Here is a 230,686-nt window from a genome sequence, read left to right as displayed (position 1 = left end):
GCTTACGCATAGTTCTTGTAATTGCACTTTGTTATTGCCATCCGAAATGCTAACTTCTGCATCATGGACAAAAATATCAGTTAAAATATCACTGCCAATCGTTGAGGAATATTCAATGCTTTTGGTTAGAATGACATAAGGCGGTAATGCTCCTGGACCTACACTAATATAACCTTCTACAACAAGCTCTGGACCGTCATAGGTAGTTTCAGGGATGAATTCTTTTTCGCAAGCCGTTGATAAAATGAATAGCAAAAAAAGACTAAGAATAGGTATGATTTTCATGAATGCTGTTTGGTGATACTCTGTAAAAAAAACTTGTATTAAAATTAATACTTTTAAACCAACATTGTTCACACTAAACTGTTAATTAATCGTTTTTATTAGCAGCTAGCAAAGTACTAGAACGTGAAATAAAATATAAGGGCATACAAAATCCAATGTAGAAATAGCAAACTGTAATATAGCTTTCTATTAGAATGTTGAAAATAATACGCAATAATTAAACACAGAGTGCCATACCAACCCAGCAATGTCCCTAACCTTATGAAAATATTTAGGTTAATAGGAATACTTTGGTACGTGTCGTACATGAAAGTGCCACCTATGATGATTACCCAACATAAAATAGGAATAAGTACGGCTTTTGAAATGGATTGGTGAAATAGTTCGTACAAACGTCCCTGCAAATAGTAATTGGAAAAAATAACCAAGCCTTCTAGGACAAAAAGTAATAGGACAGGTCTGATTGGAAATTTTATTGTATCTTGAAATTGGTTTAATAGGCTAAATAAACCAAACGTTTCAAATATTGTCGTATAGATAACAATACTGAAAATTAAGAGTATAAAATAAATGAAAAAAGTAATTCCTAGTTGCCTAAAACTAGGAGGTGTGTTGAGATTCGTAGAGCTTAGATGTTCGTCGAGTTGTTCCATTGTTTTGGTCGATTTCTTAGATGAGATGCAAAGGACAATTGTATCTTTATTGAAATATGAAAGAGTGGTTGATTATCATATCTATGTTATAGTAGTTCGTTGATTTTTTACTTTTTTACCAAAAAGATAAAAAAGCACATTTATATTAGTTTGATAATCAAAATTTTAACACAAAACGCAACAAAGACACAACTTGCTGATTATCAAACTAATAAAGTTTTTCAACGAACTATTGATGTTAAGAACAGAACGATTATTACTTTTTATTGTTAATAATAATGTTTTAAGGGGTATTATTATACCTATGCAATAATACGAATAAAACCTATAAGCATAACATGTAATTTCAAACTTTGAACAACTAGAAAACGGTCAATAATGAAAAAAATAAATAAGACAGAAGCAGAATGGAAAAATCAACTTTCTGACTTAGAGTATAACGTATTGAGACAAGCTGGCACTGAACGAGCTTTTACAGGGGCGTATTACAATCATGAAGAAGAAGGGACGTATTTGTGTAATGCTTGCAAAACACCTTTGTTTGATTCTACCAATAAGTATCATTCAGGATGTGGCTGGCCTTCTTTTTGGGGAGAGTTAGAAACGGCGAACATTACGCAACGAGCAGATAATAGCCATGGTATGCGACGAGTGGAATTGGTTTGTTCTACTTGTGAAAGCCATTTGGGGCATATTTTCAACGATGGTCCTCCACCAACAGGCGTGCGTTATTGTATCAATTCTGTATCTTTGGATTTTGTGCCTAAAAAATAATACCATGCAACGAGTCATAGACATTCAAAATGTCAAAAAAAGTTACCAAATGGGGGAGCAAGTTGTGCATGCGCTTCGAGGGGTAACATTGAATATTAAACGCAACGAATATGTAGCTTTGATGGGACCATCAGGATCAGGTAAATCAACCTTGATGAATATGTTAGGTTGTTTAGACACTCCTTCTGCGGGTACTTATTTGTTGAACAATCAAAATGTATCTACTTTGGTAGATGATGAATTAGCAGAGATTCGAAACAAAGAGATTGGTTTTGTCTTTCAGACCTTTAATTTAATCCCAAGATTGTCTTCTTTAGAAAATGTAGCTTTGCCTTTGGTTTACTCTGGTATGAAAAAATCAGATCGTTTGGCGAAAGCTCAAGCGGTATTAGAATCGGTAGGACTAGGAGATCGAGTGCATCACAAACCTAATGAATTGTCTGGTGGACAGCGACAACGAGTGGCAGTAGCTAGAGCTTTGGTCAATAATCCATCAATTATTCTAGCAGATGAGCCAACAGGAAATTTAGACTCAAAAACCTCTATTGAAATAATGGCTTTGTTTGAAGAAATTCATAACAATGGAAATACCGTTATTTTGGTAACACACGAACCTGATATTGCCGAACATGCTCATCGGATTATTCGTTTGAAAGATGGTGAAATTGAAAGTGATATTTTAAACCAAGAAATTATTAGTGCTATTAAAAAGTAGCTATATTGTTTTAGCCAAACTTCTAAAACCTTTATATACAATTAACAAACATCCATGAATAGCTTATTTTTGCAATTGAGTAACGAGCCTGCTTTGCACGAAGCACCGTTAACCTATCTAATATTGGCCATTACAATTTATACCTCTTATCGGTATATGGAAGACTCCGACGAAAAACGTCGCATGTTGTTTAATGCGTATGCTATTGATAAATACAATCAGTGGTATCGTTTTTTTAGTCATGGACTCATTCACAAGGATTGGGTGCATCTAGGACTCAATAGTTTTGTACTGTATATGTTTGGAGGACAATTGGAAATGGATTTGAAGAGTACAAGATATTTTGGTCCATTGATGGGACCAATTTTATACCTTACACTATATCTCACGGGATTAGCCATGTCGTCTGTCTATTCATTTTACAAACATAGATATAGTTCTTCTTATAACGCTCTAGGAGCTTCAGGAGCCGTTTCTAGTGTTGTGTTTGCTACTATTTTATTGAGTCCATTAGGAGGGATTGGAATCATTTTTATACCAATAAGAATTCCTGCTTTTATATTTGGTGGCTTGTATTTGGCTTATTCGGCTTACAAAAGTAAACAAGGTAACGACAACATTGGGCATGATGCGCACTATTGGGGATCGGTATGGGGATTTGTTTTTTTATTGATATTTCAACCCAAATTGTTATTGGATTTTATAGATCAAATAAAACTTTATCTTAGTACGATATTTTAATCAAAAAATACCTCTTGAGCCATTTTAAAAGTATTGCAATGGGCATCGACAATATGTGCTAATTTGGGAGAATAGCCACCTCCCATACTAACGGCGACAGGAATGTTGGCTGCTTTGCAATATTCAAAAACGAGCTGATCTCGTATTTTACACCCTTCAATGCTCAAGCCCAAACGACCTAATTTGTCAGAAGCTAAGACATCAACACCAGACAAATAAAACACCAAATCAGGTTGAACTTCTTCTAATAACCGAGGAATGTAAGCACGAACCAAGTCTAGGTAAGGCTCGTCTTTCAGACCATCTTCGAGTGGAATATCTAAGTCTGAGTTTTCTTTTTGGAGCGGATAATTTTTAGCACCATGCATAGAAAAAGTAAATACTCTTGGCTCTTGTTCAAAAATCTTGGCAGTACCATTACCTTGGTGAACATCTAGATCAATAATCAAAATTTGTTGTGCCAATTGATTGTCTAGGAGATAATTAGAAGCAATCGCAAAGTCGTTTAATACACAGAAACCTTCGCCTCTATCACGAAAAGAGTGGTGCGTGCCTCCCGCAACATTCATCGCAACACCATATTGTTTTGCATACAACGCACAGTCGATGGTTCCTTGCGCAATCACTCGACCTCGATCAATCAAACTTTTGCGAACAGGAAAACCAATTTTTCGGGCAGCTTTAGGGCTAATACTGAGTTCCTTTAAGCTTTGCCAATAGGCTTTGTCGTGCGTGCGCAAAATCCAAGTTTCTTCTAAGGGTTGGGGCTCAAAAAAATGCTCTTGCTCTATAATGCCTTGATGTAATAATTGGGCTGGAATGAGTTCGTATTTAGACATAGGAAAACGATGTCCTTCGGGAAGAGTGTATTTATAAATAGAAGAAAAGGCAATTTTAAGCATTGATTTTGAAGGATTTTTACAGAGAAAAAACGGATAAATAGTTTTTTTGTTCTTATCTTTTTAGGATTATTTTCTTTTTATGGAAATAAAATTTCTAAAAATTGCATAACTCTAGTAAATAGAAAAACATGACAAAATGTATATTGTTCATCATTTGTCTCTTTTTTTGGGGAAATAATATTTGTGCGCAAAGTGAATTGGATGATGAACCAGTTTGGGAGCTGGAAAAGCTTCCTGAAGATAGAGTTTTTAAGAATGGTTTTTGGGTAGATTTGGGGGTAGGAATGTCTTTGGTTTATGAAGAACGTTCCATTGCTTTTAAGTCTCACTCTATAAAAACAGAACCAGCTAGTTGGAAGAGTGCTCATGCTTTTAGTGGACGATTTGGAAATAAATGGTATTATACTGGACATACACGTTATCAATTAGGATTTCAAGCAACATGGTTGGGCGCAGGAGTTGATGTTGCCAATGGTGGTTGGTACGTCGATATTGGAGCAGCTGGATTTTGTAGTTTATTTAGAACGGGAGAGAAAAGCGGTGTAGAAGTGAATCTGAATCTTGGTCCAAGTATTTATACCACTGATCTATCTTATTGGGGAGCACAAGCCAATATGGAATTAAAGTATCGTGTAGGTTATCTTTCTTTGGGAACAATGTTTCGATATTTTACGGGGGGACATGAAGGAAGAACACAGCCATCTATTGTTAATTTTTTACTGCTATTGGGAGTGAAATTTTAATAAAAATAGGCTTCTAACTTAGCTAAATTTTAGCAAAGAATGCTACCTAACCCTCCAAATAATCGAAACAAATGCCAAATACTCGTTTAGTAATTCTTAGATTACATTCCTTTTCTATTTCTCTTTTAAATATCTTACCTTAGACGCATTCTTAGTTTTAGACGATTGTAGCAGCATGAGGAAATTATTGCATTTACTGTTATTGCTCTTGATAACGTTTGGTGTTTATGGACAAAAATCAGATACCTTATATCATTTTTTTAAAGGTTCTGTAAACAAAGAATATTCCATTACTATGGAATTAAAACAGTCGGGTGTGAACGTGACAGGAGCTTATTTTTATGATAAATACCGCAAGAGTGTAGCTATAGAGGGGGAGTTGAGAGAGGGAAATACAATCGTATTGAGAGAAGTAGATCGAATCGACAATCAAAATCCTTCTATTTTTGTCGGAACTTATAGTGCCGATTGGCAAACGATAGATGGAACTTGGGAAAATATCCTCAAAAATCGTCGTTATACCTTTGATCTAACAGCAATTGAGGCACCTATCGGACAATTAATTCCTTATCGTTTTGACAACATTCGACGCTTTCAAGAGTTTTTGAATTATTTTGATTTGGAACCAGCCTTGCCTTTTGTGGTACACGAAGGAATTCAACAGAAAGGATTTCGTTGGAAGAACGGAACTAAAAAATCTGCTAAAGAGGATTATAAAAAAATAATTCCTTATCGTTTGGCAAAGCGTTACATTATGAATCCTATCCAACTAAAACCAGAAGGGAGTTTTAATTATTTGGCTATAAAACCACAAAATTATAAGCCCCACGAGATGCACTATACGGCTTTATGTTGTGTTTACAGAATGTCTACCTATGTTGGGCTTTTAGTCAATTTTGAAGAAGATACAGGATGGGATCATTACGATGTTACCTTTCTATTGACATATGATTATGCAGGACATTTGTTGGATGCTTGTAAGGTTGGAAAAAATCTTGATTTGGAATACAATGGACAGCAGTGGCGAGAAAAAATGACCAGTCATTTTTTGGTTGATTCTACGATAGAAATGCGTTCAAGTCGTTCTGTAATTGAATATGGAACGGATCTTACAGAACAAGAGTATTACAAAAAAGGAAATGAGAAACAACGAATTTACTATATTTTACAGCCTAGTGGACGATTTATTCGGCAAGAGGTAGCGCTTAAGAAAGGAAAGTAAACACTGAAAATAGCTTGTTGAGAGATGGAAGATGAATTACTGGATAACGGGATTGCAGAGGTCAAACCAAAATTCAACTATCCTTTTTATTTGTTTGTAGTTGGCTTTTTAAATATTGCATTGACTATTGTTTTGTATACTAGTACTACTTCACTAGTAAGCAGTAGAAATGACCTTATGCGTGTTTTAACTTCAGAGAGTTATATTGCTTTTATACAAGCAGGTACTTGGGTGTTGTTGCTATTAATACTAGATAGCGCACAAGCTTTTCTTAAGGTTAAAACGAAAGCGGAATGGATACAGTGGGTTGGTAATATCGTCGTATGGTGGCTATCAAGTTTTGTGGTAATTTTTTTTGTTACTCTATTAATACTTATTCCTCGAATTATTTTTTTAGGCGCAGTATTTTTAATAGGCAGCTTATTAATTACTAATTTTGAAATCGAAGGAATCGCATTAAGCGCTCTTTATTTATTGTTTACTATAGTTGTAACGACAGGTTGGCTGTGTTATTATAGCAAAAATCAGCGAACAGAATCTTAATCAATGAACTATCTTTTTTGTATAATTTTATTACTAGGAACTCAGTGGAGTGTTGGGCAATCTTCTTCTCTAATCAAGGAGCTTAAAGAACAGGCCTTGAATAAGGAGGTAGATCGAGTGAAGCGGATTGCTGCTTATAATCAGTTGACCACTATTTATTATAATAGAGATGTTAAACGTGCCAAGCGCTATTGCGAAGAAGCCTACCAGTTGGCACAAAAGGATTCCCTTTCAATAGGGATGGGAAATGTACTGAACGATCAAGGTTTGTTGAGTTTTGGTTTTGGTCAATATGAGCTGGCGATCAAGAAGGTAACGGAAGCCATTCAAATCGCTGATTATTTGAATCGTCCAATTTTGAAGGCAATGGCTTACGCAAGGTTGAGTTTAATTTACAGCGTTAAAGGTTATGCTTACAAAGCCATTGAGTATAGCATTAAGTCCATTAATATAGCAAAACAAGTAAGCAATAAAAAAAGCTTGGCATTGGGCTATTACCATATCGGTAAGTCCTATGCCAACTTGCAAGATACCAACAAAGCCGTACTCTATTATAACAAGGCTTCTACTTATCTGGGAAAAGAAAAAGATAAAAATTTAGCTGCTTTGATTTATACAGAGCAAGGGCTAATTTATATGCAAAAGGATGCTTGGACACAAGCCAATGACTTGATGAAGGCAGGGTTGGAACTAAGCAAGAAGATGTCGAATACTAGAGGTGTTGCTTATGGAAATTATGCTTTAGGCTTATTGTCCAATTCTGAACAATTCAACGATCAAGCCATTGCTTATTTCAAAAAAGCAGAGGAAGGCTATACAGAACTGAATGATGTTATTGGTATTGCGCAAGTATTGCAAGGAATGGCAAAAGTAGAATTGGATCGGGGGCAATACAAAAAGGCAGAAGGGTATTTGTTAAAAGCAATGCCAATTGCTCGAAATGCAAGGGCAATGGTATTGACCAAAGATGTTTATCAAAGCTTGTCAGATGTTTATAGAGGTAGTGGACGACACAAAGAAGCCATGGATTACTATAGAAAATATCATGTTGTAAAAGATTCTATTTTTAATCAAGACAAGAACAGAGAAATAGCAGAAATTCAAATCAAACATAAGACGAGGGAGTTGGAACGAGAAAATGCAGAGTTGGAAGAAAAGAATGAATTGATTGTCAAGTTAAATGAAGAGAGTCGTCGAAATCAAGAGTTAGAGAACACGCAAAATCGTTATATCATTGTAGCATTGATTAGTGGTTTGCTACTTATTATAACCATTGGTTTGTTGGTGTTTCGACAAGACAAATTAAAAACACAGATACGAGAAACAGAATTAGAACAACGGGCATTGCGTTCGCAAATGAACCCTCACTTTATGTTCAATTCTTTGAACTCTATCCAAAGTTTGATTGCAACAGACAACAATGCAGAAGCGAGTATTTATTTGGCTAAATTTTCTCGCTTGATGCGCCGCATTTTGCAAAACTCTAGACAGGCTTATATCCCATTGCGTCAGGAAATTGAATTTCTAGACAACTATATTGAGTTGGAACAACGTCGTTTTAAAGAAGCCTTCGATTATGAGCTAGATGAGGAAGGAATTGAAGATGCTCATTTTGTGATGATTCCACCATTGGTCATTCAGCCTTTTATTGAGAATGCAATTATCCATGGCTTATTGCGTAAGTCCGAAAAAGGAACTTTGTTGATTAAGTTTGAAGATTATAATAATACTATGATCAAATGCACCATCAAAGACAATGGCATCGGCAGAGTGGCTGCTGCGGCTTTTAAAACGGAAGAAGGGCAGGAGTCTTTGGGGATTAAGATTACAGAACAACGCTTGCGTTATTTAACGATAAAAGAAAAAATAACAGGTCCTTTTATAAAAGTACTTGATTTAAAAGATGCAGAAGGAAACGCAACAGGAACACAGGTTGAGTTGTTGTTGCCGATCAAATTTAAAGCTTAATAAAACAACATGATTGACACGGTAATTATAGATGATGAGCAAGCAGCTCAAATAACGCTGATGAAATTTTTGCAAATGCATTGCCCTGACGTTAATGTAGTAGGGACAGCAGACGGCGTAGAAGAGGGACTAAAATTAATTGCTAGCAAAAAGGTAGATTTGGTGTTTTTAGACATCAAAATGAACGATGGAACAGGTTTTGACTTGCTCAAACGTTTGCCAAAAATTAATTTTAATTTGGTGTTTACAACAGCTTATGATGAATATGCCCTCAAGGCTTTTAAATATTCTGCTATTGACTATTTGCTGAAACCAATTGATCCTTTGGAGTTAATTGATGCCGTAGGCAAGGTGCAACAGTCGAGTAATGAAAATTCTGCACAGAGCGTCGATAGTATGTTTGAATTGTATAAGGAAAACAAGTTTGATAAAATTGCGATTCCTTCTGTAGATGAATTTCATTTTGTGCGCATTTCTGAAATTATTCGTTGTGAGGCAAGTAGTAATTATACCATTATTTATCTAGCTACTGGCAAAAAAATTGTCGCTCCCAAAACTTTGAAAGAGTTTGAGGAACTATTGGCTTCCGAAGGTTTTTTTAGAGTACACCAATCGCACTTAATTAATCTTAGTCATATTCAACAGTTTATGAAAACGAAGAATAAAATTAGAATGGGGGATGGCTCAGAAGTAGAAGTGTCTAGGCGTAAAAAAACGTTGTTTATGGAGTTAATTAATATGCGGAAGCTATAAGTCAGGAAGCAGAATTTGTTTAAATTATATTTTGCATTGGATTTTGATTGAGCTAAACTCAAAAGACAGACAAAATGTTTACGAATCATTTTGAGTGCTTGCTTAAACAGTTGTTTTCGTCGTTGCTTTTAAGTCGTAAGTCGTATATCTCTTTGTTTATAGAAGATGAATATGAGTTACGACTTATTTTTTTAACAAAAAAAATTATCTTAGGATTATATTGATCTAGTAGTTTTATTAGAACAACGCCGACTGCTTAGGTCATTTTGTTGAGTATTAAAATATTAATAAATAGTATGAAATATAATTTAATTTTTACATTGTTGATTGCTCTTTGGAGTAATGCTATTCAGGCTCAATCGAAGGGAGAAATTAGAAAAGTAATAGATAATTTTTTTGTTGCCATGGAGGCTAAAGACACGATAGCATTAGATCAATTGATGCACGATCAATGCGTACTTTTTACAACACTAACTCAAAACGGCACTCCCAAAATTCAAGCGGTGCCTAAAGCTTCTTTTTTGACATTTATGAAGCGTGTAATTGCCAAAAAATACGTTTATGATGAGCGTTTATGGAACTATGATATTAGTCAAGATGATAATTTGGCAATTGTATGGACTGAATATACGATGTTTACAGGGGCAACGAATCAGTTGAGTCATTGTGGAGTCAATGTATTTACCTTAGGGAAATCTGAAAAAGGAACTTGGCTAATTACAAACATCACAGATACGCGTCGAAAAGAAAATTGTATCACAGAAGAAACGGTTGTGGAGAATAAGGGGATGGTTGAGAACGTCTTGAACCATTGGCACGAAGCTTCAGCGACAGCGGATGCCGATGCTTTCTTTGGAGCAATGACAGAAGATGGCATTTACTTAGGGACAGATGCCTCGGAACGTTGGTTGAGAGACGAATTGAGAGAGTGGTCGAAGTTTGCCTTTGAGCGCGATACTGCTTGGGCATTTACTGCTTCTAAGCGTGAAATTTATTTTAGTAACAATCAAAAAACAGCTTGGTTTGAGGAAATGCTCGATACTCAAATGGGAACTTGTCGTGGATCGGGGGTTTTGGTAAAAAAAGATGGTGTTTGGAAGATTAAACATTATGATTTAGCTATCATGGTGCCCAATGACTTGGTAAAAGATTTCAAAAAGTTAGTTGCTATGGGAGGTTTACCAAAATCTAAAAAAGAACAACGTGCGGCTCGAAGAAAAAAGAAAAAATAAACAGGTCTTAGAGGGTATCCTATCTTATAGTGCTATTCTTTTAAAAAAGCTATTAATTACTCCGTGGAACCACGCAGTAGCACCGCAGGTAACTAAGCTTGCCGAGTAGGCTTGTGCTAATAGCACAAAAGCCGAAGGTCATGAGCGAACCGAGCATAGCGAGCTCACGACCGAAGGGAGTAACAAAGCAAACTAATTAACGGAGGATTAATATCTTAATAGAATTGAAAAAACAGGTAAGAAAACATTTATGGTATTCCTTTTGTATAATAAGAATTAAAGCAATAAGATCTGAAACTATTCGTGAATTAGAGCGTTGCTTAGATGGAAAAGCATAATCACCTACTTACTAATCTTTTAAAAATACAATACAATGAAATCAGTATTAAAACTTTTTACATTTAGCCTCTTATTGGTCGCTATATCAGCACCAACATTTGCACAGAAAAAGAAATCGAAAACAGTTGATGAGGCACATGTAAAATATACAATTACTGCCGAAGGTGGAATGGCAGCAGCATTAACTGGATCTACTATAGATCTGTTTTTTACTCCTAATAATGCCAAAGTTGTTGGAGATGTAATGAGCGGAATGATAAAAATAGATGGTCGTTTTGACAATAAGGATAAAAAAGGTTTGTTGTTGATGGATATGATGGGACAAAAGAAGTTTATGGAAATGAACAACGAGTCTATGGAAAAAACGGCTGAAGAATCTAAAAACGTCAACCAAAAGCCACCACAGGTAGAGTATACCAAAACGTATAAAAAAATTGCAGGGTATAAATGCCAAGAGGCTAAAATGACCGTAGAAGGTTCACCCAATCCTGTTATTGTGTATATCACAGAAAAAATTAAACCAGGCAATCTGGGGGATATGGATATGATGAAATTTTCTGGCTTGAAAGGTTTTCCTTTGGCATGGGAAGTGGAAGCAGAAGGAATGAAGTTTAAGATTGAAGCAGTTAATATTTCCTTGGATAAATTATCTAAAAAAATCTTCAATACGAAGGTTCCTGAAGGTTACACTAAAATGACAGAAGAAGATCTCAAAAATATGGGTGGAACGTTAGGTCTGTAAGATGGGGCATTCTTAGTAGCACTAATTTTTGGTGTTTTGTTATCAAATTTAATGGTTGGTTGTTTGCAATGACAGTACTATTGTAAATGACTGATGATAATGTTCTTAAATAAATTCCTAATTATTAATCCGCTTCTTTTAGTAATCAATAGTTCGTTTAAACCACACAGTAGCAGCGAAGCTAAACTTTATTAGTTTATTGCATGAGTGCTTCGCAGTTGATGATCAGTAAGTTGCGCATTCATTGCGTTTTGTGTTAAAATTCTGATTATCAAGTTAATATAAATGTACTTTTTTGTCTTTTTGGTAAAAAAGTAAAAAACTAAGCTTGCGCCCTCATGAGCGTAGCGAACTAATCAACGAACTACTAAGTAATAGTAAAATTAGTTAACACAAGGTACTTTTAATGTTTTGCTGGCAACTAAAAAGAAGTGGACTATTTATCTAATAAAAAATTTATGCGTCTTTTAGTATTGACATTTACAATTATGGTATTGGCTGTTTCTGCACAGGCTCAATCTGCACTTACGGATGGTTATATTAGTTACTCTATTAGTGTTGATAGTGATGAACCTGCCGCAGCATTTTTAACGATGGGTTCTTCGTTGCAAGTAGCTTTCAAAGGTCAGAAAACCAAGGCAGTTGCAAAAGTAGCAGGAGGAACCAACACCGTTAGTTTAGTAGTAGATCATAAGGCAGAAAAAGGATTGTCTTTAATGGATGTCTTAGGGCAAAAAAAGGCACTTCAACTAGAAAAAAATAAGTTGGCAGAAGCTAAAGCGGATATGGAAAAGGCGGCTAAAAACCCTATGCGTCATACAGAAGACACTAAAACGATTGCAGGTTATACTTGTCAGAAAGTCTTGATGAAGGATAAAGAATCTGGTGCCAACATTATTCTGTATATTACCGATAAGATTACACCTAAAGGAGACCCTTTTGCAACTTATCTAGTAGATGAAATAAAAGGATTTCCACTTGGGATTATTGTGCGTCATGAAGGTACAACAGTTCGTGTTATGGCTGATAAAGTTAGTTCTAGAACGCCAAGTGATGGGGCTTTTTCTTTAAGTATACCAGAGGGCTATGAGTTGACAACAGTAGATGGTTTGGAAAAAGCTGCTAAGCAAGAAATAGAAAAGAATCGTTAAGAAATTAATAAAATAGCTTACTTTTCTAACTTTTTGTGCTTCGATGCAGTATATTATAGTAATGCCCCTAACAATAAATTTTTGCCTACTAAACAAAACAGATACATATGAAACAAAGAATGAACTTCCTATTAGCACTGATTATTGGTTTGGGGATTATTACATCTGCAAGTGCACAAAAGAAGAAGCCTGCCAATTTTGATGAAGGTATTATCAAATACAAAATTGAGGTAGAGGGTATGCCCGAAGCGGCTCAATTTGCCAATAGTTCTCTTATTAATTTATACCTAAAAGGAAAAGACTCTAAAATGGATATTTCCATTATGGGAGGAATGGCAAGTTTTCAATTGATTAATAATATGACAGAAAATCTGTTTACCTTGTTGATGGATGTCCCTACTTTTTATGAAAAAACGGCTGTATCTATTGATGAAGACAGTGATTTTCTAAAAGAATTGAAAGAAGCTGGCGGTAGAAATCAAGCACCAACAAAAGATGTAGAGGTAAAGTACTTTAAAAACAAAAAACAAAAGATAGCAAAGTACCCTTGTTACAAGGCAGAGTTAGAGATGGGGGATGGAAGCAGTGACAAACTGATTGTTTATTTAACTGAAAAGTTACGCCCTACCGCCCTTTCACAAGTAGAAAAAACATTGGGAGTGATGCAAGGATTCCCTTTAGGGTTTGAGATGCGAGTAGAGGGAATGCTCATTAAGATTACCGCTATTGATGTTATCAAAGAAAATTTAGACGAGGATGCTTTTATTGTTCCTGAGTCATATAGTAAAAAGACAATGGATGAATTTAAGGAGGAGATAGAGCAGAAAATGGGAACAGGAAATGGTGGAATAGGATTGTAATCAAAAATGAATATTTCTTAATAGTAGAAGGAGGACATTTCAAGTGTGAGGTGTCCTCCTTCGATTTTTAGCATTACTTCGTATTAAAATCGTAGGTACCTACCAAGCGCCCTTTGTTATACAACTCAATTCTATAGGTTCCTGCTCGAAACGGCGTATTGGGATAAGCGTACCATTCTATACAAAGATTTTTGACAGAAGGATTGTACTCAAATATTTTGCTGGTAGTGTAACTAATGGTTGCCGTTTCTTCAAATAAGGTAAGCTTGCCCGAACCTCTATTGGGGTCACTAACAACAGCACCAGAGGGATCAATTAAGCGCAAATAAAAGCGGTTGGCTCCAGGTTCGCAGACTTCGTTTTTGACAATATCAAAACAAACCTCTATAAACTCCGTACGTTTGGCAGAATTGATGCCACGTCGGTCACCATTATTTTTTAAGCGCAAGCCCTTGGCATGTACATTGTTGGTTTGTAGAACAGAAGCCGTATTTATTTTTTTGTTGAGTTCTTCGTTGGTATCTTGTAGGTTTTTTCCTTCTTCGGCGAGTCGTTTGCGTTCTTCCAACTCTTTAGCGTATTGTTTGTCTAACAATTCTTTTTCTTTTTTGAGACGGCGATTTTCAGCTCGTAATTCATTCAAATCGAGGGTCTGTTCATCGACATAAACACGCATATTTTCGAGTTCTAAATCTAGATTTTTTAATTTTAATTGAATTTTTCGGCGAGCAGCTTTATCTTTTTGAGCTTGTTCTATCAAGCGCTTTATTTTGGAATACTGACTTTCTAGCTCCGCCTCTTTTCGAGCAATTTGAGCATACAATTCTTCATTTTCTTGTTTGTATCTAGCCAGTTCAACTTTTAATTCATTGTATAAACTATCCGATTGATGTGCAGCTTGTTCTAGCGTAATAATTTTTTCTTCTGCTACATTTTTGGTAGACACAAAGTAATACCCCACTGCAAAAACGACCAATAAAAGCAGGGTGACAATAATTATAATCTGATTATTTTTTTTCTTAGGGAGTGTCTCTTTGGGGGTAGAATCGTTTACCTCTAAAGGATTGTTATTGGCATCAGTCATTGTGGATGGATTATGATTAGATTGTTATGAGTCGTAAAACATTACTGCGTGGTATCAACGGAGTATTAAGTAAATAGACTACTAGAATAATAGAAAACTAAATTTAAGCAATCTGCCCAAACAAGCACAAGAAAATAAATGATTTTATTGGAATGAACATAAGTTTTAAAAAATATTAGCGTATTTTTATAAGTACTGAAACAAAAAAAACGAATACCACCATATTCAATGTAGTATGCTCTTAAGTTGCATAACAAAGGGAACCATCCTTAAAATAAAAAATTATGAACCATTTAAAGAAAATTTTATTGGTATGCCTTTTTCTAAATATTATGGCGAATGTGCATGCACAAGTAGAACTTATTTTTGGAGATACTTTGGTCAATGAAAAAGCAATTGCAACCTATCCAATGGCAGATGGTTCTTTTTGGGTAGTTGGGTTTACCAATACTGGAACGAATGGTGGGGCAGATGTTACCTTGATAAGGGTTGATTCTTTGGGAAATACGATGGTTCCAATTCGCTATTTTGGAGGATCTGAAAATGATTACCCTAATAATATGATTTATAAGGGAGGTAAGTTAATTATTGCAGGAGAAACGCATAATATCTTGACGAGTGATATAGATGGTTTTATATTAATTGTGGATACTCTAGGCATCTTTGAATCTTTTGAGACCTATGGACAAACAGGACAAACCGAACAGTTTTTTGATATCAAGGCTACGCAGGATGGAGGTTTTGTTGTTTCTGGTTTTGCGTCTCTGCCCAATCGAATTGGCAATGATTTTTTGATTTCAAAGTTTGATAATAAAAACTATTTTGATTGGATGCAGGTGCACGACTTGGGAGGAAATGATATTGGAATGGTTGCGATAGAAAAACCTCAAGGGGGATACCTCTTGGTCGGCGATCAATTGCAACCTGCTGGTAATTATAATGTGGCTATTGTTGGTTGTGATGCATCGGGGAATATGCTCTGGGATACAGTGGTAGCCAATCCTTACAATGGCGGTTGCAAGCAAGCTCTAATTTATGATAACCAGTTAATTATAGTAGGAGAAATGGGGACGGCAACTTCGACCGCTTTTGATCCTTATTTGATTCGTGCAGATTTGCAAGGGAATGTCCTTTGGCAAGGAACGATACCCAAAACAAATAATGGAGATGCTATTTTTGATTTAGTAGTAAAATCTCTTAATGAAATTTTTGTAACAGGATATATGTACAACAACGCTATACAAGGCACCGATTTATTTGTTATGGAAATTGATTCAATCGGAGGAATTAAAAACGAACGCTATTATGGCGGGACTTCTTTTGATATGGGAATTGATATTCAAGTAAGGAACGATGGACGATTTATTATATCTGGTTTTACGAATCGACAAGCAAGTGATCAGTATTATATTATTTACGATTCATTCAGCCCTAATACAGCCATTTCAACATTACCGTTGTTACAGAATGAACTATTAGTATACCCCAACCCTTCTAATGATTATATTTATCTATCCTCTACAATTCATTTTCAACAAGTTGAGATTGTAGATAAATTAGGGCGAGTTTCACGACCTGTTATCAAACAGAATACAATAGATATTCGTCATCTAGAAACAGGACAATATTGGATTGTACTCAAAGATAAGGAAGGAAAGATTATTGATATGAAGTCGATTGCAAAGCAGTAAAAGGCAGAGTTATAGAGTGACCTGTACATTAAAAAACATGGAAGAAATCAAACCGTTGTCCATGAAAAACAACGTCCTTTCCTTGAATATAATGCCCTATTGTTTCTAAAACAGGTGTTTTCCATTCTGTTTCTTTGGTTTCATAATAACGACTTTTGTCACCTCTTCCAATGGTAAACACTTGTACCGTTTGTCCACCAACAGTATAACGGCGGATGGTTTGTGGACTCCAGAGTCGGAAAAAATCCACTTGAAATTCTTTTTCGACATTATCAAAATCAGTAAACTTAATCTTAGTCTGATTTTCTACTTTTAACAATGTTTTTTCAGCAAAAGGCACAAGACAGGATTTGTCTTCGTAGCCTTCCTCATTAGAAGAAGCATAAAACTTGACCTGTTGAGTGTCAATGCGCAGCTCCATAAAAGTACAACTTCTATCATGGTGACAATAGCCTACATTTTCCAAGACAGCTGCTTCAAACATAGGCAAAACACGGGCGGCTTCATAAGCTTTCTGAAAATAGGGAAGTAAGGCTTCTTCATAATCTGAATCTAAAATATCTATAACGCCTAGATCTGTATTCAAAACCATTTCGCCCATTTGATAGGTAAAAACTTTTAGCGTTCCCTTCCAACGAACTTCAATAGCTGGGGTATTCTCAAAAGGGCGTCCTCCACCCATTTGCATCATTTGATTGCTTGGATTGGATAAATAGCGATCCAATTCTACTTCTAATAAAATAAGTTGTCCTGCTGTACTCCCTAAGGGAAACAAACTATATTGATAAGCGGCACTACAGGCAATGACATAAGGTGCCAGAACAAAAATAAACAGGATACTGTAAATATATTTCATAAATTTTATACTTTCTTAGAGTTGCTCCTTGGTAGGGAAGCAATTGGTGTTGCTGTTGCTTCAATTCAAGAACAAAAGTACAGGATAGTTGGCAAAAAATAGGTGCTTCTGCAATTTTAGTGCATCTTTTAAGGTAAAAATACAAGGTATTTAACCAAAAAAGTAGATATTTGAAAAGCCAAAAAATCAAGTACAAAACTACTTTACCTAAAAATAAAAAACTACTACTAGTAATGAGTGCAGATAAAATTTTGGTAATCGGCTCAGAAGGGCAGATTGGCACCGTGTTAAGTCATGCTCTAAGAGATACTTATGGAATTGCAAATGTAATCACATCAGACATCAACCCACCAAGAACAAGTGTTATTGGTCATTTTGAAAAGTTGAATATTTTGGATGGAGAACGTTTGTTAGCCATTGTAAAAAAACATAAGATTACCCAAATATACCATCTTGCTGCATTGCTCTCAGCCAAAGGAGAGCAAAATCCTCGCCAGACTTGGGATGTGAACATGAATGGTTTGTTTAATGTGCTGGAAGTTGCCCGTCAAGAAAATTTAGACAAAGTCTATTTTCCTAGCTCTATTGCTGTTTTTGGAGGACAAACGCCTAAAAAGGCAACGCCACAGTTTACGGTGTTGCAACCAGAAACAATGTATGGAATCACCAAAGAAGTAGGGGAGCACTTAGCGCAGTATTATTTCAAGAAATTTAATTTAGATGTTCGCTCGTTACGTTATCCAGGGTTGATTAGTTATCAGTCATTGCCTGGCGGAGGAACAACAGATTATGCCGTTGATATTTTTCACAAAGCCGTAGCTGGTGAACCCTACGAGTGTTTTTTGGAGCGGGATACTTATCTTCCAATGATGTATATGCCTGATGCCATTCGTGCAACAATAGAGTTGATGAATGCTCCGTTAGAGAAAATCTCAATGCATTATGGTTATAATGTACGTGCTATGAGCTTTTCGGCAGAAGAACTAGCCGCGGAAATAACAAAGCATATTCCTGATTTCAAGATTACGTACAAACCTGATTTCCGTCAGCAAATTGCGGAGTCCTGGGTCGAAAATATGGATGATACCTATGCTCGCAACGATTGGGGATGGCAAGAACAATATGATTTGCCTGCGATGGTGGAAGATATGATTGTTAATCTAAAGCGAATCAAAGCGCAAGGTTCTTCTGAGTACGATGAGAGAATGTTTTTGTAGCATTGGTTGGCAACAGAAAACAGGAGATTTTAATCTAATAGCTCGTTTAATGAGCAATTGTTTGTTGCTTGTTTGGTGATAATGTCTATTGCTAACAAGAAGCTATTTAAATTATCAAAAAAATACACACTATGTTTAAGAATGTTCAAGATGCTCTAGCAGCAGAAATACAAGATATAAAAGACGCTGGACTTTACAAGGAGGAACGTGTCATTACAACACCTCAAGCCGCAGATATTAAAACGAACACAGGAGCAGAAGTAATTAACTTTTGTGCCAACAATTATTTGGGCTTGTCTTCTCATCCTGCTGTCATTGAAGCTGCCAAAGAAGCTATTGATACGCATGGGTATGGTATGTCTTCGGTGCGTTTTATTTGTGGAACGCAAGATATTCACAAAGAGTTGGAGCAAAAAATTGCTGACTTTTTGGGTATGGAGGATTCTATTCTTTATGCCGCTGCTTTTGATGCCAACGGAGGTGTCTTCGAACCGATTCTGAATAAAGAAGATGCTATTATTTCAGATGAGTTAAACCATGCTTCTATTATTGATGGAATTCGCTTGTGTAAAGCAGCTCGTTATCGCTACAAACACAATAATATGGATGACTTAGAGGAGCAGTTGAAAGCCGCACAAGGCGCACGCCGTCGTCTTATTGTTACGGATGGTTCGTTTTCTATGGATGGTACGATTGCACAGTTGGACAAAATTTGTGATTTGGCAGATCAGTACGATGCTATGGTTATGATTGACGAATGTCATTCTACTGGCTTTTTGGGAAAGACAGGGCGTGGGGTTCACGAGTATAGAGATGTTATGGGACGAGTAGATATTATTACAGGCACCTTAGGAAAGGCTTTAGGAGGCGCATCGGGTGGATTTACGGCCGCTCGAAAGGAAATTGTAGAAATGTTACGCCAACGTTCTCGCCCATATTTATTCTCTAATACGGTAGCACCTTCTATTGTGGGGGCTTCAATCAAGGTATTGGATATTCTGACAGAAAGCACAGCGTTGAGGGATAAACTAGAAGAGAACACGGCTTATTTCCGTCAGGAAATGACAGCTGCTGGTTTTGATATCATTCCTGGTGATCATCCAATTGTTCCAATTATGTTGTATGATGCTGTTTTGTCACAGCAAATGGCTGATAAATTATTGGAGGAAGGAATTTATGTTATTGGATTTTATTATCCTGTCGTACCTAAAGGAAAGGCAAGAATTCGAGTGCAGATTTCAGCAGGACACGATCGCCATCATTTAGAAAAAGCAGTGGCGGCATTCACGAAAGTAGGTAAAGAATTGGGCGTGATTAAATAACGCTTATTGATTCCGATGAAATATATTAAGGTGGTTAAAAGCTTCTAGCTTTTAGCCACTTTTGGTATATGGATGTTATATTGATGACAACATTATGTATCCCTCTTTTTCTGTAGCAAAAGCAGGCAATAGTTATGCATCGAAAAATTTTCATAACTATTGAAGGCATTTTCTAAGTAAACACGGTATTCAGCTTGACTCATCGTCGCCACTTGATGAATAAAGTCTACAAAATCACTCGGTTGATCTGCTATAAAACCATTGTATCCATGTTTGACGTATCTGCTATTTTCTCCTACATTACTTGCAATAGTAAGCACTCCACAAGAAAGATATTGTTTGGCTTTAAAAGCAGATTTGGCAATATTAAAAGGATGCTTCACAAGCGGAGAAAGACCAATGTCAAATTGACAAATTTTAGGATACAACCAAGCATCATCTTCCCAGTTTAAATTTAATGGAATGTCTAGCTCAATATTCTTAGATTGCTCAAAAAATCTAACTATTTGGGGAACATCACTAGCTTTTTTAACTCCAATAATAGATAATTTTAAAGGGTGTTTTATTTGTAGAATTTGTGGAAAAAGAATGTGAAAAAGACTGGTCTTGTGAGAGAAATTTTGAGATATGTTATTGCCATCTCCTACATCTCCAACCCAGCCAATGTGTATTTTTTTATTTTTCGAAACTTTTTTGGAGGTATGTCTGTAGACAGGGGAAGTCGCTATATAAACATTTGGATTGAATTGGAGGCAGTAGTTTTTTAGAGCAAGGCTTCCAACTTGAATTTTTTCACAATGTTGGAGAAAAAAGTGAAGTGATTTAGTGTCTTGACGTAAATATTCAGCATCGTCTAAGTCGTAGAGTGTCTGCTTATTTTTAAGCAAAACAAGCAATTTTAATGCATTGGCATAAAGACGATTGGAGCAAATCTTTTGTATGACAATGAGTGCATTTTTTTTACGAAAGAATAAAATTTTAAAATAAATTTTAGCAAAGGCATACAACCCTTTGAGAGACCGACTAGGTGTGACAAAATCAAAGGTTATGTTATGCTTTTCTTGGGCGTATTCAAGTGGCATCTTGCCTCTATATCTAGTACTTGGACAAGTTAAATTATAAGGAGCAAACCAATAGACATGGGTGATTTTTGACATAAAATTTTAGGGTGTTAAGGTTTGGTAACTAAGGGTGTATCGTGCGTTTGAATTGAAGGTTGAGAAAAAAAAACGTTATCAATAGATTTACTTAATCATCAATTCAATTTCCTCAATCAAAGAAATTAAATCTCTATCTGGCTCTTGGTTGACAAACTCATTGGCAGCTTCAAATGGATCAACAGGGTAGGCTTTTTGAGAGTTGGTAGGAGAGATAGCAAAGACGACATAATGACCATATTGGGGAGAATTTTCATTCAAATTAACGCCCCAATGCCCTTCGTATTTTTGAATCAAATACTCTCCAATTAAGTACCCAATTCGCACAGAAATCCATACCCTTGTTTCTGCATCAACAGGTTCTGATTGCATAAATTCGGCTACCGTACCAACAAAAAGCGTCATGGCTTCTGAGTTAAGTAAGATAGAAGAAGGATCATGGTGTTCTAAACGCTCTGCAAAATCAATGATAACAGGGTAGCTTTCTTTAGCAAATTGTTCTAAATTATCTCTTCGTTCTTGAATGATGTCTTTATTCATTACTTATAGTTTCTTACTGAAGTTATTCTTTCCGATACATTATGTCACTTCTAAGGACATATTTAGCATGGCTCAAGATGGGCATGCCCTCATGTTTTTGTTCGTGCATAAAACAAAGAGCAGAACCTATTTGAGGTTGGACGCTAATATCATCAAATTTTGTTGCTCCGCCAAGAAAGTCATCGTTTAAGTAAACCATAAATGTAATCCGACTTTCTTCCCATTCATTTCGTTGAAAACGCCCATCAATATGTCGTTTAAAGCGTTGTCCTTTTTCGTAGCGATAGAAGCGAAAACGCTCATTTAGTCCGACAGCATTCCAACCATCTATCTGATGAGGACAAAAAGGAGCCAACTTTTCCCAAAGCTCTTTTGCCAACTGTTGATCTTCATAAATCAAGCGATAATTATTGCGTATCCCCTTCATCATTTTAGAACCTGAAGATAGGCTAACTTCTGCCTCTTCAAAGCCTCTAGTTTCACTAAAAAAAATTAAATCTTCACAAGCCTTAGGGGACAAAAAGCGATCTATAATCCATATCTTGTCACTCAATTGTTTGTAGTTCATTGTAGCAAAATTTTAATTGTAAACTCCTTTCGCTTTAATCGCCTGTTCTATATGCGCCAAATGATGGTCACAGTGCCAAGCATAAATACCAATATTTTCTTTTAAAGAAAAACGTCGATCATGTTCAGGATGAATGAATTCTCGTTCTAAATCTTGAGTAGATAATGCTTTTAGAAGAAAAACCCATTTTTGATGCAAACCTTTTAGTAACAATAGAGCAGAGGAGAGGTCATTGTCCAAAGAATCAGGTAACTCTGCCCATCTATTTTCCCAATAAGGGCGAATGTTAGGGTTTGTTTCCGTCAATGCTAATTTGAAACGAATGATGCTATTCATGTGGCTATCAGCACAATGATGTACGACCTGTTTGATACTCCAACCTTCGGGACGATATTTCCAATTTCGTTGCTCAATACTTAAATTTTTGACCAATACTTCAAGCCGATTTGGAAAGGCTTCTATACTCGTAATCCAGTGTGTTATGGTAGTGGCGTCTATTTGAATAGGAGGGGAGAATTCACCAATAGGAAATTTAAGTTTTTCTAAATTCTGCATTTTTTGAATGTTTGCTTTTTTTAGTTTGGTTTAGATTTTTTTTATGGGTTTCTCAGTTACATAAGGTTGTTTTTTAAGTGCATCCCATGCTTCTTTAGAGATTATTTTTTCTAACTGATAATGGAGTTGAAGACCATTGTCCATCTCGCGCTGATAATCAACCAATCCAATCCCTTTGCAGTACAAGGACAGTTGATGAAAATCAGAAGTGCGGACACTTTTATTGGCTTTTATGCTATGTCGATAAGAATCTTTGAACAAAATACTTGGATAGGTTTTTTTTTGAAAAATATAATCAGCACCAGTACCAACATATTCGCGCATTTTTCGGATACTTTCTTCTCCAAAAGGGCTGCTGTATCGAGCCGACCATTTTATTTTTTCCTTATTCGTTTGTTGCCAACGAAAAATATCTTTGTGTATAGGACGAGTTGGCGTAAGAATACCCGTGATATAAATCGTATAGCGACTTAATTCGGTGCCCTGTGCTGTGATTTTTTCTTCACCAGCATCTACCTCATAAAAAGCTTGGTCAAATGTATTGGTAATAACTAGTGTATCTCCGTCTACTATTTTTGTTTCCATTAGGCAGTAAAAAATATCATTAGGATTGTCTAAATTGACATATTTGTAGACAATGGGCTCAAAAAAATTCTGATAAGGAAAGTAGTATGCTTTGAGATTGATTGTTGTTTGTGCCGATAAGGAAAAGGTTACTAAACTACTAAAAAAGGATATAAGAAAATAAAATTTTAATTTCATAGTAGACGGTATGATAGGAGTTAAATATCTTATAATCTAAGATGACAATAGTTTGTTGAAAGAAAAAACTTTATTGGCTTGATAGTTAATGAGTTGTGATTTTAGTGTGTTTTGTGTTATGGCTTTGATTATCAATACGATATGAATGTACTTTTTTGTCTTTTTGGTGAAAAAGTAAACAACTAAGCAATATCGATCTCATGACCGCAGGGAACTAGCCTTGCGCTCTCATGAGCGTAGCGAATAATAATCAACGACCACGAAGTAGCAGCGTAGCTAATTACTAAGATAAGGTATTCTTATTATAAAGTCATGATTTGAATGGAAAAACAAATGAACAGCAGGTGTAGGGGGAACTAATCTTACTGTTAAAATTTATACCCAGAGCAATTAAATTCGTATTTTTAAGTGTTTTTACGACTGTGCAGTAGCAGCGTAGCACTACCGCAAGATCGTATATTTTGTAATTGCTTATCTTATTTAGGACACATCCATGTAAATTAAAAACACATGACGATATTAAGAACTATACTGTGGACGATCTGCTTAATGGGGAGTGTTGTCGTCTGCACAAATGCTCAAGACACATTGACATATGCATTTTTTGGACATCCTTATCAAGGAGATCCTGATGGGAAAAAAGTAGATTTTCGCTTGGAGGCTATGGACATGAGCCAGTTCGATGGTATCTGGTTGGGGGGAGATGTAGGGTCTGAAGCAGCCTTGAAGTATACTAACTTGCAATATTTAGATAGCCTGTTTGACTTAGATAATCCGATGACACATTGGGCATTGGGAAATCATGATACACGAAATGGGAATCTAGAATGGATTGAAGAATTTACAGAACGCCCAAGTTTTTATGCTTATAGTTCGAATGGCTTAACGGTTGTTGTTTTAGATGGAAATATCACACCTTTGGATTGTGAAAAATTAAATGCTCAATATAATTTGGTGAAATCTGTTTGTGACACAATACAGTCAGGTCATTTGGTGTTTTTGATACATCACGGTATTGCTATAGATGTACCAGGAGTATCGAATCCTATTACTTATGCTCATAATGAGGCTCAAAACTGGATGGCACATTGTTATCATGATTCGTCTAGTTATACCAAATCTATCTATCCTTTAATGGTTAATGCCAAACAAAGAGGAGTGAATGTTTTTCACATCATGGGAGACACGGGGTCTTGGTACAAATCATTCCACGAAACTTCGGTTGATGGAGTTGAATACTTAGCCGCAGGATTGGGAAATGGATATAGATTACAAACTGGTCAAACGATTTATGCAGCCGATGTTGCTATTATTTTTAAGCATGTTTTGGCAAACAATCAATTAACTTGGTCTTTTGTTGAAATAAATGATTTATAAAAATTAGTTAATAATAATCTTGCCCTGATAGCCTTTGTCGTTCACTTCAATCCTATAGACATAAACTCCTTGAGCCAAGCGATTGTTAAAATAAATGGTTTGAGAATTGCCTTGGAACATTTCTTCTTGAATCAGCCTTCCTGAAATATCGTAGAGTTTGAATTTGATGGTTGTATTTTGATTTTTTGTTTTGGTATCAATATTAATATATGTTTGAGTTGGATTAGGGAACAGGATAGGGGCAATATTTTCGATGGTGTTATCTTGATTGAGTGCTTTGAGGATACGACCATCAGTGGTCGATATATTCACAAAATATAAATCCTCATCTTGATTAGAATGGCTTTTGGAAGTGCCTAAAATACCAATGGAATTATCTGCCAAATATGCTCCCGCATTTCCGTAGTCACTATTTTCTCCGCCTAAAGTTGTTGACCAGATTTCTTGACCATTCGCATTTAATTTTAAGACAAAAATATCTGGCTTTTCATCTACTGAAAAACTACTACTCGTTCCTGTAACCAGTAATTCTCCATTGGCATTAATATCAATATCATTGCCATATTCGTAGCCATCTCCACCAAAGTTTTTCCGCCAAATCAAATCGCCGTTACTATCTATTTTATAAATAATGACATCAAAACTCCCATTGGTTTGTTCTATGCTAGAACCTACAATATAAAAATGACCCGTACCATCTGAAATAATTTTTCTAGCAAAGTCATGTTTAACACCGCCAAAAGGTTTTCTCCAAATTTCGTTGCCTAAAGCATCTGTTTTAATGACTAAAATATTAGACGCTGAAGAACCAAAATATTCAGAAGAGTTGGCTATTTTTCCAATAAAAGAACTCGTTGTGGCTAAAATAAGAAGAGAACCATCATTAGCTTCGACAACATCCATACCTATATCTTTAGCAGAGTCCCTTGTTACTGTGTCATAAAATTTTTGCCAAAGCAAAATACCGTTTTGATCCGTTTTAGCTAAGAAAATAGCCCCTAAATCGCCTTGTGCTCTATTAATACCTGTCATTAAATACCCTCCATCTTGTGTTTCTTTGACACTGTATACATAATCGTTGTGATAGTCACCAAAATAAGCAATCCAAATTAATTGACTGGAAGTATTGTATTTAGCCAAAACGACCGTACTACGTCCTCCAGGAGCGTCCCATGAATGCCCTGTTACAAGATAATGTCCGTCAGAAGTTGCCGTAATGTCCCCTGCTACATCAAAGTGAATATCTCCCCATTCAGAGTGGTAACTATCTTCCCATGCTTCGTTAACTTTTACAACAAAAATATCGTCACTTCCCATTCCAAAGCTTCGAGTTGTACCAGCAAGAAAAAATTGTTGATCAATTTGACAAAAAGCAACCCCTTTGTCATTTTTAGAACCACCATAATATTGGGCACTTATTGATGTTAAAGTACAAGAGAAGATGCAAAGGAAAATTAGTAATTTTGGCATAAAGAGAAATGGGTTTAAGTTAATTGTAAATCAATGAAATAATTGTTGGTCGTAAATGAGAATAAAGGCTGTTGAAAATCCAAAAATATTCAATAAAAATGGTTCCTCCCAAAATATTGAGAAGAACCATCGTTTTTTAACAACCTGTACAACATTCCATTAGAGATTCATGGGAACTTCCATGACCAAAACTTTGGCATCTGAACTAGCTTCTAGGTTGAATTTTTCTATATCCCAAATCCCATAGCCATCACGACGTTCTAATTGTTGACCATCGACTTTAACATTGCCTTCCAGAACAAAGATATAGACACCATTTCCTTCTTTTTTGATCGAATAGCTATCTTTTTTGCCTTTTTCAAATTTTCCCATATGAAACCAAGCATCTTGGTATATCCAAACACCTTGATCGTCTTTGTTGGGGGACAATACTTGGTAGAACTTGTTTTTTTCTTCGATTGCCCGAATAGAAATTTGATCATACCGAGGCTCAACATTCTTAACTTTTGGAAAGACCCATATTTGCAAAAATTTGACTTCTTTATCTTTATTTTTATTCATTTCACTATGAAAAATTCCAGTTCCTGCACTCATTACTTGTACATCGCCTTCTCTAATGACAGAAACTGTTCCAATACTGTCCTGATGTTCCAAGTCGCCTTCTAATGGAATAGAGATAATTTCCATATTGTCATGTGGGTGCTTTCCAAAACCTCTATTGGCTGCTACTCGATCGTCGTTTAGGACTCTCAAAACACCAAAATTCATTCGATTGGGGTTGTAATAATTCGCAAAACTAAAGCTGTGGTAACTATTCAACCATCCATGATCAGCTTTTCCTCTACTATCGGCTTTATGCAATACTGTGTTCATCGTTTTATCTTGTTTATTGGGTAAATGATTAAATCCAACTTGATTCAGTAACCTATCATAAGTGGATTTTTTGTTTGATTCAGCTTTGATACTAGTAGGCGAAAAAATGGTTGCCCAACTGGTTAACAAAGCCCCTTTTATAAAGTTTTTTCGATTCATATTCGTTTGTTTTTGTAACTACAAATATCGAGTAAAACAGTCAATTAGGGAATATGAAAAAACGGATAAAACTTATGAAAAAGCGATGAACAATTATTGCTCAATACTGTTGTTATTAGTAGTAGGATAATCTATTAGATTATAACAAAAAGCCATTTTGGGGTTGTAGTGGCGCAGGAATATTCGTATCGTCAAGCATCTCTCTCAAATCAATCTCAATTCCTCTAGCAATAGAAGTAATCGGAACATCGTTGTACGTTCCTTCAAAAGGGTTTTCGGAATAATCGCCAATCTTTTCCATCAGAAAATAAACCCAAATAAGTAAAGCTGAAATTAGCGGACAAAAGAAAATTGTCCAACCTGCTGGTTCCATAAAAATATCCAACATAGCAAAGGGCAACAAGGCACAAAAGACCATGGTTAGCCATAGTGCCGTAGAGGCATATTGTCTAGGAAAGGGAAAGTTTTTGATGCGCTCAGATTTTCCTTGATCATCGTATAGTTTTGTAATCAACTCATGAAACTCCACATGTCTAAAATCATTAAAATAGCCTAAATCCTTTAGTTCTTGTAGTCGTTTGGATTGTCGTATCAATATTTGAGTAGCAATATTGGATTTTGTTTTGTAATAATCCACTTCGTCTTGTTGAATGTATTGCAACAACTCTGTGTCTAATTGTTGGTAATAATTTTCGCAGACAGTAGGATTATAAAGTCCTTTGATACGTTCTTGTGTATGCTCCCATTCCTTGCTTAAACGAAGTTGATAACGAAGTGCTGTCATCCAAGCAATATGCCGATAAAGTAGTTCTTTTTGGATTGTTTCGCGACCATCTCCTTGAACAAATGCCATTGTAGCAGCGCCAAAAGAGCGACTGTGATTGACAATAGCACCCCATATTTTTCGAGCTTCCCAAGTGCGATCATAAGAACTGTTATTTTTGAACCCCAAATAAAAAGCCACTGCAATACCAATAACACTGACAGGTTGCCAAGGCAAAGAAAATTTAATTTTTAATACAATGGGAATGGCACAGATTGCGGTCGCATAGACTAATCCATATAAAAAAGGTTTTTTGGACCAATTGGCGGTCATTTTAAAACTATAATTTCGTTTGGCGTACATAGTGTTATATTGTTTTAGTTATGGATAAAATGAGTTGTTGATAGCATCACGACTTTTTGAATTGAGAGGGAGATAAGCCCGTGTTTTTTTTGAAAAAAGCACTAAAATTAGCAGGCTCAGAAAACCCTAATTGGTAAGCGATCTCTTTGGAACTCAAATCAGAAAAGTACAACAATCGTTTGGCAGCAATGGTTATCCTAGCTTGGATATAATTTTTAGCAGTTTTTCCAATCAAGGATTTAATGGTTCTATTGAGGTGATCTGGTGTAATGTTTAAAGCACGGGCATAGTCAGAAGTAGAATGCCATGTCAAATAATTACTTTCGACCAACTGCTTGAATTTTTTTAAGATAGAATTACTGGCTTCCAATTGTTGAGGGTTGTCAGTAGGCAAGGTGCAAATTTGATTGCAGGTAATTAAAAATAGTTTCAACAAAGCCCCTGTTGCTGCTGTTTTGTATTTGTGGGTACTGTCTTGGCAAGCGATCATTTCGTTGCAATAATAAGCTAATTTGTCAAATTGCTGTATATTTAAATCTAAAGGTGGATTTTGGTTATAATTATTAAAAAGATTAAGATCATCAATAAAAGAAAGAGGAATGTTGTTTTGTATCAAAAACTCTACGGAAAAGACCATCGAATACCCTATAGAAACTTGTTCTTCTATGAGTTGATGTACTTGCCCTGGCGTGATGAAGTAAACTTGTAAATCACTGAGTGGATAGGATTCAAAATCAATGAAATGCTTTCCTTGTGCCTGTTTTATGAGCAAGGCTGTATAGTAATTATGTCGATGTGGGGCATCTGGTTTCCCTTTTCTTTGCGTGTAAATGGCTTCCATTCTAGAAATACCAAAACTTAGCTTGGCATTGGCGGCATTGATATGCTGATAGGTTTTTATATTGTCCATTTGTAAGAAATTTGCGGTTAAGTGTACCAATATAACAAATTTGGAAAGCAAACAAGAGACTCCTAATTTTTGGTAATGTCTAATAAATTTACGCTTGTTTTTACTTTTATTCTGTTAATGTAATTACATTAGTTGCACCACTTCGTCAAATAATTATCTTGCTTTTTGTGGAGTGATCTTTTAGTGAAAAAAATATTGGAGTAAGTACGATCTGTTACTGGCAATTTTTAATGAAGTATTGCTAGTATTAGTAGTTAGCTACGCTGCTACTTCGTGGTCGTTGATTACTTCGTGAGCGCTGCGCTTTTAGTTAGTTCGCTAGGTTCATGACCTTGGGCCTTTGTGCTAGTAGTGTAGCAAGTAACAAAGCGAACGACCACGAAGTAGCATTACTAAGTAACTACTATTAAAAATAATAAATAAATAATAAAATGACCATAAAAGAACGTTTGAAAGCACTGCGTGTTGCTATGAAATCAGAAGGTGTTGATGCCTTAATTATCCCTGCTAATGATCCTCATCAAAGCGAATATGTGGCAGAACATTGGAAAGTACGAACTTATTTTTCAGGATTTACAGGGTCAGCAGGACTGTTAGTTGTTTTGGCGGACTATGCTGCTTTATGGACCGATTCCAGATACTTTTTGCAAGCAGAATCAGAACTGGAAGGGACAGGAATTACCTTGCACAAACAAAAAGTACAGCATGCACCAGAACACGTTGAATGGCTGTGTAATACATTGCCTGAAAGGGCAACAATAGGGGTAGAAGCAAGTTTGTTTTCTGTACAACAAATTGCTTATTTAAAATCTCATTGTAGTCTTAAAGATATTGTCATTAAAGATGTCGAACGGATTAGTAGTAAAGTTTGGGAAAACCGTCCCCCTCTGCCTGACACAATTGCATACGATTATGATGTTTTCTACAATGGTAAGCCTAGAGAAGAAAAGTTGTCGCAAGTTCGTGCGGAGATGAAAAAAAGAAAAGTAGAGCATTATTTTATTAGTGGTTTGGATGAAATCGCTTGGTTGTTGAACATTCGAGCATGGGATATTGATCATACTCCTGTCGTACTCTCTTATTTGTTGGTGAGTGAAGAAAAGGCAACCTTGTTTATTAGAGATTATAAAGTGCCTGAAGAGTTAAAACGTAAATTAAAAGCATCAGGAGTATCCCTAAAGGATTACCATGCTGTAGGCACTGCTTTGAGTGTATTACCAGCAAAAGATACCATTTTTGTAGACAAAAATAACTTTAGCTGGTCTTTTGAGCCTTCTCTCAAAGCGGATTTGATAAAGGGGACTTCGATTATTATGCCGATAATGGCGATTAAGAATGAGACAGAAATAACTCATTTTAGATCGGTAATGGTTAAAGACGGAATTGCTTTAACTCATTTTTTCAACTGGTTAGAAAAAACAGTTGAAAATCGAGATTTAAAAGAAACAGAAGTAGCGGATAAGCTAATTTACTTCAGAAGCCAACAAGATTTATACAAAGGCGAGAGCTTTCCGCCAATTGTAGGGTATCAATCCAATGGAGCTATTGTGCATTATCGTGCCGAAGAAAAAACTTGCGCTACCATCAAAAATGAAGGGATGCTCTTGATTGATAGTGGTGGGCAATATTTGGATGGAACAACAGATATTACAAGAACCATCTGTTTTGGAACACCGACTGCGCAACAAAAAACACACTATACCTTAGTTTTGAAAGGTAATATTGCCTTGCAAACGGCTCATTTTCCTAAAGGTACAACTGGGGTTCAACTGGATGTACTGGCTAGAATGAATCTTTGGAATGCAGGTCTGAACTATGGACATGGAACGGGGCATGGAGTTGGTTTCTTTTTGAGAGTCCATGAGCCCCCTCAAGGGTTTGCAGAAAGTACGACAACCTTGAGAGGTTCCTCTCCTTTAAAAGCGGGAACTGTATCTTCTAATGAGCCAGGTTTTTACAAAACAGGTGCATATGGTATTCGAATTGAAAACTTAATGCTTTGTATACCTTCTCCAATTAATAAAGATTTCTTGGCATTTGATGCCATTACCTTGTTTCCAATCGAAACGGAATTGATTGATTTATCTTTGATGTCAAAAGAAGAAATTGCATGGTTGAATCAGTATCATCAACGTGTGTATGCAGCTTTGTCGCCTTCGTTGGAAGGAGAGGAGAAAGCTTGGTTGTGGAATAAATGCCAAGCTGTTGGTGTAGAGTAAAAGGAAGATAACCAAAAGTTTAGTTGAAGATTTAAACTATGGGTATTCATATTCATAGTTTAAATCTTCAACTGAATCTAAAAAGTGCGAAGCGCATCTGATTCAAAAATTTGAAACCCTACTTTATTAGAATTCATAATTGCGATCATAGCTTTGGCAACTTGCTTGCCCTCAATACCCTTGTATTTGTTTGGTACAGCAAAAGCAAATGCTGTCATAAATAGTTTACCTACCAATTCTCCCATTCTCAACTCGTCGCGAGCCCCCATTAACAAAGATGGTCGCAAGATATAACACGCTTCATAACTTAATTTTTGAAGGGCTGCCTCTGTTTCGCCTTTTATTCTATTGTAAAAAATACTAGAATCTTTATCTGCTCCCATAGAAGAAACAACTGCTATTTTTTTAGCGCCATTAGCTAGGGCAATTTTAGCAGTTTCTACGATATAATCATAATCTACTTTTCTGAAAGCAGCTTGAGAGCCCGCTTTTTTGATTGTCGTTCCCAAGCAGCAAAATAACTCATCTCCGATGGCCAAGTCCGCATTAGGCCAGTTAAAATCATAGCGAGTTTGAGTTAGCTTTTCATGCTTTATTTCCAATGGTGTTCGAACCAATGCCGTGATCTTTTCGTAGCGTTCGTCTTGTAATAATTGTTGAACCAAGCGTTTTCCGACCAAGCCAGAAGCGCCAATAATTAAAGCTGTTTTTTTTGTCATTGATTAGTATTATTGTATTAGTACTTCGTGGATTTTTTATTTTTTGCAAAAAAATAAAAAAGCATCTTTACATTAGTTTTGATTATTAGCTCTTTAAGGAAGTAAGCGGTACTAGTGCAACCTATTTGTAATCAAACTGATACGGTTTTTCCAAGAAGTAATGATAGTATGTTTATTCTAATTAAATAGGAGCGATAAAAAACATTTGTTGAAGGTGTTTCCAAAGGTCGATTTCTTGATATTTTTGAGCTTGTTCTTTGGTGCGTTGATACCTAGAACGACTATCTTTTAAGCGACTGTATTCTTCTTTTAGGCGTTCCAAACCAATGGTATATTTAGCTCGATTTTTTTGATAAGCAGCAATACGCTTAAAATCAGCGGTATTAGCTTGATAGATAGTTTGAATAGCCTCCTTACTTCTATTAGCTCTAGTTTGAGCTTCCTCTAACAAAGCATCAAACCGAGTTTGGTATCGTTCATGAATTTCGGTTTCTTCTATTTTTCTAGCCTCAAAAAGTTGCTCCAAAAAAGCTTTTTGTTGCGCATATTTTTCTTTTAATACGGCAATCTGAGGAGTGTTTTTTTCTCGTAATTTTTTAAGCACAACCGAAGCTTCTTTTTGTATCGATTGTTTGCGTTTGGCAGTTTCTTGTTGCACTTTTTTGAGTTCATCCATAAGTTTTTTCTTGTACCCCTGAAATTTATCTTCGTAATGTTGATGAATCTGCTCTTTTAGTGTTTTACTCAATTCAACTTCTCCCAATTTGACCGCCATCCACCATTCCAGTAGTTCGTGGATTTGATAATATTTGAGTGGAGCAATCGAGACTTTTTTATCATCTTCTAGGGTAACAATCCCTGGAGCTTGTATGTTTTTGATTTGATGGATATCTTGAATGTTGTGCTGATTTAAAAAATGTTTGATTTCATCTTTAAACAAGCTAATTTTGGTGGCAATATTATTGGGAACGTTGGCAAAATCTTTCTGAATTTGACGTTTCATTTTAATCAAAGTCTTCTTTTCTTCTTGTTTTTTAGCTTGCAAGCTTGTTTTTCGATATTGTCCAATTTTTTGTTGTACAGAACGTTCCAAATTTCGAAGTCTACGTTGATCTTTTTCAACAACTTGGTCGTATTCGAGTTGCGTTGCCTTTAATTCCTTGCCCAACATTTTTTGCAAATCTTCCATACTTTCTTGCAATGCAAAATCAATCGCTGATAATTCTGCATCTAAGGATGTTGCTGCGGCAAACTCAGAATTGGTATGTAGAGCACGATTGTATTTCTTTTTTAGGGCAGTGTATTCAAAAGTCTCGGATTGAATTAAGTCTTTAGCCAATTTATCTTGTCGTTCCAAATCTTCTTGTAGTTGCTTAAATTCATGAGCGATAGATTGTTGAATGGAATAATGTTGGTTTTGAGATGCATTGGGGAAAAATTTAGAATGCTCTTGATTCAACCGCTTCCAAAATTGTTCTAAATGTTCTTTGATCCCTTCAAATATTTGTTGCTGTTTTTGAGCAAATTTTAGAGTTTCTGATAAAGATATCTTTAGCAAGTAGGCTTCTCGATTGTTTTGACGACTAAAAAAACTAAACCAAAGGATTGTCATCGAACTAACAACTGTAATTAGTACCACCAAATAACCAACAGGCAAGTTGTTATTAAAAAAAATATTCGAAAGACCATAGGTCAGTCCTAATGCTAAAATGGCAGCGTTGATTCGCCGAAGAGGAAGCATAAAGGTTGCATCAGATTTCTTTGTGGGAAATGAAGTTATCAGCGAATTGTTTGTAGGCATCTTTAATTCCTGAATAAAAGCATCAGGTGAAATACTAGCTTGGTATACCGCCTCTAATAACGTTTGGTTTTCTGGTAATTGAATTAATTTTGATGGTAGAACTCTGAAACGCTGAATGTCCAAGTGTTGCATAATTGCAGAACACCAAGCATGTGCTGTTGGTCGCAATTCTGGTTGTTTACTACCTATTACAAAAGCTTGTAGAAACAAATCTTGGAATTCTTGACTCAAGTGATAAAAGGATTCATGCGGAGGCGGAATACTTTTTTTATAAGAACTGATCTCAGGATTAAAAACAAAAAGATGGTGTTCTATCTTTTTGGCTAGGGTCGTAGCATTATCATAAGGAGACCGAAAAGAACCAGCAAAGGGATGGATGCCCATGAGTAGTTTGTAAAAAATGACCGCCATACTAAAACGATCCCAAGCTTGTTGTTGTGTTGGGTCGTGCGCATTGTTTTTGTTGTAATATTCGGGTGGAGTATATTCGGGCGTAGCCACTGGAGCATCAAACAACTTCTGACCATTTTCAACAACCTCTACCGAATCCAAATCAACCAAAGAAATTAAACCATCTAAGGTAATGATAATATTATCTGGTTTTAAGTCTACTAAAATATAGCGTTTGGAAGCATGAATTTGATGAATTGCTGTAGCGAGATTATAACAAACTTTTAATCTCAATTCTAGTGCATTGTCTGCTTTGTTATGAAACCGATACCAAGTATTGGCTAATTTTTTAGGCAAGTTAGAGGTACATAAAATTTCTAATTTTTCTCCTTCAACCAAAGGCATGACAAAACCAAGAAAGTTGCCAGCAGCATCTCTGATACTATCTTGTACCCAAACAATAGCATTTTGTCCTTTATCTTGGGGAGGGTATTCCAATAAGTAATCAATTTTAGCTTCTCTTGTAGGGCTAAGTTTATTGGGATGGTAAATTTTAACAACAGAATTGGAAAAGGAGCGAGGAGCAATAATGCGATATAGATGCCCTTCTCCTCCACTAGCAAATGGCTTGTGAGAAAGCATCAGTTTTTCTTTACTCTTCTTGGTATAAACACTAAGACTCATTGAGGTATATTGGGTATTGACAAATTTAAGAGTTTTACCATACGGACAAATTGCAGGATAGCAAAACTCTAGACAACTAATTTAACGAATAAATTGCAGTTTGCCCAATCATTAGTACCATAAATCTCTTTGTTAGAATACTTATTGGGGTAAGTAAAAATGCTCTTGTTCTAAATAATTGGCTTTGGGTTTTTGGGCATCTTCAGGAGATGATTGTTTCTTTTTGGGTTGAATACCTAATTCCTCCATATTAGACAAGCTAATGCCTTGCGAGTTGGGCTTGTCTCTAATTTGCTCCTGAATTCTATAAACAGCAACATTGACATTCTTTTCTTTGCGTACCAAATCGTATTGAATGTGCAAGTCGTAGTGTCGTGCCAAAAAATTAGCATACCAATTTAAGAATGAGGCATTATAACGGTGAATTAGATAAATATTGGTATCCAATGGCGCTTCTGTATGAATGTTTTTAATGCCAAAGGCTTCCAATTGCTTGTAGTGATTGGGGGAGTTTGCAAAATGTCCCAAATCAAGCATATTAAAATTTAAAAATAGCGAATCATTGGTTGCTTGATAAGGAGTCATTGTAGATTGCATATAGTAATCGCCACCTCCAATATAAAGTTGATCCGCTTGAGCATTTAAACTATCCAATGCCGCTGACCAATACATCTTGTTAAAAGCTGTTTTACTACTCTCTAGTGTGACCATTTTTAGATTTGATAAAACCATGAAACTGATAAAAATCAAACTAAACAACTTGGTTTTTCGCTGCAATTCTTTGTCGTAGGTAATGAACAAACCTGATAAGGCAATCAAATAGAATGCCATTGGGTAGCTGACTCTAGAGGGTAGATGTTTGAATAAAAACAGCGCGCACAATAAAGCAAAAATCATTAGAATACTGGTGCCTAACGATAGATAAATCCAACGATTGCCCTTGATGAATAACAAACAAAGTCCTGCCAATAGAAAACCATAAAAAACATAGTCTTGAATGGGAGATCCTATAAAAAATTGCCACAGTCGGTCTTCTAAGTGTTCTTGAGGATACGGACAGTTTTGAAAGGTTTCTTGAAGTGCTTTAAACTGCTGAACGCCGTAAACAGTTGAGTCAGCAAAGAACCAATGTTTAAAAAGCATTAAATCCTCGTATTCCCAACCTACTTTATAGAAATAATCGTCTGCTGTAGAAGGACTCCATTCGTATTGAGGTTTGTGATAATCTAAAATATCGTGAGCAGATAAGGAGTGTTTGTATTCATTATAAGCCTCCCAAGCAGGATCTTGATTTTGAATCCAATAATGTCCCTGTTCGACTACCCAAGCTCCAACAAGCATTAATGTGCAAATAAGTAGGTTGGCGACGCGCTTTTCTTTTTGTTGAAAAATAGCATACAACAATAGGGGAAGGCTTAGAACTACAATCAGTTGAAATGAGTTCCAACGAATCATTTCTACCAATAAGAGCATCCCAAAACTCAAAGAAAACCACAGCTTTTGCCGTTTATCTTTGGGGTTTGAAATGGCTGTAAATAACAAAAATACAGCACCTGTCCCTAAGACTAGGGCAGAAGAGGTGAATTGGAGTTCTTGCAATAAGGCTGTTTCGCCTAGTAAAAAGCAAGCTACAAAAATAGCTACTCTATAATAACTTGGTTTTAGTATTAAGATACTATATAGTATAGCAGACATTCCTAGTAAATGGGCAACAGTTAGGTAGAGACCGTACCACGGTAAGCTAGGAAAGTAAATATATAGGTTAGAAAGTAAGTGCCCCAAAAAAATATGAGACCAACGCAGATTAGCCGATGATTCTTGTATAATCCCAGTTCCTGCCAAAACCATTTGCATCTCGACATCATCGGTTGTTCCAAATCGAGTATAGAAAATACTTAGGAAAACGACAAAAAGCACCAAGTTGATGAATAAACTACTTAAGAAAGGCTGTTTTTTTATAAGTTGGCGCATAAAATAGAATGAGACTTGCTATTAATTCCTTGATGTATATTACTTTACTTCGTGGATTTTTTTACTTTTTGCAAAAAACGAAAAAACTACGAAGTATAATATTAAAGTCAGTAAAGTTACTAGACTACAAATATAGAAATTTATTTGAATAGGACTAATGGCAAGTTCGAATCGTCTAATAGAAACTAATTTTTAGGAGATAGGTCGCACAAAATCTGCACCTCTACTCGTCTATTTTTTGCATTCCCCTTAGGAAATAAAGGTTGAGTGCCTCCTAATGCATGTGTTTTTATTCTGGAAGTAGAAATACTTCGTTGAATAAACCAATCTTTTAATTTATCAACACGCTGTTGAGATAGATCTAGATTTCGTTGAGGAGTACCAAAAATATCTGTATGACCATACAGTTCAATTTGGCTATTGGGATACGCTAGGAGATAGGTGCGCAAGATTGACAACGTTCTTTCAGCTTTGATAATATTTTGAAATTTGATAGAATTGTCTTGGAATACAATCTCACTAAGTTCTAACTTTTTGTTGCACTTTATATCGTTCATTGAAACTAAGGCAGAAGGTAAAACGGGGTGATCTTGAGGAGGATTATCAGAGGTCAACTTAAAGTCATTGCTAACATCAGAAGTTTCCTTTTTTTCCTGCATAGAAGGAGCGGTTTTTTCGGGAGCAACAGGGAAAAGTTGAATATCAAAAAAATTCCAGTGTCCTTTCGAATATTTGCTATTAGGACCTTCTAGTAGATCGACTATTTTTAATTCGTTTGGAAGTCTAGGAAAGTGTACTTGGCAAGTAAATACTTCTTTCGGTCTACCTTCTAAGGGCAACTCAATTTGCACTTTATCTTTAGGAGACTTAATGCGTTCCTTGATTTCTACGCCATTCCGTTTAACCGCACTAATTTCTAACAGGTCAAATATTTGACCACTTTCAGGGTCTTTGAGGCACCATGAATTAACCGTATTAGGAGGCATAAAAATAACAGACTTAGTCCATTCTTTGGTGCCTCTTTCGAAGACAAACTTCAAATCTAATACCGTACGTCTCTCAAAGAAGCTAATTTTTGAGATAAAGTAATTTTTTTGCCATTTGGTATAGGTTGGCTGAGATTCAACACGAATTGGATGATTGGATTTCTGAGGTTGAGCCCAAAGACTACAAGAAAGGCTTAAAAATGTTAGTGATAGAAAAAGCTTCATAAACTGTTTTTTAGTGATTAGTCAACTGTTTATTCACCACAAATAATACACCAATTCAATGAGATTTTTGAGGTATGTTTATGCTGCGCCAAGCCCCAATTCTTGCAAGAGTGTTTCACCAATCGATTTTAACCAAGGCTGATCAATAGTTTCTGTTCCCGCTTTTTCTACTTCTGCAATCCATGCAGTAATTTCTTTTTTTGCAATTTCCTTGTTGAAATTAAATGTGATACGCTTGGTAAGATAAGTGTATAGCTTTCTTAAGAATTTGATAAAATTGAAGTTACGAAGTTTTTTCTCGTCCGAATACGTATTTCTTCTTTGTATAAAACGATAGTGTTTTTCTAAATAGCCTAAGATATCACGAATTTCAATTTTATCGTGAACAAATGCTTCAAATAAGGCTTTTATCTCAATATTGTTGCGTTGTACAATAAAGTGCAAACGATGTTCTTTGTTGGGAAGTTCTTGATTTGAAAATGATTTTAGAACCGCTTCCCATTGCTTATGTAAGAAGAAATTATAAGCTTTGGATAGCATAGAAATAAAAGAATCGTATCCTTCATGGATGTATTGGGTATAATCAGAACCAATAGATTCTAACAAACTAGAATCTTTGTAGTAAAAGGCTAAGTAGAGCATATTGATAAAATCTTCAAAATACATCAAGCCATCATCTTGAACCAACCACAAATTGGTAAAGCCCATTTTGTAAACCTTATAGACTTCGTAAACTGTCAGATTTGTTTTTGTTTCTTCGTGTACTCTGTAATAGTCTATAATACCCATCAAGAATGTGAAAATACGTTCTTTGTCTTCTTTTGGCAAATTAAAAGAATACTTATCAATGATCGTCAATACGTGTTCTAGGTCTTCTTTTTGGAAAGGAGCCAAGGCAAACTTGTACACTCGAGCATAGATACTCAATATGTGATTATCATTATTATGATTGTATTGAGTAAGATCAGGTAGTTCTTTTAATTCTTGAAGCAAGAATCGTTCGTGTGCCAATGCAATCCCCCTGTTGGCTTTTTCTATCAGCAATCTTAATTTACTAATCCAATAAGAGGTGTCTAAGTTGTTCTCGCTAAAACTCAAATAAATGGAAGCAGATTCTTTGCTTGTATTGGTGTGTGGATGAGAATATAGGTTTTTGTAGAACTGAGCATATTGATGATAAACTTCAGGAGGAAGAGGTTTGTCTGCATTTTCACTAATTCGTTCTCGAATTTCTTCGTGTAAAATTTTAATATATTCTACTTCTTCTCTGTTACATAACGCTTTTTGCAATAAGAGTTCTTGTACTAGTTCATCTTTTTTTAATTCTGAAGTAATTAAGTGGTTTTTGATGTCAGAAATCAGCTCGCCATACAAAGGAGTCAACTTTTTAGAGCTAGACAACTTCAGCATTTTTACAAGTTTGGTTGAATTGATTTCATCAGTAGATTGAAGGCTCTCCAAGTAGGCAAATAACTTCTCATGTCGCTCTGCACTTTTCGTCGTTTTTCCGCACTTTATTTTCTTAATAAAAGTCCCCCTATCATTGTCTGATAAAGCTTTTATTAAAAAAAAAGCAACTTTTTTCTTTTCCATTTTTGGGGACGTTTTAAAAGGTTAAAAATGGTTATAAAAAATTGATTTGTAATGAGTTGTGTCAATTAAGGGCGAGCCCCAGTTTTTTTAAAAAGGGGGAAATGAGCCATTTTTTGTCCTAGTTATTGGACAAAAGGCACTCTATATTTGTGTCAACAACCAAGCAAATAAGGGGACTTATTTAAAGTTGGTTAATAAGGACAAAAGGTTCTAAAGCATACATAACAAAAGGGACAATATGTTCTAATTCTTTAGGACCAAATCTTGTTAAACTAAGCAGTTTTGAGTCGTCTATTACTCATGCGCTAGCCTTTTATCAAGTGGAAATATATTTCTTATTGATATAATAGCCATAAATCTACGACTATAAATTGTAAAAAGCAAATTAACACTTCATTTTTTTAGATATAAAAATATAAAACTTACAGGGAACATGAATATTTCAAAATTTTTTATCGCCGTACTTACTTCTATTACTTTTTCATTCAACGCAGCTGCTACTTTGCCTACAATTATTGATAACGATATAACTGTAGAAGCCAAGAAAGTAGAAGGCGGACCAAGAACTGTAATCCAAGCAATGACCGAGGTTGTAGTTTTGCAACCAACAGCTAACAATTTATACATCACTATCCTTAACTCAGATGGACAACTTATGGCTAAAGCGACTACTAGTGCACAAGAAGTTACTTTTTCTACAGAAGAGTGGAATGCAGGAACTTACAAGATCGAAACTACTGACGACTCTCAAGAATATCAAGAGTTTTACATAAATGTTGAGTAATCAAATATATACACAACACCAATCAATCAATCAATCAATCAATCAATTTTTAATAAACACACAACTAAATACAGACAGACATGAACTTATTCAAAATATATATCGCGCTACTTTTTACTATTTCTTTCTCTTTTAATGCCAATTCAACGACAAATGTTTTCCCTGATTATACGATGGCAAAAGTAGAAGGTGGACCAAGAACCGTAATTCAAGCAATGACTGGAGCAGAAGAAAATGTTACAGTATTGCAGCCAACAGCAACCAATTTATACGTCACTATCAAAGACTCAAATGGAGATACAGCGATAGAAGCAGAAACGCAAGAAGAAAATACAATGATTTCGATACAAAGCTTAGAGCCAGGTGACTATGTAGTAGAGACAGTAGACGACTATGGTGACTATCAAGAGTTTTCGATTGCTGTAGAATAATCGCTTTGTACCAACTAGAACCACTGCACAAATCAATCATTTATTAACAACAACAAATACCTATATCATATGAAGACGTTAATGTTTCTTATCGCCATATTCGTTTGTACTACTTTTTCTTTGAATGCATCTAGTACAACAACAATAGAACCTGTAGTTAACCTTTTGGTTGTTACCCCCAAAGTAGATGGAGGTCCAAGAACTGTAATTCAAGCAATGACTGATATTACGGTAACACAACCAACAAGTACCAATCTATATATTACCATCAAAAATTCTAGTGGCGATGCCGTCATAGAAGCAGAGACTCAAAGTGAACAGACTGTGATTTCAATAGAGGAATTAGAATCTGGCAGCTATACTGTAGAGACAGTAGATGATTATAATGATTATCAAGAATTCTCTATAACAATTAATTAATAGCTAAACTCTGAAACCCACCCCATACCCCTATTTACTTCACAGACTGACAGATTATTATTATGAATATGCCAAAGTTTTTTATCACGATATTAATTTTTATTACATTTACATTAGGCGTCGTTGCTGAAGCTTCGAAGACAACAACAACTTTCTTAGTCGAAGTGGCTAAGGTAGAGGGTGGACCGAGAACTGTAATTCAAGCAATGACAGATATTGTCGTTCATCAGCCAACAGCTACTAACTTATATATAACTATAGTAGATTCAAACGGAAATGTTGTTATAAAAACTGCAACCCAAGAAAAAAAGACCGTAATCTCGGCAGCGGGACTTAGTAAAGGAACGTATATAGTAGAGACTGTGGATGATCATGGAGATTATCAAGAGTTCCCCATAACTATTGATTGATAAAACTTACCCTGTGACTTGTTTATTATATTAGAACCCCCCAATCTATTTTCTAAATAATAAAGAACAATTGAAACATGAATTTATCAAATTTTTTTGTTGCTACATCAGCAGCTGTTATGCTGCTGCTAAATATTACGGGAATTGTTGATGTGCGTCACGCATCTATTAAGGTTCCTAATACGGTTGTAATTCCAAAAGTAGATGGAGGACCAAGAACTGTAATTCAAGCAATGACCGAAATTGTGGTCAACCAACCAACAGCTACTAATTTGTCTATTAAAGTGATAGATTCGACGGGTGTTGTTGTAATAGAAGAGACAACACAAAGTTTACAAACTAGAATCTCAACGACTGGATTAAAACCAGGAACATATACTGTAGAGACAATTGATGACTATGACGACCTTCAAGTGTTTACCATAGTTATATAAAGATAAGTGCCTGATTTAAACAATAAATATCTTTAAGAGTTCAGGCATTGACTTAAGTAAGTTGTTCTCAGTAAGTAACAACAAACTCATGTATTAATTTTATACTAGTGTGTTACTTATTATTGCTTACTTATCTAAAAATGAAGTGTTAAGGCAAGGGAGATAGTAACTAGATGAAGCTATATTCTTTGCCTTTTTTGTTAATTATGAATACAATGAGGAGTGAGTAAGTGGAGCAAGAAAAATAGATTTTTTAGAGGAAGAGCTTTGGGGAAGATAAAGACTGTACAATCAAAATTAAATCGCTAAGAATCCAACTGAGTTTTTGGAATTTCTTCAAATTCGTTTTGCTTAAAAGTGCCAAAATGCTTTGGTTAGACTTTCAAATAAAGCGTAATCGAGACTTTTATTGTAAAATGTTATTTTAAAATAGAGGCAAATTCTAAGATTCGCTATTATGAATGTCTCTTTTTTGTCTTTTGAGAAAAAAAAGTAAGTTTTTTTTGAGAAAAAAAATGGGTATTTTTTGGGGAAATTTTATTTCGTGTAAAGTGTTGTTTTGTAGTTGGTTATGGAGGTTTTTGTGTTTAAAAATGGCGAAAAAAACGGGAAAAGTTTACACTTCTGTTTTGGCATACTATAAAAATGTGGTCTATATTTGTATTAACAACTAAAGCAAATAAGGGGATTTGATAAAGTTGTATAATAAGATACAAACTATCCATACAGTTTAAGGGACGAAACTAGGATAGAAAAAATCTTGTTAAGCTAGCAGTTGGAAACTATCGTCTAGGTTTTTACTGCTAGCCTTTTTTCTTTATATATATAATAACAGAATGTAACTATAAAGTTATAATATTATTATAAATAATAATAAAATAATGCAGCTTTTTTGTTAAAAAGCTAACAGAAAATCTTTGTGCAATTGTCTAAAGGCTGTTGTATAATGATGATTACCTTTCTCTGCTGTTCGGATAATTAAAGACTTTTTCTCTGTAAGAGTATCGTAAAGAACAAGTTCGAGCAAAAGACGATTACTCATTTTTCCTTCTCTAGGGATGACTTCAGTACATCTCTTTATGTAAAATTTTTTTTGCAGTGCTAACTGCATAAATTCCTTTCCTTCGTCAATAGGCAAAATAACGGAAAAATTTCCCTTAGGATGTAAAAGGGAAAAAACACTGTCTAACAAAGTATCGAATGTTAGAGTATCTGTACTTCTTGCTTGTCGTCTAGCGGCATCTTTGATCAAAGTACCCGATTCTATTTTAAAATAAGGTGGATTAGATATAATGCTCTCAAAAAGTGGTATCAAAGGTTTTTGACTATAATCCTGTATAGATTGATGTAAAATCCTAAGTCGATTTTTCCAAGGACTATTTTCAATATTAGAACTAGCTTGTTCAAATGCAGCTCGATCTATTTCTAAAGCATGAATAAGAGCTTTTGCATTTCTTTGTGCCGACATCAGCGCTAGTACACCCGTTCCTGTTCCTATGTCTAAAATAGAAGATGCTTGAAGCGTATCCGCCCAAGCACCTAATAGTACGCCATCTGTGCCAATTTTCATGGCACACTTATCTTGTTGTACAGTAAATTGTTTAAATCGAAATGTTGACATCTATTATTCCTTACTCCTTAAAAACCCAAATCTAAATCATCATCATCATCCAAATCAAGATCTAAGCTGTCATCGTCGTCTAAATCCAAGTCATCGTCTAAGTCAAGATCTAAGCTGTCGTCATCGTCTAAATCTAAGTCATCGTCTAAGTCAAGATTTAGACTGTCATCTTCCTCTTCTGAATCACTTTCGTCTAAGTCTAAGTTATCGTTCTCATCCAAATCCAAATCTAAGTCGTCCCCTAGGTCAAAGTCTAAGTCGTCACTAGCAGGAGCTTCCGCTGCTTTCTCTTCCTCGGTATCGTCCTCTAAATCCAGATCTAAATCATCGTCTAAATCCAAATCATCTAAGTCTAAGTCATCTAAATCATCTCCAAAGTTGATATTCAAATCGTCAAAATCGTCTCCATCATCATCTAGATCCAAATCATCTAAATCCAGATCATCGTCTAGATCTAAGTCTAAGTCTAAATCATCGTCCTCATCCAAATCAAGGTCTAAATCATCCAAGTCCAAGTCATCCAAATCTAGATCGTCGTCTAAGTCCAAGTCTAAATCCAAATCATCATCATCTAGATCAAGGTCTAAATCAAGATCCAGATCTAAGTCATCGTCTAAATCAAGATCATCTAAATCCAAATCCAAATCGTCTAAGTCAAGGTCTAAATCATCAATATCTAGATCTAAATCGCCTAAGTCCTCGTCATCAGCACCGATGCCAGCTGCACCAGCGGCTTTGTATACCAAGACATCCAATTCGTTTGCTTTAAAGACGCCATAATGCAGGATACTACCTTCAAACCACATACAAGTCGGATCGCCCATTCCAAAACCTTTGGTTTGCATACGACGATCAATAGATTCAAAAGCTGCATTTTCCTCATCTCCAATTAACCGCATAACGGTCATTTCTACTTTAGACACCTTATGTCGGACTAAATCTCCAATTTCCATATTTTAATTGAGTTATTCTTTTGTTGATTAGAGTAGGTTATCCAATTATATTGAATGAACCATCATTAGGTAAGTAATTTAGATATTCTTAGCTCACTGGTCGACCATCTAAGTAAACGACCGTAGCAGCTTTAAAAGATTCTTTTTTTGTTCGAATATTTTCTTCATTAATTACTTGTTGCCATTCACAAGCAATATCACCAGGTCCAAAACCTTTCATGAGTGCAAGTTTTTCACGAGAGCCTTCATTTTCTTGGTAAACATAAGTGATAACCATGTCGGGACCACCTGATTTTAGACGAACTACTTCTCCTATTTCTGGCATAATATAAAACTGTATTAAAGTGAATATATTGTTGGGGTATCAACTCCCAACTTATTTTAGAACCAAATTTTTTGGAACCCTACAATATATAAAAATATGTTGTAGATGTATAGCTTCTTTAAGAGATTTTTAGTGAACTATTTTTGTGAGTAATGAGGTTTCTCTAGCTTTGCAATAATTCCTTGGTAGAGAAGTTTAGATGATCAAAAGATGAAAGCCACCCCTAACGACTAGAGATGGCTTTCATGATATAGACATTACTTATAAAAAAGGCACCACACATCAAAAAAGGAGCACCTTATAATAATAAGCTTGTTTATTGAACGCTTGCTGTATTTTTAGGTGCAGCAGCCATGATTTCTTCATTAGCTTGTGCTTTGTATTGCTCAAAGTTTTGAACAAAACCAAGTGCTAATTCTTGAGCTTTAGCGTCATAAGCTTCTTTATCTTCCCATGTGTTTCTTGGATTAAGTACTTCATCAGGAACATTAGGACAAGTCATTGGCATGCTCAACCCAAATACAGGCAATGTAGAAAATTCAACATTATCTAAATCTCCATTTAGTGCTGCTGCGATCATAGCACGAGTATACTTTAGTTGCATACGGCTACCAACGCCATAAGAACCACCAGACCATCCCGTGTTAACTAGCCACACATTAACATTGTGTTCTTTCATTTTCTTACCTAACATTTCAGCGTATTGTGTAGGGTGTAACGGTAAGAATGGAGCTCCAAAACAAGCAGAAAATACAGTCACAGGTTCTGTAATTCCAGCTTCTGTTCCTGCAACTTTAGCTGTGTAACCAGAGATAAAGTGGTACATAGCTTGACCAGGAGTTAATTTAGAAAGCGGAGGCAATACACCGAAGGCATCGCAAGTCAAAAAGAAAATATTTTTAGGAATACCTCCACGAGATGGCTCTAAAGCATTATCGATGTGATAAATAGGGTAGGATACACGCGTATTTTGTGTAATCTCCGTATTTTCATAATCTGGTGTTCTTGTTCCTTCGTGGAATTTGATGTTTTCCAAGATTGCACCAAATTTGATAGCATTGAAAATTTCAGGCTCTTTTTCTGCTGAAAGATCTATTGTTTTGGCATAACAACCACCCTCGAAGTTGAAGACACCTGTATCCGACCAACCATGTTCATCATCGCCAATAAGATTGCGTTTAGGATCAGCAGATAGCGTTGTTTTTCCTGTACCAGACAACCCAAAGAAAACTGCTGTATCTCCATTTTTTCCTACATTAGAAGAACAGTGCATTGATAATACATTTCTGTTGTGAGGTAGAACATAATTCAAAACAGAGAAAATACCTTTCTTGATTTCTCCTGTATAACCAGTTCCCCCAATCAAAATTACCTTGCGTGAGAAATTAACAATTGCAAAGTTGTGTTGGCGAGTGCCATCTTCCTCAGCAACAGCCATAAATTCAGGAGCACACAAAATTGTCCATTCTGGAGCTGCATTTTTAATTTCCTCTTCTGTTGGACGCATAAACATGTTGCAAGCAAACATGGCAGACCATGGTTTTTGAGCAACCAAACGAAGCGTCAAGCGATAGTTTTCATCTGCACAAACGTAAGCATCACGTACATAAACCTCTTTGTTTTCTAAGTAAGCGGTTACTTTATTATATAAAGCATCGAATTTATCAGAATCGAAAGGCATGTTGATATCATTCCAATCAACTGTATTTTCGGTGACAGCGTCTTTTACAATGAAGCGATCTTTGGGTGAACGCCCAGTAAACTCTCCTGTTTTGATCACAAGTGCACCAGAATCGGCCAAGACACCTTCCCCCATAGCGATGGTGCGTTCTACTAGATTAGGAACAGGTAAGTTCCAGTAAGCGGTTACATTCTTCAGACCAAGCGTAGTTAAATCTGCGTTGGGATTTTTAAGACCTACGTTCTTCATTAGTCGTGTTTTTTTTTGTGATAGACCTTGTAGTTATTATGATTAAGATAATAAAAGACTCTTTTGAAATTGGCAATTTATTTGCTTAAGCATAATTTCGTAAAGCTACAAAGTAATCTAAATTTAAAAATAAAGTTTTTCTTTTTTCTGAAGCTTTTAAGAGTATGGTCTGTTGTTTCTAAATAGCATCCTCTTAAAAAAAACTTCTCTGTATATTAATTATGCTCAATGACTAATACACAAAATTTTAGTTAGGTGTTCTTTATAAAATAATACGCTGATTTTAAGTGCTATTTGTATTTTTAAAGCGGCTTAAAAGCAGCATTATCTGTAAATTTACAAAAGTTTAAAGACTAGAAGTGAATTAATACCTAAAAAACTTCACTATCTTAACGAATGAATCTCTTAAATGAAGTATATGAGTAGCCAAACATTTTAATTTTTATTAAAAAAGCCAAGCATAAAATCAAGGCATTCCCAAAAGTTGCTTGTTGTTGCTACTGCACCAATAAACGATAGTACTGCATGTTGTTTGACGTTATACGAATACGTTATTATCGTTTTAGAAACAAAAAAGCAGCACACGTGGCTACGTATCCTGCTCTTGTAAAAATCATTTTTAGTTGACGTCCAATTCGATTTTATTGGTCTCCAAACGTCCTGGATATGCCTTCAAAGCTGCTTCCAAACAATCCATTGCCGTGTTCAAATCGTCAGAATTTAATACATAAGCGATGCGAGCTTCTTGTACACCCAATCCATCTGTATTGTAAAAACCTGCTCCAGGAGCCATCATAATTGTTTTGCCATTGTGTTCAAACTCTTCTAAAAGCCATTGGCAGAATTTATCACAATTATCGACAGGGAATTTAACAAAAGCATAAAACGCACCTTTAGGATTAGGACAAACAACACCCTCCATTGCTTGTAAGCGATTGATGACGGTTTGTCGACGGTGGTCGTATTCTTTGGTTAGATCTCCAAAATAACTTTGAGGGGTATCTATCAAGCCTTCTGCTAGAATTTGAGCCAAAGTAGAAGGGCTCAAGCGCGCTTGCGCTAATTTCATAGCTTCTACCATAAACGACTCATTTTTTGAAAGAACAACACCCATTCGAGCACCACAAGCACTATAACGTTTCGATATTGAGTCGATAACAATAGCATGGTTTTCCATGTTTTCTAATGCCAAAATAGAAGTATGCTTTTGTCCTTCGTAGCAAAAATCGCGATACACTTCATCTGCAATCAAAAACAAATCGTGTTTTTTTACGATGGTTCTTAGTTTTTCCAATTCTTCAACAGAATACAAATAACCTGTAGGATTGCTAGGGTTACAAATTAAAATGGCTTTGGTTTTTGGACTAATTTTCTTTTCAAAATCCTCCATTGCTGGCAATGCAAAACCATCCTTGATGTGTGCGGTAATTGGAACAATAGTGATATCTAAACTTTTTGCAAAACCATTGTAATTCGCATAAAAAGGTTCAGGAACAATAACTTCGTCTCCTGCATCTGCACAAGCAAGCATAGCAAATAACAATGCTTCAGACCCACCGTTGGTTACAATCATTTGTTCTGTATCAACAGTAACTCCGTATCGACTATAAAACTCAACAAGCTTTTCTCTATAAGAGATAAGACCAGCTGAATGTGAATAGGCAATGACTCCCAAGTCAGCTTCTTGTAGAGCATTCACGCCCGTTTGAGGAGTTATAATATCTGGTTGACCAATGTTAAGATGAAATACCTCTACGCCTCTTTTTTTTGCCGCTTCGGCATATGGAACCAATCGGCGAATAGGAGAAGAAGGAGTATTCGCTACTCTGTTTGATGTTGTTGGCATAATCCAAAAAACTTTTTTATGTAGAATAGTTTATTTTCTAATTAAAATACAAATGTACAAAAGGGTTTTTATTATTGTGAATTAAAAAAGAGAATTATCAATAAAACTGTACGTTTCACTTTAAGAGGTGTCTAAAATAACCGCTAAAGTACTCTCAGTAATGCCTTGTTCTAAATGCTTAACTCGTTTGTGTTCATATACTATGGTGGAACTCATTTGCAATACTTTTGAATAATCTATTAGGGAGAATAGGCAGATTATAATTAATAAAGACCTAAAAAAGAATACTTTGAAAAAAAGTTGACTTTTTGATATTGAAGCAAAGAGCTATTATTTTTTGCCAACAAATATATTTTAAAACTTGCTTTGAGTTGATTTTTAAAAGTTTATTTTATTATTGGAAATGCTAGTTGAAATTTATTATATTTATAATAAATCTATATTATTAAAAACGCATACAGACGACTATCTCTAAATGCTTTGTTCTTGAAGATTATTTTTTATTTTGAGTTTTTGTGATTTTTGGTCACTACTTTTTTATGGGTAGTTTGTCTTGTTGTGGCAATGGTGATTGTTCTGAGATTAATTTTGGTTGGATAAACTACGGTATAGATATTATGTATTCGGTAACCCCTTTAGAAATTAGAAGGAAGTTGTTTCTTTAGGTTTGTATGAGAAATGTATGTTATGATAGAATTGAACTCTATTCTAAAGTCTTTAGATGATATCGTGTTTTTGATCGATTCAAAATTAATATTTAAAAAATATTGGGTTGCAGATGAGCGTTCGCTGTGGATTCCTCCAGATGAATTTTTAGGTAGAGCAATTGATGAGATTTTTCCAGATGGTCTAAAAATAGATGTTGTTGCTAAAATAAAAGCTGTTTTTGAAACCAAAGAAAACAATCAAATTATATACAGTTCGCCAGACCAAAACAGCAAGCGATGGTATCGAGTTCGCCTGAATCTAATAGATGATAAAGACAAATATGGGGGGCAATATATGCTTTTGATTGTAGGAGACTGTACGCAAGAGGTAGAGCTAAAGTCTCAAAAGCGTGTTTTTGAAGGAATTGTTTCTCAGAACTGGGATTCCATCAAGTTTTTAGATTTGGATGGTGTCATACAATATATCAATCCAGCAACCAATCGTTTGTATGGTTATGATGAAAATGAATTGATTGGTCGACATGTTTCTATTTTGAACAATCAAGAAATACACCAAACCGATGCAATTAGTAAAATTGTGCAAGCAACAGGTTTTTGGTCGGGCGAATTGGTCAAAGTCAAAAAAGACAAAAGCTTGTTTAATGCTTTCTTGTCTGTACAGTTGATTCGGGATAGTATGGGGGTGCCAACTGGATATGTATCACATAGTAAGGACATTTCAAAGGAAAAAGAAACCAAAGAAAAGCTAAAGCAAATTATTGGTGAGAAAGAGGTATTGCTCAAAGATTTGAGTGTCTTTGAAAACATTGTTTCTCAAAATTGGGATGCCATTACATTTGCTAATTTAGAAGGAATTGTACAGTATATAAACCCTGCTGCCAATCGATTGTATGGTTATGAAGGAGATGAATTGATTGGGAAAAGTGTGGATGTATTTAATAGCCAAGAAAGCCATACAACAGAAGCCGTTATTCAAGCCATTCTTGATACAGGAATGTGGGCAGGAGAAATTCGTCAATTGCGGAAAGATGGAACTACCTTTGAAGCCTTTTTGTCTGTACAGTTAATTAAGGATAATGCAGGAACACCAATTGGTTATGCTTCACACAGCAAGGATATTACCAATGAAAAAGAAACAGCTCAAAAACTTAAAACAATTATCAAGGAACGTGAGACGCTTCTAAAAGAAATTCATCACAGAGTTAAGAACAACTTACAAGTTATTACGAGTCTTCTGAGTTTGCAAGCCAATACCATCAATGAAGAGGCAACCAAAGTGCTTTTTCAGCAGAGTCAATATCGGATCAATACGATGGCTATGATTCATGAAACCTTGTATCAGTCTGAAGATTTTCTTACCATAGGTTATGCTCAATACATGGAAGCTTTGATGCACTATTTGATTTTGTCAATGAAAGGTGCGAATCATAGTATTGAGTGGACTATAGAAGCCAACAACATAAAGCTAAATATTGATACAGCTATACCTCTTGGGTTGTTGATTAATGAAATTATTACCAATGCACTCAAGTATGGTTTAAAAGGAGATCAAAAAGGGGCTATTTATATTCGTCTAGAAGCCTTAGAACGCCCCAATTATGTGCTGTATATAGGCGATAATGGAAAGGGGTTTTCTAGAGATGTAAATTTCAAAACAACCAACTCTTTAGGGCTTAAATTAATCCATAATTTAGCCAAACAGCTTAGAGGCGAAATTAAACGAAATTTGACTCAAAAAGGGACACATTATGAAATGAGTTTTCAAGAAATTAACTAGGGTTATTACTTAATAGTTAGACCATTAGGTTAACATGGTTTTTAGATTTTTTTTGGCTTATTGTTGGTCAAATTATTGATAAAAAACCTTCATAATAGGGGGCGTGATGCAGCAAAAATTAAGATTTAAAATTGCTTTTTTTATTTTAAAAAAAAGGTATTTATTTTACTTGTGTACCTCCAGACTTAGAAAACCTTTTTGAAAGCTAAGAATAAGTTTGGGTATCCCCACTTAAATTTATAGGGATAAGTTGTAGAATGCGATATTTTTTATTTATATTTAAAATGATTGAGCTTGTATATGTAGTTATTATTTGATAAACATATATTTTATATATTTAGTCCTACTTAAATTAATAACTAAAACATTTTTATTGTACAAAATACAAGGCAATTATATTCCCACTTAATTAAATGTAGAGCACTAGTCAATTAAAGACTTTTTATAATTCATTGTGATATTATAAAGTCTTTCTTTGTGTATTTAAATAATATATTATATATTTGTATGTAATAGTGCGACTGGTATAGTCTATTCTAAAAGAACGGGGGTTCTCTTTTACATGGTGAAACTTAGGACATTTCATCATATTGAATAGATTTACCAGTTGCTTTTCTTCTATCATAACTATGGAAAACACACTATTAGAGGAAATTGGAGGAAAATCGGTATTAGTAGAGGTTGTTGATCGTTGGTATGAACGTATCCTGAACGACACCGAATTACTTCCGTTTTTTGAGGCAATAAATATTGATTGGCTAAAAGAAAAAATTGTCAATTTTTTAGAAGTTTTGTTGGTAGAAGAGACTTATAAAATGGGGGAGCAAATCCAGCGAGCCCATGCTCACCTAGAAATTCAAGTTTCTCACTTTAACGCTTTTATAGGTCATTTGGATATGGCACTGGATGCATCTAATATAGATAGTAATCTAGTTGAAAATATTATAGATTTGGTATTAGAAGCCAAAGAGGATGTCCTATCTTCACATAAAATAGATAACATTAATCAAGTCGATGAAAATCAAATCCAAAATATGATGTCTGGAAACGAAAATAATTACACAACTTTACTACAACAAACGATTGATAGTTCTTTTGGGAGAGTCGAGTTTGACAGAGATGGAACAATATTAGATGTCAATACTAATTTTGCCTCTATAATGAGGTATGATGATCCTAGCGAGATAGTAGGTAGACATCATTCAGTTTTTGTTGAAACAGAATATAAATCGTCTGATGAATACGAACAGTTTTGGATGGATTTGGCAAATGGAATTGCACAACACGGTGTTTTTCAGCGAAAAACAAAAGATGGTGATGTTGTTTGGGTGCAAGCTTCTTATACGCCATTATTAAGTAGAGATGGTTCTGTTATTCGGATTATCAAAATTGCAACCGATATCACAGAGGAACGTGAAGAAGCCTTAAAAGCTGCGAATCTAAAAACAGCTATAGATGGTTCTTTTGCTCGAATTGAGTTTGATCCTTATGGAAAAATATTAGATATCAATGCTAATTTCTTACATCTCTTTGGGTATGATGATAGTGATAATTTGATAGGAGAGCATCATCAAGTGTTTTTGGAACAGCGCTATGCTGATTCTGAAAATTACAAGCGTTTTTGGGAAGATTTAAGAGCAGGAGAAAGTCAAAGTGCTGATTTTAAGAGGTTTAAAAAGAGTGGAGAACCCTTGTGGATTCAAGCAATCTATGCTCCTGTTAAAAATAAAAGAGGGGAGGTTGAAAAAGTAGTTAAAATAGCTACTGATATAACTCCTCAGAAGCAATTTTTGTATGAAATTAATAAGGTTATTGTATCAGCGGGAGAAGAAGGAAAATTAGATGCTCGACTGGATGCAAGTAAAGCAACTGGTGACTGGAAAGAACTGGCAAGTTCTGTTAACTTATTGTTAGAGTCGGTGGCTATGCCTATTATGGAAATTAGTGATATTGTAGGTGCACTTGCCAAAGGAGATTTGACAGAACGTTTCGATTCTTTTATAGAAGGTGATATCAAAAATTTAGGAGATGAACTAAACGTTGCGATTGATAGTATCAATGTTTTGATGGGGCAAATTTCTCAAATAGGAAACCTAGTAGCTGCTTCCGCTGAGGAAATGTTAGTGAAAGGGGAGGAAATGAAGAATACGACTCAAGAAGTAGCTTCCGCCACTCAACAAATGGCAGAAGGAGCCCAACAGCAGGCACAACAAACAGACGAAGCAAGCAAAATGATGGACAATGTGCTAAAATCTGTTGATACTATGGCTAAGAAAGCTGGATTAATTAACAAATCTGCTTTAGAAGGACAGAAAAACTCTTCGGAAGGTTTGTCTACGATTAAGCTAGTGGCTAATAGTATGAACGAAATTCAAGACTCTGCGGTCAGTACGTCTGATTCTATCGAAATATTGTCTGAACGTTCAGAAGAAATCGCTAGTGCTTTGAGTGTTATCACCGATATCGCTGCTCAAACGAACTTATTGGCATTAAATGCAGCCATCGAAGCGGCTCGTGCTGGTGATGCTGGACGTGGTTTTGCCGTGGTAGCGGAAGAAATTAGAAAATTGGCAGAAGGTTCGAAAAAATCAGCTGTGGATATTGAAAAAGTGATTCGCGAAATTCAAAAAGATATTAGTGTTGCTTCGAAAGCAATCGATAGCATGGAGCTAAATGTAAAGAGTGGAATGCAAGCTTCGAAAGAAGCCCAATCAGTATTTGAAAGTATAGAAAAAGCAAGTCACGAAACATTGGACTTGTCCAAAGAAATTGTGGAAGCTACCGAAGGTCAAAAAGATTCTATTCATGCTACCGCTAAAAATATAGAAAAAATTGTTGTTGTAGCAGAAGAAACAGCTTCTGGAACAGAGCAGGTTGCTAGCTCTAGTAAAGTACTAAGTCAAGGTATGAATGAAGTAACTGCTACTAGCGAAGACTTAGCTAATGTAGCAAATCAACTTCAAGAAAGCATTTCTAAGTTTAAATTGCAATAATCTTTTTTCCTCTTGGATTAAAAATAGAATAGATGTCTGACAAAACAGAATATACTATAGATGATGTGAAGCGGGAGGCAGAAAATCATCAAAAAGCCAAAGAACAGTCGGAGTTAATGCAGTTGATTATTTTTAAATTGGCTGGAGAAGAATATGGGCTTCCGATAGACCAAATTAAAGAGGTAGTTTTGACTCCTCGTGTGGCTAAAATGCCTCAAACACCTCCTTATATCAAGGGCGTTGCCAATATTCGGGGCAATATCATCGCCATTATGGATTTGGAGCAAAAATTTGGCTTGGGAGATGGCTTGGAGGCTAAGGAAGCTCAAAATTATACGTTGGTCGTCGAGAACGAGGCTTTCAAAGTGGGAATTCTAGTCAAGGAAGTGCCCAATACGTTGACGATTGAAGTTGATGATATTGATAAAGCTTCTACTTTGATTCAGTATTCTTCTTTAGATGCAAGTTGTTTGGTCGGTGTTGTTAATGTAGGAGATCGAATGATTATTTTGATTGATATGGTTAAGTTGATCGAATCAGAAGGTGTTAAAACTTCTTATTCATAGTGGTAGAAGTACCCAAAAAGGTCAAATTTTTAGATTTTAAAAGTGATAAATTTAGTATAAATAAAAAACAAAATGGGTAAACGAGTTTTAATTGTAGACGACTCCCTGTATATGCGGACGATGATTAATTCTGCTTTGACAGCAGCTGGGTACGAAGTTGTGGGACAGGCTGCCAATGGAGAATCGGCAATTGATATGGCTTTGGATTTACTTCCAGATTTAATCACTTTGGATAATATCTTGCCAGATATGATTGGTACAGATATTTTGAGAGTATTAAAAGAAGATGAAAATATTCCATCTAAAGTCATTATGATTAGTGCTGTGGGGCAAGATTCTGTAATACAAGAGGGGATGAGTTTGGGTGCTGCTGCTTATATCGTTAAGCCTTTTACGACAGAGAGTTTGCTAGAGGTTATTGATAAAGAAATGCAAGAATAAATTCAGGCATCGTGAACGAGAAAAAACAGATTAGGGTGCTGGTGGCAGATGATTCTGCTCTAATGCGTATCCTAATCAACGATATTATTAATACTGATCCTGACATTCATGTTATTGGACAAGCTAATAACGGCAAAACAGCTTATTTGTTGACGCAAAAATTAAAGCCTGATGTGGTTTTAATGGACGTCAATATGGGAGAGTACGATGGTATTTATGGTGTTGTTGAAATTATGGAGCATTGTCCTACACCTATTATTATTTTATCTTCTATTGGTAATGTTGATATGAATCCTATTCTGCAAGGTCTAGAATTAGGAGCTATTGATTACCTAAATAAACCCGCTAAGAATCGGGTTAATATGGATGAAGTAAAACAGGATTTAATAGAGAAAATAAAGGTGGCGAGTACGGTTGATTTGGAAGAGGTGCGGGACGAGCCTACACCTGTAAACATTCACGAGCATTCGTTCGATAGCAAAGCTTCTTATGACTGTATTGTTTTAGGCGCTTCGACTGGAGGACCTCGATCTTTAGAAAAAATACTGACGCAACTGCCTAAGAATTTGACAATTCCAGTTGTTATTGCACAGCATATGCCTGCTAATTTTGTTCCAGCATTTGCAGATCGTTTGAATCAATTGACGCCTTTAAATGTTCGAGTGGCAGAGCAAAAAGAAGTGTTGGAGGCTGGAAATGTTTATCTGGCACCAGGAGATGTAAATTTGACCGTAGAACGAAGAGGAAAAAAGTACGTTTTTGGAAAAACAGAGCAAGAATTTTTGGCTTATAACAATCCGTCTGTTGATGGTTTGATGCTTTCTGTAGCAAAAGCTTATCAAGAAAGAGCAATAGGGGTAGTATTGACAGGGATGGGAAAAGATGGCGCGATTGGCTTGAAAGCAATGAAAGATGCTGGAAGTTATACAATTGCGCAGAGTGAGGCATCATGTATTGTTTATGGAATGCCCAAAGCTGCGGTTCAAAATCAAGCTGTAAAGCAAGTGGTGCACTTGGATGAAATTGCTGCCTTTTTGGTCAGTTGCTTGGCATAAAATAATAACATATCGTTTCGAAAGAATCGTGTTGCTCTCAAAGAGAGACTTTTAGTGTATCAAAAAACAAATGATTAGTTAATTATTAACAATGGCAAAAGAAGAGGAATATAAGGAAATGTTTCTGGCAGAAGCCGAGGAGAGTTATGAAGAACTCAATCGACTATTTACGGAATTGGAAAAAAATAACCAAAACCGATCTGCTATTGACGCCATTTTTAGAATAACACATACGCTCAAAGGCAATGCCATGGGGATGGGGTTTGATGCGATTGCTGAGTTGAGCCATGTAATGGAGGATATTTTTAATGAGGTGAAGTTGGGACGCATGAGCTTAGATTCTATGTTGTTTCAATCTTTGTTTAGAGCCAACGATGTCTTGGGTGAATTAATTCAAGCTGTAAAAACAGGTGCTACTGTTCGTTATAAAGGAATTCGTACCAAATTACAGGTTGCCCTGCGAAAGGCAAAGGCGTATTACGAGACTCAAAATGAATCCACAACCGTTCAAACGACAGAAAATAAAGAAGAGAGTAATACAGAAGAGCAGACAAATACAGAGAATAGTACGGCAGTAATAGGAGCAACAGAAGAGGGAGAAGGTGATGATGAGGATGAATCCGATGAGTTGGAACAGACAGGACATAAAATCATCCTATCGGATATGGTCCAGGTGCCTGTTCGAAAATTGGATGAGTTGCTAAATATTGTCGGGGAGTTGATTATTGAGAAGGATACTTTAATTGCTCAACGGCTGGAGGAAAAAGGGATTAATAGTGATTTGGCACGCTTACACCGCTTGACATCTGATTTGCAATATAGTGTCATGGATGTTCGCTTGGTGCAAGTTGGGTTCTTGTTTAATAAGTTTCATCGAGTATTGAGGGATGCAGCGGTTATTGAAAACAAAAAAGCAGATTTGGTGCTGGAAGGGACAGAGAGTGAGATTGACCGTAATGTGTTAAAAACAATGAGCGATTCCTTGGTGCATTTGGTTCGAAATTCTGTTGGACATGGTATAGAACCACCAGAGGAGCGACTCAAATTGGGAAAACCTGAACGAGGTGTGGTGACATTGAGGGCTAGAAATGAAAAGGATACAGTTTATATTGAAATTAGTGACGATGGGTACGGGATTGATGTAGATAAAATTAAACAGAAGGCGATAAAAAAAGGCTTGATTCCAAAAGAATACGCTCCAATTATTTCCAAAGAGGAAATTTTACTGTGCTTATTTGAGCCTGGGTTTTCAAATGCCGAAGTAGTTACGGAAATCTCTGGACGTGGGGTAGGATTGGATGTGGTTAGAATGGCAGTAGAATCTATAGGTGGAAAAATTTCGATTGAAACGGAATTGGGCAAAGGGACTACGTTTATACTCGGTTTGCCTTCTTCTATGGCTGTAAAGGCAGCGTTGTTGTTTCAGTTGAACCAACAAGAATTTGCGATTGCTTTGGCTTATACAGAAGCAGTTATTTCGATGCCTAAAAACGAAATACATAAGATTAATACAGGTTTGATTTCTACTTATTTGGGCAAGACAATATCGATTGTCTTTTTGCAAGATTTGTTTGAAATGGAAACCATGAAGGAAATAGAAGAGAAAGGAAGTTTGTACAAACGCTTTGATGAAATAGAGGGAAATCCAAACTTGGATATCGTCATTGTTAGCTACAATCATCGAATGGTTGGGCTAGTGGTAGATAAGTTGATGCAACAGAAAGAAATTGTAGAGAAAAAATTGCCTCCACCTATTGACAAAGTTGCTCTATTTAGTGGAGTGACAATACTAGGAACAGGGAGAATGTGTTTGGTACTAGATATTGTTAGTATTCTTTCACATTTATTTAGAGAAAAACGAATTGGTACCAACATCGCAGCATTAGGATAAAAAGACAAGACAACAAAATAATATGGAAGTTTTTAACAACGCAGAAATGCAAACTGCTGAAGCTATTATTAACCAAGGATTGAGTAGTGCCGCAGAGACACTTTCTTTCTTTATGAAAGAACCCATCGTCGTTGAGCAGATTGGAGTGAACAACTTAGGAATTGCAGATAAAACGCCTTTAAAATTAAGGTGTACTGGAAATGCTTATTTGTTGACAACAGAGGTGGTTGGAGAATTAGAGGGATTTTGTTGTTTGGTATTTACAGAAGAGGAAGCAGAGATGTTACAAAAGGCTGCTTTGCCTCCTGAAGTAATTAAAGATCCCGTGCTATTTGAATCTATGAAAGATGCTATCTTGTTAGAGGTTGATAATATCATTGCAGCAGCGGTTATTACTCAGTTTGCTAATTTACTGAAACGAAAAATGCACGGTTCGGTACCTCAATTGAGTCATATTGATCCAAGTACTTTTGAAGTATTTATACAGAGACGCTTGAACAACCAATCTCATGTGATCAATTTTAAAACCAATTTTTCGGCTAAAGGTAAGTCGTTTAGTCCTATGTTTTTATGGTTTATGAATGAGCCTTTTATCAATGATATCAAACAACTTAGTGCTCAAGGACAATAGATTTATTTCGGGAGTGCTGCGCAGTTGATAATCAACAAGTTGTGGATTTGTTGCGTTTTGTGTTAAAATTTTGATTATCAAATTAATATAAATGTGCTTTTTTGTCTTTTTGGGTGAAAAAGTAAACAACTAAGCGATAGCGATCTCACGACCGCAGGGAGCTACCACGAAGTAGCACCGTAGGTAATCAACGAACTACTAGAATTAAATACAATAGAATTATAAGAGAATTGCAGATTTGATATGGCAGAACACCCTAAACGACTACAGATAACCGATGAGGAATTAAATGCTTTTACAACAGCAGTAAAAACTCGTTTTGGATTAGACTTTACGAGTTACGAGCAAAAGTCACTAAAAAGAGGACTTGTTCGATTAATTGCTAAAAAAGACTTAGATTCTATGTTGGGTTTATGGGGGCAAATGCTAAGAGACAAGTCCTTAATAGTAAGTTATATAGATGAGTTGCTGGTTAATTTGACAGAGTTTTTTAGAAACTACGATTTGTGGCAAAAATTGAAAACAGATGTCCTCAAAAAAATTGGTTATCAAGATGAACTAACTATCTGGCATGCGGGTTGTTCGACAGGAGAGGAGATTTATACTATGGCGATTGTTTTAAAAGAGCACTTTATGTTGCACAAGTCAAAAGTACTGGCAACAGATTTGAGTGCTAAAGCACTTGCCCAAGCAATAGAAGGCAGCTATAGCAATATCATTTGGAACAAATGTGCCAAATCTTATGCTTTATACAATCCAAAAGGGGATGTAGAACGTTATTTTTCTAAAGAGGAGCGTAGTTTTCGAGTTGTGAATCAACTAAAAAAACATATTAGATTTCAGCGGCACAACCTAGTACAGGACGAAATGCAAGAAACTTTTAAAATTATTTTTTGTAGAAATGTAATGCTATATTTTGATAGTGTTTTAAAAATGAAGGTGTTAAAGCTTTTTTATGATGCATTAGATGATGATGGGTTTTTTATAATAGGTTATTATGACATGCTTCCATATCAATCTAAAGAAATGTTTACCTTATATTGTGCAGCAACTAGAATTTATAGGAAGAATTTGAATTATAAAAATAATACTTAATACTTAAGAAATGGATATTGTAAGTACAACGAAAGACGATATGTTGATTTTAGATTTTATCGGTCAACTAGATACAGGAACAGCCCCCAAAGCAGAGATAGAAGTAAACAAGTATTTGGAAAATAATCAAAAAATTATTTTTAATCTTGAACAAACGGCTTTTGTGAGTAGTGCAGGCTTGCGTGTTTTTTTGGGTACAGCCAAAAAGTTAAAAGCATCGGGTGGGTTGTTTAGAATTTGTAATGCGAATAACGTTGTCCAAGAAATTTTGGACATTTCAGGGTTTAGTCAAATTTTGGATGTAAAGAAAACGTTGGACGAAGCCGTGACTAATTTTAACTAAAACGGTGTTTTGGTAAATCATTATAACAATCAAGTCCTGACAATATAAATTGAATGATGGGAAAAGAAGCAAATAAATCTGATGAGGTAAACAATATCTTGGCTCAAAAGGAGCAGGAAATTGTACTACTGAAGGAAGAAAAGGTTCGAATGGAAGCGGAACTAAATCTAGCCAAAGACATTCAACTGAATATGGTGCCAATGAGCCACCCTGATTTTGGAGGACGAAAAGATTTTGAACTGTATGCAAAACTAATCTCGGCAAGAGAGGTTGGTGGCGATTTTTATGACTATTATTTGTTAGATGATACTCATTTAGGAATTGTAGTAGGAGATGTGTCAGGAAAAGGAGTAGCTGCTGGGTTTATGATGGCTGTTGGCAAGGCTTTGTTAAAGTCTAGAGCAGCAACAGATTTTTCTACTGCAAGTATTATGAGTCATGTGAACCAAGAAATGGCGACCAATAACCCTAATTACATGTTTACGACTGTTTTTATGGGAATTATTGACTTAGCAAAAAAAGAAATGGTGTATACAAATGCAGGGCACAACCCTACTTTTATTCGCCAAAAAGAAGGCAACTTGATAAAGTTGTCCACCTTGCATGGTCCTGTAGTGGCTGCAATGGAAGATATAACGTATGGAGAATCAACCATCTCCTTGTCGGTGGGAGATGTGATTTTTGCGTATACCGATGGAATTACCGAAGCACATAACAGTGCTTTAGAATTGTTTTCAGAAACTCGGTTGTGCCAATCCTTAGAGCGACCTTTCAAAAATGTAAAGGATACAGTAGAGCGATTGGTCATGGATATATTACTATTCGAACGAGGAGAAGAACAATTTGACGATATAACCGCTTTGTGTGTTGAAATAAAAGAATAAACAATGGGGGAGATACATTCAAAAAAAATTATTATTAAAAACACCATAGAGGAAGTGCAACGTGCAATTAGTGCGTTTGAAACTTTTGCGATACAGTATGATATTCCTGAAACAATTATGGTAAAGGTAAATATTGTGTTAGACGAACTGTTATCCAATATAGTTAAGTACAGCTTTCCCGATGATGACGAACACGAGATTGATATTTCAATAGAGCTGTTCACAACTGGAAAATTAATTATTCAATTGACCGATGCAGGAATACCTTTTAATCCTTTTGATACACCTGAACCAGATCTATCTATCCCCCTAGAAGATCGTGAAGTAGGTGGCTTGGGTATTCTTTTGGTGAAGAAATTGATGGATGAATACAGTTATAAGAGACAGGTGAATTTAAACATCACCTCAATGATTAAAAACAATTGTTAGAAAATAAATAAGGATGCTCAACAATAGAAAAAGTTCCCGTTCTATTGGTTGTAGTGTACAAAAGACTAGGCTATTTAAATAGCAAAGGATAAAATAAATGACAAAGAAGTTAGGAACAATACAACAATATTTTAAAGAAGATGTCACTGCGGCCTTTGGTTTAGCATTGGTCGTTCTACCTATTGCGCTCGGCATTGCTGTCGCATCTGGAGTGCCACCAATGGCAGGCGTTCTATCTGCTGTTGTAGGGGGCATTGTTGCAACTTTCTTCCGTGGGAGCCATATTACAATTAATGGACCTTCGGCGGGATTAATTGCAGTGATGTTGTCTGGCGGAATAGCACTAGGCGATGGGGAATCTTTGATTGGATTTCAATCTCTATTAGGGGCAACTATTGTTGCAGGTATAGGGCAATTGTTGTTCGGAATGCTTCGATTAGGTGAGCGAGGAGATATTATTCCAACCGCAGCAATTAACGGAATGCTGGCGGCTGTAGGATTTACAATTATTGTTACTCAGGTTCATTTGGTATTTGGTGTCTCGCTAGAAAGTGAGAGTGCTTATGAGAGCTTTTCTATGATCAAAGAGAGTTTTTGGAAGTTGAATCCAATTATCTTAATCATTAGCCTTGTTGCAGCCATTACACTATTTGTGCACAAGCAGATGAGTATAAAAATGATGCAAAGGGTACCAACACCGATTTGGATCGTTTTATTTACAATTCCAATTGTTTACTATTTTAACTTTTTTGAGACGCATTATGTACCGTTTTTTAACACGGCTTACCCTGTAGGGCCAACGTATTTGGTCGATATTCCATTAGATATAAAACAGTACCTCGTCTTTCCTAGTTTTGCAAAAATTGACCAATGGGAGTTTTGGTCGGTTGCTTTGAGTATTTTAGCTGTTTCAGCTATTGAAACTTTGGCAAGTGCCAGAGCAGTCGATAAATTAGATCCTTTGGAACGCAACACGAATTTGAATAAAGAGTTGATTGCAACAGGATTAAGTTCTATTGCTGCTGGATGTATCGGTGGTTTGCCCGTTATTACAGCAATTCCTGTTTATAATGGAGCAAAGACAAAATGGTCCAATCTTTACTATGGAATTATACTAGCACTGTTTGTTCTAATTTGTGCTCCAATTATTCGTTGGATTCCTTTAGCAGCATTGGCGGTATTATTGATTTATACAGGATACAAATTGGCAACACCCAAACTTTGGGTGGATACTTATAGAAAAGGAGACGATCAATTTTTGATTTTCTTTACTACTTTTTTTGCCACCTTAGTCTATGGATTATTGGCAGGTTTGTTTATCGGAATTGTGACAACAGTATTTAATCACTATGCCAAGTCAAACTTAAAACTTAAGAAATTTATAGATTACCTAACGCAACCTTCTATTCAAACAACACGTACTGAAAATACACACGAACTTTATGTTAAACTAGAGGGAATTGTGAATTTTGTCAATATTCCCAAATTGAAAAAAGTATTGAAGGTCAGTGCCAAAACGGAAAAGCATATCATTGTAGATATGTCTCATGCTCGTCTGATAGATTATACTGTGTTAGAGTATTTGCACGATGATGCCCCCCGCTATGATTTGCCTGATAATATTAATTTCGAATTGGTTGGTCTAGGAGCACACGATGCTTATTCCCGTCATCCTAATGCAACTAGAATACTACCTAGTGATAAAAAACCACAGTTAAACCAACGTCAAATAGCCTTAAAGACATTGTCAGAAGAAAATAATGGAGAATTTTGGCCTGAGGTTCGTTGGGATTTTCAACAATTAAAAGACTTTGAATTTTTTAAAAGCAGAACTATAGAATATACCTTTAATACAGCGAAAGGAAACTATAAGATGTTTTTTGAATGGCAGACTTGTGATATTACCTTTGAGGAAGGAGGCGTTTTCTCTAACCAAGAACGTTATACAAGTGTGTCTATTTTACACCTCCCATTTAATGCTCCCAAGTTTGTATTGCAACGAGAAGCACTTTTAGATAAAATTGGCGTGAAATTAGCCTTAAGAGAAGAGGATATTAATATGGAAGAGTATCCTGATTTCTCAGAAAAGTTTTTGCTAGAAGGTGCAGACCCCGCAGCCATACGCAAATTTTTTAACCAACCATTGGTTGAATATTTGAATAGCAACCCATATTATCATATGGAATGCAATGGTACTATGTTGTTGATTTTTAAGGAAATGCGTTTTGCTACTCCTTCAGCAATGACTCGGATGCATACATTTAGTAACGAATTGGCAGAGATATTGCTAGAAAGTTGGAAAGCACAGCCATTAGATTTAGAAGCAATGCTGTAATCCATTGCTGAGTCTTTTGAGTGCTTGGGACTTGAGCAAGACAAAATACCTACTTTTTCTTAGTAGGATGATTTTTGAGCTGCTTGAGTAGTAATATCTTGAACAATAACATCTCTTGCCCCTGAGAGAGATATATTTATTTATGAATAAAAAATAGCATTATGAATCATTATCGACTAAGTCAAAAAAACAGTTTTTCTAATCGTTATCAATTAGGGAAAGTACAATTTTGGGTTTTGGGTTTAGTTGCGCTCTTTTGCTTAGGAGCAACAACAACTTCTTATGGGCAAAAAAGAAAACGAAACAAAAAGCATATTTTGCCTTATTTAAAAGACATTAAATCCGCCGAAGAAATTTCGGAAATTTATAACAAATTTGATCGTTTAAAATACCAAGTTATTGGACATTTTAGCAATAGAGACCAAGTAGCAGCAGGTACAACAACAGAACCGCAACAAGAGTTTATTGTGATGCCTATTCTGAAAGATCGACCAGGAGAATTTTGGGTATATTTGGAGTTTTTCTCTCCAAAATTAATAGATGCTCCAATGGATCAACGGGTAGAGCAGTATGTTCAAGTAACACGAGATTCCTTTAGAATGGAGGTATACTATCTCAAAAACCCTAAGAAATATGTCAATGCATGGAAACACGCCAAGTTCCCTGACTTGAATATCAAAAAAGATTTGGTTAGAGGAGATGGCTGTGATTTGATCATTGCACACCAAGAAGACAAGCCTGGTACATTTAAGACCGTACCACCAAAAGAAATTAATTGTGAGATGTTGACAGCTGAAGGTCCTGCACGTTATGTTGATCTAGAATTTGAATTAAGCGATTCTAAATACCTCATGTGGTTCCACTTCTATAACTCTAGCAAAGAGCATTTGAAAAAAAGTGCTAAAAATGGCTTAGAATTTAAACGTTTGAAAGAAGATGAAATGGGGCATCTGTTAACAGAAAACTAAGAGTTTATCTTTGCCTAAAATGCTCCATCAATATTACTTTGATGGAGCATTTTTAATTGGGGTAGGTAAAGGAAGTTTATAATAGTCTAGCTAAATACTTTCCTATTTTTTTGCCAGCTTCTTTGTAAGCCTGACCTACTCTAATTTTAGAGAAAATTTCATCATAACTATAAATAAACCGAGGGCTTTGTGCTGCTACTTTTAAGACAGCAACTTCCTTATTAGTAGCCGTTTCAACAATTTTAATGGTAGTATGAATTTGTGCTCTTTTTCTTATAATTAGAGCATTAAATCCTAAATCTACATAATCGGTATTAACGACCATGGTGTACTTTGTCTCATCGGTATTGTCCAAGAATTGAAGTTGAGTTTTTGCGGTACGTTTGGTAAGCCAATGCAAAAATTCTGGTTGAAAATGACAGAACCTGTCATTAATCCATGCTTTGTGCCAAATTTTTCCCCTGCCCAATTTCATATTGTCGTATCGATTTACTTTTTGTAATACGTAGTTCTCTTCAGAGCCAAATTTTCCAACAGACATATTGTTATACGTAAAACGAACACCAATGGTGCTTTGGTCACTCAATAAAGCTTTTAGATCTCCCTTTTTTACATAAACTTGCGCTTTGGCATTGTGAAAAGAAAATAAACTTATAGATAGGAGCATTAAAAATATTGCGTTTTTCATTTTTTGTAGTTTAAATTTTTTGGTGATAGAAACTATTGGTTGTCAAAAAAATTAATAGTTTGCTAGTTTGTACAATGCGCATTTTAAAACAAGCTCTTGGTAATTTGATTTAGAAAACGGGATGATTTTAAAATAGGATGGGAAAGAAATTGTTAAGAAAAATCTAAATAAAAAACCTCATCAACTTTATAGCTGATGAGGCAAGTATCTATATCTGTTTGTAATTAGAGCCTAAATTTTAAACAGGCTCTTAAACTTACTCCACAGGTTTTTCTTCTGTTTTAGGAGCTTCTTCTTCCTCTTCATCATCTGAAGAAAAAATGCCATAGGCAATAAGTCCTCCAATTACAACGATAAAAAGTAATTTACCTCCGATAGAGTGCCAAAAAGATAGGGATGGCGATTCTGGTAAGGTAATATCAGCCTCCTTTGCAAGAACGTCCAATTCTTCTTTTGTCATCATCACATAACTATCGTCCTCACCTGTATAGCCACACCAACGAATGTCATAATTCCAAACAGGAATAAAGAGAATAGTCACTTGTTTGTAAATACAACCTGCATCAACATAAGTACCATCGTCCATCTGAAATTGTTCTGTGTCAGGAAAGTCTTGGACTTTAGCCATTGCTTCTCCTCCAAAGCTAAAGAATCCACCCCCTCTACGGGCTTCTGCGGATTGAGAGTTTAAAAGAGAAAATGCTAAAATTAGTAAAGTGATTGAAAATAGTTTAGACATAATTAAAGTGTTTAGAGTTTAAAAAGTGAATTAATTAGGTAAACATTAAACTGATACGATTTACTTCGTGAGCTTGGTTCGCTGCTACTGTGTGGTTTCAACAGAATAATGTTAAATGGTTGTACTATTTATCGTAATGATTGGCACAAAAAAGTATGGAATTATACGGATTGTTGATTTGATATAGTTTAAAAATAGGGTGTTGTATTATAGCACTTAGCTGCGCTACTACTTCGTGGTTTGTTGATAATCAAGTTGATATAATTTTTTTTACGAAGTAATGGTATTAAGAGGTTAGGTTTTATTATATTTTTAATAAACTATAAACCACAACAATATACTCTTTATAAAAGAAAATGTTTCAAATAGTCTGAATAGTTCTGATTTTTTTTGATTTTAGAGGCGAAATAAGACCAATCTGCTTGCAATTCATTGAGTTGAGGTCAAAAAATGCTAAAACGTTAAGAAAAAAACTAGATGAAGGAACTTGTATTGATGGATCATGATGGTGGTATAGATGATTTATTGTCTGTCTTACTCTTACTAACAATGCCTAATATTGAACTAATTGGGATTACTGTAACTCCAGCAGATTGCTTTTTGGAGCCGGCCATAGAGTCTACCTACAAGTTGTTGCAAATGACTCAAAAAGAACACATCCCTATTGGTAGAGGAACGTTTAATGGAGTCAATGCTTTTCCTAGTGAATGGAGGGCTAGACCAGAGATTGTTAATTCATTGCCTATGCTAATCAATTTACCTCCCTCACCAGATCCTTATAGTTTACCAACGGCAGTTGATTTGATGATTGCGAGTTTAGAGGCAGCAGAAGCACCTGTTAAAATTATTATGACAGGTCCTTGTTCCAATCTTGTTTTGGCAATAGAGCAAAAACCTAGCATAGCAACAAAAATTAAAGAAGTTATTTGGATGGGGGGAGCGTTTAGAACGCCTGGAAATGTTCAAACCTACCAACACAATGGCACTGCCGAGTGGAATGTTTATTGGGATCCCATTCACGCACAAAAGCTTTTTGAATTAGAATTACCATTGATTTTAATTCCGCTGGATGTTACCAATCATGTTCCTGTTGACAAGGCTTTTTTATCCAAGTTGGCGAAACAAGCTAAGTATGAACTTTCCAACTTGGCGGCACAATTTTGGGCCTTGACAGTCGATAATATCCCAAGTTATCACTATATTTATTATATGTGGGATATTCTAGCAACAAGTTATGTTGCCTTAGAGCATTATTTTGTAGTAGAAGACGTTCAAGCAGAAGTTGTGGTTCGCCCTCCTAATGCAGGGCAGACATTGTTGAGCAATTCTCCCAATAGTAGACGAGTGAAAATTGCTGTAGATGTTGATAAAGAAGTGTTTTATAAATACCTTTTTACTCAATTTAAAGCAGACTTCTTGGCAATTCCCTAAACTAGATTTTAGTGTTTTTTAGTCCAAAGGCAGGAACAAAGTGATGGGGTAACGATGAATTATAAGAGATAGAAAAGCACTTAGTAAAGTAACCTGAGTACTCAGACATCAAGAAATTAAAAAAATAAAGATGAATCCTAAAATAAAAAAAGGTAGTGCCGATACAGCCAAAGTCATCTACAATTGGAATGGGAAAAAGCTAATTATTGGAAACGCTCCGTATGGAGAAGTAGCGTATAATTTTGACGGTGCTGCCATTCGAGAAGGGAATTCGCAGTTCAATAAAGTATTGTACAATTGGGATGGAACAAATCTGCGTGTTGGCAACCAGAAATCGGGCGATATTATTTACAACTTTCACAACAATAAATTAGTAGAAGGTAGTTCGCCCTCTAATAATGTCATTTGCAACTGGCCCAATGGTTTGTTGAGGATGGGCGAGGAAGTAGAAGGCGATATTTTGTACAATTGGGATGGCGATATTCCTGCCCCTATTTTGATGATTGTTTTGATGGAGGAAGGTATTATTGATCGCCATTTATAAGTGATCAATACTTGTCTTTAGCTTCCTCAAAAAATAGTAGTACAACGCATTGACACAACGTAGCAATTTTTAATCTTTTAGAGCATCCACAGCTTCTCCAATCCCACGAATGGTCAGAGGAAACATTTTTTGCTCAGTGAATTCTTGAAGCATTTGAATAGAGCGAGTCCATTGCCATTCGTTTTGAGGCAACGGATTTAACCAGACCAAGTTTTTGAATTTTTGTTTAAAACGATCGAGCCATACAATTCCTGCTTCTTCATTATAATGTTCTACACTGCCATGCTTCATCATAATTTCATAAGGAGACATAGCCGCATCACCTACAAAAATGACTTTGTAGTCACTATTATATTTGTTGAGAACATCATAGGTAGAAATGTATTCTCCCCAACGCCGAGTACTATCTTTCCATAGCATTTCGTAAACACAATTATGAAAATAATAGAATTCTAGATTTTTGAATTCATATTTAGCCGCCGAAAAAAGCTGCGAACAAAGTTCAATATGGTCATCCATAGAACCTCCAATATCTAATAACAGCAAAACTTTAACCGTATTTTTCTTTTTGGGCAACATTTTTAGCTCCAGCATTCCCGCATTTTCAGAAGTTTTTTTGATGGTTTGTTGCAGGTCTAATTCTTCCTCTGTTCCCTCACGGGTAATTTTGCGCAAGCGTTTTAATGCCAGTTTCATATTTCGAGTCTCTAACTCTACATCGTCTTTGAGATTTTCAAAATTGCGTTTGTCCCAAACCTTGACCGCACGACGATGCCTAGATTCGTGTTGACCAATACGAATGCCTTCTGGGTTATAACCATAAGCCCCAAAAGGAGAAGTACCACCAGTACCTATCCATTTGTTTCCTCCTTGGTGTCGTTCGTTTTGTTCTTTGAAAAGCTCTTGGATGCGCTCAAGCAATTTTTGGAGTCCACCCATGGCTTTGATTTTGTCCATTTCTTCTTGGGAGAACAATCGTTCTCCGTTTTGCGTAAGCCAGTTTTCAGGGATTTCGAATAACGCTTCATCTGTAATTGTTTCAATACCTTTAAAATATAATCCAAATAGTCGATCAAAATCGTCTAAATGCTTTTCATTTTTAACAAGAGAAATGCGGCACAAGTAATAAAACTCGTCAACACTTTTTTTTATAACACCTTTATTGAGGGCTTCTAATAAGGACAAGTACTCCACCAAACTAACAGGAATGCCTTGATGTTTTAGGAGTAAGAAAAAATCTAAAAACATCTTAATTTTTTTGCAAATGTTTTAACAATGCCAAGTCTTGTTCATTTTTAATGATAGCCCCAACCAATGGAATACGACCTTGTTGTTGTGCTTCTTTTAAACCATCTGCATTAATGTTGCCAACCATTAACAACTTAATCCAATCCAATAACTCACTCGTAGACGGTTTCTTTTTTAAACCTCGGATGTTTCGGATGGCATAGAATTGCTCCATTGCTTCGTGAACCAAACGCTGTTCCAAATTGGGATAGTGTACCTCAATGATTTGACTCAAAGTAGCTCGATCAGGAAAGGAGATATAATGGAAAAAACAACGTCTTAAAAAAGCATCTGGCAGTTCTTTTTCGTTATTCGATGAGATAATAACAATTGGGCGATGCTTGGCTTTAATGGTCTTGTTGAGTTCATAGCAGAAGAACTCCATTTTATCCAACTCTAGTAGTAAGTCGTTGGGGAACTCAATATCCGCCTTGTCGATTTCGTCAATTAATAAAACAACTCGCTCGTCTGCTTCAAAAGCCTCCCATAGTTTTCCTTTGATAATGTAGTTGGAAATGTCATGTACTTTTTCGTCTCCCAATTGAGAATCCCTCAACCTAGACACGGCATCATAGTCGTACAAACCTTGTTGTGCTTTGGTAGTCGATTTGATGTGCCAAGTAAAGAGTTGTTTATTCAATCCTTTAGCAATTTCGTGTGCCAATAATGTTTTTCCTGTTCCTGGTTCTCCTTTAATTAATAACGGTTTCTCCATAGCAATGGAAGCATTAACGGCTAATTGCAAATCTTTGGAGGCTATATAATGGTCAGTTCCTGTAAATTTCATGTGAATGGATGACTAGTTGTTAAATATAAAACACGAAGATAGTATTTTAGTTTTAAAAGGAGTCTTGATAAGGACTAATCTTGTTCTACATTACCTTCCATTTGTATCCATAATTGAGGGTAGTTTTTAGCATTACTATGAATCATGACACTAGAATTGAATTCGCTATCATCAATAGGACGCCACTTGAGGCAGATTTTAGTTTGTTCATTAGGTTTGAGTACCTTTTTTTTGATTTTAATTGTCGTACAATGGCAGCCCTCTTCCAATTTAGAAATTACCAAATCTTGATCGCCTGTGTTTATTAAAATCAAGGTTCTTTTAGTGATTTTTTTCGCTTTGAGAATACCAAAATCTAGCAGGGTGTATCCCTCGTCATTAATATCCATTTCAGCCAACTCTATATTTTGAGCAAGCGTGTACTGGAAGGAAAAGAGCAAAAAACAAAGTAAAAGTAATTTCATTGATTCAATAATTCGTTGAAGCGATGTAGTAGCAATTATGATTGATCGGCTAAAAATAATCAAGATTTAGGAGTTTGTTTGAGTGGTCTTGTGCGTAGGCAAGCAACCATGTACTAATTGTTCGTCAAAACGTTCTGGAAATTCCTCTACACCTGGAAAACCTAAGCGAATGTCACGACCTGAATAGGGGATATGATTGGTGCCAAAGATATAATCCCAACAACTCAATGTCAATCCAAAATTGACCCCATAGGGCTTATCTGCTGGCAAGTCGTAAGCGTGGTGCCAAATGTGCATTTCGGGACTGTTAAAAATATATTTGATAACAGGACTAAGGATAAATCCAAGACCTGCCGAAATACCTACAATTAGAAGAATGCCCAAGCCTGTTGCTTCAAAAGCAAAAAAAGCAGCAAAGAGTCCTATAAGGGTGCCAAAACCAATGCCTTTGACCCATTCAGGAAACTTAGCATTAGCGTGGTTGTAATGTCCTACAATGAGTGTGAAAATATGAATGATAAAAAAATCATTTAAGCCAATACCTATCAAAGCTAAGGGAAGATATTCTAGTGTTTTGTAAACAACATTTTCCATCCAGTGATAGCGCAAGTGGGCGGCAAAACCCATTTGTTCCACTGAATGATGAACTTTGTGAAACTCCCATAAAAAAGAACTTCTATGCAAAAGTCGATGGACCCACCATTGAACAAAATCACGGACAAAAAAGCCTAAGACCAAATGAGCCCAAATAGGCATGGCTTGGACTTCTATTGCTACTAAATTATTAATACCAATAGCTGCCAATGCATCGGTAAATAAATTAACGACAACATCAGATGCTGCATGAAAAATAATTAAAGAAAAAATAAAGAAGTTGAAAAACATATAGAAGGCATCTAACCAAAAATCCTTTCTGAATTTAGGCTGATTTTTGCGCCAAGGTGTCAGCAATTCTAACCCAAAAAAAACGAGCGATATTAGAATTAAAAGATAAAAGTAGTTTTGCCACAAAGGTTTATAGTCATAACTTAGTGTTATTTCACTGACTAAAAAATGGTAGTAACTAGCATAGGCTTCTTTAAGTATTTGTAAATAGTCACTCATGGTATTGGTGTTAATATGATCAAACACATCATTAGACAAAAAATGATGCTTAAAAGTAACGAAAATAAGTTAAAGAATTTGTCATTTTTCAATCATAGTAAGTAAGAGGTCAGAAAAAATAAGAACAAACAATGGGATTATTTTTTTGAACGATTACTTACTTCTTCTAATTGAAATTAATAAGGCTCTACTATCGACATATAAAAAACTCATACCTCTTTTGCGATCGGTAATGTTTGGTCATAACTCCATTCTATCCAAGAGCCATCATAGTTAGCAACATTAGGAAAGCCTAACAGTTTGTATAATACAAAAGTAGTATGTGCCGACCGAACGCCAGATTGGCAGTAAACGATAATTTTTTTATGCTTTGAGATATGTTTAAACAGTTTTGCTAAGTCTTTGTTGCTTTTAAAGCAATATTTGTTTTCGTAAGCAATCGTATGGGTATAATTGAGGTGTATGGCTTGAGGAATATGCCCTGCTCGAAAAGCATTTTTCTTTATTATTTTGCCAATAAATTCTTCTGTAGTACGACAGTCAAGGATGAGCGTATTGGTATCCGTTAAAGCATGAAGAAGATCTTGCTTAGTTGCTTTTAAGTGGGGTTGTTCGCTAGACGAAAAATGGAATACCTGAGGAATAAGAGAGGTTGAAGCTTGGGAGACAAACATTTTGGAAGCATTTTGAATGCCTCCATTTAACAAATAACTATTGAGGTGACCATAAGTGGTCAATATCCACCACAAACGAGCAGCATCTACATTGCCATTATCATCATAAAGAACGATTTTACTATCTGCTGTCGCTCCCAATGTCCCCATAAGTGCCTCTACATCTTCTTTTTCTAGCATCATTCCTTTGTACGGGTAATGAACACTTTCAATATCGGGTCTCCAGAGTTGCACGGCACCTTTAATGTGTCCTTTTTGATATAAACTATCTGGTCGTACATCTATAATAACAACAGATGTCGTTGTATCTTTTTGCCATGTAGCAAGTTGTTGATAGTTGATGATATTTTGATTTAGGGAATAAGTTGTTTCTACTACTGTTGTACTATCTGTGATAGGGATGGGCAGCTCTGTTGCTGTCTTTTTTTCGGCAGGAGAAGTACAAGAGAACAGAACAGCAACCCATGCCACCACCAAACAACATTTACAATTAAATTTGGTCATTGGTATTAATTTTAGTAGTTCGTTGATTAGTTCGCTACGCTCATGAGGGCGCAAGCTTAGTTTTTTACTTTTTTAGCTCGCTGCGCTCGTGAGATCGCAAGCTTAGTTACCAAAAAGATAAAAAAGCACATTTATATTAGTTTAGCTTCGCTGCTACTTCGTGGTACTTCATGAGTGCTGCGCAGTTGATAATCAAAATTTTAATATAAAACGCAACAAAGGTGCAATTTGCTGATTATTAAGCTAATAAAGTTTAGCTGCGCTGCTACTGCGTGGTTTCAACGAACTATTGTAATTTGTGTGTGATCAAAATTTGTACTTCGTGAAATGAATTAGTATGCTTTTCACGAAGCATTGCAAAATATTACTTCATCAGAAAACTAACTAACAAGGAAATGCATAGAGGGGCAAGACCTTGAAGCTAGAGCAGGTAATATTAATTCATTAGACAATCAACTCTGTATGAGTTCACTTGAATCGGGGGAGCATGGATCGAGAAGTTGAGCCGTTATTAAAATCTTTTTAATAACGTCATTCTCCGTTACTTTTTCAACGAAGTATTAACATTATCAAGATAGGATAATATATTTGGATAAAATACAATAAGAATAACTTTAAGTATATCGTAACATATTTTTTATAATTATTCGAAATAGCCTAATTTGTGAATTTCAAATAAACGAAAGGATGATTTTCAAAAAGCTCTGGGAAGAATGTGTTAAAGCGGCATATATTCGTATTAAAATTTAAACAAGAAGCCGCTCCTATTTTGATTCCTTATTGAATATTGTATATTTGTTAAGAGCCAAAATTTTTGTTGGTTTTAAGGAACTTTTTAGATAGTATTGCTATTGTATATGATAATAATACTATTAAGTGAAAGTTTTGAAAAAAATCCAATCAGTTTCTAATCAGAAGTTGATCCAATCTATACAAGAAAATTAAATAAGAATGAGTTACTTTCAAGGAGAAACCCCTGACAATTACGAGCAAAAATGTCTGTGTACTTTAGTTCTAGATACTTCTGGATCTATGAGTGGTGCAGCGATTCGAGAGCTAAATCGAGGCTTACAAGAATTTTATGCAGCGATAGAAGAAGATCTGATTGCCGCCAATCGTTTAGAGGTTGGAATTATTACATTTGGTAGTAGTATTAAAACAATCCAAGATCCTGCGTTGATTGATAATTTTGATATGCCAACGCTAACAGTAGCAGGGACTACTCGTTTGGTAGATGCTGTTCGGGAAGCGATGCGTAAAACAGAACAACGCAAGCAGTGGTATAAAGAAACAGGGCAGCCATATTATCGACCGATTATTGTTTTGATTACGGATGGTGAACCAGACAGAGATCAGGATGTAAAAGGTTTGTCTAGTGAAATTCAAAGTGCTGTAGATTCCAAAAAGTTTACTTTTTGGGGACTAGGGGTAAAAGGATTTAATCAACATGTATTGAATGAGATTTGTCCGAATTCTGCCCCAGCAATTCCATTAGCTGGATATAAATTTGCAGAATTCTTCAAGTGGTTGAGTAATAGTATTGGAATTATTACCAAATCCAAAGAAGGAGATAGCATTGAGTTGCCACCAGTAAGTGACTGGGCTCAAATGAAATTCTAGGGAACGCCTAAAAAAATAGAAACAATTGGATAGTGAAGCCCTGTCGCATCATTATCCTTTTGGTTTTTGCATTAGTTTGTTCTTGATAAGTAGTTAGCAACGCTGCCAACTACTACTTGATACTGATTGAAAACAAACTGTTAACAACAAAAAAATGTCTAGCAATAATAAGAATACAAATTGGGTTGTCGCTTATGCTTCTGTAATTGGAAATGGGCATGTTTTGATGAATTTGCCCTGTCAAGACAGTTGTGCCCATCAACGAATCAACGAAACGTGGGGAGTAGCTGTCGTTGCAGATGGTGCAGGATCTGCTAAGCATTCAGATATAGGATCGGATTTTGTAGCCCGAAATATGGCGCATTGTCTGGAAGAAATTGTTCAAAGAAATGGTTGGGATAGCGCAGAGAAAATGCCTTCTGAAGAAGTTTGGAGAGTAGAAGCATTAAAAGGATTGCAAATCGTTCGACAACGTTTGGAACAATTTGCTACTGCCAAGGCTTATAAAATACCAGATTTGGCATGTACTGTATTGGCTGTTTTGTATGCTCCTTTTGGCATTTTAACCACGCATATTGGAGATGGTCGAGCTGCTTATTCGGTCGAGCCAGGCAAATGGGAAGCATTGATAGAGCCGTTTAGGGGAAGCGAGGTAAATGAGACTGTTTTTATCACCTCTAATATCTGGACAACAGACGGTGTGGATTTATACATCGAAACGGGAGTTATTAAGAACGATATTCGAGCCTTTGCGTTGTTGAGCGATGGTTGTGAAAATGGCTCTTTTGAAGTCAATGTCTGGGACGAAGAAAAACAGAAGTACCATGACCCCAACCGTCCATACAATAAGTTTTTTGAACCGAACTTAAATGGAATGTTACAGCTTAAAAAAGAGCGAAAATCACAGGAAGAAATTAATGCTATTTGGGGGGGCTTTCTAAAAGATGGCAGCAAGCAATTTAAGCACGAAACAGATGATAAAACAATGATTTTAGGTGTTTATGCGCCTATAGTCGAAAAAAACATTCAACCCAAAAAAGAAGAAAATCTCTAGCATTGAGCGACTAATTTCCCATTAAAACTTATCAACTCCTAACGTGCCAAAACAACTGTACATAAAATCCATCAATCAAGCGGTTATCATAGAAGATAATCCATTTGCTTCAGGAGGAGAGGGAGAGTTGTTTAAAATCTTGCAACCGTTGGAGTTGAGCAATTGTGTAGCCAAAGTTTTTCATTTGAATAAACGAGATGCACAAAAAGAAGCGAAAATTGAGTACTTATTAGAGAATCCTCCCTTTTTTGAAGGTGCTTTAAACGAACAGCCGATTGTTTGGGTCAAGCACATGTTGTATGATGCCCAAGGCGATTTTGCAGGGTTTGTTATGCCGAAGGCAACAGGAGAGAAGTTGGAAATTTTGACATCTCCTAAATTACCCAAACATTTAGGGAAAGAATGGAAACGCTTTAAGTTAGGAGGTGATGAAGCCTTACGTTTGCGCTTAAAAGTTTGTTATAATTTGGCGGTAGCGTTAAGGATGGTGCATGCAACGGGAAAATATGTTTTGGTGGATTTAAAGCCAGACAATATTTTGATTAAAAGCAACGGAGTTGTTTCTATTGTAGACACTGATTCTATAGAAGTAGTGGAAAATGGTATGACTCTTTTCCCTGCTACTGTTGCGACCCCAGAATACACCCCTAATGAATATTACACAGGAACAAAGCCAGGAAAAGTTTTGATAGATCCTTCTTGGGATAATTTTAGTTTGGCTGTAATTTATTACCGCTTGTTGTTTGGGGTGCATCCTTATGCGGCAACCTCCAAAGCCCCTTATGATAATGTAAATGCTTTGGGTGATAAAATTAAGCATGGGTTGTTTGTGCATGATCCTAAATTGTCACAACAATTTACCGTTGTGCCGCCGCCTCATCGACGATTTGCCAAGATTGATCGGGATTTAAGAAAACTATTTATGGGCGCTTTTGTCAGTGGTTATGAAAATCCCAAATTGCGACCAACTGCCGAGGAATGGGGGCGAACTTTAGCCAATAATCCTTTGTTACTTACCAATCGACCACTACCTTCTAAAACATTGGAATTAAATAAAATCAATGAAAATAATTGGTTCGTAATGGCTTTAGAAAAGGCTCTAAAGGAGCAAAATTTATTAGCTCCATCCCAAAAGCAATCCACAGTTGCAGCACCTCAAATGACCTATTCTTTTGAAGCCGTTTGGAAAGAGGCGATGGAGAATTATAAGAAGGTAGGTCGAGTAATTGGACAGGTTTTTAAATATACCTTTCAGGTTTTGGCAGTAGTATTTGCTTTGTTTCTGATTGTTACCGTCTTAACAGGTGGCCCTTTGAGTGATATTGGATATGCAATTATGTCGGTTGGTAGTATTTTTGGCTTTATTTTAGGGTTAATTTTGGATATAGGTGGGTCGGGCTTGTTATTTTTGTTGTTGTTACTCCCATTTTTAGTAGCCAGTTTTCCAAAATTTTCGTCTGTTTTAAAAGATAGAACACAACAAACTCGAAAAAATCTAATTGGCAAGTTATCGTTTACAGAGGGGCAAAAACAGAGAAGCTTAGAAGAATTGCAATATACGTTGTACAATCAGCGTTCAAAAATTAAGCAACGTTTAAGAGAAATTCGCAACGAATTAATTGTTTGGTCGAAGGTTAAAGTAGACAAAGAAAAAGACTTTTTTCGAAAAAACACGGCAACTATTCTTGCTTCTAATCGGGATATTTCTTCTCAACTGAACGAAGAAAAAAAGGCTATTCAAGCACAAGACAAAAAAGCCAAATTATTGATGGAGGAAGAAGCTGCTGCCTTGAAACAGGCTCGACTAGATTATACCAAAATCTTAGAAAAACATCCTGTTTATGCTACATTGCAAGGCAAATCAGCTGCTCAAAAAATAGCTTTCCTAAACCAGCAATTAAATGCTCAACAACTCCTCAATGGTCCCAATCAACTGAATGCCCCTAAGGATTCTCTCGACATCCCTACAACGATTCAAGAGTTGAAGGCATTAGAGATAGAATTGAATGAAAAATTGAAAGAGATCAAAACAACCTTTGATAAGAAACACGCTGATTTATTGGGCAATGCGAACGAATACAAAATTCGAATAGAGGACTTGGTAAAAGAGTCGGTTGACACCATGCGTGAACGAACTAAGATAGATGCTAACTTAATGGATACTAGCTTTAGAAAACTCCTCAAAAGTATTCAAAAACTAGAAATTGAAATTCAGGATAAAGAAGATGAGTTGACGGAAATTAACCAAGAGATTAAAGTCTTAAAACAGGAACTTAAAACATATAAATGATATACCCATTTTGTAGGGGGTATATGGAACACACTAACTACATCTAATCATTTCCCTCATATACGCTACCTTTTCATCATGTAATCCTCTAAAAAAAGGGGGGGGCGTTGAAAATTATTAAAAAATCAACGGAGTATTAACAATTTAAACACAAAACCAAAGACTTGTATATTGTCATTTATTGATAAATTGTAATTCAAGATATAGGGAACTTCCTAAAAAAATGCTATCTTAAAGTTTACTTCAAAGTGTGCTTAGTGTTGTCTTTTAAAGATGAAACGGATAGATACACACAATCCAAATTTTCCCTTTGTTGTTGATGAATAGAAAATACTTCCATATCGTTTTTGTCTATTTATTTCTTTTGAATTGCTTATCGTCTAAAGTTTTGGCAACACATATGGTCGGTGGAGAAATAAATTATCGTTGCCTAGGAAATGATCAATATGAAATTATGGTTACCGTATTTCGAGATTGTGATACAGGGGTTCCATGGTTTGATAATCCTGCTTCGATAGGTGTATTTGACATCAACGACTCTTTAATTTATGATTTACGATTACAGTTAAGAAACAATGATACTTTGGATTTGAATTTAACAGATCCCTGTTTGGTAGCCCCACCCAATGTTTGCATTCACACGACAACATATTTAGACACGATTACCCTACCTTTTCGAGTTGGTGGTTATCAAATTGTTTACCAGCGTTGTTGCCGAAATCAAGATATTGTCAATATTGTAGCACCAACGTCGACAGGAGCCACCTATTCCTCTTATGTATCAGAAGAAGCCTTGTTAACGTGTAATAGTAGCGCTCGATTCATAGAATGGCCTCCAGTGTATATTTGTGCAGGAGTACCAATTGTGTATAACCATTCTGCTTTTGACCCCGATGGAGATTCTATTGTATATGAACTGTGTACCCCTTTTACAGGAGCTACGCCAAGTCAGTCAATGCCACAGCCTCCCAATAATCCACCGTATAATCCAGTTATTTGGCAGCCTCCTTACAGTGTCAACAATATGTTGGGAGGACCAGATTCTTTAAAAATAGACCCTTCGACAGGATTATTGACTGGAACACCAGATGTATTGGGCGTTTTTGTGGTTGGTGTTTGTGCCAGCGAATATAGAAATGGTGTTTTAATATCTACTACTCGGCGTGACTTTCAATATGTCGTAGGTGTATGTGGACGTTTGGTATCCTCAGCATTTTTTGCACCAGATATTCAATGTGATAATTCTTTGGTTGTTAATTTTCAAAACAACAGTGCTTCTTTAGGGACAGGCTTTGTTTGGTCGTTTGGGGACAACAATGCAACTTCTACTTTTTCTAATCCCGCTTATATTTATCCAGATACTGGACGATATACGGTTACTTTGATTGCTGATCCTGGAACTTTGTGTGCCGATACCTCTACCCAAGAAATTTATTTGCAATACGAATCTATTGATGCCGATTTTGATATAACAACAGCTAATTGTACAGATTCCTTCTTTTTGGATATTACTGATCTAACAATTGATAGCATCAGCAGTATTGTGCAATGGGATTGGGATTTTGGAAATGGCGATACCGACACCATTCCTTATCCTTCGACCGTTTATGATACGTCAGGGACCTATATTATTAACTTGAATGTTTTGGCTGCCAATGGCTGTACAGCGAGCTATGCAGATACCATAACGCTTGATTTGCCAGTTGTTTTTAGTGCCGATACGGTAGGAATTTGTGATGGGAATAGTTCTGTTGTTTTAAATCCAGGGGGCAATCCCAATCACGTCTATCAATGGTCACCAGCAGCAGGCTTGAGTAGTACAACCGTAGCGAGTCCTATTGCTAGTCCATCGGGACCAACGACTTATTTTGTTACCGTTGCAGTACCCAATGGCATAGATACCTGTGTCTTGGAACGTAGCATTACGGTTGTCTTACCTCCTCCGATTACACTAGATGTGATTCGAGATACGATTACCTGCCAAGATTCTATTTCAATTGTGGCAGTTAGTAATAATGCTCAAATAATTGAATGGACGACAGACCCTGCATTTAATACGATTTTATTTACAGGAGATAGTATTCGAATTCCTGTTACAACGGTGACACGGATTTTAGTACGTGCCACTGATTTTGCAGGCTGTTCTATTATTGATACGGTTGATATTATCAAAAGGAATACCCCGATTACAGTAGATTGGGCATATAGTTTGTTAACTTGCGATTCTACTTTTACCGTACAATTTGTTGATCAAACAACAGATTTGTCAGGAGGGAGTCTTGCCAGTTGGTCGTGGGATTTTGGAGATTCTAATGGGAGTGCCCAGCAAAACCCTGTACATAACTATCAACAGTCAGGAAGTTATATTGTTGCATTAGATGTTGTGACAATAGATGGTTGTATTGGACGTTTTGAGGATGTTGTTAATGTAACAATTCCTCAGTTAACCAATGGCGATACGGTTGGGATTTGTCAAGGCAATAGTTCTGTGCAACTGAACCCCAATGGAGATGCTAGTTTGCAGTATCTATGGTCACCAGCGGCAACACTGAGTAGTGCCACAGCTGTTAGTCCTATTGCAACACCCGTTATCCCAACAACTTATACCGTAACTATTACAGCCATAAATGGCAGCGATACCTGTGTCAATATAGAACAAGTACATGTTAACTTTCCGCCCCCTGTAACCGTAACCGTTCCACCGTTGACCGTATATTGTGGAAATACAGTTGATTTAGTAGCTTCTAGTCCTACAGCAATTTTTTATGAATGGGCAGGTGACCCTAGTTTTGGTACAATTATAGGTACAGGAAATCCTTATACGGCAACGCCAACGACATTTCCTTATGCAGGATACTATGTTCGAGCAACAGATCCTTATGGATGTACAGCAACAGCATTTGCTCTAGTAGAACAAAATCAAGTTCCTGTCAATGTGAATTTTGCTTATCAATCCTTGGGCTGTTCAGATACCATTGCCTTGCAATTTACAGACCTGACAGCAGACACAATCGTGAGTCCGATTGTGAGTTGGTTATGGACAACTTCAGATGGTCAGAGCTCTACGCAACAACATCCAACATTTGTCTTTACACAAAGTCAATTGACAACTGTTCGTCTTGAGGTTACCTTAGCAAATGGTTGTAGTGGAAGCTTGGAAGATACATTGACCTTAAATATTGCTTCTTTGACAACCGACTCTACGGTCGTTTTGTGCAATGGCGATTCTACCTTAGTTCTTAATCCGGGAGGCAATCCTAACTTAGATTACCAATGGTCGCCTGCGGCATTCTTGTCCAGTACGAGCGACGCTTCGCCAATAGCAAGTGTTCCTAGTACCCCTTTTACCTATACGGTAAGTGTCACAGGCTATAGTTCAATAGATACCTGTTTTGCAATTCATGATGTGACCGTCATTCAAGCGCCACCAATTAACATAGCGGTTCCAAAAGATACCGTAGTTTGTGGAAGTGTGTTTAATGTGATGGCGACAATTGATAATGCTACTCAGGTAGATTGGTCTTTTTCGCCTACCTTTAATCCGATAGCACTTTCAAACACCACCAATTTTTTTGTGGGCTTGCCCAATCCACCATTTAACTTATTGATCTATGTTCGAGCTACGGATCAATATGGGTGCACTGCAGAAGATACCGCTAAAATATATCGGCGAAACATACCAATTCCAACAAGTTTTATAACACAAATAAATGATTGTGACGATACCTTAGACGTTTCGTTTATTAATACAACTACTTTTCCTGCAGGAACTCAATTGCAAGGTTATGTTTGGAATTTTGGAAATGGATCAACAGCCTATACAACGAATGGCTTGGCTCAGTATCCTTCTAGTGGAACGCACATTGTTCGTTTAACGGCAACAGCAACCAACGGTTGTACAGGAACGTTTGTTGATACCTTAAATTATAATTTGCCTATTATCAACTCCAGCGATAGTATTGGTTTGTGTAATGTAGATTCCGTACAGTTGAATATTGGAGGAAATCCGAATTTGATTTATCAATGGGCTCCCGCAACAAGTTTGAATAATCCTACCATACCGAGTCCGATTGCTCGCCCCACAACGACAACTGCCTATACAGTAACGGTAACAGGAATTAACGATTTAGATACTTGTGTGTTGACTCATACTGTTGTTGTTGGTGTCGATAGTTTTATTTTTGATGTAATGGGAGATACTGTTTTGTGTTTGAATCAGGTGGAATTGAGTGTCAATGCTCCTAGTGCTACTGTTGTTGAATGGGCGTTGGATCGAAATTTTAATGCAATTATAGGAGTAGGAGCGACATTGGTGACAAATATAAATGATGCTAGGTGGTTCTATGTGCGAGGAGAAAATGGTTTTGGTTGTGAGGCGTTCGACTCTGTCTTTGTTAATTATAGAGGAAATGATATTCCCATTGACTTTAGCATGACGCCTGTAAATTGTGGCGATTCATTGGTTGTTCAATTTCAAGACATATCTGGAGACACACTTATTACTAATTGGAATTGGAATTTAGGGAATGGGCAAACATCTACGGTGCAAAATCCTATCGCAACTTATTTTATAGATTCTACTTATAACATTGATTTACAAATTCAAATAATAGGAAACTGTACAGGACGAATAAGCAAACAATTGACCGCACAAATTCCTGTTTTAGATGTTCCTAATAATAGCGTGGCGACATGTGGGAATGATTCTATTGTGCTGAACATTCAAACAAAACCTAATTTGATCTATGTTTGGTCGCCAAGTGCAGGACTGTCCGATTCTACAGTTGCTAATCCTACGGTTTTGCCAACAACAAATACGACTTATACTGTTCGAGTGTATGGGTACTCCAATTTTGGTGGGGTATTGGATACTTGTTGGCAAGAAGATTCTATTTTTGTAGCACTTCAACCTGCCCCTACCGTTCAAATTCAGGGTGATACCATATCTTGTGATACTAGTATTAATTTAGTAGCAAGCAGTTCTCAAATGATAAATTATGCTTGGTCAACAAGTAGAAATTTTCAGACTATTGTAGACAACGATGCTTTATTGACGGCAAGTTTGGTTGATGTATACAATAGTTTTTATGTGCAAGTACAGGATAGTTTTGGGTGTCGTGGTGTAGATTCTATTGTTGTTAGTCGTAGGGCGGTTGCTTTAGATTTGGATTCGATATATGCCAATTGTGGTGCAGATTCTCTTGCTTTGCAAGTGTTGAGTAATAATTTGGGGGATACATTAACCTATATTTGGACACCCAACAATATAATTCTTGCGGGACAAGGAACGGATAGTGTGCTTGTTGAAAGCAATACCGCAACTAGTTTGAAGGTGGTAGGGACGAATCAGTTCGGTTGTATAGATTCTGCGGAAACAACGATTCATATCGTATCTCCTTTGGGATTAAGTGTGCCTTTGGACACAATCTTATGCCAACCCAATATTACCTTAACTGCCAATGCTAGCCGAACGGCACAATATACTTGGGCTGATGATGCTACTTTTAACAACATTCTATCGCAAAATCCAAATTTGCAGACCAACGTTGTGAACAATCAACACGTTTACTATGTACAGGTAGAAGATACATTAGGATGTGTGCGTATGGATTCTGTACAAGTAGAATATTATCCTGTGGAGGTATTGTTGGATTCCGCAGCATTAATTTGTGAAACGGTACCAGTACAGCTTACAGTGATCAATTTAAATTTAAATGACAGTTTGACCTATCAATGGACACCTACTGGCACGATTGTTTCGGGACAAGGAACAGATAATATTTGGGTGGCTCCAACTAGTACGACCAGTTATTTTGTTGCCGCTCAAAATCAGTACGGCTGTATTACTACTGCTCAAACTATAGTTAATGTTGCATCAAGCAACCCTGCACTTTCTATTATTGCAAATCAGGACACCATACCCTCAGGAAGCGCAGTGCAGTTACTAGCAACACAACAAGCAGGATATACGTATAGTTGGAATAGCCATCCTACGTTGAGTGGAGATACTATTTTTAATCCAATTGCAACACCAGAAGAAACAACAACGTATTATTTGACGGTAACAGATGCTTTAGGATGTCGGACAAAAGATTCTATAATTATCCATGTTGCTTTGCCAATTTGTGAGGAACCTAATATATTTGTTCCAAATGCTTTTTCACCAGATGGCGATGGTTATAATGATGTTATTTATGTCGAAGGAAATATAATTACGGAGATACGTTTTATGATATATAATCGTTGGGGGGAACAAGTTTTTGAGTCCACGGATAAAAATATGGGGTGGAATGGCAAGTTTAAAGGAAAAGATTGTCCGCCAGATGTATACGGGTATTATATGCGGTGTCGATGTTTGGATGGTAATGAATTGATAAAAAAAGGAAATATAACTTTATTGAGATAATATATTCGTTTGCTGAAAAATCGTATTAGATTAATAATCGGCTCTATAAAACTTCAAAATAAATTATTAGCAAAAAGTATCCACTTAATTTTATAAAACAAAATAAGCCTGAATCAGTTTTAACATGAGAAGAAACGTAAGTCATTTATTTTTAGTTGTTGTATTACTTACATTAACCAATGTCTTAAAAGCACAATGTACAGAAGAGGCAATCAATATGCCTACTAATTGGGAATCTAATGCTGGATTGGAAGAACCGAAAACATTGGTCTTAGAAACGACAGGAATTAAAGAGTTAAAATTATTACTATACACCCGTCGAGGAACAAAAATTTTTGAATCTAGTTCTTCTGTTTTGGGAGCTTCTAACGAAACAATAAAAATGTTAGATACAGGTTGGGATGGAACTAAACTGGGAAAAACCTTAAGAGCAGGTTTGTATGTTTATACCATAGAAGCGCAGTGTGTAGATAAAAGCATAATTCACAAAACAGGTCAAATTGTTCTGACTGTAAAGTCATAAGAATGAATTTGTTGAGTGTAAACAGAACATTCGATGAAAAGAAAGGCTGAAAGAGGCTCTTTAGTTCGTCTGAATAATAACAGTCAATACTACAGTTGGTGCGATAGGAAAAGTGTATCTATATCTATTTGTTGAAACTGTTGATAAAAACTATAACATGATGAAGCACATTTATTTATTTATTTTGGCAATTCTCATCGGTCCATCTTTATCTGCACAAGATATTCATTGGTCTCAATTTGAGTATGCCCCGTTGAATCTTAATGCCGCACACACGGGTTTGTTTAATGGAGATTATCGTTTAGTGGGAAATTACAGAAGCCAATGGTTTGATGTGCCTGTAAGTTACCGAACAGTTTCTTTAACCTTTGATGCACATTTGTTGCCTTATCAATTGGAGAATGATGTATGGGGAGTTGGACTCACTTTTAACCACGATCAAGCAGGGGATGGACAATTGAGTTTGTTAAATGTCATGCTGTCAACCGCTTATACCAAACGAATTACAAAGCATTTTTTCATTGGTGCAGGGGTACAGTTAGGGTACAACAACCGTCGTTATAATCTACAAAAGCTAACATTCAACGATCAATTTAACGGCGATGTTTACGATCCTAATTTGGTTTCGTATGATCAAACTAAATTTGCAGGAAAAACAAACATCAACTATTTTGATATTAATGCGGGGTTAAACTTTCGATATCAATCTAGTAACCGAATGTGGGTAAACTTAGGTGGAGGCGTTTTTCACTTGACTCGACCCAATATGTCTTTCCTCGGAGTAGATGGCGTTTTATTGCCAATTCGTTGGAATGTTATGGCTAATGCTTCCATTCAGGTATCTCAGCGTATTGATATTATGCCAAGTGTTATTTTTCAACGCCAACTTAATTATCAAGAAATTGTATATGGAGCAAGTTTGCGTTATCACTTTAATGTAAATCCTGGACGAGAAACGTCAGGTGAAATAGGTATCATGCACCGTTGGGACGATGCGATCATTGCGCGAATTGGGTTTGCTTACCAGCAATGGCATGTCGGGCTAAGTTATGATATCAATGTATCAGGATTTGAAGCTGCTACTAGAAATAACGGTGGCTATGAATTATCTGTTGTATATATTTGGAGTAAAGTACCTTCATTGGGATCAGTCAAAACCTGTCCAATTTTTTAGAAAAATTAAACTCAGAACGTTAAGAGAATTTTACATGGAAAATCGCTCAAATTTATTCGCATCCCTATCTTGTTTGACAGTTGTATGTTTATTACTATTACCCTTTGTTTCTCTACAAGCACAAAATCTAAAAGCGTATGAGAAAGCCGCAGATGATGCTTTTGCTAAGAAAGAATATTATAATGCAATGCATTATTATGATATTGTTTTGAGATCAAAAAAAACACCAGGTGTTTATTACAAATATGCAGAGGCTTGTCGATTGTCTTATGCCTATGATGTGGCAGAAGAAGCCTACAAAAAGGTAATTGATAGCAAGGATAAAAGCCGTTATCCAATGGTAGAGTATTACTATGGGGTAACACTCAAGCACAATGCAAAATACTCTGAGGCAAAACGGGCTTTTAAATACTTTTTAGATCGTTATAAAAAAGATAACTTTTATAAAGCTAAAGCAGAACAGGAAATGAAATCTTGTGACTTTGCCAAAAAGCTTGTTCAACAACCAATTCCTGAAAGTGAGTTGGAGTTTACGCATCTTAGTGAGCATGTTAATACCAAGTATTCTGATTTTGGAGCACACGAAATAGATAGCGTGTTGTATTATTCTTCGTTGCGATTTGATCGAAAAAGAGAAAAAGGTGAGAAGAAAGACAAGGATTTGAATAAGCCTCTCATTTCTAAAATACTGACTACACCTGATCACACAAAAGAGAAAGGAAAAGAACAAAAAGATTTAAACTTGCCTTCAGAACATTCTGCTAATTCAGCTTTGAGTCACGATGGCAACTACCTTTATTTTACGAGATGCTCTGGCAAACGTTCTGATAGTTTGCGTTGTGAAATTTATAGAAGTGAAAAATTAGCAGATGGAAAATGGTCTGCACCAGAACGGTTACCGAATCCAATTAATTCAAACAGTTCAACAACAACACATCCTAATTTGGCTTGGGATCAAACGACGCAATCCGAATGGCTGTATTTTTCTTCTGATAGAGCTGGTGGGCAAGGAGGAATGGATATTTGGCGGGTTGAGTTAAAAGATGATTTATCGAGTTCTGAACCTTATAATTTAGGCGCTGTGGTTAACTCTATAGATGCAGAAGTAACACCTTATTTTAGTACCAAAGAAAATCGCCTTTATTTTGCTTCTCGTTGGCATTTAGGTTTGGGTGGTTATGATATTTTTTCTAGTGATTATAACTCTAATAATGAGTGGTCAGTTCCTGTTAATCTTGGAATTCCTTATAATTCGGCAGCAAACGATTTGTACTATGTTCGCAATGCCAATGATACAACAGGATACATTGCCAGTAATCGAGATGGCTCACGCTCCTTAACAAAAGAAGCTTGTTGTAATGATATTTATCACTATGCTTATTTAAAAGCTTCTCCACCAGATACGATTCCTGATATTGTTAAAGTGGATACTCCAAAAGTAGATACACCAGATGTTGTGATTGTACCGCCTCCAGTAGATACACCAGATGTAGTCACTGTGCCTGTTGATACGCCTGATATTGTAGAAGTACCCGTTGAAGTTCCTCCTGTGTCAGAACCTACACCAGATGTGGTACAAGAATTGGATGACTTATTACCTCTGAGTTTGTATTTTCACAATGATGAACCAGACTCTAATGTTACAGTAAAATTTACCAATACTCCTTATGAAGAGAGTTATGCTTATTATACTAGTTTGATAGAGGAGTATAAAAGAGAGTATAGCCAGCAATTTGGTCCAGAGCGTGCCGCAGCGGAACAAGGAGTTGTACAGCAATTTTTTGATGATAAGGTTCGAGGCGAGTATAATCGTACGCAAGAATTCTTTGACCGCTTGTTAGAGGTGTTAGAAAAAGGAGCGAAGTTAAAGCTTTATATAAGGGGGTATACAAGCCCTAAAGCAGAAAAAAAATACAATATAGCATTGGCAAACCGTCGTGTTTCTAGTTTGCGAAATTTTATGATGGGTTATAAAAATGGTGCTTTTAAAAAATATGTTAACCAAAAGGATCTTATTATAAAAGAAGCTATGTTAGGAGAATCACTTGTACCTAAAGGAGTTAGTGATGATCATAAAGATCCTGCCAATTCTATTTATAGTGTAGCAGCGTCTCAAGAACGAAAAGCAGAAATCTCGGTATTGGTTCGGCAGTAAAAATTATTGTTAGATAATTGTAAAAAAATAACAGTCCATTGCAACTTCTTGCAATGGACTGTTGTCGTGTTAGTGTATAGGGGATTTAGAATTTTATTTTGTAAAGCCTCTAAATCGTATTCGTTTTTTTGAGAATATGGGAGTTAAACAACAAATTATTATGAGTTTTGTATGAATATATGAAATAGTATTCATGTAAAGTTAGCTTTAATTTGGTCAGAAAATAAAAAACGGCTACTTTTACAAAGTCACCAAAATCAATAAAAAAACTCAGATTTTAAATCTGAAATTTTAATCATTTTAATCATATTTTATTACAGCAAATTTTTACCCCTTCAGTCTATAAACGACTGTATCAAAACGTTTAATCATGAAATACATTTTCAGTTTACTTTTGTTGTTGAGTTTTTCTTATGCAGCATCAAGTCAGTGTACTTATGTGATTGATTTGCAAGATTCTTTTGGTGATGGGTGGAATGGTGCAAGCTTAGATGTGGACATTAATGGTACCTTCTTTGCTAATTACACCTTGCCCAACGGTTCTTCAAGTCAAGTCACTTTTAATGCTAACAATTTAGATGTGGTCACTTTCACCTACAATTCGGGGACGTTTGATGGTGAGGTTACCTATCAAATTTCGAGTAGTGGTGCACAATTGTTTGCAGATGGCCCCAACCCATTTGTAGGTCTTGCTTTCACACATCAGTGTGGTGGTTGCGACCCTGCTGGAAACCTGACAACGACCAATATCACAGCGACAACCGTAGATGTTGGATGGACACCCGCAGGAGGAAATCCTACCAATTGGATTATTGAGTATGGCTTGACTGGCTTCTCGCCAGGTACAGGAACCTCGATTACTACTGCAACCAATCCGTTGCCTTTAACAGGTCTTACACCAGGTTCTACTTATGATTTTTATGTATCTAGTATCTGTAGTTCAGGAGATACAAGTTTACAGACAGGACCTGCAACTTTTTCTACATTATGTTTGCCTGTTACTGTTTTTCCATTCTGGGAAGGATTTAATTCTAATTCACCAACACAAAATTGTTGGACAGTAATTGATAACAATGGAGATGGTGATGAATGGGATATGGATTACACCTTTAATCCTTTTGAGGGAGATGAGTGTGCTATAATCCGAACAGATTTTAATAATGGTAATAATGATGATTATTTAATATCTCCACAAATTACTTTGACAGGTGGAGAAAGGTTAAGATTTAAACATCGTTGTAACTCTACTTTCGAACCGAATGATTTTAGAGTTTTAGTATCAACAACTGGAATTGCACCAGCTGATTTTACCAATGTTATTTTAGTAGATACTTCCTCTGCTACTGCTTACGAAGAAGTTGTGCTTGATTTATCGGCATTTACTGGAAATGCTTTTATTGCATTCCATATTCCTAACGGAGGTTTGGATGGCTGGATTTTGTACATTGACGATGTTATGATCGAACATCCTACCATTAATGATGCTGGTGTGAGCGCATTGGTTCAACCTATTATTCCTCATTCAGGAGGTTTTACGCCTGTAGAAGTAGAGGTAACAAACTTTGGTCTTGATCCTTTGAATTCCTTTACCGTAGAGTGGGAAATAGCAGGTGTTGCACAGCCTTCTGTAGCTTATACAGGAGCTTCTATTGCACCAGGAGACAATGCTAATGTATTATTGGCAAATTTAAACTTGCCTTCTTCTGCATTAGATTTGAAGTTTTGGACAACCATGCCGAATGGTCAGATTGATGAGGCGTTTACAAATGATACCTTAGATCTTGATCTTTGCTCTGGATTATCGGGAACATATTCTGTTGGACATCCAACATCTGATTTCCCTACTATAACAGATGCTATGAGTGCATTGATGAATTGTGGAGTAGGAGGTCCTGTTACTATGGAATTCCAACCAGGAACGTATACTGGTCCATGGACTATTAATAAAATTCCAGGAACAAGTGCCGCCAACACGGTAACGTTTGATGGATTAGATGCTTCTAGTGCTATCTTGACACACGATGGATTAGGGTTTAATAGAGCAGCAACTCTTCTTTTGGATGGAGCAGAATATTTCACAATGAAAAACTTTACTATTGAGAATACTGGTGCCAATGCTGCATACGGTGTTTTATTGACCAACAATGCTCAATACAATACAATAGAAGAAAATAATATCTATGTATCTACAAATGCTGGGTTGACAAATGTAGTGGCTGTTTTGGCTTCTGCTAGTTACTCTAGTAGTACAGGTGTCTCAACAGAAGGAAATAATGCTAACTGGAATACCATCCAAAATAATGATATTGCTGGAGGGGTTGCAGGAATTATCCTAGAAGGAGGAGAGCGTGATTCGTTGAACATCGGAAATAAAATTATTGGAAATAGAATTCACGATGCGGAAGATTATGGAATTTATGTAGATGAGCAAGATAGTCTTGTTGTGAATGGAAACAAAGTATACGATATCACAGGTAGTGGTAGCGATGCAATGATGTTGTTTGATATTTCTAATTATGAGGTGATGGGAAATGAAGTAACCTCTAATGATTATGGTATTGCTATTTTTGGTGGTTTTAACGATCCTTGTAGAAATGGAGTTATTGTCAACAATATGGTAGAGTCAAATGACGAGGCACTTTACCTTAGAGATGCTCGATTGATACAAGTTTATCACAATAATTTGTCTGGTAATCGTACGTTCTTTTTGGATAATCATATCAATATTGATATACGTAATAATATCATGGTTACTTCTTCAGGAGAGTGTTTCTTTACATTTGACCCTGTAAGTTTAGCAGCAATGGACCATAATATGTATTATATCAGTGGTTCTGGAAATGCTGTTCGATTTGGTACCAATACCTATACTACCTTAGCAGATTGGCAAGCGGCACCATTGGGGTATGATGCTAATAGTGTTTCAGGAAACCCTGGTTTTGTAAATGGATTACACGTAACGAGTGCTTTGCCTGTTGATGCAGCCGACCCTGCATTGTCTTTCCCTGTTACTGTAGATTTTGATGGTGAAATGCGCCCAATGGGACCAACACCAGATATCGGAGCAGATGAGCATATTGTTATTGCTAATGATGCTATGGCGGTAGGTTTATTAGAACCTAAAGGCTGTGGTAGCTTGAGTGCAGATGTTATCATTCAAATTGCAAATTTAGGTTCTAACGACCTTGTTAGTACACCAATTACTGTAAATGTATCAGGAGCAGCAACGGCAACTTTTAGTTTTACACAACCACTAATTGTATCAGGAACGACAGCTCAAATAAATGTAGGAGCATTAAATACTAACGCAGGAGGTACATTTAACTTTGAAATTATTGTATCCTCTTCTGTAGATAGCAACCCAACAAACGATACATTGCTAGTTTCAACAACTATTTTACCAAGTAATCAAGTTGCCTTGACAATGACTGGAGACAATATCGTTTGTGAGAATAGAAGAGGTGTTGTTGCAGCAACAGCAAGTTATGCACCAGCTACTATTTTATGGTACGATGCTCCAACAGGTGGTAACCTAGTTCATATTGGACCAACCTTTACAACAGCACCATTGGATTCAGCAGTGATGTATTATGCAGCAATACAAGGGTGTAATTCTCCAAGAGCAATGGCAACAATTGATGTTGATACGAACGGAATTAACATTGATTTGGGAGCAGATCAAACTATTTGTGGAGGCTCTGCGGCTACCATTACACCAACAATCACGGTTTCAACAGCTACTTCTCTGATTTGGTCAGATGGTTCACAGTCAGCATTTTTGAATCCTACTGTGGCAGGACAATATTGGGCAACTGTAGTGAATGCGAATGGTTGTACAGATACTGATACAATTGATTTAACAGTATCTCCAATTCCAACTATCGCAGAGACAATAACGAATGTATCTTGTGGTGGTGCGGCAGATGGTGCGATCAATTTAGCCGTATCTGGTGGAACAGGTCCTTATACTTACGAGTGGAGTAATACGACAACTGCATCTAATTTGACGGGTGTTTCTGGAGGAACTTACAATGTAACAGTTACGGATAATGGAACGGCTTCTAACTGTGCTTACGTGACGAGCTTCCAAATAACAGAGCCAGCAGCTTTATCTGTAAATGTGAATACAACGGGTGTGGCTTGTAATGGAAATGACGGTACTGTAGATATTACTGTACAAGGAGGAACACCAAACTATAGTTACAATTGGTCTACTTCTGCGACTACGGAAGATTTGAGCAATGCCCCAGCAGGGACGCACACGGTGTCTATCACTGATGCGAACGGTTGTCAAATAACAGAAACCGCAACCATCGCAGCAACAACACCAATTAATGTTACCATAGATACGATTTATGCGGAAATTATGGCGATAGCAGGAGGAGTAGATATTACAGCAACTGGAGGTAGTGGTACTTTCCAATATGTATGGAATACAGGAGCAACAACAGAGGACATTAGTGGATTGGTAGCAGGAACATACGATGTGACGATAACAGATGCTAGCACAGGTTGTCAGCAAGTTGTAACAGGAATAGTAGTTCCTTATCAATTGCCTGATTTTGTCAATACAATTCCAGCATTGGATTTATTCAAATTGTATCCAAACCCAACAGAAGGGCGTGTATTTGTTAACTTAGTGTTGGCAGAAACAACAGATGTACAATTGAGTATCATGAGTATTACAGGTCAAGTATTACAATCCTTTGAGCCCCAAGAAAGTTTGGAGCAAAACTACGAGATTGACATGACGGATTATCCTTCAGGAGTGTACTTAGCAAGATTTGTGATAGACAACAAGGTTATTACAGAAAAGATTATAGTGGAATAATTGGTGGTATAACCAAACACTAGATCAAAATAAATTAAAATGGGAGATGTCTTTTGGGCATCTCCTTTTTCTTTTGACAAAGAATTGAAGCTAGTAATCGTAATGCCTTTGGTGTTTTATTAAAACAAGTCTGTGGAAAATCTGTTATATAAGTAATCATTCATAAATCACTAATAAAATAGAAAACAATCAAAATGAAAAAAGTATTATTCATTCTAACAAGTCACGATGAACTAGGGGATACAGGCAAAAAAACGGGTTTTTGGGTAGAGGAGTTTGCTAGCCCATACTACTTTTTGAAAGATAAGGGAGTAGAAATAACATTGGCTTCGCCAAAGGGAGGACAACCTCCAATTGACCCCAAAAGCAAAGAACCAAGTGCCCAAACTTCTGCTACCAAACGTTTTAATGAGGATTCTCAAACGCAAGAAGCATTGGCAAATACCTTGAAGCTAGAAACAATTGACCAAAAAGATTATGATGCTGTATTTTTTCCTGGAGGACATGGTCCATTGTGGGATTTGGCTGAAAACAAGAACTCAATTGCTTTGATTGAAGCATTTTATAATAATAATAAGCCAGTAGCAGCAGTTTGTCATGCTCCTGCTGTTTTTAAACATACACAGAACGAAGCAGGAGAACCACTAGTAAAAGGAAAAAAAGTAACAGGCTTTAGCAATTCAGAAGAAAAAGCAGTTGAATTGACAGAGGTAGTGCCTTTCTTAGTAGAGGAAATGCTAGAAAAAAATGGGGGGCAATATTCTAAAAAAGAAGATTGGAAACCTTATGCCTTAGAAGATGGCTTGCTCATTACAGGGCAAAATCCTGCTTCTTCAGAATTAGTAGCAGAGCTACTGTTGGCAAAGTTGAACTAAAACAAGGTACGACAAGTATATGGCGTTGCTCTATAGGGTAACGCTTTTTTTCGTAAATGCCCCGTCAGTAGTATTATGTAAGTTCCATTGCAGGGAACAGCATTTTATAGATTCGGTTTAAACTTTTCAAATGTCATCCCATTTTGTTTGTATACGCCATCATTGTTTGTCCCAAGCCAAATTACTCCATTGTTGTCTTGATAAATAGAAATTAGGAGAACATCTTTAGTTCCATTTTTGATTTCAATATTGGAGAGTGATTTCCCATCATATTTCCAAACTCCGCCACCATAGGTTGTCATCCATAAATGACCTTTATCATCTGCAAGTCCAGAATTGAAATAAAGTATTTTATCCCTTCCAGTTTCTCTAGAAAGTTCTACGGCTGTTTGTTGCTCATAGCCTTTGGGTAAATTGGGTTTGATGCTATACTTGCTTTTAAAATTACTCAACCAAATATGTCCATCATTATCCTCCAGAATAGAGCGAACACCTGGTTCTCGCCCATCAGGGAGTCTTGAGAGTTCTTTTTCTCCAACCCACAGAAATGAATGTCCATCAAAACGAAAGGCACCTGCTAGTACAGTTCCCAACCAAAGATTTCCACTCTTATCTTTATTGACTCCAAAAACGGTATATGGACTATACGAAATTTGGGTCTCATCAATTCCAAGATTTTTTTGAATATCTTGCTTGGGGAGTTCTAGTTCATAAAGATTCTCACCATCATAGCGATAAACATTATTAGCATTTCCATTGCAATTGAACCACAAGTCATTTGGAGTGAGTTTCCATTGGCTGTTTGCTGATTTTATAACCTTTAGAGTTGTAAATTGGGTTCCATCAAATTGACTTACACCTTCAGGCGTTTCAATGTAAATATTACCTTTCTCATCTTCCTGTATTCCACGAATCATATTATTCACTAATCCATCCGTTGAGGTAATCTGCGTGAGTGCTTTTCCGTTGAAGTGATAGATGCCGTTTCCATTACTTCCAAACCAAAAATTTCCTTTACTATCTTGAAATATGGTCCAAATTTGATGATCTAGTGTTGAAACTAACTTACCCAATTTCGAGACCTTTGTTTCAGTTTGTTTAGAGTTAGATGTCCCTTGCCTGTTACAAGCCAAAAAGCTATTTGAAAGAGTAATTAGGAGGATTATTTTAATTAAATGTACTGTCATTTTTAATTTTTAAGAGTTTTATGGAGGAACAATTTATAGCTTTAGCCCTAAGATTTAGACTAGACATATAGATTTTGTTGACTTACTGCTCTGTATTTTATTCTAGGTCTCGACTTGCCCAACTTGATTCAAGCCAGTTTGCAATAAATTTATCCCATGTTAGGTTGTATTCCTTTTCAATCGCTTCAATATCTTTTTTGAACTTAGGATCTCGTTTTAGTTGAATAAGAAATGATTTTTTCATATCAAGGAAGGCGAGTAGTGTAATACTGTTTGAGTGATGTACATGGTTAAAAGTGTTATGTTTTTTATAATGCTCTTTTTCTATTTGCAGCCATTTAAGAAAGTATGGGTTAAGAATTGATGGCGAAACGTTTAATATCTTTAGGCTATCAGTTTTTTCATCTAACTCATAAATGATTTGAACAGTTGAATCTTTTAGAAATTTAGCTTCACTTCCTAGTAAGTGAAATTCGATATCAAAATCTGCAATAATAGAATCTCCTCTTAATTCAAATGAACTGTTAGCTTGTTCATAAATTTCAGCTTTACCAGATTTTGTCTCATAATCAAAATTATATCCCCAAGCAATATATATAAGATCGTCTACACGATTTGCGCATATTTTATGAAATGTAACACCATCACTAGAACAATTGGAGCAAGACATAAAATGATAGCTTTTTATCCAATTAGATTTGGATTCTACTAATTTAGGTGGATGACCACCATCTTCGTATCCAGACCAAATAATTTCCCATTTATTTTTAGTGTTTTCTTGACAATAGAAGGAACGAACTTGGTTTATAGTGAGAAAATATTCTTCTCTTTTATCAGAGTTTAGGTCTTTCTTTGTGATTACTATTTCGTGAATATCTGTGTAATCATAACCTTCATGAAGTAAGATATTGCTGTTCCATATGAAATGCCACGCTTGAATGCTATCTAAACCAATTAAGTGTTTTTTTACCTGTTTCCAGTGATTTTCTATTGTTGATGTGTCAATATTTAGTTTCGTTTGATCTTGTTTTTTTGAAGAGTTACTAGGCTGGCAACTTTGATTGCAGAGCATTAGAAAGAATAGATTGAAAACTATTAAGTATTGGTTCATGTTTGAGATGAGGGAGTTATTTTTTTAAGAATATATGTTGTTTGACAAAAAGCAGTTTTCTCCATCTTCATTGATATATTGAGTGCTGTTATTTATGGCTTTTTTTCATTGAGTTAGTTTTTTGTTTCACCCCAATAAGAAATAATTCCACTACTTTTATATACAAAACCTTTGTCAATATCAGGTTGTATTTTTAGTATACATGAAATAGAATCTTTGTTTATTCTAGATAGGAGCAAAGTTCTGTTTTCTTTATATTTCGGAGGTTGGAATGACCATTTCCAATGTTTAGGCAGTCGGTTTTTGCCTTTTTTCAAGTAGTAATGGATATACCATGGTTTAACTAGAGAGAAACTATTGTTTAATGAATCATAAGAGGTGATATAGTAAGTACCAAAGAGGAAGGAGAATTTCGTTGGATTTTCGCATTTACTATCCTTTAAAGATATCTTGTTTTCAATTTTTTCAATAATAAGAGTTTCCGCCATCGAACCATTTTTCCATTTATCTTCTATGGCATCGTAAAAAGGGACGTTAGCTGTTTCAATTTTAAAATCTGGGCAATTGACTTCAGATTTATCTAACCAAAAGCCTCTTTTTATGGCTTTTTTTTCCCAAGTTGTACGATAACAAGAATTTACTAAAAAAGCAAAAAACAGTAGCAAACTAATGAATTTGAGCATAATAAATTTTGTTTAGAATTGGGAGAGGTTTCTTAAACTTAGTTTAGAACTACTTCAATTTTTTCATTGATTGAGTTTGGTCCTTTGGCTGAGAAATTTATTCTATAAAGGTTTGAGTTTACTTTTGATATCTTTATTTCGTAGTCATAACTATGCCAGTTGTTACTTTTGTAGTGTAATAATGATTCCTCAAAAATATTTCCTACTTTTATAATAAACTTATTCTTTCCATATTTATTCCCAATGGAGCTTATTTTATTGCCATTTTTAACTATTTTTCTACTACTAAACTCATATTCCCAAAGGATATTTACCTCTGTTTTAGGAAAATTTACACAAATGAGATTTAGAGAATTATTTTCATTGACAATATTTGAAATGCGTCCTAAAATGGTATCTGTATTTCTATATGGTTTAGTAATGTAAGAGATAGAAGAATACAAAACGAAAATACTGAGGATTCCGAATCCTAATAAATATTTTTTCATGAGAGAAGGCTTTATTCCATCTACCAATCTCTAGGAGCAACGAGCGTTTCTAAATCAGCTTCAAATCCATATGATTTTGCAATGAACTCAAAATCTAAAGAAATCGTTTCTCTAGCCACGGTCTCTATTTCGCTTCCATTGTCGTAAAAATCATTTTGCAAGTCGTTAATTTTTTCTGTAGCTCTATGAGTAATGGCATATAATTCTTTTAAGTCTTTAGGAGGAGTACTTTCAATTTCAAAACAAACTTCGAGCAATACATTTTTAACCTTATCTACTGGAGATTTTGGAAAATAGGAGTCGAGGTACATTTGACTTAGAAATTTGTAATTTTTTATACCCTTAGTCTTTAATTCACTTTGATTTAGCATAGTTGTGTTTAAGTTGATTCAAAAAAACGAGATATTAAATTAATGAAAAAATGTAAGTTAGTGTTATTATAAAAGGAACAAAAAATAGGCATACTATCATTATGATACCGAATTTATAGACAAGTGCCCTAAAGCTTATCACAGGTGGTAAAAGATGTTGCAAAGAAAGAAAGCTTGCTATATTCTGATTTCTATAATAGCAAACTATAGAGGTTATATATTGTTAGGCTTAATTATGAGCAATGGATGCGCCACAGTTATTTGCGGATTTTGTTAAAATATTATTCATTTGAATTAAATGCAATGAGTCGGAAAAATACATATAGATTTCTTTACAAGAATTAGCTTTTATTTTATTTTTTTCTTCTGAACTAATATTCTTATCGGTCCATTCTATTTTTTGTATAGTAACTCCATGACAATTATTAAATACTAAGAGTAACGTATTTTCGTTCAACTTTTTAATAGAATCTAACTCGTCTAAACAAAAATTAAGGTAAATATCTCCTACACCTTCTGACAAAAAAGGCTGAATTAAAGTCCAAGCACAATTATTGATAGATATATTTTTTAACTTGGTCTCTTTCTGAGTAATGTCTTGAATTATCTTGTATTCTGTAGGAGAGATGCCACTTCTTTTGCACGAGAAACACGAAATGGATATCAAAAAAATAAGTAGGTATAGATTTTTCATACTAAAAGAATTCTAAGATTACTTTTTGATTATCAGATGGTGCACCCAAATTTTTACCAGCTTTTGTTTGGATTTGATCTGAAGGAACTTTTAAAGTTAGAAATAGTTGCTTTACTCTTTCTGCTCTAATCATCATTAAGTCTTTTGTTGTCGTTTTTCTATTTCTAATTTCTTTAATTTCATCCGCAGATAAGCTTTTGGGTAAAGAATCATCTGGCATAGTATGGCTTGTTTCTATTGTTTCAATTACTTTTTCGGATGGAATGGCATTTTGAGATGCTCCTTTTGTCATAGCAGTATTACCTATAAGTTGAATTTTTACAGAAGGGTTATCTTTTAGAAATTGAGCTATTTTTTTAAGTTGATTATCATCTTTTCCAGAAATGGTATTATTCATTCTCTCAAAAGTAATTTCTAAAGTAACAGGTTGGATACACTCTTCAGGCAAAGCAGCCAATTTATCTTCTTGCTCTTTTAATTTTTTCTTCTCAGTTTCAATTTCTTTTTCTAGTTTTTCAACTTCTGTTTTGATAGTAGGTTTAGATTCCCAGTTAGGAACTTTCTTGAGACGATTAACTTCGGTTTGCTTTTCCACAAGTAACTTTTTATCATGATCAATACAATCCTGCATCTTTAAGGTTCTCACTCATGTTTTTGATTATTTTTGCTAAAAAGGTTTCTTAAAGCTTATTAATATCGTCTGGTTATATACTACATTGTGATAATAAATATAGCTAATTTTGTGAGTAAAATTACAGATTTTACTGAGTTATTGCATGCAGACAATTTTCGAACTTTTCTCGAAATTCCTGCCTTGGTATATATATTATTCTATTTTCAATTCGTTGATATATTTTTTTATGATTTCTCTAGAGTCTAATTTAGCTTCAAGAAGTTTTTCTTTAAATTTGGCTTGGTTTATTTCTTTCCATAGGTTAAGACAAACTATTTTTAATAACTCATCGTTTAGTTTCCATGCTTTTTCAAGAAGAGGGGATAAATTTTTCAATCCTAGATAGTGAAGTGATTTCAAGGAGTGTCTTTTTATATCTACGTCTTCGTCATCGAAGTAGTTTAAGGCAATTTTAATAGCCTTTGGAATATCATTTTTAACCTTTCGTAATGAAGAAGCACATTGTTGTTTGAAGCTCCATTCATTTGATTTAAGACCGAATTTAGAAAGTATTAACAATTGATTTTCAGACATTCCTATTTGACTAATTTCTTCTTTGAAATATGGAAAAATAATCCCTACATCCCATTGTCTTGCAAGTAAGTAGCCTATTGCTTCGAGCACTTCATCTTTTAGCTTCGAAAAATCCAGTTCTTTAAAGGCTTTTTCAAATGTATTTTCAACTTCAGCCCATTTGGGGTAGCCAGTGTCATCATACTTTTCATTTATAATATCATCATAACTATAATTAGCCTTTAGCCAGTTTTTAAAGTTTTTTTTATGATCCGTTATTTCGTTGATTAAATCTTGATTCTTCAAATCTATTAATGGTTTTAGCCTCTCGTAGCTCCAATGGTCATATACGACCTGTTATAGACCGCATTTCTTAGGAGTTTTTCAGTTTTTCTTTCAGATTTTTATCAATTTTTTCAATATAAACTCTCCCATACTTACCATCTTCAAGATTTGAATATAATCCCCTCGGTAGGTCATTTTTAATTTCTTTACAGACTTTTCCCCCAGCCAATGCAATAGCTGCAACGGTGTCAACATCACCTGTATAAGAAATACATTTTTTAATAAATCAGTCATGCTGTTAGTTTCTTGAATAGCTGTGATGGCAGCTCTAACACTCATCCACCCTTTAGAGCGGACTTTACCTGCCCAACTATTTAACCAATCGCCTTTTACATTTGATTTAATGAATTTAGCCAAGTCTTTTTTCTTTCCATTTTCCCAGATGAAGAAATGAGGAATTAAGGCGGATGCTTTAGCAGCATTTATTCCATCCTTAGTATTGTGAGTAATGGCGGCTTGAATTTCAGCTTTTTCAAGGACTTCTTTTTTGTCTTTAAAAATACCAATTACTGGTGCCCTCATAGCTGCACCACTCTTTTCACTGGTGGGATTTATTTTTTCTAAAAACTCTTCACCACTTTTAATCTTTCTCAAGAAGTGGTAGAATCCTTGAGCGTACCCTTCTCTTTCATCTCTTTTAAAGACCTCAACAAATTTATTTGCAATATTTAAATCTGTCCAATCTTTATTTTCAAGAATTAATTCAGCAATACCCAAACTCATTTGGGTATCATCTGTATACATGCCAGGCTTAGTTCCCAAATGTTTAGGATGTTGTCTGTAATTAAGATTATTGTACCTATGAATAATTTCTCTTTCCACATATTCAAAGCCAGCACCATAAGCATCTCCAATTGCCAGTTCTAATATCATTTATATATTTTAGTTTTTGATAATGACTATATAATCGCAATTGATTTTTATAAGTTCCAATTTGGTTTATTTTTTTGCTTTCTTATGGCCTTTAATGCTGATATCTATGGTGTGATCTCCCATAAGTATATACATAGAGTTGTCAAGAGTTTTTGTCTTTTCTTTTCAAACAGTATTCCTGCAAAAAATAGACTTATAAGAACTAAGAACTTTAAAATGTAATCCTCGAAAAAATTTAAAGTTTTTGAAGTTTTTATGTGATTGGGAAATGTTTGATCTAATCTTTTTCGGTCATCCCAGCCTCCATTGTAATTATCATTAAAGGGAGGGTGAGTTCTTGAGCAGAGCCAAGTCCACAGTTTGATAGAATTTTCTTGTGTACTGACAGATTTTTGATTTTTTGCATAAACTATATAACCTTGTCCAAAATCAAAAAACACATCACAACTAGTGCCTTCTTGGTATATTTCTACTACTTTTTTTGAACTGCCTTTCCATTTCTTTATAACTTCAAAAGTTGTGCACCAAGTTTTTGTTGAGCTATGAGAAAAGCCATCAATTTTAGTTGGAAGGTGCTGGTCAATTTCATGGATTTTAATGACCTTGCCATAAAATATTTCAGTTGATTCATCTATGGCTATATTAAAGGGGATTGAGTCGCAACTACAGCCGAAAGAAGAGTTTAGGAGTACCAAATTTAAAATTGATAGAGATATAATTTTTCTAATGAAGCCAAGTTTATGGAGACTCATTATTGGTATTGAGCATGTTATTGATTCTGTTTTCTGCTTCTTTTTTTGAAATACCTTCATAGTAATCTTTTACGAAAGGATGATCAAAATTTTTGTGAGGAATGATTAAAGGTCTTAAATTTCCTTTTCTAGTATATACTGTGGTTGGAATAGCTAAGGTGTCTTCATATTCTGGAATCATATTACATAACCATCCAAAATACTTAGTAACGTGGTTTTTATTATTAAAGTTTTCTCGATAATCCAAATAGCTTTTTTCACTTAATGAAACCCAGAATCTATAATTCAAGTCTAAAGAGTGGAGGTCTTTCCTTCAGCGTTACAATATAGCAAAATCTGTGATTTTGTGACTCCAAGGGCGGAGGATGTTGTTAAGCGGTTACTGACACTTCCCATGATCATATGCATGTTGTTAGCTTTTCGTTATTTTTTATCAATTCTAACTGATTCGTATAGTTCTATAAATTTATCAAAATCAAAATTAGAAAAAAGCTCAGGCATGCTTTCTCGAAATTGCGTTAAACCAGCTTCGTGAGTTCCTTTAATGTGACTTACTAATACAATTTGCCACCAACTAAATCCTTTGGACACAATTAATAACTTTAAATAGCCTTCCAAATCTACATTCAGAGGTTCAACATTGCTTTCGAAGGCATGTAAATACAGTCCTGTCTTATCGGGTCTATCCACAAAGAAACCTACGCAACCATTGGATTCATAAAACATATCTAGCGGACGAAAACCTTTCATATTGGGGGCCCAATCATGACCGCCAAAATCTTCATCCCAATTTATCATCAGCCTATTAACGGGATAAAAATGAAAAGTTCCCTGAATCTCTCTTTTATCTCGATGTTTCCAGTGTAGTCTAAGTTCGGTCAAACTGCTGTATAAAGTTTCAAGTCCATTGGCTTTTATGAACTCACTTTCTTTCTCTGTATATTGGGATTTTACTTCATTATAGATGACGGCTTCAACGTAGAGTTTTTTATTTGCTTCTATGGGCTGATAAATAGGCATATATAATTCTTCTATCCAGTTGTTCATACTTAATCTAAAATTGGTTATTTAATGAAAGTTAACTAACGGTCATGTCTGCGGCGTGGCGCGCCATGCTACATACCTAATTTAAGACATTCGCAAGCAAAATCACAGATTTTGATAGTAAACTTGTTTTCGGACTAGTAGCAAAATCTGTGATTTTGCGCTCCCAAGCCATACGTTCACCGTCCCATTCATTGCACCGATAAAGTTTCTGATGTCTTTTCTCGAACTTTATTTTTAGAAAATCTTTTTGCCTAGATGTAGATTTTATCTAATCCAAGTTTATCTTCATTTATGATACCATCAATGCCTCCATCTGAGGATTTTGGAGTTTCGATAAAATCTCCATAGCCTATTTTTTTAGAAGAATGAGTATAACTTTTTCAAAATAGTATGGATATATTGCCTTTAGTCTTTCAAGTAATTCTTCTTTTATGGAGGACTCGATTTGTCTAAAACCTTCATCAATTAAATCTTGAGGAGAGGAGAGTTAAATGTCGCTTGTAGCTACGCCTTTTACCTTTTTGTTTTCTTCAGTATAAAAGTTTAGAATATTAGTATCCTCTTCAACTTCTTTGGTGAGTTTCGGGTAATATTTTTCAATGACAAGTCTTTGCATTTCTCTTGTATGAAGAATTTTCCCATTACTTAAAATATCTAAAATCGGATTGAAGGTTTTATGAAATTTTGGAATCTCTTTATTCATCGGTTTTGTATTTTCTACTCAATGTTATGACAATTATACATCAATATACAAATCTTATTGAATTTAATGATACTGAAAGAATTTTTGAGTGAAGTTGAATTCTACACAACTACTCACTAAATACAATAGTCTATTGTGGCTATTTCCAATAAATAAATGCCTACAGGATTAAAAAACTAATTGTGTAATTCTGTGCAGATATAGGGGAGAAGGTTGTTTACTTCGTGAGATCATATTGCTTAGTTAGCTGCGCTACTACTTCGTGGTTTATAGAATTTTTCTGGGCGATTACTTGTGCCTTAGCAAGGCTTTGAATTAAGACATTTTATTAAGGCTAGTAATAAGCTCTAGCCTTAATAAAACGAAAGAACGGCGTTTAGAATTTTTTGTCTGAAGAGATTCTATTTACGTCTACTGTAGAAGAAAGATTGCATAAAATATCTGTTAATAGAATACCTTTGTCATCTTCATTACTCAAGATAGAAACAGCGTGGAAGCCAATTTTAGTATAGTTTTCAGTAGCTGTAAAGTTGACGGTTTTGTAAATAAATACCCCTTTATCGTCTGAATTATTGAGCGTAGTGGTATAAATTACTTTTTTACCAGCTGTTACAATGAGTTGTTTGGTACCAGCGTTAGGACGTGGAGCAAAAGCAAAAGCAAGTGTATAAATTCCATTTTTTCGAGTTGGAATAACTTGTTGAATGGCTGACTTTTGATCTAGTTCTACGAAATTTGTCCCTACAAAATTATCTGCCAAGCCATATTCTTTGTATCCATCAGAATGCTCAATATGTGCCTTAATCGGTTCGTCTTTATTGAGTAGCAGAACTTCCCAATTATTGGTTCCATCTGCAAATTGACCATTTTTAATTAGATTATCTTGTGCAAAAGAATAAATTGTGAAAGAAAAAAAGAGAATGGAGAAGAGTAATGATTTTAACATTGTTAGAATATAATTATTAGAATTAAAAAATATATAATAAATGAAGGACAAGGATAAATAGGTGAACAAGGAAGTAAAGTTAGTAAAAATACACTGTATTTCCAATAAATTATTTTTTAACTAAAACTTAATTTGAAAGGCGAATTTACTTAAAATTATAAGTGTTATATAAAATAATTTATAATTTAATAGAAATAACATTTAGCCTTAATACAAAGTTATGAATCATAACAATTCTTTAATTTTATTAGTTCATGGTTTCTTCAAAAATTACAAAGACATGGAACCCCTCCAAGAGCATCTCAGCCAGTGGGGGTATCATACGCATCTAGTAAACCTACCAACAACATTTGAGCGACTAGAAACCATCTACGAAGTCTTTAAAATAGAACTTTCCAAGATCAATACGGCATCTTATTCCAACATTCATATGGTAGGGCATAGCATGGGTGGTTTGATTATTCGATACTATCTATCAAAACAGGTCGTGCCCAACTTAGGACGTTGTGTGTTTATTGGTACTCCCAATAAAGGAACTCGTTTAGCAGACATTGGTCTTAAAATTCCTTTGTTGCCAAGATTATTAAAACCGATAATAGCTTTGCACTCAAAATCTGTGGCAATTGACTTGCCGTTAAATATCCCTATTCCTAATATTGGGATTATAGCAGGGACGAATCATCGATTAATTACGGGGAGTTTTTTAAAGCAGCCTAACGATGGTCGAGTAGAAGTGGACGCTACCAAATTGGAACCTTCTATTATGACAGATTTTATAACGTTAAATTACGTTCATACTCAAATTCACAAAGAAAGCATTACAGCCAGGCAGGTACATAATTTTATACAGAATGGACGCTTTGGAGCATGATAAGCAGGACAGAAATTGTACGCATTCTAGGTTTGTTCCTTCAATAATATTAGGAAAAAAATCAAAAAAATGTCATTTCTCACATCTTTTTTATATTAGAATTGTTATATAATTAAGTTGCACATCGAGCAATAGTTATAAAATAGCAACTCATATACTATACATATACAACTATTAACGCTCTCAATATAAATCAAAAATACACAACATATTTTATACTCCTTGTATTGCTACCCAATACAAGCTGTAACCCTAATGCTTGTATGTTAGGTATTGTAGTAAATAATTTTCTAACTTAAAAACAAAAAAACATGAATAAGGTAATTTCAATAGGATTAATCGTAATAGGAATCGGACTAGGAATCTTTGGTTATACACAAGTAAATGACAATACTAAGTCTTTGGAAATCGGGAATTTAGAGCTGTCTGCCCAAAAAGATAGCGAATCAACAACAGGATACTTAATGCTTGGAGCTGGTGCCATCTTTTTGATTGGAGGAGTTATTGGTATTACCAAAAAATAAGACAATACATAGGTCGGCATATAGGCAGTACTTAACTTTCAATAACTCTTTTAATAGTTCGAAATTAAGACATATTATTCACTGCTAAATAGACCTTCTCTACATATAAAAGAATGTTTTTTCGTGAAAGAAATAGATGTTCTAATAAGCCAATGAATTGAAAAGCTTTTGAGAAGTTTTTGGATTTGTTGGCTTTTTTTGTGGTACCATGAAGTTGGTTTTGTTACTCGTTGTGGCTTGTTAGAGTCATGAGATAGAGGGCTGAGTATTCTGCTAAAAATGCTCCTGAAACCATCGTTTTTCGTTAAAGATTCCTAATTAGTTTTTAGGTGAAGCAGCTATATTGAGAAATACTTAGATAAGGATTGTCAAGAGAAATGATACATGGCGCAACTTTATAGTTAGTATGTTAAGAGGAATATTTTTATGATAAAAAAAAATAAGTATCTGGTAGATAGTAGACTACAACTTTGATGCTGCCTCTTTTTTTGAGCAAATAAAGAAAATAAGTAGCATTGAGCTTACAAATGTTTAACAAAAAAAGGCTGTTTTTTTTAATAAAAAAGTTGTATATTCGCAGACCTCCCCCTGCCTAATTTGGGCAATTGTCCAAAAGATTTCGTGTTGGCAATAACTATTTTTTTACTTGCACCCATCATTAAAAAAGCATCAGATAGTCTAGTCTGCTTTTTGTCTTGATAGTAAGAAAACTAAAAACAGTTTACGATATGATTTCTTTTGGTTCATACACTAAAACACTTTGTAACTAAGTTAACCAAAAAGTTAATAATCAATTCTTCTTATAAAACCAATCCATTCTTTTTTATTTATGAAAATAGCACTAACAATTAGTTTATTTTTGGGAATTTGCCTGACAATACAAGCCCAATATCCGAACCAAAGTACCACTCGCTCAGGAGCACGTTCAAGTTTAGCTCCATTTTATCATGGGGTTGCATCGGGAGATCCTCTTAGTGACGCTGTTATTATATGGACTAGAGTAACAACAACAGATACGATAGAAACAGTCAAGTGGCGCATGGCTACAGATACAGCAATGGTGAATGTTATTGATTCAGGAACAGTAACAACCTCTAATGCCATAGATTATACAGTGAAGGTAGATGTTACAGGACTAATGCCAAATACATTTTATTATTATGAATTTGAAGCTGATGGCATGTTGTCTATTATAGGGAGAACAAAAACAGCACCAGTTGGAGATGTAGATAGTTTAAGGTTTGCAGTCGTTTCGTGCGCCTCTTATGCACATGGGTATTTTAATGCATACGATAGAATCACAGAACGCAATGATGTGTCTGCTATTTTGCATTTGGGGGATTATTACTATGAATATGGAGATGGTGAATACGGAAGCGATCGTACTTATCAGCCTGCTAATGAGATTATTAATTTGAGTGACTATAGAATGCGCTTGTCTCATTACCGATTGGATAATTCACTGATGCGTTTGCATCAACAATATCCTTTTATTTGTGTCTGGGATGATCACGAGACTGCCAATAACTCTTGGTATGGGGGAGCTGGTAATCACGATGCAGGAGAAGGAAACTGGTTCAATAGAAAAGCGGAAGCGATCAAAGCTTACTACGAATGGATGCCATTGCGTATGCCTGATCCAGCAGTTGATACACAAAGAATCTATAGAAAATTCCGTTATGGTGATCTTTTAGAATTGCATATGTTAGATACTCGTTTGCAAGGAAGAGAAGAACAAGGGTTTTCTAATGCTAATGCACCTGGACGTACTATACTGGGGGCAGATCAATTTAATTGGTTGTGTCATAATATGGATACCTCAACAGCACAATGGCAAATTATAGGCCAACAAGTTATGATGGCTCCTTTTGATGTTAATCCATTTCCTTTTGGACAACAATATGGCAACGATGACCAATGGGATGCTTACGAAATCGAACGAACTAGCTTGTACGACTCTATTTTTGCCAATAATATTGAGAATGTCGTTGTTTTGACAGGAGATATTCATACTTCTTGGGCAAACGACCTTCCTACCAGTACTTACAATGGTTCTACAGGGGCAGGCTCAGCAGGGGTAGAGTTTGTGGTGACCAGCGTCACATCTCCAGGGTTACCTGCGGCACAAAGTGTTGGAGCAGCTGTCTTGCAAAGTTTAAACGATCATATGAAGTATATTGATTTGGCAGAGAAAGGGTATTATGTTTTGGATGTCAACAAAACACGTGCACAAGCAGATTGGTACTATGTGGATAGAATTGATCAAATTAGCTCAGTAGAAAATTATGGTGCTTCTTGGAAAACAGATGATGGAACTCGCCATTTGAGCAATGGTACGATTGCGGCTTTGCCAAGTGCTAGCCAAATTGGAGCGCCTGCACCTTATAATCCTAGAAATTGTATTACTTCTACGGCTGATGTTGAAGATACGTACGAAAATGTTTTGTTAAGCATTTACCCGAATCCTTTTACAGAACAAATTACCATTCAATATACGATTACCAAAGATGGTCCTGTAAAAATGTATTTGTTTGATGCCTTAGGAAGATCGTTGGCAACGCAAGACTTTGGAAATGTTGCTAGTGGTATACAACGAACGACTTTTAGTATAAATAATCTACTACCAGGAAGCTATGTCTTGGTGCTGGATATTAATGGAAAGAAAGAACAGCGTATTGTTGTAAAAAAATAAAACCATAGGTTGAGTCAATTGAAAATTTAAAGATTTTTTCACTGAGAATGAATCCTTAAATTTTCAATTGATATTTGTTATAACCCAAAATTTTGAACCCAATAACCTCCCCATTCACTACCTTCGACATAAATATATGCCAAGCCAATATATTTGGCTTCTTTATCTAGGATATTAGCACGATGCCCTTTGCTAGACATCCAATCACGCATGACTTGTTCGGGGGACTGATTGCCAACAGCAATATTTTCTGCTCTTGAAAAAAGACTTCCTTTTAGAAAACGATCCATTCGTTCAAAAACAGAACAAACTTTCTTATATGACCCATTGGTGCGTCGATCTTTGGATTCATGGTCAAAGTAATTGTCTACAGCCATATCCATGGCGTGATAGCGAGCAGCATAGGTAAGTTGCTCATTTAATATTAATGGTTTTCGGTGTCGTTTGGCACGTTCTTTATTGACCAAAGCTAGCAACTCTTGTTCAAAGCTATTTTTAGAGGAACTGATTTTTTCATTTCCTGTTGGAATGCCTTTAAAGTCTTGGGCAGTTATTGATAAAGAAAAGGATAAACATAATCCTAATAATAAATATTTAGCAGCAGTAATTGGGAGATTGATTTGCTTGTTGTTCATTTTTCAAAACTTAATAAAGAGCCATAAAATTTGCTAAAGATAACTCTTAGCTACTGAAACTTGTTGTGTATATTAGATTAATATTTACTAATTTTATGCCAAGCTGTGGGAACAATTTGTTCTTACTAAAAATTCTCTATAAGTGACCTTTTGTTAGATTGTATTGAAGATATACCAAATAAAAATGATGTATAATAAAACGATATTGAACCTATTTTTTTTCTTGTACTGCTGTAGTATGCTTGTAGGGCAAGATATTCCAAACGCAGTTTTAGTTGGGTATATTTATGAGAGTAATAACCGAGGTTATCTCAATGAAGTAAAAGTAACCATAAGTTCTGAAGATAGTGTGCATCAATTAAAAACAATTACTGATGTACAGGGAAAGTTTGAAGTGAAAATTCCAATTATAAATGGAACGTATACAATAGAAGCTAAAAAATCAGCTTTTCAGACAGGAAGAACAACCATTACGACTCAAGGACGTCGAGCCAATGAAGGAATATTTACTAAGTTGGAGTTGTCTAGGTTGCCAGGGTATACATTAGATATGACTTTAACTGATTTGGTAGATGAAACAAATCCTGGAGCACCTGCATATGGGATAGAAGGGGCTCACATCGAAATTTATAACAATACATTACAAAAAGAGGTGGTTAATATTGCGAAGCATCCTAGCCATCGAATTCAGTGCCATTTGGAGCAAGGGAATGAATACATTTTCTTGTTAAGAAAAGAGGGGTATTATGCTAAGCGAATGAGAGCAAATGTGAATGTAAATGGATGTATTCTCTGTATGGAGGGTTTTGGTACCGTTACGCCTAGTGTAACAGACAACTTAACCAAAGAGAATACTATGGGAACTTTGGGGACAAATGTTATGATGAAAAAAGTAGTCTTGAATGAAAAGATGAAAATGGAAAATATTTACTACGATTTGGGAAAAGCAACGTTGCGTCCAGAGGCAAAACCTCAGCTAGATGAGTTGGCTCAAATGATGTATGACAATCCTCAAATTGTAGTAGAACTAAGTGCGCATACAGACTCTAGAGGAAACAATCAAGCTAATATGGAACTATCGCAGCGTAGAGCAAATGCTGTTGTTAACTATATCAAAGCAAAAGTTCCTGTTCAAAAAAATCAAATAGAGGCAAAGGGGTATGGAGAAACACAACCTGTTAACTCTTGTGTTGACGGAGTCGAGTGTACTGAGGAATTGTATCAACAGAATCGAAGAACGGAATTGACCGTAATTGATATTTTAGCAGAAGATCCTATGCAGGTGCGTTCGTTATCATCTATGATGCAAGAACGCAATTTTGATTTAATTTTGGAAGCCAACAATCAGGCGTATGCAGAAGGAGGAGCAACGACCGAACTGTACCATCGTTCTATGCCTTCGAAACCTCAAACAATGAGTGCAGCATACAATGGGTACAAAATTCAGCTCTTAGACAAAAAAGGAGATTTATCTACGAATCACTTTTTGTTTTATGAGTTTGATGTGATTTTTATTGACTTATTAAAAGAGCAACATTATGCTTTTTTGATAGGAGATTATGCCGATTATAAGACCGCCCAAGAGGCATTAGTAAATTATAAGCAACAGTTTCCAACAGCAAAAATTGTTGCTTATAAAAATGGTCTGAGAATACCGTAAAATACACCACTGTACCCTCAATAATTTTGTTGGTAACGAATTAAAAATTGTTGAAAGGTGTCGGCAAGAAATGGGCGTTGCTCACTCAAGCGATGGTTGTCTTGAATTAAGTGTACCTTTGCATTGGTATGTTTGCCAAAACGAATAGAATGTGAATAAGGAACTATTGTATCTTGCCAACCATGTATGATTTCAATGTTTGTTGTTGTGGGATGATAGTCTTGAATGGGGTAGTTGGGCAAATAAAGTGCAGGACACATCAAAAATAGAGCGTCAACGGTACATTTTTGGGCAACAACAGTAGCCACATAACCTCCCATACTGGAACCTACTAAAATAAGGTTTTGAGTCGGTTGTCCTTCTATGAATTGAAGCAGCAGTTTGACCCGTTCGTTTACATTTTTGCAGTTGGTATAATCCATAGAATAGGTTTCAAAACCCATCTTTTGAGCGATGGATGATAGCAATTGGATCTTAGCTCCATGCGGTCCACTTTCTTTGCCGTGTGAAAATATAATAAACATAATATCAATTCGTAGTTCGCAGTATGTATAGGGGCGTTCTTATTTGTTGTTTGTAATTCTCTTAGTTAAATAATGGAGGGATAGTTATAAGTAAGAAGCATCAAACAACAAGGGTAAAATATCTTTCACACTTTGTACAACATAAATCTCCCCAATGTCACCCTGCAAAATCAATCGAATATCAGATTGATGTCTGGTCTCATTTTCATAAATTACTTGACGACAAGAGCCACAAGGAGGAATTGGTCGATCTATATTGCCTTTGGCACTAATAATGGTTATGGCAACAGCCTTAATAGCAATATTGGGATATTGTGCTGCCGCCGAAAAAACAGCGTTCCGTTCGCCACACATGGTGACAGGAAATGCGGCATTTTCTTGATTGTTGCCAATTACAATCGCCTCATTATCCATCAAAACAGCTGCACCTACTTTAAAATTAGAATAAGGGGCATAAGCTCCTTTTGCCGCTTCTTTGGCTGTAGCCAATAATTGTGCATCTATCTCGCTCAATTCGGCAATAGATTTAGCAACTTCTATTTCAGATTGCAAAGTGATTTTTTTCATACTGATTTCTTTCATTCCTTAGAATGTTACAAATGAATCGCAAAATATTCGTTTGGAATTATGGTTTTTTTAATAGTAAAACTACATTTGTGTATAAAACAGTCCTAATAATAAAATAATAGCTTTTGGGGAAGTCAAGTCGGATAATTTTAACCAGACAAGAACCCTTTTTATAAAAGCAATAGCCTATAAACTTACAAAAGTTTATAATAAAAATAGTATAAAAATGAAGAAGATATTGATTATTGGAGCAGGACGTTCTGCAACATCTCTTATCCAATACCTACTAAAACATGCAGCAGCACATAATTGGGAAATTACAGTAGCAGATGCAGACATAGCTTTGGCAGAAGAGAAGGTAAAAGGACATGATAAAGGAACAGCAGTGACATTTAATGCTTTAGATGCCGAAGAAAGGTTGCCTCATTTGGAAGCAGCAGATTTTGTTGTTTCTATGTTGCCTGCACATTTGCATATTCATGTTGCAAAAGATTGCTTGCGTTTGGGCAAGGATTTGGCAACAGCTTCTTATGTTTCTCCTGAGTTGAAAGAATTGCATGAAGAAGTAAAGGGAAAAGGACTAATTTTCTTGAATGAAATTGGTTTGGATCCTGGAATTGACCACATGTCCGCTATGCAGATGATTAATAGTATCCGTGCCAAAGGTGGCAAAATTAGCGCATTCTATTCTTATGCAGGGGGATTGGTCGCTCCAGAAAGTGATACAAATCCTTGGCATTATAAATTTTCTTGGAACCCTCGAAATGTTGTTTTGGCAGGACAAGGTGTTTCTCAATATTTATACGAACATCGTTATCGCCATACTCCTTATCATAGATTGTTTAGCAAATCGGACTTAGTTTATATTCCTACAATGGGGTGGTACGATGCTTATCCAAATAGAACATCTCTAAAATACAAGGATTCTTATGGTTTGGATGACATTCCAACTATTATGCGTGGAACACTTCGCTACAAAGGATTTTGCAAAGCGTGGGATATTTTGGTGCGTTTAGGGTTGACAGATGATACTTATAAAATGGAATATTCGGATGACTTAACCTATCGCCAATGGGTGAGAAGTTATTTGTCACCAACTTTAGAACGAGTAGGGTACGGAACATTGAGAACTCAAATTGCCACGCTTTTTGATTTGAATATGGCTGACGAAGCTTTGGATAAACTAGAGTGGCTGGGGCTGTTTTCTGATGAAAAAATACCTTTAGATGAAGCGACTTCTGCGCAAATTTTGCAAGAATTATTAGAGCGTAAATGGAAATTAGAGCCTGAAGATAAGGATATGATTTTGATGCAACATGAGGTAGAGTACGAACTAGATCATCAGAAAAAACGCCATTTGTCTACGTTGATTTTCTATGGAGAAAACAGTTCTAACACGGCTATGTCTAAGTTGGTTGGTTTACCTTTGGCAATTGGAGTAAAGAATATTCTGCTAGGGAATATCACCTCAAAAGGTGTGTTAATTCCAATTACCCCAGAAATTTATGAGCCTGTTATGAAAGAATTGGAAGAACTTGGAGTTGGCTTTACATCTATGGATGTAGACTTGGAGTCTTTTAATGAGTATTTCCCAAATGAAATGTAAGACTTGTTTGACTAGATGTTAATGGTATCTTTTATATTATTAAAAGGCATAAAATCAAAGAAGAACAAAACAAAGTATAGCGAGAAATTGTTTGGGCTAGGAATTTAGCGCAATGAAATTTTTTAGACACGCTCTCATTTATCGTTTTTTGATTACTCAAACTTTACCAAAATCTATGAGTTATCAAAGAGCTCTTATTATAAAAAAATAAAAACATGAAAGAGGCATATATTGTAGATGGTATTCGTACGGCAATTGGAAATTTTTGTGGAACATTAGCACCTATTCGTACAGACGATTTAGGAGCTTTGGTGATCAAAGAACTCGTTAAGAGAAATCCAAATATTCCTTTAGAAGCGTATGACGATGTCATTATGGGCTGTGCCAATCAGGCAGGGGAGGACAACCGAAATGTAGCTCGTATGTGTTTGTTGTTAGCAGGGTTGCCTTGGTCTGTTCCTGGCGAGACGGTTAATCGACTCTGTTCGTCTGGAATGTCGGCTATTATTCATGCCAACCGTGCTATCAAGGCTGGTGATGGTGATTTGTTTATTTCAGGTGGAGTGGAGCATATGACACGTGGTCCATGGGTGATTTCTAAGGTGTCTAAGCCATTTGGTAGAGATGCACAAATGCACGATTCTAGTTTTGGATGGCGTTTTGTCAATCCCAAAATGAAAGAATTGTACGGGGTAGATGGAATGGGAGTAACGGCTGAAAATTTGGCAGAATTATATAATATCAATAGAATAGACCAAGATAAGTTTGCCTATTGGTCACAAATGAAAGCTACAAAAGCTCAAGAAAGTGGTCGTTTGGCAGAAGAAATTGTAGCGGTATCGATTCCTCAAAGAAAGAAAGATCCTATTATTTTTGATCAAGACGAATTTATCAAGCCCAATACTTCTTTGGAAGTACTAGGAAAATTACGTACAGCGTTTAAAAAAGAAGGTGGAACTGTAACGGCTGGCAATGCATCGGGATTAAACGATGGTGCTGCTGCAACAATTATCGCTTCTGAAGATGCTGTAAAACAATACAATTTAAAACCATTGGCAAGGATTGTATCTTCTGCTGTTGTTGGTGTAGAGCCTAGAATTATGGGCATAGGTCCTGTCAAAGCCTCTCAAAAAGCATTGGAAAAAGCAGGTTTGACCTTAGACGATATGGATATCATTGAATTGAATGAGGCCTTTGCTGCTCAAAGCTTGGCTTGTACACGTGCTTTAGGTTTGGCAGATGATGATGCTCGTATTAATCCAAATGGTGGAGCCATTGCTATTGGTCATCCGCTAGGAGTTACAGGAACTCGTATCATGCACTCAGCAGCTTTAGAGTTACAAAAAACAGGTAAGCGTTATGCCTTGGTAACCATGTGTATTGGTGTTGGTCAAGGATATGCAACCATCATTGAAAAGGCTTAAAAGGCTATGATAAAAAATGCTTTAGGGCATTCAAAATAGGCAAGTTGTAAGTTTAACAAGACGTTAGGCTTACAACTTTTGTTTTTTATAAAAAAAGGGAATCTGCTTGCTCAATTGATTTGGGGTAATTGGGGGATTTTTATTTTTATTTGGTGGTTTTCTAAAAACTGTTCGACTTTAGTATGAATCTTGATATAAAACTATCAATCAATTATTCCAAACATAAATTAGAAAGAATGAAGTATATAATAATTGCTGGTCTTATAGGTTTATTTTCTGTGCAGAGTGTGGCACAAGATTGCTTGTATGAAAAAAATGAGGTAGATGCTTTTGATAATAAAGTAGAACGATTGACGGAAGCAATCGTTATTGCCCAAAAAGTTAAACGAGATGGCGCTTTGCCGCTGCGGAAGGTAATGGCACAATTTCGACAAATTGGAGAGAAGCGATACTTTGTCTTAAAGTTCCCTGTGACAATGGTTATGTCTCCAACGTTTACAGATAACAATGCTCGGAATCAGCTAATTTTGTTGTTAGAAAATAAAGAAAAAATAAAATTACCATTGGCTGACCTGATGCGAAATGTAGAGGATAAGGTAGAGTTTCGTTATGCAACCGATTTTGTACTAAAAGAATCTACGATAGCTTTATTAAAACAATACAGAATTACAGATATACGTGTAGGGATGAAAAATAATACTTTTGATGTGCATCTTAGAGAGGGAGCCGCAGGAATGTTGATGGATGCTTTAGAATGTATCGAATAAGACGATTAATTGTATACTATATTTTTGAAGAAGGTAGATGCTTAAATGTGTCTACCTTTTTTCTTTTTATATCAAAAAGAAGAATCGAACACTAATTAATTTTGCCTTTATCAAGATACTTTTTTTCTTTGTAAGGATTACTAGTATATTTGAGTAGGCAAACACAAATAACTAGTAAGGTTGTTTGATGCAATCCTTCGTGAGTGCTGCACAGTTGATACAAAGATGTTTTTTGTTTTTGGGACAGCAAAGCAAAGAGTTAAGCGATAGCCGAGTGGGCTTGTGCTAGCAGCACAAAAGAGCTGCTTATAAAATACTATGTAGTAGCAACAAAGCTAATCCACGAAGTATTATTTATATACATAGAACTTACAATTAAAAACAAAATATAGTATGGCTAATAAATTAGATAACTTCATCTTAGGTCAATGGACACCTTATGATGGCGATGGAATTATACAGCATAATGCAGTAACAGGTGCTGCTATATCCGCAGTGAATGGCGATGGAATGGACTTTGCTGCCATTTTGGATTACGGACGAAAAGTGGGAAATAGAAATTTGCGAACCATGACTTTCTTAGAGCGTGGTTTGATGCTTAAAAAGTTAGCCTTGTTCTTGCATAAAAAACGCAAAGAATATTATCCTATTAGTTATATGTCAGGTGCGACTAAAACAGATAGTTGGATTGATATAGATGGCGGGATAGGAACTTTATTTGCTTATGCAAGTTTAAGAAAAAAGTTTTCTGACCAGCCTTATTATGTAGATGGAGAAATGGTGGGTTTATCTAAGGAAGGTAGTTTTGTTGGGCATCATATTATGGTTCCCAAAGCGGGCGTTGCGGTTCACATCAACGCATTTAACTTTCCTATTTGGGGAATGTTAGAAAAGTTAGCGGTTAATTTATTAGCAGGGATGCCAGCAGTTGTCAAGCCAGCTGAGCAAACATCTTATTTGACACAAGCAATGGTCAAAGATATCATTGCTTCTGGAATTTTGCCAGAAGGAGCCTTGCAATTGGTTTGTGGTTCTGGAATTGGAATCTTAGACACGGTCAATTCGCAAGATGTTGTTACTTTTACAGGATCTGCGCATACTGGGCGTATGTTGAAGGCATTGCCACATATTATTAATGAAGCTGTTACGTTCAATATGGAAGCGGATTCATTAAACTGTTCTGTACTAGGACCTGATACAACACCAGATACGGAAGAGTTTCAACTATTTATTAAAGAGGTTCATCGTGAAATGACTGTTAAGACGGGGCAGAAGTGTACTGCAATTCGCCGTATTATTGTCCCCGAAAACTTGGTGGAAGACGTGCAATTAGCTTTGAGTGCTCGATTGAAAAAAACAACCATTGGAGATCCTCAGGCTGAAGGCGTAAGAATGGGCTCTTTGGCAAGTCATGAACAGCTAAGTGAAGTATTAAAATCAGCTCAGTTATTATCACAAGAAAACGAATTAGTCTATGGTAGTTTTGAGCGTGATTTTGAAGTAATTGGTGCAGATGTCAACAAAGGGGCTTTCTTGGCTCCAATGTTATTCTTAAATGACAATCCTTTCCAAAAAACAGAAGTACATAGCATTGAGGCTTTTGGTCCAATTAGTACCATTATGCCTTACAAAAACATAGAGGAAGCAGTAGAGCTGGCCAATATGGGAAAAGGTTCATTAGTTAGCTCAATTGCTACTTATGATGATACTATAGCTAGACAATATGTCTTAGGAGCAGCAACGCATCACGGTCGTATTCTGGTACTAAACAGAGAATCTGCTAAAGAGAGTACGGGGCATGGTTCTCCGATGCCTTTGATGGCACATGGTGGTCCTGGTCGTGCTGGTGGAGGTGAAGAAATGGGTGGTTTGCGTGGTGTAAAACATTATTTGCAACGCACTGCTATTCAAGGGACACCGACTACATTGACGCATTTGACAGGGGTTTATCAGTATGGAGCAAAAGGAATTGAGCATCCTGTACATCCATTCCGCAAGCACTTTGAAGAACTAAAGGTAGGCGAGCAATGGATTACAGCGAAACATACGGTAACCGTAGCAGATATAGTCAACTTTGCCAATGTTAGCGGTGACCATTTCTATGCGCATACAGACGAAACTTCTTTGGATGGAACTATCTTTGAAGGTCGTGTGGCGCATGGCTATTGGGTACTAGCAAAAGCAGCAGGTTTGTTTGTAGAGGCAAAAAAAGGTCCTGTTTTGTTAAATTATGGCTTGGATGAATGTCGTTTTACAAAACCAGTGTATCCTGGGATGACAATTGGGGTTAAATTTACAGTAAAAGAGAAAGTAGATCAAGAAAAGAAAAGTGAAGATGATATCGCCAAAGGTATTGTGAAATTTATGGTGGACGTTTATGATGAAACGGGAGAGACTTGTGCGTTAGCAACCATTTTAACGATGGTACGCAAACTAGATCAAGATGGCGAAGTGATTGCAGTGGATTAAACTTCTTTATTGTAACTTAGTATAGAAGTAATAAAATTAGTTTTATGAGCAATAATGTTGAATAAATAGATAATTAATAATGGAAGATAAAAGAGAATTAGGCTCTGTAGAAGTGAGCATTGAAAATAAGGTGGCTACTATTGAATTTTTTCACCCTTCACACAACTCTCTCCCTGGTAAGTTATTGGCAAAATTGGCAGATACGATTACCGAAGTAGGAAAAGATGATGAAGTAGTTGTTATTATTCTAAAAAGTAGCGGAGAACGTACATTCTGTGCAGGAGCTAGTTTCGATGAGTTGATTTCTATCAAAGATTTTGAGACAGGTCATGCCTTTTTTATGGGGTTTGCTAATGTTATCAATGCGTGTAGAAAATGTCCTAAACTTATTATAGGACGGGTACATGGAAAAGCTGTTGGTGGTGGTGTCGGCGTTGCCTCAGCTGTAGATTATTGTTATGCTACTCGATATGCTGCTGTAAAATTGAGTGAATTGGCAATCGGAATTGGTCCTTTTGTTGTTGGTCCAGCGGTTGAACGCAAAGTTGGAACTTCTGCTTTTTCTCAAATGGCAATCAATGCAACAGCTTGGTACTCGCCAGAATGGGCACAGCAGCAAGGCTTGTATGCTGACGTATCAGAAACAGTAGAGGAAATGGATACAAAGATATCTTTGTTAGCAAGCACATTGGCTAAGTCTAACCCAGAAGCACAGCAATTGTTGAAAAAAGTATTTTGGGAAGGAACGGAGCAATGGGACGATTTGTTGTCTGAACGTGCCGCTATGAGTGGTCGATTGGTTTTGTCTGATTTTACAGTTGAAGCAATCAATACTTTTAAGGCGAAAGTAAAACAAAAGTAACGGATTGGTTATGATATTAAAAGCCCCCTAGCAAATGTTCAATTGGTTAGGGGGCTTGTTTGATTATTTCAACCACAAAAAAACAGCAATTAACAAGAGTACAAAACTACTAAAAGAACTCCAAGTTCGATATAGATTGAACTGATTCCAAGGCTGCTCGATTTGGATTCTTAATTCATCCAAGACGTCAGGCGATAGAATTTCTAAATGGCTTTGATCTAGTATATTGTTGAGAGGAATATTGCCTAGAATAGTAACCAAAAACGTCCCGATAAAATAAAGAATTCCTGCACTTAAAATCAATCTAAATATATTGGGAGGAGCTGTTACATAGTTGAAGGCAATACTTAAAAGTAACATTGCAATAGGAGCTAAAAATGCTATATAAAATAAAGGGTTTAGAATGACTCGATTCATGGCTTGCAATGCTTTGAGGTATTCCAAAGAATTTAGTTTGCCAATGCCTGGTGTAACCGCATTGGTCCACGTAAAAAAAATCCCTGCCATAAAGCCAGTGCTAAGTACGGCTAGCAACAATAATAGTAATGAAAGTTTCATTGTTTTGTATTAGAATTAAGATTTTGCTTGAAAAATAAGTAAAGGTGCTTTACTCCAAAGCTTTATGAATAGTGCCTTTGAGAGAATTGACTGGTAGTATTTTGAAAGAAAAAAATTATAAAAAGCAACTAAACACTAATAGGACAAACCTGGGGATTTAAAGAGATAATGGTTGCTGTATAGTTGTTGTAGTATGAAATGAGCAATATCAGCTCTAGAAATTTTTAACTTTAGAGAGCGATGGGAAGGAGAAAAACCATGTTGATAGTTTTTGGTTTGAGGACCATCGGTGAACGCTCCTGGTCGTACAATTGTCCAATTTAAGTTGCTCTGAGTGACGAAACGCTCTTGTTGTTGGTGGTCTAGAAAAACAGGTTTTAAAAACCATCCAAACATGATGTATTTCCAAAAGAAATTCAAATTGCTGTAGCTATTTCCTGCCCCTAATGTCGATTGGCAAATCAAGCGATTTACCCCTGTTTTTTCCATTGCTTGGATAATATGTTGAGTACCGATAGAGCGAACAACACTTTTTCTATTAGCTCCAGCACCTAGAACAACAATAACAGCTTCTTTTCCTATGATGGCTTTTTCTACCGCTTCTTTGTGCAAAACATCTCCTTGTATTTTGTAAAGTTTGGGATGATCGAACTCGTTGAGTTTGCTAATATCTCTACTAAATGTGCTGACTTCATGCCCTTGTTCTAAAGCTTGTTGTATCAAATGCTTTCCAACCGTTCCTGAGGCTCCAAATATAATGACTTTCATGGCTAATTTTGTTTATGATTGTGTTTAAGTGAATTAATAACACAAAGGTAGGCTGGCTAAATGCCAAAGAATAGAACAAAACCGACAAAGTATAAAGGGAAGATTAGAATTGATTTTTTAGATAAAAAGAAGGGGTTTGACCAGTGTATTTTTTAAACGTTCGAATAAAATGAGATTGATCGGCAAAGCCACTATCTAAGCCAACCTCTGTTAGTTTATCAAAATTTGAGGTGTGGAGCTGATTCAAGGAACATTGGAATTGTATAATCCGAGCAAATTGTTTGGGACTTAGCCCTACTTCTGTTCTAAAATGGCGCTCAAAAGTCCGTTCAGTGAGATAAACTTGGTGCAAAATATCTTTGATTTTAATTTGACCTTTTTGTTGAATAATAATACTAATAGCTTTTTGGATGCTATCATTTGGAGGAACGGCATGAGCATCAATTAATGCAGCTGCCAATTCAGTCAAAATTTGACTTTGAGTTTTTAGGCTGTTAGTTGCTTTGAGGCGTTGTAAATAGACAGAGGCATCTACTTGTTGGGTAGATAGTAAGTCATAACATTCATCGTTTAGGGTACGAGGGTTAATGTTTAGGAGGTATTTAGAAGCAAAAGGGTAGAGCTGAAGAACGATAAATCTATATGGACCTTGAACATCTAAGGAAACAGGGGCTATGGTTTGACCATATAAAAACAATTCAGATAGTTTTTTCTTTTTGGGAAGTAAATAAAAGCCATTGGATGATTGTTGAAACATGATACCAGGGTAACCATCTGCATATAAGGGGATATGTGTATGAGCATTTTTAGCATTATTTTCTCCTTCCATAATACAATTAACAAAAGGCTTTAATTTATTGCTGACTTCGTAGTTTATTTTATTCATAAAGGAGATAACGATTTGTAATTAAATCAATATATTAAATTTCTTGCCTCTTTTGATACATAGAGTCAATTAGTGGTTAGCTTTTTTTATGAAGTAGATGACCTCATTACTAAGTATAAAAATCTATAAAATATAAAAAAAAGGCAATAGAAGTAATTTGCTTAGAGAACTAAGTACTGTTTGCAAATAATTAACACTTTGTCAAAGATTTGTGTTAAAAGTAGCAATGTATTTTAACAAAAAATCCTCCATGTTGCACCACGGATTCATAAGTTTTTGTTAACACGTAAAGTCTTAGGAAAAAGTTAAAATTTGCCTATAAACAAACTAATATAGCACATTGTTGCAGTGACAAAATAGAAGAACGATAAAATAGAAAAATGAGTAAGATTTAAAGCGAAAATTTGCAATTATATGTTTTAAATAGCCTCTTAGTAAAAGCTTTTGAATAGCTTTTTGGGTTGTTGTAATCTATTGATAATTAATTGAATGGAATTTAGTTTAGAGCTTAGTTTTAGATGGTGAGTTTGATTTTTTGGTTAGATTAAGTCTATATCTATTTGTTTTTTTGATAAATAGGATTAGGCAAAGAAACTACATGAAAATATGTACTAAGTTTCATAAGTTAAAGTAGAGTAGTAGTTTAAAAATATACTGGATTCTAAACAAAAAAAGATGTACTTTTGCGCTGTCTTAAGGTTAATGTAATACTAAGTTAACATTTAGACGAAACCAAAACTTCATTTTATTTAACCAACAAACTTCTAAAATTATGAAGAAATTGACTTTAGCTGCTATCGTTATGATGGTAATAGCAGTACTAGGTACTTCTTGTACAAAAACTCAAACTGCTCCAGCTGAGCCAGGAACAGCAATGGTAACTCTTCACTTAGGTATCAACACAGATGAAACAAACGATACTACTTACAACGGTAGTACAATGATTCAATATGAGAACGTTCCTGCTGGAACTGTTGTTAAATTTGTGGTAAACTCTGAGAAATTACAAGAGAATCCTGTTGCTGGATATTCTTATGACAAATTAACTTATGACGGTACTGTAGATGCTTCTGGTAATGTAGTAGTTGAGTTGCCAGCTATCGGAACTCCTTACGATGTAGATGTTAAATTCCCAGATTTGGAATTGGACGTTAGAAGAGAGCGTTTTAATACGGTAACAGGTAACGATGAAGTAATCACAGAGACTGAAATCTTCACTAAAGGAGATGAGGCTATCAATGTTTGGGATGGTGCTGTAATTATCCAAGAACACAACTATTAAAAAGAATCTTTTAGTTTATGTTAAAGAACAAGGTTGCAAACTTTGTTTCGCATTTTATTGGTTTTGTTGAATAGCAAGATCATAAAAAACACAAACTATCAAAAAAACTTATGTAATGAAAAAAGTATTATTATTAGTAGTATGTTCTTTCTTGTTTTTTGGTGCTAATGCACAAGACGAGCCACTAACAGGCAAAAAAGGACAACTAATTCTTCCTGAATCTGGTGATATCGGATTGGGAGTTAACATGATTCCTTTCTTTAACTGGTTTGGAAACTCTTTTAACAATAATTCAAATAACCTATACGCTTCTTCTAACAAGTTTTTCAATGTATTTGGAAACTCTGTTATTATGGGGAAATACATGTTGTCAGAGAAAACAGCTGCTCGTGTACACTTTGGTTTTAACTTGAGTTCTGTAACAGAAAACCAATACGTTAGAGATAATTCTTCTAACAATCCAATGGATATGGTTTTGGATTCTAGAAAAGCAGATAACGGACACTATACATTAGCATTGGGTTACGAAATGAGAAGAGGTAAAGGTCGTATCCAAGGATACTATGGTCTTGATCTTATTTTGAGATTACAACAATCTACTGGATATATCTATTCTTATGGTAATGGATATTCTAACGCTAACGTTGTTCCTACATCTTACGATTGGGGAACAAACATCAATGGTAACGAAAGAGTATTGACTGATGGATCAAGCACTACTTTTGGCGTTGGACTTAGAGGTTTTGTAGGAGTAGAATACTTCGTAGCACCTAAACTTTCTCTAGGAGTAGAGTTTGGATGGGGGCTTGCATTGAACTCTACATTTGAAAGAACAACTTCTTCTGAGTACTTTAATGTTACTACAGGTGAAGCAGGAATCAACAATACTACTACTGGCGCAACAACTGCATTTTCTGCTGGTGTTGACAACATGAATGGTGCTGTATTTATGTTCTTTTATTTCTAATAAAGAATATATACACTATAATAACATAACTAAAGAGGCTGTCTGAAAAGGGCAGCCTCTTTTTGTATTTACTAGTTCAATTCTTAGTAATCATTTTTTTTCGATCACTTAATTCCCCAATACCATGCAATAATGAGATGTATTGCAACAAAAAAAATTAAAATGAAAATAACAACTATATGTCTATTACTCTTCATTAGCTTTGTTCACCTTCAAGCTCAAGACGAACTTTTGACAAATGATAAAGGACAGGTTATTGTTCCCGAAAAAGGTGACATAGGCCTAGGAGTGAATATGATTCCTGTGTTTTATTGGCTTGGAAATTCTTTTAATTCAACAGCTAATAACAATTACGCGAACAACGATAAATTTTTTGCAGTTTTTGGCAATTCGGTACTGATTGGAAAATACATGTTGACAAATCAATCGGCACTAAGACTAGCTTGGGGTATTAATTTGGGGCATTCTGTCAAAGAACAATATATACAAGATGATGCCTCTAACGATCCTTCTACAATGGTAAAAGATAGTCGTACATTAAACTGGAGTCAAGCAAGCTTAGGATTGGGATATGAAATGCGAAAAGGCAAGGGCAGGTTACAAGGTTTTTGGGGAGGCGATATTCGTCTTACTTATAATCAAAGTAGTGATTATCGTTATACATATGGTAATGGTTACTCATTATCCAATCTTGTTCCCACCTCGTATGATTGGGGCACCAACTTAAATGGAAACAAAAGAACAATAGCTCATACGGGATTGAATGCTTTTGGCGTTGGACTTAGAGGTTTTGTAGGTGCCGAATATTTTGTTGCACCCAAGGTTTGTATTGGAGCAGAGTTTGGATGGGGAGTAATGTATCAGCATACATTGGCGACAACAATTTCTGAAGAGTACTTCAATGTTGTTAATCAGGAGGTTGCTGTTGAACATAATTATATTGCTGCAAAAAATGAAGTTACGGCTGGCGTTGATAATTTTGATGGAACAATTTATTTAATGTTCTTTTTTAATACCAATGGTCAGGCTACGCCTCAAAAGAGCAGGGATAATGTTAATAAAACAGAAAAAAAGAGCAAAAAAAGTGTGCGCGGAAATAGTCGTTTTTAACAAAGAAAAGTTGGACTCTACTTCGTTGCTTGAGAATATTGATTATCAAAAATATAAACAATTTTAAAGCAAGAGTAGTTTGTGCAAAACACAGTATTAAGGGGCGTTTAAGTTGTTGGGGAGAATATTAATTTCTTCAACAACTTTTTTTATTGGTGTTCTTGTAGGCACAATTGTTGAATAGCAATTAAAAAAATTAAAATATGAACACCATAATTAAACACCTCTATACTGAATTACCTATCGCTAACAAAAAACAAGTTTATCTTGATTTTCAGCAATCGCCCAAAATGTTGCTGTACTTAGATTTGCTAGAAGGCTCCCAAAAAATATCTACTCAAAAGGCCGTTGCAACAATTTATAAAGAGGAGCGGGAGCTTGTTGATGATAAAGTCTTAATCAATCGGTTTTATAAATTAAGGAGCAAATTACATTTATATTTGCTAAATCAAATAAAAGACCACCCCAATTCTTTAACAAAGGAAGAAAAAGAGTTGGCGTTTTTGCGGTTATTAGTTCTAAAAAATGAACACCAAGATGCCATGAAAAAGTTAAAAGTTCTAGAGCAAAAATGTTGGGACGATAATTTATTTGAGTTGTTGCCAGAGGTGTTTCGATTAATCAAAAGCGCTATGCACGCTTATCAACCTAGCAATAGAGAAATTTTGGATTATATAAAAAAGGCAGATTTGGCGGCAGAGTTACTTTATAATTTACAGTGGTTTCAGAATCAAATTACTGGATTTAGTGCGAATTATTATACTGTAAATGATGATAAATTATTGCAAGATTATTATAAATCTACGATGAATAAAATGCGTAGAAAGTCAAAGGCATTCAAAGATTTTCCCAGATTTACACTAATATACCATTACACCGCTTTTTGTATTGGCTGCCAATTGGGAGCGGTAACAGCTGCTATTAGCAATATTTTGTCTCGCCATCTGAACAAATTGCGGGAATTACTAGAACAGTACCCCAATATGCCGATGAATATTTATGTGCCTCACCACAGGCTTGCCAATTTGGATTTTACTTACTTACAGGAAGCCATGTATTGGTATAATCGGCAAAAACCTAAAAAAAGTTTTGCTTGTATTTTACAAAGTCGACAAATTAGAATGGAAAATCCGAATGTTTATTTTAAAACAATGGAAGGAACATTAAATAATATTGTCTTGTGTTGTATGTATGCCAAAGAAGCGGAGGTAGCACTGGAGTATATTGAGATGATTAAAGAGTTTCAAATTTCTAATAATGCTGTTGAAGAAGACATTCCTTACTTTATCTACGAAGCTGCTAATTATGTGTCGGGGTATCCTACTATCAAACATTCTGAACCAGATCGGTTGATAAAACTTTGTCAACGGTTTTTGCCAAAAATAGGAGAGGAGTTAACTTGGATGTACGAGACAGTTGCTAGTTTTTGTTTGTTGTATGGTTTCTTGGAAGAATGTGAGGAACTTCTGACGAGCCGAGCTATTGTAAAAGACCAAATGATAAAAGAAGTGAAGGTTTCACTCTTAGATTTGTTGAAGTTGGTCAAAGCAAAGGATTATCAAGGAATTAGAGCCTTGACACATTCTATTAACCAGCTAATTAAGGAAAATAAAGCAGTTGCTGAGGTGCATTACTTGAATTCTTTAAAAGAAATTGCCAATCATTTTTGATTATTATAATAAACCAACCACTATACTGAAGATGAAAAATTATAAAAAAATCATCTTGTATCAATTGATTTCGTAAAATTGCTAGTGCTTAGTTAGCTGCGCTGTTAAAATAGAGTATCGAGTAACGATAAATGTATTCCCAGTTTTTAAAATTTAAGTAGGTCTTTTAGCCATTCTATTTGTTTCATTCATGTTCTAATAATGCGGTTACCCAACTGTGAGCAACCTTGATGACAAATAAAATTCTTTTTAAAAAGCAAAAATAACTTTTGTGGCAGTGTCCTAAAGGGGGGAATCTGTTTTTTGTTGTGTGATTGTGCCCAAATAAGGCAATTTAAAATAATAGATAGGAATGCTATAAATAGGATTAACTTATGTTTTTTCTTCAAAAATTTATAGTTTAGCATTCGACTATTAATATAGAACCATATCATGAGGTTTTAGACATACAATTAAAAACAAAACAGATGAATAAAGTAGTGGCAAATGCCGAAGAAGCAATTCAAGGAATTGAGGATAATATGACCTTAATGTTGGGAGGCTTTGGGTTGTGTGGTATTCCCGAAAACTGCATTACTGCTTTGGTAAAAGCAGGCGTAAAAGGACTTACTTGTATCTCCAATAATGCTGGTGTTGATGATTTTGGAATTGGCTTGATGCTGAAGCAACGCCAAGTTAAGAAAATGATGTCCTCGTATGTTGGTGAAAATGCAGAGTTTGAACGCCAATTGTTGAGTGGAGAATTAGAGGTCGATTTGATTCCTCAAGGAACATTAGCAGAGCGTATACGTGCTGGTGGAGCGGGTATTCCTGCTTTTTATACAGCAACTGGTTTTGGAACAGAAGTAGCCGAAGGAAAAGATGTTAAGTATTTTGATGGACGTCCTTATATCATGGAAACAGCTCTACATGCAGATTTTGCAATTGTAAAAGCATGGAAAGGAGATACTCATGGAAATCTAATTTTTAAAGGAACGGCACGGAACTTTAACCCTATGATGGCTAGAGCTGGAAAGGTGACGATTGTAGAAGTGGAAGAGTTGTTAGAACCAGGGGAATTGGATCCTAATTATATTCATGTGCCTGGAGTATATGTACAACGAATCTTCAAAGGTGAAAACTACGAAAAACGTATTGAACAGCGTACGGTGAGAGGATAGTGTAATTGAGATAGGATGAAAATAGTTGGATTTTCAAATTGACAAATCGAAAAAAAAATGGCTTTAGATAAAAATGGCATTGCCAAGCGCATTGCAAAAGAATTAGAAGATGGTTACTATGTAAACTTAGGAATAGGCATTCCTACTTTAGTAGCCAATTATATCCCTGAAGGAATTCAAGTGTTTCTTCAATCTGAAAATGGTTTGTTGGGAATGGGTCCTTTTCCAACAGAAGAAAACGTGGACGCAGATTTAATTAATGCAGGAAAACAAACCGTGACTACTTTGCCTGGGGCAGCTTTGTTTAGCTCTGCACAGAGCTTTGAAATGATTCGTGGTGGACATATAGATTTGACGGTTTTAGGAGCGATGGAAGTGGCTCAGAATGGAGACATAGCAAACTGGAAAATTCCTGGAAAAATGGTGAAAGGAATGGGAGGAGCGATGGATTTGGTAGCAGCAGCACGCAATATTATCGTTGCGATGCAACATACCAATAGAAAAGGAGAATCAAAACTATTAAAGTCTTGTACTTTGCCTTTGACAGGGGTTAATTGTATCAAAAAAGTAGTTACTGATTTGGCAATGCTAGAAATCAAGGATGGTGCCTTTCATCTTTTAGAACGTGCTCCTGGCGTTTCGATAGAAGAAATTCAAGCAAAAACAGAAGGAAAATTGGTGATTCCAGAAGGTGGCGTACCCGAAATGGATATTGATTAAAAGAAAAGATAACTAGGTAGTTCTTTTAGAGCTACCTTTTTCAGTAGAAACTCTATTGAGTTGATTACAACAAGAAAAATAAAAACTATTACAGAAAAAAACAGAGAGTTGTTTTGTCTTTGTATTAGAATCTATATCTTAGCAGCTGATAATCCACTTACTTAAAAATGTCTATACACAAGTTTGACACTGTTGTTAACTTGGTGACTTGGGCGGATGATCACGCAAAAAAACGCACACTAATTTGTTATATTAGTGTTATCTCAAAAACTAACTACTTATCAGATAAATTGTCATTAAGCTATGGCTAAAAGAAAAACAACTAAGTCTAAAACGTTTTCAAAAGAAACTTATTTAGAATGGTATGAGTTGATGTTGCGCATTCGCAAATTTGAGGAACGTGCCAATTTGATGTATTTCCAAAAGAAAATTAGAGGATTTTTGCACCTATGTATTGGTCAAGAAGCCGTATATGCTGGTATGAAAACAGCAACTCGCCCAACAGATGCTTGGATCACGGCTTACCGCCAACACGGAGCAGCAATGGCGAAAGGTGTTGATAGCAATTCTGCAATGGCTGAATTGTATGGAAAATATACAGGAAATGTAAAAGGAAAAGGAGGTTCAATGCACTTCTTTTCTGCCGAACATCGTTTTTATGGCGGTCACGGAATTGTAGGTGGTCAAATTGGTTTGGGAGCAGGGATTGCTTTTGCAGATAAGTACAAAGAAAACGATAATGTGACTTTTTGTATGTTTGGGGACGGTGCTTGTCGTCAAGGGATCTTGCACGAAACGTTTAATATGGCAATGACTTGGAAGTTACCTGTTGTGTTTATTTGTGAAAATAACTTTTACGCTATGGGAACTTCAGTAGAACGTACTTCTAACGTTACTGACATCTATAAATTGGGCTTAGGGTATGATATGCCAAGCAAGCAAATTGATGGTATGAATGTAGAAGTTGTACACAATGAAATTGCCGCAGCAGCAGAACATTGTCGTTCTGGGAAAGGACCAATATTCTTGGAAATTAGAACTTATCGCTACAAAGGTCACTCTATGTCTGACCCTGCTAAATATAGAACAAAGGAGGAAGAAAAAGAGTACAAAGACAAAGATCCTATCAATATTATCGAAGCAGCTTTGTTGAAGAAAAAGCACGCAACAGCAGAGGATATTGATAACATCAAAACAAAAGTAAAAGAAGAAATTGATGCTGCCGTGAAATTTGCTGAGGAATCAGAATTTCCACCCGCAGAAGAAATTTATACCGATAATTATGAGCAACAAGATTATCCATTCATTGTTGACTAATCATCGCTTACTATTTGTTTAGTTTTTGCAAATAATAAAGCATGAGAACCGATTGAGATGTTTAAATCTCAATCGGTTTTTTATTGTGTGCAGTTATGAACGTTCTAATTCATCCTAGTCACTATGTTTGTTTAGAAATATCAATGTTATTAGTTCGTTGATTAGCTTTGCTGTTACTCTGTGAACAACTTATCTGTGCTACTAGCGCTTATTTAACAACTGTTGGATTTTAGAAGGCTGTTGATTTAACCAAGTTAGAAACATTGGCTATTTTTTTGAGACTCTCTTTTAGAGAAGAGATCAGCTGCTGTTTCAATAGTATTTTGTGTGATTTTTGAATGCTTTATAAAGCAAAAGTAGTAAAAGAAGCAAAAAATAGGCAGACTTGTCTGTTTTGTTTGCCTTTGAGTAATTATGCATAAATATAGTTTAAGGAATAAAATTTAATATTAAGGGGAAATTTTGGGGTAAAAAAAATCAATAGGTCAAAACTTTGTTTATCTTTGCACACAAATTTAATTTAAGAATAAGAGAACTTAGATACAGTAACACGATTATGGCAAACGAAGAATATACTGAAATTCAGGATCTTACAGCAGATCAGTTAAAAGAAAAAGCAAATAACGTTTTTGAAGAAAATAAAACACTTATAGTAGGTGTTATAGGCGGACTGCTTATATTGATAGTTGCGCTTTATGTGTATACTCAATTATATAAGAACCCTCGTGAAGCTTCAGCACAAGAGGAGCTATACAAGGCAAATATAGAAATGAAGCGCGATTCTTTTACGATTGCACTAAAAGGAAGAAATGTTCCTGGTCAAGCCAACAACTTTATTGGTTATGTCGGTATTATTCAAGATTATAGTGGTACTCCTGCTGCTAACTTAGCACATTATTATGCTGGGCTTTCTTCTTTGAGAATTGGACAGCCTCAATTGGCTTTAGATTATCTTTCTAACTTTAGTGGAGAAGAATTGCTTCAAACACAAGCATACACAATGATGGGAGATGCTGCTTCTGAATTGAATGATTTTGATGCTGCTTTGGGATATTATAAGCAAGCTGCTAGCAATACAGAGAACTTATCATTGGCTTTATATGCTAAGCACAAAGCAGGTCGTTTGATGGAGCATCAAAGCAATAAAGAAGAGGCTAAAAAATTCTATCAAGAAATTATGAATGCTGACCAACAAATAGGAGAAACATTGGGAGCAGATAAAGATTTGATTCGTTTAAAATAGTTCGCTAATTTAATCGTACTATTTCGAAAAATATAGAACCAAAAGGTAAGATTAGCTATTATAATTAGTGTTAATCTTACCTTTTTTATTTGGGGCTATTTGAATTGCGATGGTTTGTTGGGATAAAGTTGTTGAGCAGTAGCCAATTTTATTCTAAATAAAACTATTGTCTAAAATAGTAGCAGCGCAGCTAACTATTACTAAAAATAATCAGTTGTATTAAACTATTAAAATATACCTAAGAATGAGTAGCGCAGACAAAAATTTATCATCTTATGATGAGAGTACTTTACCATCCGCAGAGCAGTTAAAATTTGGAATTGTTGTTGCCGATTGGAACGAAAAAATTACCCACGCTTTGTACGAAGGGTGTTACGATACTTTGATAAAACATGGGGCGAAAGCTGAAAATATCCATACCATTCAAGTGCCAGGAACCTTTGAACTACCTCAAGGTGCCCGTATTCTTAATAAAAATAGAACGGTTGATGCTACAATTTGTATCGGTTGTGTCATCAAAGGAGAAACAAGCCACAATGAATATATTAATATGTCTGTTGCTCAAGGGTTACAAAATATGGCAATAGCAACTAGTAAGCCTTTTATTTTTGGAGTACTAACACCAAATAGCATGGAACAAGCATTGGACCGAGCAGGAGGGAAGTATGGCAACAAGGGAGTCGAAGCTGCAGTAACTGCACTAAGAATGGCGGGACTAAGCTCTGAATTAGAAGGTGAAGGAAACTCTATCGGATTCGGCAAATAAAAAAGACTATTCTATGTCTTTAATAATGAGCAGGTTTATTAAGTTGATCATCAGTTTAATAGAATTTTAAGGCATTAATGTATATTAAAATTAGATTTCATGAAACTAAGTGTTATAGATACAGGATATTTTAAATTAGATGGTGGTGCTATGTTTGGGGTGGTACCTAAGAGCTTGTGGTCAAAATTAGAGCAACCTGACGAACACAATTTGTGTACTTGGGCAATGCGTTGTTTGTTAGTAGAAACAGCCGACCGAAAAATTATCATTGATACAGGAATCGGAAATAAACAATCTGAAAAATTCTTTTCACATTTTCACCCTCATGGTGATGCTACTTTGGTAAAGTCTTTGGCGAACAATGGCTTAACAGTAGATGATATTACAGACGTATTTTTGACACATTTACACTTTGATCACGTAGGAGGAGCTGTTTTGAAAGATGCAGCTGGGAAATTAATACCAACATTTCCAAATGCTACCTATTGGACAAATCAACCACACTACGATTGGGCATTTACACCAAACGCGAGAGAAAAAGCTTCGTTCTTGAAAGAAAACTTTGTTCCTTTGATGGAAGAAGGTATATTAAAAATGTTAGAAGCATTGCCCTATGACAAGGTGCTAGATTGGCTGCCTAACTTTGGAGTCGGCTATGCATATGGTCACACAGAAGCATTGATGACGCCTCGTATTCAGTATCAAGACCGAACCATTATTTATTGCGCAGATTTATTGCCTTCTCCAAGCCACATCAGCATGCCTTATGTGATGGGCTACGATGTACGTCCTTTGCAAACTTTAACTGAGAAAGAATGGTTTTTGAATAAAGCTGTAGAAGAACAACATATCTTGTTCTTCGAACATGCGCCAGAAATTGAAGCTTGTACCGTCAAGCGCAACGAAAAGGGGCGTATTGTAGCTGATAAAGTAGGTCGTTTAGCGGACTTTGTTCAATTGTAAAAGTTTATACATTGTTGTTTTGTCTAAGGGACGGACTTCTCCTGGAACCATATCTTGTAGGCTTAAGTCAACAATTTTGGATCGAACTAGACGCAGTGTTGGGAAACCAACACTTGCCGTCATTCGACGCACTTGCCTATTTTTACCTTCGATAAGACTAATCTGAAGCCAAGCCGTGGGAATTTCTTTTCGATAACGAATCGGTGGAGTACGTTCTGGCAAATTAGGAACGGTATTTAATAAGTGTACTTTAGCTGGCTGCGTACGATATATTTTTTTCTTTAGTTTAATATCAACACCTTGATTTAATTGTTGAATAGCTTGCTTTGTAGGAATATTGTCAACTTGCACCCAATAGGTTCTCCAGTGTTTGTTTTTAGGATTCAACAGGGCATCTGTCAATTTTTTATCATTGGTCAAAATTAACAAACCTTCGCTATCCTTGTCTAACCTTCCAACAGGATAAATATCTTTGTCAAAATCCATTTTCAAATCTGCTAATGTGAGATGACTTTCGTGCTCTCTAGAAAATTGAGAAAGCATGCCAAAGGGTTTGTATATAATATAATATTGTGGCGTCATAGTACAGTTCTACTGCGTTTTTTGTACAATAAAAAGCTAATGGACAATATTACTAAAAGAATAGCAATAGAACCAAAAAGCCAAGCATTATTGTAGGTTGGATTTAATTCAATAGGATTATAATTGCCAATTTGAACAAAACAAGCCCACAAAGCAGGGTGGGTAGAAATGCCTGTGTGATTGCCCAAATAATCTAATTTAGCTTTTCGAATAGCCTCATCTTTATCCATTCCAAGACTTAAGTTGGTATAAAATTTCTTAATCAAATAAGCACTAGAATAATCATTTAAGCTCCAAAGAGTAGAAAGAATACTAGGAACGCCCGCATACATAAAATCTCGACCAAGACTCAAAATGCCTTCTCCTGCTTGATATTGTCCAGTAGCTGTTTCACAGGCAGATAAGACAACCAAGTTCGCATTGAGGTCAAGTTGTTTGATTTCGTAAGCATATAAAATGTTATCTTCTTGATCATTACCATCTTCAGCAAATGCCAGCCCCGAAAAATCAGAGTAGTTGTTATCAACCAAACCATGAACCGCAAAGTGCAAAATATCATAATCCGAAATTTCTTTCTTTAGTTGAGCTTCGGTAGCCAATTCACCTCCCCAAAAGCTCCCTTTGAAATGCCATTGTAAAAACTCAAGTTCTTTAGAAGCACCTGGTAGGTCTACCAAATGCTTGCGCAGAGTTTGTTCATATGGGTTTCTAGAAGAATGGAGAATTGGGTGAGCATAGCTAGGAGCAAAACCTAAAATTTGCCCTTGTTGGCTGTTTGGGGTTGGATTTTGACGTTCTATTAAGAGATCTGCCGAGTAATTATAACTGATTTTATAATCTAGAAGCAAATAGGGTAGTTGACCATAATCAACTTGTTTGCTGGCTTGATTTCTTTCTGGTGCTACTTCTTGAGTCAAGAAGGTTTCAAAAGGCAGGTAGCTTAAATGACCATCAGGAATAATAATTAGGCGTTGTTTAGAAGGAATTAGACTGTTTTGGAGATAAGTACCATAAAACTTATGCGCGCTCTCAATAAATTTATTGTAATAATTGGTGGGAGTTTGAGAGGTCGCATGAATGCTTACAAGCGTAGAACGAAAATTAGCAATGTCGGCTTGATAGGTATCTGATTTTTGGATGGTGTTCACAAAGGCGGTATCCTTGCTAATGCTAAAGACATAAATGTTTTTAGTGCCTTCAAAATATTCGATTAGGATGGTTTGTTCATCTATAGCTACTTGAACTTCTTGAATGCCAGTTGTTTTAAAGGTATGTTTTAGTTGGTAATAAAGGGGGTACTCAGATTCAAAATGATGCAATAGCTCAATAAGTTGGTGCTTGTATCCAAAAAGTGCGCTGTCTAAGGACTCCATTCGATCAAAATTATTACTCAACTTAGCATCCAAACGCTTTTTGGTAATATCGGCAATGCATTTTTGTAAACTTTGCTCTTGTAGGATAAGATGATTGGGGATACTTCCTAAGTTAACTGCCTTTTGAGTTTGGAAGTCTTCTTGTAGTAGCATTGATTTGCTACGTTCTGCCAACAAAAATGCTTCATTTAGATAGGCTTTACGTTTTGTTTGTTGATAAAGCAGCAATGCAATTTGAATGGCTTGTTCAAAAACGGGGATGGCTCTATCGGTCAACCACCGTTGCTTGGATTTTTTATTTTTTATCCCTTTGCTAATGTACTCCATGGTTTCTGTGGCTAACCTGGCCGTTTGATGCAAATCACTTTGTGAAACTTGGGGGTGTTGTTGAGCATAGAGTGTTCTAAGGTCATCCATTTTATGCTCTAAAATATCTAAAAAGAGGTTTTTATCGGATATATCCGCTAAGATAGGATTGGGAAAACCTTCTTGAGTAGATAAGTTTGGTGATAGGCTTTCTAGAGCTTTTTGGTTGTATTCTAAGGCTTTTAGGTGATTTTTTTCAGCTTTGGATATGGTGGCTAGTAGTTCGTAAGATAATCCAACTTCACTGCTGTTGACGTTATATTTTTTTATGGTGTTCTCTAACATCTTAAAAGCATAACTATTGGCTTTACTGATGTTTTTCTGATTCAGAAAGTATAAACCATACAGTTCATAAGTTTGGTATATTCTATAATCATTAACTTGGTTGATTTTATAAGCTTGATTGATATAATAGATGGTGGAGTCACTTTGTTTTTTGATTCTATAGTAATTGGCTAAATAGTAGCAAGCATTTATAAAGTCTTCTTGAGATTCTAAATCTAAATAGTCTATTTCTAGTAGAATATCTAATCCTTTGAGGTACATATCTCTTTCTTGCGTTCTTTTTTTTTGAAAGCCATATGACGTACCGATATTAATCAATAGATAGGCAATTTTATTGGGATCTTTTGTTTGTGTTTGTAAAGTTAATGACAAAGCCGCTTGATAATAATCCATGGCACTTTCATAATCATTTAATCGATCCAATGCTACACCAAGGTTGTTGTATTCGTATGCTAACATATGGTCAGAAGCAATACCACTATTTTTATCATATTTGATCATTGCCAATGAACTTTGTATAGCTTTTTCATATTTGCTAATGCTGAAATAAATTAAAGCTTGTAGGTGATATATCTCAGGAATATAATAATTTTTGGGACGTAGCTTTTTTTCAATTAAATCTTCTGCTTTTTGCAAGTATTCTAGGGCTGAAGAAATTTGTTCCCCAAAATAAAATTCACTAACAATATTAAGATAAAGAGTAGCCAGTTGCATATACCGTTGCTGCTGGGTATATAGCGAGACCGCTAAGGTGTAATATTTTTTCATAGAGTCAGGCTCTCCATAAAACAGATAATTATGTGCTAATGCAGCATAATAAATCCCTAATATACTGCTATCTGCTTCTTGCTGTTTGCAACTGTCAATAAATGCTAAGGTATGGGCTAATCCTTGCATTTTTAAAAAATGAACGTCAAAAATATCCTCATACAAATCAATAGCAACACTATCTAAGCCGACATCCCAACACCTTTGCTGCAATTGTTGGTACGTTTTGATCGCGGCATTAAATCTTTCTTCATTTGCCTGTTGTTTCCCTTTTTTTACCAAACTATCCAATTCAGGAATGTTAAAGGTATATGCCTCTATAGGAGATTGAAATGCCCAAGAAGAAGTTGAAAATAAAACAAATAATAAAGATAAGTAGATTGGCAAAATCTTCATATAGAAAGCTTGGTTCGGTGCTTAAAGAAATAAGAAAACTATCGAGCTCTAAATTTAAAAAAGACAAAACTACTTAGAAGCAACAAGCCTCCAAAGACAGCCAAAGCAATATACCATGTCCGATAGCTTTTGTGAATAGGAATGCTAGCGTAATCACCTACTTGCACAAAACAAGCCCACAAAGCAGGGTGAGTAGATAAGCCTTCGTAATTATCCAAATAATAGAGTTTGGCCTGTTGAATGGCTTCGTCCTTTTCCATGCCCAAGCTAAGGTTGGTGTAAAATTTCTCAATGATAATAGAACTAGAATAATCATTGAGACTCCACAAGGTCGTTAACATACTAGGAACGCCCGCATACATAAAATCTCGTCCAATACTCAAAATGCCTTCTCCCAATTGATACTTTCCAATTCCTGTTTCACAAGCAGATAAAACTACCAAATCAGCATTTAAGCCCAACTGCTTGATCTCATACGTATACAAGATATTATCTTCCATTTTGTCGCCGTTTTCAGCCAAAGCTAAGCCCGAAAATTCAGGGTGTTTGGTATCAACTAAGCCATGAACTGCAAAGTGCAAGATGCTGTAATCTAAAGCTTTTTCTTTGAAAGCGGCTTCGGTTGCAGCACCATTGACCAAAAAGGTACCATCAAAAGACCATTTTAAAAAATCTAGTTCTCGAATGGCACCAGGAAGTTCTACCAGCTCTGTTCGAAGCTGTTTTTCATAAGGACTTCTCCACTTGGGAGCGGTTTTGTTGGCATAGCTAGGAGCCAAAGCTAAGATACGACCATTTTTAGAAGTTTCTTTTTGAAGCAAATGTTCAATCCATAAGGTAGCAGAATAGTTGTAGTTAATTTTGTAATCTCTAATTAGATATGGGAGAGGAGCAAAATTGGCATTGCTATTGGATTGATTGATATCTAATGGAACTTCTTTGGTTAAAAAAGCTTCAAAAGGTAAATAGCTCAATCGCCCATCAGGAATGATAATCAATCGTTCTACAGAGGTATTTTGTAAGCTGTTTTTTAAAAATGTTAGATAGAATTGATGAGCTGTTTCAAGAAACTGGTTGTAACTTTTAGCCGTATTTTGAGCTGCTTCATCCAAACCAATTAAAATAGCTTGAAAATCGGCAACATCTTGGTGGTAAGAATCTGTTCTTGGAATCGTGTGTACGGTAGCTGTCTGCTTGGTAATGCTAAAGGCATAGATATTAGATACGCCTTCAAAATACTCAATGAAAGCAGTCTTAGCATCCAGTTGATCTTGTACGGCTTTGATTCCTGTCGATTTGATGGTATATTTTAGTTTATAATATTCAGGATACTCCAATTCAAATTGGTGCAATAACATCATAATTTGATCGGTATACTCAAAAATCAAACTGTCTTGAAAAGCCATCATAGCTTCATCCTTGGAGAGTGTAGCATCAAAATGCTTCTTTTTGGAATCTGATAATAGTTGATACAAAGCTCGCTCACGGTGAATCAGCTCTTGAGGGACTTTGCCAAGCGCAAAAGCCTCATTTTCTTGGAAAGTACTGATCATTAGCATTGATTTGCTGCGTTCTGCCAAGGCAAATGCTTCGCTTAGGTATTCCGTATTATTTGTTTTTTTATAGATGCTTAGTGCAATTTGTATGGCTTGCTCAAAAGCAGGAATGGCTTCTTTATTCAACCAAGCTAATTGAGAAGCTCGACTTTTGATACTTCGATTGATGGATTCTATGGTTTGGGTAGCTAATTTTGCAGTTTGATATAGGATTTTTTCTGTAGCAATTGGATAATCTTGATTATAAAGTATATTCAAATACTTCATTTTTTCGTATAAAACAGCTAAAAAAGTTGTTTTATTAGTTAGTTGATCCAATAATTTAGGATTAGAAAGTCCGTCCTTGTCTGAGAAGTCTGTACTTAGAGCACTTAATGCTTCTTGTAGATACTGAAAACCTTGAGTATAATGGCGTTTGGCAAAGACCGTTCGAGCCAGTAATAGGTAATTCAGCCCAACTTGAGTATGTTTCGGTCCATAGGTTTTTAGAGCTGCTTCTAGCGATTTTTGACCGTATAGTTGCGCATTTTTAAAATCGTGTTCTCGAAAGAAGTAATAGCCATAATATCTATATGTTATATTGATCATATAAGAATTATCATGATGAACTTCTAGTGCTTTATGAATATAATAAAGAACAGAGTCTTGGTCAGAGTAGCAATCTACTAATAATTGGTAATTGTGAATTAAATTCTCTTGTAAGTTTTTGTTAAGGGTATCTGCCTTTTCAATCGAAGAAATAGATTGAAAGATATATTGTTTTGCTTTTGCTATTTTTCCCTGTTTGTGGAAAACATATGCTATATTATATAGTAAATGTGAAATTTCATTTGGATCATCTATGGTTACGTTTCTTAGGGTGTTGAGGGCTTTGTGATAGTAATTTAAGGCATTATTATTATCTTCTAAATCATCGTATATATTGGCAAGATGAGCATACTCATAAGCTAAAAAAAAAGGAGTCATTGATTGACTAGTTTTGCCATGGCGAATGGCTTTCATCATACTTTTAATAGCCTTTTCGTATAGACCTAACGCTTTGTAGATAGAGGTTTGAGCTGAATACAAGGCTGGTGTATAGAGTTGTTGAGGGATTAGGTGTTTTTTTTCAATAGCTTCTGCTTTGTGCAAATATTTTTTGGCATTAGATAAATGTTCTAAAAAAAAATACTCAATAGCTATATTAATATTGAGGTGGGCGGCTTGTAAGTGCCGTTTTTGTTGCTCATAAATAGAAATAGCTAGATTGTAATACTTTTCCATAGAATCTATTTCCCCATAAAACAAATAAGCATGGGCAATAGCTCCATAATAAATCCCATTGATGCTACTATCGGTTTCTTGTTGGTAACAGCTATCAATAAAAGCCAAAGTTTTATCCAAGGTTTGATTATCGGATAAGATGCAAGCGATGAAAATATCCTCGTAAATATCAATGGCAACACTATCCAAATGGTATTCCCAACATTTTTCTTGTAGGGCTTGAAAGGCCTTTAGTGCTTGATGGGGTAAGCTATTGCTGACGTGTATTTCTGCATCCAATCTCAATTGGTTGAGTTCTGGAACGGAAAAAATATAAGGTGGTTGGGGCGACTGGAAGGCAAAACTAGTGGAACTAAAAAAAAAACAACAAAAGAGGATAGCTGTAAACCGATAACGCATAGTAAGTCACTTTTACTTAGATGAAAAGAAACAGGGAGAGCATTTGAATTTAGAATTCTGTAACGGGAAGCTGTAATACATACAAATATAAAGCTATCTCTTGAAAAGGAGATAGCTTTGTATATTTATTTTGATTTTTATTATTCTTAGTCAGGGAAAAATAGGATTGCTAATTTTTAACAAACTATTTTTTTGAATTTTAAACCAGAACTTCAGCTTCTATCTGAACGGCTTGGCTATAAGGGCTGCCAATAGTACCACCAGAACCATCTTTCATTGTTGCTGTCATTTCGTAAGTAAAATCTACAGGATCAGAGCTGAAATTCAAATTATCATAAGAAAAAATTCGATCGTCTCCTTCCATTCTTTCAAAATAAAGGACAATATTTTCTGGTTCAGGAGTAGGTTGGTTTGGAATAGTAGGAATGTATACTTGAACGGATTTTACAGACTTGCTATTGTCTTCTCCCACTACTACAGTAACTTTTGTTTTGGTAGAGGTATTAGCCCCTCTTTTTGCTTTCATGTTTCGTACGTAAGCCATAATTGTTTAAGTTTTCTATGTTTTTAAATGTGTTTTATTTGTTTAGCTCTTAGCTTTATTTTTTAGAACTAAGTGAAAAAATAAGGTTTGGAATCGATGTGTTTATGATCATAAAGCGACTCCAACTCTGTGAATAGAGTGGAGGTATTATCTGTGGATAAGGCACAAGAGAAGGTGCCAATGAGCATATTGTCTTATTGAGTTTTAGTTGGGTACGAGTAGAGAAAATAAGTTGTTGTTGTATAATGGAGTGAAACAATGCACTGCTTGAGTTGAGTGATTGTTGATTAACACACCAAAAATATTTCATCAACCATAACAACAAGGGAGTGTTATGATTCTCGTCTAGAAGAAACATAGGGGATATATTTGTATTACAAAACAGTTTCTAAAATCAATCTTTCCTAATATAAATAGTGGACGAAGGAGAAGATAAATTTTAGAAGTATTAAATTAAACAGGGAAACAGGCAACTTTAAATTAGGGGTTAAATTGCCTTATACATTATTTCTGTTTTTTTAAGATAAGTAAAAAAAATGATATTAACAAAAATATAACAGTTCCTATTATATAATAGTTCCAATTTTTTTTATGATTTATTTTAATGCTAGAGTAGTCACCTACTTGAACAAAAGCAGCCCACATAAAGGGATGGGTATATTCATTAGGATAGTTGTCCAAATAAAATAATTTGGCTTGACGAATGGCTTCATCTTTTTCCATCCCTTGGCTTAAATTGTGATAAAATTGTTCAATAATAGCAGCGCCAGATTGATCGTTCAAACTCCATAATGTCATCAACAAAGAGGGGGCGCCAGCATACATAAATCCACGACCAATACTAACGACTCCTTCACCACGTTGGTATTTGCCAATTCCTGTTTCACAAGCACTCAAGACAACCAAGCCTGCTTGAAGTCCTAATTGTTTAATTTCATAGGCATACAAAAAATTATCTTCCTCTTTGCTTTGGTCTTCGGTTAATGCTAAGCCTGAATACTCTGGGTCTTTTTGATCCACCAAGCCATGCATGGCCAAATGTAAAATACCATGTTTAGGCGCAGATGTTTTGAATATCGTCTCATTGGCTTGTTGACCAATATAAAATTGACCAGCATATAATTCTTCCAATTTGCTGACTTCATTAACAGCACCAGGAAGCTCGATCAATGTTTTTCTCAATTCTACTTCTCTTTTTTCACGCCAATTGGGCATTTCAGTAGGGGCGTAGGAAGGAGCCAATGCCAGAATATTGCCATTGATAATATTTTCTTTTTTAGCCTGTTGAGCCATTAGAAGCGTCCCTGAATAGTTGTAACTAACCTTATAATCACGCAGCAAATAAGGAAGGGTAGAAAAGTCAGCTCCTTGGTCGGTTCCTTGTTTTAATAGAGGCATTTCTTGAGTAATCAACACCTCAAATGGCAAATATCCCAACTGCCCGTCAGGGACAATAATCAATCTTTCTGCTGTTTCTTTAACGGCATTTTGAATTAGTTTGGAATAAAAATAGTGCGATTTTTTGACAAATGCATTGTAGACAATGCCAGGTTGAGCAGTAAAAGCTTTGATGTCCATCAACGACTTCTGGAAGCTGAAAATATTTAATTTAAAATCTTCCTCTTTGGCAATGACTTCTACAGACACTCCTTTTTTAGTAATGGCAAAGGCGTAGATATCATTTTCTCCTTCAAAATACTCAATGAAGATAGTTTTAGGACTTAGGACATCTTGGATATCTTGAACAGATGCCACAGAAGATTTCATTTTTAACGTTTTGTACTTAGGGTACTGCTCCTCTAAACTATGTTCTAGTAAATTTAAGTGGTGTTTACAGTCAAAAACAGCAGCTTCCATTTCTTTTTCTTTGGCTGTATTCCCCGCTGTTTTAGCTTCAAAACGTTGTTTTTCGGCATCTGCCAACGCTTCTTGCAGGTCATCCAATTTTTTTAACAAGCTATCAGGGATACCACCCAAACTAGAGGCAATCGCTCCTTGCATGGCATCAGCCATTAACATAGACTTACTACGTTCTGATAGCATAAATGCCTCGTTAATGTATTTTTCATCACCTGTTTTATTGGCAACTTCCAAGGCAGAAGAAATAGCCGCTTCAAATAAAGGCAAAGCTTGTCGATTTAATGAACCTCGTTTAGAATTAACATCTTTCATCTTTCGGTTCATTTGCTCCAAGGCTTCTGCGGTCAATTTAGCCGTCCCAAAAACATCATCTCCTGTTACCAAAGGATCGCCTTGCTTGTAAAGTTGTTTGAGGATACTGAGTTTCCTTCTTAAGGTAGACAATAATTCTCCTTTGTTTAAAACATCTGCCAATTTAGGATTACTCACTCCTTTGGGATCCGAAAAATTTAAGCTAATGGCTTCTAATGCTTTTTGGGTATTGAACAGAGCTTCTTGGTAGTTGTTTTCGGCTATATTTATGTCACTTAGCGTGTTGTATGAAATATTTAAAATAGTATTTTTTTCACCATAGGCTTCTTTACTTTTCTGTATTGATTTTAAGGCATATTCTTTTGCTTTGCCAAATTCCTTTTGGGCTAGGGCAATTTGACTTAATATTTTATATGTAGCTGATATTCTATAGGGATACTTTTGATTAATATCTTCAGCTTTTTGTATATAAAATAATGCGGAATCTAAGTTATTATCTTGTTGATAACAAACGGCAATTTGATGGTAATTATTGATATAGTCGACTAAAATATCTTTGTTTCTTTCTTTGGAGGAATTAAGGTAAGATAAGGATTCTAGAAAAGCCTCTTTTGCTAGAGAAAATTTTTCTTGCTCTGCGTATGTAGCTCCAATATTAAATACATAGATGGCTAATTCTTCGGGGGGGTAATTGCCTGATTTAATTAAATTAAGAGCTTTCTGATAGTAGTCTAGAGAATTGTTATAATCCTTTAATGCGCCATAAATTGTAGCAAGGTTGTTATATTCATAAGCTAAAATCAAAGGAGTGGTAGATGGGGCACTTTTTAATGTTTTGATACTAGTAAGATTTGCTTTTAATGCTTTATCGTATTTGGCAAGACCATGGTAAACCATAGTTTGAACGTTATAGATTGTTAACAAATCTAGATTATTGGGTTTTAGCTTTTTATTTAAAATTTTTTCTGCTTTTTTTAAAAATAATTCAGATTGCTGTAAATTGTCCAACATGTAAAACTCAAAAGCTAAAGTTGTATTCAGATTACCTTCTAATATATAACGTTTCTGTTGTTGATATAATAGAGAGGCTTTTTCATAGTATGAATTTATGGAATCTATTTCACCATAAAAAGTAAATAAATGGGCTAAAGCACCATAGTAGATGCCTGTTAGATTAGGATTAGAGTCATTACGTTTTATATTTTCTATTATCTCACGTTTTTCTGCTATATCCAAATCATCTCGTAGAACAATAACGATTAAAATGTCCTCATATACATCAGTAGCAATTGACTTTAATCCCAAGCTGAAGTATTTTTGTTGGACTGATTTATATGCTTGGATAGATTCATCCCATAAACCTTTATCCATCAATTCCTCTGCTTTTTTTTTCTCAACGGTTAATTTTTTTTGTAGCTCTGGAGTATAAGGGGATTCTTGAAAAGAGTAAATGCTACTAATAACCAAGAAAAAAAAGATGAAAGTAATACTTATTTTAATCTGCATATTCATAGAGTGGGTATTTGTAGTGCTACAGGAATGATTTATGAAAAATACATAAAATTGCAAGAATGTTAAATTCTAATAAAAAAATTTAGTAGAAGAGGAGCAAAATACTTACTTTCTGTATAAAATAACAAAAAAAGCCATCCCTATTTTATGGTAGAGATGGCTTTTCGTATTTTTTGTTTGAAGAATAGTTTATGCTTCTACTTCTAAACCTTCAACTACTACGGTGTATTCTGTAGAGCCAAGTGAATTGCCTTCGGCATCCTTTAAATCAACTACTAAATAATAGATTTGATCCGCAGCAGCAGAGGGATCATCAAAATTTAAAGTATTGTCTTTAAAGATTTTTTTGCTATCCTTTATAATAGGATCTGTTAGCAAAAGTTCTGTAGGAATTGGTTCTGGACCAGAATAGTCAGAAAAAATAACCTCTGCAGAAACAATATTATCTTCGTGATCACCAACAACGACCAATCTTAATCTAAATTGTTCAGGTTTTACTTCTCTGATAGTGACATTTCGAACTCTAGCATCTCGACTATCTTCTACTTGTAGTGTTACGGTTAATGGTTCTCCAACTTGTTTGTTGTTGACATCTTTCATAACACTAGTTACAGGATATGAAAAGTTTACAGCATTGTCACTAAATGTTAAGTCGCTGAACACAAATTTTTTATCTCCATTTTCTTTAGTGACTTTTAGAGGTAATGTCATTTCATTAGGAGAGGGAATGGGTTGATTTTCTATAGTAGGAATAGAGACATCTACAGTCTTTACTATATCCTCTTCAGAGTCATCGCCAACAATAATAACAACTTTATACTTACTTGGATTTGTAAGTGATTTTCTTAACCTTCCACGACGTTGAATAGCCATAACTTATTAGGGGTTTGTAAGGCAACGGGGACGAAATGTATTGGTGTGTGTTCCTTGTTACCTATTCGTTAAATAAATAATTTAATTTTTTTCTTACATTTTGTAATTACACCAATTAATGGAAGAAAAACAAAAGTATTACCGCTTGCTTTTAGTTTTTTGTATTGCATTTGTGACATAGCAGTGGGTGTAGTTTTGTTTTGAATAGATGTAAAATGTAATTGATAATCAAGAAAAATGCAAAGGTTTATTTTATTTTTGAACGGGTTTTTTGTGTGAAATAAAAGTTTAAATTTTAGGCAGATTTAAAGTTTTTTTAACGCAAAAAAAGTTTTTTTTGATGGTAATAAATGACTTTTTTAATTTTTTCGATATAAAATTTGGATAACTAAAGCAGCTAAAAATAAAAAAGCTCAACATCATCTAAGATATTGAGCCTTTCAACTTTTATTAATATTTCTAAAGAAAGAAAGATTTTTTAAACCATATTAGCGTGCCAAGATGTTCCAAGAGCAACTTCCCATTTGCTTTCTAAGTCGGCTTTGGTCGTCACCAAATTATTAAAGACAATGGTAGAATCATTAATTTTATTACTTTGATATAGAACAGAAAAATCCTCTCTATCAGCGGATTCTACCGTAGAGTCATCTACTTTATAAGCAAAATTAAGGCGATCAAACATATTGACCTCCATTGCCTGCTCAATCTCTTTGATAATGGCAACTGACGAATCAATAGAACAACCGCTTGGTGCTTCGTGAGCTTCATCTACTACGAAAATGACAAAGCGATTGTAACGAATGCCCGCCCAAGCTTTAACGGCGGCGCCGTGGCTTTGCCAATGAGCTACAAATTGATGTAGTTTTTTTTCTATTTCCTGCGTTTGAGCATCTGAAAAAGCACGGTTGGATTGATAAATCCATACTCTAGATGTTGTTGGTAATTCTTGATAGTCAACCATTGTTTACAAATTATTAGATTGAACAATCAATTCCGACAAATCAAGTACCATTACATCTTGTTTTTCGCGTTCTTTTAAGCCATCTTGCAACATAGTAATACAGAATGGACAATTGGCAGCTACAATATTAGGATTTGTATCTAAAACTTGGTCGGTACGAGCAGAATTAATGCGTCGGTCGCCTTTTTCATCTTCTTTAAACATTTGGGCACCACCAGCACCACAACAAAGACCTTTTGATTTGTTGTCAGCCATTTCTGCTAAGTTGGCATCCAATTCTTTTAAAACATTTCGAGGCGCTTCGTAAACCTCATTGGCGCGGCCTAAATAACAAGAATCGTGATACGTAATGGTTTTACCTTGGAAGGCACCGCCATCTACTTTTAATTGACCATTGTCTATCAATTGTTGTAGATATTGGGAATGGTGCATTACTTGAGCATCGTACATTCCTATTTTAGGATATTCATTTTTCAAAATATTAAAACAGTGTGGGCAAGTGGTTACAATTCTACTCACTTCATAAGTGTTTAGAACCATGATATTTTCTTGTGCCTTCATTTGAAAGGCAAATTCGTTTCCTGCTCGACGTGCTGGATCGCCCGTGCAAGACTCCTCTTTGCCCAAGATCGCGTAGTTAATATTCAACTCATTTAAAATTTTACAGAATGCTACGGTAATTTTTTGAGCTCTTTGATCAAAACTTCCTGCACAACCTACCCAAAACAAGACTTCTGGTTTCTTTCCTTCTGCATGCAAATCTGCCATAATTGGCACATTCAATTTCTTATTATCCATGATTGATTTCTTATGTTTTGTGCAAATAAAATAAACTGCACGATTGATTGATTTTGAATTTGGAGGTTAAAATAAGAAAAATACTCGATTTTTCACTTTATAAAGACAGACATCTATCCATCTTTAAATTGATTCTAAATAGAAAGTTAATCTACGATACCTAGAATTCTAGGAACATCCCAGATGGACATGAAAAAAGGACCATACTTATTTTGAATAATTTGTTCTTCTTCTCGTTTCCAAAAATGTAGATTACTAACAGGGTATAAATAACCAAAGTCATAAGCGGTACTCCCTCCATGGTCTATTGGGCGAGCAATATATTCTAGTGGATAACGGTAATGTTGCTCTTGTTTATTGACCAAGGCTTGTGCTTCAAGTCGAATTGTTTGGGCTTGTTCTATATAATCTTGGAGATTAGGAAGGCTCTCTTTATCTAACATTTCTTGGCGTTTACCCAATAGAAAGGACAAGGTATGAGCTTTGTGTTTTGCTCTAAGACTAGTAATACTTAGTCCATATGTCAATTCTTGTAGCAACTTATTTTGTGCAGGACTTAATAAGTATTTATTAGAACTTAGGTCTGTGATAATCGCATCACTAAGTGTTGCAAATTCTAATAGTGGATCAATAGCTTTTTTGTGAAGAATGCGAATATCATCCTTATTGGCTTTTTTTCGCATCCATCGATAACTTTTTTCGGGGCGTGGATGCAACTCCAATGCTAGGAAATCGGGTAGCTCGTCCGTGACGGTTTGCGCTACCATGTAGCGAATTAGTTCTTGCTCTTTAATATAGTTTGTTTGTAGTCTATTTAGTGTGTTTAAATGATCTACAATAGCTTGATTTTGAAAAATATCCGCTAAAAACTGAGTGGGTCTAGGTTGAATAACTCTTTCATTAAAAGTATGTTCCCAAGACCATCTTGCTATACTCCAATCAATCAACCAATAGCCCCATTCCCAGCCAGAACTAAAGGTTAGATGTCCCTCAACATTTAGGGAATCCATCAACAAAATATCTGCTAATCTTGTTTCTAAATAAGGTGTGAGTAGCATTGGCACTGAATTGTCAAAAGTAATCCAATATGCAGATTCGGGGTAATACCAAGTTTCACGGACTTTTTGTTCTTCTTGAAGCAAGTCTAGTAAGTGTAGCAAATTTTCATTTTCATATACAGGAGCTTTTTTGTCAACCAAGCCATAAAACATGACCGTATGAATGAAAGTAGCTCTATTGGCATCAAGTGCTTGTTGCGTTGGGGTAAGGCTATCTGTAGATGTAGCTTTACTAAGCATCTTATCCTGTTTGACAACATGTTGGCGACCAGCCAAATGTGCGTGGTGTTTGTTTTTGATAAGATCGGTTACATACAATTGTAGTTCTTGAACTTTGGAAGCGTTACCTTGGGTGAATTCTGTGGTAGAGGCTTCCATGGCAATCACATCCCACGGACAAATAAATAATATTTCCAGATTTTTAGCAATTTGTTGTTTGGCACTTTGGAAAGAAGCTGGAAAGTTCTTGTATAGCATAAAAGCTTTTTGCTGTGTCATGTGCAAACTTAAATCTAGACCAACTAAAATTCCTCTAGAATGCGCATAGTCCACAGCAGGTTTGATATACTGCACCCAATGTTCTAAATCTTCTTGTTCTAGTAAATTAAATTCAAAATAGTTTTGTTGGTTGCGTACCAACCAATCAATATATTCTTTAATCTGTTGAATACCATTTGGACAGCTTGGGTTTAGTAAGGGTTCGGTAAGTTCTAAAGGGTGCATGGTATGTAAGTGAAAACCTTTTTTCCCAAAACGAGGGGTAGCCGTCCAAGAAAAGTTTTCTGTCAAAGGCCAAAACTTTAAGTCGGGAATAATCGTTTCTTTAGTATGGTAAAACGAAAACCATAATTGTTCTTGCAGCAAACCATATAGTCCAAAACTAACACCTAAAAAACTTGGTGTGCTCAATTCTAAGTGAATTTGTTGTTGAACACGTTTAGAAGTCCAAGTATATTCATGAACAGGGTAGTCAATCATGGGATACGCTAACCTTTTGTTGGCATAAGTAGAATAAGAAGCAACATTGTTGGTATCAATATCGGGCAAGAATAAAAGAATTTCTTGAGAGCGATCGTTGATTTTAACTTCACATTGGCATGCTTTTTTTAATAAAATGACACAATCGTCTACTGATTTTTGAACCAGTCTATTCTCTAAAAGAGAACGACTAGCTAAAATAGAAATGCCATTAATTCCATATGTAATGGGCATTCCTAAAAAAGAAATTATAAAAATTAAAAATAATTGTTTTTTCATAAAAAAATCCCTTTGGATCAATACTCAAAAATCATTTGTCGAGGATTTACTAGAGTGTGACCCTTGTTTTTTATCTATTTGAGGTAAATTAACCCTTGATTTGCATGACTTAAAGAGAACAAAAATAGAAAACTTAAAAGGAATGCAAGCATGGATGGCTTTTTGTTTGCAAAAAACATAGTCTAGTAAGATTTTATTTATTGGGTAGAGCCCTGTTTTTTGCTTGTTATTTCTGCCTTAACTGTAAGGTATGATGATAATGTCTAGTGAATTGAAAAAAAAAAATCAATTTTTTAAATACTCCAATCAAATATGTATCTTACCAAGCTAAAAACTCCAAACATGTTGTTAGTAATCCACTGAGTTTGCGTTGGTCGTAAAACTATTACTATGTTTTATGCGTAATCAATGGAGTATTAATTTATATTATATAACCTTATCTCCTGTGTGGAGGCTGAAATTATAACAATGAACATGAGAAAAAAACTTCAAAATTTATTTGTTTTACCTTTCTTTTTATTGTGCTTCTTGTCTGCGCAAGCGCAAGATTATGTCTACGAAATTCAATTGGCTATTTATGCAACGCCTGAGTACAAGAAATTTAAGCCTTTGCATTCTATAGGATATGTTTATTCTGTGGAAATGGACAACAGTTTGTATAGAATTATGATGGGGACGTACACTAGCAAAAGCACAGCAAAAGATAAACTAAGGTTGATTCAAAGAAAAGGATTTAAAGATGCCTTCTTGGTTAAAAAAGAACTAAAAGAGACAGATGCAGTTTATATTGTTCAGTTGGCAACCTACGACCAACAAGCAGATATCTATTGGCCAGACTGGCAGCGTCTTTCTCCTCAATTAGTAGCACAGTTAAGCGATAATAAAGTGCGTGTGGCTATCGGACCGTATTATACTAGAGCAGAAGCCGAAGAAGTGCAAGCGAGAGTCCAAAGACGTGGTCCTAAAGATATTTTTATTAAAAAAGTAAGCGAAAAAGTACTGCACAAAGTAGAAAAATTTGACTTGGAACGCTCTGCTAGTTACGGACAGAATTCGGGAGGTGTGCGTCTTTCTGTAAAAGCTTTGCAGGAGTTGTTAATCCAAGAAAAATTATATGATGTTGCCTCTAATGGGGTGTTAACACCAACTACAAAATCTGCCATGATTCGATATAAAAAGACCAACAAGCATTATTTGTTGCACCGCAAAATGGCAGAAGAAATGGATTTGAACAATGCTATAGAGGAATATACATTGCAATATTATATTAATATGATTCCTGAAGATGCAGTTACTGCTGCTGCTGGGTTGGAGCAATTCAAAAATCCAATTTCTAAAGTTTTTCTAGCCTATATTTATTTGAATGAAGATGTGAGGATTGCTAATAAAACGGCTAAAGTAAATGAATTAATGAACAACTCATTAGAAAGAGTTTTTAAAGGATATAGAGGCGAAACACGTTATGATTTTAGCATGAGATACTCTTACGAAGAAATCGGGCAGCTGATTCAACACATGAAGGCGATGTATGAGGTGTTAAAAGAACGCCCTGATGTCCCTTGTTGGATGTTTGAGCGTCATCCCAAATTAATGAAAGAAGCTTTTCAGCCTTATTGGCAAAATAGGAGAGATGATTATACTGTTTCGAGCGATTGTGGTAGTTTTATGGATCTTGAAGAATTACGTATTTTGTCTTTAGTTTCTGAAGAATTTTCAGAGAATAAAGGTACTTTAAAAGAGCTACATTCTATCAACCAACTGTATGTTTTGCCACAGCCAATCCCACACCAAGAAATTGAAGAATTGGAAAAATGGAACGGAAGATTGTGGAAAAATCTAAAAACATTAGAAACGGGCAGTCCATTGCAACAAAATATGTATAGTTTATTGCGTTTTTCTTACTACGATGCCCTTCAAAGCTTAGAAACACACTTTATGTTTAAAGGAATGCCTGGTATCGAAGCGCGTTCATTGGGGCTAAAAATATTAAAGGAAACAGTAGGAGGAAACTTAGCAGCTTATTTGAAATAAGCATTCCTTTCATAAAAAATTACAATTTGAATTTGGTAATAGACGCTGTAGTCTGTTACCAAATTTTTATTTTAAGCAGTCAATTACTTTTTCCACTATCGCATCTACCCAAAGTTGGTACATCTTGCCACTAGGATGTAATCCATCTTTGGCAATTAATTCTTTCTCTTTTGTTGCTGTTCTAGAAATTGGTGTAATATCAAACCAAGGTAGTTGATACATAGTGGCAATTTTTTGATAGACAGCATTCCATTCATCAATAGCTTTTCCGATTTGTTTGGCTCTAGGCAACCCATAAGGAGTTGCTCCGTAGTCTGGGATACTCAACACAAAAACGCCATTTCGTCCTGTTTTGCACTGTGAAATAGCTTGATCAAAAAGAATTTTTAAATCTTGCTCATACTTTTGAATAGACGTATTTTGAAATTGATTGTTAACCCCAATAAGAATAGACACCAAATCGTATTGTTGAGACGAGGACAATTGTTCTTGCATTGCATTTAGCAAATGATCCGTTCGCCAACCTGTTTGTGCTATAATATCAGGAGTTTGAAAGGTGTAACCTTTAGTTTGTAGCGCCTCAGTTAATAAAATAGGCCAACGTTGATTTGAGGTAACAGACTCACCAATAGTATAAGAGTCTCCTAGTGCTAGATAACTTAATGCTGCTGGTTTATCTTGTGTTCTTTGAAGGGAAGAAGGAGGTATGGTGCAGCTATTAATTGTAATTACAATAAAACAAAATAAAAGTAGTTGGTGCTTCATCTTTTTAGTGCTTGTTATAATTTCTAGTAATTAGCCATACTGTTACTAGGAGGTTTCAACGAACTATCGAATTTTAGTAACAACGTTATGATTACATGGAATAACAAAGTACATGAAAGTATTGATTGAAAAAAATTATGCGAATCCATTATCAAAATATAGCTTGGTATAAGATAAAGAAAAACGCTTGGGTACCCATCCCAAGCGTTTAAGATCTTCTAAGATCAATGTATATAATTACAATGGTAATTGCTAAATTCAGAACGTGCAAAGCATTCTACTTTGAGAAAACAGCTTATTGTTTTTCAAAATTGTACTTAATTCCTAAAGAAATATTCATACCAGGTTCGTAGTAAGAAACATCGTATGATTTTCCTTTGAATTCAATGCTTTCACGATAAGGACTCATCAAGATATTATTAACAGCCAACTTGATAGAAAATCCTTTGACAATTGTTTTGCTAATGTTAAAGTTCAATGATGGACGAGGTTGTACATAAGTATTTGGTGTTCCTCCAATTGAAATAAATGAAATTTTAGGTCCAGAGACATTAAATACAACGTTAGCCGATAAACCTAAAGAATCGTTTTTGTAAGACAACAAAGCATTTAAAGAGTAAGGAGATTGACCGTACATCTCACGAGTATTACCAGCGTTAGGATTCTCTGCGCGAATAGCTTTTAACTCTTGTTCATCAATAGTTGTTTGAGAATAAATGTAGGAGAAGTTAGCCCCAATTTGTAAATCCTCTAATACAGGAGTAATAAAACCTAAGTTTTTGCGAACTTCCAACTCAACACCTGCCAAAAATGCATTGTCAACATTTCTGTACGTCAACTCTGGATTTAATGCTTTAGGGTTGAAAGTACGTTCAATTGGATTCGTAAAGTTTTTGTAGAAGGCACTAACAGAAATCAATTCTTTATTAGTAGGGTAGAATTCCCAACGCAAATCAGCATTGTCTGTAATCGTACGCTCTAGGTTTGGGTTTCCAACAAACGCATATCCACCTTCAACATCAAAAGAAGTAAATGGAGCTAGCTCTCTAAATGATGGACGAGCCAAGGTGCGAGAGTAAGCAGCACGTATTTTCATTTTTTTAGAAGGCTCATAGTTCAAACTAAGGGCTGGTAAGATATCTAAATTGTTCAAAATATTTTGTTTCCCATCTAGATCAGGATAAGCAGTCAGCACTTTATAGCTGTATGTTTTCAAGCGAACAGAAGTATATTCGATACGAGCACCTGTAATCAAGTTCAAGCCACTAATCAAAGGCAGTTCAACCATTGCGTATCCAGCATAAAGACTTTGGCTCGCATCATAAATATTGGCAGAATCCAAGGCATTTTCAATATAAACACCATTACCATTATTCAAATAACCTCCATTTTCTGTTGTTGCGATTAAGTTAGAAGGAGCAAAGTATGTGTTTAAATCTCCGTTGTAGTTGATTTGTTGATTTTCAAAGCTATATCTATTTTCTTTGAATGTTCTATCTTTGGCAGCGTGTGCAAAGCCCGCTTTAATTTTAATTTTTTCTTTGACATCATTAGACCAGTGAATCAAAGGCATTGTAAAGTCAATTTTGTTGGACCAGTTGCCTTGTGCCATATCTCGGTAGAAACGAGAAGGAGTACGGTCACTAGAAGGTTTGATTCTATAAATATCGTATTCTTCGTCATAACGGTTGGTAAAGTAACGCAAGTCTGGATCTTTTTGAGTCGAACGAGCATAAGAGCTTTTCCAGTTGACTTCGATATTATTAAACTTCAAGAAAGTGTGTTTCCCACCTAATTGGAAGGTTGTTAGACCACGTTGTAAAAATCTAGAAGATTGAGTTTGAAAGATTTCATCTCTATCATCGTCTTTAATTCCTTCTAAGTATCTTGCTGTCGTGGTAGCACTTTGGTTGTGCATCACCATAAAATTAAAGGTATGCGATGCTTTAATTTTATAAGCAATATTAACCATTCCTCCCCATAGAACATCGTCTACACCTTTTGTGTCACTCAATGCCAAGTTAGAAGTTAATGTATTGACATTATCATACATGCCTGTCAACTGGTAAATACCATAAGTACCATTTTCGTAGAAGCTGTAGTTGCGATTGTAAGACAAGGCTCCAATGATTCCTAATTCGCTTTGGTTATCAAATTTAAAACGATTACCAATACCAAAAGAAAAGCTATGATTAAAAGGAACAGATTGGCGAACTTGTTGCCATGTATTTTTAAAAGAACCTGTCATATCCACTAGTTTTTGAGCGTCATTAGGATCAAAATTAGCAGAATTGTTATTTTGTAGAGCAGGAATTTCAGTTGAGTTAGCAACGATAGAAGGCAAGGCGCGAGAACCATCGTCAAAGCCCAACCAGTCAGTAGAACCTCTTTGTTGAGTCAAGAAGTTTTTGTTAAAAGTAGTTTGTGTATTGTAAGACATAGAAGCACTGGCATCTACGGTAAAACTACTAGGAAAGTTTTTAGTAACAACATCAATGTATCCACCAGTAAAGTCACCCGGAAGATTAGGTGTAAATGTTTTGTAAACTAAGATGTTGTCTAATAAATTGGTAGGAAACAAGTCCATTTGGACGGTATTTTTGTTTGGATCTAGACCAGGAATGTCTGCTCCATTTAGAGTTGTTTTGCTGTAGCGATCTCCAAGACCACGAACATAAACGTATTTGCCACCTTCTACAGTAACACCAGATATACGTTTAACAGCAGCAGCAGCGTCATTGTCACCGCTTTTAGAAATTTCTTTGGCAGAGACACCATCCAAGACAGATGTCGATTCTTTTTTCATAGAAAGAACAGCTGTTTCAGTATTGGTAATACGTTCTGCAGATATGGTTGCACCTAATTCTAGTACAACAGGATCTTCTCCCATTTTTACATCGACAACAGTATTTTCACCTGCTTTTACTTCGATGTTTTCAACTAATTTGTCTTTTAAGCCAAGGTAGCTAAACTTGATAGAGTAAGTACCTGCTTTTAGATTTTCAAATTTGTATTTACCGTCCATGTCTGTGCTAACACCTTGACCAGTGCCTTCAATGACAACATTACCAAACATGATTGGTTCTTTAGTTTCTCCATCAATAGCCGTTCCTGAAATAGAACCAGTTTGAGCGATAGAGAATAAGGGTAGGATTACAAATAAAAATGCAATAGTTGCAATTGTTTTCATGACTCCGTTGTTAATTATATACGATTGTTAGAATGAAATTTTTATGAGAATTTTTGAACAAGCTGTTGGGTGACAGTGGGTATGTTCAAACAATTTTTAGGTATAAGAAAACGAGGCAACAAATTTTTATTGCCTCGTTTTGAATATTATTATTAGTTAGAAACGGTAAACAATTCTTTGCTTGTAGTACCTGCTGCAATGTTAAAGAACACACAGTTAGCAATTTTTAGGTTACCATCAGTAAATTGTTTGTATGAATCTTGGTCTTGACCTTCCAAATCTTCAATATCAATTCCTTTTCCGTAGTTTACGAAAATAGAGTTGTGGTATTCTCCACCAGCATTATCACGGAAAGTAATCGCTTTGCTAGTAGGATTTCCAGTTGACGTTACATTCCAGAACTGAGGTGTAGCAAATGGAGTTCCTGTTTCAGGAGATGTTCCACCATCGTGCTCACCACCACGGTCAGCTGCTGTAGAGCTTGGATCTTGGTGAATGATGATAAATTGATTTTTACCTCTATAACCTTCGTCGTAGTCCAAAGCATCGTCACCACAGTAAGCAGAAATTAAATACTTAGCATTTGCAGTTCCTCCGAACCACTCAATACCATCGTCTTTGTTGGCAATAATCTCGATATATTCTAATGTAGTACCAGAACCAACACCACCTAGAGTCAAACCGTTAATTTCGTTATCGTTACCAATGTTAGAACCACCGTGACGGATAGAAACATAACGCAACGTACCAGAGTTGTCAGCGTTGTCAGAACCACCGTACAAACCACGAGTTTCAGAAGTTGGAATACCTTCGATTTGAGTTTCACCAGGAGTAGAGTTCAAGCCAGCTTTACCCAAGATGATCAAACCACCCCATTTACCACGGTCAGTAGCAGAAGAGTTTCCGTTGTCACCTTCATAAGTAAATACGATAGGATCACTAGCAGTACCAGTAGCATTGATAACACCACCTCTAGCAACGATAAGAGCAGAAGCATTGGCACCAGTTCCTGCTTTTCCTTGAACGATTGTACCAGCATCAATATTCAATGTTTGACCAGCCTCAACAAATACAAATCCGTCTAAAACATAGATGTTATTAGAAGTCCATGTTACTGTATTTCCTTGTGCTTGCATCCATGTATCTGTTACGTTTACTACTGTTTTACCACTTGTGTTTAATGCAGCAGAAGTAGTTGTTCCTGCAACGATACGGCTATAAAAAGACCAGTTGTCGTACCAAGGAGAACCAAAAGCAGAAGCTACAGCTCCTTTGAAGTTTGCTGTTTGAGAAAACCAAGTATCAGAAGATGCTGTTGCACTCAATGTTACACTAGGAACGATAGAGTTAATTGGAAACTGAGGATCTGTTACGCTGTTTCCATTTCCAGCAAAAGATGCTACCCATGGGTCTTCTGTCAACGTTACATCAATTGATGTTTGGCTATTAATATCCATTGTTTTAGAAGTATAACCAGCAGCTTTGAAAGTAAGTGTACCGTCTTTTGCAGCAGTAATTGTATAGTCACCAGATGTTCCAGTAGTTGCTGTTTCACCACTAGAAGCTGTAACCATAACACCGTCTAGTCCATTTGTACCGTCCGTAACTTTTCCACTGATATTTACAGTAGTTGCTTCGGGCGTACAAGCCGTAAAACTAACGGCGATTGCTAAAGTTAAAAACGCAAATAGATTTTTAAGATTTCCCATTTTGTTTTGTTTGAATAATTAATAACTTGTTGACTAATAGTATATTTTGTTTAAAAAGGGGCTCGTGTTGTATTTACCTCAAGCCTTAATTTGGTGCAAAGAAACAGTTTGATTATAAACTCAAAATGAAAACTATATTTTTAATTTGTTAAATGAAGTTTACAATTCCTTAACAAAGTATTTGAGATGCTTTATTTAGAGCGATTGTAGAAATATGTAAAAAAATAAAGCAATTATTTTGAATGAATCCAAAATAATTGCTTTTCTAAAAATGCTCTGTTTTCTTCAAGTACTAATCTGCTATCCTACTACGCTCGTAATTTATGACTTTTGTATTACTAGGGCTAACTAGTTCACTATTGATCGATCTCAACGAGCTGTTTTTAAGAGTTGTCGCAAAGAAAAAACATGCATATAATAGGCAATAGGAACTAAAATAGTCGGTAACAGAGGCATTGGAAAAGTACCTATGATTGTATTATCTTCTTGGAATACTTGTAAAGGAGTTGGCATTGTCATTAAGGCAATGGATACAATATTGATTAGGAATAACAAGCCTAGAATATTCCAAATAATGGCTAGTTGTTGTTTTTGTCGTTGGTTGGCAAAACACCAATAGGCAAAAATAGGTCCAGTTACACCAGCTATGATATCGAAGTTATATCCTTCAAATGTCATTCGTTGCGGCAACGTTTCTGCTAAGAATAAAAACCACAATAGAATTTCTACAAAAAATCGAAAGAACTGAATGTTTAGAAACCATTTAGGAGGCGTATGTTTTAGAATACTATCTAGATGCTCGAAGCGCATTAGCAAATATATAAGAACTAATATAGGAAATGCTAGAGCAAAAGGAAGTCGAGGGGGAAGAGTCGAAAAATCAGAAAAAACACCTAGGATAGATAATGTGGATATGAAGAGGAACCATACGCTAATGCCGATACTATATTTTCTTAAAATGTTTTGCTGTATTTCTGTTCCCAAATGGGCGCTGCTTTTTTTTAGTTGAATATAAATTAAAATTAGCCAAATAATAGTTAGTGCTATAAAGCCTAGCTGTGCTGCAAAAAGATAAGTCATCGCGTATTTGTTTTTTTATAAAAAAAATGATTAACAATACTAAGTGCCCTGTAACGTAAGTTTTTTTCATTATTACAGAGTACTAAGTTAATACTACAAATATCGACCAATTGGCAGAAAGAGACCATGACCAAAATTGCTATTTTTGATGAATGGATTAAAACTAAGAAAGCTCTAAGGCAGGGGATTAGACTACTATTTTCTGTGCGTACTGGGGTAAGAACCACTTATCTTATAAACCATCCTACTTAGGGAACTAGCATTTTCTAAACCAATTGCAAAGGCAATTTCTTGGAGGTTAGCAGAACTGTTTTGTAATAAATACAATGCTTTTTGAAATCTAATTTGTTGAATAAATTGGTGAGGTGCCACTCCAAAAGCTTGTTTGAACGAACGCAAAAAATGATATTTGGATAAGCAACTAATTTGAGCAAGTTCTTCTAATTGAAGAGGAGCGTTATAATAAGCATAAATGTAATCAACCGCCAGATACAATCGCCTTAGAAGTTCGACCTTAGTACTTTTTTTAGTGTTTTTTAGGAATTGAATGGACTTATCCTGCTGTTGTTGGTTTAAAACAATGTATTCAAAAAGTGCCAACAATGCCACTTCCTTTGCTTCAGTGGGTGTTGTGTCAATTAGATATAGTTTTTGTAGTTGAGTTACCAATCGATTAAATGTTGAGCTACGCCAAGTCGCTTTTAATTGGAAAGAAGGAAGAGGAGTATTAGAGTCAAAAGGATCATCTAGTAATCTGCCTGAAGTGTGATACAACCAAGAACTAGCATCTTTTAGGAATTGAGTTCCAAAATGGATGTTAAAAACCTCCGTCGCATTCCTATTAGGAAGAATCAAATCGTAGCGTGCTTTGTTATTGGTCAGAACGTAGGCATTGTCCTTAATCAAAACTTGATGTTTCTCAACGCGAATAATAGATTGCCCTTGTACATTCATGAAAATTGAAAGAGGACCTTCAATATCTTCACGAATTGTTTTTGAGGCTGTTGTATGCAACAAAACGGTTGGCCATCCTGCCGTCGGGAGGTGAACACCATTGGGACCTTTTTGGTTTTGGAATTGATGTTTGATTTGACGTTTGAGCCAATTTATATTGGGAAATTGAGAAATAAGCATTGGCTAAAATATAGTACTTATATTAAAGTAGTTTGCCAAAATCAAGCAAGGAACGTATATTGTCCGCTAAAGGATAACATTTTAGCGGACAATATTAATTAACTAGTATTGGAAAGGAGGGTTAAATTTCTTTGCGCAAACGGGCAACAGGGATGCCTAGTTGTTCTCTATATTTAGCAACAGTACGACGAGCTATATTGTAACCCTTTGCTTGCAGCATATTTTTTAATTTCTCGTCAGAAAATGGTTTGCGCTTGTTTTCTGTAGAAATAATTTCTGTCAAAATCTTTTTAACTTCTCTTGTAGAAACCTCTTCTCCTGACGTTGTTTGCAGTGATTCTGAGAAAAACTCTTTTAAGCTTTTTGTTCCAAATTCTGTTTGAACATATTTGCTATTCGCAACACGAGAAACCGTAGAAATATCTAAACCTGTAATTTCTGCAATGTCTTTTAAAATCATTGGACGAAGACGCTTTTCATCGCCAGTCAGAAAGAAATCATATTGATATTGCATGATGGTGTACATCGTTTTCATCATGGTATTCTGACGTTGTTTAATGGCATCAATGAACCATCGGGCGGCATCGATTTTTTGTTTGACAAACATGGCTGCTTCCCGTTGAACTTTATTTTTCTTGTCAGCGCTATAAGCACTTAACATTTCTTTGTACTGATTGTTAACACGCAATTCAGGAGCATTTCTATTATTTAGAGACAATTCTAGTTCTCCGTTTTTGGTCTCAATGATAAAATCAGGAACAATGTATTGTTTTTTTAGATTAGAAGACGGCGCATAGACAGCCCCAGGTTTGGGATTTAATTTTAGAATTTCTTCTGTTGCCAATCTAAGATCATCTCGATAGAGAGAAAGTTGACGCAATAATTTATTATAATGTTTTTTAGAAAACTCTTCAAAGTATTTGTCAATAATAGTGTGTGCTAATTGCAGATATTTTACATCCTCTTCACTATAGTTTTCGGTAACATCTCTAGACAAGATCTTGCGTTCTAATTGAAGCATTAAGCATTCTTGTAAATTTTGTGCTCCAATTCCAGCAGGTTCGAATGTTTGAACTTTTTTTAGCACTTTTAAAACATCCTCTTCAGAGACGATAAGGTTGTGAGCAAATGCCAAATCGTCTGTAATCGCAATCGGTTCCCTTCTCAAGTAGCCATCTTCATCAATACTCCCAATAATTTGATCGGCAATTTTTTCCTCTTCTTCATCCAAGTCTAGCAACCCCAATTGGCGTTCCATGTGTTCGTGAAAAGAACTTTCAATAGCAATAGGAATGGTTTTTTCCTCATCATCTGCCGAATGATTGTTAATTTCATATTTATAAGAAGGCTCGTCATCGTTCATATAATCCTCTAAATATTCCTCTAGAGAGTTATCTTCTTGACGTTCTGCTTCCTCGTTGATGTCTTCGTCTTTATCGTTTTTGTCAGTACCATAAGCTTCATCATCAATAAAATCATCAGTTAGTGCTTCTTCTTCCTCTTTGTTCAAATCATCTTTTGAATCTTCCAAGGCAGGATTAGCCTCCAACTCTTCTTGAATTCTTTGTTCAAGCATGACGGTTGGTACCTGAAGTAACTTCATCAACTGTATTTGTTGAGGAGATAACTTTTGTATCTGTTTTTGTGAAAGATTTTGCTTTAACATAAAACTGTAGTTTTTAATTGAGTAGGACTTGTTATCTGAGTTTTTTTTAGCGTGGTGTTATTTGTTAAACGCAGAATAGCATTTAAAAGTTACCATTATAAGCCTAAAAATACATTTTTTTTTGACTTTATTGTCCTACTTGGTAAGGTTTTTGATAAAGACAAGAACTTAAAAATAAAGTGTATCTGATACAGTTTGTTTATTGTCAGTAGATTAAATGCCGCAAAGATTAAACAATTATTATTTTTGAGGAAGTGTTCTTAGGATTTAGATTTCTATTATAGAGTACCTAATCTACAAGGATTGCAACTACTAAGATAGCTTTAGGATGAAGGATAGAAAGGGAAGTTCTTATCAATCAATTTCAGGGATAAGAAAATCAATTTGAATGGCTTCGTCTACTTCTAGTCCAAACAAAGTCGCTGCTTTATCCATATTCACAGCAATTTCCAGTAAGCCTGACGAGTTAAACAAGCAAAGGACTTCACCAACAGGAACATCCGCATAATTTTTGCTAATCGTGGTAATTGGATCGTATCGCTTAAAGTAAATCTCAAAATCACGCTTTTGTCGAATTCGGTCAAAAAGTGGTCGATCTATATTCAGGATAACATTTTTGTAATTATCAATATGGATGACCGAGCCTCTAATTTGATCTTTTCCTGTAATTGGGCGCAAGGATAAACGTTCTAAGATATCTTTGGCTGGTTTGCCAATGTCTTTGAATGGCTTGCCTTTTAAAATAAAACCAATGGCTTTAGCAAAAATTTCTTTCACTCCAAAAACAGCGTTACCAATAGAGTAATCTAACTCATAAACCTGTTGAAGAGGCGTTGAAAACATAAGTGAGAAAATGCCATTATCAGGTCCTATGAAATAATGACCATCGTGTAAGATAGCTAAAAATCGAGGGTGTTTTTTATAAAAATTGTTGACCGAAATCAAATGAATTGTACCTTTAGGAAAGCTTTTATAGGCATTTTTTAGAATATAGGATGCCTGCACGATATTGTAGTTTTCAATATCATGTGTAATATCTGCGAAAATAACAGGTATGCCTTGTGATAGGATGTTACCCTTTATAACTCCCACGCAGTAGTCCCGCCATCCAAAATCCGTTGTTAGGGTTACAACATTCATTTATTCTTCTAAGAAAGTGTCTTTGTGATTAAGTGTTATTAACAATGATATAGCTTATTGTCTGAATTAATCTTATCTGGAAAGGCAAATTACATGAATTTTGTTGAAATGAAGAATTAAAAAGAAAAATTGTTAAAAGTTACCCCTTGACTTCTTTCTAATAATGCCTCAGATAAATATCAAAAATTAAATACTGTCATACCATAAATAGTGTACTTTTGTACGCTGTATGGAATGTTTTGTTGTGGATAAATTATTATAAAATAGTTGTTTGTATTCTTGTCTTAACCTATTAGTCTAATAGGTCAGGACGTAGCTTTTGAGTTCTTAAATAAGCTTGTTCGTCTCGCCAGTCTTCAATCTTTCGTTTGTGACCAGATAATAAAATATCTGGAATTTTATGCCCTTTATAATCCGCAGGGCGTGTGTAAACAGGTGGCGCTAACAAATTGTCTTGAAAAGAATCAAACAAAGCCGACGATTCATCATTAAGTACGCCAGGCAAGAGACGACCTATAGAATCAACCAAGACAGCTGCGGGCAATTCTCCTCCCGATAGCACAAAATCACCGATGGAGATTTCTTTGGTAATATACAAGTCTCTAACCCTTTGATCTACTCCTTTGTAATGACCACATAAAATGATTAAATTCTCTTTGAGAGACAATTGATTACAATGTTTTTGCTCCAAGCGTTCTCCATCAGGTGTCATATAGATAATTTCGTCATAGTCTCGCTCTGCTTTTAGCGATTCAATGACATTGGCGATTGGTTCTACCATCATAACCATACCTGCTCCGCCTCCAAATTGATAATCATCAATTTGCTTGTGCTTGCCAATTCCATACGTTCTTAAGTCATGTAAAACAATTTCTAGCAAGCCTTTATCCTGTGCGCGTTGCATGATTGAGTGAGCAAATGGACTTTCCATTAGGCTAGGAACGGCAGAAATGATATCTATACGCATGATGTTTTGTTTTGATGAAAATTGTCTGGTGTTGTTAATGCTAGGAATATATTGTACTCAATTACTTATTGGGCACAGATACTACTAACATGGATGGTTGTAGCAAATCATTGTTTGAGAAACCAACCACAAAATTATAGAAAAAAGATAAGATGTGAAAGAATAGGGAATTTTAAAGTAATATTTTGGGTTTTAAATGAACTATTCATAATCTATTTGGTAACTTTAAACGTATAAAAGCGATATTAAACAGCCTATCAGGCAAAACACCTATAAACAAAGAAAGTCACAGATATATACATGACTAAAAAAATTAACGAAGCCCCTTTTGTCGAGTTCCCCATTTTAAAAAGCAAACGACTAACAATGCGCCCAATTGAAATGGGCGATGCACCACAGATTTTTGATATGCAAACCGATGATTTGGTATTGCGATATATTGCCAAGAAAAAGCCAACTTCGTTGGAAGAAGTTGAAAGTTTGATTCAACACATTGAGGATGCCTATAAAAAACAAGAAATGCTATGTTGGGCAGCGGTTATTCGAGATGGTGACAAAATCATAGGAACCTGTGGTTTTAATCGAATAGAAAAGGATAATTTAAGAGCTGAAATTGGAGGTGCTTTGAGTCCTAGATATTGGGGAGTAGGAGTTGCCTATGAAGCTGTTAAACAGATTATTGATTATGGATTCAAGGAACTTGGATTGCATACTATTGAAGCAAAGGTAGATTCTAACAATCGTAGCGCTGTATTTTTATTAGAACAATTGGGCTTTGTACGAGAAGGTCATTTTAAGGATAGAATGTATTTTGAAGGTGTTTTTTACGATATGGATATTTATACCAAGTTTAGAGAATCTAAAAATGGATTGTATTAACCTTGATACTTTGTGGGGCTTTGTATTTAATTCTTAACTCCTTAAAAGTCAATAGTTCGTTGCGCTGCTACTATGTGGTATTTTGTGAGTGCTACATAGTTGATAATTAATAAATTGTACTTTTGTTGTGTTTTGCTTTAAGCTTTGATTATCAGTTGAATATGAATGTGTTTTTATCTTTTTGGTAACTAAGCGATAACGATTTTAGGAACGCAAGCATTAGTTAGACTATTATAATAACAAAAAAAAGAATTATTATGAGTTTGTTGTATACATTGATTATTGGTGGCTTGGCAGGATGGATTGCTAGCAGCTTAATGAAAGGTCGTGGTATGGGAATTTTGATGAATATTATTTTAGGAATTATCGGCGCTTTTGTTGGTACTTTTTTGTTTAAGGTATTGCAAGTAGATGGAGGTGTTTTGGGAATTCGAAGTGGTTCTATTTTAATGGATATCGTTAGCTCTACTTTTGGTGCTATTGTAGTACTTTTTATAGCTAAAGTTTTGGCTAAATAAATAAGGAACTTTGTTCCTAAGCGTCGTGAACGACTATATAGTGTCTACAAAAGACAATTGTCATTTAGACAATCGTTTGTTGAAAACACGCAGCGCAGTTCGCTACTGTTATTCAGAAAGGCTAAAAAGAGATTGGAGTTGGAATAAATTGATTAATAGATGTTTGATTGTTTTTTTTGCATTATTTTTGCAAAAGAATAAATCAGCAATAACTATCAACTACTATATCAAGTAGTCAGTATACTTCAAATATAATGGCTTATAACGTATAGCCAAATAGAGGAGAATTGTATGGAATACAGCACCCTATGTTCACCAAGGAATGCAATTAGTGAACGACTGTATTTTGAGGTTAGTTATTGAACTTTAAATCGAATCCCAAACTATTAAATAATTACGATGCAAGTATCCATTTATCCAAAATTATTGGCAACTAGTTTGCTGCTCATGAGCCAAGTTCTTTTATTGGCTCAAAAAAAGGTCAGAACACCAGCCGCCGCAGAAAAAGAATACAAATCCAAAGATTATTACGAAGCAGCAGATATTTATAAAGCCGTTTTCTCTGCTAAAGATTTAAAATTGTCAGGCAGCAAGTTAGCCATGCATCAATTTTATTATGCAGAAAGTTGTCGAAGAAGTTATAACTATGCTAGAGCACAGGAGTACTATGGCTTGGTGGCAACAGGAGAATATGCTGACAAATACCCTGAGATAGATTATTATTACGCTTATTGTTTGAAACACAACGGAAAGTATGAAGAGGCTATAAAGTATTTCAAAGAGTTTTTGGCAATGGAGGTGAAGGGGATAGAGTTAACGTATTTGCAATTGGAAGCAGACCATGAATTAAAAGGGTGTTATTTAGCCCTAGAATTGGTAGAAAACCCAGACCGAACCTCTAAAATTATTCATCTGAGTGGAGATGTTAATACAAAATATTCTGATTTTTCGCCTCATTTGGTAGGAGAGACACTGTATTATTCTTCTTTGAGGTTTGAACGTGAATTGACACGAGGAAAAGTAGTTGGAAAAGGGCAAACACTAGTGGGCAAAATTATGACTGCTGATAATAGAGGACAAAGCCGTTTTGAACAATCCAAAAACAAAAATCTTAACTTAAAATATGAAAATTCAGGAAATTCCAACTTGAATTTGGATGGTACGAAGTTATATCTGACTAAGTGCGACTACGATGAACGGAAGGAAAAAATGATTTGCCAAATATATTATTGCCCCAAAAAAGGGAAAAATGATTGGGGAGAAGCCGTTAAGTTACCTGAAAATATCAATGTAGAAGGGGTGACGTGTACACATCCTGCTATTGGTTTTGATAGCGTGCGCAACAAAGAGGTTTTGTATTTTGTATCTGAACGAAAAGGAGGAGTCGGCAAAAAAGATATTTGGATGGCTGAAGTTTTGGGCGAAAATGAATACGGAGAAGCTCGAAACTTAGGAGAAAATATCAATACAATAGGGGATGAAGTATCTCCATTCTTTCACAATACAACACAATCCCTTTATTTTAGCTCTTCGCATCGCCCAGGTTTAGGAGGCTTCGATGTTTTTCATGCTAATATAATTGACGGAGAGTTTGATGAACCAATTAACATCGGTATTCCTCTGAATAGTGCCGCCAATGATATTTATTTTATTATTAATCCTGATGATTCTACAGGGTATTTTGCTAGTAACCGCCCTGGATCGCAGATACTGACAGGCGAGTCTTGTTGCAATGATATTTACGAATTGAAATTGCCAGAGTTTCCTCCTGTTCGTCCAAAGCCAGAACCTGAACCACCTTTGGTCTTATCTGACCCAACGCCAGAGCCAGAACCAGTGTCTATTGTAGAGCCAGAGCCGATCCCAATCCCAGTACCAACACCAGAGCCAGTAGAGACAGTTATAGAAGAAACGGTTCAAGTTACTTTGGATGAATTGAATAAGCTATTGCCTTTGGCTTTGTATTTTCATAATAACGAACCAAGAGATTTAGAAACGTCTTATTCTAGTACGTATACCAAGTATGCAGGAATGCGAAGTAAGTATAAAAAAGAACACGTACCTCAATACAACAAATCAATTCAAGAACAAATTGCAGATAATATTGACGATTTCTTTGATAATAAGGTACAAGGAAACTATAAAAAAATGCACTTGTTTTTTGATGAGTTAATTACTGCAATGGAAAATGATTTTAAATTAGAAATTGCCATTCAAGGCTATACCTCTCCTCGTGCCTCTGCTGCTTATAACAAAGCACTAGCAAATCGTCGCATCGTGAGTGTTATGAAGGATATGCTGGCATACAAAGAGGGGGGGCTCAAAAAATACTTGGATAATGGACAGCTTTCTTTGAAGGAACTTCCTTTGGGGGAAGGAAAAGCTCCTGCGGGAATTAGTGACGATATTGATGATCCACGAAATTCTATTTATAGTGTAGAGGCGGCAAGCCAACGACGAGTTAATTTTATTGTTGTTGAATTACAACAAGAGTAGGTGTTTTACAAGTTATCGATATACTTAGATCATTCCGATTAATTCGAGAATGATCTTTTTTTGTGTATATCCTTGGAGGGATGTGGATGGATATTTTGCGGAGAGCAAATATAATTTTATAATTATAATATGATATAGTATCTTGTTGGGGTTCTTATGCTCAAATTAAATGAACTATTGTATATTTGCGGCGGGAAGATATATTATACTAATTTATACGAATCAAAATTATCAACAATGAAAGATTACTCTACACTACAAGCATTAGTAGCTATAGACTCGCCAAGTGGATTTACAGAAAGAGCAAGTCAATATATACATCACTTGTTAACAGAATATGGTTGGAGTCCCGACTATACTAATAAAGGAGCTGTGCGTTGCACGTTGGGAAGTCAAGCTCCAACTTTGGCAATTGCAGCCCATGTAGATACCTTAGGAGCTGTTATTTCTGACATTGCTAAAAATGGAACACTAAGAATTTCTAAAGTAGGTGGTTTGTCTCTAAATGGTTTTGAAGGGGGATATTGTAGAATACATACCTTGGAGGGGAAGGTATACACAGGTACTTTGTTATTAGATAACCCCGCAGCTCATGTCAACAAGGATTTGAATAGTGCACAACGAAGCTTATACAATATGCACATTCGTTTGGATGAAGAAGTTGAATCAAAAAAAGACATAGAAGCCTTGGGGATAAATGTAGGTGACTTTATTTGTTTTGAAACAAATTACCAAGAATTGCCAAGTGGTTACATCAAATCTCGATTTATGGATAATAAGGCAGGATGTTTTGTGTTGTTTGAACTTGCCCGCCAAATAAAAGCAAAGGGATGGGATGTGCCAGTACAAATCTTCTTCTCTAACTATGAAGAGGTCGGACATGGTGGTACTTGTGGTTATGCGCCTTCCGTTGAAGAGTTATTAGTCATTGATATGGGGGTTGTTGGAGATGGTACGGCTGGTGAAGAAACCGCCTGTTCTATTTGTGCCAAAGATAGTTCTGGTCCATACGATTATGGTATGCGTAAACAATTGGTTCAATTAGCTCAAAAATACGCAATTCCTTATCGTTTAGATGTCTATCCATTTTATGGTTCGGATGGCTCGGCTGCATTAAGAGCTGGCAATGATTATCGAGTAGGTTTGATTGGTCCAGGAGTCTCTGCATCACATGGAGTAGAACGAACACATCAAAAAGGCATTCAAGCTACGATTGATTTGTGTATGGCTTATATCGAATCTAAGTTCAAAGCATTATAATCCTTAAATGAGCATAGGGTTGGGAGCAGAATGTATTATTAGAACTATACTTTTAGTTAATTAATGTTAGAATGCGTTAAGGTACTGGTAAGGGTTTGCTTTTTGACACTCAAAACTCTATATTGAATTATTTTTAAGAGTAAATAGCTGATTTTAGAAGGGTAATTTAGTACAAGAGAACATTTTTTAGTAAAAAAGTAAAAAATGAAAAGAGGTCTAATACTAAATAAGTCTATTATTTTTACGACTTTTACCCTAATATGTGACTTGAAGTATTTTTGTGTGTTAAGATAGCTTTCTAAGCTGCAAAATAGTTATAGAATATGAAGTGCACCCAAAATCAAGTTAGTCAAAATTAAAAATTACTCTATACCACCACTAAAGCAGTCAGAGTTTTGTCAGAACGTTTAGTTATTATACCTACCTATAACGAAAAGGAAAACATAGAAAATATTATCCGAGCTGTAATGGCTTTGGAGCCTAGCTTTCATTTGCTTATTGTAGATGATGGTTCTCCTGATGGTACCGCAGGTCTTGTCAAAAATTTGCAAAATGAATTTGCAGGTCGTTTGTTTGTTGAGGAACGGCAAAGCAAACAAGGTCTCGGAACGGCCTATATACATGGTTTTAAATGGGCCTTAGAGTCCACTTACCAGTATATATTTGAGATGGATGCCGACTTTTCACACAACCCTAACGATTTGCCTCGTTTATTTGAAGCCTGCCAGAAAGATCAGGTAGGGGTTTCGGTAGGGTCTCGCTATACCAAAGGGGGGAAAGTAGTCAATTGGCCATTCAATCGTTTGTTGATGTCAAGAGGTGCTTCAATTTATGTTCGTTTGATTACTTGGATGCCTGTAGCAGATGCTACCGCAGGTTTTGTCTGTTACAAACGTTCGTTTTTAGAGCAGCTAGATTTTGATAAAATTGAATTCAAAGGCTATGCATTTCAAATTGAAATGAAGTTTGCTGTATGGCAGCTTGGATATAAAATAGAAGAAGTACCAATTATTTTCAAAGATAGAGAAAAGGGATCTTCAAAAATGAGTTCTGATATTTTTAACGAAGCATTTTTTGGAGTGCTAAAGATGCGTTGGAAAGGTTGGACAATGAGTTATAAACGATAATTATTTACAATTTCAACTTTTAAATGGATAAAAAACAGTTGAAACGTTACGTTAAAGTATAAAAAAATGAATTGGTTACTATATATTATTTGTTTTTATTGGCTGCCATTTGTAGGAATGTATAAGCTTTTTGAAAAGGCAGGAGAGCCAGGATGGGCTGCTTTGGTTCCTTTTTACAATGCTTTTGTTGTGGTAAAAATTGTGGGCGCTCCCAAATGGTGGGTTGCTGCTATGTTGATCCCTGTCGTACATTTCTTTATTATTGCAGGGATGTTGATTGAATTTAACAAATCGTTTGGGCAGTACAAATTTATTGATAATGCAGCCGCAATTATTCTACCTTATATTTATTACCCTTATTTGACGACTAAAAATCCAGAATACGTTCATCAAGCATGGGCAGTTCAAAATGATCTTCGCAAACGTTTTAAAGCAGCTGCAAAATCTGATAGCAAATCAGAAATGCGTCGTTTGGAAAAAGAAAACCCATTCCCAAAAAAATCAAAGGTAAGAGAATGGTCGGAATCTATTATTTTTGCTGTGTTTGCAGCGCATTTTATTCGAATGTTTTTAATCGAAGCATATACCATTCCGACACCTTCTATGGAAGGCTCTTTATTGGTTGGTGATTTTTTGTTTGTAAGCAAAGTACATTATGGTTCTAGAATGCCTATGACACCACTGGCTTTTCCTTTAATTCATAATATGTTGCCTTTCTCTGGTGGCGAATCGTACAGTAAGGCGGTAAAATGGGGTTATAGTCGAGCACCTAGAATTCAAAATGTAGAACGTTATGACCCTGTGGTGTTTAATTATCCAGAAGATGATACGGCTGTTGGAGGCTTGGAGGCAGATGGTTCTTTGTTTCCGTATGAATTACAATACCACAATCAGTTAAAAGCAGTACCACCTAAAGATAGAAAAGCCCTTCGCCAAAAACTATTGGTACGGTTTGCAGATCGAATGGTTTATCGCCCTGTTGATAAACGAACACACTATATCAAGCGTTGTGTTGGAATTCCTGGAGATAAGATTGAGGTGAAAAATGGTGTCTTGTATGTCAATGATAAAGAGGCAGAAGATATCAAGGGGGTACAATATGAGTACCAGTTGATTGGTCAGAAAGTGAATACACTAGAAGTACCTACTTTGGAAGAGAACTATCGAGTTACTTTTTATAAAGATCCTAGAAATCCTAATAATGTAGTCCGTTCCATTGCTTATATGCACCCAGATGTTGCTGCTCAAATGGTAAAAGATTTGCCAGGAGTAGATCAAATAGAACGTCGGTTAAAACCCAAGGGATACACACCTGGAACGTTCCCTTATAATGGAGAAAAATATCCTTGGAATATTGACCATTATGGTCCTATTACAATCCCTAAAAAAGGAACAACAATCAACTTATCTATGGATAATATAGAGTTATACACTCGTTTGATTGCGGCTTATGAAGGGAATGATTTGAAGATTGAAAATGGAAAAATCTATATTAATGGAGAAGCAACGACTACTTATACGCCGAAGTTAGATTATTATTGGATGATGGGAGATAACCGCAATAATTCGGCAGATTCTCGATCTTGGGGCTTTGTGCCTGAGGATCATATTGTAGGAAAACCATTGTTTGTTTGGTTGTCTCTGAAAAACGGTAGCCTCAAGAATGGTGGTGTTAGATGGGATCGTTTATTTATGGGGGCTTCAGGAAGATAAATAATCAAAAAATAACGGTTGTTGAGAACAACTTCTTGCTAAAAAAGTTAATAAGGGCGAACCTTATTAACTTTTTTTCTTTTATGGCAAGAAAGGGTTCTTCTATGGCAAATAATTTTCCTTTGAATATTATTTCATACTGTAAATTTGTGGGCGAATTTCAAGAAACAGCTTCTAGTGATGCGGTTGCAATAGGAGAGGTTATGCTCATATTAGTAAAAAAAATCCTAATCAATCGCCATCTGAATTTGAAACAATTTAAAAATGAGATTATTTATTTTATTACTTTTATTATCATGTTCTTATCAGAACACTTTATTAGGACAGCTCAGCTCTTTGAATAAGGAAGGACATAAACGTATCCAAGATTTTATCAAAAAAGCATCTGGTGTATACAACAATAAAGCACAAGCAGACACAACTCAAAACCCCTTACTTCGATTGTCTGAAATTAGGGCTTTTCGAATATGGACACATAAAAAAAATGATTACTGGATGTCGATAGGATGGTATCAACCCAATTTCCCAGAACAACCAATGGGGGAGAAAATTTTTCATATCAAGTCTTTTGAGAATGATACCTTGTGGGTGGATTGTTATTCGTGGAAAGAACCGAATAATAAAAAGTTGTTGCTACAATGGAAAGAAAAACATCCGTACAAAAAACAACAACTAGACGACTTAATGAATGATGGTTGTGGAAACTACATTGTTAAAAACAAAGATGGTAGTTATGAATTAAAAACTATAGAAAATCAAATCTGTGCTTTCGACAACCCTATGGCACCATTTGACGGCTTGTTTTTTCATTTTGTGTTTGATGCTAAGGGAACCCAAATGGATATTTATGATAAAAACTATAAGGGGAAGAACGTGATTTTTCATTATATGGATGCTCCTATGTTGATGCGACAAACAGCTAGCATCAATAAGTTCTAACTTTGCCTATCAAAAACTATTTTGTTAATCATAAGTTGTTCCTTTAAAAGTTGTATTTTGCAAGCTACTTTTATAGCTATTACTTGCTCACAAAGTATTAATAACAATAGTCTGTTATTTATTGCTTAATAGTTTTTGTTGAGAATGTATACCAATAAGAAATTAGCAGACTCCTAACTAAATACACGGCATGCTATATCTAATACAAATAGGCTTTTTTACCATTACGATCTGGGATGCCCTAGATATTTTTATTGTTGGATTTATCCTTTTTCAGATTTACAAATTATTAAAAGGAAGCCTAGGATTTAACATATTTATAGGGCTTGTACTCGTGTATATTGCCTGGAGGTTGGTTTCTGTTCTAGAGATGCCCCTTTTATCTTCTATTTTGGGGCAGTTTGTAAGTGTTGGGATGATTGCTCTTTTGATTTTATTTCAGCCCGAAGTACGTCGATTTTTATTATTTGTGGGACAAGGTTCTCTACAAACAAGGTTTAAATTCTTGCAACGATTTTTTAAGCAAAACCAATTGTCTGAAAATAAAAAAATATTAAAAGAAAAAACCATACAAGCCATTATTAAAGCTTCGGAAGCTATGTCTAAGAGAAAAACAGGGGCATTAATGGTGTTTTCTAGTGCCCCTAATTTAGAAGGTCTATATAGTTCTGGAGTAATGGTTAATGCGGATATTTCTTCACAGTTGATTTTAAGTATTTTTAATAAAGAAAGCCCGCTTCATGATGGGGCGATGATTTTGAAAGACCAAAAAATAATAGCGGCTAGTTGTGTATTACCTGTCTCAGATCGTCCTAACATTCCTCAACGTTTGGGACTGAGACATCGTGCAGCGGTCGGGATTAGTGAGAATACCAATATTATGGTTTTTGTAATATCTGAAGAAACGGGCAATATCTCTTATGCGAGGGGGGGGGAAATTATAGAACGAATTACGCCAAATAAAATGAGGCAATTGCTAGAGCGTATGTTGTTTATTGTATAAATAGGTTGAAGTCCTAATGGCTGAGGGGAGTTACTTTCTTTTTAGAACTATTTGGGCACATAATTGTTAGACCAACAGAATCGCTGGGAATTAGTACCATAAATAAGCCAATAAACGATCACTTATGTTATTTATACCAAAACTAAAAGAACATTTATTAAATCCTTTGCCAGGCATAGACGCACAGCTAAAAATGATGAGTAGTGGACTTCGAAAGAATGATCCAGACATGTATGTGAAGGCAGCTAAGGATGCAAGAAAAGCTTGTGTATTATTGCTTTTATTCCAAAAGGAAGGAATTTGGCATACTGCATTGATGGAACGCCCTGAAACGCCCTATGCTCATAGCAAACAAATTAGCTTTCCTGGTGGAGGATTGGAAGCGTCAGATGCTACTTTAGAAGCAGCAGCACTGCGAGAAACAGAAGAGGAATTTGGAATTCCTAGAGAAGATGTTACTATAATCGGTCGTTTGAGCCAATTGTATATTCCAGTCAGCCGATACTTAGTACATCCTTTTGTTGGTTACTTAAAAGAGGCTCCTGTTTATACGCCCGACCCCAAAGAAGTCGCTGAAGTAATTGAGGTTAGAATCGAAGATTTGATTGACCCCACATTAAGAAAGTTAACCAAAATAAAAACATCTAGTGGACTGATCTTGAGGGATGTCCCTTATTTTGATTTAAAAGAAAAAATCGTTTGGGGAGCTACGGCTATGATGCTGAATGAGTTTTCTGAAATATTGGAAACGTTACAGAAAGAAGGTTATCTTGCTGTGTAAGTAAGGTTTACGAAACTTAGTGTCTTCATTTCAATAGACAATGAATTTATTAATAAAATGATGAATAATTGATCAATCCCAATAAGCAGCATTATAGGATTCAAAATCCTTAATTAATTGGAGACCATCTTTTTTCCAGTCCTTGGATAATGGCGTTTGATTGGTGTAGGTCGTATTATAATAATTATATGTTTCAATGGGTTTTCCTATAACAAAGGGACCCGCAATGCCCACAAAAGAAGTTTCTTCTTCTAAGAAACGATACTCATAAACGTAAAAAATACCTTTTGCGGTTTTGATTTTACCCAATTCTTTTACAAAATCAATGGCATCTTCATCTCGTATATAATCATAAAAAAGGTATTTAGCTACTTTAGGCGCATACTTGTATACTCTAGGAATTAGATTTAGTGCTTCGTGTTGAAATAAGACTGGCAACAAATAAGGGCGATAAGATGGCTTTTTTAAAAGTTGGCGAATCATACTTTTTGACCAATAAGGGCTCAATCCTTTTTCTAGGCGGATAGACAAAGCTTTTGCCTTGATACGAGGATTGATCGTTTGTCGAAGCACTTGTTCGGTTATATTTTCTATAAACGGTTTGTCATTTGAAATGGAAAAGAAATTTAGATACTTGTAAATGAGTGGACTATTATCTTGCCAAAATTCCTTTGTAGGCGTTTCATAGTTCTCCAAATCAACATTAAAATAAGGCAACCAATTAGAAAAATAGCTTTGCATTTGTTGTGCAAATAAAGAATCTTTTTGAGCCATAGCATTGCTAAAATCAATGATATAGTACCGATAAGGTTCATACTTAGCTAAGGCTAAAATACGCTCATACTTAGAGCTAAATTGACGAGGATATTGATGCAGTAAACCAAAAACATGGTAGTCATAGGCAGAAGAAATAAATGTTGGATCTTGTAATAAATCAATATAGGTAGCAATGCCTTTTATGGTATCAAGTTTAGGAATTGTTTTTAGAATAGCAACTCTAGCAGCTGTATTCGTATTTTTTTGATAATATAATTCAGTCAAGTTTTTGATAACACTAGAATCGGCAACTTCTTGCAAAGCTTGTACTAGCAAAGCAGTCGTTAAGCTATCTTGGGGGTAGGTAATGTCAAGGGCAAGAAGAAGGGGATTTACATCAGAAGTATCAAAGTCATAAAAATCCAAAGCTCTATTGGCTTGGTAGCGAATGAGGCTATCAGGAGACTGCAAATCTTTTAACAACTGCTTGGCTTTAGATTGAAATGGATTAAAGAAGGGAAGGGCTTGGTTAGATTGAAACGAATTGATGCAATGATTGGCATAAGAACTATAGGTACTATCGTCATCAATGTAAATTTGAGAAATATATACTCGTTGTTGATCTAACCAAACACACTGTCGGATAATTCTATCTTGATAGCGTTGATAAAAAACAGTTTCTTTGCCTAGTATTGTATCTATCGTAATTGTTTGGGTACTTATTAGGGAATCACCATAACTTAGGGTAGTCAACATATTGTAAAAGCTATCTAAGTGATCAATAGAAAGATAGTTACTAATTTTTGCTACTTGAAAATGATGTAACATTCCCGAATTAGGATTGTCACTATAGTAATTAGTAACATGCGTATAATAGCCATTTAATGTATCTTTTTCAATGTGGGGCTTTCCAAAAAAATCAATTGAAAAGCTACTATCTTGAGATACAAAGGTCTCAAAGCGGGGCGATTGGTAGGCTTTGAACGAAAACGATTGAAAGAAGGCATCATCTTGAATGATACTGTCTCCTTCCGTTAAGTTTTGATGAAACAAATAATATGCTCGGGCACCTCTTAGGTAAACTTTGCAACGTACATAATGTTTATTGTTAATTGCTAAGTCATATGTTCTTCCTTCAATGCCTTCTAAAAAGATTGTATCCGTTTTTCTGATTGTAATATTGCGATTTCGAAAATTCTGGGCAATATAATTGAAAACTTGCGACTTGCTAGTTGTACGGGTATATCCGATTGGCTGATCAAAATACCGCAGTGTATAAGAACTCATGGAACTATAATCATTGGCGGTATAGTTGTGATAAGTATAAGCGGGTGTATTCGATTTGGAATCACTTTTTTCTATTTGATAAGATGGAGTGTACGGAAAGGCTATAGATACCGCAGCTTGAGATAAGTGACTTACAGTCCAGCCTGTATCAACTTTAGGTCTAGGTTCAAACAATTGCAACGATTCGTAATAGCGTTGTGCATAAGAACTTTTAATTTGCTGCGCATCGTTGCCAATCATAAAATAATACAAGATATTGTTGGCATATATAAACTGCATACGGAGTTGTTTACTAGAGTCTTGAGCTACAATGACTTCTGTACGATCAATTCCATTCATCGAAATATCTTTTCTTTCCAACAGCTCATGATTGCTTTGTTGAAGGTAACGATTGACTGTATTGTTGATTAATTCTTCTTTGTCTTGAGCTGTTCGACCACGCAAATCAATATTGTAGGAAGCCAGAAAAATCTCATTGGTCAAATCAACATATAATAAAGTATTCAGTCCTTCAAACAAATCAAGTGGTGTCGGTTGACCAGGAAAATCAATAGAAAAACCTAGATTGCTGTCTACTTGAGTATACCATTGCATTTGATCATAATCAATAGCATATTGTTGAGCGATACCCGTAAAAGTAGCCGATACAGGAACAACTTGATAACCTTTTTGGATCAAAATATTAATAATACCGTCTTGACCTGGCAGATGAGCCGTTCCAACAGCGGCGAATAAGGAGTGCTGCGCCATCAAGGTTTCCATGCTTTGAGCCATGATGAAATTCCTTCGAATTAATTGAGAATCTGTAGCAGCAAAGACATTGGCCATAGTGCCTATTTTAGTAATGTTCCCTTCTTTATAAACCTCAACAAATTGATCCAACATTTCTTGATATTCCTTCTCGTAGTTTTCATCAATTAGTCCCAATAAAAATTCACGTTGTTGCTCTTTGTTATAATTGGAAAAGGCATCAGTATGATCTTTCATGCTTTCCAAACCCCAAATAGACTTATTTAAAGTACGTGCGATGCCAAATAAATAGGCATCAACAAAGGTTGCTTTATCATCAGCTTTATCCTCGTCGGGTTCCATCATAGAGCTTAACATAGAAGGACTTTGAATGTTAATTTCGTCCAAGTTTAAGGTGCTGTGTTCCTCAAATTTTTGTTTGAGTTGTTGATACTCTTCTTCTGTCAAAGCATCCATTAGGGTATTGCCTTTGGAGCCATTAAAAAGTTCCTGAAACATACTGCGCATCATTGTATCGGGGTGCACTTCTAGAGCAAAAGCCTCACAACGTTCTAGTGCAAGCATAACAGAATCACTAAAATTAAAGGCTCTAGCATCGTTAACATGCATGGTTCCGAACAAATAAGATGGATGCTTTAGATGCTTACCTTCTATTCTCCATAATAAATTGTACTGCACACTATCTTGCGCCAAAGTGAATAAGGGCAGCATAAATAATAAAAAAAGCAGTTGTTGTTTTAAAATCGTCATGTATTCAAGGGCTTATAATTTGATTAGCGGACCACTAAAATTATATAGATGAGAATAAAAGGAATATTGTATAGCTAAGAAATTTGGATGGGGATATTACAGTCAATATAAAGTTAGTGTTTTTTGACCACTGTAAATATAAGTTTTTCTTAATGATAGCTTATGCCTTTTATGAATGTAAATTTAGTGAAGACGCATATTTTATATATTTTTTGATTATTTATCAGCGAAGGATGAATTATTTTATACCAGTAAAGGTTAGATAAGGTGATACTTTAATAATGTAAATTAAATAACTTCAATAGTTTGTTGAAACCACGCAGTAACAGCGAAATTATCAGCAAATTATCAAAACCCCTATTACTATGAATTTAAAAACTATACCTTATAGAGAGTATGAGAAAGACTTGCCACAAAAAGGGCAACATATTTTAGCGCAATATTCCAATGATAATATTATTGTTTATCAGGCATTCAATCCTAATATTGCTCGTTATGCCGTTGCCAATCAAGCATTTGGTGGGGCACATTATCGCTTTTCGAGAATGAGTTGGATTAAGCCCAACTTTTTGTGGATGATGTATCGTTGTGGATGGGCAACCAAAGAAGCACAGAAACGGGTATTAGCCATTGAAATTTCTAAAGCTAATTTTGAATCCATTTTAGAGGAAGCAGTTTTTTCTTCTTATAAGCCAACTATTTACCAAGCCCAAGAAAACTGGAAAAGGGCTTTAGAAACTTCTTCCGTGCGCTTGCAATGGGATCCTGACCATGATCCTTATGGAGCAAAACTGGATCGTCGAGGAGTACAACTTGGGTTGCGTGGCGAAATTTTACGTGCTTTTGCAACAGATTGGATAATTTCCATTCAAGATATTACACCATTTGTACTAGAACAAGGGGCAAAGGTAAAGGCAGGAGAATTGAATGCCTTACAGGTTATGGATGAAGCCGTATATCATGTTAAAAGTTCTAAAGCACGAGAAATGATTGCTTTATCGCCTCTTGAATAGAGCATAAATTAGCTGCAATTATAAATTCAATCAATAATATCTTATGAACCTCGTAATAAGAGCTACAACCTTTATTTTATTATTATTTATCATCTCCCAAAATAGCAAGGCTGATTTTAAGGTCTTATCTCCATCCAATCCCGCATCTTTAGAATGTGGCGATTTATTGGCTAGATATGGAGAAAAACAACCAATATTCAACTTTGTTGATTGTTCGGTAGGAGAAGGGCAAGTCGTATTGAAAGCTACATACAAAGTCCGAGGAGAAGACTCAGAAGTTGCAGAAGCATTTTTAGTCGAAAAGTATGGATTAGGAAGGTTAACATTCACTTGTTGTGGTTGGGAACCAAAAAATGGAAAAGCAGGGCAAATTAAAAACAGTTCATTGCAACAGAAACATCCCAATTATACCCTTTCCATCACTATGTTTGCAAATGCAGAGCAGAAGAGAGAGAATGGGGATGCTTACCTTGAAAAAGATAGAAATAAAATAGCGTATTTCACTGTATTAGTTAAGGTACTGAATATTTAAACTATTAACATCAATTAAATTTAGAATAAGGAAAGGGTTGAGATGCCTTTAAAATATTGCAAAAATAACAATGTGTAGAATTTTTTTGGGTTAATTTAGTGATATACAGTTTTTAATAACTTGTTTTTTTTGTTATTACTAATTATAGTTTTATCTTGCAAGTACAAAAATGTAAATACCCCATAGAAGTCCTTCTTCATTGTGTATATTATTATATAGTAATCAAGCTGCTAAGTATTCTGATAAAACAACTATAAAAATCTATTTAGTAGATTTTTTATGCACAATAACCCTACTACCCCAAACAAAGCAACCCCCATTAAATTAGAAGCTAGTTGTCCTCCTTTTGCTTTTCCAAAAAGTAGAAAGGACAGGCATTAATATACCGACCTTCGAGGTCAACACGCGGATTAACTTCGTCCCTGAGTTAACCGTAGCTCTACAGCAAATTTGTTGTAGGGCTTTTTTTATCGAAGTTTTCGAAAAATATTCTTAAAAGGAATAAATAAATTCTGCCACAAACTCTGAAATCGTGTTTGTTCTTCTTTTTCAATCCCAAAAGCAAGCTTTTTGTTGGGTTGGCTGATGAACAAAGAACCAAATAAACCGTCCCAAATAGAAAAAATACTACCAAAGTTTTTATCATAATGTTGTTCTTCTACACTGTGATGAATTTGGTGTTGCGAAGGCGAAATAAAGATTCGTTCCATTGTGCTGCCAAACGATATTGGGATATGAGAATGTCGAAGGTTGGCACCAATTAGATTGAAAAGAAAAATGCCTGCATGTATTTTTAAAATACTTAGTGGCTCAATTCCTGTTCGAAACCAAAAGAAAAACGATCCTGTGATGCTACCAAAAACAAGCAAGCTCCTTAAGCGAAACAAGAAAAACTCAATAGGGTGAACTCGATAGAGAGTGATGGGGGTTAAAACCTCTGCAGCATGGTGTACCTTGTGAAACTCCCATAAAAAAGGGATTTTGTGCAGCGCATAATGTAATATAAAGCGACTAAAATCAGAGATAATTAAAAAACTAATTGTGTAGCTAATATTAATGGCTGTACTATTCCACAAAATAGTATCTTGAATGCCTATGCTGGCTTCCCACGCCTGTACAACGATATAAGCGAAGGCAGTATGGGCTAATAAATAGGGCGTTATAAATAAAATTTTAATCAGATGATTAAAAAATAGAAGTTTATAATCAACTATGGCAGAAGGATGTCTCCATATTTTTGGGGAGAATAAATATTTTATATACTGTGCCAAAGATAGAGAACGAGTCTTTGGATTGATGAATTTCAGATAAATCAAACTTAGCAGAAGGGCTGACAAAAGGTAGGGAAAATAAATGCGTTTTTTAGGATCTAAAAAAGAACCTAATCCCGTTGTTATGGCCTCACAAAAAGGAGATAACCATTCTATATAGCCCTCCATCATCTTACTTTTATTTAAAAGGGGTGCCTATAAAAATGTTTGAAACCAAAATAGTAAGAAAGAACTCGTAAATTAGCTTTTTGATACACTAAAACGCTAAACTTGTGCTCTCACGAACGTAATGAATAACAATTTTTGATAGATTATGAATGTCAAAATTACAATATTTTATGAGAAAGTTCAAAGGAATGAAAAACTAGATTAAAGCCCCAATAGAGGTGAAATGCATAATTTAGCTTTAGCTGCCAACAGTCTATTCTGTTGATAGTGATACTGTTTTTTAAGGAGTGGTGAATTGTAAAAAATCATTTTTAGTTAACAAAAATCAATTGACAGTTGGGCATTTGTTCTTGGAAACGCTTTAACTCCTTCTCTGGAAAGTTGTGCTGTTTAGAAATATACAACTCCTGTAACTGCTGCCACCCACTTAAATCTTTGGGAAATCTTGAGATTTTGGTATTTTCTATATTCAATTTCTTAAGTGCCGTTAACTGTTGAATTGATTTTGGAAGTTTCCTTATTTTATTTCCCTCCAAATAAAGTTCTTCTAAATGTTTCAATTCTTGAAGTACATCTAAGGAAGGAAATTTTCTATGCCCTCCTCTTCCTAAATCTAAAACACGAAGTGCTTTCAACGCTACTAAGCTATCCATAAAGCACTTGCGGCTACTCTTTTGATTAATCAGATACAACTCTTCTAGTTTTTTCAATTCAAAAACCCAAAGAGGGGGCTTGGGTAAAGCGTATGGGGGAGATACATTTAAATTTAAATAGCGAAGTTTTTTTAAGTTCCCAAGTCCCTCTGGCAAGGAATTATAATCATTAAATTTTAAATTTAAGTGTTCTAATTCAATCAATTTATTAATAGATGTAGGAATCGACTTAAGATCATTGTGTCCTAAATCTAAAAACTTTAATTTGGACAAGTTCCCAATGGACCCAGGAAGACTTTCTAATCTGTTCATGCTTAAATCTAGGTATTCCAAAGATCTGAGCTTTCCAATCGAGTTTGGTAGGGATTTGAAATAATTAAAATAACTTAATTTAAGCTCCTTTAAAGCACTTAAATTCCCTATAGATTCAGGAAGTGAATCCAGACCAATTCTTGTTAAATTTAGCTTTTCCAATGAAGTCAAGTCTCCTATACTTGATGGTAAAACATCTAAATAATTAAAAGCCAAATTCAACTCTTTCAGGTTTTTTAACTTTCCTATCGTTTTAGGTAATTTACAAAGACCATTATCAGACAAATCCAATCTTGTCAACTGACTCAATTCTCCAATACTAGTAGGTAATGTAAATAAGTTATTTTCATCAACGTATAACCATTCTAACTCCTTTAGGTTTTTAATAGAAGAAGGCAATCTTCTTAGTTTGTTGGCAGATAAGAGGAGATGCTTCAAGCTGGTCATTTCTCCAATGCATGAAGGTAAAACATCAACTTTAGTATCTACCAAAACTAAAATTTTGGTATTGGTTAATTCACAGATGGAATCAGGAAAACTTAGCCACTCCTCGCCACTTAATCTAACTTTTTGGGCAGTAGAAAGAATTGGAATAAAGAAACAAAATAGATAGAGGATAGTTTTCATGAATTAGCCAATGATAATCTTTTTAAAATACTGTTGAAGTTCTGCTCTTGTTACTACAATTTTCTCACCACCTTGATAATCTGAGCTGTGTGGGTTTTGCAGTTCAAAAGACTCTTTTCCTAATTGCTCAATATTTTCTATGCCTCCTAAAGAATACTCGTGATTGGCATATAAATAACCTCTTTTTTTAAGATGGATACTTTTTTCGCCCGATTCAGAAACGGCAAGCTCCTCATTGTTTCCAAAATCTTTCCTCGTCACAAAACGAGCCTTTGGTAATTTATTATTCCCATTATTGTATACTTGAAAGAGTGTTGCTAAGGCTGCATTTAATTCCGAAGGCAAATCAAAAGAAGAAATCTTTTTTCCTGTTAATAGTTGAAAAGCGTCTTCTTGTTTAGCTAAGTTTAGATTTTCATCCTCTGAATCAAGTTCAGCAAAAGAGCCTTCCAACTGAGCTAAAGCTTTCTCTAGCAACTGTACCCAAATCTCTTCTGTTGCTGTTCCTGCTTTTGCAAAGTATGTTTCATCCTTTATATCTTTGTCATCAACTCCTGTACTTTGTGCTTTCTTTTTTACTACTTTTTTTCGGACAAATGTAGGTTTTACTTTGATAGGTATTCTTTTGTTTCCTGTTTCTGAACGCTCGTCTGGTACATATAATTTTACAATATAATGAAGCTTATCCCCTGTATCAAAAGGACCTGTAATGATAGAATCCTTTCCTCCAAAAATTTGTTCTGGACTAAATTTTGCCAAAGCTTCAACCCCTGACAAGAAATAACAATGGTTATTTGCTTAGTAGTTAATCATTTATAATTTTAGTTTTCAAGGAAATGATTAATGTTACATCTTTTTAGGAAACAATTTCGTTCAAAAAGTTTCTTAGTTATCGTTTTTAAGGAGTTTAAAATGAGTGTTGGTGCCACTTTAAACCCCTTACTCTTATAAATTATGCACTTTGTCATCTTCAATCAAGGGCATCCCTTTGTAAGCCATGAGTAGGCGAGCAGTAGCCAAAACATCTTTTTTGCAATATACCTCAATACGATCTAAATCGTTGGTTTCCCAATAGGTTTTGCCAACTTCACTACCATCAATATCATCCTTTGGTGTAGGAATGTTAAAGACACCACACAGCAATTTTAATGCCGTATAGCTCTTAAAGTCTCCAAACTTCCAAACAGTCATGGTATCGAGTAGATGCGTCAACTCCCATGGTTTTTTGCCTGGTAAGTTTAGCATTTCGGGAAATTCTAAGCCTTGTATAACCATTCTTCGGCAGGTATAAGGAACATCGAATTCTTTGATATTATGCCCACAAATAAAATGTTTTCGTGGATTGTTGTAATGCTTGGTTAATAACTCTGAAAATTCCTCTAGTAATTTCTTTTCATCGTGATCGTAGTACGATTTTAGATGAAAGTTCAAAGCGCCTTGTGCATCGGGGCGAAAAACGCCAACAGATATACAAACAATCTTTCCAAACTCTGCATAAATCCCCGCAAATTCTGTGTAAGACTCTGCTGGTTCTAAACGTTCTTCTTCTGGTTTTCGTGCCTGTATTTGTGTTGATTTGATATCCCATAGTTTTTGCATGGTAGGATTTAAATCAGCATAACTTTTGTGTCCAGATACAGTTTCTATGTCCAAAACAAGGACATTGGTTAAATCAATATTGTTGAGCATAAATAGTAGTATGGTTGATTAAATGTTTCTTAGCATTTATACGATGTAGTTATAATAATGTTCTCAAAAAAGTTATCTTATTTGGTTTTGTAATTATTTAGTTTATTTACTTGAAATAAACTACTCATAAGAAAATAGTTAAAGAAATACATCAAGTGAAAGTAATTAAAAATAGGGAACTTTTTAAGAAACACTCCTGTTAAAGGACTTTGTTTAATAATAAAATGAAGTAGGATGATTGGTATAATAGCTGGTGATATCATAGGTTCGGTTTACGAATACCCTTTTTACAAAGGAACATGGACAAAAGAAAAGCCTTATAAGAATTTTGAACTTTTTCAGCCTAAGAGTCGCTTTACAGATGATACAACAATGTCATTAGCAATTGCGGATGCTTTATTGAAGGGGCAAAACTATGGAAGGTGTTTGCATGATTATGGAAACCAATATTGGGGAGTAGGATATGGTGGAAATTTTAAAAAATGGTTGCAAACGCCTTTTGAAAAATGTGTTCCTTATGGGAGTTTTGGAAATGGATCGGCTATGAGAGTAGGGGCGATTGGGTGGGCTTTTGATACAGAACAAAAGGTCTTGGAAGAAGCCCAAAAAACGGCCTTACCTACGCACAATCATTCAGAGGGAATAAAAGGAGCACAAGCAGTTGCATTAGCTATATTTTTAGCTAGAAACGGAGCTTCTAAAGAAGTTATTAAGCAGCGAATTCAAGAAAAAATGATGTATAATTTGGAGCAAGATATTGAAACCATACGAACTAGTTATACATTTGATGTCACTTGTCAAGGATCAGTACCTCAATCTATTTGTTGTTTTTTAGCATCTGATAATGTAGAGGATGCTATTCGTCTTGCCATTTCGTTAGGAGGAGATACCGATACGATGGCCGCAATATCGGGAGGAATTGCATTGGCTTATTATCAAGCAATACCAATATATATTTACGATAATACCAAAAAATATTTAGATGAACATTTGTGGCATGTTTTACAGACCTTTGAAGATAAATATAATATAAATTATAACCTTATTTAAAACATTACTCCGTTGAAAAATTGTATTAGTTTGATTATCAGTAAGATGTTCTTTGTTAACCTTTATGCTAAAAGTGGTAATCAAACTAATGCAAGATGCTTTTTTACGTTTTTACTTCGTGAGCCTACGGGTTCGTAGGAAAACTAAAAAACTAAGCGATAGCGATCTCACGACCGCAGGGAGCTACCACGAAGTAGCACCGCAGGTAATCAACGGAGTATTATTAAAATAGAATGAAGCCCTTTTGTAGGCTTGTTTGAGCTGAAAACGAAGTTATTACTTAAAAAATACTTTGAATTTTCAAAAAAAAGCATAAAATTTTGTGGTACTCTTTAAAAGTTCTGAAAAATATGTTTATCTTCGTTATATCTTTGTGTTTATTTGTTTGGGTTTTTAGGACTCTTCCTTCTAGTGATAGTTGGAAGAGTTTTTTGTTTTTAGCTAGATGAGATTGATTTTGGGATTAAGAATTGTTGCAAGTAATATCTTATTTGAAACGAAATTAGAATCCATAAAATAGTACAATTTATGACTTTAAGCTTATTTTTGTGCTCATCAAATTCTAAGATTAAGACCAATGTCATTAAAAACAAAGATCGTTTATCCAATAGCCAAGTTTATCTCTAAAAAAGTGGAGCGAGATGCTTCTAATGCACTTCGTTATCAGGCAAAAATACGAGAACAATTAATACAGGTAGGGCGAAGGACATTTTTTGGTAAGGAGCATAATATGGACAAAATTAAGTCTTATCAAGATTTTAAAATGCAAATTCCTTTAGCTGATTATGAGGATTTAAAACCTTATATCTACCGAATTAATGCGGGGCAATCTAATGTTTTGTGGAAGGGCAAACCTCAATATTATGCCAAAACATCTGGAACAACTTCGGGCGCCAAATATATTCCTTTGACTAAAGAAAGCATTCCCAATCATTTTGGAACAGCTAGAAATGCTATTTTTCATTATATGGCAACAACAGGAAGAACCGATTTTATGGATGGTAAAATGATGTTTCTTTCAGGAAGCCCAACTCTAGAAGAGCATTACAATATACCAACAGGACGCCTGTCAGGAATTTCCAATCACTTGATTCCTGCTTGGCTAAAAAAAAGCCAAATGCCAACTTATACAACAAATTGTATAGAGGATTGGGAACAAAAACTAGATAAAATTGTCTTAGAAACAGCAAAGGAAGATATGCGTTTAATTAGCGGCATTCCTCCTTGGGTGCAAATGTATTATGAGCGATTGTTAGAATATACGGGCAAAAAAACAGTATTGGATGTCTTTCCCAATTTTTCTATGTTTGTATATGGTGGGGTAAACTTTGAACCTTATCGTGCTAAACTAGAGGCTTTGGTTGGTGCAAAAATTCCAAGTGTAGAAACATATCCTGCATCAGAAGGTTTTTTGGCGTTTCAAGATCAACAAGAGGATGATGGTTTGTTGTTGAATGTTAATTCTGGGATTTTCTTTGAATTTGTTCCATTGAGCGAAATGGGAAAAGAGGTTCCTAAACGATTATCTTTGGAAGAAGTTGAACTAGGAGTACAGTATGCTGTTGTACTGAATACCAATGCAGGACTGTGGGGATATAAAATAGGAGATACGGTAGAATTTGTATCAACAAATCCTTATCGAATCAAGGTTACAGGACGTGTTAAACATTTTATCTCTGCTTTTGGCGAGCATGTCATTGCCAAAGAGGTAGAAACTGCCATCTTGGAAGCCGCAGCTTTGTATGGTGCAAAAATCATAGAGTTTACGGTTGCGCCTCAAGTGCAACCACCTCATCAAGCTTTGCCTTATCATGAGTGGTTGGTGGCATTTGATGTTGTGCCTGATAATTTAGAGGCTTTTGCTCAAACAGTAGACAAAAAAATGCAGGCACAAAACATTTATTACAAGGATTTAATTGAGGGGAAAGTGTTGCAAACGTTAAAAATTCGACCGCTGCATAGAGATGCTTTTAGGAATTATATGAAATCAATTGGCAAACTTGGAGGACAAAATAAAGTACCTCGGTTGTCTGACAATAGAAACATCGCTTCTCAATTGGAAAAATATATTATAAAACAATGATTACAAAGATACGATTAACCATATTGCTAGTACTTTAGTGTATGTGTTTGGCTTGTTAAAAGGCAAATCACAAATTATTATTAGTTGGTGCAAAATGGTTGGTAATAATCTAAGAAACAATACAATATAAAATATGTTTACAGGAATTATCAAAGAATTAGGAGTTGTTCAAAAAATAGAAAAAGAAGGTAGCAACATTCACATTACAATCGAGGCTGAAATGACCAAAGAGCTAAAAATTGATGAAAGTGTGGCACATAATGGGGTTTGTTTGACAGTTGTTGCTATTGATGGCAATCAATATACGGTTACGGCTATTGAAGAGACGATGTTAAAGACGAATTTGGGCGATTGGATCGTTGGAACAGAAGTTAATTTGGAGCGCGCTATGGTTTTTAATGCTCGTTTGGATGGTCACATTATACAAGGTCATGTCGATAAAACGGGAACGTGTACCCATATCAAAGAAGTAGACGGTAGTTGGTATTTTACATTTGAATACGAAGAAACAGAAGAGCATTTGGTAGTCGATAAGGGGTCGATTTGTGTAAATGGTACCAGTCTTACTGTTGTAGATCCTGCACCCAATAGTTTTTCAGTCGCTATTATTCCCTATACGTTCGAAGAAACGGTGTTTAGGAATATGAAAGTTGGAGATGCTGTTAATTTAGAATTTGATATTTTAGGAAAATACATTGCTAAATATGCAAAGTTATATGCGGGGAAACTATAAGTTTTGACTATTTAGAAAGTAGCATAGTAAGATATAATTAATCAGAGAGTATCTATTAGGGAGAGGGTATTGGCTTGCTTGAGTCAATGCCCTCTTTTTTGTGCTATCCCCTAAATAAGAGTAGGGAAATCCCGCAAAAGTATCGTTGTTGCACGGATTGTATCTGGAGGTAGATTAAATGATATTTGTGTATATATTTTTTAATGCATTGGAAAAAGAAAATTATTATACTCAAACAATTTAAAAATCAAATTTATGAACAATCCAAGATTATTCCCCGTGGCTGTTATGGCTTTTTTTATGTATGTTTTTTTGCCAAGCACTTTTTCTCAAATAGAAGTTCGGTCAGATGGTAGAGTGGCTGTGGGAAATTCTACCGTTTCGTCTGCTCAATTGAATATTTTTCAATCCAATCAAGGAGCTAGCTTGATGTTAGCCAATAGTAGGAATGCGACAGGCTCAAAATATGGGTTGCGAAACCAAGTGTTTAGTGGAGGAAATGGCTTAAAGTACGGAATCCATAACTTTGTTCAACAAAATGCAAGTGCTTCTTCTTCGCAGCATGCCTATGGGGCATATAGTTATGTGTTGGGAAATGGAAGCAGTAAAGCTTATGGACTTTATAATAAAATAAAGCACGATGGCAGTGGTGCTCGTTATGGTGTTTATAATGAAATAACTAATGATGGGACAGGAATGGCATATGGTATTAACAACAGCGTTTCTAGTGAAGGAAGCGGTCGAGGTATTTACAATTATTATAATGGTGGAGCAGGAAGTTCTAATTATGGCATCTATAATTTTATGTACAATAGCAATAATGGAACAGGGAAAGGCATTTATTCTTTTACCGCTTCATCCATAGGAGAGGCAGGATATTTTGCAGGGGATGTCTATGTTTCTGGTGTTGTCACTCAGTCTTCGGATCTGGCAACAAAAGAAAACATTAAAGAGGTAGATGGTGCATTGGCTATGATTGATAAATTAACGCCTAAGTCCTATAGTTATAAAACGATTCCAAGTTTGAATTTGCCTACAGGGGAGCAGTATGGATTTATTGCACAAGATTTAGAACAAGTATTCCCAACATTAGTCAAAAATGTAGAAGTAGTGCATCCCAAAGAACTGAAAGAGGAAGGAGAACAGCTACAGTCAATCAAAAGTGTCAACTACATAGGATTAACTCCAATTTTGGTAAAAGCAGTTCAAGAGCAACAGGAGTTAATTGAGCAACAGCAACAACTAATTAAACAGCTCCACCAACGTTTAGAGCGTCTAGAGCAAAAGTAATTGATTCGTTCACTGACAAAAAATCTAAATGTTATGAAAATATTATTAAGTAGCTTACTATTTTGTTTCTTTATCATTGGAGAACATTATGGGCAAAGTTGTGGAACAAAATATATCACTCCACCAAGAGGATGGCTGCAACAAGTTCAGCAAAAACAACTTTATACACGCTCCTCCAATCAAGCCATAGAAATTTTATTAAAAATACATATTGTACGGCGTTCTGATGGTTCGGGAGGAATCTCAGCAGAAGAAATATTGGCTGGCGTAGAAAATGCAAATACGCATTATCAACAAGCAATGGATTTGACATTCAAAATTTGTCCAGATATCCATTATATTGACAATACAACATTGTATACGAATGAGGTGGATTCAATTGTATTAAATGACTTCTTTTTTCCTAGTAGAGTTTCTTATGCCATTGATGTTTTTTATGCACCGATTACCAATCCAACGACAGATGGTTTTATTGCGTCTTGGGCTTATTTTCCTTGGATGACAGGGGATTGTATTATCATGCATAACGCAATGTCTACTGGGAATACATTAGCGCATGAAATTGGGCATTATTTGGGTTTGCTGCATACACACGAACGAACTTATCTGTTGGCAGATGGAATTCCTAATAACCACGATGCAAATGCAGTGGAATATGTAGATGGTACAGGGTGTACAACAAGAGGAGATGGGATGTGTGATACTCCCGCAGATCATGGTTTAGGAGGGCGTGTGTCTAGCGATGGGCAAGGTAATAATTGTACCTATTCAGGAAATCCTTTTTATGACTTAAATGGAGATTTATTTGTTCCCAATATATTTAATGTCATGTCGTATACTAACGATGATTGTCGAAATGTCTTCTCGGAGGATCAAGCACAGCGAATGCTAACCGTGTTGCAAAATGATAGAGCGGCAATTTATGCCCATAGAAATCAGCCTTGCCCTTGCGAGAATGAACCCAATAGCTGGATTTTTGAGGAAGTAGATTATGTGGGGTGCAAAGAAAATATATCTATATGGGCTACTATAACCAATCTATCTACGGTTGCTGCGAATCAAGTTATTAATGCTAAGAACATAGTATCTAGCAATGCGAATGTAAGCTACCAAGCTGGTCAATCCATTCATTTGGAACCAGGATTTAAGATAGAATTAGGAGGTATTTTTAAGACTCAAATGCAAGGTTGTTCCTTTGCTTCTTGTACAAGTTCTAGTGCTATTTATGTGTCGCCAATGCATGGTCATAGTGGAATGCCTACGGTAGAATTGTCCACCGAAATAGATGCAGAACCTTCGACTACCAATAAGCTACAATGTTTTCCTAATCCAGCCAACCATCGTTTGGATGTCCTATTTGATTTAGAAAACTTAGGCGATGTAACGATACAATTGGTAGATGTCAATGGAAGAATAATAGTGCAATTGGAAGAGCAAAACCTTTCAAGCGGGCAGCAATATTATCAATTGAATACACAAGATTTAACCTCAGGAGTGTATATGATGGTTGTTCAAATGCAGGATAGAATAGCAACAAAGAAAGTACTGATACAGCATTAATAGTGCAGTAGTTTGTTAATAGAAAAAGGGAATGTGCCAGTGTACATTCCCTCTATTCTTTGAAAACAGTGCTTGCGTAATAGTAACACTGCTACTTATTGTATAAATAAAGTATTTCTACCTTATCTTTTATTTAAGTCCCAAATTTTGTTTTAGAAAACAATAGTCCTTTTACTGTTAGAACTGTATCGTTGCCATTGTGTTCTAGGTACCCCTTTTCAATCAAATTGGCAACCACCTCTTTTAAGTTAGCATCCAAAACAACGCTAGGAACTTCAGTATCTTCTGCTGCTTGTTCTACTGTTAAATGATGTTCGTAGTATGTCTTTAATACGATTTCATCCTGTTCACTTGTCGCATAAGGAATTCCTAAGAATTTATTTTTCTTACCATTTTGAACAAACAAAACAGTTCCATGGATCAAATCACTAGCCGTAATCATATCTGAATGACTTTTAGCTTTTACAGCATTAATAGCTAGGGCATTGCCTTTGATGGCACTACGAATTTTTCCTTTAGATGGCAATGTTTCATTACTATTGACCAACAAGTCATCAATCTGAATGCCATTGTTTAGCAAAAATAAGTCAATGTAGAATGTTGGAAGTTCTTCTCTCAAAATATCAAAATCATCAGGAGAAAGGCTTTTCAAAAAATCAGGCTTAATTTTACTATTAAACGTAATTTCTGTTGCTCTTTTTACAGCATCACAAGCTTCTTTGGAATGTACACGAATGGTTAATTCCTCAGCAAGTGTTTGCAACAAAAATCTAGGATTGCTTTCCAAGTGTTCTTCCAATAAAGCCTCAATCTCTGCTCTAGATTTTAAAGAGAAAATTTTAAATACTTTGGCAATATCTTCGTCACTAATTTTGTCAATCCAGTATTGGTAGAACTTATAAGGACTTGTCATGTCAGCTGCCAACCAAAGTGTGCCTCCTGCCGATTTTCCAATCTTCGAACCATCTGAATTGGTTAATAGAGGGCAGGTTAAACCATAGGCTTTCCCACCTGCTTTACCAACAAAGTGCGTACCTGTTGTAATATTCCCCCATTGGTCAGAACCCCCCATTTCTAAGACACAACCATAGTTTTTGTATAGGTATTGGAAATCGTACCCTTGAATTAGTTGGTACGAAAATTCCGTGAAAGAGAGACCTTGTTCTCTATCATTAATACGATTTTTGACCGAATCTTTGGCCATCATATAATTGACCGTAATGTTTTTTCCAATATCTCTTAAAAAAGTAAAGACATCCATGCCGTCATAAAAATCGGCATTGTTGAGCACAATGGCTGCATTGTCTCCTTCAAAATCCAAGTGGTTGCGAAATTGCTTTTTAAAACGCGCTATGTTTGAATTGATAACATCATAACTAAGTAATTGACGCTCGGCATCTTTTCCCGATGGGTCACCAATTTTTCCGGTAGCACCTCCCATCAAAACAATGGGCTGATGACCGTGCAGCTGCAAGTGTTTCAACAACATCATAGTTACTAAGTTTCCAATAGTAAGCGATGGGGCTGTAGGGTCGTACCCTATATAGGCTTTTATAGGACCTTTTTGCAATGCTTCTTCTAATCCTTCAGACTTGTTTTTTAACAGTCCTCTCCAAGTAAGTTCTTCTATAAAGTTCATAATCTAGTTTTTTAGTGTTCGGACTTATTGACGGTTTAAGCTTATTTTAGAATTGTCAAGTAAAATAGAGTCGAACAACTGTTTTTTACGAGGCCACAAAATACACAATCCAATGTATGTATGAAATAAAATGCGATGAAAATAGTAAGGTTTCCTGTAATATCACCAAGAAGATTTAATAGGGACAAGAAATATTGTTTAGAACTACTAGATCTATGGAGTATATATTGTGTTTTCGTATGTTTTTCTCTTAAAAATCTTGATTACACAACTATTCCTTAACAAAGGAAGTTCCACAAAGCCGAAAAAAAATAAAAAATATGGATAGGAAACTTCCGCAAGTTGCGAAAAGGCTATAAAACTAGAAACCTTATTTATGGAAATTTTCTTCTTCAGAAAAGAATAATTCTATGTTTTATAATGGATTAAAATTATTATTATTGTAATTCGCCTCATAGCCAAATATAATTATCCCCCAGCTAGAGAACGCAATGTTTAGTTAAAACTATTGTAAACGTTGAAAAAAATATCTAACTGTTAAAAAAAAGGTTATGCAACAAATCTACTTGAGTTTACTGATTATTTTTATGTTTAGTGCAACAATTAGTGCACAAAAAACACCGCTCCATATCCACGATACTCGATGTGCTACTATGGAGATAGATGCTTACCACAGGCAACACCATCCTGAAGAAGGAACTTTAGAAGAGTTTGAACGTTGGCTTGCACCTTTGGTAGATGCCTATAAAGCGAATGTCAGTGCAGGGTATCGAGCCCCTGTTTTAACTATTCCTGTCGTTTTTCATGTGATTACAGACGGTGCAGGAATTGACAATGTTTCAGCTGCATTGATACAAGCACAATTAGATCAATTAAATCTTGATTTTAGAAATTTGTCAGGAAGTACAGATCCTGCTGCTGCCGATGTAGAAGTGCAATTTTGTCTAGCAACTTTAGATCCTTCTGATAATCTTATGGCAGAACCTGGCATCAATAGAATAACAACCTATGGAGATGGTCCTTTTACAAGTAATTTTGTAGATGGAACAATTAAGCCCGCTACGCAGTGGGATCCTAATGATTATATGAATATATGGAGTGCCAACTTATCTGGGGGCTTGTTGGGTTGGGCACAATTCCCAAGTAACTCTGGTTTGGCAGGCTTAAACGCTAATGGCGGTGCTGCCAATACAGACGGGGTTGTTGTTGGAGCTGGAACAATTGGTTCTGTTGCCAATCCAGGTCCTTCTGCTCCTTATAACTTGGGAAGAACATTAACACATGAAGTTGGGCATTGGGTTGGATTAAGGCATATTTGGGGAGATGGCGGTTGCGGTGTAGACGATTTTTGTGCCGATACTCCTGAATCCGATGCTTCTAATGGAGGATGTCCGAATCACAACTCTTGTGGGACTCGAGATATGGTAGAAAATTATATGGATTATACCAACGATGCTTGCATGGATGTTTTTACAGCAGACCAAAAAGCGCGAGTTCGTGCTGTGATGGCGGCTTCTCCTAGGCGAGTAAGTTTGCCCAATTCAACAAAATGTGGTGTTCCTGTCCCAACAATAGGTTTTGTTAGTGGAGGTGGTACAATTGTTAATGAAGGAACAGGGTGTAATTTTCAAGATGTATTGTTAGATGTCAATATTACAATGGCTCCTTCTGCGGCTGCAACAGTGACATTTACAACCTCTGGAACAGCTGCTAATGGCATTGATTATGATATTAGCCCTGCAACAATGACATTTCCAGCAGGAGCTACTCCAACTCAACAGGTTCGAGTTCGCATTTATGATGATGGAGTCGTAGAAAGTGTAGAAACTTTGTTGCTTGCTTTTAATGTAGCAACAACAGGAGATGCTGTTGCTGCTAGTGGAGATTTAGCAGATCATGATTTAACGATTAATGACGATGATATTCCCCCAACAGGAGGGGGAACCGTAACGTTGTTAAATCAAGATTTTGAAACTGGTTTGGCGCCATTTACTGCACAAGGTAACAATGGATCAGATCGTTTTTTAGTAGCCAATGCCGCTAATGCCAGTAGTCCTTATTGGACGATTGCCAACACCAATAATACACAATTTGCCTATTCTAACGATGACAATTGTAATTGTGATAAGGCAAACGATCGTTTAAGGTCGCCTGTATTTAGTTTGGCAGGTGCTTATACTTCGGCAACTTTAACGTTTGACCACGCTTTTGCTGATTTGCAACGGGAAACAGCAGAAGTGCAAATTTCGACAGGTGGAGGATATACGACCATTGCGACATTAACCAATACAAGTACTGTAAACGGTGGAGTAGGATCAACTCCATGGGTGAATGGAACAACAGTCGATTTGACACCATATATTGGTCAAGCAAACATTCAAATTCGCTTTAGATATGATGATGATGGAGGATGGTTTTATGGCTTAGCTGTGGACAATATAGTGGTTACAGCAGATGCACCAGCGAACATTCAAGTTACTGATAATACGGCTTCTCCTCAAAATATTCCAGTCAGAGGCATGGAAATCGTTCATTATTACGATCGAACAAGTGGCGATATAATGGGAACAATTGAAAACTTATCCAATTGGAACTATCAATGTACTCGTGTAGAGGTCGATCGAGATGCAACCGCAGCAGGAGGAACAACGGCTCCATTTTGGAATGCTAATCCAGCGAATGCCTTAGCGGCTAAAACTTTTTTTGTGGCTCCAACAAACAACACTCCAACAGGTGCTTACACGATTACGTTATACTATACAGAAGCTGAAATTTCTGCTTGGGAAACGGCAACAGGTAAAAATCGTAGTGTTTTAAAAATTGTTAAGGTCTCCAATACGCCTATCTCAGCAGTAAATAGTGGAAATTATACAGCTTATACAATTGAGCAAGAGCCAGCAACAATAGGAAGTTTTGGAACGGATGTAACCTTAACGGCAACCTTCAATACAGGATTTTCTGGATTTGGAATTGGAGATTTGGGACCGCCGCCATCTACTTTGTTGCCTGTAGATTTGCTGAGTTTTGAAGCCAATCGTTTGGATAAACATGTTCAGTTAGACTGGAAAACTCAAAATGAAGTTGGTGTGGATTATTATACCCTAGAAAAATCGTCGGACGGGGTTGTATTTGAATCTATTAACACCCAGCAAGCACAGGGTAATGGGCGTTCGAATAGAAATCAGTATAAGTATTTAGATACAAAACCTCATCTTGGAGTAAATTATTACCGACTTGGACAAGTCGATGTGGATGGAACACAGACGTATTCTAAAGTGGTGGCTATTAATTTTGAAACAAAACCACAGCCTGTTGTTACCTTAGCTCCAAATCCTGTATCTAGCAATTTAACAGTCGATTATGTAACAACAGAAGAAGGCGCAATCCGTATTGAAGTATACGATGTTATTGGGCAACAAATGTCTAATGCTACAGATTTACCAGTCGAAAAAGGGGCAAACAGCATCTTGTTAAACGTTAAGGAGTATCCTAATGGTGTTTACATTTTGCGTGTGCAACAGGGAAGGCAAGCAGTAACCCGCCGTTTTATAAAAAAACAATAAGTGTTATAGTTTAGTAGTTCGTTGATTACCTACGGTGCTACTTCGTGGTAGCTCCCTGCGGTCGTGAGATCGCTATCGCTTAGTTGTTTACTTTTTTACCAAAAAAAGATAAAAAAGCACATTTATATTAGTTTACTTCGTGAGCGCTGCGCTTTTAGTTAGCTGCGCTGCTACTTCGTGAGTGCTGCGCAGTTGATAATCAAAATTTTAACGAAAAACACAATGAATCTATAACTTGTTGATTATTAAGTTAATAAAGTTTTTTAACGACCACGTAGTAGCAGCGAAGCTAACTATTGATAGCTACTTATCAAAGATAGAAGTTTGTTATGGTTAAGAAATGGGCGTTCTGGTTGATGCAGAATGCCTTTTCTTTTTTTAGAATCATCAATCTTCTTGAAGTAGCTCTTGGCAAGAGACAACTAATTGTCGATCTTCATCTTTCCAGCGTTCAGGATAGTAAAATTCTGCATAGCCTTGGTAGGAGTGAGAGCATTGGCAAAATTCTTTGGCTACAGCTCTATAAACTCGCTCAGAAGCAAAAGGTGGGATGTTCAAATCCTCGACACCCCAGTCGTCTAAAGATAGGATAGATTGAGTGTCTGATTGGTACAGCAATTTCTCGTGTAATTTGGGAGGAACGCAATTTGCCCGACCATTATCATCAAGAATTAAATCACATTCCATTGAGGTGCCAGAGTACATGCCTAGTGCTAGGCAGTGGGGGATGAGTTGAAAGAAATCAAAAAATGGAAGTACTCCAAATAAAATAATAATTCCTAAGTTGGGACGCATAGGGAGTGATTCTGAGGAGGGAAGGTCGTCGTTTTCTTTTTTCCAAAACAAGGTAAAAAGCAATGCAATCATGGCAACATTCCAAGGATAAACAACGCTGTTCCATTCGTCACTTATAAGCAAAATCAAGATTCCTAGATGTAATCCTGTTCCAAGTAACACTCCGATTTTTTGAGTTTTGGGAATTAATAAAGTTATTCCAAGTAAAATTTCAAACAAGCCAACTCCATAGCCTAAGTTAGGGTACTCTGCTAGCCATTTTGTAGCTTCAAAGACTTTGACAAGCCAAGGATAGACATCTGTGATAAATTGAATGTTTAATTTTTGAGCACCTGTCCAAAAATAAACCATTGCCATCGTAAATTGTAAGCTAAGACGCAATTGTTGAGGTTGTTTTTTCCGCCAATTCCAACCAACAATACTCAACAAAGTAGTATAAATATAGACCCAAGCTTGAAAGCGATTGATATCCTCCAGAATTAACAAGAATAGACTAATGATACCTATCCAAAGTGCCTGTTCTCTCCATTTTGGAGAACAACTAGCCCAACTAAAACACCCCAAAAATAAACCACTGAGCAGGGGCGTCAGTGTTGCACCAAAACTAAAACTAAGAAAAGGGAGTAGCGGAATTGTTGGATAAGAACGATCATAGGGAAACCATAGATTTGTTGACAGGAGCATTTGAGCAAAAAATGCCAGTGTAATAATGCGAATGGTCCAAATACTTATTGGTGTGTGTGTGGTTGTTTCAGAAGGCAAAACAGTGGTCATAAGCAGTCTTAAAAATAATTTATCTATTTAAAGAGTTTCCTAGTCGAGGTCTAAATGTTGGATAATATCTTGAGCAATATTGGTGTTTAAGGTACCTTTTTTATTCAAAACATTAACAAAAATAACCTTACAATAATGCTCAACGGCTTTGCCTTGTACTAAAATGGGTTGCGCATAAGCGGCACTGCGTTGAGACAAATCAAAAACATTGGGGTAAATCAATAAGCTTTTGCTAGCTTTGAAATTGTGATTATAGGCATACATTTGTCGCAAATCTTCGTCAGAAGGAGAGGGGCGTTTTAAAATCTTCCATTTGGTATCCAAAATATAATTATTGCCCTCGTGACTCAACCAAATATCTGGGCGAAGGTTTCGATTTGCCCAAAAACGCTTGGAAGCCTGCGCCTTGACTTGCCAACTGTTGTCTAGTGTTTTCTTTAGTTGTTGTTGGATGTATTGTTCGAATAGTTGATTCATATCAAATAAAATCGCCAAAACAGGGCAATTACCCAATCTTATATCAGGACTGTATTGTAAGGTGATCATTCGAGCTAAATCCAAAGCAGCGTGGTATTTTCTGAATTTGGGAGCAGCGTATAATTGGTTGTATAGAGTTTCTGTGACAACAATTTCTTGTTGCTTGGGAAACGCCTTGATAAGATACTGGATTTTCTTTTTTAAGTTATGGTCAATCCAGAATTGTGCGATAATGTTTAACGCTTTATACAGTACTTGATGGATGGGATGTTGGTAATCATAAGTTTGATGACTGATGTAAATTTGATGTGGTTGTGTGAGGTTTTTTTGCAATTGTTTGGCAAAGTTAACTTGTCCTTTCCAGTGGTGGGCATTTTGGCTCTGTTTGCGATAATTTTTTTGCAAACCTTGTGATAATAATTGTTCTATTTCCTGAACAAAAAGCTCAATATAAAGCCAAAGCAATGGACTTGTTTTTAGCTGCAAAGGGGCTTTGGTCAAAGCATCAACTTTGAGAAATTCGCAAGCATGCAGCAAATCTAATAGCACCTTCTGCCAATTTTGGGGACTGTGGCTATGTTGATCTGTTTTGGGTAAAATTTCAATGGTTAATTCTCCAACTTGCAACACTCCAACATATTGGCGAAAGCGAACACCTTTGTGTAGCAGACTAAAGTATTTTTGATCGTGTTGCTCATTAAAATAAGCCAATGCATCAAACTGCTGTACGGTCAATTGTTGTTGATCAACTCGCAATACTTGGTGTTCAAATACTTGTATGTAGTTACTGGTTTTCATCACAAATGGTGTCTTTATGCGACCAAGATAACAAGTAATTTAATGGTATCAAAGATTTATTTTTAAACGCAACTTTGTTGCATTATTTTTGCAACACTGTTGCAAATGGATTATCTTTGTATTATGAAATTAATAACTACCATATTCCTCCTATTTTTTTGCTTTGGTTTGGTTGCTGCTCAAAATAGTCGCATACATGGACAGGTTACAACAGAGGACAATCAAATACTTGCTAATGTTTTTGTTGAGTTGATGGAGTTGTCATTAACAACATTAACAGATGCCCAAGGCTATTATGAATTTGAGGTAAAAGAAGGTGCATATACATTACAATATAGCTATGTGGGGTTTGAAAGCATTCAAGAAAAAATACTAGTAGAAAAAGGGGCTTCTGTGTTGGTAAATATTGAGTTTGCAGCAACTAATTACAAAGATGTTGCTATTGTGGTCAACGAAGAAGCTGCGTTGAGTATAGACCAAAAGACTAGTCTTGATGGGCAGTTTTTTGAAGAGAATGCACAGGGAACTTTTGCGAAATCATTAGAAAAAGTAACTGGAGTAAATGCTATCAATGTTGGAGTGGGAATCGCCAAACCTGTTATTCGTGGATTGTCATTTAATCGAATTGTTGTCAACAATAATGGTATCAAACAAGAAGGACAACAATGGGGCGCTGACCATGGGCTAGAAATTGATCAATTTGGAGTAGATCGAATTGAGATTATTAAGGGGGCAGCTTCTTTGCGCTATGGTTCAGATGCATTAGGGGGCGCTGTGAATATTTTGCCCAATAAGATTATTCCCAAAAATAGAATTAAAGCCAGTTTATTGGGAATTTATAAAACCAATAACCAGCATGCTGGAATGTCTGCTAGTGTAGCAGGGCGAATATCTGATTTTTTCTTTGATGCTCGTTTTAGTTATCAGGACTTTGGAGATTATAGAGTTCCTGCGGAAGTTTTTGTATACAATGAGTTTGTTTTACCAATATATAATCAACAGCTCAAAAATACAGCTGGCAAAGAGCGAAATATAAGAGCTAGTTTGGGGCTGATAAAAAATTGGGGCGTAAGCAGGTTGACTTTTAGTCATTATTATTTGAATGCAGGTATTTTTTCAGGAGCCGTAGGAATTCCTAGATCCTATGCTTTGGATATAGATGGCAACGACCGAGATATTGATGTGCCAAGTCAACAAGTGAATCATTTTAGTTTGGTTTGGAACAATGATTTGACTATCAAACAACATCGTTTGCAATTGAATATCGGTTATCAGAATAATTTACGACAAGAATACTCCTTCCCGCATTATCATCAATTGCCCCCAACAGATAATTCTGATGTCGCCTTGCAGTTGAACCTGCAAACGGTTAGTGGTGATTTGATCTTTACTCAAAATGTCAATGAGAAATGGAAACATGTGTATGGAGGAAGCTTTCAATATCAAATCAATCAACGGGCAGGTTTTGAGTTTTTATTGCCCAACTTTCAGACCGTCCGTACTGGGGGATATTGGTTTGGTACATTCAAACCGAATAAACGATGGGTACTTAGTGCGGGACTTCGACTAGATTATGCTTATAATTATAATGACAAGTATGCACAAGCAGTCTACGGTGAACGCCAAACCATACAATACCTACCCAAGGTAGCGATGAATCAGCAACATTTTTTTAACTATGCGGCAGCTTTGGGAATGAATTATGTCTTACGGAAAGATGTTTGGAATTTTCAAGTAAATTTGGGGAAAAGTTATCGAGTGCCTTACCCTTCTGAAACCGCAGCGAATGGGATTCATCACGGTACGTTTCGACATGAAATGGGAACGCCTGACTTAAAGCCAGAACATGGTTACCAATTAGAATTATCTAGTCATATAAAGTGGAAGACAGTCCAAGCAACTATAACGGGATTTGGAAATTATTTTCAGCAGTATATTTATTTGAGTCCAACAGGAAAGTTTTCAACACTGCCAGAAGCAGGGCAATTGTATCAATACGTGCAAACAGATGCGATTTATACCGGAGGTGAATTAGATTGGTCTTGGCAACCTGTACCTGAGTTAACCCTTAGGCAAGGGTATGAATATGTTTGGAATGTTAATTTACAAACTCAATTAGGATTGCCTTTTACGCCGCCAGCTAGCATTTTGTCAGAAGTGCGATACGAGTGGAAAAAACTGGGATTTTTAGAAAATATTTATGCTCAAATTACGCATCGTTATTCTTTTGCTCAAAATCGGACGGATCGAAACGAGCCTGAAACACCAGCTTATCATCTGTTAGATGCAGGGCTAGGGTTTAAAATTCGCATTCGGAAGCAGGTGATACAAATTGGTGTGCAAGCTCAAAACTTGTTGAACACAGCTTATTTGAACCACCTTAGTCGCTATCGCATTCTAGAAATTCCAGAACAAGGTAGAAATTTTGTTGTGACCTTAAAGGTGCCTTTGGAGTTTGCTTTGAAATAAAGTTAAACTAAGTAAGGAGTATGCTACTCCAAAAACTCTTTGGGATACTCAACCATACCAAATACATTCGAAAGACTTCCTTTTTCTAGCTCAATTGCCATCACATTTTCTTTGGGAACATCAAAAGGATATGTTATAGAAAAGGTGTGTAATGCTTGATAGCCAAATTTAGGATAGTACTCCGCATGACCTAGTAAAATAATTGATTTAAACCCTAATTCTTGAGCAATAATATGTGCTTTTCTAATGAGTTGCCCCCCAATGCCTTTTTGTTGGAACTCGGGCAAAACAGCTACGGGAGCTAACGCTAATGATTCCACACTAGACGTCTGGTTTTTGATGCTCAATTTGGAAACTAAAATATACCCTACAATCGCCCCATCTACTTCAGCAACCAAAGAAAGTTCTGGAACGAAAGCTTCTGACTTTCTTAATCGTTCTACCAAAAATTGTTCTTTGTGATCGCTGTATTCAATATTGGCAAATGCTTGTTCTATTAGTTCAAATACAGCTGCATGATCTAGTGGGGTCTCTTGTCGAATGTTTATTGTGAATGTGGACATGATGCAATTATTATTTTTTGAACGATTACTTATTCCACAGGCTTGGCTGGATGAACCTCGTGTAGATAAAAGCAGGCATCCCACTCAGAGGGTCTGATTGTTATCTCATAATCATTTTCTTTTATTATTGTATTGGCATTGAACCAACTATAGGTAGAAGATGGCACCTCTTTGAAATTGAGGTAATAGTTCTTTGTTGCAATTGCTTTCATCACGTGCTCCATACTTTCTATAGGTGGTGCGGGGATAGTATCCACAAAACGTTTGTCGGGGACTTGCCATTTGTTCCAGAAAAGTCCTTTCCCATAAACCATACCTATGACATACAAACTATCCTTGAGTTGCTGTTGCAGCAGTTGTCCCATTGGTGTAAAATTGCCATACATTTCGCCTTGGTACTGAGAGGCTGTTTTAGTATGAACAACGTGATTGACAACAATAATTTTAGCCTCTTTTTTATATGATAATGCCCATTGAATATTCTTAGCCATGGCAATTTCTCGACCATTTAACCCCGCATATTTTGAATGGCTATTGACGGTATCAGTGGCATCTTGGTAATTTCGATAATAATTTTCAGCCATTCGCATCGAGCGAATACACTGCAAAATCCATTGATAATCTTTGAGACTGCTTCTGCTAATATAGGTCGCTTTGTTAGATTGGAATGAGTCAATTAAATCTTCCAAAATAACCATCAAGTTATTTTTCTGTTTGTCCGTTAATTTAATCATATAATGATAAGCTGCCCATTTAGTCATCACTTTGAAGTAAGGAGCCATGTCTCGCCTAAGTTGTTTGGAAAGAGGAGCATCTACTGAATCTATATAAGAGAAGATTTGCTCAAATGGAAATCGCCAATTATTATAAAAACCGCCAATATCTGCTCCGATGTAATCCACTTGGTTGGCATGTTGTTGATTATACGTGCGAAGTGATTCGATGGTTTTTCGACCTGTTTTCCATTGGGTGTACATGCTTCCGACACTTCGTTCCCATAAATTAGAGATGGAGTCTTTGCCATGGATATAATCGTTCATATATTTGGATTCAGGCAAGCCACTTTCTGTAATGACTGTATTAAACCCTTTGTGTTCTATTAAGTAGGGGATGAGTTGTTGTTGCAAGCGTAACATTTCTTCACAATTGTGAAATCCCTCGCTGAGTAGAACAACTTTAGCGTTGGCAATATCCGCTGCAATTTTTTCGAGCAAACTATCAGAAAGCAACTTTGCTTCGTTCTCAAAAGAGATCAAGTTTTTTTGACCCCATTCTATGAATAATTCTTTGCCGCTAAGGACATTTTTTAAATCTGTTTGTTGAGGAGAGGACTGTGTATTGGTGCATCCTGTAAGTATTGAAAATAGGAGGGGGAAAATAAAAACTACTTTTAACAAATGCATTAATGGTTTTAAATTTTTTGTGATAGATATTATAGATTGCCACAGAGCAAAAAAAACACCAAGCGGGAATGGCTTGATGTTCCTTTGGTGATTTGGTGGGAATTGTTAAATCTTAATATCCTCGGGTTGTTGATAGATAGATAGTGATAGTATTATTGAATAAATGACCCTTTAAATTTAATAATTAAATCACCTTTTTGAAGAGTATATTTATTTAACTACTGCAAGTTAAATATATATAACGACATGACCAAGAAAGTACAACAAATTATTGATAAATATTTTGATAAGCATCTTTGGGTAATGGGAAGTCTTTTATGCTGTACATTGGTTTGTCCCAAGCACGGTCTAAGCCCTCGTAATCAAAATTAGCAAAACGATTGTATTCTATTTTTTTTAGATCCAAAAAATCTTTGCCGAGTACCAAGCCAATTTTACCAAAATCACCATAAAAGTATTCTAACAAAAGAGGAATAATTTGTGTTTTAAAAATTTCTTGCAACTCATTGAGACTACTGATATTCATGAAATAAGAATGCCCAATTAAGTGATGATCGTCTAGCAAAATACCAATGCGTTCATTTATCTTTTGGTGCATCAGTCGAAGGTTTACGCCTTCAATATTTTCACTCAATAAGATAGAATCAGGCAACATTTCTATAAAAGAAAATCGGCGCCGCAAGGCCATATCCAACTGCTCAATACTTCGATCGGTTGTATTCATTGTAGCAATCAAATATAAATTAGGGGGCAATGAAAAAAGCGTTTTGGAGTAGGGAAGTTGTACTTTTAAGGCATTGAGCATTTGAAGGCGTTTGTCTTCTTCCAATAAGGTAATCAATTCCCCAAAAATATTGGCAACGTTTCCTCGGTTTAGCTCATCTATAATTAGTACAAAGGTTTTGTCTGGATCTTGTAACGCATGGTGGCAAAGGTTTTTAAGAATACCATTTTGTAGATTGTAATGGACTTGATTGTCAACAACAACAGGCTTGATACCCTCGACAAAGTCCTCATACGACATCGCTTGATGAAAAGTAGTAAAAACAACTTGCCCATTACTTACGTAAGCATCAAAGCGTTTTTGAATGGTGTTGGCATCCATCTGTTGCACCAGTGTCCACGACTTATTTTCGACAATCGCAATGGCTCTGCGAATACTTTCAAACGTTTTTCCCGTACCTGGTGGACCATAGAGGATTTGATTGAGAGGAAATTTAGTATTAGCCGCTATTTTATAACCATTACTTGGCTCTGTAACTTGTTGGTGCGTGATTTCATCATAATAAATATCCTCATCGGTGTATTTCCACAAATTTTGTATGCTAGGAGCATACAACAATAGTTTGATTAGATAGGTATAATTACTGAAGCTTGTTGCCGATAAATCAAACTTGTTAAAATAGCTGACCAGTTGCAAGGTAAATAAATCGGCTTGATAAGTACTATCTAATAAGTGGTTGGCAATTTGGCGTTGATTTTTAGTCGACAGAATAGGCGTATGCTCCTCTGGATGAATTAAGTAGAGTAAGGCGTCTTTGATATTTGTAGTGCGAATCGCATCTAAGTCATTGCCAGCCTGTTTGTATTGTGTTAATTGTTGAATCCACAAGTTTTGTCGAATACCAGTATAGGCAACACAGCGTTTGTCTGAATAATCATTCCACTCTTGTTTGGCCGCTGCTTTTTCATCTATATAAGCAATTAGTTTTCCTATTAATAAAGCAAAATCAGCATAAGGCTTTTTATTTTGAACAGATTGAACAAAGCTGTCGTAACGTCCTTCAAATAGTTGATAGTCTTCTAAAAATTGTTGGTAAATACTGGGCGATAATTCAATATCTTGGAATGCTTTTAAAACTTCTTGAGCTTTCTGAAACCAAAAAACATTAGCTTGTTGGACCTTTATAATATCCAAATCTTCTTTTAGCAACTGTTGAATGGCCTTGGGAAGAATGGTCAAGTACTTATCCTTATTGTCTACATCTTTAAGTAGCTCATTGTAAACAAACATATTCATAGCAGCTCGATAAATCCATAGATTATTAGACTTTTGATGCGTTGTTTTTTTGCGAGGTTGCTGCGCCAAAAGCTGAAGTGCTTGTAACCAAATTGCAATAATTACTTGATTGGTCAAAACAGGTTTGGATAACTGAAAACGAGCCATTCCCGTACGCATTTTATCAATTTTCTGTTTGCTAGCTTGAAAATTTTGGCTATTGGGTAAAGAGTCTTGATCTTTGGCTAGACAAAGCAGTTCTATGTAGTGTTTTCTATCTCTTACTTTGTGAATAAGAATAGGGCAGTTGTTGAGTTGTACATAAAGCGCAGTATTGTCACTGTGAATAGAACACAATAAATTAGAGGCATCTTCCTTGATCTGAAGCTGTTCAAAGGCAAATCGTAGCAATTTTAAAAAATGCCCAACTAGTTGGGTGTTAGGGAACTGCCTGAAGTATTGTATGAGTTGTGTTTTTGAATGCACGATTTGTTAGTGTGTTTATAATGACCCGTGATTTGCTAAACAGTGTCCTTTTTATGAAATGGTAAACTTGATATTGCTATAACAAAAAACAACATACAACAATTTTAGAAAGCTTGCAAAATTGTCTTGGAATAAAGTCGGGGAAGCTATCATTCTATGGAAAATAAGCATGGATTAGAGACAAAAAAAGACAGCTTGCCATCGTGTAGCAAGCTGCCGTAAGAGTTTAACAATAGTTGGTGTTTTAACAAGCACATAGTAGCTATGTCGCTAACTATTGTGACAAGACATTACTCTTTTATTACCTTTAATATGGCTGTAGAAGCATCCATCTTAATAGAAACCAAATACAAACCAGAAGGGTATCCCTCCAAAGATAAATCTAAGTATTGTTGTTGTGTTACCTTTAAAGTGTGCAATATTTGCCCATGAACACTTGTAATTTGAATGGTTGCTTCCGTTGGAATGTGCCCCAAATCTAAAGATACATTTCCTGTTGTTGGATTAGGATAAACAGAAATATTGGCTTTATTTTGAATGTTAGAAACAGCAACGCCACAAGAAGAGAAGGCGGTTACATTGATGTAGTCAACGCTAGTCTTGCTATCAAAGGCAAACCCAAATTGATCTCTATATTCTAAGGTAACGGTTTTTAGACCAGGGGTAGCATAAGTAACCGAATGAGGACCATTACCAGTTGCTGTTGCAGGAGATGCTCCTGCTCCAAAGTCCCAAAATGGACTCAAGCCAAAACCTAAATTGGAACTACTGTGATTGGTGAACACAACAGGATCGCCTTCACAAGGATTGGTTACATCGGCAGCGAAAGCAACATCAGGACAACCAAAGCCATTGCTTAAATCAATGTTTTTATTAGAAGCTGTACCCGCACCACAATAGTTCGTAGGAACTACGGTAAGTTGAAAATCAACATGGGTACTGTTGAGAGTAATGGTATTGGTACCTTGACCTTGACTAATTGTTGCAGCACCAGCAGGGCTAATGGTCCATACGTAATAAGTGGCACCATTTACATTGTTAATAGAATACGTTTCACTTTCTCCAAAACACAAGTTACTATATCCTGATATCGTACCAGCCGCAGCAGGTACAGCAACACTAGTTAGGTTGATCGCATTTGATGTATTGATGCAGCCATCGTTGATTTCAAGGGTATAATTACCAGAGCTGCTAGCAGTCCATGTCGTGTCTCCAATTGTAGCTGCGCCTAGAGAGTTGCCATTTAAAAACCATTCGTACGTAGCTCCTGCAATGTAGTTGGCAGAAATTTCTGTAGAACCTCCGACGCAGAAGCTAGTAGATGCAGCGTTGATTGTTGCAGTCGGCAGCGGTGCTTCTGTAATGGTTAAGGCATTAGACGTTGCGGTACAGCCCAAAGCATTCGTTACTTCAACAGTATAAATACCACTATTGTTAATGCTAATTGTATTGTCTTCTAGCGTTGGAGTAGTAATATTATTACCATCTAATATCCAAGTATAGGTCGCTCCTGGATCTAAGTTAGCGTTTAGTGTTAAGTTAGAACCAGCACAATAACTATTACTAGGGGCTGTAAGATTGATTTGTGGATAAGCAGCGTTGATTGGCGAAAATACGGCTGAAGTATCTAAGCATCCATTTGAACTAGTGATAACCAATTGATAATTACCAACAGTTGTAATGTCTAAAGTAGCTTGCGTTTGTCCCGAAATAGGGCTGTTGTTATTAAGCCAAGTATAACTGCCACCAGCAATAGTATTGGCAGTTAAGGTAATGGTACCCGTTCCCCCACAGAAATTAGCGGCAGAAGTAGCAAAAATAGCTTGCTCTTGAGGGAAGAAAGTAATGCTTTCTGTTGATGATTGCGTAGTACAACCATCAGTATTGGTAACCACGTTATAATAGTCGCCTGCTTGATGAGCTGTATAGGTACTGCTATTAGCTCCAGGTATTAGTGTATTGTTGTAATACCAAGCAATTGTTTCTCCATTGGCACTATTCACCGTTCCTGTAAGAAGGGTATTGGTTCCTTGACAGATTTGATTGGAGTTGGCGCTATTGGTGGCAACGGGTGGAGCAGTGTTGACAAAATTAACAGTTACCTGATCTGTATTAGCACAACCATTATTATCGGTTCCTGTTACAGAATAAGTGGCATTACTAGTAGGAGTAAAAGAAACCCCATCAACAACACCATTGTCCCAAACATAGTTAGCGGCACCAGAGCCTGTTAAGGTTAATGCTTCTCCTTGACAGATAACGGTAGAGGAGGCATTGGCAACTACTGTTGGTAATGGATTGACAACGACTGTTAATTGGCTCGTATTGGTGCACCCATTACTAGCAGTACCTGTAACGCTATAATTATCAGTTGCACTAGGCGAAAAGGCAACGCCGTCAGAAATATTATTGTTCCAACTGTAACTGATGGCACCCGTGCCAGAAAGCGTGACAGAATCTCCTTGGCAGAGTGTAGTTGCTGTCGCATTGATGCTAACCGTAGGGCTTGGATTAACGGTAATATTAATGTCAGCGGTATCTGTACATCCATTGCTGGCTGTTCCGATGACAGTGTAGGTTCCACTGTTGGTGGGAGAAAAGGGAACGCCGTTGTTTATGTTATTATTCCAAGAATAAGTACTTGCCCCATTGGCAGTTAATGTAACCGATTCGCTAGAACAAATTGTCGTAGCACTAGCATTGATGGTAACCGTAGGAGAGGGATTGGTAATTTGCAGATTATAACCAATAATTTGAACATTAGGAGTAGGACAAGCACCATCATTTACTGTAATGGTAAATGGATAATTCCCTGAAGGGATGGAAGCGGTTGGTATAATTAGTTGGATGGTAATAGGGTTGGTGCCTGTTACAGAAGTTGTTGCTCCATTGATTACAGAACTAATGTCGCTCGTGGCTGTAAGAATATCGTTGGCATCTGGATCAGATACGCTAAAGTCAATGACTAAAGGTGCTCCTCCACAAGATGCAATTAAGTTGCCTGTAACGGTTCCAGAACTTGGAGTAATAGCGCCAGAAACAGGAGGTAAACTAGAGCAATTGGCAGAAATAATCATTTGTAAATCTCGAATTAGAGAACCAATTTTAAGCCCATTTCTATACTCATCAATTCTTACTGAAATAACAGCTACTTGACCTAAATTGGCTTGTGGAGTAAAGGTCATTTGCCCATTAGTACTATTAAACTGAAAGGTAGTTCCCGATTGCAAGCGCAATGGAGTAGTAGCACTTAGACCACTCACAAATGAAATGTTTGCTCCATTTGTTGTTTTGGGATTGATTAAAGAAAATACTAAAGAATCGCCATCTTGATCAAAAAAACCGTGGTTAAACTGGCTAATTTGACCTTGACAGCTATAGAGTACAGGTAAATTATTAAATTGTGGAGAGTTATTACAAGGAGCCAAAGCGGTATTGATGACCGTTTCTATATAAATACAAGCATTATTAGCATTTAGATTGGTAATACTTGAGTTTCGGTTGCATTCTGTAAAGCTAATTGTATAGCTATCACAACCTGTTGGTAGTTGAATTTGACCTTGATAGATAAACTCCTGAGTCCCTTGGACGGAACCTCCTGCGCAGGTGGTTTGTGTGCCAGCGCAAACTTGTGAAACTTCTTGTGAACTGACAGAGGAAAGCGTTAGAGATGAACTAACAGATGAACATCCTGAATTGCCAGCTATAGTAACTGATGGACTGCTTGGAGCTGCAACGCCTCCGCAGTCTCTATAAAACCTTAAGGTTATTTCGTAAGTATTGTTGCCAACACAAGTATACGTTAAGTCGGCTCCAACAGCATGAGTTGCTTGGGCAATTTGTCCCATCGTAAGAAGGAACAAACAAAGGAATAATAGTTTTTGAAAGCGTAAACAATAATTTGTTTTCATAGTATTTTAATTAGTTAGCCCAAAGATAAATGCAAGTTCATCTACTGTCAGTTGACAGATAACTTTAGTGGACTGTGGTTTGATAAAAAAGAAGTCTGATAGAGCAAGTGATGTGTTCATCTGTTCGGTTTTAAAAGAGGCGAGGGAATACATCGACTTGTGCTTAACAAGACAACTTATTGAATTTTTAATTGACGTGGAAAGGGATTGCAAATATGAGTCCTCGAAGAGAATAATAGAGGATAAATTAATTTTATATTGTCCTAAAAAAGGGGCTATATGTAGGCTTTTATAAAATTTTATTTTTTTAAATATTTGATATTTAATCGTTTCTGCTTTTTTTAGTCCAACTCACTTTTTTTGCACTAAGGAGATAGAAAAACAAAATTATGATTGATATGGGGACAATGCTTTAACACTGTAGGGAAAAAAGGAGCCTTATTGGGAATAAGGTGTACGCCAATTAGAAAAGTCTGTCTTAGAAGAATTTTCTAGACAGAATAGACCAAAGAATTTTTTAGATTTTGAACACGTCTGCGTATTCTAAAAAATATAAGTGAAATGGATTGTGATAGTTGCATTACTTTGTGGATGTTTTAGTTTTTTGCAAAAAAAATCCACGAAGTACTAATAGTTGTAGACTTTAGCTAAATCGAATGGCTTTTACAGGATCAATTTTAGAAACCAACCAAGATGGAATAATGAGTACTGCCAATGTAATTAACATGGTGCCAATATTTAAAGCTAAAATAGTTAGCCAATTAAATTCAATAGGGACAACCGATACATAGTACAAATCTTCGGGAAGTGTCATGATGCCAAATTGCATTTGCAGTAAACAAAGCCCAATACCAATAAGATTCCCCCAAAATAAACCATAGCCGATGATGTAAGCTGCATTGTAAAGAAAAACTTTTCGGATAGACCAATTAGGAGTTCCCAATGCCTTTAAAATACCAATCATATTGGTTCGTTCTAAAATAAGAATCATTAAAGAGGTTGTCATATTAATAATTGAAACCAAGATCATCAATAATAGGATGATTCGCTCGTTCATATCGGTCAAACTTAGCCAGTCAAAGATATTGGGTTGAATTTCCTTGATGGTATTGGCGTATTGATCTGCGCCCATAAGTACAACGTAATTGGTATAATCGCCGAGTGCATCCAAATCTTTAATGTTGTCTACAAAGATTTCGAATCCAGAAACTTGTGCAGGGAGTACTTGGTTCAAGTTGTTGATAGATTGCCAATTGACAAAAACAGTTTTTTGCACTCTAGCATCTTCGGGACCCTGATAAATACCACTGACTGTATAGTTGAACATGTGCGTGTCACCTCCTGTATCGGTATATTTTAGCTTCAAGGAATCTCCCACATCAATTCCTTTGAGTCGAGCAACTTCATGAGGAATAACAGCTCCCATAAAATTAGGATCTTCAAAGTTCAATTGATTGCCTTTATTCCAGTGCTCTTGGACATACTTCCACCCTAAATCAGTTGGGGCAGTTCCAGCCGTTAAGCCTTTTAGAATAAACTGTTCCTCATCTAAATTTAATTCAACAGGATAACTTCGGAAAGGTCGCCAGTTGTTGAGTTGTTGTAATTTTCGAACATCAACCAATGCAAAGCGGCGGTCGTATTCTTCCAATCCAGTTTTGTAGATGCCCACCACTGTAAACTTTCGCCCAAGGGAATTACCTTCTTGAACAAAATAAATCAAAAACTTATCGCCCAAGTTTAATTTTAGACGATTAGCAGTTGTTTCAGAAATGAGAATGCCATTGCTAGCATCTTCTGACTGGGTGTCTAAAATATCTCCTTCTTTGATGTATTGTTTTAAAAAATCCCAATCATAGTCGGCTCCGACTCCTCGTAAAACAATACCCTCAATTTGGTCTTTTGTTTTGATAATGCCTTCTTTATGAATATACAGTTGGATGTGTCGAATACCACCTTCTGTTTCGTGAATGACATCTTTTTGGACGATTTGATACTCTTGCGTAACCAGCAAGGCTATGCTGGCAAGTGTTAGCAGAAAAGCTACAAATAAACGATAACTTAGGCGGATTCGCTTTTTTAAGAATTGGGGCGCAAAAGAAAAAAGCAATGCCAGTAGCATGAGTGATAACCCAATGTAAAGGTTAGGGTTGTAGCTGTTTAAGCCAATTGAGTTTATAATATCTGTTTCAGGTACTTTGTGCAATACCTTTCTGATTGTATCGACACTAGGGTAGAAATCTTGATTTTGATTAATAGGGCTGCTTTCAAACGAATAGCTAGAAGGAGAGTAACTACTAGTAATGTGAATGTGCCCCCAAAAGCCAAATATTTTTTCACTAATTGTATTTTTAAAACCTGAAACAATAGCTGTTGCCAAAATCATGACAACCATGCTTAAGGCAATAGCAACAACTGCTAGGCGCAAAATTGCTCTAGAAAAAGATTTTTTTGTTGCAGTTCCAACTCGTTTGGCAATTAAAAATTCAAGATTCAAGGCGTATATTGATTTATTTTAAAAGTAACGTTGCACCAAATAATAGCTAGCAGCGTAGCTAACTACTAACCAAAGTGAATTTATTCTTATATTGAACTCAAAACTAAATGCATTGTTGCAAAAGTATCATTTTTTCTGAACGATTGCTTATTTCATATCGCTATTCACATACTTTTATTTAGTAGTTTGCTAATTATTTAGCTCCTTTTGACTGAGCTAGGCAAAGCTTGGTATGTCGTTTTTATTGTTTGAATAAAGAACAAGAAAGCAAGCGAATATGATTCTAGCAACTATTTATTATGATCCAATTTGAAACATCGATTTTACTTAAAAACGGAAAAAGAACAGCAACAAATACAAATAAAAATAGCAATTACAGCAATTTTATTCAATTTGGCTTTATTCTTTTTGTTTTGGACACTTAGTTGTCCCTTATTGTCTTTGTTATTTGTAATGATTACATTGTCCATTATTGCCCCTTTTTTTGACACGCCATCTTTAGTCAAAAAAGGAGTGTTGGTTTATCGTTCCCCTTTGTTTTTGACAGAACGAGAAAAAAATGGAATCATTACTATTCATGGAGGCACTTTGTTCGATTACTATTATGTTTTGGATCGAACATTGACTGGGCAACAAAGAACAAAGTTCATTGTCAAATCTTATTTGGATGGCTTATTAAATTTGATTGAAGAATACGAAAATTTAGGAGAAGGGAATTTAAAAGTTCGAGGAACCAGCTATATTATTAATGAACGAACGGCGAAAAAAATTGGTCTAAAAAAAGTAAAAACAGATACTTTACAAAGCTTAATTTTGGGATATAATTACCCCAATTTGATTTGTTCCTATTCTCTGTCGAAAGCTAAGCTAAGTTTTCCTAATTTGAAAAATATTCAAAGTTTTGAAGGGAATATAGAGACACTGGCTCAGCATAAGGCTTATTTATTGCGTTTGAGGCGTTTAATTCGAATAGCGTAAGCAAAATACTTATTTGATAAATTGCTTAGATAAAGAAAAGCTCTATTTAATAGTTTGTTTTTTATCTTTTTTAATTTTTAGAATAAATGAAATTATATTTTGTGTATTTTGTATTTTTAAAAATTTAACTTGGTTTGATTTTGTTTGCATAGGTTAATATATGCTCGATCTTGAGCTGGTTTTTTTAGCAAAATAGCTTTTTAGAATGCAGTTGTTTTTTAGTGTGTATTATTTAACTATCTTTGCTTGGAATTTAAATACAAGACATTAAAAAATCTTAGTTATGCCATATTTTTTTACGTCCGAATCAGTTTCGGAAGGACACCCAGACAAAGTAGCTGACCAAATTTCAGATGCTATTATTGACGCTTTTTTAGCTCAAGACCCATTATCAAAAGTAGCTTGTGAAACATTTGTCACTACAGGTCAGGTGGTTGTAGGTGGTGAAGTTCGCTCTAAGGCTTATGTTGATGTACAAAAAGTTGTACGCGATACAATCCGTAAAATCGGATATACAAAATCAGAATACCAATTTGACGCAAATTCATGTGGAGTACTTTCTGCTATCCATGAGCAATCTGCAGATATAGCTCAAGGAGTAGATGTTGGAAAATCAGAAGACGAGCAAGGAGCTGGTGACCAAGGAATGATGTTTGGTTATGCAACAGATGAGACCGATAATTATATGCCTTTGGCATTAGATTTATCGCATAGATTATTAAGAGAGTTGGCAAAATTGCGTAGAGAAGGGAAGCAAATTCCTTACTTGCGTCCAGATGCTAAATCTCAAGTAACAATTGAGTATGGTGACGATCACCAACCAATACGTGTTAACACAATTGTATTGTCTACTCAACACGATGATTTTGCAGATGATACAGAGATGTTGGCAAAAATCAAAGAAGACATTATCAATATATTGATTCCTAATGTTGTGGCTCAACTACCTGCACGTGTACAAGCTTTGTTTGACGACAATATTATTTACCATATCAATCCTACTGGTAAGTTCGTTATTGGTGGACCACACGGTGATACTGGTTTGACAGGACGTAAAATTATTGTAGATACTTACGGTGGTAAAGGTGCTCACGGTGGTGGTGCTTTTTCTGGTAAAGATTCTTCAAAAGTAGACCGTTCTGCTGCTTATGCTACTCGTCATATTGCTAAAAATATTGTTGCTGCTGGTTTGGCTAAACAATGTTTGGTACAAGTAGCATATGCAATTGGTGTTGCAGAGCCTGTAGGTTTGTTTGTTGATACTTATGGTACGGCTCAAGTTGATATGAATGATGGAGAAATTGCTGCAAAAATTGCAAAATTATGGGACTTGCGTCCAGCAGCAATCGTTCGCAACTTGGGATTAAGAAATCCTATCTATTCTGAAACAGCTGCGTATGGTCACATGGGACGTACACCAGGTTTGGTTACTGTAAATGGTAAAGAGTACGAAACATTTACTTGGGAAAAATTGGATCGAGTAGACGAAGTAAAAGCTACTTTTGGGTTGTTAGAGAACACCAACGCTTAATAAATAGAAGTTGACAAGGTTGTACCTTGACAAAATAATTGGAGCCTCTTCTACTACTTTTGTAGAAGGGGCTTTTGTTCGTTTATAGTATATTGTTTTTACTATCAAACAATAGTTCGTTGAAAAACTTTATTAGTTTGATAATCAGTAAGTTGTATCTTTGTTGCGTTTTGTGTTAAAATTTTGATTATCAAACTAATATAAATGTGCTTTTTTATCTTTTTGGTGAAAAAAGTAAACAACTAAGCTTGCGCCCTCATGAGCGTAGCGAACTAATCAACGAACTACTAATCAAAAATATGCTAACATTTTTAAAATGCCGAAGGCAGATGAACTATGGAATATATAAAAGATTTATTGACAACACATTTGAATATATCAGAGCAGGAATGGGCAACTTTTCAGCGTTACTTGGTTTATAAAGAATTTAATGCAAAGTCTTTGGTTGTGCGAGAGGAAATGGTTGCACAACACATTTATTTTATAGACTCTGGATTGATGCGTTCTTATTACTTGGAAGACGGTAAAGAAATTAATACTTATTTTGCCTGTGATGGTGCGTTAATGACGGTATTTTCTAGTTTCTTGCGACAACAACCGTCTTTGGAATGTTTAGAAGCGGTCGAAAATTGTGCAACTTATAGTTTGTCTTATGAAGCTTTATATCAATTGTATGAGCAATTTCCTAATTTTGAACGATTTGGGCGTATTTTGGCAGAGCAAAACTATCTTTGCATCTTGGATAGAACAATGTTGATGCAAACAAAAACGGCCAAACAACGCTATCTAGATTTTATAGAAACAAGCCATCCCAAAATTATCCAAGGCATTCCATTGTATCAAATTGCTAGTTTTTTAGGTATTGCTCCTGAGTCATTGAGCAGAATTCGCAGGGAAATTGTTCGTTCCTAACATTTGTTAAGGTATCTTTTTTCTGATTGCTGCTCTTTTGTGTTTTATTAAATTATTAAACACAAAAAAATGACAGTTAAAAGGATAACAAAGTACCTAGTTGTAACCGTATTATTAGTTTTTATTGTATCAACTACCATTAAATCGACTCGTATTGATCCTATTGCTTGGGTGCCTCCGCAAAAACCAAAATTAGAAGGCGTTTTAAAAACCAATGAATTATTACAAAAAACAGAATGGATTGATTTAAAGGGATGGTACGGTCCCGAAGATATTGCGATTGATAAAGCAGGTAATTTGTATTGTGGGGTGCACAAAAAAAATGATTTTAACCAAGGAGCTATTGTCAAAATTGATAAAAATGGAACCCTTTCTGTTTTTTGCGATACCGAAAAATGGGTGGCAGGTTTGCATTTTGATGCCGAAGGAAATTTGATTGCGTGCGATCAAAAAAGAGGATTAATTTCTGTTGATCCTAAAGGAACAATTACGGTATTGGCTCAAGAAGATGAGTATGGTCGCTCGTTCTTAATTCCCAATGATGTTGATATTGCTAATGATGGGAAAATTTATTTTTCTAGCACTTCTTCTAAATATTCCTTTAGTATGTCAAATGCACTTAAAATCGTTTTAGAGGCACGCCCAGATGGTGGTTTATTTTGTTATGACCCAAGAACAAAGGCTGTTGAAACGCTGATTGATAGTTCTTTTTTTGGTAATGGCGTAGCTGTTTCTAAAAATGATGAATTTGTCTTGATGGTAGATTTGACAAAATATAGGGTATTGCGTTATTGGTTAAAAGGTTCTAAAAAAGGAACAATAGATACCTTTATTGACAATTTACCTGGTTTGCCCAATGGCATTTCTAGAAGAGCAGACGGTAGTTTCTGGTTGGGTTTTAGCTCTTGCCGAAATGATGATTTAGACAATTTGCAGCCTAGTGTTTGGTTGAAAAAACTTGTTTTTGGCTTGCCCGACTTTATGAAACCAGCTATGCAGGCTTATGGCATTGTGATGCATTTAAGCCCTACGGGAGAAATATTAAAAACCTATTACGATACTTCTGGCAAACGAGTACCTGAAGCAAGCTCTATTGAAGAACAAGATGGTGTGCTTTATTTGGGTGGAGATTTGATTGACCACATAGGCAAGTATACATTATAATAGTTGCAACTTAAGATCTTATTTAAATGAGAATAGAAATTTAGCTATGGAAGCAATGCCTAGCTGGATTTCTATTTTTTTTTTGAAAAATTTTCACCTTCTGCGAACCTTTGATTTTGGGCGGGGTATAACGGATAAATATAAAAACTAAAAATGCAGAAAAATGAAAAATAGAATTCTTGTAATGACCTTATGTTTAAGCTTTATCATATTTGCGGAAGCTCAAACCGTTCAACCCCAAAAAGTACATTCTATTGTTAAGGTGCAATATGAATACGATTGGTATGTTGAACAACATGAATTGTGGAAAAAAGAACTAACGAAAAATCCGAAACATGCAGATGGTTGGTTGAGTTATTACACAGCAGCGCGAATGGCTAAGATATTAGCACCCGATCAAGGAACAAGAGAAAAGTGGATTCAAAGAATGAAGGCAATTGTAACCGAAATGAAAGTGCCGATAAAAGGAACCTATGAGTATCATTACATTCAAGGTTATGATGAAATGGATAAATCGAAGGGAATTGAGCATATTTTCGAAGCTTATAAATTAGATGCTACTCGTCCTGATGTATATGATGAGTTGGTTACGTATTATGAAACCAATCGAAATAAAGAGAAGTTAGAAGAAGTATGCAAAAATTGGAAAGCTAGTAGCGATTTGTCGCCAACACTCTTAAATTGGAATTATAATATGTTAATGAGTACTCAAAAGAATGCTATTTTAATTACGTTTGGAGACAATGATACGTACCCCTCGTTAGTCTTGCAGTATGCAGAAGGAGTACGAAAAGATGTGACGGTTATCAATAGTAGTTTGATTTTTTTAGAGGATTATCGAAAAGCTTTGTTTAAAGAGTTGCGTATTCCTGAAATTGAAGAAGAAATTACAGGAATAAAGATGATTGTAGATCACATTATTGAGCATAAAGGAGAACGTCCTCTTTATACGGGTATCGCTGGGAATCATGCTGCTTTAGGTCTGAGTGATAAGTTATTTAATGTAGGATTGGCAATGTTTTATTGCGATGAGGAAATTAGCACAACTTCTTATTTGATTAATAATTTTGAGAACCATATTTTATTAGATCATCTAGTTTGTACCTTCCACAATGAAGTTTTTCCTAGTGCTGTGGATCGTTATAATTTGCTCTATGTTCCAGGATTAATGTTATTATACAAACATTATATTTTAGTAGAGGATGTTCGCAAGCAAGCTAAAATTAAAAAGATTGTTTTGAGTATAAGCAAAGGGTGTCAGCAAGAAGAAGCCATAAAAAAACAGTTGAACTATTATGAAAAACTAGCCCAAAAATAATGAATTCGCTTTAATTTAGGTTGTTCTTTAACGAACCAGAACAGCCTATTTTTTTTATTATGGAAAGAATAAAAAACAAATCGGACGAGGATTTAATGCGACATGTTCAAGAAGGGGCAGAATGGGCGTTTAATGAACTGTATCAGCGATACAGTCAGCGAATTTTGTATTTTATGTACAAGATGTTGCGGCAAGATGAGGCAAAAGCACAGGACTTATTGCAAGATGTGTTCTTAAAAATAGTGGAAACTCCCGAAAAATTTGATGTAACACGAAATTTTAAAACTTGGATTTTTACTGTAGCTGCGAATAGTTGTAAGAATTATTTTAGAGCGCAAAAAGGAGGCTTTTTAGAGTTAGAAAAGGCACCCAAATTGACAACGACTCAAGCGTCTGTGGAGTTGAATACGGGAATTTTTCAAGCGCAATTAAACGTAGCATTAGACGAGTTGGCTTATGTATACAAAGAAGCGTTTGTTTTAAAATACAGAGAAGGCTTGAGTCTTCAAGAAATTGCACTGGTGATGAATTGTCCTTTGGGGACGGTTAAATCTAGATTGAGTAGTGCCACAAAATTATTAGGAAAGAGATTGGCTCCATTTAGAGCAAGCCTTTTGACAAAAGATTAAATAAAAATGGAAATATATAATTTATTAGAACAAAAAGCATTTGATGAATTAAATGCAGCAGAACAAGCTTTTGTATTGGAGCAAATGTCTTCGGAAGCCTATGATTATGAGCGAAGCATTATTTTGGCTAGCCAAGATTTTTGGGAACTAGAATCGGCTCAAATTCAACCTGCCCCTCCTCATCCTAACAGGGCTTTGGCGGCTTTGAAAGCTAAAAAATCTAAAGAAACGCAACCTTCCAAAGGAATCATAGCTGCTTTATTGGCGTACAAAATACCTGCGTGGCAGGCTGCTGCTGCTTTGATTTTTGTTTTTTTCTTTGTACGAGGCTTGGGAACAGCCCAACAAAACCAAACTATTATTGTTGCAGAGGAACATTTGCGAGATACCGTTTTTGTTAAAGAATATATTACAAAAGTCAAAGAGTTACCAGCAGACACATTAATCAAAGTCATCTACAAAGAGGCTCGTCCAAAAGAGAATCGCAATGAAAATGTATTGGCTTCCAATAAGCAAAGTCCTGTTCCTAACAAGAATGTGAAGCCCCAAGGGCAAGCCATTGTTCAGGAATTTGATGATGTGCTACAATATTGCAATACTGCTTCTAGTTCTCCTGCCAGTAAAGATACATTTTTGCAAATACTCAGTAATGAAGTTTTCTTTTAAAAAATGCTTGTAAAAATATTCTACTTATTAGTTTTAGTTTGTTGATAATTAGTTTTTTAGGTCGTTTGTTTGTTGGGTAAATATCTTAAAGGCAAACAAACTTTACCTTTCTTTTGAAAGAAGGGGCGTTTAACTTTAGAGTATTCAAATACATTAATTTTAACACAAAGAAAACATTATTAAAAAAAACTAAAGTAAATGAAGATTACTATTATCATTGGCGTTCTATTGTTAAGTTGTACCAATTACTCTTTTGCCCAATTTGGGAAAATAAAAATCAAAAAACCTAAAATAACGGCTCCTTCAAAATCCAAACCCTCCAACTCTAACTCAACGTCTTCCGAATCAAATAAAAAATCGTCCACAACTCAAAGCACCACTTCTAGTTCTAGTACAGGGAGGACTTCTGAAGGTGCTCCAACACGTCGCTCAGAACTACCGAGCTATGAAACGTATAGCAAGGTAAGGGATAATATAAGATATGCCAAAAGTGCAATGGAGGATGCTTCTTGGAAAATAAGTCCCGATGAGAAATCACAAAGTAAAATATTAAATTACTTGAGTAAAGCGAAAGAGAATTTAGATATCTTAAACCAAGATCCTGCAGAAAAAGATAGAGCTTATTTAAAACAATTTAATGAAGACTATCCTCTTTTGAAAAAGCAATGTATGGACGACCTTGCCAATTATTCTAATAAATCTCAATACATTGACCGTTTAGAAGAGTACAATAGATGGGTTGCTTTAGGTTCGGATTATAGTAATGACAATTTTACTCCTAACTATAAAGATTATGAAGCCTTGCTAGCAGGTTATGAAAAAGAGCAACCAGAGCATTTTAAAAATAGCAGTCGTACTCAAAAGATAGTGGCTACCGTTAACAATCATTTTGAAGTAGATGTTTACAAAAAAGTAGATGACTTGGAGCAGGACGTAAATGCGCTTATCAAAAATATTCACCGTTTAAATAGCCGTCAAGAAGAAACTTACCTTTTAAATGCAGATAATTATTTAAAAAAGTTTGAGAAGCCTACCAAGTTGTTAGAAGAATATAAGCAAAACTTGTTAAAAGATCACACGTCAGCAAATGCCTTGACCGCAAAAATGGACAAAGAAAAAAGTATGTTAGAAGAATATATCAATAGTGGCAAGTTAGCAGCACATCAAGCTAAGTACGCACAAGAAATTATTGATAGTAAGCGTTTGAGAAAAGGAATGTCAGATAGTAAAATTGAGTCGTATGCCAAAGATGAGCTTCCTGCTAAATATGGAAAAATACTTAGAGTAACCATTGCTTCACCAGGGTGGTATGTCAATAAAAATGCTTATATACCTCTTAATAAAAATGTACAAGTTGAATTTGCAACTCAAAAAGAAGATGGTAAGTGTTATTATGTTGGGGCAATTATAAGAAGAAATTATGAAGGGGGTGGCGTCTATAGCGACACTTGGTATATGACAGGGATTTGGAACGATGGGGAAATGAACTGTAAGAATGTTAATAAGTAATTAAGAGAATAATATCTAATAAGTGGTTGTTAAAGAGGCTGTCTGAAATATTGAATCAGGCAGCCTCTCTTTGATATAAAAAGCGATTTTGTACTACAAACGACGACTTAATTTAGGAACCATTTCATTTTTCCAAGCAGTAAAGTCGCCTGCTATAATATGCTTGCGAGCTTCACCAACCAACCAAAGATAAAAAGCTAGGTTGTGAATAGAGGCAATTTGTGGTCCTAACAATTCTCCCGAAGCAAATAAGTGTCGTACATAGGCTTTGGTATAAAAGCGAGAGGTTGGATTAGGAGCATCAGGATCTAATGGAGAAAAATCTGCTTTCCATTTGGCATTTTTCATATTCATAGCCCCCTCTTTGGTGTAAATAAGTGCATGACGAGCATTTCGAGTGGGCAATACACAGTCAAACATATCTACTCCCAACGCAATACACTCCAATAAATTGGCAGGTGTGCCAACACCCATCAAATAACGAGGTTTTTCTTTGGGCAAAATACTACAAACTAAATCGGTCATCTCATACAAATCTTCGTGAGGCTCTCCAACAGATAATCCCCCAATTGCATTACCAACACTATCATAGTTGGCAATAGTTTCTGCCGATTGTTTGCGCAAATCTTTGTATACAGAACCCTGTACAATAGGAAAGAGCGCTTGTTCATAACCATACAAGGGATCTGTTTCATTGAACCTTGTCCAACAACGTTTTAACCAACGATGAGTCATGTGCATGGAGCGTTTGGCGTATTTGTACTCACAAGGATAAGGTGTACATTCGTCAAACGCCATGATAATATCTGCTCCAATTTTGCGCTGAATATCCATCACATTTTCAGGAGTAAACAAGTGCTTCGATCCATCAATATGGGAAGCAAAAGTTGCCCCTTCTTCTTTTATTTTTCGGCGGTGAGCCAATGAAAAAACCTGATATCCTCCACTATCTGTTAAGATGGGTTTGTCCCAACCATTAAATTTATGTAAGCCACCTGCCTGCTCCAAAATATCTGTTCCTGGGCGCAAGTATAAGTGATAGGTATTGCCCAATATGATTTGAGCGTTGATGTCATTGGTCAATTCGTGTTGGTGAACACCTTTTACAGTAGCAACGGTTCCTACAGGCATAAAAATAGGCGTTTGGATATCCCCATGAGCGGTATGCAAACAGCCTGCTCTTGCACTCGAATTGACATCATTGGCCTCTAAATCAAATTTCATCTTCATAGACATTTTTTTAGTTTAAATTGTGTGCTTTGGATTGGGAGTTCTATTTTCGGTGTTCAAAAAAAGAAAATCACCATGGATGTTTTTTTTATAATGTGGTATAGTATCGCTATCCTTCAATTAGGCTATTGGGGGATTGTTTTTCAACGATTAGTTTGGTATCGCCCCTTGCAAAATCATACCATTTGTTCGTTTCCAGGAGTATCCATTATAATTTGTGCTAGAAACGAAGCTGCAAATCTACAAAAAAACTTAGAATCTATACTACTGCAAGATTATCCAATATTTGAAGTTATTGTTGTTAACGACGACTCTAGTGATGAAAGCTTAGATGTATTAAGAGCCTACGAAGGACAATTTACACATTTAAAAGTGGTACATCTACGTAATAAGCAACGTCAAGGAAAGAAAGAAGCCTTAACAAAAGGTATTGCTCAAGCGAAGTACCCTTGGATTTTGCTAACAGACGCAGATTGTAAGGCAGCTTCTAGCAATTGGATACGACAAATGTATCAACAAGCAGAAGCGTCAAAAAGTGCTATTGTGTTAGGATATGGTCCCTACACACGTGCCAAAACTTGGTTAAATCGTTGGGTGCAATTTGAAACAATCTATGTTGCCATTCAGTATCTCTCTTTTGCCTTGTGGAAAATTCCTTATATGGGAGTGGGGCGAAATTTGATGTATCAGAAGTCTCTTTTTATACAAGAAAATGGATTTGAACGGCATCAGCACATTGCTTCGGGAGATGATGATTTGTTTATCAATGCGGTTGCGAATAATCACAACACAGCTATTTGCTTGCATGAAGATAGTTTTATGTATTCGAATCCTCCTAACTCATGGAAGGCTTTGTATCGACAAAAACAGCGACATTACTCGACTAGTACGACTTACAAATTCAAACATAAAATATTACTCGGATTACTTTCTGTTTCTCATTTTTGTTTTTATCTAGGATTGTGTATCTTTATTATAACAAATAATTGGACGAACTCAATAGTAGGAATCATTTTATTAAGAACTTTATTGATGCATCTCGTGTTTGGGAAATATCTAAGGAAAGTCAAACAACGATCGTTTTTGAAGTATGTTTTGATCTTAGATGCCTTACTTCCTATATATTATATTATTTTTGCTTCGTCTTTGATGGGGCAGCAAAACAAAACTTGGAAATAGAAATAGCATAACCAATGAATAAAAACTTATCAGATAGAGCATTAGAAGATTTTGAATTGGTTCGCAAGGCCGTAGAGGGGAATAATCAATTGGCTTATGCAGAGTTAATGGAACGTTATCGAGATTCGATTTATCATACGATGTTTAAGATGGTACACAATCACGATGATGCAGAGGATTTGACCATAGAGGCTTTTGGGAAGGCATTTAGAAAATTAGCTACTTATACACCCAATTATGCTTTTAGTACTTGGTTGTTTAAGATTGCGACCAATAATGGTATTGATTTTTTGCGTAAAAAACGCTTAAAATTATTATCCATAGACGATACTTTAGAAAAGGATGGCGAGCAAGATTTTTCTAATAACCTAAAGTCAACGGCTTTAGATCCAGAAGAACGCTACATTCGCCAACAGCGTAAATTAATTATGCGCGATTTATTGAATAAGTTGAGTGATAAATATCGAGTGATGATTGAACTACGATTTTTTGAAGAGCTTTCTTATCAAGAAATATCTGAGCAGCTTGATTTGCCTATTGGAACTGTAAAAGCACAACTATTTCGTGCCAAAGAGTTGCTTTACGATATCTTGAGCAAAAGCAAGGCAGGGAACTCGTTGTAAGCACAAATATTTGCTGCCTTAAGAAGATAGATAAAGAATAACGATCAGTTCTAAGGAGTCCTATTGATCTGATTAGTCATTTTCCATTTCATTATCTTGAACAACAGTTACTTCTACTGTCGTGTCATTGGTCGTATCCAAATTGTATAAATCTCTTTCTTTGGCTTCTTCCAATGCTCCCTTTAGTTGCACTGGTTTTCCTTGTTGGCGGACTTTGATGTTTAGCAATTCTACTGTTAAGGAAAAGAAAATAGCAAAATACATATACCCTTTGGGGACTTCTACATTGCTTGGCATTAGGTGAGCGCTATGAGCACCTTCTACAACCAACATAAATCCAATCAAAATTAAAAAGGAGAGTCCTAGTACTTGAATAGAAGGGTGCTTGTTGACAAAACGACCAATTGGTCCTGCAAAAGCCATCATGATAATCATGGAAATTACCACCCCTAAGATCATAATAGACAATGGGTCATAGAAACGAGTAGGGTCAGAAGCCATTGGTGTTCGCGCGACATCTTGTGTGAGTCCGACGGCTGTCAAAATGGAATCAAATGAGAAGACAATATTTAACAAGCAGATTTGAAGAATGATACTGCCTAATGTGTTTTTAGGGTTGTGATCTCCTGTGTTTTCTTCATTAACACCCTCTAATTTATGATGAATTTCAGAGACGGACTTGTACAATAAAAACAAACCTCCAAACATCAAGATTAGACTTTGCCCCGTCACTTTTGCATGCATGCCCCAAATATGTGGCTCCCATAAGGGATCTTGCATAGCAATGATAATCGTTATTCCAAAAAGTAAAACAATTCTCAATAACATTGCTAAAAACAAACCAATATTACGAGCTTTGGGTTGTTGTTGTTGAGGGAGTTTGTTCGCAACGATAGAAATAAAAATAATATTATCAATACCCAAAACGATCTCCATTAACGTTAGCATACCTAAAGAAATCCATGCTTGACTGGTACTGAATAATTCTAAAATTGCTGTGAAATCCATTGCTGTAATATCTGATTTGGTGTACGGTGTATTATAATAGAATAAGGAACACCAAATGTAATTCTTTTTTAGGAAGGAATAAAAAAAATGGAGGAATTGTCATCAAGAAATCTCTCCAGTAACTTTGTTTCGTATTGGTTAATAATACTTAGTTGCGTTGCTACGCCGTGGTCGTGGATTGGTTCGTTTTGCCATTTCTTACAGTCATGAACTTACGATACTGGGTTTACTTATATGTTTTAACTTTTGTTCTTGATAATCGAATTAATGCGACTATATACAAAGTAATGTGTCTATCAATGAACTACTAAAATAAATAGTATTGATAATGAACTAGGTAGCCGCAAGGCTTATTGGAAGCTTGGTTTTAAACCACGAAGCCCCATGTCTACAACCGCTTCGGTTGTTCCTGCACTAGCATCAATATCCAACTCACCATTACCATTAGAATCAACCCACTCAAAGCTCTGATTGGTAGAAAAAGATAACGTTACAACAATATCTTCTGTCTCATTTCCCGTTATTTCTAATGGATTGCCATCAAAACTACCCGTAACTAAGCAAGAACCTGGAGGGGTAGGAGTAGTGGCATTTAGAGGGTTCACAACAGTTGTAGCCTGTGCATCGCCACTATAAATAGAATTGGCACTGGAATAAGGATTACTTAAATTAGTCTCAAATGCCCAGAAGCCTTGTAGCTTGTTTGAGTTGATTGACTTGGTTCTATTTTTAGGTGTCAAATCTTTGATATAACTATTAAACCCAACAAAAGAAGCAATCGTACCTTTTTCATTATTTAGATCTGTGGTGCCAGAAGGCCAAGTAGGGACATTTTTGACATTGTAAACAATATCATAATTTTGGTAACTAACGGATACCCGAATGTGTGGATATGTTCCTGGTGTTACATCTGTCAATGGAATTTCATAAAATGTTTCACCTTCTGTTTTTACAACTGCTTTATCAAAATCAATGGCATTGTCTCCGCCAGAAGTGGTTTCTGCACCATGATAAACAATAGCCCCACCATTGACAGGAGTCAAAGCACTAGGCACTAGCTCTATTTTGTGAGCACTCATGCCATTAAATTGAGGATTTTGAGCAGCATTACCATTAGGAACACTTGAGGGTTGGGCAAAAGCATCTAATCGATCTTGTGTTGGGTCAAATTTTAACTTAAAAACAAGTTTGGCATCATTTTTTGGTGGGGTCACATTGGGTTCGCAAGCACTAAGAAAAATAGCACAGAGTATACAGAAAAGGAATGTGGTTCTCATAAGAATTGTATTTAAATAATCAATAAATTGGCAATGTTGATTTGTATTTACCAAGTACCAAAAATAACACCATAAATTTGATTTTTCAAGAAAAGATACCTATCTATAATTAGGGGAAGTAGATATAAAACTATACTTTCGATGCTGAAACCTTTTACTATATTTATTTACATCTTATTTTTTACCCCCTTAAATCTTTAGTAAAATGAATACATATTTATTATTAGCAGACTTTGATTTAATGGCTTTTTTGCAAGGAGAAAGCTTTATTAATGCATTAAAATCGTTGGGCTTAGCTATTCTGGTTTGGATTGTTGGTACGATTGTTATCAACCAAGTTGTAAAAGTAATCACGAATGCTATGCAAAGAGCTAAAATGGATGCTTCTCTACGCCCATTTTTAATATCAATGATTGGTACATTGCTCAAAGTCCTATTGATGCTGGCGGTTGCAAGTACATTGGGGATGGAAGTGACATCTTTTGTAGCTATTTTAAGTGCCGCTGCTTTTGCAGTAGGAATGGCTTTACAAGGTGGTTTGGCTAATTTTGCAGGAGGAGTAATGATTTTGGTTTTCAAGCCATTTAAAATTGGTGATGTCATTATTTCGCAAGGCTTCACAGGAAAAGTGAGAGAAATTCAAATCTTTAATACCATTTTAGTAACTCCAGATAATCAAGTTATTATTTTGCCTAATGGTCCTGTTTCTAATGGACCTATTCAAAATATAACTATGGAACCAACTCGTCGAGTAGACATGACGTTTGGAATTGGATATGGAGATGACATTCAAAAAGCAAAAGAAGTAATTGACCAAGTCTTAAAAAGTTGTCCACATATTACTGATCATTCTAAGACGGCTGTGTTTGTATCAAGTTTGGGCGATAGCTCTGTTAATTTTGCCGTTCGTCCTTGGGCAGCTACAGCTGATTATTGGGCAGTACATTCTTATATGCAAGAGAATATTAAGTTAGAATTTGATCGAAATAATATAGGAATACCTTATCCAACCATGGATGTTAATGTATTAAAACAAGACGAGAACTAGTAATAATTTTAAACAACTTCTTTGATAAAAGACTATTTGAGCGTCCCTCAAATAGTCTTTTTATTTCGAATCTTCTACAGCTTAAACATACGTTTATACAAAGTGTAAAAAATACTATTTGTCGAAAAAAAATTATGTAGATAGATAAAAAAGTGTAATTTAAGGATCAGAAACCTTTTACGAATCATTTTATTTAATCAAACCCCCATTAAATTTTTAATCAAATGAATGCATTTTTATTTTTGGCTGATACCGATTTTGATATCATTGCCTTTTTGCAAGGAGAGAGTTTTTTGGATGCGCTTAAATCTTTGGGATTAGCAATTGTCGTTTGGATTGTAGGATCTATCGTTATTAATAAGGTGGTAGATATTATCAGAGCGAGCATGAAGAAAGCAAATTTTGATGTCTCCTTACGCCCTTTCTTAGTATCCATGATTAATGTACTACTGAAAGTCTTATTAATGTTGGCGGTTGCGAGTACATTGGGAATGGAAGTTACATCGTTTGTTGCCATTTTGAGTGCTGCTGCATTTGCCATTGGTATGGCGTTGCAGGGAGGTTTGGGTAACTTTGCAGGAGGAGTAATGATTTTGCTATTTAAGCCTTTCAAGGTTGGTGATTTGTTAACAGCACAAGGTTTTACAGGAACCGTAAAAGAAATTCAAATCTTTAATACAATTCTGTTAACCTTAGATAATGAAGTGATTATTATTCCTAATGGTCCATTATCTAATGGAACTATGACCAATCATTCTATGCAAGGAAAGCGAGGCGTAGCATTTACATTTGGAATTAGCTATGATGCAGATATTGATACTGCCAAAAGAGTCATCATGGAAGTTGCAGCAACTTGTGAGCATGTTATTGACTTGGATAAATCAGGCGTTGTCGTAGCAGAGTTAGGAGATAGTTCTGTGAATTTAGCAGTGCGTCTTTGGACAGATCCTAACAATTGGTGGGATGTTTTCTTTTACATGAATGAGCATGTTAAGAAGGCATTTGATAAAAATAATATAGGAATACCTTACCCAACTATGGATGTTAATATAACTAAGTAAACATCTTAATATTACTTCGTGGAGAAATTGTATTAATTTGATTGCCACGAAGTATTAATTTAATAGTGTTATAAAATGGTAGTTAGCTTTGTTACTCCCTTCGGTCGTGAGCTCGCATAGCTCGGTTCGCTGCTACTTCGTGAGTGCTGTGCAGTTGATAATCAAAGGCTTAATGTAAAATGTAATAAGTTTTTTAACTTGTTGATTATTAGGGTGGTAAGGTTTTTTTTAACAAACTATTGATAAAAACGATGAGAGGACCAAGAAATATTATCTTCTCATCGTTTTTTATTTATTCTTAGACCTTAGGCTAATTGTTTGGTCATCTTAACCTTTCTTCCAGGCAAGAAATCCCAAGTGTCTTTGTCAATACCTTGGCTCGTTACCATCCATAAAATGGGTTTTCTAGAAACGACAACAGGAGCAGGTGCATAGCCATCCGTAAAATAGACAATGGCATCAGGTAGGTGTTTTTCATTAGCAAATTCAATTGGAGCATTAAAGTCTGTTCCTCCACGACCACTAATAAGTTCAGGCGGTCTTCCTGTGTAAGTATATTGGTTGTGAATATGTGTATCGCACTCCACGACATAAATTTCTGCTCCTTGTTTCCAAATGTGATACAACTCACCAAAAAATTCTCTTAACTCATCCTCATTGACCGAACCAGAAGTATCAATAGCTACCAAAATCTTTTGTTTTGACTGTATTTTAATTCCAGGGTTTGTACCATAACGTTTAGAAGGTCTTCGTATCGTGTTTTTTAAACGAGTACGGCTACTACTAGCTGTAAAAATGCGCAAAACTCTTCGCCAGTTGACATTAGGTTTTAAAGATTCTACTAGTAAGTTGATATATTCTTGAAGACCGCCAGGCAACTTGCCATAGTCTTTGGATTTGACCCTAGAAACCGAGTTAACGATAGATTCATTGATGGCAGCATTAATCATTTTTTGTTCGGCGCTAGACAATCTTTCAAATTCATCCCAAAACTTATGCTGATTCAACTGTTCGTTGTCTTCATTTTCCATCAACTCCTTTAAGCGATTTTGAGCTTGATTCAAACCGTTAGCCGCCTTATCGTCACTTTGAGCATTATCCTCCTCATCATCTTCTCCACAACCACTACCACCGTCTTGTTGCATATCTTGCAGTTCTTCAGATAAGCGTTTGTAGTAATAATCAATTCCTTGCCCTCTATTCAATTTGAATTCAGGAAAGTCTTCCATTCGAATGGCATCTTCTGTTAATTGGTCGGAACGAATGTATTGATTGGCAGCTAAGTCCGAAGCAATACCAAACAGCTTCTTATTGCCAAATTCAGGAAAACGTAGCGCATGTTTGAAAACGATGTGCAGAATTTGATGTTTGATGGCGCCATAACGCAGTGCTTTGGTAGCCTCTTCGTCGCCAGGTATTTTTAATGTGTTATCCCAATAATCTGGGTTGACAATCAATTTGATCATCTGATTGCTGCTAATGGTTGTAGCAATCGAACTCGTTCTTTCTGAAACATCTTTCAGAATACTTGTGAAAAAGTGACCATAGAAGGTCTCTTGAAGCATTAATTGAATACTTGTTTTAGCGACCTCATCTAGTATGCGTTGGTGACTCATCTTTTTAGTTACAGCGTGATTTAATATAGGCTTATTGCCTTATCATAGAAAAATGTATCCGTGTGATATATTTTTTTACTTTGTAGATACATGTCTATAAACAGACAAAAAACACAAAATATTATCATATAGTTCAAACTATAAAATTAATAGATTTTTGTTAAAAACGTTCAAGCTGTTATGGTTTTTCTAGCAATTTCTTGAATCTGTTGCCAAGCATGTTTAATATGATGCGCTTTAACAAAGGTTTGTCCTATGACTAGTCTTATAGCATATTGCCCCTTGATCTTTGTGTGTGTCAAGTACAGAAGACCAGTTTTGTTGAGGTGTTGCAAAATAGTTTCATTAATATTGTTTAGTGTTGCTGCATCGTTGATAGGAGTAGGGTGGTAACGAAAGCAAACAAGATTTAAACTGGTAGGAGCTAAGATCTCAAAATCAGTACTTGTCTGAATCCAACTAGTAAGTTCTTGTGCTAAATCAATGTGTGTTCGCAACTGTTTTTGCAAACCTTTGACACCATAGGAGCGGAGCACAAACCATAATTTAAGGGCTCTAAAACGTCTTCCTAAAGGTACTCCCCAGTCTCTATAATCGTTGACAATACCTCTATTGGTTGTTTTTAAATATTCGGGTAATATTTCAAAGGTTCTCAAGAGGCATTCTTTGTCTTTTATAAAATAAACAGAGCAATCAAAATTAGTCAACAGCCATTTGTGAGGATTAAAAACAAAACTATCAACTTGCTCTATACCCTGAATCATCCACTGAAACTCAGGCAAAATTAAAGCAGAACCAGCATAAGCTGCATCGACATGCAGCCATATAGCATATTTTTGACTAATAGCAGCAATCTCTTGTAGTGGATCAATGGCAGTGGTTCCTGTGGTTCCAATTGCAGCAACAATACAGGTTGGATGAAGTCCATTGTTGATATCTTCCTGAATGGCTTGTTCTAGGGCATCTCCTCGCATACGGAGTTGATCGTCAACAGGTATTTTAACTAAGTTTTTTTTACCCAAACCTGCAATTTTTACAGCTTTTTCAATTGATGAGTGTGTTTCTGTTGAACAGTATACTCTAAGGTTATTGGCTGTGATACCGTTTTGATTGCTATCAAAATTCGTTGCTTTTTCTCGAGCAGATAAAATTGCAGTTAAGGTAGCTGTAGAGGCGGTATCTTGAATAACCCCTTCAAAATTATCAGGAATACCCATTAAATCTCTTAGCCAATTCATGACACGTTCTTCCAATTCTGCAGCAGCAGGAGAGGTATCCCAAATCATACATTGTGCGCCTAAAGTAGCAGTAAGCATTTCACCCAAAATAGAGGGAAAAGAGGTGTTGGCTGGAAAATAAGCAAAAAAGTTAGGGTGCTGCCAATGGGTAATGCCAGGTAAAATAATGTCTTGAAAATCTTTAAATATTGCAGACATTGCTTCTCCTTCAATCGGTGCTTGAGCAGGTAGTTGATTATAGATTTCCCTAGGTTGAACTTGTGCTTTGACAGGATAGTCTTCGATTTGCTCAAAATAATCTGCCATCCAATCTACCATTAGGTGAGCATAGTGGCGAAATTCTTTATTTTTCATAATTTGATTTTTATTTAATTTGAACTTAATGCGCTATCGTACGATTTTTCCACGAAGTAATGTAAACTCAAATTAAATAAAAATCAAATCTTATACAAGTTGTTAAAAAGAACTATCGTTTATAATAGACAACAATAGAAGCTTTCTCAATGGTTTTGGAATTGATCATATAACCCACTAACGCAGGATTCGCCTTTTCGTCTACGCCTAATTTATCTGTATTAAGGGCAT

At 35.7% G+C, this 230,686-nt stretch carries 183 protein-coding genes (2 of these 183 running past the window's edge); 96 read left to right on the top strand and 87 right to left on the bottom strand.

The genetic code is table 11. From position 1 onward, the window contains the following. Positions 1 to 285, bottom strand: the 5' portion of a protein-coding gene (locus QP953_RS21880; RefSeq protein ID WP_052592583.1) for a DUF4249 domain-containing protein. It extends 693 nt beyond the left edge of the window; the window shows 285 of its 978 coding nt (coding positions 1-285); its start codon is at positions 283 to 285; the stop codon falls past the left edge of the window. 1,031 nt (positions 286 to 1,316) lie between these two features. Here QP953_RS21880 and msrB point away from each other — a divergent pair. Genes msrB through QP953_RS21865 form a run of 3 tightly spaced genes read left to right on the top strand, consistent with a single transcriptional unit; the run spans position 1,317 to position 3,168 of the window. Then, positions 1,317 to 1,712 (top strand): peptide-methionine (R)-S-oxide reductase MsrB, encoded by a 396-nt coding sequence (gene msrB, locus QP953_RS21875; protein WP_052592514.1) that lies wholly within the window; start codon positions 1,317 to 1,319, stop codon positions 1,710 to 1,712. 4 nt (positions 1,713 to 1,716) lie between these two features. Further along, positions 1,717 to 2,427, top strand: a complete 711-nt coding sequence (locus QP953_RS21870) for an ABC transporter ATP-binding protein (protein WP_052592512.1) — start codon at positions 1,717 to 1,719, stop codon at positions 2,425 to 2,427. A gap of 54 nt (positions 2,428 to 2,481) precedes the next feature. Further along, positions 2,482 to 3,168 carry a rhomboid family intramembrane serine protease gene (locus tag QP953_RS21865; protein WP_052592510.1) on the top strand — a complete coding sequence of 229 codons (687 nt, stop codon included), beginning with the start codon at positions 2,482 to 2,484 and terminating at the stop codon, positions 3,166 to 3,168. Here QP953_RS21865 and QP953_RS21860 read toward each other — a convergent pair. Next, positions 3,165 to 4,070 carry a histone deacetylase gene (locus QP953_RS21860; RefSeq protein WP_309552956.1) on the bottom strand — a complete coding sequence of 302 codons (906 nt, stop codon included), beginning with the start codon at positions 4,068 to 4,070 and terminating at the stop codon, positions 3,165 to 3,167. The genes QP953_RS21865 and QP953_RS21860 overlap by 4 nt on opposite strands. A 128-nt stretch (positions 4,071 to 4,198) precedes the next feature. Between QP953_RS21860 and QP953_RS21855 the strand changes: the two genes are divergently transcribed. The 9 genes from QP953_RS21855 (at position 4,199) to QP953_RS21815 (ending at position 13,623) form a co-directional block, all read left to right on the top strand. Beyond that, a complete protein-coding gene (locus tag QP953_RS21855) occupies positions 4,199 to 4,813 on the top strand; it encodes a hypothetical protein (protein ID WP_052592506.1) in 615 nt (204 codons plus the stop codon). A 175-nt stretch (positions 4,814 to 4,988) separates the two neighbouring features. Continuing rightward, on the top strand, positions 4,989 to 6,035 hold the full coding sequence (locus tag QP953_RS21850) for a hypothetical protein (protein ID WP_052592504.1): 1,047 nt from the start codon (positions 4,989 to 4,991) through the stop codon (positions 6,033 to 6,035). Between the two features lie 24 nt (positions 6,036 to 6,059). Then, on the top strand, positions 6,060 to 6,578 hold the full coding sequence (locus QP953_RS21845; protein ID WP_052592502.1) for a hypothetical protein: 519 nt from the start codon (positions 6,060 to 6,062) through the stop codon (positions 6,576 to 6,578). A gap of 3 nt (positions 6,579 to 6,581) precedes the next feature. Beyond that, positions 6,582 to 8,546 (top strand): histidine kinase, encoded by a 1,965-nt coding sequence (locus tag QP953_RS21840; RefSeq protein ID WP_052592501.1) that lies wholly within the window; start codon positions 6,582 to 6,584, stop codon positions 8,544 to 8,546. A 9-nt stretch (positions 8,547 to 8,555) separates the two neighbouring features. Continuing rightward, positions 8,556 to 9,299, top strand: coding sequence for a LytTR family DNA-binding domain-containing protein (locus QP953_RS21835; RefSeq protein WP_052592499.1), 744 nt, complete (start codon positions 8,556 to 8,558; stop codon positions 9,297 to 9,299). A 296-nt stretch (positions 9,300 to 9,595) separates the two neighbouring features. After that, a complete protein-coding gene (locus tag QP953_RS21830) occupies positions 9,596 to 10,531 on the top strand; it encodes a nuclear transport factor 2 family protein (RefSeq protein ID WP_309552955.1) in 936 nt (311 codons plus the stop codon). A 373-nt stretch (positions 10,532 to 10,904) separates the two neighbouring features. After that, the gene (locus QP953_RS21825) at positions 10,905 to 11,612 is read left to right on the top strand and encodes a hypothetical protein (protein ID WP_052592495.1); all 708 of its coding nucleotides are present in this window, start codon (positions 10,905 to 10,907) and stop codon (positions 11,610 to 11,612) included. A gap of 458 nt (positions 11,613 to 12,070) precedes the next feature. After that, positions 12,071 to 12,763, top strand: a complete 693-nt coding sequence (locus QP953_RS21820) for a hypothetical protein (RefSeq protein ID WP_052592493.1) — start codon at positions 12,071 to 12,073, stop codon at positions 12,761 to 12,763. 107 nt (positions 12,764 to 12,870) lie between these two features. Beyond that, complete coding sequence (locus tag QP953_RS21815; protein WP_309552954.1) at positions 12,871 to 13,623, top strand: hypothetical protein; 753 nt, start codon at positions 12,871 to 12,873, stop codon at positions 13,621 to 13,623. Positions 13,624 to 13,696: 73 nt separating this feature from the next. On the opposite strand, the gene QP953_RS21810 is transcribed toward QP953_RS21815, so the two are convergent. Further along, positions 13,697 to 14,707, bottom strand: coding sequence for a hypothetical protein (locus QP953_RS21810; protein WP_052592489.1), 1,011 nt, complete (start codon positions 14,705 to 14,707; stop codon positions 13,697 to 13,699). Between the two features lie 284 nt (positions 14,708 to 14,991). On the opposite strand from QP953_RS21810, the gene QP953_RS21805 reads away from it, so the two are divergent. After that, the gene (locus QP953_RS21805) at positions 14,992 to 16,398 is read left to right on the top strand and encodes a T9SS type A sorting domain-containing protein (protein ID WP_052592487.1); all 1,407 of its coding nucleotides are present in this window, start codon (positions 14,992 to 14,994) and stop codon (positions 16,396 to 16,398) included. Positions 16,399 to 16,426: 28 nt separating this feature from the next. Here the strand turns inward: QP953_RS21805 and QP953_RS21800 are convergent, their stop codons facing one another. After that, positions 16,427 to 17,254, bottom strand: coding sequence for a hypothetical protein (locus QP953_RS21800; protein ID WP_052592485.1), 828 nt, complete (start codon positions 17,252 to 17,254; stop codon positions 16,427 to 16,429). Between the two features lie 233 nt (positions 17,255 to 17,487). Between QP953_RS21800 and QP953_RS21795 the strand changes: the two genes are divergently transcribed. Beyond that, on the top strand, positions 17,488 to 18,471 hold the full coding sequence (locus QP953_RS21795; protein ID WP_052592581.1) for an NAD-dependent epimerase/dehydratase family protein: 984 nt from the start codon (positions 17,488 to 17,490) through the stop codon (positions 18,469 to 18,471). Positions 18,472 to 18,602: 131 nt separating this feature from the next. Beyond that, entirely contained in the window at positions 18,603 to 19,793 is a 1,191-nt protein-coding gene (gene kbl / locus QP953_RS21790; protein ID WP_052592484.1) for a glycine C-acetyltransferase, read from the top strand. 92 nt (positions 19,794 to 19,885) lie between these two features. On the opposite strand, the gene QP953_RS21785 is transcribed toward kbl, so the two are convergent. The 5 genes from QP953_RS21785 to QP953_RS21765 all read right to left on the bottom strand — a co-directional run bounded on the left by QP953_RS21785 (position 19,886) and on the right by QP953_RS21765 (position 23,375). Further along, positions 19,886 to 20,950: a hypothetical protein gene (locus QP953_RS21785; RefSeq protein ID WP_309552953.1), complete on the bottom strand. Its 1,065-nt coding sequence runs from the start codon at positions 20,948 to 20,950 to the stop codon at positions 19,886 to 19,888. A gap of 87 nt (positions 20,951 to 21,037) precedes the next feature. Next, complete coding sequence (locus QP953_RS21780) at positions 21,038 to 21,490, bottom strand: hypothetical protein (protein WP_052592480.1); 453 nt, start codon at positions 21,488 to 21,490, stop codon at positions 21,038 to 21,040. A gap of 22 nt (positions 21,491 to 21,512) precedes the next feature. Further along, positions 21,513 to 22,058: a 2OG-Fe(II) oxygenase gene (locus tag QP953_RS21775; RefSeq protein WP_052592478.1), complete on the bottom strand. Its 546-nt coding sequence runs from the start codon at positions 22,056 to 22,058 to the stop codon at positions 21,513 to 21,515. Between the two features lie 12 nt (positions 22,059 to 22,070). Further along, positions 22,071 to 22,613: a YfiT family bacillithiol transferase gene (locus QP953_RS21770; RefSeq protein ID WP_309552952.1), complete on the bottom strand. Its 543-nt coding sequence runs from the start codon at positions 22,611 to 22,613 to the stop codon at positions 22,071 to 22,073. A 30-nt stretch (positions 22,614 to 22,643) separates the two neighbouring features. Then, on the bottom strand, positions 22,644 to 23,375 hold the full coding sequence (locus tag QP953_RS21765) for a hypothetical protein (protein ID WP_052592475.1): 732 nt from the start codon (positions 23,373 to 23,375) through the stop codon (positions 22,644 to 22,646). 510 nt (positions 23,376 to 23,885) lie between these two features. Here QP953_RS21765 and QP953_RS21760 point away from each other — a divergent pair. Next, positions 23,886 to 24,752: a metallophosphoesterase gene (locus QP953_RS21760; protein ID WP_309552951.1), complete on the top strand. Its 867-nt coding sequence runs from the start codon at positions 23,886 to 23,888 to the stop codon at positions 24,750 to 24,752. A 3-nt stretch (positions 24,753 to 24,755) separates the two neighbouring features. Here QP953_RS21760 and QP953_RS21755 read toward each other — a convergent pair whose 3' ends face one another. The 4 genes from QP953_RS21755 to QP953_RS21740 all read right to left on the bottom strand — a co-directional run bounded on the left by QP953_RS21755 (position 24,756) and on the right by QP953_RS21740 (position 29,290). Then, positions 24,756 to 26,222, bottom strand: a complete 1,467-nt coding sequence (locus tag QP953_RS21755) for a T9SS type A sorting domain-containing protein (protein WP_052592470.1) — start codon at positions 26,220 to 26,222, stop codon at positions 24,756 to 24,758. 159 nt (positions 26,223 to 26,381) lie between these two features. After that, complete coding sequence (locus QP953_RS21750; RefSeq protein ID WP_309552950.1) at positions 26,382 to 27,254, bottom strand: pirin family protein; 873 nt, start codon at positions 27,252 to 27,254, stop codon at positions 26,382 to 26,384. Positions 27,255 to 27,393: 139 nt separating this feature from the next. Next, the gene (locus QP953_RS21745; RefSeq protein ID WP_052592468.1) at positions 27,394 to 28,380 is read right to left on the bottom strand and encodes a bestrophin family protein; all 987 of its coding nucleotides are present in this window, start codon (positions 28,378 to 28,380) and stop codon (positions 27,394 to 27,396) included. Positions 28,381 to 28,426: 46 nt separating this feature from the next. Further along, positions 28,427 to 29,290, bottom strand: coding sequence for a helix-turn-helix transcriptional regulator (locus QP953_RS21740; protein ID WP_309552949.1), 864 nt, complete (start codon positions 29,288 to 29,290; stop codon positions 28,427 to 28,429). Positions 29,291 to 29,721: 431 nt separating this feature from the next. Here QP953_RS21740 and QP953_RS21735 point away from each other — a divergent pair, with 431 nt between their 5' ends. Next, the gene (locus QP953_RS21735) at positions 29,722 to 31,509 is read left to right on the top strand and encodes an aminopeptidase P family protein (RefSeq protein WP_309552948.1); all 1,788 of its coding nucleotides are present in this window, start codon (positions 29,722 to 29,724) and stop codon (positions 31,507 to 31,509) included. Between the two features lie 77 nt (positions 31,510 to 31,586). Here QP953_RS21735 and QP953_RS21730 read toward each other — a convergent pair whose 3' ends face one another. The 5 genes from QP953_RS21730 to QP953_RS21710 form a co-directional block, all read right to left on the bottom strand. Next, a complete protein-coding gene (locus QP953_RS21730) occupies positions 31,587 to 32,228 on the bottom strand; it encodes an oxidoreductase (RefSeq protein WP_309552947.1) in 642 nt (213 codons plus the stop codon). Positions 32,229 to 32,409: 181 nt separating this feature from the next. Then, entirely contained in the window at positions 32,410 to 35,103 is a 2,694-nt protein-coding gene (locus tag QP953_RS21725; protein ID WP_309552946.1) for a protein kinase domain-containing protein, read from the bottom strand. Between the two features lie 141 nt (positions 35,104 to 35,244). Further along, complete coding sequence (locus QP953_RS21720; protein WP_309552945.1) at positions 35,245 to 37,074, bottom strand: hypothetical protein; 1,830 nt, start codon at positions 37,072 to 37,074, stop codon at positions 35,245 to 35,247. Between the two features lie 185 nt (positions 37,075 to 37,259). Continuing rightward, on the bottom strand, positions 37,260 to 38,285 hold the full coding sequence (locus QP953_RS21715; RefSeq protein WP_309552944.1) for an OmpA family protein: 1,026 nt from the start codon (positions 38,283 to 38,285) through the stop codon (positions 37,260 to 37,262). 78 nt (positions 38,286 to 38,363) lie between these two features. Further along, positions 38,364 to 39,878, bottom strand: a complete 1,515-nt coding sequence (locus QP953_RS21710) for a hypothetical protein (RefSeq protein WP_052592454.1) — start codon at positions 39,876 to 39,878, stop codon at positions 38,364 to 38,366. A gap of 433 nt (positions 39,879 to 40,311) precedes the next feature. On the opposite strand from QP953_RS21710, the gene QP953_RS21705 reads away from it, so the two are divergent. The 5 genes from QP953_RS21705 (at position 40,312) to QP953_RS21685 (ending at position 42,357) form a co-directional block, all read left to right on the top strand. Next, positions 40,312 to 40,662, top strand: a complete 351-nt coding sequence (locus tag QP953_RS21705) for a T9SS type A sorting domain-containing protein (protein ID WP_309552943.1) — start codon at positions 40,312 to 40,314, stop codon at positions 40,660 to 40,662. An 80-nt stretch (positions 40,663 to 40,742) separates the two neighbouring features. Continuing rightward, positions 40,743 to 41,093: a hypothetical protein gene (locus QP953_RS21700; RefSeq protein ID WP_052592447.1), complete on the top strand. Its 351-nt coding sequence runs from the start codon at positions 40,743 to 40,745 to the stop codon at positions 41,091 to 41,093. A gap of 69 nt (positions 41,094 to 41,162) precedes the next feature. Next, complete coding sequence (locus QP953_RS21695) at positions 41,163 to 41,513, top strand: hypothetical protein (protein WP_052592445.1); 351 nt, start codon at positions 41,163 to 41,165, stop codon at positions 41,511 to 41,513. Between the two features lie 164 nt (positions 41,514 to 41,677). Further along, complete coding sequence (locus QP953_RS21690; protein WP_197043761.1) at positions 41,678 to 41,923, top strand: T9SS type A sorting domain-containing protein; 246 nt, start codon at positions 41,678 to 41,680, stop codon at positions 41,921 to 41,923. Between the two features lie 77 nt (positions 41,924 to 42,000). Beyond that, positions 42,001 to 42,357 carry a T9SS type A sorting domain-containing protein gene (locus tag QP953_RS21685; RefSeq protein WP_052592439.1) on the top strand — a complete coding sequence of 119 codons (357 nt, stop codon included), beginning with the start codon at positions 42,001 to 42,003 and terminating at the stop codon, positions 42,355 to 42,357. Between the two features lie 895 nt (positions 42,358 to 43,252). Here QP953_RS21685 and QP953_RS21680 read toward each other — a convergent pair. The 5 genes from QP953_RS21680 to QP953_RS21660 all read right to left on the bottom strand — a co-directional run bounded on the left by QP953_RS21680 (position 43,253) and on the right by QP953_RS21660 (position 49,032). Further along, on the bottom strand, positions 43,253 to 43,927 hold the full coding sequence (locus QP953_RS21680; protein WP_309552942.1) for a methyltransferase: 675 nt from the start codon (positions 43,925 to 43,927) through the stop codon (positions 43,253 to 43,255). 68 nt (positions 43,928 to 43,995) lie between these two features. Then, positions 43,996 to 44,931 (bottom strand): hypothetical protein, encoded by a 936-nt coding sequence (locus QP953_RS21675; protein ID WP_052592436.1) that lies wholly within the window; start codon positions 44,929 to 44,931, stop codon positions 43,996 to 43,998. Between the two features lie 88 nt (positions 44,932 to 45,019). After that, positions 45,020 to 45,256: a DUF2158 domain-containing protein gene (locus QP953_RS21670; protein WP_052592434.1), complete on the bottom strand. Its 237-nt coding sequence runs from the start codon at positions 45,254 to 45,256 to the stop codon at positions 45,020 to 45,022. A gap of 316 nt (positions 45,257 to 45,572) precedes the next feature. Then, entirely contained in the window at positions 45,573 to 47,186 is a 1,614-nt protein-coding gene (gene pckA / locus QP953_RS21665) for a phosphoenolpyruvate carboxykinase (ATP) (protein WP_309552941.1), read from the bottom strand. Positions 47,187 to 47,805: 619 nt separating this feature from the next. Then, positions 47,806 to 49,032, bottom strand: coding sequence for a pyridoxal phosphate-dependent aminotransferase (locus QP953_RS21660; protein WP_309552940.1), 1,227 nt, complete (start codon positions 49,030 to 49,032; stop codon positions 47,806 to 47,808). Positions 49,033 to 49,719: 687 nt separating this feature from the next. Between QP953_RS21660 and QP953_RS21655 the strand changes: the two genes are divergently transcribed. The 13 genes from QP953_RS21655 (at position 49,720) to QP953_RS21595 (ending at position 65,108) form a co-directional block, all read left to right on the top strand. Further along, positions 49,720 to 51,477 (top strand): PAS domain S-box protein, encoded by a 1,758-nt coding sequence (locus tag QP953_RS21655; RefSeq protein WP_309552939.1) that lies wholly within the window; start codon positions 49,720 to 49,722, stop codon positions 51,475 to 51,477. Positions 51,478 to 52,106: 629 nt separating this feature from the next. After that, positions 52,107 to 54,470: a methyl-accepting chemotaxis protein gene (locus QP953_RS21650; RefSeq protein ID WP_309552938.1), complete on the top strand. Its 2,364-nt coding sequence runs from the start codon at positions 52,107 to 52,109 to the stop codon at positions 54,468 to 54,470. 32 nt (positions 54,471 to 54,502) lie between these two features. After that, on the top strand, positions 54,503 to 55,036 hold the full coding sequence (locus QP953_RS21645; RefSeq protein ID WP_309552937.1) for a chemotaxis protein CheW: 534 nt from the start codon (positions 54,503 to 54,505) through the stop codon (positions 55,034 to 55,036). A 72-nt stretch (positions 55,037 to 55,108) separates the two neighbouring features. Continuing rightward, the gene (locus QP953_RS21640) at positions 55,109 to 55,477 is read left to right on the top strand and encodes a response regulator (protein WP_052592420.1); all 369 of its coding nucleotides are present in this window, start codon (positions 55,109 to 55,111) and stop codon (positions 55,475 to 55,477) included. Positions 55,478 to 55,488: 11 nt separating this feature from the next. Then, positions 55,489 to 56,532 carry a chemotaxis response regulator protein-glutamate methylesterase gene (locus QP953_RS21635; protein WP_052592418.1) on the top strand — a complete coding sequence of 348 codons (1,044 nt, stop codon included), beginning with the start codon at positions 55,489 to 55,491 and terminating at the stop codon, positions 56,530 to 56,532. Between the two features lie 91 nt (positions 56,533 to 56,623). Then, on the top strand, positions 56,624 to 58,423 hold the full coding sequence (locus QP953_RS21630; protein ID WP_309552936.1) for a chemotaxis protein CheA: 1,800 nt from the start codon (positions 56,624 to 56,626) through the stop codon (positions 58,421 to 58,423). A 22-nt stretch (positions 58,424 to 58,445) separates the two neighbouring features. Further along, positions 58,446 to 59,054 carry a chemotaxis protein CheC gene (locus QP953_RS21625; RefSeq protein WP_052592414.1) on the top strand — a complete coding sequence of 203 codons (609 nt, stop codon included), beginning with the start codon at positions 58,446 to 58,448 and terminating at the stop codon, positions 59,052 to 59,054. 243 nt (positions 59,055 to 59,297) lie between these two features. Then, positions 59,298 to 60,149: a protein-glutamate O-methyltransferase CheR gene (locus QP953_RS21620; RefSeq protein ID WP_052592412.1), complete on the top strand. Its 852-nt coding sequence runs from the start codon at positions 59,298 to 59,300 to the stop codon at positions 60,147 to 60,149. A gap of 10 nt (positions 60,150 to 60,159) precedes the next feature. Then, positions 60,160 to 60,492 carry an STAS domain-containing protein gene (locus QP953_RS21615; RefSeq protein WP_052592410.1) on the top strand — a complete coding sequence of 111 codons (333 nt, stop codon included), beginning with the start codon at positions 60,160 to 60,162 and terminating at the stop codon, positions 60,490 to 60,492. Positions 60,493 to 60,545: 53 nt separating this feature from the next. Next, positions 60,546 to 61,376 carry a PP2C family protein-serine/threonine phosphatase gene (locus QP953_RS21610; RefSeq protein ID WP_081909433.1) on the top strand — a complete coding sequence of 277 codons (831 nt, stop codon included), beginning with the start codon at positions 60,546 to 60,548 and terminating at the stop codon, positions 61,374 to 61,376. Between the two features lie 3 nt (positions 61,377 to 61,379). Then, positions 61,380 to 61,805, top strand: coding sequence for an ATP-binding protein (locus QP953_RS21605; RefSeq protein ID WP_309552935.1), 426 nt, complete (start codon positions 61,380 to 61,382; stop codon positions 61,803 to 61,805). A gap of 97 nt (positions 61,806 to 61,902) precedes the next feature. Further along, positions 61,903 to 64,140 carry a SulP family inorganic anion transporter gene (locus QP953_RS21600; RefSeq protein ID WP_309552934.1) on the top strand — a complete coding sequence of 746 codons (2,238 nt, stop codon included), beginning with the start codon at positions 61,903 to 61,905 and terminating at the stop codon, positions 64,138 to 64,140. Positions 64,141 to 64,301: 161 nt separating this feature from the next. Then, the gene (locus tag QP953_RS21595; RefSeq protein ID WP_052592402.1) at positions 64,302 to 65,108 is read left to right on the top strand and encodes a chromophore lyase CpcT/CpeT; all 807 of its coding nucleotides are present in this window, start codon (positions 64,302 to 64,304) and stop codon (positions 65,106 to 65,108) included. A 76-nt stretch (positions 65,109 to 65,184) separates the two neighbouring features. Here QP953_RS21595 and QP953_RS21590 read toward each other — a convergent pair whose 3' ends face one another. Both QP953_RS21590 and QP953_RS21585 read right to left on the bottom strand, forming a co-directional pair. Continuing rightward, positions 65,185 to 65,796, bottom strand: coding sequence for a hypothetical protein (locus QP953_RS21590; protein ID WP_309552933.1), 612 nt, complete (start codon positions 65,794 to 65,796; stop codon positions 65,185 to 65,187). 256 nt (positions 65,797 to 66,052) lie between these two features. Next, entirely contained in the window at positions 66,053 to 66,535 is a 483-nt protein-coding gene (locus tag QP953_RS21585) for a hypothetical protein (RefSeq protein ID WP_052592398.1), read from the bottom strand. A gap of 477 nt (positions 66,536 to 67,012) precedes the next feature. Between QP953_RS21585 and QP953_RS21580 the strand changes: the two genes are divergently transcribed. Next, complete coding sequence (locus QP953_RS21580; protein WP_309552932.1) at positions 67,013 to 67,966, top strand: nucleoside hydrolase; 954 nt, start codon at positions 67,013 to 67,015, stop codon at positions 67,964 to 67,966. A 130-nt stretch (positions 67,967 to 68,096) separates the two neighbouring features. Beyond that, a complete protein-coding gene (locus QP953_RS21575) occupies positions 68,097 to 68,510 on the top strand; it encodes a hypothetical protein (protein WP_052592394.1) in 414 nt (137 codons plus the stop codon). Between the two features lie 69 nt (positions 68,511 to 68,579). On the opposite strand, the gene QP953_RS21570 is transcribed toward QP953_RS21575, so the two are convergent. The 5 genes from QP953_RS21570 to QP953_RS21550 all read right to left on the bottom strand — a co-directional run bounded on the left by QP953_RS21570 (position 68,580) and on the right by QP953_RS21550 (position 73,330). After that, entirely contained in the window at positions 68,580 to 69,758 is a 1,179-nt protein-coding gene (locus tag QP953_RS21570; RefSeq protein WP_309552931.1) for a VWA domain-containing protein, read from the bottom strand. A gap of 1 nt (position 69,759) precedes the next feature. Beyond that, on the bottom strand, positions 69,760 to 70,584 hold the full coding sequence (locus QP953_RS21565; protein WP_052592390.1) for a MoxR family ATPase: 825 nt from the start codon (positions 70,582 to 70,584) through the stop codon (positions 69,760 to 69,762). Between the two features lie 74 nt (positions 70,585 to 70,658). Then, the gene (locus tag QP953_RS21560; protein WP_309552930.1) at positions 70,659 to 71,048 is read right to left on the bottom strand and encodes a DUF1573 domain-containing protein; all 390 of its coding nucleotides are present in this window, start codon (positions 71,046 to 71,048) and stop codon (positions 70,659 to 70,661) included. A gap of 66 nt (positions 71,049 to 71,114) precedes the next feature. Beyond that, a complete protein-coding gene (locus QP953_RS21555) occupies positions 71,115 to 72,152 on the bottom strand; it encodes a sterol desaturase family protein (RefSeq protein WP_052592386.1) in 1,038 nt (345 codons plus the stop codon). Between the two features lie 209 nt (positions 72,153 to 72,361). Further along, positions 72,362 to 73,330 carry a sulfurtransferase gene (locus QP953_RS21550; RefSeq protein WP_309552929.1) on the bottom strand — a complete coding sequence of 323 codons (969 nt, stop codon included), beginning with the start codon at positions 73,328 to 73,330 and terminating at the stop codon, positions 72,362 to 72,364. A gap of 951 nt (positions 73,331 to 74,281) precedes the next feature. Between QP953_RS21550 and QP953_RS21545 the strand changes: the two genes are divergently transcribed. From QP953_RS21545 to QP953_RS21505, 9 genes are all read left to right on the top strand, one after another. Then, a complete protein-coding gene (locus tag QP953_RS21545; RefSeq protein ID WP_052592381.1) occupies positions 74,282 to 74,950 on the top strand; it encodes a VWA domain-containing protein in 669 nt (222 codons plus the stop codon). Positions 74,951 to 75,104: 154 nt separating this feature from the next. Continuing rightward, positions 75,105 to 76,004 (top strand): PP2C family serine/threonine-protein phosphatase, encoded by a 900-nt coding sequence (locus tag QP953_RS21540; protein ID WP_052592379.1) that lies wholly within the window; start codon positions 75,105 to 75,107, stop codon positions 76,002 to 76,004. 43 nt (positions 76,005 to 76,047) lie between these two features. Beyond that, the gene (locus QP953_RS21535; protein WP_309552928.1) at positions 76,048 to 78,294 is read left to right on the top strand and encodes a protein kinase domain-containing protein; all 2,247 of its coding nucleotides are present in this window, start codon (positions 76,048 to 76,050) and stop codon (positions 78,292 to 78,294) included. Between the two features lie 388 nt (positions 78,295 to 78,682). Next, positions 78,683 to 84,700, top strand: a complete 6,018-nt coding sequence (locus QP953_RS21530; protein WP_309552927.1) for a PKD domain-containing protein — start codon at positions 78,683 to 78,685, stop codon at positions 84,698 to 84,700. 124 nt (positions 84,701 to 84,824) lie between these two features. After that, the gene (locus QP953_RS21525) at positions 84,825 to 85,223 is read left to right on the top strand and encodes a hypothetical protein (protein WP_052592373.1); all 399 of its coding nucleotides are present in this window, start codon (positions 84,825 to 84,827) and stop codon (positions 85,221 to 85,223) included. A gap of 157 nt (positions 85,224 to 85,380) precedes the next feature. Beyond that, positions 85,381 to 86,397 carry a PorP/SprF family type IX secretion system membrane protein gene (locus QP953_RS21520; RefSeq protein ID WP_309552926.1) on the top strand — a complete coding sequence of 339 codons (1,017 nt, stop codon included), beginning with the start codon at positions 85,381 to 85,383 and terminating at the stop codon, positions 86,395 to 86,397. Between the two features lie 34 nt (positions 86,398 to 86,431). Further along, a complete protein-coding gene (locus tag QP953_RS21515) occupies positions 86,432 to 88,552 on the top strand; it encodes a PD40 domain-containing protein (RefSeq protein ID WP_052592369.1) in 2,121 nt (706 codons plus the stop codon). A 370-nt stretch (positions 88,553 to 88,922) separates the two neighbouring features. Beyond that, positions 88,923 to 93,383 carry a T9SS-dependent choice-of-anchor J family protein gene (locus QP953_RS21510; protein ID WP_309552925.1) on the top strand — a complete coding sequence of 1,487 codons (4,461 nt, stop codon included), beginning with the start codon at positions 88,923 to 88,925 and terminating at the stop codon, positions 93,381 to 93,383. Between the two features lie 194 nt (positions 93,384 to 93,577). After that, on the top strand, positions 93,578 to 94,258 hold the full coding sequence (locus tag QP953_RS21505) for a type 1 glutamine amidotransferase domain-containing protein (RefSeq protein WP_052600342.1): 681 nt from the start codon (positions 93,578 to 93,580) through the stop codon (positions 94,256 to 94,258). Between the two features lie 104 nt (positions 94,259 to 94,362). Here the strand turns inward: QP953_RS21505 and QP953_RS21500 are convergent, their stop codons facing one another. The 15 genes from QP953_RS21500 to QP953_RS21435 all read right to left on the bottom strand — a co-directional run bounded on the left by QP953_RS21500 (position 94,363) and on the right by QP953_RS21435 (position 104,644). Next, the gene (locus QP953_RS21500) at positions 94,363 to 95,445 is read right to left on the bottom strand and encodes a two-component regulator propeller domain-containing protein (RefSeq protein WP_309552924.1); all 1,083 of its coding nucleotides are present in this window, start codon (positions 95,443 to 95,445) and stop codon (positions 94,363 to 94,365) included. Between the two features lie 97 nt (positions 95,446 to 95,542). Next, the gene (locus QP953_RS21495) at positions 95,543 to 96,556 is read right to left on the bottom strand and encodes a hypothetical protein (protein ID WP_309552923.1); all 1,014 of its coding nucleotides are present in this window, start codon (positions 96,554 to 96,556) and stop codon (positions 95,543 to 95,545) included. 113 nt (positions 96,557 to 96,669) lie between these two features. Beyond that, positions 96,670 to 97,239 carry a hypothetical protein gene (locus QP953_RS21490; protein ID WP_052600345.1) on the bottom strand — a complete coding sequence of 190 codons (570 nt, stop codon included), beginning with the start codon at positions 97,237 to 97,239 and terminating at the stop codon, positions 96,670 to 96,672. Positions 97,240 to 97,277: 38 nt separating this feature from the next. Continuing rightward, entirely contained in the window at positions 97,278 to 97,727 is a 450-nt protein-coding gene (locus tag QP953_RS21485) for a hypothetical protein (RefSeq protein WP_309552922.1), read from the bottom strand. 20 nt (positions 97,728 to 97,747) lie between these two features. Then, a complete protein-coding gene (locus tag QP953_RS21480) occupies positions 97,748 to 98,098 on the bottom strand; it encodes a DUF5713 family protein (RefSeq protein WP_052600262.1) in 351 nt (116 codons plus the stop codon). A gap of 229 nt (positions 98,099 to 98,327) precedes the next feature. Next, the gene (locus tag QP953_RS21475) at positions 98,328 to 98,792 is read right to left on the bottom strand and encodes a hypothetical protein (RefSeq protein WP_309552921.1); all 465 of its coding nucleotides are present in this window, start codon (positions 98,790 to 98,792) and stop codon (positions 98,328 to 98,330) included. 1 nt (position 98,793) lies between these two features. Beyond that, on the bottom strand, positions 98,794 to 99,387 hold the full coding sequence (locus QP953_RS21470) for a hypothetical protein (protein WP_309552920.1): 594 nt from the start codon (positions 99,385 to 99,387) through the stop codon (positions 98,794 to 98,796). Positions 99,388 to 99,618: 231 nt separating this feature from the next. Continuing rightward, a complete protein-coding gene (locus QP953_RS21465) occupies positions 99,619 to 100,284 on the bottom strand; it encodes a hypothetical protein (protein ID WP_309552919.1) in 666 nt (221 codons plus the stop codon). A gap of 90 nt (positions 100,285 to 100,374) precedes the next feature. Beyond that, positions 100,375 to 101,196 (bottom strand): ADP-ribosylglycohydrolase family protein, encoded by an 822-nt coding sequence (locus QP953_RS21460; RefSeq protein WP_309552918.1) that lies wholly within the window; start codon positions 101,194 to 101,196, stop codon positions 100,375 to 100,377. A 104-nt stretch (positions 101,197 to 101,300) separates the two neighbouring features. After that, complete coding sequence (locus QP953_RS21455; RefSeq protein WP_309552917.1) at positions 101,301 to 101,948, bottom strand: hypothetical protein; 648 nt, start codon at positions 101,946 to 101,948, stop codon at positions 101,301 to 101,303. Next, positions 101,935 to 102,195 (bottom strand): DUF2199 domain-containing protein, encoded by a 261-nt coding sequence (locus QP953_RS21450; protein ID WP_309552916.1) that lies wholly within the window; start codon positions 102,193 to 102,195, stop codon positions 101,935 to 101,937. Before QP953_RS21450 ends, QP953_RS21455 begins: the two co-directional genes overlap by 14 nt. 176 nt (positions 102,196 to 102,371) lie before the next feature. After that, entirely contained in the window at positions 102,372 to 102,995 is a 624-nt protein-coding gene (locus tag QP953_RS21445) for a hypothetical protein (RefSeq protein ID WP_052600269.1), read from the bottom strand. Positions 102,996 to 103,246: 251 nt separating this feature from the next. Further along, complete coding sequence (locus tag QP953_RS28635; RefSeq protein ID WP_408913546.1) at positions 103,247 to 103,330, bottom strand: restriction endonuclease; 84 nt, start codon at positions 103,328 to 103,330, stop codon at positions 103,247 to 103,249. A gap of 152 nt (positions 103,331 to 103,482) precedes the next feature. After that, positions 103,483 to 103,698 carry a hypothetical protein gene (locus QP953_RS21440; protein ID WP_052600270.1) on the bottom strand — a complete coding sequence of 72 codons (216 nt, stop codon included), beginning with the start codon at positions 103,696 to 103,698 and terminating at the stop codon, positions 103,483 to 103,485. 376 nt (positions 103,699 to 104,074) lie between these two features. After that, entirely contained in the window at positions 104,075 to 104,644 is a 570-nt protein-coding gene (locus tag QP953_RS21435) for a DUF642 domain-containing protein (RefSeq protein WP_052600271.1), read from the bottom strand. Positions 104,645 to 104,864: 220 nt separating this feature from the next. On the opposite strand from QP953_RS21435, the gene QP953_RS21430 reads away from it, so the two are divergent. The 3 genes from QP953_RS21430 to QP953_RS21420 all read left to right on the top strand — a co-directional run bounded on the left by QP953_RS21430 (position 104,865) and on the right by QP953_RS21420 (position 108,731). Continuing rightward, complete coding sequence (locus QP953_RS21430) at positions 104,865 to 105,515, top strand: triacylglycerol lipase (RefSeq protein ID WP_052600272.1); 651 nt, start codon at positions 104,865 to 104,867, stop codon at positions 105,513 to 105,515. 311 nt (positions 105,516 to 105,826) lie between these two features. Beyond that, entirely contained in the window at positions 105,827 to 106,039 is a 213-nt protein-coding gene (locus QP953_RS21425; RefSeq protein WP_052600273.1) for a hypothetical protein, read from the top strand. An 829-nt stretch (positions 106,040 to 106,868) separates the two neighbouring features. Then, positions 106,869 to 108,731, top strand: coding sequence for an alkaline phosphatase D family protein (locus QP953_RS21420; protein WP_309552915.1), 1,863 nt, complete (start codon positions 106,869 to 106,871; stop codon positions 108,729 to 108,731). Between the two features lie 77 nt (positions 108,732 to 108,808). Here the strand turns inward: QP953_RS21420 and QP953_RS21415 are convergent, their stop codons facing one another. Then, positions 108,809 to 109,366: a CAP domain-containing protein gene (locus tag QP953_RS21415; protein ID WP_052593539.1), complete on the bottom strand. Its 558-nt coding sequence runs from the start codon at positions 109,364 to 109,366 to the stop codon at positions 108,809 to 108,811. A gap of 184 nt (positions 109,367 to 109,550) precedes the next feature. Here QP953_RS21415 and QP953_RS21410 point away from each other — a divergent pair, with 184 nt between their 5' ends. After that, positions 109,551 to 111,026, top strand: coding sequence for an OmpA family protein (locus tag QP953_RS21410; protein WP_309552914.1), 1,476 nt, complete (start codon positions 109,551 to 109,553; stop codon positions 111,024 to 111,026). A gap of 17 nt (positions 111,027 to 111,043) precedes the next feature. Here the strand turns inward: QP953_RS21410 and QP953_RS21405 are convergent, their stop codons facing one another. Together QP953_RS21405 and QP953_RS21400 are read right to left on the bottom strand one after the other, a co-directional pair. Further along, the gene (locus tag QP953_RS21405) at positions 111,044 to 111,550 is read right to left on the bottom strand and encodes an alpha/beta hydrolase (protein WP_063833007.1); all 507 of its coding nucleotides are present in this window, start codon (positions 111,548 to 111,550) and stop codon (positions 111,044 to 111,046) included. A gap of 84 nt (positions 111,551 to 111,634) precedes the next feature. Next, on the bottom strand, positions 111,635 to 112,132 hold the full coding sequence (locus tag QP953_RS21400; protein WP_309552913.1) for a cytidine deaminase: 498 nt from the start codon (positions 112,130 to 112,132) through the stop codon (positions 111,635 to 111,637). A 211-nt stretch (positions 112,133 to 112,343) separates the two neighbouring features. On the opposite strand from QP953_RS21400, the gene QP953_RS21395 reads away from it, so the two are divergent. The 5 genes from QP953_RS21395 to QP953_RS21375 all read left to right on the top strand — a co-directional run bounded on the left by QP953_RS21395 (position 112,344) and on the right by QP953_RS21375 (position 119,245). Further along, entirely contained in the window at positions 112,344 to 113,723 is a 1,380-nt protein-coding gene (locus tag QP953_RS21395) for a saccharopine dehydrogenase C-terminal domain-containing protein (protein ID WP_309552912.1), read from the top strand. A 215-nt stretch (positions 113,724 to 113,938) separates the two neighbouring features. Beyond that, positions 113,939 to 115,147 (top strand): 3-oxoadipyl-CoA thiolase, encoded by a 1,209-nt coding sequence (gene pcaF, locus QP953_RS21390; RefSeq protein ID WP_052593548.1) that lies wholly within the window; start codon positions 113,939 to 113,941, stop codon positions 115,145 to 115,147. Between the two features lie 236 nt (positions 115,148 to 115,383). Beyond that, on the top strand, positions 115,384 to 115,914 hold the full coding sequence (locus QP953_RS21385; RefSeq protein ID WP_309552911.1) for a hypothetical protein: 531 nt from the start codon (positions 115,384 to 115,386) through the stop codon (positions 115,912 to 115,914). A 393-nt stretch (positions 115,915 to 116,307) separates the two neighbouring features. Next, entirely contained in the window at positions 116,308 to 118,383 is a 2,076-nt protein-coding gene (paaZ, locus tag QP953_RS21380; RefSeq protein ID WP_309552910.1) for a phenylacetic acid degradation bifunctional protein PaaZ, read from the top strand. Between the two features lie 79 nt (positions 118,384 to 118,462). Then, the gene (locus QP953_RS21375; RefSeq protein WP_052593556.1) at positions 118,463 to 119,245 is read left to right on the top strand and encodes an enoyl-CoA hydratase/isomerase family protein; all 783 of its coding nucleotides are present in this window, start codon (positions 118,463 to 118,465) and stop codon (positions 119,243 to 119,245) included. Between the two features lie 63 nt (positions 119,246 to 119,308). On the opposite strand, the gene QP953_RS21370 is transcribed toward QP953_RS21375, so the two are convergent. The 3 genes from QP953_RS21370 to QP953_RS21360 form a co-directional block, all read right to left on the bottom strand. Then, entirely contained in the window at positions 119,309 to 119,803 is a 495-nt protein-coding gene (locus tag QP953_RS21370; protein WP_309552909.1) for an anthrone oxygenase family protein, read from the bottom strand. A 135-nt stretch (positions 119,804 to 119,938) separates the two neighbouring features. Beyond that, entirely contained in the window at positions 119,939 to 120,571 is a 633-nt protein-coding gene (locus QP953_RS21365) for an NAD(P)-dependent oxidoreductase (protein ID WP_052593559.1), read from the bottom strand. Between the two features lie 103 nt (positions 120,572 to 120,674). Further along, positions 120,675 to 121,457, bottom strand: a complete 783-nt coding sequence (locus QP953_RS21360) for a helix-turn-helix transcriptional regulator (RefSeq protein WP_052593561.1) — start codon at positions 121,455 to 121,457, stop codon at positions 120,675 to 120,677. 772 nt (positions 121,458 to 122,229) lie between these two features. On the opposite strand from QP953_RS21360, the gene QP953_RS21355 reads away from it, so the two are divergent. From QP953_RS21355 to QP953_RS21310, 10 genes are all read left to right on the top strand, one after another. Then, positions 122,230 to 122,739 carry a hypothetical protein gene (locus QP953_RS21355; protein WP_309552908.1) on the top strand — a complete coding sequence of 170 codons (510 nt, stop codon included), beginning with the start codon at positions 122,230 to 122,232 and terminating at the stop codon, positions 122,737 to 122,739. Between the two features lie 115 nt (positions 122,740 to 122,854). Beyond that, positions 122,855 to 123,706, top strand: a complete 852-nt coding sequence (locus tag QP953_RS21350; RefSeq protein WP_052593565.1) for a hypothetical protein — start codon at positions 122,855 to 122,857, stop codon at positions 123,704 to 123,706. A 162-nt stretch (positions 123,707 to 123,868) separates the two neighbouring features. After that, the gene (locus QP953_RS21345; protein ID WP_052593566.1) at positions 123,869 to 124,816 is read left to right on the top strand and encodes a hypothetical protein; all 948 of its coding nucleotides are present in this window, start codon (positions 123,869 to 123,871) and stop codon (positions 124,814 to 124,816) included. Between the two features lie 203 nt (positions 124,817 to 125,019). After that, positions 125,020 to 126,486 carry a hypothetical protein gene (locus tag QP953_RS21340; RefSeq protein ID WP_309552907.1) on the top strand — a complete coding sequence of 489 codons (1,467 nt, stop codon included), beginning with the start codon at positions 125,020 to 125,022 and terminating at the stop codon, positions 126,484 to 126,486. Positions 126,487 to 126,953: 467 nt separating this feature from the next. Continuing rightward, positions 126,954 to 127,646 (top strand): CoA transferase subunit A, encoded by a 693-nt coding sequence (locus QP953_RS21335; protein WP_052593571.1) that lies wholly within the window; start codon positions 126,954 to 126,956, stop codon positions 127,644 to 127,646. 57 nt (positions 127,647 to 127,703) lie between these two features. After that, positions 127,704 to 128,366, top strand: a complete 663-nt coding sequence (locus tag QP953_RS21330; RefSeq protein ID WP_052593573.1) for a CoA transferase subunit B — start codon at positions 127,704 to 127,706, stop codon at positions 128,364 to 128,366. A 303-nt stretch (positions 128,367 to 128,669) separates the two neighbouring features. Then, a complete protein-coding gene (gene pdhA, locus QP953_RS21325) occupies positions 128,670 to 129,683 on the top strand; it encodes a pyruvate dehydrogenase (acetyl-transferring) E1 component subunit alpha (protein WP_309552906.1) in 1,014 nt (337 codons plus the stop codon). A 556-nt stretch (positions 129,684 to 130,239) separates the two neighbouring features. After that, positions 130,240 to 130,926: a hypothetical protein gene (locus tag QP953_RS21320; RefSeq protein WP_052593578.1), complete on the top strand. Its 687-nt coding sequence runs from the start codon at positions 130,240 to 130,242 to the stop codon at positions 130,924 to 130,926. 244 nt (positions 130,927 to 131,170) lie between these two features. Continuing rightward, positions 131,171 to 131,692 carry a 6,7-dimethyl-8-ribityllumazine synthase gene (ribH, locus tag QP953_RS21315; protein WP_052593579.1) on the top strand — a complete coding sequence of 174 codons (522 nt, stop codon included), beginning with the start codon at positions 131,171 to 131,173 and terminating at the stop codon, positions 131,690 to 131,692. A 99-nt stretch (positions 131,693 to 131,791) separates the two neighbouring features. Further along, positions 131,792 to 132,655 carry an MBL fold metallo-hydrolase gene (locus tag QP953_RS21310; protein ID WP_052593581.1) on the top strand — a complete coding sequence of 288 codons (864 nt, stop codon included), beginning with the start codon at positions 131,792 to 131,794 and terminating at the stop codon, positions 132,653 to 132,655. Here the strand turns inward: QP953_RS21310 and QP953_RS21305 are convergent. The 9 genes from QP953_RS21305 to QP953_RS21265 form a co-directional block, all read right to left on the bottom strand. Then, positions 132,632 to 133,237, bottom strand: a complete 606-nt coding sequence (locus tag QP953_RS21305; protein WP_052593582.1) for a pseudouridine synthase — start codon at positions 133,235 to 133,237, stop codon at positions 132,632 to 132,634. The genes QP953_RS21310 and QP953_RS21305 overlap by 24 nt on opposite strands. Next, positions 133,234 to 136,425 (bottom strand): CHAT domain-containing tetratricopeptide repeat protein, encoded by a 3,192-nt coding sequence (locus tag QP953_RS21300; protein ID WP_309552905.1) that lies wholly within the window; start codon positions 136,423 to 136,425, stop codon positions 133,234 to 133,236. The genes QP953_RS21305 and QP953_RS21300 overlap by 4 nt, the downstream gene beginning before the upstream one ends. 38 nt (positions 136,426 to 136,463) lie before the next feature. After that, positions 136,464 to 139,643: a CHAT domain-containing protein gene (locus tag QP953_RS21295; protein ID WP_309552904.1), complete on the bottom strand. Its 3,180-nt coding sequence runs from the start codon at positions 139,641 to 139,643 to the stop codon at positions 136,464 to 136,466. Between the two features lie 199 nt (positions 139,644 to 139,842). Next, positions 139,843 to 140,187: a hypothetical protein gene (locus QP953_RS21290; RefSeq protein WP_309552903.1), complete on the bottom strand. Its 345-nt coding sequence runs from the start codon at positions 140,185 to 140,187 to the stop codon at positions 139,843 to 139,845. Positions 140,188 to 140,691: 504 nt separating this feature from the next. Beyond that, on the bottom strand, positions 140,692 to 143,871 hold the full coding sequence (locus QP953_RS21285) for a CHAT domain-containing protein (protein WP_309552902.1): 3,180 nt from the start codon (positions 143,869 to 143,871) through the stop codon (positions 140,692 to 140,694). A 189-nt stretch (positions 143,872 to 144,060) separates the two neighbouring features. After that, positions 144,061 to 144,744 (bottom strand): hypothetical protein, encoded by a 684-nt coding sequence (locus tag QP953_RS21280; protein ID WP_309552901.1) that lies wholly within the window; start codon positions 144,742 to 144,744, stop codon positions 144,061 to 144,063. Positions 144,745 to 145,222: 478 nt separating this feature from the next. Then, on the bottom strand, positions 145,223 to 145,705 hold the full coding sequence (locus QP953_RS21275; protein WP_309552900.1) for a hypothetical protein: 483 nt from the start codon (positions 145,703 to 145,705) through the stop codon (positions 145,223 to 145,225). A gap of 3 nt (positions 145,706 to 145,708) precedes the next feature. After that, complete coding sequence (locus QP953_RS21270) at positions 145,709 to 146,503, bottom strand: (Fe-S)-binding protein (RefSeq protein WP_052599756.1); 795 nt, start codon at positions 146,501 to 146,503, stop codon at positions 145,709 to 145,711. 146 nt (positions 146,504 to 146,649) lie between these two features. Further along, positions 146,650 to 148,818, bottom strand: a complete 2,169-nt coding sequence (locus tag QP953_RS21265) for a hypothetical protein (RefSeq protein WP_052599757.1) — start codon at positions 148,816 to 148,818, stop codon at positions 146,650 to 146,652. Between the two features lie 474 nt (positions 148,819 to 149,292). On the opposite strand from QP953_RS21265, the gene QP953_RS21260 reads away from it, so the two are divergent. Continuing rightward, positions 149,293 to 150,849 carry an SPOR domain-containing protein gene (locus QP953_RS21260; protein WP_309552899.1) on the top strand — a complete coding sequence of 519 codons (1,557 nt, stop codon included), beginning with the start codon at positions 149,293 to 149,295 and terminating at the stop codon, positions 150,847 to 150,849. A gap of 66 nt (positions 150,850 to 150,915) precedes the next feature. Here the strand turns inward: QP953_RS21260 and QP953_RS21255 are convergent, their stop codons facing one another. The 8 genes from QP953_RS21255 to trmD form a co-directional block, all read right to left on the bottom strand. After that, a complete protein-coding gene (locus tag QP953_RS21255) occupies positions 150,916 to 151,614 on the bottom strand; it encodes an SGNH/GDSL hydrolase family protein (RefSeq protein ID WP_309552898.1) in 699 nt (232 codons plus the stop codon). 295 nt (positions 151,615 to 151,909) lie between these two features. Beyond that, complete coding sequence (locus QP953_RS21250) at positions 151,910 to 154,804, bottom strand: TonB-dependent receptor domain-containing protein (RefSeq protein ID WP_309552897.1); 2,895 nt, start codon at positions 154,802 to 154,804, stop codon at positions 151,910 to 151,912. A 152-nt stretch (positions 154,805 to 154,956) separates the two neighbouring features. Continuing rightward, positions 154,957 to 156,513: a carboxypeptidase-like regulatory domain-containing protein gene (locus QP953_RS21245; RefSeq protein ID WP_052599761.1), complete on the bottom strand. Its 1,557-nt coding sequence runs from the start codon at positions 156,511 to 156,513 to the stop codon at positions 154,957 to 154,959. 369 nt (positions 156,514 to 156,882) lie between these two features. Next, complete coding sequence (locus tag QP953_RS21240) at positions 156,883 to 157,593, bottom strand: hypothetical protein (RefSeq protein WP_309552896.1); 711 nt, start codon at positions 157,591 to 157,593, stop codon at positions 156,883 to 156,885. A 195-nt stretch (positions 157,594 to 157,788) separates the two neighbouring features. After that, positions 157,789 to 158,727: an AraC family transcriptional regulator gene (locus QP953_RS21235; RefSeq protein WP_309552895.1), complete on the bottom strand. Its 939-nt coding sequence runs from the start codon at positions 158,725 to 158,727 to the stop codon at positions 157,789 to 157,791. Between the two features lie 121 nt (positions 158,728 to 158,848). Then, the gene (gene rpoN / locus QP953_RS21230; RefSeq protein WP_052599764.1) at positions 158,849 to 160,393 is read right to left on the bottom strand and encodes an RNA polymerase factor sigma-54; all 1,545 of its coding nucleotides are present in this window, start codon (positions 160,391 to 160,393) and stop codon (positions 158,849 to 158,851) included. A 354-nt stretch (positions 160,394 to 160,747) separates the two neighbouring features. Then, positions 160,748 to 161,533: an S-adenosyl-l-methionine hydroxide adenosyltransferase family protein gene (locus QP953_RS21225; protein ID WP_052599765.1), complete on the bottom strand. Its 786-nt coding sequence runs from the start codon at positions 161,531 to 161,533 to the stop codon at positions 160,748 to 160,750. 292 nt (positions 161,534 to 161,825) lie between these two features. Further along, positions 161,826 to 162,500, bottom strand: coding sequence for a tRNA (guanosine(37)-N1)-methyltransferase TrmD (gene trmD, locus QP953_RS21220; RefSeq protein WP_052599766.1), 675 nt, complete (start codon positions 162,498 to 162,500; stop codon positions 161,826 to 161,828). A 300-nt stretch (positions 162,501 to 162,800) separates the two neighbouring features. Between trmD and QP953_RS21215 the strand changes: the two genes are divergently transcribed. The 9 genes from QP953_RS21215 (at position 162,801) to QP953_RS21175 (ending at position 173,216) form a co-directional block, all read left to right on the top strand. Next, positions 162,801 to 163,379 (top strand): GNAT family N-acetyltransferase, encoded by a 579-nt coding sequence (locus QP953_RS21215; RefSeq protein ID WP_052599767.1) that lies wholly within the window; start codon positions 162,801 to 162,803, stop codon positions 163,377 to 163,379. Positions 163,380 to 163,636: 257 nt separating this feature from the next. Beyond that, positions 163,637 to 163,897, top strand: coding sequence for a GlsB/YeaQ/YmgE family stress response membrane protein (locus tag QP953_RS21210; protein WP_309552894.1), 261 nt, complete (start codon positions 163,637 to 163,639; stop codon positions 163,895 to 163,897). Between the two features lie 399 nt (positions 163,898 to 164,296). After that, complete coding sequence (locus QP953_RS21205; protein ID WP_309552893.1) at positions 164,297 to 166,393, top strand: hypothetical protein; 2,097 nt, start codon at positions 164,297 to 164,299, stop codon at positions 166,391 to 166,393. A gap of 237 nt (positions 166,394 to 166,630) precedes the next feature. Continuing rightward, on the top strand, positions 166,631 to 167,653 hold the full coding sequence (locus QP953_RS21200; RefSeq protein WP_309552892.1) for a M42 family metallopeptidase: 1,023 nt from the start codon (positions 166,631 to 166,633) through the stop codon (positions 167,651 to 167,653). Between the two features lie 395 nt (positions 167,654 to 168,048). Continuing rightward, positions 168,049 to 168,780 (top strand): polyprenol monophosphomannose synthase, encoded by a 732-nt coding sequence (locus QP953_RS21195; protein WP_309552891.1) that lies wholly within the window; start codon positions 168,049 to 168,051, stop codon positions 168,778 to 168,780. Positions 168,781 to 168,846: 66 nt separating this feature from the next. After that, positions 168,847 to 170,493, top strand: a complete 1,647-nt coding sequence (lepB, locus tag QP953_RS21190; RefSeq protein WP_309552890.1) for a signal peptidase I — start codon at positions 168,847 to 168,849, stop codon at positions 170,491 to 170,493. A gap of 264 nt (positions 170,494 to 170,757) precedes the next feature. After that, the gene (locus tag QP953_RS21185; protein ID WP_156039901.1) at positions 170,758 to 171,432 is read left to right on the top strand and encodes a hypothetical protein; all 675 of its coding nucleotides are present in this window, start codon (positions 170,758 to 170,760) and stop codon (positions 171,430 to 171,432) included. Positions 171,433 to 171,622: 190 nt separating this feature from the next. Beyond that, entirely contained in the window at positions 171,623 to 172,435 is an 813-nt protein-coding gene (gene cdaA / locus QP953_RS21180) for a diadenylate cyclase CdaA (protein ID WP_052599775.1), read from the top strand. Between the two features lie 124 nt (positions 172,436 to 172,559). Next, positions 172,560 to 173,216 (top strand): CoA pyrophosphatase, encoded by a 657-nt coding sequence (locus tag QP953_RS21175; RefSeq protein WP_052599776.1) that lies wholly within the window; start codon positions 172,560 to 172,562, stop codon positions 173,214 to 173,216. Positions 173,217 to 173,288: 72 nt separating this feature from the next. Here the strand turns inward: QP953_RS21175 and QP953_RS21170 are convergent, their stop codons facing one another. After that, positions 173,289 to 176,759, bottom strand: coding sequence for a TraB/GumN family protein (locus tag QP953_RS21170; protein WP_309552889.1), 3,471 nt, complete (start codon positions 176,757 to 176,759; stop codon positions 173,289 to 173,291). Between the two features lie 365 nt (positions 176,760 to 177,124). Here QP953_RS21170 and QP953_RS21165 point away from each other — a divergent pair, with 365 nt between their 5' ends. Together QP953_RS21165 and QP953_RS21160 are read left to right on the top strand one after the other, a co-directional pair. Further along, complete coding sequence (locus tag QP953_RS21165) at positions 177,125 to 177,772, top strand: DUF4291 domain-containing protein (RefSeq protein WP_309552888.1); 648 nt, start codon at positions 177,125 to 177,127, stop codon at positions 177,770 to 177,772. 43 nt (positions 177,773 to 177,815) lie between these two features. Beyond that, positions 177,816 to 178,304, top strand: coding sequence for a DUF4952 domain-containing protein (locus QP953_RS21160; RefSeq protein WP_309552887.1), 489 nt, complete (start codon positions 177,816 to 177,818; stop codon positions 178,302 to 178,304). Between the two features lie 467 nt (positions 178,305 to 178,771). On the opposite strand, the gene QP953_RS21155 is transcribed toward QP953_RS21160, so the two are convergent. The 4 genes from QP953_RS21155 to QP953_RS21140 all read right to left on the bottom strand — a co-directional run bounded on the left by QP953_RS21155 (position 178,772) and on the right by QP953_RS21140 (position 183,024). Then, a complete protein-coding gene (locus QP953_RS21155) occupies positions 178,772 to 179,746 on the bottom strand; it encodes a sterol desaturase family protein (protein WP_309552886.1) in 975 nt (324 codons plus the stop codon). A gap of 308 nt (positions 179,747 to 180,054) precedes the next feature. Next, complete coding sequence (locus QP953_RS21150) at positions 180,055 to 181,335, bottom strand: leucine-rich repeat domain-containing protein (protein ID WP_309552885.1); 1,281 nt, start codon at positions 181,333 to 181,335, stop codon at positions 180,055 to 180,057. Between the two features lie 3 nt (positions 181,336 to 181,338). After that, positions 181,339 to 182,112, bottom strand: a complete 774-nt coding sequence (locus QP953_RS21145) for a C2 family cysteine protease (protein ID WP_309552884.1) — start codon at positions 182,110 to 182,112, stop codon at positions 181,339 to 181,341. A 168-nt stretch (positions 182,113 to 182,280) separates the two neighbouring features. Continuing rightward, positions 182,281 to 183,024: a ribonuclease H-like domain-containing protein gene (locus tag QP953_RS21140; protein WP_052599784.1), complete on the bottom strand. Its 744-nt coding sequence runs from the start codon at positions 183,022 to 183,024 to the stop codon at positions 182,281 to 182,283. 234 nt (positions 183,025 to 183,258) lie between these two features. Between QP953_RS21140 and QP953_RS21135 the strand changes: the two genes are divergently transcribed. The 5 genes from QP953_RS21135 to QP953_RS21115 all read left to right on the top strand — a co-directional run bounded on the left by QP953_RS21135 (position 183,259) and on the right by QP953_RS21115 (position 189,740). Then, positions 183,259 to 184,074, top strand: coding sequence for an ADP-ribosylglycohydrolase family protein (locus QP953_RS21135; protein ID WP_052599785.1), 816 nt, complete (start codon positions 183,259 to 183,261; stop codon positions 184,072 to 184,074). Between the two features lie 577 nt (positions 184,075 to 184,651). Then, on the top strand, positions 184,652 to 186,157 hold the full coding sequence (locus QP953_RS21130; protein ID WP_052599786.1) for a GH3 auxin-responsive promoter family protein: 1,506 nt from the start codon (positions 184,652 to 184,654) through the stop codon (positions 186,155 to 186,157). Positions 186,158 to 186,290: 133 nt separating this feature from the next. Then, the gene (locus QP953_RS21125; RefSeq protein ID WP_052599787.1) at positions 186,291 to 186,890 is read left to right on the top strand and encodes a riboflavin synthase; all 600 of its coding nucleotides are present in this window, start codon (positions 186,291 to 186,293) and stop codon (positions 186,888 to 186,890) included. A gap of 255 nt (positions 186,891 to 187,145) precedes the next feature. Next, the gene (locus QP953_RS21120; protein WP_052599788.1) at positions 187,146 to 188,180 is read left to right on the top strand and encodes a tail fiber domain-containing protein; all 1,035 of its coding nucleotides are present in this window, start codon (positions 187,146 to 187,148) and stop codon (positions 188,178 to 188,180) included. Between the two features lie 33 nt (positions 188,181 to 188,213). Continuing rightward, positions 188,214 to 189,740, top strand: coding sequence for a zinc-dependent metalloprotease (locus QP953_RS21115; RefSeq protein ID WP_309552883.1), 1,527 nt, complete (start codon positions 188,214 to 188,216; stop codon positions 189,738 to 189,740). 133 nt (positions 189,741 to 189,873) lie between these two features. Here the strand turns inward: QP953_RS21115 and tyrS are convergent, their stop codons facing one another. Continuing rightward, positions 189,874 to 191,379, bottom strand: a complete 1,506-nt coding sequence (tyrS, locus tag QP953_RS21110) for a tyrosine--tRNA ligase (protein ID WP_309552882.1) — start codon at positions 191,377 to 191,379, stop codon at positions 189,874 to 189,876. 551 nt (positions 191,380 to 191,930) lie between these two features. Between tyrS and QP953_RS21105 the strand changes: the two genes are divergently transcribed. After that, entirely contained in the window at positions 191,931 to 194,942 is a 3,012-nt protein-coding gene (locus tag QP953_RS21105) for a M43 family zinc metalloprotease (protein WP_309552881.1), read from the top strand. 387 nt (positions 194,943 to 195,329) lie between these two features. Here QP953_RS21105 and QP953_RS21100 read toward each other — a convergent pair whose 3' ends face one another. Beyond that, a complete protein-coding gene (locus QP953_RS21100) occupies positions 195,330 to 196,511 on the bottom strand; it encodes a hypothetical protein (RefSeq protein WP_309552880.1) in 1,182 nt (393 codons plus the stop codon). Between the two features lie 39 nt (positions 196,512 to 196,550). Next, positions 196,551 to 197,786 carry a 5-methylcytosine restriction system specificity protein McrC gene (locus tag QP953_RS21095; RefSeq protein WP_309552879.1) on the bottom strand — a complete coding sequence of 412 codons (1,236 nt, stop codon included), beginning with the start codon at positions 197,784 to 197,786 and terminating at the stop codon, positions 196,551 to 196,553. 123 nt (positions 197,787 to 197,909) lie between these two features. Between QP953_RS21095 and QP953_RS21090 the strand changes: the two genes are divergently transcribed. Then, on the top strand, positions 197,910 to 200,255 hold the full coding sequence (locus tag QP953_RS21090; RefSeq protein WP_309552878.1) for a TonB-dependent receptor domain-containing protein: 2,346 nt from the start codon (positions 197,910 to 197,912) through the stop codon (positions 200,253 to 200,255). Between the two features lie 23 nt (positions 200,256 to 200,278). On the opposite strand, the gene QP953_RS21085 is transcribed toward QP953_RS21090, so the two are convergent. The 5 genes from QP953_RS21085 to QP953_RS21065 all read right to left on the bottom strand — a co-directional run bounded on the left by QP953_RS21085 (position 200,279) and on the right by QP953_RS21065 (position 211,114). Further along, complete coding sequence (locus QP953_RS21085; protein WP_309552877.1) at positions 200,279 to 200,818, bottom strand: N-acetyltransferase; 540 nt, start codon at positions 200,816 to 200,818, stop codon at positions 200,279 to 200,281. Between the two features lie 29 nt (positions 200,819 to 200,847). Beyond that, positions 200,848 to 202,221 carry an erythromycin esterase family protein gene (locus tag QP953_RS21080; RefSeq protein WP_309552876.1) on the bottom strand — a complete coding sequence of 458 codons (1,374 nt, stop codon included), beginning with the start codon at positions 202,219 to 202,221 and terminating at the stop codon, positions 200,848 to 200,850. Positions 202,222 to 202,489: 268 nt separating this feature from the next. Next, entirely contained in the window at positions 202,490 to 204,706 is a 2,217-nt protein-coding gene (locus tag QP953_RS21075) for an AAA family ATPase (protein WP_309552875.1), read from the bottom strand. Positions 204,707 to 204,996: 290 nt separating this feature from the next. Continuing rightward, positions 204,997 to 208,617, bottom strand: a complete 3,621-nt coding sequence (locus tag QP953_RS21070) for a T9SS type A sorting domain-containing protein (RefSeq protein WP_309552874.1) — start codon at positions 208,615 to 208,617, stop codon at positions 204,997 to 204,999. A 643-nt stretch (positions 208,618 to 209,260) separates the two neighbouring features. Continuing rightward, positions 209,261 to 211,114 carry an FtsX-like permease family protein gene (locus QP953_RS21065; protein WP_309552873.1) on the bottom strand — a complete coding sequence of 618 codons (1,854 nt, stop codon included), beginning with the start codon at positions 211,112 to 211,114 and terminating at the stop codon, positions 209,261 to 209,263. 309 nt (positions 211,115 to 211,423) lie between these two features. Here QP953_RS21065 and QP953_RS21060 point away from each other — a divergent pair, with 309 nt between their 5' ends. From QP953_RS21060 to QP953_RS21025, 8 genes are all read left to right on the top strand, one after another. After that, positions 211,424 to 212,092, top strand: coding sequence for a hypothetical protein (locus QP953_RS21060; protein WP_052599798.1), 669 nt, complete (start codon positions 211,424 to 211,426; stop codon positions 212,090 to 212,092). 283 nt (positions 212,093 to 212,375) lie between these two features. Further along, entirely contained in the window at positions 212,376 to 213,623 is a 1,248-nt protein-coding gene (gene metK, locus QP953_RS21055) for a methionine adenosyltransferase (protein WP_309552872.1), read from the top strand. A gap of 336 nt (positions 213,624 to 213,959) precedes the next feature. Next, entirely contained in the window at positions 213,960 to 214,535 is a 576-nt protein-coding gene (locus tag QP953_RS21050; protein WP_052599800.1) for a Crp/Fnr family transcriptional regulator, read from the top strand. A 69-nt stretch (positions 214,536 to 214,604) separates the two neighbouring features. Continuing rightward, the gene (locus QP953_RS21045) at positions 214,605 to 215,699 is read left to right on the top strand and encodes an SMP-30/gluconolactonase/LRE family protein (protein ID WP_309552871.1); all 1,095 of its coding nucleotides are present in this window, start codon (positions 214,605 to 214,607) and stop codon (positions 215,697 to 215,699) included. A 163-nt stretch (positions 215,700 to 215,862) separates the two neighbouring features. Next, positions 215,863 to 217,017 (top strand): hypothetical protein, encoded by a 1,155-nt coding sequence (locus QP953_RS21040; protein WP_309552870.1) that lies wholly within the window; start codon positions 215,863 to 215,865, stop codon positions 217,015 to 217,017. Between the two features lie 59 nt (positions 217,018 to 217,076). Continuing rightward, complete coding sequence (locus QP953_RS21035; RefSeq protein WP_052599803.1) at positions 217,077 to 217,646, top strand: RNA polymerase sigma factor; 570 nt, start codon at positions 217,077 to 217,079, stop codon at positions 217,644 to 217,646. A 6-nt stretch (positions 217,647 to 217,652) separates the two neighbouring features. Continuing rightward, on the top strand, positions 217,653 to 218,312 hold the full coding sequence (locus QP953_RS21030; protein WP_309552869.1) for a hypothetical protein: 660 nt from the start codon (positions 217,653 to 217,655) through the stop codon (positions 218,310 to 218,312). Between the two features lie 198 nt (positions 218,313 to 218,510). Then, entirely contained in the window at positions 218,511 to 219,821 is a 1,311-nt protein-coding gene (locus QP953_RS21025) for a hypothetical protein (RefSeq protein WP_309552868.1), read from the top strand. A 93-nt stretch (positions 219,822 to 219,914) separates the two neighbouring features. On the opposite strand, the gene tgt is transcribed toward QP953_RS21025, so the two are convergent. After that, complete coding sequence (gene tgt / locus QP953_RS21020; protein WP_052599806.1) at positions 219,915 to 221,045, bottom strand: tRNA guanosine(34) transglycosylase Tgt; 1,131 nt, start codon at positions 221,043 to 221,045, stop codon at positions 219,915 to 219,917. A gap of 81 nt (positions 221,046 to 221,126) precedes the next feature. Between tgt and QP953_RS21015 the strand changes: the two genes are divergently transcribed. Then, a complete protein-coding gene (locus QP953_RS21015; protein WP_309552867.1) occupies positions 221,127 to 222,230 on the top strand; it encodes a glycosyltransferase in 1,104 nt (367 codons plus the stop codon). A gap of 14 nt (positions 222,231 to 222,244) precedes the next feature. Further along, positions 222,245 to 222,853, top strand: coding sequence for an RNA polymerase sigma factor (locus tag QP953_RS21010; protein WP_052599808.1), 609 nt, complete (start codon positions 222,245 to 222,247; stop codon positions 222,851 to 222,853). A gap of 72 nt (positions 222,854 to 222,925) precedes the next feature. Here the strand turns inward: QP953_RS21010 and QP953_RS21005 are convergent, their stop codons facing one another. Beyond that, positions 222,926 to 223,861 carry a TerC family protein gene (locus tag QP953_RS21005; protein WP_309552866.1) on the bottom strand — a complete coding sequence of 312 codons (936 nt, stop codon included), beginning with the start codon at positions 223,859 to 223,861 and terminating at the stop codon, positions 222,926 to 222,928. Positions 223,862 to 224,211: 350 nt separating this feature from the next. Next, the gene (locus QP953_RS21000; RefSeq protein ID WP_052599809.1) at positions 224,212 to 225,138 is read right to left on the bottom strand and encodes a hypothetical protein; all 927 of its coding nucleotides are present in this window, start codon (positions 225,136 to 225,138) and stop codon (positions 224,212 to 224,214) included. Between the two features lie 205 nt (positions 225,139 to 225,343). On the opposite strand from QP953_RS21000, the gene QP953_RS20995 reads away from it, so the two are divergent. Further along, a complete protein-coding gene (locus QP953_RS20995) occupies positions 225,344 to 226,186 on the top strand; it encodes a mechanosensitive ion channel family protein (protein ID WP_197043942.1) in 843 nt (280 codons plus the stop codon). Between the two features lie 224 nt (positions 226,187 to 226,410). Beyond that, positions 226,411 to 227,247, top strand: coding sequence for a mechanosensitive ion channel family protein (locus tag QP953_RS20990; protein WP_081909655.1), 837 nt, complete (start codon positions 226,411 to 226,413; stop codon positions 227,245 to 227,247). A 305-nt stretch (positions 227,248 to 227,552) separates the two neighbouring features. On the opposite strand, the gene QP953_RS20985 is transcribed toward QP953_RS20990, so the two are convergent. The 3 genes from QP953_RS20985 to QP953_RS20975 all read right to left on the bottom strand — a co-directional run. Next, the gene (locus QP953_RS20985; RefSeq protein ID WP_309552865.1) at positions 227,553 to 228,863 is read right to left on the bottom strand and encodes a VWA-like domain-containing protein; all 1,311 of its coding nucleotides are present in this window, start codon (positions 228,861 to 228,863) and stop codon (positions 227,553 to 227,555) included. Positions 228,864 to 229,033: 170 nt separating this feature from the next. Continuing rightward, a complete protein-coding gene (locus QP953_RS20980; RefSeq protein ID WP_309552864.1) occupies positions 229,034 to 230,455 on the bottom strand; it encodes an aminotransferase class V-fold PLP-dependent enzyme in 1,422 nt (473 codons plus the stop codon). Between the two features lie 112 nt (positions 230,456 to 230,567). Next, on the bottom strand, positions 230,568 to 230,686 hold the end of the coding sequence (locus tag QP953_RS20975) for a YbhB/YbcL family Raf kinase inhibitor-like protein (RefSeq protein ID WP_052599812.1). 424 nt of this gene lie beyond the right edge of the window; only the last 119 of its 543 coding nucleotides appear in the window; its start codon lies beyond the right edge, outside the window; it ends in the stop codon at positions 230,568 to 230,570.

It is taken from the genome of Aureispira sp. CCB-E, from assembly GCF_031326345.1.
Lineage (GTDB): Bacteria > Bacteroidota > Bacteroidia > Chitinophagales > Saprospiraceae > Aureispira.
Note: the sequence above shows the minus strand (reverse complement) of the source record. Positions and strands in the feature narration are given on the sequence as shown.

Excerpts from the sequence above, each read along its gene's own strand:
- msrB (WP_052592514.1), top strand. The coding sequence starts at position 1,317 with ATGAAAAAAATAAATAAGACAGAAGCAGAATGGAAAAATCAACTTTCT.
- QP953_RS21870 (WP_052592512.1), top strand. The coding sequence starts at position 1,717 with ATGCAACGAGTCATAGACATTCAAAATGTCAAAAAAAGTTACCAAATG.
- QP953_RS21865 (WP_052592510.1), top strand. The coding sequence starts at position 2,482 with ATGAATAGCTTATTTTTGCAATTGAGTAACGAGCCTGCTTTGCACGAA.
- QP953_RS21860 (WP_309552956.1), bottom strand. The coding sequence starts at position 4,070 with ATGCTTAAAATTGCCTTTTCTTCTATTTATAAATACACTCTTCCCGAA.
- QP953_RS21855 (WP_052592506.1), top strand. The coding sequence starts at position 4,199 with ATGACAAAATGTATATTGTTCATCATTTGTCTCTTTTTTTGGGGAAAT.
- QP953_RS21850 (WP_052592504.1), top strand. The coding sequence starts at position 4,989 with ATGAGGAAATTATTGCATTTACTGTTATTGCTCTTGATAACGTTTGGT.
- QP953_RS21845 (WP_052592502.1), top strand. The coding sequence starts at position 6,060 with ATGGAAGATGAATTACTGGATAACGGGATTGCAGAGGTCAAACCAAAA.
- QP953_RS21840 (WP_052592501.1), top strand. The coding sequence starts at position 6,582 with ATGAACTATCTTTTTTGTATAATTTTATTACTAGGAACTCAGTGGAGT.
- QP953_RS21835 (WP_052592499.1), top strand. The coding sequence starts at position 8,556 with ATGATTGACACGGTAATTATAGATGATGAGCAAGCAGCTCAAATAACG.
- QP953_RS21830 (WP_309552955.1), top strand. The coding sequence starts at position 9,596 with ATGAAATATAATTTAATTTTTACATTGTTGATTGCTCTTTGGAGTAAT.
- QP953_RS21825 (WP_052592495.1), top strand. The coding sequence starts at position 10,905 with ATGAAATCAGTATTAAAACTTTTTACATTTAGCCTCTTATTGGTCGCT.
- QP953_RS21820 (WP_052592493.1), top strand. The coding sequence starts at position 12,071 with ATGCGTCTTTTAGTATTGACATTTACAATTATGGTATTGGCTGTTTCT.
- QP953_RS21815 (WP_309552954.1), top strand. The coding sequence starts at position 12,871 with ATGAAACAAAGAATGAACTTCCTATTAGCACTGATTATTGGTTTGGGG.
- QP953_RS21810 (WP_052592489.1), bottom strand. The coding sequence starts at position 14,707 with ATGACTGATGCCAATAACAATCCTTTAGAGGTAAACGATTCTACCCCC.
- QP953_RS21805 (WP_052592487.1), top strand. The coding sequence starts at position 14,992 with ATGAACCATTTAAAGAAAATTTTATTGGTATGCCTTTTTCTAAATATT.
- QP953_RS21800 (WP_052592485.1), bottom strand. The coding sequence starts at position 17,254 with ATGAAATATATTTACAGTATCCTGTTTATTTTTGTTCTGGCACCTTAT.
- QP953_RS21795 (WP_052592581.1), top strand. The coding sequence starts at position 17,488 with ATGAGTGCAGATAAAATTTTGGTAATCGGCTCAGAAGGGCAGATTGGC.
- kbl (WP_052592484.1), top strand. The coding sequence starts at position 18,603 with ATGTTTAAGAATGTTCAAGATGCTCTAGCAGCAGAAATACAAGATATA.
- QP953_RS21785 (WP_309552953.1), bottom strand. The coding sequence starts at position 20,950 with ATGTCAAAAATCACCCATGTCTATTGGTTTGCTCCTTATAATTTAACT.
- QP953_RS21780 (WP_052592480.1), bottom strand. The coding sequence starts at position 21,490 with ATGAATAAAGACATCATTCAAGAACGAAGAGATAATTTAGAACAATTT.
- QP953_RS21775 (WP_052592478.1), bottom strand. The coding sequence starts at position 22,058 with ATGAACTACAAACAATTGAGTGACAAGATATGGATTATAGATCGCTTT.
- QP953_RS21770 (WP_309552952.1), bottom strand. The coding sequence starts at position 22,613 with ATGCAGAATTTAGAAAAACTTAAATTTCCTATTGGTGAATTCTCCCCT.
- QP953_RS21765 (WP_052592475.1), bottom strand. The coding sequence starts at position 23,375 with ATGAAATTAAAATTTTATTTTCTTATATCCTTTTTTAGTAGTTTAGTA.
- QP953_RS21760 (WP_309552951.1), top strand. The coding sequence starts at position 23,886 with ATGACGATATTAAGAACTATACTGTGGACGATCTGCTTAATGGGGAGT.
- QP953_RS21755 (WP_052592470.1), bottom strand. The coding sequence starts at position 26,222 with ATGCCAAAATTACTAATTTTCCTTTGCATCTTCTCTTGTACTTTAACA.
- QP953_RS21750 (WP_309552950.1), bottom strand. The coding sequence starts at position 27,254 with ATGAATCGAAAAAACTTTATAAAAGGGGCTTTGTTAACCAGTTGGGCA.
- QP953_RS21745 (WP_052592468.1), bottom strand. The coding sequence starts at position 28,380 with ATGTACGCCAAACGAAATTATAGTTTTAAAATGACCGCCAATTGGTCC.
- QP953_RS21740 (WP_309552949.1), bottom strand. The coding sequence starts at position 29,290 with ATGGACAATATAAAAACCTATCAGCATATCAATGCCGCCAATGCCAAG.
- QP953_RS21735 (WP_309552948.1), top strand. The coding sequence starts at position 29,722 with ATGACCATAAAAGAACGTTTGAAAGCACTGCGTGTTGCTATGAAATCA.
- QP953_RS21730 (WP_309552947.1), bottom strand. The coding sequence starts at position 32,228 with ATGACAAAAAAAACAGCTTTAATTATTGGCGCTTCTGGCTTGGTCGGA.
- QP953_RS21725 (WP_309552946.1), bottom strand. The coding sequence starts at position 35,103 with ATGAGTCTTAGTGTTTATACCAAGAAGAGTAAAGAAAAACTGATGCTT.
- QP953_RS21720 (WP_309552945.1), bottom strand. The coding sequence starts at position 37,074 with ATGCGCCAACTTATAAAAAAACAGCCTTTCTTAAGTAGTTTATTCATC.
- QP953_RS21715 (WP_309552944.1), bottom strand. The coding sequence starts at position 38,285 with ATGAAGCTTTTTCTATCACTAACATTTTTAAGCCTTTCTTGTAGTCTT.
- QP953_RS21710 (WP_052592454.1), bottom strand. The coding sequence starts at position 39,878 with ATGGAAAAGAAAAAAGTTGCTTTTTTTTTAATAAAAGCTTTATCAGAC.
- QP953_RS21705 (WP_309552943.1), top strand. The coding sequence starts at position 40,312 with ATGAATATTTCAAAATTTTTTATCGCCGTACTTACTTCTATTACTTTT.
- QP953_RS21700 (WP_052592447.1), top strand. The coding sequence starts at position 40,743 with ATGAACTTATTCAAAATATATATCGCGCTACTTTTTACTATTTCTTTC.
- QP953_RS21695 (WP_052592445.1), top strand. The coding sequence starts at position 41,163 with ATGAAGACGTTAATGTTTCTTATCGCCATATTCGTTTGTACTACTTTT.
- QP953_RS21685 (WP_052592439.1), top strand. The coding sequence starts at position 42,001 with ATGAATTTATCAAATTTTTTTGTTGCTACATCAGCAGCTGTTATGCTG.
- QP953_RS21680 (WP_309552942.1), bottom strand. The coding sequence starts at position 43,927 with ATGAAAATTGGCACAGATGGCGTACTATTAGGTGCTTGGGCGGATACG.
- QP953_RS21675 (WP_052592436.1), bottom strand. The coding sequence starts at position 44,931 with ATGGAAATTGGAGATTTAGTCCGACATAAGGTGTCTAAAGTAGAAATG.
- QP953_RS21670 (WP_052592434.1), bottom strand. The coding sequence starts at position 45,256 with ATGCCAGAAATAGGAGAAGTAGTTCGTCTAAAATCAGGTGGTCCCGAC.
- pckA (WP_309552941.1), bottom strand. The coding sequence starts at position 47,186 with ATGAAGAACGTAGGTCTTAAAAATCCCAACGCAGATTTAACTACGCTT.
- QP953_RS21660 (WP_309552940.1), bottom strand. The coding sequence starts at position 49,032 with ATGCCAACAACATCAAACAGAGTAGCGAATACTCCTTCTTCTCCTATT.
- QP953_RS21655 (WP_309552939.1), top strand. The coding sequence starts at position 49,720 with ATGATAGAATTGAACTCTATTCTAAAGTCTTTAGATGATATCGTGTTT.
- QP953_RS21650 (WP_309552938.1), top strand. The coding sequence starts at position 52,107 with ATGGAAAACACACTATTAGAGGAAATTGGAGGAAAATCGGTATTAGTA.
- QP953_RS21645 (WP_309552937.1), top strand. The coding sequence starts at position 54,503 with ATGTCTGACAAAACAGAATATACTATAGATGATGTGAAGCGGGAGGCA.
- QP953_RS21640 (WP_052592420.1), top strand. The coding sequence starts at position 55,109 with ATGGGTAAACGAGTTTTAATTGTAGACGACTCCCTGTATATGCGGACG.
- QP953_RS21630 (WP_309552936.1), top strand. The coding sequence starts at position 56,624 with ATGGCAAAAGAAGAGGAATATAAGGAAATGTTTCTGGCAGAAGCCGAG.
- QP953_RS21625 (WP_052592414.1), top strand. The coding sequence starts at position 58,446 with ATGGAAGTTTTTAACAACGCAGAAATGCAAACTGCTGAAGCTATTATT.
- QP953_RS21620 (WP_052592412.1), top strand. The coding sequence starts at position 59,298 with ATGGCAGAACACCCTAAACGACTACAGATAACCGATGAGGAATTAAAT.
- QP953_RS21615 (WP_052592410.1), top strand. The coding sequence starts at position 60,160 with ATGGATATTGTAAGTACAACGAAAGACGATATGTTGATTTTAGATTTT.
- QP953_RS21610 (WP_081909433.1), top strand. The coding sequence starts at position 60,546 with ATGATGGGAAAAGAAGCAAATAAATCTGATGAGGTAAACAATATCTTG.
- QP953_RS21605 (WP_309552935.1), top strand. The coding sequence starts at position 61,380 with ATGGGGGAGATACATTCAAAAAAAATTATTATTAAAAACACCATAGAG.
- QP953_RS21600 (WP_309552934.1), top strand. The coding sequence starts at position 61,903 with ATGACAAAGAAGTTAGGAACAATACAACAATATTTTAAAGAAGATGTC.
- QP953_RS21595 (WP_052592402.1), top strand. The coding sequence starts at position 64,302 with ATGAATCATTATCGACTAAGTCAAAAAAACAGTTTTTCTAATCGTTAT.
- QP953_RS21590 (WP_309552933.1), bottom strand. The coding sequence starts at position 65,796 with ATGAAAAACGCAATATTTTTAATGCTCCTATCTATAAGTTTATTTTCT.
- QP953_RS21585 (WP_052592398.1), bottom strand. The coding sequence starts at position 66,535 with ATGTCTAAACTATTTTCAATCACTTTACTAATTTTAGCATTTTCTCTT.
- QP953_RS21580 (WP_309552932.1), top strand. The coding sequence starts at position 67,013 with ATGAAGGAACTTGTATTGATGGATCATGATGGTGGTATAGATGATTTA.
- QP953_RS21575 (WP_052592394.1), top strand. The coding sequence starts at position 68,097 with ATGAATCCTAAAATAAAAAAAGGTAGTGCCGATACAGCCAAAGTCATC.
- QP953_RS21570 (WP_309552931.1), bottom strand. The coding sequence starts at position 69,758 with ATGTTTTTAGATTTTTTCTTACTCCTAAAACATCAAGGCATTCCTGTT.
- QP953_RS21565 (WP_052592390.1), bottom strand. The coding sequence starts at position 70,584 with ATGAAATTTACAGGAACTGACCATTATATAGCCTCCAAAGATTTGCAA.
- QP953_RS21560 (WP_309552930.1), bottom strand. The coding sequence starts at position 71,048 with ATGAAATTACTTTTACTTTGTTTTTTGCTCTTTTCCTTCCAGTACACG.
- QP953_RS21555 (WP_052592386.1), bottom strand. The coding sequence starts at position 72,152 with ATGAGTGACTATTTACAAATACTTAAAGAAGCCTATGCTAGTTACTAC.
- QP953_RS21550 (WP_309552929.1), bottom strand. The coding sequence starts at position 73,330 with ATGACCAAATTTAATTGTAAATGTTGTTTGGTGGTGGCATGGGTTGCT.
- QP953_RS21545 (WP_052592381.1), top strand. The coding sequence starts at position 74,282 with ATGAGTTACTTTCAAGGAGAAACCCCTGACAATTACGAGCAAAAATGT.
- QP953_RS21540 (WP_052592379.1), top strand. The coding sequence starts at position 75,105 with ATGTCTAGCAATAATAAGAATACAAATTGGGTTGTCGCTTATGCTTCT.
- QP953_RS21525 (WP_052592373.1), top strand. The coding sequence starts at position 84,825 with ATGAGAAGAAACGTAAGTCATTTATTTTTAGTTGTTGTATTACTTACA.
- QP953_RS21520 (WP_309552926.1), top strand. The coding sequence starts at position 85,381 with ATGATGAAGCACATTTATTTATTTATTTTGGCAATTCTCATCGGTCCA.
- QP953_RS21515 (WP_052592369.1), top strand. The coding sequence starts at position 86,432 with ATGGAAAATCGCTCAAATTTATTCGCATCCCTATCTTGTTTGACAGTT.
- QP953_RS21510 (WP_309552925.1), top strand. The coding sequence starts at position 88,923 with ATGAAATACATTTTCAGTTTACTTTTGTTGTTGAGTTTTTCTTATGCA.
- QP953_RS21505 (WP_052600342.1), top strand. The coding sequence starts at position 93,578 with ATGAAAAAAGTATTATTCATTCTAACAAGTCACGATGAACTAGGGGAT.
- QP953_RS21500 (WP_309552924.1), bottom strand. The coding sequence starts at position 95,445 with ATGACAGTACATTTAATTAAAATAATCCTCCTAATTACTCTTTCAAAT.
- QP953_RS21495 (WP_309552923.1), bottom strand. The coding sequence starts at position 96,556 with ATGAACCAATACTTAATAGTTTTCAATCTATTCTTTCTAATGCTCTGC.
- QP953_RS21490 (WP_052600345.1), bottom strand. The coding sequence starts at position 97,239 with ATGCTCAAATTCATTAGTTTGCTACTGTTTTTTGCTTTTTTAGTAAAT.
- QP953_RS21485 (WP_309552922.1), bottom strand. The coding sequence starts at position 97,727 with ATGAAAAAATATTTATTAGGATTCGGAATCCTCAGTATTTTCGTTTTG.
- QP953_RS21480 (WP_052600262.1), bottom strand. The coding sequence starts at position 98,098 with ATGCTAAATCAAAGTGAATTAAAGACTAAGGGTATAAAAAATTACAAA.
- QP953_RS21475 (WP_309552921.1), bottom strand. The coding sequence starts at position 98,792 with ATGAAAAATCTATACCTACTTATTTTTTTGATATCCATTTCGTGTTTC.
- QP953_RS21460 (WP_309552918.1), bottom strand. The coding sequence starts at position 101,196 with ATGATATTAGAACTGGCAATTGGAGATGCTTATGGTGCTGGCTTTGAA.
- QP953_RS21455 (WP_309552917.1), bottom strand. The coding sequence starts at position 101,948 with ATGAGTCTCCATAAACTTGGCTTCATTAGAAAAATTATATCTCTATCA.
- QP953_RS21445 (WP_052600269.1), bottom strand. The coding sequence starts at position 102,995 with ATGAACAACTGGATAGAAGAATTATATATGCCTATTTATCAGCCCATA.
- QP953_RS21440 (WP_052600270.1), bottom strand. The coding sequence starts at position 103,698 with ATGAATAAAGAGATTCCAAAATTTCATAAAACCTTCAATCCGATTTTA.
- QP953_RS21435 (WP_052600271.1), bottom strand. The coding sequence starts at position 104,644 with ATGTTAAAATCATTACTCTTCTCCATTCTCTTTTTTTCTTTCACAATT.
- QP953_RS21430 (WP_052600272.1), top strand. The coding sequence starts at position 104,865 with ATGAATCATAACAATTCTTTAATTTTATTAGTTCATGGTTTCTTCAAA.
- QP953_RS21425 (WP_052600273.1), top strand. The coding sequence starts at position 105,827 with ATGAATAAGGTAATTTCAATAGGATTAATCGTAATAGGAATCGGACTA.
- QP953_RS21420 (WP_309552915.1), top strand. The coding sequence starts at position 106,869 with ATGAAAATAGCACTAACAATTAGTTTATTTTTGGGAATTTGCCTGACA.
- QP953_RS21415 (WP_052593539.1), bottom strand. The coding sequence starts at position 109,366 with ATGAACAACAAGCAAATCAATCTCCCAATTACTGCTGCTAAATATTTA.
- QP953_RS21410 (WP_309552914.1), top strand. The coding sequence starts at position 109,551 with ATGATGTATAATAAAACGATATTGAACCTATTTTTTTTCTTGTACTGC.
- QP953_RS21405 (WP_063833007.1), bottom strand. The coding sequence starts at position 111,550 with ATGTTTATTATATTTTCACACGGCAAAGAAAGTGGACCGCATGGAGCT.
- QP953_RS21400 (WP_309552913.1), bottom strand. The coding sequence starts at position 112,132 with ATGAAAGAAATCAGTATGAAAAAAATCACTTTGCAATCTGAAATAGAA.
- QP953_RS21395 (WP_309552912.1), top strand. The coding sequence starts at position 112,344 with ATGAAGAAGATATTGATTATTGGAGCAGGACGTTCTGCAACATCTCTT.
- pcaF (WP_052593548.1), top strand. The coding sequence starts at position 113,939 with ATGAAAGAGGCATATATTGTAGATGGTATTCGTACGGCAATTGGAAAT.
- QP953_RS21385 (WP_309552911.1), top strand. The coding sequence starts at position 115,384 with ATGAAGTATATAATAATTGCTGGTCTTATAGGTTTATTTTCTGTGCAG.
- paaZ (WP_309552910.1), top strand. The coding sequence starts at position 116,308 with ATGGCTAATAAATTAGATAACTTCATCTTAGGTCAATGGACACCTTAT.
- QP953_RS21375 (WP_052593556.1), top strand. The coding sequence starts at position 118,463 with ATGGAAGATAAAAGAGAATTAGGCTCTGTAGAAGTGAGCATTGAAAAT.
- QP953_RS21370 (WP_309552909.1), bottom strand. The coding sequence starts at position 119,803 with ATGAAACTTTCATTACTATTATTGTTGCTAGCCGTACTTAGCACTGGC.
- QP953_RS21365 (WP_052593559.1), bottom strand. The coding sequence starts at position 120,571 with ATGAAAGTCATTATATTTGGAGCCTCAGGAACGGTTGGAAAGCATTTG.
- QP953_RS21360 (WP_052593561.1), bottom strand. The coding sequence starts at position 121,457 with ATGAATAAAATAAACTACGAAGTCAGCAATAAATTAAAGCCTTTTGTT.
- QP953_RS21355 (WP_309552908.1), top strand. The coding sequence starts at position 122,230 with ATGAAGAAATTGACTTTAGCTGCTATCGTTATGATGGTAATAGCAGTA.
- QP953_RS21350 (WP_052593565.1), top strand. The coding sequence starts at position 122,855 with ATGAAAAAAGTATTATTATTAGTAGTATGTTCTTTCTTGTTTTTTGGT.
- QP953_RS21345 (WP_052593566.1), top strand. The coding sequence starts at position 123,869 with ATGAAAATAACAACTATATGTCTATTACTCTTCATTAGCTTTGTTCAC.
- QP953_RS21340 (WP_309552907.1), top strand. The coding sequence starts at position 125,020 with ATGAACACCATAATTAAACACCTCTATACTGAATTACCTATCGCTAAC.
- QP953_RS21335 (WP_052593571.1), top strand. The coding sequence starts at position 126,954 with ATGAATAAAGTAGTGGCAAATGCCGAAGAAGCAATTCAAGGAATTGAG.
- QP953_RS21330 (WP_052593573.1), top strand. The coding sequence starts at position 127,704 with ATGGCTTTAGATAAAAATGGCATTGCCAAGCGCATTGCAAAAGAATTA.
- pdhA (WP_309552906.1), top strand. The coding sequence starts at position 128,670 with ATGGCTAAAAGAAAAACAACTAAGTCTAAAACGTTTTCAAAAGAAACT.
- QP953_RS21320 (WP_052593578.1), top strand. The coding sequence starts at position 130,240 with ATGGCAAACGAAGAATATACTGAAATTCAGGATCTTACAGCAGATCAG.
- ribH (WP_052593579.1), top strand. The coding sequence starts at position 131,171 with ATGAGTAGCGCAGACAAAAATTTATCATCTTATGATGAGAGTACTTTA.
- QP953_RS21310 (WP_052593581.1), top strand. The coding sequence starts at position 131,792 with ATGAAACTAAGTGTTATAGATACAGGATATTTTAAATTAGATGGTGGT.
- QP953_RS21305 (WP_052593582.1), bottom strand. The coding sequence starts at position 133,237 with ATGACGCCACAATATTATATTATATACAAACCCTTTGGCATGCTTTCT.
- QP953_RS21300 (WP_309552905.1), bottom strand. The coding sequence starts at position 136,425 with ATGAAGATTTTGCCAATCTACTTATCTTTATTATTTGTTTTATTTTCA.
- QP953_RS21295 (WP_309552904.1), bottom strand. The coding sequence starts at position 139,643 with ATGCGTTATCGGTTTACAGCTATCCTCTTTTGTTGTTTTTTTTTTAGT.
- QP953_RS21290 (WP_309552903.1), bottom strand. The coding sequence starts at position 140,187 with ATGGCTTACGTACGAAACATGAAAGCAAAAAGAGGGGCTAATACCTCT.
- QP953_RS21285 (WP_309552902.1), bottom strand. The coding sequence starts at position 143,871 with ATGAATATGCAGATTAAAATAAGTATTACTTTCATCTTTTTTTTCTTG.
- QP953_RS21280 (WP_309552901.1), bottom strand. The coding sequence starts at position 144,744 with ATGGCTATTCAACGTCGTGGAAGGTTAAGAAAATCACTTACAAATCCA.
- QP953_RS21275 (WP_309552900.1), bottom strand. The coding sequence starts at position 145,705 with ATGGTTGACTATCAAGAATTACCAACAACATCTAGAGTATGGATTTAT.
- QP953_RS21270 (WP_052599756.1), bottom strand. The coding sequence starts at position 146,503 with ATGGATAATAAGAAATTGAATGTGCCAATTATGGCAGATTTGCATGCA.
- QP953_RS21265 (WP_052599757.1), bottom strand. The coding sequence starts at position 148,818 with ATGAAAAAACAATTATTTTTAATTTTTATAATTTCTTTTTTAGGAATG.
- QP953_RS21260 (WP_309552899.1), top strand. The coding sequence starts at position 149,293 with ATGAGAAAAAAACTTCAAAATTTATTTGTTTTACCTTTCTTTTTATTG.
- QP953_RS21255 (WP_309552898.1), bottom strand. The coding sequence starts at position 151,614 with ATGAAGCACCAACTACTTTTATTTTGTTTTATTGTAATTACAATTAAT.
- QP953_RS21250 (WP_309552897.1), bottom strand. The coding sequence starts at position 154,804 with ATGAAAACAATTGCAACTATTGCATTTTTATTTGTAATCCTACCCTTA.
- QP953_RS21245 (WP_052599761.1), bottom strand. The coding sequence starts at position 156,513 with ATGGGAAATCTTAAAAATCTATTTGCGTTTTTAACTTTAGCAATCGCC.
- QP953_RS21240 (WP_309552896.1), bottom strand. The coding sequence starts at position 157,593 with ATGACTTATCTTTTTGCAGCACAGCTAGGCTTTATAGCACTAACTATT.
- QP953_RS21235 (WP_309552895.1), bottom strand. The coding sequence starts at position 158,727 with ATGCTTATTTCTCAATTTCCCAATATAAATTGGCTCAAACGTCAAATC.
- rpoN (WP_052599764.1), bottom strand. The coding sequence starts at position 160,393 with ATGTTAAAGCAAAATCTTTCACAAAAACAGATACAAAAGTTATCTCCT.
- QP953_RS21225 (WP_052599765.1), bottom strand. The coding sequence starts at position 161,533 with ATGAATGTTGTAACCCTAACAACGGATTTTGGATGGCGGGACTACTGC.
- trmD (WP_052599766.1), bottom strand. The coding sequence starts at position 162,500 with ATGCGTATAGATATCATTTCTGCCGTTCCTAGCCTAATGGAAAGTCCA.
- QP953_RS21215 (WP_052599767.1), top strand. The coding sequence starts at position 162,801 with ATGACTAAAAAAATTAACGAAGCCCCTTTTGTCGAGTTCCCCATTTTA.
- QP953_RS21210 (WP_309552894.1), top strand. The coding sequence starts at position 163,637 with ATGAGTTTGTTGTATACATTGATTATTGGTGGCTTGGCAGGATGGATT.
- QP953_RS21205 (WP_309552893.1), top strand. The coding sequence starts at position 164,297 with ATGCAAGTATCCATTTATCCAAAATTATTGGCAACTAGTTTGCTGCTC.
- QP953_RS21200 (WP_309552892.1), top strand. The coding sequence starts at position 166,631 with ATGAAAGATTACTCTACACTACAAGCATTAGTAGCTATAGACTCGCCA.
- lepB (WP_309552890.1), top strand. The coding sequence starts at position 168,847 with ATGAATTGGTTACTATATATTATTTGTTTTTATTGGCTGCCATTTGTA.
- QP953_RS21185 (WP_156039901.1), top strand. The coding sequence starts at position 170,758 with ATGAGATTATTTATTTTATTACTTTTATTATCATGTTCTTATCAGAAC.
- cdaA (WP_052599775.1), top strand. The coding sequence starts at position 171,623 with ATGCTATATCTAATACAAATAGGCTTTTTTACCATTACGATCTGGGAT.
- QP953_RS21175 (WP_052599776.1), top strand. The coding sequence starts at position 172,560 with ATGTTATTTATACCAAAACTAAAAGAACATTTATTAAATCCTTTGCCA.
- QP953_RS21170 (WP_309552889.1), bottom strand. The coding sequence starts at position 176,759 with ATGACGATTTTAAAACAACAACTGCTTTTTTTATTATTTATGCTGCCC.
- QP953_RS21165 (WP_309552888.1), top strand. The coding sequence starts at position 177,125 with ATGAATTTAAAAACTATACCTTATAGAGAGTATGAGAAAGACTTGCCA.
- QP953_RS21160 (WP_309552887.1), top strand. The coding sequence starts at position 177,816 with ATGAACCTCGTAATAAGAGCTACAACCTTTATTTTATTATTATTTATC.
- QP953_RS21155 (WP_309552886.1), bottom strand. The coding sequence starts at position 179,746 with ATGATGGAGGGCTATATAGAATGGTTATCTCCTTTTTGTGAGGCCATA.
- QP953_RS21150 (WP_309552885.1), bottom strand. The coding sequence starts at position 181,335 with ATGAAAACTATCCTCTATCTATTTTGTTTCTTTATTCCAATTCTTTCT.
- QP953_RS21140 (WP_052599784.1), bottom strand. The coding sequence starts at position 183,024 with ATGCTCAACAATATTGATTTAACCAATGTCCTTGTTTTGGACATAGAA.
- QP953_RS21135 (WP_052599785.1), top strand. The coding sequence starts at position 183,259 with ATGATTGGTATAATAGCTGGTGATATCATAGGTTCGGTTTACGAATAC.
- QP953_RS21130 (WP_052599786.1), top strand. The coding sequence starts at position 184,652 with ATGTCATTAAAAACAAAGATCGTTTATCCAATAGCCAAGTTTATCTCT.
- QP953_RS21125 (WP_052599787.1), top strand. The coding sequence starts at position 186,291 with ATGTTTACAGGAATTATCAAAGAATTAGGAGTTGTTCAAAAAATAGAA.
- QP953_RS21120 (WP_052599788.1), top strand. The coding sequence starts at position 187,146 with ATGAACAATCCAAGATTATTCCCCGTGGCTGTTATGGCTTTTTTTATG.
- QP953_RS21115 (WP_309552883.1), top strand. The coding sequence starts at position 188,214 with ATGAAAATATTATTAAGTAGCTTACTATTTTGTTTCTTTATCATTGGA.
- tyrS (WP_309552882.1), bottom strand. The coding sequence starts at position 191,379 with ATGAACTTTATAGAAGAACTTACTTGGAGAGGACTGTTAAAAAACAAG.
- QP953_RS21105 (WP_309552881.1), top strand. The coding sequence starts at position 191,931 with ATGCAACAAATCTACTTGAGTTTACTGATTATTTTTATGTTTAGTGCA.
- QP953_RS21100 (WP_309552880.1), bottom strand. The coding sequence starts at position 196,511 with ATGACCACTGTTTTGCCTTCTGAAACAACCACACACACACCAATAAGT.
- QP953_RS21095 (WP_309552879.1), bottom strand. The coding sequence starts at position 197,786 with ATGAAAACCAGTAACTACATACAAGTATTTGAACACCAAGTATTGCGA.
- QP953_RS21090 (WP_309552878.1), top strand. The coding sequence starts at position 197,910 with ATGAAATTAATAACTACCATATTCCTCCTATTTTTTTGCTTTGGTTTG.
- QP953_RS21085 (WP_309552877.1), bottom strand. The coding sequence starts at position 200,818 with ATGTCCACATTCACAATAAACATTCGACAAGAGACCCCACTAGATCAT.
- QP953_RS21080 (WP_309552876.1), bottom strand. The coding sequence starts at position 202,221 with ATGCATTTGTTAAAAGTAGTTTTTATTTTCCCCCTCCTATTTTCAATA.
- QP953_RS21070 (WP_309552874.1), bottom strand. The coding sequence starts at position 208,617 with ATGAAAACAAATTATTGTTTACGCTTTCAAAAACTATTATTCCTTTGT.
- metK (WP_309552872.1), top strand. The coding sequence starts at position 212,376 with ATGCCATATTTTTTTACGTCCGAATCAGTTTCGGAAGGACACCCAGAC.
- QP953_RS21050 (WP_052599800.1), top strand. The coding sequence starts at position 213,960 with ATGGAATATATAAAAGATTTATTGACAACACATTTGAATATATCAGAG.
- QP953_RS21045 (WP_309552871.1), top strand. The coding sequence starts at position 214,605 with ATGACAGTTAAAAGGATAACAAAGTACCTAGTTGTAACCGTATTATTA.
- QP953_RS21040 (WP_309552870.1), top strand. The coding sequence starts at position 215,863 with ATGAAAAATAGAATTCTTGTAATGACCTTATGTTTAAGCTTTATCATA.
- QP953_RS21035 (WP_052599803.1), top strand. The coding sequence starts at position 217,077 with ATGGAAAGAATAAAAAACAAATCGGACGAGGATTTAATGCGACATGTT.
- QP953_RS21030 (WP_309552869.1), top strand. The coding sequence starts at position 217,653 with ATGGAAATATATAATTTATTAGAACAAAAAGCATTTGATGAATTAAAT.
- QP953_RS21025 (WP_309552868.1), top strand. The coding sequence starts at position 218,511 with ATGAAGATTACTATTATCATTGGCGTTCTATTGTTAAGTTGTACCAAT.
- tgt (WP_052599806.1), bottom strand. The coding sequence starts at position 221,045 with ATGAAATTTGATTTAGAGGCCAATGATGTCAATTCGAGTGCAAGAGCA.
- QP953_RS21015 (WP_309552867.1), top strand. The coding sequence starts at position 221,127 with ATGGATGTTTTTTTTATAATGTGGTATAGTATCGCTATCCTTCAATTA.
- QP953_RS21010 (WP_052599808.1), top strand. The coding sequence starts at position 222,245 with ATGAATAAAAACTTATCAGATAGAGCATTAGAAGATTTTGAATTGGTT.
- QP953_RS21005 (WP_309552866.1), bottom strand. The coding sequence starts at position 223,861 with ATGGATTTCACAGCAATTTTAGAATTATTCAGTACCAGTCAAGCATGG.
- QP953_RS21000 (WP_052599809.1), bottom strand. The coding sequence starts at position 225,138 with ATGAGAACCACATTCCTTTTCTGTATACTCTGTGCTATTTTTCTTAGT.
- QP953_RS20995 (WP_197043942.1), top strand. The coding sequence starts at position 225,344 with ATGAATACATATTTATTATTAGCAGACTTTGATTTAATGGCTTTTTTG.
- QP953_RS20990 (WP_081909655.1), top strand. The coding sequence starts at position 226,411 with ATGAATGCATTTTTATTTTTGGCTGATACCGATTTTGATATCATTGCC.
- QP953_RS20985 (WP_309552865.1), bottom strand. The coding sequence starts at position 228,863 with ATGAGTCACCAACGCATACTAGATGAGGTCGCTAAAACAAGTATTCAA.
- QP953_RS20980 (WP_309552864.1), bottom strand. The coding sequence starts at position 230,455 with ATGAAAAATAAAGAATTTCGCCACTATGCTCACCTAATGGTAGATTGG.